Source organism: Streptomyces sp. NBC_00568 (genome assembly GCF_026341855.1).
In the GTDB taxonomy this organism is placed as follows: Bacteria; Actinomycetota; Actinomycetes; order Streptomycetales; family Streptomycetaceae; genus Streptomyces.
On record NZ_JAPENW010000001.1, the window covers coordinates 1207630 to 1438315 of the forward strand.

At 70.9% G+C, this 230686-nt stretch carries 198 protein-coding genes, 5 tRNA genes, 4 pseudogenes and 2 riboswitches (1 of these 209 cut by a window edge); of the genes and pseudogenes, 69 read left to right on the plus strand and 138 right to left on the minus strand.

The genetic code is table 11. The features are described from left to right. The first annotated feature begins 152 nt into the window (after positions 1-152). From OOK38_RS04975 to OOK38_RS05005, 7 genes are all read left to right on the plus strand, one after another. Positions 153-668 carry an Lrp/AsnC family transcriptional regulator gene (locus tag OOK38_RS04975; protein ID WP_266763216.1) on the plus strand — a complete coding sequence of 172 codons (516 nt, stop codon included), beginning with the start codon at positions 153-155 and terminating at the stop codon, positions 666-668. Next, positions 653-2035 (plus strand): aspartate aminotransferase family protein, encoded by a 1383-nt coding sequence (locus tag OOK38_RS04980; RefSeq protein ID WP_266763215.1) that lies wholly within the window; start codon positions 653-655, stop codon positions 2033-2035. The genes OOK38_RS04975 and OOK38_RS04980 overlap by 16 nt, the downstream gene beginning before the upstream one ends. Before the next feature lie 303 nt (positions 2036-2338). Next, positions 2339-3076, plus strand: coding sequence for an ABC transporter ATP-binding protein (locus tag OOK38_RS04985; protein ID WP_266763214.1), 738 nt, complete (start codon positions 2339-2341; stop codon positions 3074-3076). After that, positions 3058-4683 carry a hypothetical protein gene (locus OOK38_RS04990; protein WP_266848154.1) on the plus strand — a complete coding sequence of 542 codons (1626 nt, stop codon included), beginning with the start codon at positions 3058-3060 and terminating at the stop codon, positions 4681-4683. The genes OOK38_RS04985 and OOK38_RS04990 overlap by 19 nt, the downstream gene beginning before the upstream one ends. 118 nt (positions 4684-4801) lie before the next feature. After that, on the plus strand, positions 4802-5209 hold the full coding sequence (locus OOK38_RS04995; protein ID WP_266763212.1) for a VOC family protein: 408 nt from the start codon (positions 4802-4804) through the stop codon (positions 5207-5209). Positions 5210-5455: 246 nt separating this feature from the next. Next, positions 5456-6571 carry an LOG family protein gene (locus tag OOK38_RS05000; protein WP_266848156.1) on the plus strand — a complete coding sequence of 372 codons (1116 nt, stop codon included), beginning with the start codon at positions 5456-5458 and terminating at the stop codon, positions 6569-6571. Between the two features lie 159 nt (positions 6572-6730). Then, complete coding sequence (locus OOK38_RS05005; protein ID WP_266763210.1) at positions 6731-7417, plus strand: LAETG motif-containing sortase-dependent surface protein; 687 nt, start codon at positions 6731-6733, stop codon at positions 7415-7417. A 147-nt stretch (positions 7418-7564) separates the two neighbouring features. Here OOK38_RS05005 and OOK38_RS05010 read toward each other — a convergent pair whose 3' ends face one another. From OOK38_RS05010 to OOK38_RS05030, 5 genes are all read right to left on the minus strand, one after another. Further along, positions 7565-8587: an ABC transporter ATP-binding protein gene (locus OOK38_RS05010; RefSeq protein WP_266763209.1), complete on the minus strand. Its 1023-nt coding sequence runs from the start codon at positions 8585-8587 to the stop codon at positions 7565-7567. Next, positions 8588-10186 carry an iron ABC transporter permease gene (locus tag OOK38_RS05015; protein WP_266848158.1) on the minus strand — a complete coding sequence of 533 codons (1599 nt, stop codon included), beginning with the start codon at positions 10184-10186 and terminating at the stop codon, positions 8588-8590. Positions 10187-10266: 80 nt separating this feature from the next. Then, positions 10267-11349 carry a thiamine ABC transporter substrate binding subunit gene (locus OOK38_RS05020; RefSeq protein ID WP_266765873.1) on the minus strand — a complete coding sequence of 361 codons (1083 nt, stop codon included), beginning with the start codon at positions 11347-11349 and terminating at the stop codon, positions 10267-10269. An 81-nt stretch (positions 11350-11430) separates the two neighbouring features. Next, a riboswitch (TPP riboswitch) is annotated at positions 11431-11536 on the minus strand. 40 nt (positions 11537-11576) lie between these two features. After that, the gene (rlmN, locus tag OOK38_RS05025; RefSeq protein ID WP_266763207.1) at positions 11577-12683 is read right to left on the minus strand and encodes a 23S rRNA (adenine(2503)-C(2))-methyltransferase RlmN; all 1107 of its coding nucleotides are present in this window, start codon (positions 12681-12683) and stop codon (positions 11577-11579) included. A gap of 208 nt (positions 12684-12891) precedes the next feature. Next, positions 12892-13350 (minus strand): Lrp/AsnC family transcriptional regulator, encoded by a 459-nt coding sequence (locus tag OOK38_RS05030; protein WP_266763206.1) that lies wholly within the window; start codon positions 13348-13350, stop codon positions 12892-12894. 110 nt (positions 13351-13460) lie between these two features. On the opposite strand from OOK38_RS05030, the gene OOK38_RS05035 reads away from it, so the two are divergent. The 3 genes from OOK38_RS05035 to OOK38_RS05045 all read left to right on the plus strand — a co-directional run bounded on the left by OOK38_RS05035 (position 13461) and on the right by OOK38_RS05045 (position 15374). Then, entirely contained in the window at positions 13461-14078 is a 618-nt protein-coding gene (locus OOK38_RS05035) for a LysE family translocator (RefSeq protein ID WP_266763205.1), read from the plus strand. A 51-nt stretch (positions 14079-14129) separates the two neighbouring features. Next, the gene (locus OOK38_RS05040) at positions 14130-14588 is read left to right on the plus strand and encodes a PaaI family thioesterase (protein WP_266763204.1); all 459 of its coding nucleotides are present in this window, start codon (positions 14130-14132) and stop codon (positions 14586-14588) included. A gap of 354 nt (positions 14589-14942) precedes the next feature. Then, the gene (locus OOK38_RS05045) at positions 14943-15374 is read left to right on the plus strand and encodes a hypothetical protein (protein ID WP_266763203.1); all 432 of its coding nucleotides are present in this window, start codon (positions 14943-14945) and stop codon (positions 15372-15374) included. Between the two features lie 357 nt (positions 15375-15731). Here the strand turns inward: OOK38_RS05045 and OOK38_RS05050 are convergent, their stop codons facing one another. After that, a complete protein-coding gene (locus OOK38_RS05050) occupies positions 15732-16205 on the minus strand; it encodes a carboxymuconolactone decarboxylase family protein (protein WP_266763202.1) in 474 nt (157 codons plus the stop codon). Between the two features lie 344 nt (positions 16206-16549). On the opposite strand from OOK38_RS05050, the gene OOK38_RS05055 reads away from it, so the two are divergent. After that, positions 16550-16894, plus strand: a complete 345-nt coding sequence (locus OOK38_RS05055) for a DUF6233 domain-containing protein (protein ID WP_266763201.1) — start codon at positions 16550-16552, stop codon at positions 16892-16894. After that, positions 16891-17169 carry a hypothetical protein gene (locus tag OOK38_RS05060; protein WP_266763200.1) on the plus strand — a complete coding sequence of 93 codons (279 nt, stop codon included), beginning with the start codon at positions 16891-16893 and terminating at the stop codon, positions 17167-17169. The genes OOK38_RS05055 and OOK38_RS05060 overlap by 4 nt, the downstream gene beginning before the upstream one ends. A 117-nt stretch (positions 17170-17286) precedes the next feature. On the opposite strand, the gene OOK38_RS05065 is transcribed toward OOK38_RS05060, so the two are convergent. From OOK38_RS05065 to rpsB, 5 genes are all read right to left on the minus strand, one after another. Beyond that, positions 17287-18426 carry a phosphatidate cytidylyltransferase gene (locus OOK38_RS05065; protein ID WP_266763199.1) on the minus strand — a complete coding sequence of 380 codons (1140 nt, stop codon included), beginning with the start codon at positions 18424-18426 and terminating at the stop codon, positions 17287-17289. Further along, entirely contained in the window at positions 18426-18983 is a 558-nt protein-coding gene (frr, locus tag OOK38_RS05070; RefSeq protein WP_266763198.1) for a ribosome recycling factor, read from the minus strand. The genes OOK38_RS05065 and frr overlap by 1 nt, the downstream gene beginning before the upstream one ends. 172 nt (positions 18984-19155) lie before the next feature. After that, a complete protein-coding gene (gene pyrH / locus OOK38_RS05075) occupies positions 19156-19926 on the minus strand; it encodes a UMP kinase (protein WP_266763197.1) in 771 nt (256 codons plus the stop codon). Between the two features lie 183 nt (positions 19927-20109). Beyond that, entirely contained in the window at positions 20110-20946 is an 837-nt protein-coding gene (gene tsf / locus OOK38_RS05080; protein WP_266763196.1) for a translation elongation factor Ts, read from the minus strand. A gap of 96 nt (positions 20947-21042) precedes the next feature. Continuing rightward, positions 21043-21987 carry a 30S ribosomal protein S2 gene (gene rpsB / locus OOK38_RS05085; RefSeq protein ID WP_266763195.1) on the minus strand — a complete coding sequence of 315 codons (945 nt, stop codon included), beginning with the start codon at positions 21985-21987 and terminating at the stop codon, positions 21043-21045. Between the two features lie 306 nt (positions 21988-22293). Between rpsB and OOK38_RS05090 the strand changes: the two genes are divergently transcribed. Beyond that, positions 22294-22995, plus strand: a complete 702-nt coding sequence (locus tag OOK38_RS05090) for a peptidoglycan DD-metalloendopeptidase family protein (RefSeq protein WP_323178839.1) — start codon at positions 22294-22296, stop codon at positions 22993-22995. Between the two features lie 245 nt (positions 22996-23240). Here the strand turns inward: OOK38_RS05090 and OOK38_RS05095 are convergent, their stop codons facing one another. The 18 genes and pseudogenes from OOK38_RS05095 to proS form a co-directional block, all read right to left on the minus strand. Next, positions 23241-23798, minus strand: a complete 558-nt coding sequence (locus OOK38_RS05095) for a TetR/AcrR family transcriptional regulator (RefSeq protein ID WP_266765872.1) — start codon at positions 23796-23798, stop codon at positions 23241-23243. 142 nt (positions 23799-23940) lie between these two features. Continuing rightward, positions 23941-24783: an RNA polymerase sigma factor WhiG gene (gene whiG / locus OOK38_RS05100; RefSeq protein WP_261708294.1), complete on the minus strand. Its 843-nt coding sequence runs from the start codon at positions 24781-24783 to the stop codon at positions 23941-23943. A gap of 272 nt (positions 24784-25055) precedes the next feature. Then, positions 25056-26201, minus strand: coding sequence for a DNA-processing protein DprA (gene dprA, locus OOK38_RS05105; RefSeq protein WP_266763193.1), 1146 nt, complete (start codon positions 26199-26201; stop codon positions 25056-25058). Next, complete coding sequence (locus OOK38_RS05110; protein ID WP_266763192.1) at positions 26198-27823, minus strand: YifB family Mg chelatase-like AAA ATPase; 1626 nt, start codon at positions 27821-27823, stop codon at positions 26198-26200. Before OOK38_RS05110 ends, dprA begins: the two co-directional genes overlap by 4 nt. Continuing rightward, entirely contained in the window at positions 27823-28194 is a 372-nt protein-coding gene (locus OOK38_RS05115; RefSeq protein WP_266763191.1) for a YraN family protein, read from the minus strand. Before OOK38_RS05115 ends, OOK38_RS05110 begins: the two co-directional genes overlap by 1 nt. A 205-nt stretch (positions 28195-28399) precedes the next feature. Beyond that, the gene (locus OOK38_RS05120) at positions 28400-28708 is read right to left on the minus strand and encodes a DUF2469 domain-containing protein (protein ID WP_003965949.1); all 309 of its coding nucleotides are present in this window, start codon (positions 28706-28708) and stop codon (positions 28400-28402) included. A gap of 55 nt (positions 28709-28763) precedes the next feature. Further along, complete coding sequence (locus OOK38_RS05125) at positions 28764-29288, minus strand: NUDIX hydrolase (RefSeq protein WP_266763190.1); 525 nt, start codon at positions 29286-29288, stop codon at positions 28764-28766. After that, complete coding sequence (lepB, locus tag OOK38_RS05130; RefSeq protein WP_266848159.1) at positions 29278-30051, minus strand: signal peptidase I; 774 nt, start codon at positions 30049-30051, stop codon at positions 29278-29280. Before lepB (OOK38_RS05130) ends, OOK38_RS05125 begins: the two co-directional genes overlap by 11 nt. 229 nt (positions 30052-30280) lie before the next feature. After that, entirely contained in the window at positions 30281-31222 is a 942-nt protein-coding gene (gene lepB, locus OOK38_RS05135; protein ID WP_266763188.1) for a signal peptidase I, read from the minus strand. Continuing rightward, positions 31176-32198: pseudogene (gene lepB, locus OOK38_RS05140) on the minus strand (signal peptidase I); the annotation flags it as partial. The pseudogene lepB (OOK38_RS05140) and the gene lepB (OOK38_RS05135), both read right to left, overlap by 47 nt. Continuing rightward, positions 32191-32907, minus strand: a complete 717-nt coding sequence (gene lepB, locus OOK38_RS05145; RefSeq protein WP_266763187.1) for a signal peptidase I — start codon at positions 32905-32907, stop codon at positions 32191-32193. The gene lepB (OOK38_RS05145) and the pseudogene lepB (OOK38_RS05140), both read right to left, overlap by 8 nt. Before the next feature lie 80 nt (positions 32908-32987). After that, positions 32988-33338: a 50S ribosomal protein L19 gene (rplS, locus tag OOK38_RS05150; protein ID WP_007493339.1), complete on the minus strand. Its 351-nt coding sequence runs from the start codon at positions 33336-33338 to the stop codon at positions 32988-32990. 130 nt (positions 33339-33468) lie between these two features. Further along, on the minus strand, positions 33469-34290 hold the full coding sequence (gene trmD, locus OOK38_RS05155; RefSeq protein WP_266763186.1) for a tRNA (guanosine(37)-N1)-methyltransferase TrmD: 822 nt from the start codon (positions 34288-34290) through the stop codon (positions 33469-33471). Beyond that, positions 34290-34877 (minus strand): ribosome maturation factor RimM, encoded by a 588-nt coding sequence (rimM, locus tag OOK38_RS05160; protein WP_266763185.1) that lies wholly within the window; start codon positions 34875-34877, stop codon positions 34290-34292. Before rimM ends, trmD begins: the two co-directional genes overlap by 1 nt. Before the next feature lie 181 nt (positions 34878-35058). Next, on the minus strand, positions 35059-35298 hold the full coding sequence (locus tag OOK38_RS05165; RefSeq protein ID WP_005479813.1) for an RNA-binding protein: 240 nt from the start codon (positions 35296-35298) through the stop codon (positions 35059-35061). A gap of 2 nt (positions 35299-35300) precedes the next feature. Further along, on the minus strand, positions 35301-35720 hold the full coding sequence (gene rpsP, locus OOK38_RS05170; protein WP_266763184.1) for a 30S ribosomal protein S16: 420 nt from the start codon (positions 35718-35720) through the stop codon (positions 35301-35303). Positions 35721-36108: 388 nt separating this feature from the next. Beyond that, positions 36109-36705 carry a hypothetical protein gene (locus tag OOK38_RS05175; protein ID WP_266763183.1) on the minus strand — a complete coding sequence of 199 codons (597 nt, stop codon included), beginning with the start codon at positions 36703-36705 and terminating at the stop codon, positions 36109-36111. A 250-nt stretch (positions 36706-36955) separates the two neighbouring features. After that, positions 36956-38371 carry a proline--tRNA ligase gene (gene proS, locus OOK38_RS05180; RefSeq protein ID WP_266763182.1) on the minus strand — a complete coding sequence of 472 codons (1416 nt, stop codon included), beginning with the start codon at positions 38369-38371 and terminating at the stop codon, positions 36956-36958. Positions 38372-38568: 197 nt separating this feature from the next. Between proS and OOK38_RS05185 the strand changes: the two genes are divergently transcribed. Continuing rightward, entirely contained in the window at positions 38569-39423 is an 855-nt protein-coding gene (locus OOK38_RS05185) for an SAM-dependent methyltransferase (RefSeq protein ID WP_266848160.1), read from the plus strand. 4 nt (positions 39424-39427) lie between these two features. Here the strand turns inward: OOK38_RS05185 and ftsH are convergent, their stop codons facing one another. From ftsH to OOK38_RS05215, 6 genes are all read right to left on the minus strand, one after another. Next, positions 39428-41362 (minus strand): ATP-dependent zinc metalloprotease FtsH, encoded by a 1935-nt coding sequence (gene ftsH, locus OOK38_RS05190; protein ID WP_266848162.1) that lies wholly within the window; start codon positions 41360-41362, stop codon positions 39428-39430. A gap of 119 nt (positions 41363-41481) precedes the next feature. Beyond that, entirely contained in the window at positions 41482-43035 is a 1554-nt protein-coding gene (ffh, locus tag OOK38_RS05195; RefSeq protein ID WP_266763179.1) for a signal recognition particle protein, read from the minus strand. Between the two features lie 142 nt (positions 43036-43177). Beyond that, positions 43178-45631 (minus strand): [protein-PII] uridylyltransferase, encoded by a 2454-nt coding sequence (locus tag OOK38_RS05200; protein WP_266848164.1) that lies wholly within the window; start codon positions 45629-45631, stop codon positions 43178-43180. 40 nt (positions 45632-45671) lie between these two features. Next, positions 45672-46010 (minus strand): P-II family nitrogen regulator, encoded by a 339-nt coding sequence (locus OOK38_RS05205; RefSeq protein WP_003993253.1) that lies wholly within the window; start codon positions 46008-46010, stop codon positions 45672-45674. Next, positions 46007-47344, minus strand: a complete 1338-nt coding sequence (locus OOK38_RS05210; protein ID WP_266763177.1) for an ammonium transporter — start codon at positions 47342-47344, stop codon at positions 46007-46009. The genes OOK38_RS05205 and OOK38_RS05210 overlap by 4 nt, the downstream gene beginning before the upstream one ends. A 437-nt stretch (positions 47345-47781) precedes the next feature. After that, positions 47782-49257 (minus strand): hypothetical protein, encoded by a 1476-nt coding sequence (locus tag OOK38_RS05215; RefSeq protein ID WP_266763176.1) that lies wholly within the window; start codon positions 49255-49257, stop codon positions 47782-47784. A 447-nt stretch (positions 49258-49704) separates the two neighbouring features. Here OOK38_RS05215 and OOK38_RS05220 point away from each other — a divergent pair, with 447 nt between their 5' ends. After that, positions 49705-50367 (plus strand): bifunctional DNA primase/polymerase, encoded by a 663-nt coding sequence (locus tag OOK38_RS05220; RefSeq protein ID WP_266763175.1) that lies wholly within the window; start codon positions 49705-49707, stop codon positions 50365-50367. Positions 50368-50527: 160 nt separating this feature from the next. Here OOK38_RS05220 and ftsY read toward each other — a convergent pair whose 3' ends face one another. Continuing rightward, positions 50528-51727: a signal recognition particle-docking protein FtsY gene (ftsY, locus tag OOK38_RS05225; RefSeq protein WP_266848166.1), complete on the minus strand. Its 1200-nt coding sequence runs from the start codon at positions 51725-51727 to the stop codon at positions 50528-50530. 348 nt (positions 51728-52075) lie between these two features. On the opposite strand from ftsY, the gene OOK38_RS05230 reads away from it, so the two are divergent. Further along, complete coding sequence (locus tag OOK38_RS05230; RefSeq protein ID WP_266848168.1) at positions 52076-53080, plus strand: LLM class flavin-dependent oxidoreductase; 1005 nt, start codon at positions 52076-52078, stop codon at positions 53078-53080. Positions 53081-53175: 95 nt separating this feature from the next. Here the strand turns inward: OOK38_RS05230 and OOK38_RS05235 are convergent, their stop codons facing one another. Then, positions 53176-54594: a sugar porter family MFS transporter gene (locus OOK38_RS05235; protein WP_266763172.1), complete on the minus strand. Its 1419-nt coding sequence runs from the start codon at positions 54592-54594 to the stop codon at positions 53176-53178. A gap of 505 nt (positions 54595-55099) precedes the next feature. On the opposite strand from OOK38_RS05235, the gene OOK38_RS05240 reads away from it, so the two are divergent. After that, positions 55100-55441: a DUF4326 domain-containing protein gene (locus tag OOK38_RS05240; RefSeq protein ID WP_266763171.1), complete on the plus strand. Its 342-nt coding sequence runs from the start codon at positions 55100-55102 to the stop codon at positions 55439-55441. A 113-nt stretch (positions 55442-55554) separates the two neighbouring features. Here OOK38_RS05240 and OOK38_RS05245 read toward each other — a convergent pair whose 3' ends face one another. The 3 genes from OOK38_RS05245 to OOK38_RS05255 all read right to left on the minus strand — a co-directional run bounded on the left by OOK38_RS05245 (position 55555) and on the right by OOK38_RS05255 (position 60327). Continuing rightward, entirely contained in the window at positions 55555-59241 is a 3687-nt protein-coding gene (locus OOK38_RS05245; RefSeq protein ID WP_266848169.1) for an AAA family ATPase, read from the minus strand. A gap of 220 nt (positions 59242-59461) precedes the next feature. Further along, positions 59462-59665: a hypothetical protein gene (locus tag OOK38_RS05250; RefSeq protein ID WP_028802434.1), complete on the minus strand. Its 204-nt coding sequence runs from the start codon at positions 59663-59665 to the stop codon at positions 59462-59464. 380 nt (positions 59666-60045) lie between these two features. Continuing rightward, positions 60046-60327, minus strand: a complete 282-nt coding sequence (locus OOK38_RS05255; RefSeq protein ID WP_266763169.1) for an acylphosphatase — start codon at positions 60325-60327, stop codon at positions 60046-60048. 153 nt (positions 60328-60480) lie between these two features. Here OOK38_RS05255 and OOK38_RS05260 point away from each other — a divergent pair, with 153 nt between their 5' ends. Beyond that, positions 60481-61479, plus strand: a complete 999-nt coding sequence (locus tag OOK38_RS05260; RefSeq protein WP_266763168.1) for a CAP domain-containing protein — start codon at positions 60481-60483, stop codon at positions 61477-61479. A 20-nt stretch (positions 61480-61499) separates the two neighbouring features. Here the strand turns inward: OOK38_RS05260 and OOK38_RS05265 are convergent. After that, positions 61500-62117, minus strand: a pseudogene (locus OOK38_RS05265) (tyrosine-type recombinase/integrase); the annotation flags it as partial. 103 nt (positions 62118-62220) lie between these two features. On the opposite strand from OOK38_RS05265, the gene OOK38_RS05270 reads away from it, so the two are divergent. Next, positions 62221-62748, plus strand: coding sequence for a GNAT family N-acetyltransferase (locus OOK38_RS05270; RefSeq protein WP_266765871.1), 528 nt, complete (start codon positions 62221-62223; stop codon positions 62746-62748). Between the two features lie 1126 nt (positions 62749-63874). Here OOK38_RS05270 and OOK38_RS05275 read toward each other — a convergent pair. After that, positions 63875-64474, minus strand: coding sequence for a flavodoxin family protein (locus tag OOK38_RS05275; protein ID WP_266763166.1), 600 nt, complete (start codon positions 64472-64474; stop codon positions 63875-63877). A gap of 132 nt (positions 64475-64606) precedes the next feature. Between OOK38_RS05275 and OOK38_RS05280 the strand changes: the two genes are divergently transcribed. Next, complete coding sequence (locus tag OOK38_RS05280; RefSeq protein WP_266763165.1) at positions 64607-65053, plus strand: helix-turn-helix domain-containing protein; 447 nt, start codon at positions 64607-64609, stop codon at positions 65051-65053. A gap of 29 nt (positions 65054-65082) precedes the next feature. On the opposite strand, the gene mutM is transcribed toward OOK38_RS05280, so the two are convergent. The 8 genes from mutM to recG form a co-directional block, all read right to left on the minus strand. After that, the gene (gene mutM, locus OOK38_RS05285; RefSeq protein WP_266763164.1) at positions 65083-65943 is read right to left on the minus strand and encodes a bifunctional DNA-formamidopyrimidine glycosylase/DNA-(apurinic or apyrimidinic site) lyase; all 861 of its coding nucleotides are present in this window, start codon (positions 65941-65943) and stop codon (positions 65083-65085) included. Between the two features lie 240 nt (positions 65944-66183). Further along, entirely contained in the window at positions 66184-67041 is an 858-nt protein-coding gene (gene rnc, locus OOK38_RS05290; protein WP_266763163.1) for a ribonuclease III, read from the minus strand. Positions 67042-67060: 19 nt separating this feature from the next. Continuing rightward, entirely contained in the window at positions 67061-67234 is a 174-nt protein-coding gene (gene rpmF / locus OOK38_RS05295; RefSeq protein ID WP_006139588.1) for a 50S ribosomal protein L32, read from the minus strand. A 2-nt stretch (positions 67235-67236) separates the two neighbouring features. After that, positions 67237-67890: a DUF177 domain-containing protein gene (locus OOK38_RS05300; protein WP_266763162.1), complete on the minus strand. Its 654-nt coding sequence runs from the start codon at positions 67888-67890 to the stop codon at positions 67237-67239. 174 nt (positions 67891-68064) lie between these two features. Continuing rightward, complete coding sequence (locus OOK38_RS05305; RefSeq protein WP_266763161.1) at positions 68065-69150, minus strand: ATP synthase F0 subunit B; 1086 nt, start codon at positions 69148-69150, stop codon at positions 68065-68067. A 99-nt stretch (positions 69151-69249) separates the two neighbouring features. Then, a complete protein-coding gene (gene coaD / locus OOK38_RS05310) occupies positions 69250-69729 on the minus strand; it encodes a pantetheine-phosphate adenylyltransferase (RefSeq protein WP_266765870.1) in 480 nt (159 codons plus the stop codon). Positions 69730-69755: 26 nt separating this feature from the next. After that, entirely contained in the window at positions 69756-70382 is a 627-nt protein-coding gene (gene rsmD, locus OOK38_RS05315) for a 16S rRNA (guanine(966)-N(2))-methyltransferase RsmD (RefSeq protein ID WP_266765869.1), read from the minus strand. A gap of 29 nt (positions 70383-70411) precedes the next feature. After that, positions 70412-72628, minus strand: coding sequence for an ATP-dependent DNA helicase RecG (gene recG / locus OOK38_RS05320; RefSeq protein WP_266763160.1), 2217 nt, complete (start codon positions 72626-72628; stop codon positions 70412-70414). Between the two features lie 167 nt (positions 72629-72795). Between recG and OOK38_RS05325 the strand changes: the two genes are divergently transcribed. Both OOK38_RS05325 and OOK38_RS05330 read left to right on the plus strand, forming a co-directional pair. Next, a complete protein-coding gene (locus OOK38_RS05325; protein ID WP_266763159.1) occupies positions 72796-74634 on the plus strand; it encodes an HSP90 family protein in 1839 nt (612 codons plus the stop codon). An 8-nt stretch (positions 74635-74642) separates the two neighbouring features. Continuing rightward, positions 74643-77753 carry a tetratricopeptide repeat protein gene (locus OOK38_RS05330; protein WP_266848171.1) on the plus strand — a complete coding sequence of 1037 codons (3111 nt, stop codon included), beginning with the start codon at positions 74643-74645 and terminating at the stop codon, positions 77751-77753. 463 nt (positions 77754-78216) lie between these two features. Here OOK38_RS05330 and OOK38_RS05335 read toward each other — a convergent pair whose 3' ends face one another. Further along, on the minus strand, positions 78217-79158 hold the full coding sequence (locus OOK38_RS05335) for a LysR family transcriptional regulator (RefSeq protein WP_266763157.1): 942 nt from the start codon (positions 79156-79158) through the stop codon (positions 78217-78219). A gap of 81 nt (positions 79159-79239) precedes the next feature. Here OOK38_RS05335 and OOK38_RS05340 point away from each other — a divergent pair, with 81 nt between their 5' ends. Beyond that, complete coding sequence (locus OOK38_RS05340; protein WP_266763156.1) at positions 79240-80166, plus strand: DMT family transporter; 927 nt, start codon at positions 79240-79242, stop codon at positions 80164-80166. Positions 80167-80256: 90 nt separating this feature from the next. Here the strand turns inward: OOK38_RS05340 and OOK38_RS05345 are convergent, their stop codons facing one another. Continuing rightward, complete coding sequence (locus tag OOK38_RS05345) at positions 80257-82125, minus strand: DAK2 domain-containing protein (protein ID WP_266848173.1); 1869 nt, start codon at positions 82123-82125, stop codon at positions 80257-80259. A 260-nt stretch (positions 82126-82385) separates the two neighbouring features. Between OOK38_RS05345 and rpmB the strand changes: the two genes are divergently transcribed. The 3 genes from rpmB to OOK38_RS05360 all read left to right on the plus strand — a co-directional run bounded on the left by rpmB (position 82386) and on the right by OOK38_RS05360 (position 87043). Then, positions 82386-82571, plus strand: coding sequence for a 50S ribosomal protein L28 (gene rpmB, locus OOK38_RS05350; protein WP_037625034.1), 186 nt, complete (start codon positions 82386-82388; stop codon positions 82569-82571). A 198-nt stretch (positions 82572-82769) separates the two neighbouring features. Continuing rightward, the gene (locus tag OOK38_RS05355) at positions 82770-85784 is read left to right on the plus strand and encodes a BTAD domain-containing putative transcriptional regulator (protein WP_266763154.1); all 3015 of its coding nucleotides are present in this window, start codon (positions 82770-82772) and stop codon (positions 85782-85784) included. Between the two features lie 35 nt (positions 85785-85819). Then, complete coding sequence (locus tag OOK38_RS05360; RefSeq protein ID WP_266763153.1) at positions 85820-87043, plus strand: FAD-dependent monooxygenase; 1224 nt, start codon at positions 85820-85822, stop codon at positions 87041-87043. 198 nt (positions 87044-87241) lie between these two features. Here OOK38_RS05360 and OOK38_RS05365 read toward each other — a convergent pair whose 3' ends face one another. Then, on the minus strand, positions 87242-88207 hold the full coding sequence (locus OOK38_RS05365; protein WP_266763152.1) for a thiamine-phosphate kinase: 966 nt from the start codon (positions 88205-88207) through the stop codon (positions 87242-87244). Positions 88208-88413: 206 nt separating this feature from the next. Here OOK38_RS05365 and OOK38_RS05370 point away from each other — a divergent pair, with 206 nt between their 5' ends. Both OOK38_RS05370 and OOK38_RS05375 read left to right on the plus strand, forming a co-directional pair. Continuing rightward, the gene (locus OOK38_RS05370) at positions 88414-88647 is read left to right on the plus strand and encodes an Lrp/AsnC family transcriptional regulator (protein ID WP_003997603.1); all 234 of its coding nucleotides are present in this window, start codon (positions 88414-88416) and stop codon (positions 88645-88647) included. Between the two features lie 20 nt (positions 88648-88667). Further along, positions 88668-89177, plus strand: coding sequence for a DUF3515 domain-containing protein (locus OOK38_RS05375; protein WP_266763151.1), 510 nt, complete (start codon positions 88668-88670; stop codon positions 89175-89177). A 21-nt stretch (positions 89178-89198) separates the two neighbouring features. Here the strand turns inward: OOK38_RS05375 and OOK38_RS05380 are convergent, their stop codons facing one another. The 3 genes from OOK38_RS05380 to OOK38_RS05390 form a co-directional block, all read right to left on the minus strand. After that, positions 89199-90356, minus strand: a complete 1158-nt coding sequence (locus OOK38_RS05380; protein WP_266763150.1) for a D-alanine--D-alanine ligase family protein — start codon at positions 90354-90356, stop codon at positions 89199-89201. A gap of 117 nt (positions 90357-90473) precedes the next feature. Next, the gene (locus OOK38_RS05385) at positions 90474-91484 is read right to left on the minus strand and encodes an NAD(P)H-dependent glycerol-3-phosphate dehydrogenase (RefSeq protein WP_266763149.1); all 1011 of its coding nucleotides are present in this window, start codon (positions 91482-91484) and stop codon (positions 90474-90476) included. Beyond that, positions 91481-92251, minus strand: coding sequence for a 1-acyl-sn-glycerol-3-phosphate acyltransferase (locus tag OOK38_RS05390; protein WP_266763148.1), 771 nt, complete (start codon positions 92249-92251; stop codon positions 91481-91483). The genes OOK38_RS05385 and OOK38_RS05390 overlap by 4 nt, the downstream gene beginning before the upstream one ends. 144 nt (positions 92252-92395) lie before the next feature. On the opposite strand from OOK38_RS05390, the gene cofC reads away from it, so the two are divergent. Together cofC and OOK38_RS05400 are read left to right on the plus strand one after the other, a co-directional pair. After that, the gene (gene cofC / locus OOK38_RS05395) at positions 92396-93034 is read left to right on the plus strand and encodes a 2-phospho-L-lactate guanylyltransferase (RefSeq protein ID WP_266763147.1); all 639 of its coding nucleotides are present in this window, start codon (positions 92396-92398) and stop codon (positions 93032-93034) included. Between the two features lie 310 nt (positions 93035-93344). Further along, positions 93345-93548, plus strand: a complete 204-nt coding sequence (locus tag OOK38_RS05400) for a hypothetical protein (RefSeq protein WP_266763146.1) — start codon at positions 93345-93347, stop codon at positions 93546-93548. A gap of 67 nt (positions 93549-93615) precedes the next feature. Here the strand turns inward: OOK38_RS05400 and OOK38_RS05405 are convergent, their stop codons facing one another. The 4 genes from OOK38_RS05405 to leuC form a co-directional block, all read right to left on the minus strand. Continuing rightward, positions 93616-94260, minus strand: a complete 645-nt coding sequence (locus OOK38_RS05405) for an HU family DNA-binding protein (RefSeq protein WP_266763145.1) — start codon at positions 94258-94260, stop codon at positions 93616-93618. Positions 94261-94398: 138 nt separating this feature from the next. Continuing rightward, complete coding sequence (locus OOK38_RS05410) at positions 94399-94629, minus strand: hypothetical protein (protein WP_266763144.1); 231 nt, start codon at positions 94627-94629, stop codon at positions 94399-94401. Between the two features lie 277 nt (positions 94630-94906). Beyond that, positions 94907-95500: a 3-isopropylmalate dehydratase small subunit gene (gene leuD / locus OOK38_RS05415; protein WP_266763143.1), complete on the minus strand. Its 594-nt coding sequence runs from the start codon at positions 95498-95500 to the stop codon at positions 94907-94909. 5 nt (positions 95501-95505) lie between these two features. Then, complete coding sequence (gene leuC / locus OOK38_RS05420) at positions 95506-96930, minus strand: 3-isopropylmalate dehydratase large subunit (RefSeq protein WP_266763142.1); 1425 nt, start codon at positions 96928-96930, stop codon at positions 95506-95508. A 191-nt stretch (positions 96931-97121) separates the two neighbouring features. On the opposite strand from leuC, the gene ndgR reads away from it, so the two are divergent. Further along, complete coding sequence (gene ndgR / locus OOK38_RS05425; RefSeq protein ID WP_028806673.1) at positions 97122-97838, plus strand: IclR family transcriptional regulator NdgR; 717 nt, start codon at positions 97122-97124, stop codon at positions 97836-97838. A 215-nt stretch (positions 97839-98053) separates the two neighbouring features. On the opposite strand, the gene OOK38_RS05430 is transcribed toward ndgR, so the two are convergent. The 9 genes from OOK38_RS05430 to OOK38_RS05470 all read right to left on the minus strand — a co-directional run bounded on the left by OOK38_RS05430 (position 98054) and on the right by OOK38_RS05470 (position 102293). After that, positions 98054-98126: transfer RNA gene (locus tag OOK38_RS05430), tRNA-Glu, on the minus strand. 29 nt (positions 98127-98155) lie between these two features. Beyond that, positions 98156-98227 (minus strand) — tRNA-Gln (locus tag OOK38_RS05435). Positions 98228-98243: 16 nt separating this feature from the next. Beyond that, positions 98244-98316 (minus strand) — tRNA-Glu (locus OOK38_RS05440). A gap of 62 nt (positions 98317-98378) precedes the next feature. Further along, a tRNA-Glu gene (locus OOK38_RS05445) sits at positions 98379-98451 on the minus strand. A 43-nt stretch (positions 98452-98494) separates the two neighbouring features. After that, positions 98495-98566 (minus strand) — tRNA-Gln (locus OOK38_RS05450). A 90-nt stretch (positions 98567-98656) separates the two neighbouring features. Continuing rightward, positions 98657-99391 (minus strand): HAD family hydrolase, encoded by a 735-nt coding sequence (locus tag OOK38_RS05455; RefSeq protein WP_266763141.1) that lies wholly within the window; start codon positions 99389-99391, stop codon positions 98657-98659. 264 nt (positions 99392-99655) lie between these two features. Then, positions 99656-101131, minus strand: a complete 1476-nt coding sequence (gene gltX / locus OOK38_RS05460; RefSeq protein WP_266763140.1) for a glutamate--tRNA ligase — start codon at positions 101129-101131, stop codon at positions 99656-99658. Continuing rightward, entirely contained in the window at positions 101124-101900 is a 777-nt protein-coding gene (locus tag OOK38_RS05465; RefSeq protein ID WP_266763138.1) for a fumarylacetoacetate hydrolase family protein, read from the minus strand. Before OOK38_RS05465 ends, gltX begins: the two co-directional genes overlap by 8 nt. 204 nt (positions 101901-102104) lie before the next feature. Continuing rightward, the gene (locus tag OOK38_RS05470) at positions 102105-102293 is read right to left on the minus strand and encodes a hypothetical protein (protein WP_266765868.1); all 189 of its coding nucleotides are present in this window, start codon (positions 102291-102293) and stop codon (positions 102105-102107) included. A gap of 601 nt (positions 102294-102894) precedes the next feature. Between OOK38_RS05470 and OOK38_RS05475 the strand changes: the two genes are divergently transcribed. The 8 genes from OOK38_RS05475 to OOK38_RS05510 all read left to right on the plus strand — a co-directional run bounded on the left by OOK38_RS05475 (position 102895) and on the right by OOK38_RS05510 (position 113362). Continuing rightward, positions 102895-106620: a nitrate- and nitrite sensing domain-containing protein gene (locus OOK38_RS05475; protein ID WP_266763136.1), complete on the plus strand. Its 3726-nt coding sequence runs from the start codon at positions 102895-102897 to the stop codon at positions 106618-106620. Positions 106621-106629: 9 nt separating this feature from the next. Beyond that, the gene (locus tag OOK38_RS05480; RefSeq protein WP_266765867.1) at positions 106630-107043 is read left to right on the plus strand and encodes a roadblock/LC7 domain-containing protein; all 414 of its coding nucleotides are present in this window, start codon (positions 106630-106632) and stop codon (positions 107041-107043) included. Positions 107044-107154: 111 nt separating this feature from the next. Next, complete coding sequence (locus OOK38_RS05485; RefSeq protein WP_266763134.1) at positions 107155-107553, plus strand: DUF742 domain-containing protein; 399 nt, start codon at positions 107155-107157, stop codon at positions 107551-107553. Then, entirely contained in the window at positions 107534-108109 is a 576-nt protein-coding gene (locus tag OOK38_RS05490) for an ATP/GTP-binding protein (RefSeq protein WP_028802395.1), read from the plus strand. Before OOK38_RS05485 ends, OOK38_RS05490 begins: the two co-directional genes overlap by 20 nt. Positions 108110-108460: 351 nt before the next feature. Next, on the plus strand, positions 108461-111682 hold the full coding sequence (locus OOK38_RS05495) for a nitrate- and nitrite sensing domain-containing protein (RefSeq protein WP_266763132.1): 3222 nt from the start codon (positions 108461-108463) through the stop codon (positions 111680-111682). 10 nt (positions 111683-111692) lie between these two features. Beyond that, positions 111693-112106, plus strand: a complete 414-nt coding sequence (locus OOK38_RS05500) for a roadblock/LC7 domain-containing protein (RefSeq protein WP_266763130.1) — start codon at positions 111693-111695, stop codon at positions 112104-112106. Between the two features lie 94 nt (positions 112107-112200). Beyond that, positions 112201-112800, plus strand: coding sequence for a DUF742 domain-containing protein (locus OOK38_RS05505; protein WP_266763128.1), 600 nt, complete (start codon positions 112201-112203; stop codon positions 112798-112800). Next, on the plus strand, positions 112781-113362 hold the full coding sequence (locus tag OOK38_RS05510; RefSeq protein ID WP_103554950.1) for an ATP/GTP-binding protein: 582 nt from the start codon (positions 112781-112783) through the stop codon (positions 113360-113362). Before OOK38_RS05505 ends, OOK38_RS05510 begins: the two co-directional genes overlap by 20 nt. Positions 113363-113670: 308 nt before the next feature. On the opposite strand, the gene OOK38_RS05515 is transcribed toward OOK38_RS05510, so the two are convergent. The 3 genes from OOK38_RS05515 to OOK38_RS05525 form a co-directional block, all read right to left on the minus strand. Next, the gene (locus tag OOK38_RS05515; protein WP_266763125.1) at positions 113671-113865 is read right to left on the minus strand and encodes an acyl-CoA carboxylase subunit epsilon; all 195 of its coding nucleotides are present in this window, start codon (positions 113863-113865) and stop codon (positions 113671-113673) included. A 57-nt stretch (positions 113866-113922) separates the two neighbouring features. Next, positions 113923-115530, minus strand: a complete 1608-nt coding sequence (locus OOK38_RS05520; RefSeq protein WP_266763123.1) for an acyl-CoA carboxylase subunit beta — start codon at positions 115528-115530, stop codon at positions 113923-113925. A 249-nt stretch (positions 115531-115779) separates the two neighbouring features. Then, positions 115780-116277, minus strand: coding sequence for a hypothetical protein (locus OOK38_RS05525; protein WP_266763121.1), 498 nt, complete (start codon positions 116275-116277; stop codon positions 115780-115782). A gap of 291 nt (positions 116278-116568) precedes the next feature. Here OOK38_RS05525 and OOK38_RS05530 point away from each other — a divergent pair, with 291 nt between their 5' ends. Next, positions 116569-117189 carry a YceI family protein gene (locus OOK38_RS05530; protein ID WP_266763120.1) on the plus strand — a complete coding sequence of 207 codons (621 nt, stop codon included), beginning with the start codon at positions 116569-116571 and terminating at the stop codon, positions 117187-117189. Between the two features lie 178 nt (positions 117190-117367). On the opposite strand, the gene OOK38_RS05535 is transcribed toward OOK38_RS05530, so the two are convergent. Beyond that, entirely contained in the window at positions 117368-117958 is a 591-nt protein-coding gene (locus OOK38_RS05535) for a YdeI family protein (protein WP_266763118.1), read from the minus strand. A 246-nt stretch (positions 117959-118204) separates the two neighbouring features. On the opposite strand from OOK38_RS05535, the gene OOK38_RS05540 reads away from it, so the two are divergent. Then, positions 118205-119839, plus strand: a complete 1635-nt coding sequence (locus OOK38_RS05540) for a subtype B tannase (RefSeq protein ID WP_266765866.1) — start codon at positions 118205-118207, stop codon at positions 119837-119839. Between the two features lie 126 nt (positions 119840-119965). After that, complete coding sequence (locus tag OOK38_RS05545) at positions 119966-120457, plus strand: N-acetyltransferase (protein ID WP_266763116.1); 492 nt, start codon at positions 119966-119968, stop codon at positions 120455-120457. A 136-nt stretch (positions 120458-120593) separates the two neighbouring features. Here OOK38_RS05545 and OOK38_RS05550 read toward each other — a convergent pair whose 3' ends face one another. Next, positions 120594-121946, minus strand: coding sequence for a hypothetical protein (locus OOK38_RS05550; RefSeq protein ID WP_266763114.1), 1353 nt, complete (start codon positions 121944-121946; stop codon positions 120594-120596). Between the two features lie 318 nt (positions 121947-122264). Continuing rightward, the gene (locus OOK38_RS05555; RefSeq protein ID WP_266763112.1) at positions 122265-125306 is read right to left on the minus strand and encodes a glycoside hydrolase family 3 N-terminal domain-containing protein; all 3042 of its coding nucleotides are present in this window, start codon (positions 125304-125306) and stop codon (positions 122265-122267) included. Positions 125307-125562: 256 nt separating this feature from the next. Here OOK38_RS05555 and OOK38_RS05560 point away from each other — a divergent pair, with 256 nt between their 5' ends. Both OOK38_RS05560 and OOK38_RS05565 read left to right on the plus strand, forming a co-directional pair. Continuing rightward, positions 125563-127437, plus strand: a complete 1875-nt coding sequence (locus OOK38_RS05560) for a lectin (protein ID WP_266763110.1) — start codon at positions 125563-125565, stop codon at positions 127435-127437. Between the two features lie 36 nt (positions 127438-127473). After that, positions 127474-127962 carry a hypothetical protein gene (locus OOK38_RS05565; RefSeq protein WP_266763108.1) on the plus strand — a complete coding sequence of 163 codons (489 nt, stop codon included), beginning with the start codon at positions 127474-127476 and terminating at the stop codon, positions 127960-127962. Positions 127963-127969: 7 nt separating this feature from the next. Here the strand turns inward: OOK38_RS05565 and cimA are convergent, their stop codons facing one another. The 5 genes from cimA to ureA form a co-directional block, all read right to left on the minus strand. After that, positions 127970-129574 (minus strand): citramalate synthase, encoded by a 1605-nt coding sequence (gene cimA / locus OOK38_RS05570; protein WP_266763106.1) that lies wholly within the window; start codon positions 129572-129574, stop codon positions 127970-127972. Between the two features lie 482 nt (positions 129575-130056). Beyond that, positions 130057-130647, minus strand: a complete 591-nt coding sequence (locus OOK38_RS05575) for a TetR/AcrR family transcriptional regulator (protein ID WP_266763104.1) — start codon at positions 130645-130647, stop codon at positions 130057-130059. A gap of 15 nt (positions 130648-130662) precedes the next feature. Beyond that, complete coding sequence (locus OOK38_RS05580; RefSeq protein WP_266763102.1) at positions 130663-131700, minus strand: agmatine/peptidylarginine deiminase; 1038 nt, start codon at positions 131698-131700, stop codon at positions 130663-130665. A 25-nt stretch (positions 131701-131725) separates the two neighbouring features. Further along, positions 131726-133402 (minus strand): urease subunit alpha, encoded by a 1677-nt coding sequence (locus tag OOK38_RS05585; RefSeq protein WP_266763100.1) that lies wholly within the window; start codon positions 133400-133402, stop codon positions 131726-131728. After that, complete coding sequence (ureA, locus tag OOK38_RS05590; RefSeq protein ID WP_266763098.1) at positions 133399-134115, minus strand: urease subunit gamma; 717 nt, start codon at positions 134113-134115, stop codon at positions 133399-133401. Before ureA ends, OOK38_RS05585 begins: the two co-directional genes overlap by 4 nt. A 165-nt stretch (positions 134116-134280) precedes the next feature. Here ureA and OOK38_RS05595 point away from each other — a divergent pair. Then, a pseudogene (locus tag OOK38_RS05595) lies at positions 134281-135427 on the plus strand (cytosine permease). Between the two features lie 97 nt (positions 135428-135524). Here the strand turns inward: OOK38_RS05595 and OOK38_RS05600 are convergent. Next, positions 135525-136613 carry a branched-chain amino acid aminotransferase gene (locus tag OOK38_RS05600; RefSeq protein WP_266763097.1) on the minus strand — a complete coding sequence of 363 codons (1089 nt, stop codon included), beginning with the start codon at positions 136611-136613 and terminating at the stop codon, positions 135525-135527. 265 nt (positions 136614-136878) lie between these two features. Beyond that, a complete protein-coding gene (locus OOK38_RS05605) occupies positions 136879-137922 on the minus strand; it encodes a 3-isopropylmalate dehydrogenase (RefSeq protein ID WP_266763095.1) in 1044 nt (347 codons plus the stop codon). Positions 137923-138064: 142 nt separating this feature from the next. Between OOK38_RS05605 and OOK38_RS05610 the strand changes: the two genes are divergently transcribed. Then, positions 138065-139666, plus strand: a complete 1602-nt coding sequence (locus tag OOK38_RS05610; protein WP_266763093.1) for a metallophosphoesterase family protein — start codon at positions 138065-138067, stop codon at positions 139664-139666. Between the two features lie 96 nt (positions 139667-139762). Here OOK38_RS05610 and OOK38_RS05615 read toward each other — a convergent pair whose 3' ends face one another. Continuing rightward, positions 139763-139894, minus strand: coding sequence for a hypothetical protein (locus tag OOK38_RS05615; RefSeq protein WP_266763092.1), 132 nt, complete (start codon positions 139892-139894; stop codon positions 139763-139765). A 204-nt stretch (positions 139895-140098) separates the two neighbouring features. Continuing rightward, entirely contained in the window at positions 140099-141532 is a 1434-nt protein-coding gene (locus OOK38_RS05620; RefSeq protein WP_266848175.1) for an MFS transporter, read from the minus strand. A gap of 67 nt (positions 141533-141599) precedes the next feature. Between OOK38_RS05620 and OOK38_RS05625 the strand changes: the two genes are divergently transcribed. Next, positions 141600-142565, plus strand: coding sequence for a LysR family transcriptional regulator (locus OOK38_RS05625; protein ID WP_266763090.1), 966 nt, complete (start codon positions 141600-141602; stop codon positions 142563-142565). Between the two features lie 198 nt (positions 142566-142763). On the opposite strand, the gene OOK38_RS05630 is transcribed toward OOK38_RS05625, so the two are convergent. Then, the gene (locus OOK38_RS05630; RefSeq protein WP_266763089.1) at positions 142764-143309 is read right to left on the minus strand and encodes a GNAT family N-acetyltransferase; all 546 of its coding nucleotides are present in this window, start codon (positions 143307-143309) and stop codon (positions 142764-142766) included. 177 nt (positions 143310-143486) lie between these two features. Between OOK38_RS05630 and OOK38_RS05635 the strand changes: the two genes are divergently transcribed. Together OOK38_RS05635 and OOK38_RS05640 are read left to right on the plus strand one after the other, a co-directional pair. After that, a complete protein-coding gene (locus OOK38_RS05635; protein WP_266763087.1) occupies positions 143487-144392 on the plus strand; it encodes an alpha/beta fold hydrolase in 906 nt (301 codons plus the stop codon). A 50-nt stretch (positions 144393-144442) separates the two neighbouring features. Then, positions 144443-144649: a DUF5988 family protein gene (locus tag OOK38_RS05640; RefSeq protein ID WP_266763085.1), complete on the plus strand. Its 207-nt coding sequence runs from the start codon at positions 144443-144445 to the stop codon at positions 144647-144649. Between the two features lie 115 nt (positions 144650-144764). Here the strand turns inward: OOK38_RS05640 and pruA are convergent, their stop codons facing one another. Beyond that, positions 144765-146396 carry an L-glutamate gamma-semialdehyde dehydrogenase gene (gene pruA, locus OOK38_RS05645; protein ID WP_266763083.1) on the minus strand — a complete coding sequence of 544 codons (1632 nt, stop codon included), beginning with the start codon at positions 146394-146396 and terminating at the stop codon, positions 144765-144767. 130 nt (positions 146397-146526) lie between these two features. Beyond that, complete coding sequence (locus OOK38_RS05650; RefSeq protein ID WP_266763081.1) at positions 146527-147453, minus strand: proline dehydrogenase family protein; 927 nt, start codon at positions 147451-147453, stop codon at positions 146527-146529. 164 nt (positions 147454-147617) lie between these two features. On the opposite strand from OOK38_RS05650, the gene OOK38_RS05655 reads away from it, so the two are divergent. Further along, positions 147618-148994 carry a CdaR family transcriptional regulator gene (locus OOK38_RS05655; protein WP_266848176.1) on the plus strand — a complete coding sequence of 459 codons (1377 nt, stop codon included), beginning with the start codon at positions 147618-147620 and terminating at the stop codon, positions 148992-148994. Positions 148995-149103: 109 nt separating this feature from the next. On the opposite strand, the gene OOK38_RS05660 is transcribed toward OOK38_RS05655, so the two are convergent. After that, positions 149104-150531, minus strand: a complete 1428-nt coding sequence (locus OOK38_RS05660; protein ID WP_266763077.1) for a PLP-dependent aminotransferase family protein — start codon at positions 150529-150531, stop codon at positions 149104-149106. A gap of 500 nt (positions 150532-151031) precedes the next feature. Here OOK38_RS05660 and OOK38_RS05665 point away from each other — a divergent pair, with 500 nt between their 5' ends. Then, complete coding sequence (locus tag OOK38_RS05665; protein ID WP_266765865.1) at positions 151032-152117, plus strand: MFS transporter; 1086 nt, start codon at positions 151032-151034, stop codon at positions 152115-152117. 314 nt (positions 152118-152431) lie between these two features. On the opposite strand, the gene OOK38_RS05670 is transcribed toward OOK38_RS05665, so the two are convergent. Further along, positions 152432-153016: a TetR/AcrR family transcriptional regulator gene (locus OOK38_RS05670; protein WP_266763075.1), complete on the minus strand. Its 585-nt coding sequence runs from the start codon at positions 153014-153016 to the stop codon at positions 152432-152434. A gap of 110 nt (positions 153017-153126) precedes the next feature. Here OOK38_RS05670 and OOK38_RS05675 point away from each other — a divergent pair, with 110 nt between their 5' ends. Together OOK38_RS05675 and OOK38_RS05680 are read left to right on the plus strand one after the other, a co-directional pair. Then, positions 153127-154695, plus strand: a complete 1569-nt coding sequence (locus OOK38_RS05675; protein ID WP_266763073.1) for an MFS transporter — start codon at positions 153127-153129, stop codon at positions 154693-154695. A gap of 373 nt (positions 154696-155068) precedes the next feature. Continuing rightward, on the plus strand, positions 155069-158053 hold the full coding sequence (locus OOK38_RS05680; RefSeq protein WP_266763071.1) for an AAA family ATPase: 2985 nt from the start codon (positions 155069-155071) through the stop codon (positions 158051-158053). A gap of 83 nt (positions 158054-158136) precedes the next feature. Here OOK38_RS05680 and serA read toward each other — a convergent pair whose 3' ends face one another. The 6 genes from serA to OOK38_RS05710 form a co-directional block, all read right to left on the minus strand. Further along, positions 158137-159726: a phosphoglycerate dehydrogenase gene (serA, locus tag OOK38_RS05685; protein ID WP_266763069.1), complete on the minus strand. Its 1590-nt coding sequence runs from the start codon at positions 159724-159726 to the stop codon at positions 158137-158139. Positions 159727-160036: 310 nt separating this feature from the next. After that, positions 160037-161038 (minus strand): ketol-acid reductoisomerase, encoded by a 1002-nt coding sequence (gene ilvC, locus OOK38_RS05690; RefSeq protein ID WP_266763067.1) that lies wholly within the window; start codon positions 161036-161038, stop codon positions 160037-160039. Positions 161039-161173: 135 nt separating this feature from the next. Next, on the minus strand, positions 161174-161701 hold the full coding sequence (ilvN, locus tag OOK38_RS05695; protein ID WP_266763065.1) for an acetolactate synthase small subunit: 528 nt from the start codon (positions 161699-161701) through the stop codon (positions 161174-161176). 20 nt (positions 161702-161721) lie between these two features. Beyond that, positions 161722-163578 carry an acetolactate synthase large subunit gene (locus tag OOK38_RS05700; protein ID WP_266763063.1) on the minus strand — a complete coding sequence of 619 codons (1857 nt, stop codon included), beginning with the start codon at positions 163576-163578 and terminating at the stop codon, positions 161722-161724. Between the two features lie 227 nt (positions 163579-163805). After that, entirely contained in the window at positions 163806-166826 is a 3021-nt protein-coding gene (locus OOK38_RS05705; RefSeq protein ID WP_266765864.1) for a bifunctional diguanylate cyclase/phosphodiesterase, read from the minus strand. A 474-nt stretch (positions 166827-167300) separates the two neighbouring features. After that, on the minus strand, positions 167301-168242 hold the full coding sequence (locus OOK38_RS05710) for a 2-hydroxyacid dehydrogenase (protein ID WP_266763061.1): 942 nt from the start codon (positions 168240-168242) through the stop codon (positions 167301-167303). Positions 168243-168318: 76 nt separating this feature from the next. On the opposite strand from OOK38_RS05710, the gene OOK38_RS05715 reads away from it, so the two are divergent. Then, positions 168319-169326 carry an aldo/keto reductase gene (locus OOK38_RS05715; protein WP_266763059.1) on the plus strand — a complete coding sequence of 336 codons (1008 nt, stop codon included), beginning with the start codon at positions 168319-168321 and terminating at the stop codon, positions 169324-169326. 117 nt (positions 169327-169443) lie between these two features. Beyond that, positions 169444-170616 (plus strand): sorbosone dehydrogenase family protein, encoded by a 1173-nt coding sequence (locus OOK38_RS05720; RefSeq protein ID WP_266763057.1) that lies wholly within the window; start codon positions 169444-169446, stop codon positions 170614-170616. A gap of 19 nt (positions 170617-170635) precedes the next feature. Here OOK38_RS05720 and OOK38_RS05725 read toward each other — a convergent pair whose 3' ends face one another. From OOK38_RS05725 to OOK38_RS05800, 16 genes are all read right to left on the minus strand, one after another. Then, positions 170636-170962 carry a DUF6191 domain-containing protein gene (locus tag OOK38_RS05725; RefSeq protein ID WP_266763055.1) on the minus strand — a complete coding sequence of 109 codons (327 nt, stop codon included), beginning with the start codon at positions 170960-170962 and terminating at the stop codon, positions 170636-170638. A 40-nt stretch (positions 170963-171002) separates the two neighbouring features. Continuing rightward, the gene (locus tag OOK38_RS05730) at positions 171003-174056 is read right to left on the minus strand and encodes a helix-turn-helix transcriptional regulator (protein WP_266763053.1); all 3054 of its coding nucleotides are present in this window, start codon (positions 174054-174056) and stop codon (positions 171003-171005) included. 164 nt (positions 174057-174220) lie between these two features. Beyond that, positions 174221-174418 (minus strand): hypothetical protein, encoded by a 198-nt coding sequence (locus tag OOK38_RS05735; RefSeq protein ID WP_266763051.1) that lies wholly within the window; start codon positions 174416-174418, stop codon positions 174221-174223. 175 nt (positions 174419-174593) lie between these two features. After that, positions 174594-175193: a hypothetical protein gene (locus tag OOK38_RS05740; protein ID WP_266763049.1), complete on the minus strand. Its 600-nt coding sequence runs from the start codon at positions 175191-175193 to the stop codon at positions 174594-174596. 35 nt (positions 175194-175228) lie between these two features. Next, on the minus strand, positions 175229-175804 hold the full coding sequence (locus tag OOK38_RS05745) for a GNAT family N-acetyltransferase (RefSeq protein ID WP_266763047.1): 576 nt from the start codon (positions 175802-175804) through the stop codon (positions 175229-175231). Between the two features lie 4 nt (positions 175805-175808). After that, positions 175809-178067, minus strand: coding sequence for an MMPL family transporter (locus OOK38_RS05750; RefSeq protein WP_266763045.1), 2259 nt, complete (start codon positions 178065-178067; stop codon positions 175809-175811). Positions 178068-178250: 183 nt separating this feature from the next. Then, complete coding sequence (locus OOK38_RS05755) at positions 178251-178736, minus strand: hypothetical protein (RefSeq protein ID WP_266763043.1); 486 nt, start codon at positions 178734-178736, stop codon at positions 178251-178253. 99 nt (positions 178737-178835) lie between these two features. Then, complete coding sequence (gene gatB, locus OOK38_RS05760; protein ID WP_266763042.1) at positions 178836-180350, minus strand: Asp-tRNA(Asn)/Glu-tRNA(Gln) amidotransferase subunit GatB; 1515 nt, start codon at positions 180348-180350, stop codon at positions 178836-178838. Between the two features lie 16 nt (positions 180351-180366). Beyond that, positions 180367-180609, minus strand: coding sequence for a hypothetical protein (locus OOK38_RS05765; protein WP_266763040.1), 243 nt, complete (start codon positions 180607-180609; stop codon positions 180367-180369). After that, complete coding sequence (gene gatA, locus OOK38_RS05770; protein WP_266763038.1) at positions 180606-182111, minus strand: Asp-tRNA(Asn)/Glu-tRNA(Gln) amidotransferase subunit GatA; 1506 nt, start codon at positions 182109-182111, stop codon at positions 180606-180608. Before gatA ends, OOK38_RS05765 begins: the two co-directional genes overlap by 4 nt. A gap of 5 nt (positions 182112-182116) precedes the next feature. Further along, the gene (gene gatC, locus OOK38_RS05775; RefSeq protein ID WP_261705575.1) at positions 182117-182413 is read right to left on the minus strand and encodes an Asp-tRNA(Asn)/Glu-tRNA(Gln) amidotransferase subunit GatC; all 297 of its coding nucleotides are present in this window, start codon (positions 182411-182413) and stop codon (positions 182117-182119) included. Positions 182414-183090: 677 nt separating this feature from the next. Further along, the gene (locus OOK38_RS05780) at positions 183091-185331 is read right to left on the minus strand and encodes a bifunctional diguanylate cyclase/phosphodiesterase (RefSeq protein WP_266763035.1); all 2241 of its coding nucleotides are present in this window, start codon (positions 185329-185331) and stop codon (positions 183091-183093) included. 260 nt (positions 185332-185591) lie between these two features. Beyond that, complete coding sequence (ligA, locus tag OOK38_RS05785) at positions 185592-187787, minus strand: NAD-dependent DNA ligase LigA (protein ID WP_266763034.1); 2196 nt, start codon at positions 187785-187787, stop codon at positions 185592-185594. 15 nt (positions 187788-187802) lie between these two features. Continuing rightward, the gene (locus tag OOK38_RS05790; RefSeq protein WP_266848177.1) at positions 187803-188810 is read right to left on the minus strand and encodes a methionine synthase; all 1008 of its coding nucleotides are present in this window, start codon (positions 188808-188810) and stop codon (positions 187803-187805) included. A gap of 30 nt (positions 188811-188840) precedes the next feature. Then, positions 188841-189530, minus strand: coding sequence for an SDR family oxidoreductase (locus tag OOK38_RS05795; RefSeq protein WP_266763030.1), 690 nt, complete (start codon positions 189528-189530; stop codon positions 188841-188843). An 87-nt stretch (positions 189531-189617) separates the two neighbouring features. After that, positions 189618-190157: a TIGR00730 family Rossman fold protein gene (locus OOK38_RS05800; protein ID WP_266763028.1), complete on the minus strand. Its 540-nt coding sequence runs from the start codon at positions 190155-190157 to the stop codon at positions 189618-189620. 50 nt (positions 190158-190207) lie between these two features. Here OOK38_RS05800 and OOK38_RS05805 point away from each other — a divergent pair, with 50 nt between their 5' ends. Beyond that, positions 190208-190531: a DUF427 domain-containing protein gene (locus OOK38_RS05805; RefSeq protein WP_266763027.1), complete on the plus strand. Its 324-nt coding sequence runs from the start codon at positions 190208-190210 to the stop codon at positions 190529-190531. 64 nt (positions 190532-190595) lie between these two features. Continuing rightward, complete coding sequence (locus tag OOK38_RS05810) at positions 190596-191381, plus strand: alpha/beta fold hydrolase (RefSeq protein ID WP_266763026.1); 786 nt, start codon at positions 190596-190598, stop codon at positions 191379-191381. 112 nt (positions 191382-191493) lie between these two features. On the opposite strand, the gene mnmA is transcribed toward OOK38_RS05810, so the two are convergent. Continuing rightward, positions 191494-192615 (minus strand): tRNA 2-thiouridine(34) synthase MnmA, encoded by a 1122-nt coding sequence (gene mnmA / locus OOK38_RS05815; RefSeq protein ID WP_266763024.1) that lies wholly within the window; start codon positions 192613-192615, stop codon positions 191494-191496. 60 nt (positions 192616-192675) lie between these two features. Between mnmA and OOK38_RS05820 the strand changes: the two genes are divergently transcribed. Next, positions 192676-193371 carry an N-acetylmuramoyl-L-alanine amidase gene (locus OOK38_RS05820; RefSeq protein ID WP_266763023.1) on the plus strand — a complete coding sequence of 232 codons (696 nt, stop codon included), beginning with the start codon at positions 192676-192678 and terminating at the stop codon, positions 193369-193371. Positions 193372-193617: 246 nt separating this feature from the next. Here the strand turns inward: OOK38_RS05820 and OOK38_RS05825 are convergent, their stop codons facing one another. The 3 genes from OOK38_RS05825 to OOK38_RS05835 form a co-directional block, all read right to left on the minus strand. Continuing rightward, positions 193618-194787: a cysteine desulfurase family protein gene (locus OOK38_RS05825; protein WP_266763022.1), complete on the minus strand. Its 1170-nt coding sequence runs from the start codon at positions 194785-194787 to the stop codon at positions 193618-193620. A 204-nt stretch (positions 194788-194991) separates the two neighbouring features. Next, positions 194992-195204 carry a DUF4190 domain-containing protein gene (locus OOK38_RS05830; RefSeq protein ID WP_266765863.1) on the minus strand — a complete coding sequence of 71 codons (213 nt, stop codon included), beginning with the start codon at positions 195202-195204 and terminating at the stop codon, positions 194992-194994. A 204-nt stretch (positions 195205-195408) separates the two neighbouring features. Next, positions 195409-195576 carry a hypothetical protein gene (locus OOK38_RS05835; RefSeq protein WP_266848179.1) on the minus strand — a complete coding sequence of 56 codons (168 nt, stop codon included), beginning with the start codon at positions 195574-195576 and terminating at the stop codon, positions 195409-195411. 185 nt (positions 195577-195761) lie between these two features. Between OOK38_RS05835 and OOK38_RS05840 the strand changes: the two genes are divergently transcribed. Then, the gene (locus tag OOK38_RS05840; RefSeq protein ID WP_266763020.1) at positions 195762-196388 is read left to right on the plus strand and encodes a TetR family transcriptional regulator; all 627 of its coding nucleotides are present in this window, start codon (positions 195762-195764) and stop codon (positions 196386-196388) included. Between the two features lie 229 nt (positions 196389-196617). On the opposite strand, the gene OOK38_RS05845 is transcribed toward OOK38_RS05840, so the two are convergent. Both OOK38_RS05845 and OOK38_RS05850 read right to left on the minus strand, forming a co-directional pair. Next, the gene (locus OOK38_RS05845) at positions 196618-196980 is read right to left on the minus strand and encodes a hypothetical protein (RefSeq protein WP_266763018.1); all 363 of its coding nucleotides are present in this window, start codon (positions 196978-196980) and stop codon (positions 196618-196620) included. 135 nt (positions 196981-197115) lie between these two features. Beyond that, positions 197116-198078, minus strand: coding sequence for a YafY family protein (locus OOK38_RS05850; RefSeq protein ID WP_266763017.1), 963 nt, complete (start codon positions 198076-198078; stop codon positions 197116-197118). Positions 198079-198181: 103 nt separating this feature from the next. Between OOK38_RS05850 and OOK38_RS05855 the strand changes: the two genes are divergently transcribed. Then, positions 198182-198772, plus strand: a complete 591-nt coding sequence (locus OOK38_RS05855) for a TIGR03086 family metal-binding protein (protein ID WP_266763015.1) — start codon at positions 198182-198184, stop codon at positions 198770-198772. A 235-nt stretch (positions 198773-199007) separates the two neighbouring features. On the opposite strand, the gene OOK38_RS05860 is transcribed toward OOK38_RS05855, so the two are convergent. After that, a complete protein-coding gene (locus tag OOK38_RS05860) occupies positions 199008-199868 on the minus strand; it encodes a thioesterase family protein (protein ID WP_266763014.1) in 861 nt (286 codons plus the stop codon). A 161-nt stretch (positions 199869-200029) separates the two neighbouring features. Here OOK38_RS05860 and OOK38_RS05865 point away from each other — a divergent pair, with 161 nt between their 5' ends. Further along, complete coding sequence (locus OOK38_RS05865; protein WP_266763013.1) at positions 200030-201391, plus strand: esterase family protein; 1362 nt, start codon at positions 200030-200032, stop codon at positions 201389-201391. Here the strand turns inward: OOK38_RS05865 and OOK38_RS05870 are convergent. The 10 genes from OOK38_RS05870 to OOK38_RS05915 all read right to left on the minus strand — a co-directional run bounded on the left by OOK38_RS05870 (position 201291) and on the right by OOK38_RS05915 (position 212762). Beyond that, positions 201291-201956 (minus strand): trimeric intracellular cation channel family protein, encoded by a 666-nt coding sequence (locus OOK38_RS05870; RefSeq protein ID WP_266763011.1) that lies wholly within the window; start codon positions 201954-201956, stop codon positions 201291-201293. The two genes, OOK38_RS05865 and OOK38_RS05870, sit on opposite strands and share 101 nt — an antisense overlap. Positions 201957-202003: 47 nt before the next feature. After that, positions 202004-203395: a M1 family metallopeptidase gene (locus tag OOK38_RS05875; RefSeq protein ID WP_266763009.1), complete on the minus strand. Its 1392-nt coding sequence runs from the start codon at positions 203393-203395 to the stop codon at positions 202004-202006. A 106-nt stretch (positions 203396-203501) separates the two neighbouring features. After that, complete coding sequence (locus OOK38_RS05880; RefSeq protein WP_266765862.1) at positions 203502-204731, minus strand: ABC transporter ATP-binding protein; 1230 nt, start codon at positions 204729-204731, stop codon at positions 203502-203504. 35 nt (positions 204732-204766) lie between these two features. Beyond that, positions 204767-205864, minus strand: coding sequence for an ABC transporter ATP-binding protein (locus tag OOK38_RS05885; protein WP_266763007.1), 1098 nt, complete (start codon positions 205862-205864; stop codon positions 204767-204769). Further along, the gene (locus OOK38_RS05890; protein ID WP_266763005.1) at positions 205861-206868 is read right to left on the minus strand and encodes an ABC transporter permease; all 1008 of its coding nucleotides are present in this window, start codon (positions 206866-206868) and stop codon (positions 205861-205863) included. The genes OOK38_RS05885 and OOK38_RS05890 overlap by 4 nt, the downstream gene beginning before the upstream one ends. Positions 206869-206940: 72 nt before the next feature. Then, entirely contained in the window at positions 206941-208692 is a 1752-nt protein-coding gene (locus OOK38_RS05895) for an ABC transporter substrate-binding protein (protein WP_266763003.1), read from the minus strand. Between the two features lie 59 nt (positions 208693-208751). Further along, positions 208752-209750 carry an ABC transporter permease gene (locus OOK38_RS05900; RefSeq protein ID WP_266763001.1) on the minus strand — a complete coding sequence of 333 codons (999 nt, stop codon included), beginning with the start codon at positions 209748-209750 and terminating at the stop codon, positions 208752-208754. Between the two features lie 475 nt (positions 209751-210225). Next, positions 210226-211026, minus strand: a complete 801-nt coding sequence (locus OOK38_RS05905) for an enhanced serine sensitivity protein SseB C-terminal domain-containing protein (RefSeq protein ID WP_266762999.1) — start codon at positions 211024-211026, stop codon at positions 210226-210228. 227 nt (positions 211027-211253) lie between these two features. After that, positions 211254-212030: an enhanced serine sensitivity protein SseB gene (locus OOK38_RS05910; RefSeq protein ID WP_266762998.1), complete on the minus strand. Its 777-nt coding sequence runs from the start codon at positions 212028-212030 to the stop codon at positions 211254-211256. 63 nt (positions 212031-212093) lie between these two features. After that, positions 212094-212762, minus strand: coding sequence for an AAA family ATPase (locus OOK38_RS05915; RefSeq protein WP_266762996.1), 669 nt, complete (start codon positions 212760-212762; stop codon positions 212094-212096). A gap of 175 nt (positions 212763-212937) precedes the next feature. Continuing rightward, positions 212938-213034: riboswitch (glycine riboswitch) on the plus strand. 147 nt (positions 213035-213181) lie between these two features. Between OOK38_RS05915 and gcvT the strand changes: the two genes are divergently transcribed. From gcvT to OOK38_RS05950, 7 genes are all read left to right on the plus strand, one after another. Continuing rightward, positions 213182-214300 carry a glycine cleavage system aminomethyltransferase GcvT gene (gcvT, locus tag OOK38_RS05920; protein WP_266762994.1) on the plus strand — a complete coding sequence of 373 codons (1119 nt, stop codon included), beginning with the start codon at positions 213182-213184 and terminating at the stop codon, positions 214298-214300. Positions 214301-214458: 158 nt separating this feature from the next. Beyond that, entirely contained in the window at positions 214459-214836 is a 378-nt protein-coding gene (gene gcvH, locus OOK38_RS05925) for a glycine cleavage system protein GcvH (RefSeq protein WP_266762993.1), read from the plus strand. Between the two features lie 11 nt (positions 214837-214847). Then, on the plus strand, positions 214848-216110 hold the full coding sequence (gene glyA / locus OOK38_RS05930) for a serine hydroxymethyltransferase (RefSeq protein WP_266762992.1): 1263 nt from the start codon (positions 214848-214850) through the stop codon (positions 216108-216110). Between the two features lie 162 nt (positions 216111-216272). Beyond that, a complete protein-coding gene (locus tag OOK38_RS05935) occupies positions 216273-217640 on the plus strand; it encodes an L-serine ammonia-lyase (RefSeq protein ID WP_266762991.1) in 1368 nt (455 codons plus the stop codon). Between the two features lie 197 nt (positions 217641-217837). Continuing rightward, positions 217838-218395 (plus strand): glycoside hydrolase family 25 protein, encoded by a 558-nt coding sequence (locus OOK38_RS05940; RefSeq protein WP_266762989.1) that lies wholly within the window; start codon positions 217838-217840, stop codon positions 218393-218395. A gap of 214 nt (positions 218396-218609) precedes the next feature. Beyond that, positions 218610-219782, plus strand: a complete 1173-nt coding sequence (locus OOK38_RS05945) for a N(5)-(carboxyethyl)ornithine synthase (RefSeq protein WP_266762987.1) — start codon at positions 218610-218612, stop codon at positions 219780-219782. A gap of 112 nt (positions 219783-219894) precedes the next feature. Beyond that, positions 219895-220437, plus strand: a complete 543-nt coding sequence (locus OOK38_RS05950) for an MOSC domain-containing protein (protein ID WP_266762985.1) — start codon at positions 219895-219897, stop codon at positions 220435-220437. A 55-nt stretch (positions 220438-220492) separates the two neighbouring features. Here the strand turns inward: OOK38_RS05950 and OOK38_RS05955 are convergent. The 3 genes and pseudogenes from OOK38_RS05955 to OOK38_RS05965 form a co-directional block, all read right to left on the minus strand. Then, a pseudogene (locus OOK38_RS05955) lies at positions 220493-221176 on the minus strand (NADPH-dependent F420 reductase); the annotation flags it as partial. A gap of 198 nt (positions 221177-221374) precedes the next feature. Next, on the minus strand, positions 221375-221587 hold the full coding sequence (locus OOK38_RS05960; RefSeq protein ID WP_266762983.1) for an EF-hand domain-containing protein: 213 nt from the start codon (positions 221585-221587) through the stop codon (positions 221375-221377). Between the two features lie 60 nt (positions 221588-221647). Continuing rightward, the gene (locus OOK38_RS05965; protein WP_266762981.1) at positions 221648-222562 is read right to left on the minus strand and encodes a MerR family transcriptional regulator; all 915 of its coding nucleotides are present in this window, start codon (positions 222560-222562) and stop codon (positions 221648-221650) included. Between the two features lie 54 nt (positions 222563-222616). Here OOK38_RS05965 and OOK38_RS05970 point away from each other — a divergent pair, with 54 nt between their 5' ends. Continuing rightward, the gene (locus tag OOK38_RS05970; RefSeq protein WP_266762979.1) at positions 222617-223252 is read left to right on the plus strand and encodes a GNAT family N-acetyltransferase; all 636 of its coding nucleotides are present in this window, start codon (positions 222617-222619) and stop codon (positions 223250-223252) included. 40 nt (positions 223253-223292) lie between these two features. Here the strand turns inward: OOK38_RS05970 and OOK38_RS05975 are convergent, their stop codons facing one another. From OOK38_RS05975 to OOK38_RS06005, 7 genes are all read right to left on the minus strand, one after another. After that, complete coding sequence (locus tag OOK38_RS05975; protein WP_266762977.1) at positions 223293-223898, minus strand: ADP-ribosyltransferase; 606 nt, start codon at positions 223896-223898, stop codon at positions 223293-223295. A gap of 89 nt (positions 223899-223987) precedes the next feature. After that, positions 223988-225184, minus strand: a complete 1197-nt coding sequence (locus OOK38_RS05980) for a YncE family protein (protein ID WP_266848181.1) — start codon at positions 225182-225184, stop codon at positions 223988-223990. Beyond that, positions 225184-226023 (minus strand): polysaccharide deacetylase family protein, encoded by an 840-nt coding sequence (locus tag OOK38_RS05985; protein WP_266762973.1) that lies wholly within the window; start codon positions 226021-226023, stop codon positions 225184-225186. The genes OOK38_RS05980 and OOK38_RS05985 overlap by 1 nt, the downstream gene beginning before the upstream one ends. A 341-nt stretch (positions 226024-226364) precedes the next feature. After that, positions 226365-226868, minus strand: a complete 504-nt coding sequence (locus OOK38_RS05990; RefSeq protein WP_266762971.1) for an ATP-binding protein — start codon at positions 226866-226868, stop codon at positions 226365-226367. A gap of 361 nt (positions 226869-227229) precedes the next feature. Next, positions 227230-227997 carry an enoyl-CoA hydratase/isomerase family protein gene (locus OOK38_RS05995; RefSeq protein WP_266762969.1) on the minus strand — a complete coding sequence of 256 codons (768 nt, stop codon included), beginning with the start codon at positions 227995-227997 and terminating at the stop codon, positions 227230-227232. 89 nt (positions 227998-228086) lie between these two features. Beyond that, entirely contained in the window at positions 228087-229337 is a 1251-nt protein-coding gene (locus tag OOK38_RS06000) for an Ig-like domain-containing protein (protein ID WP_266762968.1), read from the minus strand. A gap of 179 nt (positions 229338-229516) precedes the next feature. Beyond that, positions 229517-230686, minus strand: partial view of an Ig-like domain-containing protein gene (locus OOK38_RS06005; protein ID WP_266762966.1) — the 3' portion only. It continues 60 nt past the right edge of the window; only the last 1170 of its 1230 coding nucleotides appear in the window; the start codon falls outside the window, past its right edge; it ends in the stop codon at positions 229517-229519.

Below are 230686 nucleotides of genomic sequence, written 5' to 3' on the forward strand. Positions count from 1 at the left end.
TGTCCAGTACCTGAGATGCCTGAGACCCCACCCTAATCCGTGGCTCGACGTTTTCAACACCCCCGCGCGGCCCAGAACTGCGAAATCCGCAAGACACGTACTCGTAAACAACGAATTTCATCGCCGCATGCTTGCGGAACTATCGAGACGTCGTGCAGAGTGAGCTCGTGGCCAGTCGAAGCGCGGAACCAAGGGACTCCCGCGAGTCCAGGAACGGCAGTCCCCAGTTGGACGCCGTCTCCCTCGCCATCATCGAGCAGCTCCAACAGGACGGACGCCGCCCGTACGCCGCGATCGGCAAGGCCGTGGGCCTCTCCGAGGCGGCGGTGCGCCAGCGCGTCCAGAAGCTGCTCGACCAGGGCGTCATGCAGATCGTCGCCGTCACGGACCCGCTGACTGTGGGATTCCGCAGGCAGGCGATGGTCGGCGTCAACGTGGAGGGTGACCTCGACCCGGTGGCCGAAGCACTGACTGCCATGTCGGAAGTCGAGTACGTGGTGATGACCGCGGGCTCGTTCGACATCCTCGCCGAGATCGTCTGCGAGGACGACGACCACCTGCTGGACGTCATCAACAAACGCATCCGGGCGCTGCCCGGGGTGCGCTCCACCGAGAGCTTCGTCTACCTGAAGCTCAAGAAGCAGACCTACATGTGGGGAACCCGATAGCCGTGAGCACCAAGGACCTCAGCAAGACCGCGTACGACCACCTGTGGATGCACTTCACCCGCATGTCCTCGTACGAGAACGCGCCCGTTCCCACCATCGTCCGTGGTGAGGGCACCTACATCTACGACGACAAGGGCAAGCGCTACCTCGACGGTCTCGCGGGCCTGTTCGTGGTCCAGGCCGGCCACGGCCGCACCGAGCTGGCCGAGACGGCCTTCAAGCAGGCCCAGGAGCTGGCCTTCTTCCCGGTGTGGTCCTACGCCCACCCCAAGGCCATCGAGCTGGCCGAGCGCCTCGCGCACCACGCGCCGGGCGACCTGAACAAGGTGTTCTTCACCACCGGTGGCGGCGAGGCCGTCGAGACCGCGTGGAAGCTCGCCAAGCAGTACTTCAAGCTGCAGGGCAAGCCGACCAAGTACAAGGTCATCTCGCGTGCGGTCGCCTACCACGGCACCCCTCAGGGCGCCCTGTCCATCACCGGCCTGCCGGCCCTGAAGGCCCCCTTCGAGCCGCTGGTCCCGGGTGCCCACAAGGTCCCCAACACCAACATCTACCGCGCCCCGCTCTTCGGCGACGACCCCGAGGCCTACGGCCGCTGGGCCGCCGACCAGATCGAGCAGGAGATCCTCTTCGAGGGCCCGGAGACCGTCGCCGCGGTCTTCCTGGAGCCGGTGCAGAACGCCGGTGGCTGCTTCCCGCCGCCGCCCGGCTACTTCCAGCGCGTGCGCGAGATCTGCGACCAGTACGACGTGCTGCTGGTCTCGGACGAGGTCATCTGCGCCTTCGGCCGCCTCGGCACGATGTTCGGCTGCGACAAGTTCGGCTACGTACCGGACATGATCACCTGCGCCAAGGGCATGACCTCGGGCTACTCCCCGATCGGCGCGTGCATCGTCTCCGACCGCATCGCCGAGCCGTTCTACAAGGGCGACAACACCTTCCTGCACGGCTACACCTTCGGCGGCCACCCGGTCTCCGCGGCCGTGGCGCTCACCAACCTCGACATCTTCGAGCGTGAGGGCCTGAACCAGCACGTGCTGGACAACGAGGCCAACTTCCTGCAGACCCTGCAGAAGCTGCACGACCTGCCGATCGTCGGTGACGTCCGCGGCAACGGCTTCTTCTACGGCATCGAGCTGGTGAAGGACAAGGCCACCAAGGAGACCTTCACGGACGAGGAGTCGGAGCGCGTGCTCTACGGCTTCGTCTCCAAGAAGCTCTTCGAGTACGGCCTCTACTGCCGCGCCGACGACCGCGGTGACCCGGTCATCCAGCTGTCGCCGCCGCTGATCTCCGACCAGTCGACCTTCGACGAGATCGAGGGGATCGTCCGTCAGGTCCTGACGGAGGCGTGGACCAAGCTCTGATCCCGCACCCCTGATCCCGCGCCGCTGATCCCGCACCTCGGATCCTCAGCCGCGGGCCCTGCTCCGCCGATCTCCCGTCGGCGGGCTCCGGCCTTCCGCGGGACTGATCAACACCGGCCCCGGTGGCGCCCGTTCGAGTGAGAATGGGCGGCCCGGGGCCGCGTGCTGTCCGGCCTCCCGGCCCCGACTCCCTAGCGTGCCCAGTGACCGATCGGCCCTGCCTTCGTTCCCCCGTCCGGGGGACCGAGCGACCTCGAAGAGGTCGCCGGGCACGGCACATCAGATCTGAACGAGGTGTACGCGATGGTGGCCCCGCCTGACAACGACGTGCTCTGGGCACGCGCCCTGCACGTCAAGCACAACGGCTCGCCCGCGCTCAGCGGTGTCTCGCTCGGCGTCCGTGAGGGCGAGATCCTCGCCGTCGGCGGCCCGCGCGGCAGCGGCAAGACGACCCTCCTGCAGTGCCTGTCCGGCCAGTTGCTGCCGCAGCAGGGCGAGGTCTGGTTCAACAGCTCGCCCGTCCACACCATGGGCCCGCTCACCCGCGAGCGGCTGCGCCGCGACCGGTTCGCCTGGATCGATCCGGTCCCGTCCCTGGTCCCCGAGCTGAACGCCTGGGAGAACGCCGCCCTCCCGCTGATGCTGCGCGGCTGCGCCCGCCGGGCCGCCAAGACCGCCGCCCTGGAGTGGCTGGAGCGCCTCGACATCGGCGGCTGCGCCCGCAAACGCCCGCACGCCCTGCTCCAGGCCGAGCGGCAGCGCGTCGCCATCGCCCGCGCCCTCGCCCCCTCCCCCACCGTCCTGTTCGCCGACGAGCCGACGGCCCCGCTGCACCGCGCCGACCGCGCCCATGTGCTGCGTACGCTCACCACGGCGGCCCGCTCGCACGGCATCACCGTCGTCCTCGCCACCCACGACGCGGACACGGCGGCGCTCGCCGACCGCACGGTGTCGCTGCTCGACGGACGGCGTGTGAACACCGTCCACCTGCCCCCGGTCGCCGAGGCGGAAGGCCGGGCCGCGTGCTCGCTCTCCGTCTAGCCCGCGGGGGCAACCCCCTCGTCCAGCTCCGCCGGCTCCTGGTCGCCGCCGCCTCCGCGGGCACCGGGTTCCTGCTGCTGTGCACGCTGGGATACGCGATGAGCCACCCGGACGCCTCGGCCGCCGGCGCGTTGCGCCTGGCCTGGTGCGTCGCCCCCCTCGCCGCCACGGTCTATTTCGCCGTCGCGGTGGCCCGCACCGACCCCGGCACGCGCCCCCGGGCCGGCCTCTCCGCCATCGGCCTCGGCCCGGGCCGGCTGATGGCGATCTCCGCCGCCACCACGGCCCTGTCCACGCTCAGCGGTTCGCTGCTCGCCCTGCTCCTCTTCCTCCACCTGCGCGGCGACCTGACCGGCATCCCGTTCGACGGCGCGGCGGCGGAGTTCCTGGCCGCCGGCCACTCCCTGCCCCTGCCGGCGGCCCTGACGCTGCTCGTCCTGGTGCCGATCGCGGCCTCCGGCGCGGCCGCCCTGGTCCTGCGCCCCCGGCGCGGCGGACCGCAGCGCACGCCCTGGTCGTACGGCCGCACCTGGATGTCGGCACGGCAGAACGCGGTCGCGACCGCTCCGGCGCGCGGGACCGCGCGGGGTGGACAGCCCGCGGGCGGCCGGCGCGGCGCGCCCGCCGCCTACGCCGGAACCGGCACGGTCCAGGGATTCGAGGACGCGGTGGCGGACGCCGGGGTGGACGCCGGGGACGCGGCCCCGCCGCAGCCCGACCCCCGTACCCCGGACGCCGCCGCGGACGCCGACGGCCCCGACTTCCACTGGACGGCCGAGGCGTACGCCGGCGAGGACACGCTCCGGGAGGCCGGCGGGAACACCGCTCAGGGAAACACCGCTCGGAGCGCTCAGCGGGTGGGTGCGCAGGACCGTTCGGCCGCCGTCACCCACGGGCACGCCGGGACACCCGCCTCGTACGAGGGTGCCGACCGGGCGCAGGCACACCGGGACCGGCGGCCGGTCGCCGAGGCCGACCCCCATCGGCTGCCGCCGCCGGAGACCTCCCCGAACGGGCTCCCCTGGGGCGCGGCCACGCTGGCGGCCGGGCTGGCCGTGGAGACGTACGCGAGCCGGTCGGGACCCGCGCCCGCGCTCGCGCTGCCCGGCGGTTTCGTCGGCGGTCCGGCCGGGGTGCTGCTCGGCTGGGTGCTGACGGCGCTCGGCCTGGCCCTCGCGGGGCCCGCGATCACCTATCTGTGCGGGCGGCTGCTCCAGGCCGTACGCCCCGGCGCGCTGCGCCTGCTGGCCGGACGGGTGCTCCAGGCGGAGGCGCGGCGCATCGGGCAGCCGCTGGGTGTGGTGTGCGCGGTGGCGTCGGGCGGGTTCGCCATGACGACGCTGTACACCGGTTCCCGGCCCGCCTTCGGTCCGCTGACCACCCTCGGGACCCTGCTGGTCGCCGGGTGCACGCTGCTGACGCTGGCGACCGCCGCCGTCGAGGCGAAGCAGGAGCGGGCGGACACCACGGCGGCCCTGCTGCGGCTGGGTGCGCCCACCGCGACGCTGCGCGGTGCCGCGGCCCTGCGCGTCGGCGCGCTGTTCGCCGTGTTCGCCCCGCTGACCTGGGCGGTCGCCGAGCTTGCCGCGCTTCCTCTGACCCGCTGATCCTTCCACGGACCGGTCCACGCGATCGCGGAGGAAAAAGTCCGTGCCGGGCGATGAGTTCCGGGCGGACCCCCGGTCTATCCCTGCGAACGGCACAACACTGACGGGAGACCCTCACATGTACCAGCAGATGATCTTCGTGAACCTGCCGGTGTCCGACGTGGACACCTCGAAGAAGTTCTTCACGGAGCTCGGCTACACGATCAACCCGCAGTTCTCCACCGACGACTGCGCCTGTGTGGTGATCAGCGACACGATCATCGCGATGATGCTCAGCAAGCAGCGCTACGCGGACTTCACCAAGAAGCAGATCGCGGACGCGACCAAGACCAGCGAGGTGCTGCTGTGTCTGAGCGCCGAGAGCCGCGAGAAGGTCGACGAGCTGGTCGACGGCGCGATCGCCGCGGGCGGCTCGGCGACCGGCGACACGCAGGACCAGGGCTTCATGTACGGCCGCGCCTTCGACGACCCGGACGGCCACACCTGGGAGGTCATGTGGATGGACCCGGCGGCGGTCCAGGGCTGAGTCCGGCCGTCCCGGTTCACGTCCCGGGGCCGGTGCGCGGTACGGGGGTCCGCGCACCGGCCTCGTGACGTCGGCCCCCGGGAGCCCGGCCCGGGCCCTCGCCCGGTCCCGGCTTCCCGTGCGTCGCCCGGCACGATGTCACCCGCGTGGCGGGTGCGCCCGGCTGATGCGACATCACCGCGCGGTGCCGTGCCGGGTACCGCGAACCCCGGGTGTCCTGCGAAGGGCAGCCCCTAGCATGGCCGCGTGCAGCCGACACCTCTCCACGCATCCCATGACCGTGAGATCGAATCCCTCACCGAGTTCGACGAGGTCGTCTCGACGGGCGGCACGCTCGCCCGGTTCCGTGTCCAGGCGGTCGACCTGACGGGCCGTACGAAGGAACTGCTCTCCGTGGACACCACGGGTGCCGTGTTCCTGGGCTGCCCGATGGAGGCCGAGGCCGCCGCCGGCATCCGGTCCTCGGGCGCCCTCGTCTTCCCGCCCGTCCCGGGGCTGCCCCTCGATCCCTACCGGGGCCATCTCTACTCCCCCGACGAGCTCTTCGCCTCGCTCGACGCGGGGTACGAGGCGACGCCCGACGCCCGTGCGTACGCCTGGTTCCAGCGGACCAAGGCCGACGGCGACATCTTCGCGTCGATGGTGCGCGCCGTGCACGACGACTCCGTGTCGGACGCGCTCGACGAACTCCTCGTCGGCGCACGGGTGGTCGGCGTGATGGGCGGCCACGCGATGGCACGCGGCACGGAGGCGTACGCGGGGGCCGCGCGGCTCGGCCGGGAGCTCGCGCGCTCCGGTCTCACGGTCGCCACCGGCGGCGGTCCGGGTGCCATGGAGGCGGCGAACCTCGGCGCGTACGCGGCTCCCTTCGACGACGGCATGCTCGACGAGGCGCTGCGCATCCTGGCGGCCGTCCCCTCGTTCACCCCCTCCGTCACCGACTGGGCGCGCGCGGCGTTCGAGGTGCGGGAACGCTGGCCGTCGGGTGGCCCCTCGGTCGGCATCCCCACCTGGTTCTACGGGCACGAGCCGCCGAACGCCTTCGCCGCGCACCTAGCGAAGTACTTCGCCAACGCGACCCGTGAGGACGGGCTGCTGGCCCGCTCGAACGCGGGTGTCGTCTTCCTGCCGGGCGCCGCCGGGACCGTACAGGAGATCTTCGACAACGCGACCCCGAACTACTACGGGTCGAGGGGCGAGCCGACCCCCATGGTCCTGGTGGACCGTGCGCACTGGACCGAGAGGTATCCGGCCTGGCCGCTGCTCAGGGCGTTGGCGCGGGAGCGTGCGATGGAGTCGCGGATCGCGCTCGTCGACCGCGTTGATGACGCTCCGGAGGCACTCAAACACCTCGGTGGTTAATGACTCGGCAAAGCCAACGGCGAGGCTGGGCATATGCATTGACAGCACTTAGGTGGCGCTTATAAACCTGTGAAACTCCTGGGGGTGCTGTTGCCACGGAATGATTCGCAGCAAATCCCCCGACACCCCCCGCAGTTGCGCAACCTGTGAAGGGCAATCGTGTCCATATCTCGACGCACCGCACGTACCGTGCGAATCCTCGGCGTTGCTTCCGCCTCTGCCGCGCTCGCGCTCGGCGTCGCCGGCAACGCGCTCGCTTGCAACATCCGTGACTTCTCGGCCGCCGCTTCCTGCGACGGCGACGGGAAGGGCATCATCACCGTGACCGACACGGACGCCTCCGCCAAGGAAGCCACCATCACGGTCTTCCTCGAGCGCAACGGCGCCGACGACCACCAGGTCGGGACCGCCCAGAAGGTCACCGGCAGCAAGGCCGGTGCCACGATCTCCTTCGCGGAGGACTGGGCGCCCAAGGCCGAGTACCGGATCCACGTCAGCGTCCCGAACCTCGTGGACAAGGACATCTCTCCGAACCTGGTGACGAAGGACGAGGCCTGCGCGCCGAAGTCGGAGTCGCCGTCCCCGTCGGCGAGCCCGGAGCCGTCGGAGTCCGCCTCGGACACCCCCTCGGACTCGGCGACCCCGTCCGACTCGGAGAGCAGCGCCGCCCCGGCGACGCCGGGCGACAACCAGCCGTCCGCGGCGGCCGGTGAGTCCAACCTCGCCGAGACCGGTGCGAGCTCCAACACCCCGATGATCGCCGGTATCGCCGGTGCGCTCGTCGTCGTCGGTGGCGGAGCGGTCTTCTTCGGCATGCGCCGCCGTGGCGCCTCGAAGGCCAGCTGACCCGCATCCTGTACGACCGTGTGGCCCGCCTCCTCAACGGGGGCGGGCCACACGGCTGTCCGGGCACAGCGGCCGGACAGCGCCTCCGGCCGGACGGCCGATCGCCCTGCCCGGCGCCCTTCCCCCCGGCACGACGGTCTCGGCGTACTACTCCCCGAGCACGACGATCTCGGCGGCGTCGAACTCCACCCCGACCACGTCCCCGGGCTCCGGCGCGTCCCGCAGCGCGCACGCCGCCTCCAGCCGTGGCGCGTCCCGCGGCTGGAGCTGTACGGCGACGTGGGTGCCCCGGAAGGTGCGTGCGGCGACCGTGCAGCGCAGCCCGTCCGCCGGGGCCACGAGCCGTACACCGGCGGGCCGTACGAGGAGCGTGCCCGGCCCCTGGGGGGCACCCTCGGGCACCGGGACCTTGCCCCACGGAGTGTCGGCGGCCGCCGCGCTCACCGTCGCCTCGACCACGTTGTCGAAGCCGAGGAAGCGGGCCACGAACTCGTCCGCGGGACGCTGCCAGACCTCAAGTGGCGTACCGGACTGGGCGATCCGCCCGTCGCACATCACCACGACCCGGTCGGCGAGTGCGAAGGCCTCGCCCTGGTCGTGGGTGACGGCGAGCACCGTGGTCCCCAACTCGCCGAAGAGATCACGGAGTTCGACGACCAGCCGTTCGCGCAGCGAGCGGTCCAGCTGGCCGAGCGGTTCGTCGAGCATCAGCAGGCGGGGGCGGGGCGCCAGGGCGCGGGCCAGCGCGACGCGCTGCTGCTCGCCCCCGGAGAGGGAGGCGACGGCGCGGTCGCGGGCTCCGGGCAGTCCGACCAGGTCCAGCAACTCCCCCACCCGGGCGGCCTGTCCGCTCCTCGACGTGCCGTGCATCCGCAGTCCGAAGGCCACGTTGCCGCCCACGTCCCGCTGCGGGAAGAGCTGATGGTCCTGGAACATCAGGCCGACGCCCCGCTTGTGCGCGGGGACGCCCGCCTGGTCCTGTCCGTCCAGCAGCACACGGCCCGCGTCCAGGGCCTGCAGTCCGGCCACCGTCCGCAGCAGCGTGGACTTGCCGCTGCCGCTCGGCCCGAGCACGCACACGATCTCGTGCTCGGCGACATCGAGGTCGACGGCGTCGAGCACGGCCCGGCCGCCGAAGCGTACGGTCGCGCCCTGCAGGCTCAGCAGCATCTAGAACTCCCCGGTCCGGTCGGTCCGCATCCGCTCCAACAGCAGCAGCGCCACCGCGCACACGACCATCAGAATCGTCGAAAGGGCCATCGCCTGGCCGTAGTTGAGATCGCCCGCCCGCCCGAGCAGCCGGGCCACGGCGACCGGCAGCGTCGGGTTGTCGGGCCGCGCGATGAAGACCGTCGCCCCGAACTCCCCGAGGGAGACGGCGAAGGCGAATCCGGCCGCGATCAGCAGCGCCCGCCGCACCATCGGCAGATCGACCTCGCGCCACACCCGCCACGGCGACGCCCCGAGCACGGCCGCGGCCTCCCGCAGCCGCCCGTCCACCGCGCGCAGCACCGGCAGCATCGTCCGCACGACGAAGGGGACACCCACGAGCGCCTGCGCCAGCGGAACCAGGATCCAGCTGCCGCGCAGATCCAGGGGCGGCTCGTCCAGCGCGATCAGGAACCCGAAACCCACGGTCACCGCGGAGACGCCGAGCGGCAGCATGAGCAGCGCGTCGAAGCCCCGCATGAGGCGGCCGGCGCGCCGGGTGAGGGCCGCCGCCGCCAGACCGCCGATCACCACGGCGATGGCGGTGGCGGCGAGCGCGTACTCCAGCGAGTTGCCGATCGCCTCGATCGGGGCGACGAGGAAGACGCCTCCGTCGTCGTCGCCCAGCGCCCGGTAGTAGCCGAGTCCCGGGGCGTCGAGGGAGCGCTGGACGAGAACCGCGAGCGGCAGCACGAGGAGGACGCCGATGCTTGCCAGCACCCCCGCGAGCAGCGCCCACTGCCCGGCCCCGCGCGGCCGGCGCGCGGTCGTCTCCGGGGCCACCAGGCGCAGGGCGGTCTCCCGTCGGCGTACGGTCGCGGCGTGTACGGCGAGGATCGCGCCCACCGCCACGAACTGGACGATCGTCAGCACCGCCGCCGTCGCGAGGTCGAAGATCTCGGACGTCTGCCGGTAGATCTCGACCTCGAGGGTCGAGAAGGTGGGGCCGCCGAGGATCTGCACCACGCCGAACGAGGTGAAGGTGAAGAGGAAGACCATGAGGGCCGCCGCGGCCACGGCCGGCCCGAGCGCCGGCAGCGTCACCTTGCGCCACGCCGCGAAGCGCGAGGCGCCGAGCACGCGCGCGGCCTCCTCCTGGCGCGGGTCGAGCTGCGACCAGAGTCCGCCGACGGTCCGTACGACGACCGCGTAGTTGAAGAAGACGTGCGCCAGCAGGATCGCCCACACCGTGGTGTCGAGGCGCACACCCCACAGCTCGTCGAGCAGCCCGCCGCGGCCGACCAGCGCGAGGAACGCCGTGCCGACGACCACGGTGGGCAACACGAAGGGCACGGTCACCACGGCCCGGAGGACCTGCTTGCCCCGGAAATCGAAGCGTGCGAAGACATACGCGCCGGGGAGCGCGACCAGCAGCGTGAGCACCGTCGAGGCGAGCGCCTGCCAGGTGGTGAACCACAGCACGTGCCGGATGTCGGACTGGGCCGGCACCTCCCAGATCCGGTCCAGCTGCCAGCCGCCGTCCGTGTGGAGTCCGCGCGAGACGATCGCGACGACGGGGTAGGCGAAGAAGACGGCGAGGAACGCGACGGGCAGGGCCATCAGGCCGAGCCGCGCCGCGTTCCGCCCACGGGCCTTTCGCGGAGCTCCGCCGGTCCCGTCGGCTCGGCCCGCTCCCTCGGCTACTTCAGTACGAGCGAGGTCCACGACTTGACCCACTGGTCGCGTTCGGCGGCGATCTTCTCGGGGGCCAGGGTCTCGGGGTCCTTGGCCGGCGGACCGTACCGCGTGAACTCCGGCGGCACCTGCGCCGCCTCGCGCACCGGGTAGACGAACATGTTGAGCGGCATGTCGTCCTGGAACTCCTTGGTGAGCATGAAGTCGAGGAGCGCCTTGCCGCCCTTGGCGTTCTTGGCGTTGCTGAGCAGACCCGCGTACTCGACCTGCCGGAAGCAGGTACCGGTCGCGACACCGGTCGGGGCGGTGGTGGGCTTCGGGTCGGCGTAGATGACCTCGGCGGGCGGCGAGGAGGCGTACGAGACGACGAGCGGCCGGTCGCCCTTGGCCTTCTTGCCGCCGGCGGACCCCGAGAACTCCTCGTTGTAGGCCTGCTCCCAGCCGTCCACGACCTTCACGCCGTTGGCCTTGAGCTTCTTCCAGTAGCCCTCCCAGCCCTTGTCGCCGTAGTGCGCGGCGGACCCGAGCAGGAAGCCGAGGCCGGGCGAGGACGTGGAGGCGTTCTCGGTGACGAGGAGGTCCTTGTACGCGGGCTTGACCAGGTCGTCGAAGGACTGCGGAGGCTTCAGCTTGTGCTCGCTGAAGTAGGCCTTGTCGTAGTTGACGCAGATGTCGCCCGAGTCGATGGGCGTGACCCGGTGCTTGTCCTGGTCGGTCCGGTACTCGGGCAGGACCAGATCCGCGCCCTTGGCCACGTACGGCTGGAACAGCCCGTTGTCGAGCGCGCGGGAGAGCAGGGTGTTGTCGACGCCGAAGAAGACGTCGCCCTGCGGGTTGTCCTTGGTCAGGATGGCCTTGTTGACGGCCTGCCCGGCGTCGCCGTCCTTGAGGACCCTGACCTTGTACCCGGACTGCTTCTCGAAGTCCTTGAGCACGCTCTTCGACACGACGAACGAGTCGTGGCTGACGAGCGTGATCGTCTTCGGATCGCCCGAGCCGGCGGCGTCGGACGAGTCGCACGCGGACAGTGCCGGCAGCGTGACGAGGCCGAGCCCGACGGCCAGGGCCGCGAACCGCCTGTTGGTGATGCTCACTGATTCCTCCTGGGTGACCAGGAAGAGACGCGGCCCTGCCCGGGACCTCTGACGGTCCCGGGCAGGGCGCAACAGCTTGAGTAACGACCGAACTTCCTACCCAGAATGACCTGGGCAAGGTTCAGAGGGTCTGCGGGCTGTCCCGCACTCTCAGCGCTGTGGCGCTCCCCTGTCGGAATATGAAGATGTCGGAATACGAAGAGATACTGACTCGGCTCAGACTACCGCTCGGTCGCGGCGAGCTGACCACACGCTCCGTCGATCTCCTGGCCACGGGTGTCCCGGACGGTCACCGTCACACCATGGGCGGCGATCGCCTCGACGAACGCCTTCTCGTCCTCGGGCCGCGAGGCGGTCCACTTCGAACCCGGGGTCGGGTTCAGCGGGATGAGGTTGACATGCACGGGCCTGCCCTTGAGCATCCGCCCGAGCCGGTCACCACGCCATGCCTGATCGTTGATGTCCCGGATCAGCGCGTACTCGATGGACAGGCGCCGCCCGGACCTGTCCGCGTACTCCCATCCGGCGTCCAGCACCTCACGCACCTTCCACCGTGTGTTCACGGGGACGAGGGTGTCGCGCAGCTCGTCGTCCGGGGCGTGCAGCGAGATCGCGAGCCGGCACTTGAAGCCCTCGTCGGAGAACCGGTTGATGGCGGGGACCAGCCCGACCGTCGACACGGTGATACCGCGCTGCGAGAGCCCGACCCCGTCCGGCTCGGGGTCGGTGAGGGCCCGGATCGCTCCGACCACGCGCTTGTAGTTGGCGAGCGGCTCACCCATGCCCATGAAGACGATGTTGCTCAGCCGCGCGGGACCCCCGGGGATCTCGCCGTCGCGCAGCGCCCGCATACCGTCGACGATCTGGTGCACGATCTCGCCGGTCGACAGGTTCCGGTCGAGGCCGGCCTGCCCGGTGGCGCAGAACGGGCAGTTCATTCCGCAGCCCGCCTGCGAGCTGATGCACATGGTCACCCGGTCCGGGTAGCGCATCAGCACGGACTCGACGAGCGTGCCGTCGAAGAGCCGCCACAGGGTCTTGCGCGTGGTGTCCTGGTCGGTCGACAGATGCCGTACGACCGTCATCAGCTCGGGAAGCAGCGCCTCCTGGAGCTTGCCGCGCGAGGCGGCCGGGATGTCCGTCCACTCGGCGGGGTCGTGCGCGTACCGGGCGAAGTAGTGCTGCGAGAGCTGCTTGGCGCGAAACGGCTTCTCCCCGATCGCGGCAACCGCCTCTTTGCGCTCGGCAGGCGTGAGATCGGCAAGGTGCCGCGGCGGCTTCTTGGCTCCGCGCGGCGCTACAAAGGTGAGTTCTCCGGGTGCAGGCATAACCCTTCCAGTGTCGCAGATCGACTCGGGTGGCCCAGGCCGGAGCGGGGTACGGGCCGGTCACCCGCGGGCGCCCGCTGTCATCGGCGGTCCCCTCGGACGGCCCCGGGGCGGCCCAGAGGACGAGGGCCTCGCTCTCCTTGCCCGCCGCGCCATCGTGCCGCCGTGACGGGCGCAGCGGAGCGCCCCTTCTCCGGGCGGCGGCTCATCACCGCAGCTCAGGCAGAGGGCGGTCGTCGATGACGTTCTTCATGACAAGGGTGGAGGTCAGTCGCTGGACGCCGGGCAGCCTGGCCAGCTGCTGGTCGTAGAGCTGCTGGTAGGCGGCCAGGTCGGTGGTCGCGATGCGCAGGAGATAGTCGGGTTCGCCGAAGAGTCGCTGGGCCTGGATGACGTGCGGGATGGCGGTCACGGCTTCCTCGAAGGCGGTGACGGTGTCGGGGTCCTCCCAGCGCAGGGTGGCGAAGACGAGGGTCTCGAAGTCCAGGCCGACGGCGGCCGGATCGACGACGGCGCGGTAGCCGCGGATGGCTCCCCCGCGTTCGAGGTCGCGCAGCCGGCGGTGGCAGGGCGAGACGCTCAGCCGCACGCGGGCGGCGAGCTCGGTGACGGTCAGGCGTCCGTCCTGCTGGAGCTCGGTAAGAATCTTCCGGTCAAGGGCGTCCATGGAGAAGATTCTCCCCCTCAAGTCGAGATCATGAGGTAAAGACAGAAACACCTTCTGCGCAATTGCACCTAATCTTCCCTCTCGGAGCAAGGATGGAGAGGGATCGATCAATGGACACGACGACGGTGGCGGCGTTTCTGGCAGTGGATCTGCTGCTGGTGTTCACCCCGGGTGCGGACTGGGCCTACGCGATCTCGGCAGGGCTGCGGGAGCGATCGGTCGTCCCGGCGGTCGCGGGGCTGATAGCCGGATACGCGGGATACACCCTGCTCGCCGTGGCGGGCCTAGTGGTGATCGTGGCGAGCTCGCCGACCGTACTCACGGCGCTGACCGTCACCGGAGCCGCCTACCTGATGTGGCTGGGCTCGGGCGTACTGCGACGGCCCAGCGCGTTGACTGCGTCCACACGGACCATGGACCCCTCGCGCCGGCAGATCGCACTCAGGGGCGCCGGGATCAGCGGCCTGAACCCGAAGGCGCTCCTGCTGTACTTCTCGCTGTTCCCGCAGTTCATCGACTCCGCCGCGAGCTGGCCCGTTGCCGCGCAGACCGGACTGCTCGGCACGCTCCACATGACCGCCTGCGCCCTGGTCTACCTCGCCGTCGGCGTCCTCGCCCGCACCGTACTGAAGACGCGGCCGTCGGCCGCCCGGGCGGTGACCCGCGTCTCCGGTGCCATGATGATCGCCATCGGCGGGTTCCTGCTGGTGGAGCGTCTGGTCGGCTGACGGACCCGCCCCACCCCTGACGACGCCGCGATGTCCGTCGAAGGAGAGCACATGGAACGCCGGACGGAGCAGGACCAGGCGAGCCCCGAGGTGCGGAAGCGCGTCCAGGACAGCTTCGACCGCCAGGGGCTGATGACCCACCTCGGCGCACGGCTGAGCCACATCGCTCCGGGTCGCGTCCAGATCACGCTTCCCGCGCGCCCCGAACTGACCCAGCAGCACGGCTACTTCCACGCCGGGGCGACCAGCGCCATCGCGGACAGCGCCGGCGGCTACGCGGCCTACACGTTGTTCCCCGAGAACGCCGAGGTCCTCACCGTCGAGTACAAGATCAACCTTCTCGCACCCGCCACCGGTGACCACATCGAGGCAGTCGGGACCGTACTGAAATCCGGCCGGACCCTGACCGTGTGCCAGTTGGAGGTCTTCGGCATCCAGAGCGACGGCACACTCAAGCTCGTCGCCAACGGACAGCAGACGCTCATCCGCGTGAACCGGCCGGAGGTATGAGGTCTCAGCCGGCGGCGCCGGGGCTGCCGTCCTGGGCGGCCCAGCGGCATCGACCACTTTTCCCGCCCCTGCGGGCGACGGCATTCCGGCCTCACATGGACGGCCGTGGACGGCCGTGGACGGCCGGCCCCAGCCCGGAAGATCACGTACGCGGGTGGGACCCGAGCCGCAGGAAGCGGACCTGTACGTACCGGAAGCCTCCCCCGGTGTTCGCCGAGGTCTCCGACGCCGATGCGGCGCGTGGCGTGTTGATAGCCTCAGCGCGCCCTGACCAGCGCAGTCGCCCTGGGGCGGGTCGTACGGCTGGTTCTTCGAAGGGGTGACGTGGTCAAGCGGATACACAAGGCCGCCGGGGTGGTCCTGGCGGCAGGCGTCGCCTTGTCCGGATGCGGCGGTACGGAGTCCGAGGGAGCGAAGTCCTCCTCGAGGCCTACGCCGACGGCGACGGCGGGCTCCGACAGCGCGGCCGACCGGCCCGGCAGGGAGGACACCGGCGACAACGCCGATGTCCCACTCCCCGGCATCTGGATCTCTCTCACCTACGGGTTCGCCGAAGACAGAGTCAGGCTCAGCATCGACGATGGCTGGCGGGCCGAAGTGACCGGCAAGCACCACTGCCGGGGCAAGGTGTCCAAAGAGGACGGACTGTATGTCGTCAGACTCAAGTGCGCTGACGGCAACACCGACCGGACGGTGGGGCGGGTGTACGGGCTGACGGCGGACGCCATGACCGTCGACTGGGAAGGGTTCGGGGCGGACAGCTTCCACGAAGCCGGCAGAGCCTGAACGGGGAGGCGGAGCCGACGGGCGCCGCCCGCGACCTGGCGCGGACCGTCGCGGTGCGTCCCGCGCGCGGCCGTACGTCCTGGTTCTCCGGGACCGCGAGCGCGACGACCGCGACTGCGCACGGCGCCCCGCGCTGGACCGTCGCCACGCGAGGGGCAGTCCGCCGGACGACCTCCGGACGGCGGGCAGCCCGGCGCGCCGTACAGCCGCCGACGCGGGATCAAGCAGCGTCGGCCGCCGCCCCGAGCCCCCGCGAGAGGGACGCCCGGAGCGCGTGCGGCCGCGGCCACCGTCGACGGCCCGGACGGGTCCCCCCGGCGGTCCCGAGCAGCCCCGGACGGCCCGAGCGGTCGCGGGTTACGCGAACTGGCCGGGCTGGTAGCCGCCGGCGGGCTGCTGGACGATGACGTTCCCGCGGTTGAACGCGTTGATGATGGCGATGCAGCACACCAGCGCGGCGAGCTGCTCCTCGTCGTAGTACTTGGCGGCGTTCGCCCAGCACTCGTCCGTGACCCCGCCGGCCGCGTCGGCGATACGGGTGCCCTGCTCCGTCAGCTCCAGGGCGGCGCGCTCGGCGTCGGTGAACACCGTGGCCTCCCGCCAGGCCGCGACCAGGTTGAGACGCACCGAGGTCTCACCCGCGGCGGTGGCGTCCTTGGTGTGCATGTCGGTGCAGAACCCGCAGCCATTGATCTGGCTGGCGCGCAGCTTCACCAGTTCCTGCGTCGCGGCCGGCAGACCCGAGTCGTCGAGCGCCTTGCCCGCAGCGACGATGTGCCTGGTGAACTTGGCCGCGACCGGGCTGGCGAAGAGGTTCAACCGAGCTTCCATGATGCTCTCCTGTGTCGTCGTTCGTGGTTACACCTCTTCGACGGAACGACTCCCCACGATGTGACACGACTGAATGTGACCTGCGTCTCCCTCCCTCGCCGCGGCGAGGGAGCTCCACTCCACGCGTTCCAGGTCCGCCGCCGTCGACGTCAGGCTCACGCTGGGGCCACTGCCACGGCTACGACCTCGCCCCGGTTCCGGCCCTCACTCCGACCTGCACCGAACTGGACCCCGGCTCCGACCCCGGCTCCGACCTCGACAACGCCCCCACTGGCACCCCGGCAGGGACAGCGACACGGGCAGGGTGCTGCCGCGAGGTCACGCCAAGCCCTAGAATCGAATACGTGTACGAATCAGTGTCCCGCCTGGAGCACCTGCGCAGCGTCCGCGCATGGCTGCTCTGGCAACTGCGCCGCACCGACGACACCATCGCCGAACTGGAGCGGCAGGAAGTCATGGCCACCCGCGCCGCCCGCACCTTGCCCCCACCGCCGCGCGGATGGAAGCTCGCGATGCGGCGTGCGGGCGACGGCAAGGCCACCCCCGACGCCGTCCACACGGGCGACTGCGGCATGGCGGGAAAGAACACGAAACCACTGGCACGCGAGCAGGCCCTCAGGGCGCTCACCGAAGACGGCGTCACGGCATGCCCGTACTGCCGCCCCGACACGGATCTGGGTGTCCTGTGAACCACGAAAACGCACAGCCCGAGGACGGGTGCGGCGCACCCATCGTCGTCCAGCGCGCGACGGGAACCGGCGGCCGCCGGGTGACGATCCGCGCCCGGAACGCCGGCATCGCCCACAGCGACGCCGATCTGGTCGAGTTCCTGCGCCGCGCGGGACTCCCGGACGCGGGGGACCTCCTGGACGATCCGCGCTGGGTGGAATGGCAGGACGGCCGGCCGCACGAATACGACACCACCCCTCCCGGTCACATGGATCACGGTGCGGTGATCAGATGACCCGAAGGGGTGGTGTCGTAGCTGCGCACGGAGCAGCTGTGCGCGGAATAGCTGCGTGCGGAATAGCGGCGTGCGAGGTGGCTGTGCGCGAAGTGGCTGGGTGCGGGAAGGCGCCGATCAGCCGGAACCGACGAAGAGCACGAGCAGCAGCCAGACCACCGGAGCCGTCGGGAGCAAGGAGTCCAGACGGTCCATGATGCCGCCGTGGCCCGGCAGCAGGGTGCCCATGTCCTTGATGCCGAGGTCCCGCTTGATCATGGACTCGCCGAGGTCACCCAGCGTGGCGCTGGCCGCGACCGCGAGGCCGAGGATCAGACCCTGCCACCAGGTGCCGTCGTCGATCAGGTACTGCATGCACAGCGCACCCGCCGCCATCGCGAAGGTGACCGCTCCGAACAGACCCTCACGGGTCTTTCCGGGGCTGATCCGCGGTGCCAGCTTGTGCTTGCCGAAGCGCCAGCCGACGGCGTACGCGCCGGTGTCGCTGACGACCGTCAGGAGCAGGAAGGTCAGCACGCGGCGCGGGCCGTCGTCGGCCGTGAGCATCATGGCCACGAAGGTCGCCAGGAACGGCACGTAGAAGGCCGCGAAGACCCCCGCCGTGACGTCCTTGAGGTAGCCCTCGGGCGGTTCCGTCATCCGCCAGACCAGAACGGCCAGTGCGGTGAGCGCCATGGCGACCCACGCGCCCTCGGCACCGCGCACATATCCGGCGACGACCATGGCGGCCCCGCCGACTGCCAGCGGCACGAGAGGCGCCTTGATGCCCTTGCGCTCCTCCAGCCGTGAGGTGAGCTCCCAGAGTCCCACCACCACGGCGACCGCTATCACCCCGACGAAGACGGCCTTGACGACGAACAACGACGCGACGATCACCGCACCGAGACCGACGCCCACTCCTATGGCCGCGCCCAAGTCGCGTCCCGCACTCTTCTTCTGAGGTGCGGGGGCGGGCTGGGGGGCGGCGCTGGGCATGGGCTCCTGCGAAATCTGCGGGTTGTGTGACGGATCCCCGTAGGGCGCCGTCGTGGGTGTCTCGTCGCGGACCGAAGGGCCGCTCAGCCGAGCGGCCCCCCTGTCGTCATCCTGGTCTCCGCCATGTGCGGGTACGTCGGGCACGGTGGGCATGGGCCGAGTGTGCTGCGCGTCATGCGCATCGTACGTGGGACCCGCCGGGGTTGCCCCCTGGACAGGTCCCTGCTCGGACGGCCCCCAGTACCCGGCTTGTGGCGGCGCCCCCCAGGAAGAGTCGTTCATCAGACCTCGAGCAGCTCCGCTTCCTTGTGCTTCAGGAGCTCGTCCACCTGGGCGACGTACTTCGCCGTGGTGTCGTCGAGCTCCTTCTCCGCGCGGCGGACCTCGTCCTCGCCGGACTCCTTGTCCTTGACGAGCTTGTCGAGAGCGTCCTTCGCCTTGCGGCGCACGGCGCGGATCGAGACCTTGGCGTCCTCGCCCTTGGTCCGCGCGACCTTGATGTACTCCTTGCGACGCTCTTCCGTCAGCTCGGGGAACGTCACCCGGATGATGTTGCCGTCGTTGCTGGGGTTGACGCCCAGGTCGGAGTCACGGATCGCCTGCTCGATGTTGCGCAGCGCGCTCTTGTCGAACGGCGTCACCACGGCCATGCGCGGCTCCGGCACCGAGAACGAGGCCAGCTGGTTGATCGGCGTCAGCGCGCCGTAGTAGTCGGCCACGATCTTGTTGAACATCGCCGGGTGCGCACGGCCGGTGCGGATCGCGGCGAAGTCCTCCTTGGCGACCACGACGGCCTTCTCCATCTTCTCCTCGGCCTCGAGGAGGGTCTCTTCGATCACCACTTGCTCCTGCGTGTCTTGAGTAGGCCCGGCAGCTGTTTCCTCGTCGGGGTCGGCAGCCGGCTGCGTCGCGTCTTATTACTGCACGGTTCCGGACCGGCAGGACATTGTCCATCCCCCGGCCAGGGTCCGTCCTGGACCGGGACTGGTGCCCGGTCCGGAGCGTTCCCCGTCAGGCGCGGCCGCTCTGGTCGCCCACGAGTGTGCCGATCTTCTCACCCTTGACCGCCCGCGCGATATTGCCCTCCGCCAGGAGCTCGAAGACCAGGATCGGCAGCTTGTTGTCCCGGCACAGCGTGATGGCGGTCATGTCGGCGACCTTGAGGTCCCGGGTGATGACCTCGCCGTAGCTGAGCGAATCGAACTTGACGGCCTCGGGGTTGGTCTTCGGGTCGGAGTCGTAGACACCGTCCACGCCGTTCTTGCCCATGAGGAGCGCCTCGGCGTCGATCTCCAGGGCGCGCTGGGCGGCCGTGGTGTCGGTGGAGAAGTACGGCATGCCCATGCCGGCGCCGAAGATGACCACACGGCCCTTCTCCAGGTGCCGCACGCCGCGCAGCGGGATGTACGGCTCCGCGACCTGGCCCATGGTGATGGCGGTCTGGACGCGGCTGTCGATGCCCTCCTTCTCCAGGAAGTCCTGGAGAGCGAGGCAGTTCATGACCGTGCCGAGCATGCCCATGTAGTCGGAGCGCGCCCGGTCCATGCCGCGCTGCTGGAGTTCGGCCCCGCGGAAGAAGTTGCCGCCGCCGATGACGACGGCGATCTGGGCACCGCCGCGCACGACGGCCGCGATCTCGCGGGCGATCTTGTGCACCACGTCGGGATCGACGCCCAGTCCGCCGCCACCGGCGAACGCCTCGCCGGAAAGCTTCAGCAGAAAGCGTCCCGCGCCTTTGCCGTCGTCGGTCTTATCGCCCTTGCCGGCCTGGGTGGTGGTCATGGAGATCTCCTCATGGTGCACATACGAAGAAGGCCATTGCCGGTGGGGTGTTGTTCGCATCCCATGCTCGGCAATGGCCTCCTCGTCAGATCTGCTGTCGTCCGGCACCCGCGCGTGGGTGCCGGCGTACGCGGACGACTGCTGTCGACCCTATCGGGGTCGCGCGTCGATCGCCGTACGGACTCAGATGCCGACCTTGATGCGCGAGAAGCGCTTCAGGGTGACACCGGCCTCGTCCAGAACCTTCTGGACGGACTTCTTGTTGTCGAGCGCGTACGGCTGACCGAGGAGGGTGGCCTCCTTGAAGAAGCCGTTGACGCGACCCTCGACGATCTTGGGGAGGGCGGCCTCGGGCTTGCCCTCGGCGCGGGTGGTCTCCTCGGCGACGCGACGCTCGGTCTCGACGACCTCGGCCGGGACGTCCTCACGGGAGAGGTACTTCGGCGCGAAGGCGGCGATGTGCTGCGCGATGCCCTTGGCGAGGTCGGCGTCGGCCTTGTCCAGCTCGACCAGAACACCGATCTGCGGGGGCAGGTCGGGCATGGTGCGGTGCATGTACGCGGACACGAAGGCGCCGGAGAACTGGGCGAAGCGGTCCAGGACGATCTTCTCGCCCAGGTTGGCGTTGGCCTCGTCGACGAACGCCTGAACCGTCTTGCCCGGCTCGATCTCGGAGCCGAGGAGCGCGGCGATGTCCGCCGGGGAGGTGGCGGCGACGTGCTGGGCGATCTGGTTGGCGACGGCCTGGAACTTCTCGCCCTTGGCGACGAAGTCCGTCTCGCACTTCAGCTCGACCAGGACACCGGAGGTGTTGTCGTCAGCGATGATGGAGACCACGGCGCCGTTCTCGGCGGAGCGGCCCTCGCGCTTAGCGACGCCCTTCTGGCCCTTGATGCGCAGAGCCTCGACGGCCTTGTCGACGCTGCCCTCGGCCTCGTCCAGCGCCTTCTTGCAGTCCATCATGCCGGCGCCGGTGAGCTCACGGAGCTTCTTGACGTCGGCGGCGGTGTAGTTCGCCATGATTCCTGGAATCTCTCTCGAAGTCTGAAGATCTACGGGACGAACGGCGGGGGCTTTGTGGGCCCCCGCCGTTCACAAACCCGAAAGGGTGAGGGGTCAGGCCTGCTCGGCGTCCGTGGCCGGCGCCTCGGCGGCGGGGGCCTCCGCGGCGGGGGCCTCGGCGGCGGGCGCCTCGACAGCCTCGGCCTCGGCGGCCGGAACCTCGGCCTGCTCGGCGTCGGCGACCTTCTCCGTCTCGGCGGAGGTCTGGACCTCGGGCTCGTCGGCCTTCTTCTCGCCCTCGAGCAGGTCGCGCTCCCACGCGGCGAGCGGCTCGCCCGCGGCCTTGTCACCCGCGGCCTTACCGGCACCGGAGCGGGAGATGAGGCCCTCGGCGACGGCGTCGGCGATCACGCGGGTGAGCAGGGTGACGGAGCGGATCGCGTCGTCGTTGCCCGGGATCTTGTAGTCGACCTCGTCGGGGTCACAGTTGGTGTCGAGGATGGCGACGACCGGGATGTTGAGCTTCCGGGCCTCGCCGACCGCGATGTGCTCCTTCTTGGTGTCCACGATCCAGACGGCGCTGGGCACCTTCTGCATCTCGCGGATACCACCGAGGGTCTTCTCCAGCTTGGCCTTCTCGCGCGAGAGCACGAGAAGCTCCTTCTTGGTGAGACCGGAGGCGGCGACGTCCTCGAAGTCGATCTGCTCGAGCTCCTTGAGGCGCTGCAGACGCTTGTAGACGGTCGAGAAGTTGGTGAGCATGCCGCCCAGCCAGCGCTGGTTGACGTAGGGCATGCCGACGCGGGTGGCCTGCTCGGCGATGGCCTCCTGCGCCTGCTTCTTCGTGCCGACGAACATGACCGTGCCGCCGTGGGCGACGGTCTCCTTGACGAACTCGTAGGCGCGGTCGATGTACGACAGCGACTGGAGCAGGTCGATGATGTAGATGCCGTTGCGCTCCGTGAAGATGAAGCGCTTCATCTTCGGGTTCCAACGACGGGTCTGGTGACCGAAGTGGACGCCGCTTTCCAGCAGCTCCCGCATCGTGACGACGGCCATGGCCGTTCTCCTCGGTGTTCTCGGTTGTACCGCGTGTGCCGGACGGCACTCGCGCCTGACGCCCGCGATGCGCCTTGCCACAAAGGACCGAGAGGCGCTGACACCGGTCGGTGACGACCAGGTGCCGGGGCGTGCGAAGTCGACTCGGTGACCCGAATCGCCATCAGAAGTGTACGGGACCCGAGAGGGGCCGGGTGACGCCGCTGTCCACAACCGGCCGGTACTCCACAGATCCCGGTCATGATCCGCTCGATGCGGGACGGTTCTCGCATGCGAGTGAACCGATGTGCGCGTACCTGGCCGGGCCTGCTCCTGGGCCTGACCCTGACCGTCCTGGGCGCCCTGCCTCCCTCGGCCCTGGCCCACCCGGCCCTGGCCCATGGGAGCGGCCCCGCACCCCCGCCCGCACCCCCGCCCCCAGCCGCCGTGCCGGGCGCCGGCTCCACCGACCCGCCCCCAGCGGACGCCGCCCTTCCGCCGGGAGCCGGATCGACCCTCCCGGCGGCGACCGACTCAGCCGTTCCGCCGGCGGCGGACCCCTCCGTCCCGGCGGTCGCCCGCGCCTGGCCCGTGGGGGTCCGCCCGTCCGTCGTACGGGGCTGGGAACCCCCGGCGACGGCCTACTCCCGGGGTCATCGCGGTGTCGACCTCGCGGCCGAACCCGGCACTCCGGTGCGTGCCGTCGCACCCGGCCGGGTCTCCTTCGCCGGCCGGGTCGCGGGCCGCGGGGTGGTCTCGGTGGAGCTGTCGGACACGGGAACGCCCCCGCTGCGGACCACGTACGGTCCGGTGCGGGCGTCGGTGCGCAAGGGCGACGAGGTCCTCGCGGGCGAGGCACTGGGCGCCTTGGAGAAGACGGACGCCCACTGCGGGCCGACCGCCTGTCTGCACTGGGGGCTGCTCAGAGGCGGGACCTACCTGAACCCGCTGTCCCTGCTCCCGCCGTGGCTCCTGAGCGCGGGCCCGTCCCGCCTGCTCCCGCTCGACGAGAGCGACGCGCGGCCCTGACCCACGGCCCGGGAGCCGAGGGCAACGGACACGAGGCCAGAGGGGCATGAGGACCACGAATCCGCGCCGGAACCCGTCGGGTCCACGAACACACGCCGGGGGCGGGAAGGCCGCGAACGCGGACCAGGACGCCGTGAGCGCCAGGAACAGGGCCACTACTCCGTGAGCGCCACGGACTCGGACCGGAGAGCCGGGAGGGGCGCTCCGGCCCGGCGGGGCCCAGCCGCGCACACCAGCGGCGGGACTCAGCCCCGGACGCCTCGCAGGGCCATCACGACGGCCGCCTCCGTGATCGCCGAGGGGTCCTCGGCGGCCCCCAGTTCGATGCGCCGCACCGCGGCGTCCACCACGCCCTGCAGGAGCATCGCGGCCAGCCGCGGCTCGGCGTGTCCCAGCGCGCCGAGCGCCTCGCCGATCATCGTGACCAGCCCGCCGTGCGCGGCCCGGATCTTGTCCCGGGCACCCGCGTCGAGTTCGCTCGCGGAGATGGCGACCACGGCCCGGTGCCGCCGGTCCCCGACCAGGGCGAGCTGCCGGCGTACGTACGCCTCGACCTTCCCCTCGGGGCCGTCGGCCGCCGCCATCGCAGCCGACACCTCGGCCGCCCAGACGGGAAAGTCGACCTCGCACAGCTCCTCGACGACGGCCGCCCTGGACCGGAAGTACTCGTACACGGAGGAACGCGCGAGCCCCGTGCGCTCCGCGAGCGCCGGGAAGGTCAGCGCTTCCGTCCCGCCCTCGGACAACAGGGACCGCGCAGCGTCCAGCAGGGCGGCTCGCTGCATCGACCGGTGCTCGGCCACGGAGGCCGCTCGAATCCTTGGCACGTCAACCACTGTACGGACGCGCCGCCTCGGACGGGAGCCACTCGACCCAGCCGACCGCGGTGGCGCCGTCTCCGGGGCCGCGACACCAGGGCGGCCCTGCGCCGCGGCACCACCCGGCTCAGCGCCCGAAACTGGCCAGCTTGGCGCGGAGCTGGAGCACCGACTTGGTGTGGATCTGACTCACCCGGCTCTCGGTCACCCCGAGCACATTGCCGATCTCCGCGAGGGTGAGTCCCTCGTAGTAGTAGAGCGTGACCACGGTCTTCTCCCGGTCGGGCAGCGTGTTGATCGCCCGCGCCAGAAGCCTGCGCAGCTCCCGGTCCTCCGCCACCTCGACCGGATTGTCGGCGGCGGTGTCCTCCAGCGTGTCCATCAGACTCAGCCGGTCGCCGCCCTCGCCGCCCACGTGCAGCAGCTCCTCCAGCGCCACCACGTTGGCCAGCGACAACTGACTGAACACCGCATGGAGTTCCTCCACACCGATGCCCATCTCCGCGGCCACCTCACCCTCCGAGGGCGTGCGCCGCAACCGGGCCTCCAGCGTCGCGTAGGCACGCTCCACATTGCGCGCCTTCTGCCGCACCGACCGGGGAATCCAGTCCAGCGCCCGCAGCTCGTCGATCATCGCGCCCCGGATCCGGGTGATCGCGTACGTCTCGAACTTGATCTCCCGCTCGATGTCGAACTTCTCGATCGCGTCGATCAGCCCGAAAACCCCCGACGAGACGAAGTCCGCCTGTTCCACGTTGGCCGGCAGACCCACACTGACCCGGCCCGCGACGTACTTCACCAACGGCGAGTAATGCAGGATCAGCTGCTCCCGCAGCCGCTCGTCACCGGTCGACTTGTACGACCGCCACAACTCGTCGAGCGTCGAGGGCGCGGGCGGGCGCACGCTGCCGCCGTCGCGGGCGGCTGGCGGGATCGCCGTCCGGTCGGACCCGGAGGTGTGCTGGGGCATGCGTCGCCTTGTGCCGTTCTGCCGTGAACTGTGGAGTGACTGGGTGTCCTGTCGGCGTCATGCCGAGATCGCGTGCCTGCTTCGGATCCTTGTGAGCGTAGCGTGACTGGGCAGTCGCAGTGCGCGAAGGGCGGGCTGTCACCCGCACGCGAAGACTTTCCCCGGCGCGTTCCGCGGAGTCGTGACGGTTGCCCTGCGTGACCGCCGGGGGCCGCCAACTGCAGGTATTCCCAAGGGTGTCGGCGTTCCCCCGGACGGCCGAACACGCTCGGTCAGCATCGCTCCCGATCACCGCGGACGGAGGTCATCGCCTGGCGTGTCAACTTCCAGCCGTCGCCGTGTCGTTCGACGAAACCAAGTGCTCGGAGTTCGTACAGTCTCCCGACCGCGTCGTCCGTGCTGGTCGCCGCTCTCCGGGCGATCTCCGGGGCCTCCGCGGAACCCCGCGCCGGCAGGGCGGCCAGGACACGTCCGGCACCCGGGTGCAGCAGGTCGCGCGGCAGCACGGGTCCGCGCCGGTCCGGCGCCAGCTCGCCCATGTCACCGACCAGTTCGGCGACTTCCGCGGCGTCGGAGACCAGGACGGCTTCCCCGCGCAGCAGTTCGTGCACCCCCGCGGAGAGTCCGCTGGTGGCGGGTCCCGGCACGCCCATCGTGAACCGCCCCAGACGCTGCGCCGAGCGGGCCGTGACCAGCGCTCCGCTGCGGTACGCCGCCTCGACGACCACGGTGCCCCGGGTGAGCGCCGCGATGACCCGGTTCCTGAGGATGAATCTGCTCGGCGTCGGATGCTCGCCGGGCGGCAACTCCCCCACCACGAGTCCCTGTTCCGCGATCCTGGTGATCAACTGGGTGTGTCCGCGCGGGTAGGGCCGGTCGACACCGCAGGCGAGCACGGCGACGGTGGCGCCGCCCGCCCCGAGGGCGCCCCGGTGCGCGGCACCGTCGATGCCGTACGCACCGCCGGACACCACCACCCAGCCCCGCTCCGCGAGCCCGGCGCCGAGGGTGGCCGCCATGTGCGCGCCGTACTCGGTGCAGGCCCGGGCGCCGACGACGGCGACGGACCGCAGCGCCCATATCCGCAGGGCGGCCCGCCCCCGCACCCACAGTCCGACGGGCCGGGCGTCCCCCAGGTCGTCGAGCTGCGCGGGCCATTCGGATTCACCGGGACAGACGAACCGCACCCCGGCGTCCCGGGCGAGGGCGAGGTCCCGCTCCGGGTCGGCACGCCCCGCCCGGGCCCTCAGCCCCGACCACCGCTTGTCGGTCATTCCCCGAGGCTGCCCCTCGTCTCCGTACAGCCACCGGACCGCCTCCCGGGCCCCGACCTCCCGGAGCCAGCGCCCGCAGACCTCGTCGCCCGGTTCGACGACCCGGGAGAGCGTGACGCGGGCCCTGCGCTCGTCGTCCGTCATGCCGGCGAGCCGATCGCCATCGGTACCCCGCGCGGGATTCCGGTGCGCAGCTGGAGGGCCAGGGCGACGTCCCCGGCGTCGGGCCGGTCGTGGCCCGACAGGTCCGCGACCGTCCACGCGACGCGGAGCACCCTGTCCAGCCCGCGGGCCGTCAGCAGCCCGCGCTCCAGGCCTCGCTCGGCCTCGTCCATGGCTCCCGACCGTGCCTGCCAGCGGCCGCGCAGCTCGCGTCCGGGCACCTCGCTGTTGGTGAGCCAGGGGGTTCCGGTCAGGCGCGCGGCGGCTCGCTCGCGGGCGGCTCGAACCCGGTCCGCGACCGTCTTGGTCGACTCGCCCCGCGCGCCGCGTGCGGTGAGTTCGGCTCGGGTGACCGGCTCGACCTCGACGCGCAGATCGACCCGGTCGAGCAGCGGTCCGGAGAGCCTCGCCTGGTAGCGACGGATGGCGGAGGGCGGGCACTCGCAGTAGTCGTTCGTCGTGCTGAAGCGGCCGCAGGGGCAGGGGTTGGCGGCCAGCACCATCAGGAACTTCGCGGGGAACCGTACGACACCGGCGCTGCGCGCGATCACCACGTGCCCGGCTTCCAGCGGCTGCCGCAGGGCGTCCAGCGCGAAGCCGCTGAATTCCGGTGCCTCGTCGAGGAAGAGCACCCCGCGATGCGCCAGGGACACCGCGCCGGGCCGTGCGAGTCCCTTGCCGCCGCCGACGAGCGACTGCATGGTCGCGGAATGGTGGGGTGCGCAGTAGGGCGCGATGTCCACCATCGGTTTCCCCGGTGGCAGCAGGCCGGCGACGGAGTGGATCGCCGTCACCTCCAGGGATTCCTGCCGGGACAGCCTGGGCATGAGCGACGGCATCCGCTCGGCCAGCATCGTCTTGCCCGCGCCGGGCGGTCCTTGGAGGAAGACGTGATGGCCTCCCGCCGCCGCGACCTCCATCGCGGTGCGTGCCGACAGCTGGCCGACCACGTCGCCGAGGTCGTGGTCCCGGTCGTGCTCCGGCACGGCGATGCCGCACAGGCCGGTGGCCTCGCCCGTACCGGGCACGCGCAGGCCGGCCAGCAGGGGGTCCGGGCGGCCCTGCTCGTCCGGATCCTCCTCGGGCACTGGTTCGTCCGCGAGCACCGCGATCAGCTGACGCAGGCTGCGGACCCCGAGCACCGAGACGCCCGGCACCAGTGAGGCCTCGGCCGCCGCGCACTCCGGCACCACCACCTGCTCGTATCCGGCGTCCGCCGCGGCGAGCACGGCCGGCAGGATGCCCCGGACCGGCCGCACCCTGCCGTCGAGCCCGAGCTCCCCGATCATCACGATGTCGGCGAGCACACGGGGATCGATCCGCTCGGAGGCGCCCAGCACCGCGCAGGCCACGGCGAGGTCGAAGCCCGAACCGCCCTTGGGCACGGAGGCCGGACTCAGCCCCACCGTCAGCTTCTTCTGCGGCCAGGACGCACCGGAATTGACCACCGCGGCACGGACCCGGTCGCGGCTCTCCGTCAGGCTCTTGTCGGGGAGCCCCACCAGCGTGAAGGCAGCGATGCCCGGCTCCAGGTCCGCCTGGACCTCGACGACGACGCCCTCCACGCCCACCAGGGCGACCGAACACGTACGCGCGAACCCCATCAGGCCACCCCCCGCGCGTGCTCGACCAGGGGCGCGCCGCGCTCGGGGAGGACGACGCCGATCAGGTCGATGCGGACACCGCCCGGTGGGGCTCCGCCGTGTTCCTGGAGCCAGCGTTCGGCCAGGCCGCGCAGCCGCTGGGCCTTCGCCGGTGTGACGGCCGCCATCGGATGCTGGAACGCGCCCGCCCTGCGGGTCTTGACCTCGCAGACGACCAGCGCGTCGCCGTCCCGGGCCACGATGTCGATCTCGCCGGTCCTGCCACAGCGCCAGTTGCGCGCCAGGACCGTCATGCCGGCCTCGGTCAGGCGTCGTGCGGCCAGGTCCTCGCCGTAGGCGCCCAGTGCTTTGCGTGCCTCGGATGTCTTCATGTCGGCACCACCTCCGGCACCGACACTGAGGCCATGTCACCCAGCTGTTGGATCTTGGTGGACGAGCGGGTGATTGTGGAAATCTCCGTCACCCGCTCGCGCCCTCACGCGATCACCGCTCGTCATCGGCCGCCGGGGGAAGCCGCCGGCCGGGGACCCCTGCCCCTCCCTGAACCCCTCAGCCCGCGGTCCGGCCGTCCGGACTTCAGCCGCCCGGCAGTTCCAGATCGCTCTTGTTCAGTTCCTCGATGTTCACGTCCTTGAATGTCAGGACGCGTACCTGTTTCACGAAGCGAGCGGGCCGGTACATGTCCCACACCCAGGCGTCCGCCATGGACACCTCGAAAAACACCTCACCCTGGACCGAGTGCACCTGCATCTCGTAGTCGTTGGTGAGGTAGAAGCGCCGTTCGGTCTCGATCACATATTTGAACAGACCGACGACATCGCGGTACTCCCGATAGAGCTTCAGCTCCATCTCGGTCTCGTACTTCTCGAGGTCCTCGGCGCTCATGGCATGTTCCCCTTCAGCCGTGCGTCCCCCTATTGTGCGCCAGCCCCGAGAGCCCCTAGACGATTTCCGTGTCGAGGACCTCGGGCGTGGCCGGGGGGCCCTCGTCGAGCACCCTGCGCAGCAGCTCGGCGAGCTTGGTCGGATACACCGTCTCATGTGCCTCGGTCAGTTCCCGGCACGTCCACCAGCGCGCTCCGGCGACGCTGCGCCGCTCCAGGTCCGTCAGCCCCGTGGCGGCCGTGGCCGTCTGGGTGGTACGGGCGAGGAAGTACCACTCGTCCTGGTCCCAGCGCCGCCCCGCGAACGGGAACGAGCAGATCCGCCGCCACAGCACCGGGCCCAGTTCGACCTCTGTGATACCGGTCTCCTCCACGAGTTCCCGCAGAGCGGCCTGCTCCCGGGTCTCGTCGCCCTCCAGACCGCCGCCCGGCGTGAACCACCAGTCGTCCGAGGGATCGTCCGGCTCGTGGCCGTGCAGCAGCAGGACGCGGTCCCGCGGGTCGAGGAGTACGACCCGGGCGACCTTGCGCAGCCCGCCTCGGTACGCGTCCTCGCCCCCGTCCGCCGCCTCAGCGGGCACCGGCGGACTCCGTGCCCGTACGAGAACGGCCGACCCTCTTGGCGACGGGCCCATAGGCCGCGCCGCCCAGCACGAGCACGGCGCCGGCGATCACCAGGGCGACGTTCGCGCGGAGCGGTCCCGGCTGGGACAGGGCGCCGAGCGTCTCGAAGCCGGTGGGGCGCTCGAGCATGCCGTTCATCGGCCAGGCGACGGCGTCGACCCGGGCCGTCACCGCGCCGACCGCCACGGTGCCGCCGGCCGCGTCCGTGAGATGAGCGGTGGAGTCCAGGGAGCCCTGCCGCTCGTCACCGAGCAGGAACAGCCGCCCCTTCGGGACCTTCACGGCCGGGAAGTCCGTGATCTCCGCGAGGCTTCCCTCGGGCAGATACGGTTCGTCGATCTGCTTGCCGTTGACGGTCAGCTTGCCCTTGGTGCAGCAGGAGACCGTGTCTCCGCCGACGGCGACCACGCGCTTGACCACCGACGCGCCGGTGACCCAGGTCTTGTCCTTGAAGACGACGACGTCACCCCGGCGGATGTCGCTCCCGTCGACGCGCTGGGCCAGCACGCGATCGCCCACGTTGATCGTCGGCGACATCGAACTCGTGGGGACGGTGTAAGGCAGATAGACCACCGCACCCCAGGCGAATCCGCCGAGGAACAGCACCAGGCCCAGCGCGACGGCCAGTCCGGACAACCGCTGTCCGGCCTTGCTGCCCACCGGGCCCTTGCCTGCGCCACCGCTGCGCGGGGCCGTACGTATTGCGCTCTCGCCACCCATGGGTCCGCACCTTACCCGGGGGTACGGTCCGGGGTCAGCCCATGGCCCGGATCGCGATCACCGCCCGGGAACGGAATGTGCGGGACTTGTGCCGCCCGTCCGTCCAGCCGTCTGCCCATCCCGTCCGTCCAGCCGTCCGCCCGTCCGAACGCCCGCGCTCCCGGAAACGAGCGGGGCCGGCCGGTCCGGAGGAATCCGGACCGGCCGGCCCCGAAGGCCGAGAGGCGTCTCAGTCGTCCTTGGACGCCTTGCGCTTGCGTCGCACCAGCACCAGCGGCACCGCGCCCACGAGGGCCACGGCACCCGGCGAGTTGACCGCCGCGGCCGCCTTGGCGTTCAGGCCGGGCTGGTCGAAGGTGTCCGGGACCGGCAGGGTGCCCCAGCGGTTGATGGGCCAGGCCTTGACGATGGCACGGCCGACGACCTCGTTCACCGGAACCATGCCGTGGTGCTTGTCCGCCTGGTTGTAGCGCGAGTCCCGCGAGTTCTGGCGGTGGTCGCCCATCACCCAGATCATGCCCTCGGGAACCTTGACCTTGAACTGGCCGCCGTCCTCGTCCTGGCTGCACGGGGTGTTGCCGGCGTAGACGTACGCGTCCTCGTTCAGGGCCTTGCCGTTGACGGTCAGCGGGCCGGTGCCCTTGCACTGGACCGTGTCGCCGCCGACGCCGATGACCCGCTTGATGAGGTCCTTCTCCTCGGCGGACGGCATCAGGCCGATCCAGCTGAGGAACGTCTGCAGGGCGTTCGGGTTGGCCGTGGGCTCGCCCGCCAGCCAGTTGTCCGGGTCGTGGAAGACGACGACCTCGCCGCGCTCCGGCTCCGAGCCGAACCACGGGGTCAGCTTGTCGACCAGGACGCGGTCACCCTGCTGGAGGGTGTTCTGCATCGAGTCCGAGGGGATCGAGAACGCCTGCACCAGGAACGTCTTGATGATCAGCGCGAGCACCAGGGCGATGCCGATCAGGATCGGCAGTTCCTTCCAGAACGAGCGCTGCTTCGAGGATTTCGGGTTCCGCTCGGCGCGCCCGGTCGAGGCGGCTCCGTCCTCGGAGCCACTCCCGGAACCCGAACCGTCCTCTACGGCAGGGGCAGCCGCATCGTCGGGTCGCTCCGGCTGACCTTCTGGACCTTCGTGTCCGGACCGTGCGCCGACCGCCACATCCCCCACATCCACTCCTCACTCCGTGCCGCCGCCCACGCCGTATTCGGCGCAGGCCCACCACTCCCATAACGAGCGGGAGTTCCGCAGGGCTCGGGAGCGGGATCAATCCGTCTGGATCCGCAGGGGCCACCCTATGCGACAGAGACAGAGCGGAGGTCGACCCTCCAGGCGCGTCGGCCACCGTCGAGAAGGTGCTCGGCTCCTGCAGACGGGTCCAGTGACCGATGGGCCATCCGATGATCATGGCCCGGCCCACGATCGACTCCTGGGAGACGGTGCCGCTGAACTTGTCGGTCCGGTGGTAACGGGAGTCGGCGGAGTTGCCCCGGTGGTCGCCCAGCACGAACAGGCGGCCCTCGGGCACCTTCACCTCGAAGGAGAAGTCCGACGGTTTGTCGCCGGCGTAGATGTACGGCTCGGTCAGGGGTGTGCCGTTCACGGTCACCCGGCCCTGTGCGTCGCAGCACTTGACCGTGTCGCCGCCGACTCCGACGACCCGCTTGATCAGGTCCTTCTCGTCGTCGGACGGCAGCAGGCCGATGAAGGTCAGCCCCTGCTTGAACTGCTTGACGACCACGGGGTCGTCCTTCTTCTTGGTCTCCTCGGCGGTGAGCCAGCCTCCGGGGTCCTTGAAGACGACGACGTCACCGCGCTTGGGCTCGGAGCCGAACCAGGGCGTGAACTTGTCCACCAGGACGCGGTCGCCGATCTGGATCGTGTTCTCCATGGAGCCCGACGGGATCACGAAGGCCTGCACGAGGAAGGTCTTGAGGACCAGGGCTATCAGCACGGCCACGCCGACGAGGAGGGGTATCTCCTTGACGGTCGAGCGCCGCCTGCGCCGCTTGATCTTGCGGGCGAGCTTGCGCCGCTCGACCCGGCTGGGCCGGGCGGCGCCTCCGGAGGCGCGCCGGGAGCCGGTGGGCAGCAGGTTGTCGGCGGCGCTGCTGGAGACTCCGCGCGGTCGTCCGCGGTTACCCATGGGCACCCCCCGCGGCGGGCACCCGCGCGTAGGAGTCGGGACGCGTCAGCCGGGTCCAGTGGCCCGCGGGCCAGGCGATCCAGTCGGCCCTGCCGATGACATCACCGACGGGGACCATGCCGCCGCCGGGCGAGCCCAGATGGTCACGGGAGTCGCGGGAACGGCTGCGGTGGTCGCCCAGCAGGAAGAGGGACCCCTCGGGCACCACGATGTCGAAGGGCGCGTCGGACGGGCTGTCACCCCGATGGAGAAATGTCGACTCGTCGACCGATCGGCCGTTCACTTCGAGTCTCCCCTCCTTGTCGCAGCAGACCACGTGGTCTCCCCCTACCCCGACGACGCGTTTGACGTAGTCCGCGTTCCCGAAATAACCAGTGCCGTCGAACACGACGACATCGCCCCGCTGCGGCTCGGAACCGAAACGGTACGCCAACTTATTTACGAGAACGCGGTCCCCGATCCTCAATCCTGACTCCATGGAGCCGCTGGGAATTTCGAACGGCTGCATCACAAAGCGGCTGACCAGCAGCAGAAATACCAGACAGCCCAGCACGGTCAGGGTGATCCGGCCCCCGGGGAGCCACTCGGCGACGTGGTCGGCGAACGCAGAACGCGACCGCCCCTCCGGCCCCGCTGTGTCCGAGATCTCCTCGGAAGCGGAAGGGCTGGAGGCGCGGTCGCGCTCCACATGCTGTGCTTCGGTGTCCATCGGGGCCAGATGCTATCCGGCCTCCATGTGACGCCTTCTTACTGGCTCGGTCGCCGGCGGATCACCGCGGCGGCGCGAGGTCAGTTGTCGCGCTTCTCCTTGATCTTCGCGGCCTTGCCGCGCAGCTCACGGAGGTAGTACAGCTTGGCGCGACGCACGTCACCGCGGGTGACGAGCTCGATCTTCTCGACGATCGGGGTGTGCACCGGGAAGGTGCGCTCGACGCCGACGGAGAACGAGACCTTGCGGACCGTGAAGGTCTCGCGGACACCGGCACCCTGGCGACGGATGACTACGCCCTTGAACTGCTGCACACGGGAGCGGTTGCCCTCGATGACGCGGACGTGGACGTTGACGGTGTCACCCGGACGGAAGGCCGGGACGTCGGTGCGCAGCGACGCGCTGTCGACAGTGTCGAGCAGGTGAGACATTTTGTCTGCTTTCTTCGCTGATGCCACAGGTCATCAACGGGAGAGGGTTCGAAGATGATGCTGCCTCGTCGGGACGGGCGTCGTGTCCCCCTGTGGCAGGGGCGCACGCCGGACGACGTAGAGCAGCGGCCTATTCTTCCACGGCCTCGGGCCTGCGCCAAAATCGGCCGTCGGGGCCCGGCTGCCAGCCCAGGATCGAGAGCATCTCGCGGTCCTTCTTGTCGAAGGCGGAGGGGTCGCAGCGCTCGATGAGGTCGGGTCGGTTCGCCGTCGTGCGGCGCAGGGCCTCGTCGCGCCGCCATCGGGCGATCTTCCCATGGTGGCCGCTGACCAGCACCTCGGGGATCTCACGGCCGCGCCACTGCGGGGGCTTGGTGTACACCGGGCCCTCCAGGAGGTTGGCCATGGCCCCGGGGGCGAAGGAGTCGTCCCGGTGCGACTCGGCGTTGCCGAGGACACCCGGCAGCAGCCGGGCCACGGCCTCGGTGACGACGAGGACGGCCGCCTCACCGCCGGCGAGGACGTAGTCGCCGATGGACACCTCGTAGACGGGCATCCTCGTCGCGTACTCGTCGATGACCCGGCGGTCGATGCCCTCGTAGCGCGCGGGCGCGAAGACCAGCCAGGGGCGCTCGGAGAGCTCGACGGCGAGTTCCTGGGTGAAGGGGCGTCCGCTGGGAGTGGGGACCACCAGGGCGGGCCCGTGGGAGCCCGTCTCGTAGCCGTCCGCCAGGGCGGAGTCCAGGGCGTCGCCCCAGGGCTCGGTCTTCATGACCATGCCGGGGCCGCCGCCGTAGGGGGTGTCGTCGACCGTGTTGTGACGGTCGTACGTCCATTCCCGGAGATCGTGCACGTGCACGTTCAGCTGTCCACGCGCGCGTGCCTTGCCGACGAGCGAGACGTTCAGGGGTTCCAGGTACTCGGGGAAGATCGTGACCACGTCGAGCCGCATCAGGCGTCGGCCCCCGCGGCGTCCTCGTCGCTCCCGGAGGAACCGTTCTCCTCGTCCCTGGAGGAGACGATCTCCGCCTGGTCGTCGATCAGCCCGGGCGGCGGGTCGATGACGGCCCGCTGCTTTTCGAGGTCGATCTCGACGACGATCTCCTCCACGAACGGGATCAGCACCTCGGTCCCGTCCGCGCGCTCCACCACGAACAGGTCCTGGGACGGCAGGTGCGAGATCTCGGTGATGCGTCCGACCTCGGCGCCGTCCTTGGTGACCACGTCCAGGTCCATCAGCTGGTGGTCGTAGTACTCGTCCGGGTCCTCCGGGGTCACGTCCGGGTCGACCTCGGCGATCAGCAGGGTGTTGCGCAGCGCCTCGGCGGCGTTGCGGTCCCGTACGCCTGCGAAGCGCAGCAGAAGACGGCCGCTGTGGACGCGGCCCGTCTCGATGGTCAACGGTCCGGTGGAGGCCGGATCGGTGAGCAGGACGGCACCGGGCCCGAGCCTGAGCTCCGGCTCGTCGGTGCGGACCTCCACGGTGACCTCGCCCTTGATGCCGTGGGCGCGGCCGACGCGAGCGACTACCAGCTGCACTGTGCTTGATCTCCTGTCGTGTGCCGACGGCCATGCTTCATGGACGACTGCGGGTGCGCGAACGCCCACGGGTGCGCAGGGATCCACGCGGTCCGTGGCCGCCTGCGAGGGTTCGCAGACGACTGCGGGCCGGGGACGGCTCGTAAGCCCTCCCCGGCCCGAGCCGGTGCTGCCTGTTACGTCAGCGGACGTGATCCACGTCGACGAGGTCGACGCGGACACCGCGGCCGCCGATGGCGCCCACGACGGTGCGCAGAGCGCGTGCGGTGCGGCCGTTGCGGCCGATCACCTTACCGAGGTCGTCGGGATGGACCCGGACCTCGAGAACGCGCCCGCGGCGCAGGTCACGCGAAGCGACCTGCACGTCGTCGGGGTTGTCGACGATGCCCTTCACGAGGTGCTCGAGAGCCTCCTCGAGCATGCTCAGGCCTCGGTCGACTCGGACTCGGCCGGAGCCTCGTCCTTCTTCTCAGCCTTCTTCTTCTGGGTGATGGCCTCACCCTTGCTCGCGTCGTCGCCACCGAGGGCGTCGAACAGCGGGCGCGCGGCCTTCGGCTCGGCAACGAGCAGCGGAGCCGGGGCCGGCAGGCCCTTGAACTTCTGCCAGTCGCCGGTCAGCTTCAGGATGGCGAGCACGGGCTCGGTCGGCTGCGCGCCGACACCCAGCCAGTACTGCGCACGGTCCGAGTCGACCTCGATGCGCGAAGGGTTCTGCACCGGGTGGTACAGACCGATCTCCTCGATGGCCCTGCCGTCACGGCGGGTACGGGAGTCGGCGACGACGATGCGGTAGTGAGGCGAACGGATCTTGCCCAGACGCTTCAGCTTGATCTTGACTGCCACGGAAGTGGTGTCTCCTGGTCTTGACGGGGTTGGACACGACGAGATGGCCGCGTGGGGTTGCGGTACCCGAGTGTCCGATGGACGCGTCAGCCGGAGGAGAGAGGGGTCCTGTGCGGCTGCGAGTACAGCTAGCCATTCTGCCACATCCTGCGGACCGGCCGGACCGAGGGTGCGCGGGCCCATGGCTGACGGGCACCCGGCGTTCCGGGTGCCCGTCAGCCATGGGCCCGTGTGGACCGGCGGCGCAGGGGCGCCGGCGAGGTGTGGCCCGCGCGCACTCGTGCTTCCTGAAATCCCCCACCGCCCCGGAGGAGGTGGGGGAGGCACGACTGCTCACGGGCCGCGCGTGCTCGTCCGGCACCCACGAGACGCCGGTGTCGCACGCACCTCAGCCCGCGGCCGCCCCGACCACCTCCGGAATACGGAAGGGCTTGCCGCACCCTCCGCACACGATCGGCGCCTGCGCGAGGACCGAGGGGACCACGCGCACATTGCGCCCGCAGTCGCAGACGGCCTTGACGCGGACGCCTCCCCCGGAGGAGCCGTGGCGGGCGGCCGGGCCGCGGAACGAGCGGGCGGTGTCGGCGGCGGTGGCGGCCGAGTGGGCCTTCAGCGCGCGCTGGAGCCGCTCGATCGTCGGGCGGTAGCGGCGCTTCGCCTCGGGGTTGAGCGTGACCAGCGAGAAGCCACTGCTGGGATGCGGCTCCTCGGGGTGGTCGAGGCCCATCTCCTCGGCGATCGCGAGGAACCTGCGGTTGTGATACCGGCCGGCGCGCGAGGTGTCGCGGACTCCGCGGGCGGCGGCGATGCCGTGGACTGCTTCGTGAAGCAGTCGTTCGAAGGAGAGTTCGTGTCCGCAGGCGGACGACGATTCTCCGATCAGGGACTCTGGCGCGGCAAGATCGGGCAGCTCGGGGTGGTGCCGCTGAATGTCGGCCCACGCCCCTGCCAGCTCTGCGGCGAGAACAGGTGGTGTCGTGCTCACGTAATGACAACGAGCGGGGGTGCCTCTGTGTTCCTATTCCGGGGCATCCCAAATAATTTGCACGTACCCGTCAGTTGCCGCTGATGCGTCCTGACGAGGGCGGGTGCGCTGATCTGCGGAGAAGCGTCACAGCTCCTACCAAGGCGGTACGTAGGCACACGTACGCCCCGGCGCGTAGACGGTCTCCGCACTCCGGGGCGCCTGTGGTCGGCAGATGCGCAAGGGGTGTTTCGGCCGCCCTCGGGCCCGCTCAGTAGGCGCGGGCGACGACGGCGACGTTACCGGGTGCGTCGTCGGTGCCGGGCACCGACCCGTCCTCCGCGACCAGACAGCGTACGGTCACCGCGTGCTCGGCGAGCCTGGCCTCGCCCTCTTCGCCGAGGTCGGCCCACGGAATGCGCGCCCAGCCGCCCGCCACGGCGGCCTCCACGGCCGCGTCGATCGTCGAGACCTCGGACGTGCGGGACTCGCGGCGCTCGCGCGACTGCCGCAGGAGCAGCGCCTGGTCCTCCTCCAGGATCGCGGGGAGCAGTCCCGCCAGCGCGTCGACGGCGACGGGCTCCTTGCCCCCGGGGATGCGGCGGACCAGCATCGCGGTGCCGCTCTCCAGGTCACGGGGGCCGACCTCGACGCGCACGGGGACGCCCTTGAGTTCCCAGTCGACGGCGCGGCGCCCGAAGGGGGTGTCCGTACGGTCGTCGACCTGGACCCGTACACCCGCCGCCTTCAGCCGGTCGCCGATCTCACGGACCTTGGCCAGAACCGCTTCGTCCCCCTTGATCGCGAGGACGACGACCTGTACCGGGGCGAGCCGGGGCGGCACCCGCAACCCATTGTCATCACCGTGCGACATGATCAGGCCACCCACCATGCGGGTCGAGGACCCCCAGGAGGTCTGCCAGACGAGCTCCTGTCTGCCGTCCTTGGACAGGTACTGGGTGTTGAACGCCTTCGCGAAGTTCTGCCCCAGCTCGTGGCTGGTGCCCATCTGGAGCGCCTTGCCGTCGCCCATCATGGCTTCGAGGGTGAGGGTGTTGATGGCACCCGCGAACCGCTCGCTCGCCGTCTTCCGGCCAAGGACGACGTCGATGCCGAGGACGTTGGCCATGAAGTCGGCGTACACCTCCTTGTGGATGTGCGCGGCGTAGTCCCGGGCGTCCTCGTAGGTGGCGTGGGCGGTGTGGCCCTCCTGCCAGAGAAATTCAGTCGTTCGGAGGAACACCCGCGGGCGCATCTCCCAACGGACCACGTTCGCCCACTGGTTGATCAGCAGCGGCAGATCGCGGTAGCTCTGCACCCACTTGGAGAAGTACTCGTTGACGATCGTCTCGGAGGTGGGGCGGACGACGACCGGCTCCTCCAGTTCCTTGCCGCCGCCGTGCGTGACCACCGCGAGCTCGGGGGCGAACCCCTCGACGTGCTCCGCCTCCCGGGTCAGGTACGACTGCGGGATGAACAGCGGGAAGTAGGCGTTCTGGGCGCCGGCTTCCTTGATACGGGCGTCCATCTCCTGCTGCATCCGCTCCCACAGCCCGTACCCGTACGGCCGGATGACCATGGTTCCGCGCACCGGCCCGTTGTCGGCGAGCTCGGCCTTGTTGATCAAGTCCTGGTACCAGCGCGGGAAGTCGTCCGCCTGGGGCGTGAGAACGGGTGCCTTTGCCATGCGGCGATCGTACGGGCCCACGTTGCCGGAATGTGAATTCTCGCGCCCTTTGCGGCCCCCGCACAAACGGGCCCCCGCAACCCCTGGACGGCACGTCGAGTGCGGAGTTACCTGACATACGGGGGGAGTGCGGGCCTCGTGCGCGGGGGCGAAGGAACGGGCCCGGCGGCAACTCTCGGCGGATTGGGGCACTTTCGATGACACCTACGCTCGTGCGGCAGCACCTTCCTCATGCGGGTCCAGCGCCCCGCGCGGACCGGGGTGCACGCGCGCGTGACTGGGCCGAGATCCAGGAGCGGATGCTGGTGCCGCTCTACGAGGCCGTCTACGAGCGGCTCGAAGTGGGCGGCGGGACGCGGCTGCTCGGGCTCGGCTGCGGGGCGGGGCTCGCCCTGCTCATGGCGGCCTCCCGCGGCGCCGCGGTCACGGGTGTCGACTCCTCGTCGCCCGAACGGCTGGCCCTCGCTCGGGAGCGTCTGCTGCCGGAGGGCCGGGGCACACGCCCGGGCGACCACCGGCTCGTGGCCGGCTCCCCCGGGGACGCGGCCGTGGCGGGCGCGCCGACCCACAACCTGGTGACCGCGTTCGAGCCGATCGGGTGCGTGGCCGGAGACTCCGAGGGACTCGGTTCGCTGCTCGCGGAGGCGGCGCCGCTCACCGGCCGCGGAACGCCCGTGGTGCTGGTCGGGTGGGGGCCACCGGAACGGTGCAGCACCTCGGCCGTGCTGCGGGTGGCCACCAAACTGGCCGATCCCCTGCGCGGGGCGGCGGCCTTGCGCGCCGCCCGCCGGGACGACCTGGAGGAGGTGGCCCAGCGGGCCGGGCTGCGGCCGGACGGCTCGGGGCGGGTGGCCTGCCCGTTCGGGTACGCCGATGTGGACAGTGCCGTGCGCGGGCTGCTGTCCACGGGGCTCTTCGACGCCGCGGTCGACGCCACCGATCAGGCCCAGGTCGACAAGGAAGTGGCCGAGGCGCTGCATCCGCATCTGCGGCGGGACGGGACGGTCTGGATGCCGAACGTGTTCCGGTATCTGATCGCCCGGACGGTCTGAGGGGTCACGCTTCCTTCGCCGTACGGGGCACCCCGGCGATCCGGTACGCCTCCGCCTCCTCCAGCGTCTCGTCGGCGAGGAGTGCCTCGGCCAGGGCGTCCAGCTGTCCTCTGTGCTCGCGGAGTTTCTGGCAGGCCTCCTCGTAGCACTCGTCGACGATGCGGCGCATCTCGTGGTCGATCGAGTCGAGGGTGCCCGGTGCGGCCGAGAGACCGTAGGCCTGCTGGGCGTCGCTGGGCAGCGCGGACAGCCGGCCGACGCGTTCGCTCATGCCCCAGCGGGCGACCATGCCACGGACGATGTTCGTGACCTGTTCCAGGTCGTTCTCCGAGCCCGTCGTGATGACGTCGTAGACGACGTGTTCGGCGGCCATTCCGCCGAGGGCGCCGATGATGCGGCCGCGCAGGTACTCCTCGGTGTAGGCGTACCGGTCCGCGTCCGGCGTCGAGAGGGTGACGCCGAGGGCGCGGCCGCGCGGGACGATGGTGATCTTGCGGACCGGGTCGGCGCCGGGCCGCAGCATGCCGAGGAGGGCGTGGCCGCTCTCGTGGTACGCGGTGCGGCGGCGTTCCTCGTAGGGCATGACCAGGGAGCGTTCGGCGCCGAGCTGGACCTTTTCGAGCGCTTCGGACAGGTCGCCCTGGGTCACCTCCTCCTGCTTGCGCTTGACGGCGAGGAGGGCCGCCTCGTTGGCGAGGTTGGCGAGGTCCGCGCCGGTCATGCCCGGAGTCGTACGGGCCACCTGGGTCAGGTCGACGCCGGGGGCGAGCGGGATGTCGCGGGTGTGGATCTCCAGGATCGCCTCACGGCCGCTGCGGTCGGGGGGCGAGACGTTGACGACGCGGTCGAAGCGGCCGGGGCGGGTGAGCGCCGGGTCCAGGATGTCCGCGCGGTTGGTGGCGGCGATGACGATGACGCCCTCGGAGCCGGAGAAGCCGTCCATCTCGGTGAGGATCTGGTTCAGCGTCTGCTCGCGCTCGTCGTGGCCGCCCATGCCGGAGCCGCCCGACCGTGACCGTCCGATGGTGTCGATCTCGTCGATGAAGATGATGGACGGGGCCACTTTGCGGGCCTCGGCGAACAGCTCGCGCACGCGCGAGGCTCCGACGCCCACGATCATCTCGATGAACTCGGAGGCGGAGGCGGAGAAGAACGGGACCCCCGCCTCCCCCGCGACCGCCCGCGCGAGCAGGGTCTTTCCCGTGCCGGGCGGGCCCGCCAGCAGCACGCCGCGCGGCATCTTCGCGCCCATCCTGCGGTACGCGTCGGGGTTCTTGAGGAAGTCCACGACGTCGTCGACTTCGCCGGCCACCTCGTCGATGCCGGCCACGTCCGCGAACGTGGTGCGCTTGCCGCCGGGCACGAGTTCGACCGGTTTCGGGGGCGTCTTGCGGCCGAGCATGCCGCCCGCGCCGCCCATGCCGGAGCCCATCCGCCGGGCGATGAAGATCCACAGGACGATGAGCAGGGCCATCGGGGCGAGCGAGATCAGCAGATTGAAGAGGAAGCTGCGCTCCTGGACGACCGGCGAGGCGGTCACCGTGACGTCGTGCGCCTGCAGGTTCTCCCAGAGCTTGTCGTCCGCGAAGACCGGGCGCTGGGTCTTGAACTTGGTGTACTTCCCGTCGCCGTCGGGGTTCTCCTGGGAGTTCTTGAGCTGTCCCTGGATCGCGTCGCCCTTGGAGTAGATCTTGGTGACGTTGCCGTCGGTCACCTGTCTGCTGAACTCCGTGTACGAGATCGTCGGCTCGTCGCCCTTGTTGTAGAAGGACAGCACCAGGTTCGCGACCAGGAACACGACAAGAGCGGCCAGGGCCAGGCTCCACCAGCCGCCGGGCAGCTTCCGCCGGCCGCCCGAAGGCGGTGTCGCCTCGGGTGGCGTGCCCTCGGTACGCCACGGCTGATCAGGTGCCTTGCGCGGCGGTACGGGGTTGCCCATATGGCGACGTTACGACATATGGCGGACAGCGGCACCCGCGCTCACGCCACTGGGGCGCCCCTCCGGTGAGGGGCGCCCCCAGTGGGCGTCGCTGAAGCACTCCCGTACGGGAGGGGCTGTCAGCCCATGAACTTCTTGAACTCGTCCGGCAGCTCGAAGTCTTCCTGGGCGCCCTGCTGAGGGAGGCCGAAGGCGTTGCCGCCCTGGGCACCCGCCTCGCGACGGGCAGCCTCCTCTTCCTCCTGCAGCTTGCGCTTCATCGGGTTTCCGGAGCGCTGCTTGCCCTTGGCCTGCTTCTGCTTCTTCTTGGTGCGGCCGGGGCCGCCACCCATGCCCGGCATCCCGGGCATGCCCGGCATCCCGCCGCCCTGGGCCATGCGGGACATCATCTTGCGGGCCTCGAAGAACCGCTCGACCAGGCCCTTGACCGCGCTGACCTCGACACCGGAACCCTTGGCGATACGGGCGCGGCGCGAGCCGTTGATGATCGTCGGCTCCTGGCGCTCGGCCGGCGTCATCGACTTGATGATGGCGGCCGTGCGGTCGACGTCGCGCTCGTCGAGATTATTGATCTGGTCCTTGATCTGGCCCATGCCCGGGAGCATGCCGAGCAGCTTGCTGATGCTGCCCATCTTCCGGACCTGCTCCATCTGGGCCAGGAAGTCGTCCAGGGTGAAGTCCTGGCCCTTCTTGGACGCCAGCTTGGAGGCCATCTTCTCGGCCTCTTCTTGGCTGAACGTCTTCTCCGCCTGCTCGATCAGGGTGAGCAGGTCACCCATGTCGAGGATGCGGGAGGCCATCCGGTCCGGGTGGAAGGCGTCGAAGTCGTCGAGCTTCTCGCCGTTCGACGCGAACATGATCGGCTTGCCGGTGACCGAGGCGATCGACAGGGCCGCACCACCGCGGGCGTCACCGTCGAGCTTGGAGAGCACCACGCCGTCGAAGCCGACGCCGTCACGGAAGGACTCGGCCGTGTTGACCGCGTCCTGGCCGATCATCGCGTCGACGACGAAGAGGATCTCGTCGGGGCTGACGGCGTCGCGGATGTCCGCGGCCTGCTGCATCAGCTCCTGGTCGATACCCAGGCGGCCGGCGGTGTCCACGATCACGATGTCGTGGACCTTGGTCTTCGCGAACTCCATGGAGTCCTTGGCGACCTTGACCGGGTCGCCGACGCCGTTGCCCGGCTCGGGGGCGTAGACGGCGACGCCCGCGCGCTCGGCGACCACGCTGAGCTGGTTCACCGCGTTCGGGCGCTGGAGGTCGGCGGCGACGAGGAGCGGGGAGTGCCCCTGGTCCTTGAGCCACTTGCCGAGCTTTCCGGCGAGCGTGGTCTTGCCCGCACCCTGGAGGCCCGCGAGCATGATCACGGTGGGCGGGTTCTTGGCGAAGCGGAGGCGGCGGGTCTCGCCGCCGAGGATCGTGACGAGCTCGTCGTTCACGATCTTCAGAACCTGCTGGGCGGGGTTCAGCGCCTTGGAGACCTCGACACCGAGTGCGCGCTCCTTGACGTTCTTGATGAAGGTCCGCACGACCGGAAGGGCCACGTCGGCTTCGAGGAGCGCGATACGGATCTCGCGTGCGGTGGCGTCGATGTCGGCTTCGGACAGTCGGCCCTTGCCCCGCAGGTTCTTGAACGTCGCTGAGAGGCGATCGGAGAGAGTATCGAACACGGCGCTCGTCGGTCCTCAGGGGTCGGGGGCGATGGGAATCGCCCTCCAGGGTATCTGGCCGCGTGCGGTGGGGTCTCCACCCCGTTCATACGAGAGACCTATGGCACCCTCTGGCCAGGTGTACGGGACGGTCGGCACCGCCTCATTCCCGCAGCGTCTCCTCCAGCGCACGGGCCAGCGAGGCCGCCTCGGCGCCCGGCAGGGGCGCCCCCTTCGTGCCCGTCACGTAGAAGGCGTCCACGGCGTTCGCGCCGAGCGTGGAGACATGCATGCTCCGTACCCGGACGTGCGCCTTCTCCAGGGCCCGCCCGATGCGGTGCAGCAGGCCCGGGGCGTCATGGGCGCGGACCTCGATGACCGTGGCGTGCCGCGAGGCGGCCGGGGCCACCGTCACCCGCGGCGGCGGCGCGATCGTTCCGCGGCGGCGCGGGTACGCGGCGTCGCGTTCGGCGAGGCGCGCCGCGATGTCGAGGGAACCGTCGAGGGCGCGTACGAGGTCGGCACGCAGGCGGGCGGCCTGCGGCAGGGAGCCGTACTCGGCGGCGACCCGCCAGTTGAGCAGCAGGACCGAGCCCTCGACGCCGTCGGGCAGGTCCAGGGCGCGCAGCTCGGCGGTGCGGACGGTCAGCCGGTGCATGGCGAGGACGCCGGCCACCGCGGGGAGCACGCCGGGCTGGTCCGGTACGGCGATGAGAAGTTCCACACCGAGCGGCTCCGGGTCCTCCGGGACGGCGTCGGCCTCGGCGTCGACCGGCTCGGTCTGCGCGCGCAGCGCCAGGACGGGACCGCCCGTGCGGAACGCCTCGATCGCGAGCCGTTCCTGCTCGGCGGTCGGGGCGGCGGCCTCGGGCTCCTCGGGGGTATCCCCGGCGAGCACGGCGGAGACCCGTTTGACCAGGTCGGCGACGAGCGAACCGCGCCAGGAGGACCAGGCCGCGGGCCCGGTGGCCAGCGCGTCCGCCTCGGTGAGCGCGTGCAGCAGTTCCAGGCTGCCCTGCGATCCGACGGCCTCGGCGACCGAGCGGACGGTGGCCGGGTCCTCCAGGTCACGCCGGGTCGCGGTGTCGATGAGCAGCAGATGGTGGCGTACGAGCGTGGCGAGCACCGCCACGTCCGCGCGGTCGAAGCCGATCCGGGCGGCCACGTCACGGGCGATGATCTCGCCGGCCACGGAGTGGTCGCCGGGCCAGCCCTTGCCGATGTCGTGCAGCAGGGCCGCGACGAGGAGGAGGTCGGGACGGCCCACGCGGCGGGTCAGTTCCGAGGCACGGACGGCCGTCTCGATGAGGTGGCGGTCGACGGTCCAGATGTGGACGGCGTTGCGCTGCGGCCGGCAGCGCACCCGCTCCCAGTCGGGCAGCAGCCGGGTGATCAGCCCTTCCGCCTCCAGCGCCTCCCAGACCTCGATGGTCGGGCGGCCCGAGCCGAGGAGGGTGACGAGCTGCTGGCGCGCCTCGGCCGGCCAGGGCGTGGGGAGGGGGCGCGCGACAGCGGCCATGCGCCGTACAGCGTGCAGGGACAGGGGGAGATCCGCCTGCGCGGCCGCCGCCGCCGCGCGCAACGGCAGCACGGGGTCGCGCTCGGGACGGGCGGCGCGGGCGAGCACCACCTCGCCGTCCTGCTCGACCACGCCCTCGGCGAGGGGGGATCGCTCGCCGACCGGCTTGCCGCCGCCCAGCATGGCGCGCAGCCGCGGACGTACGGCACGCGATCGCAGGACACGCCCCACTTCGCGCCAGGTGACGTCACTGGCGTACGACACGACGCGCGCGGCCTCGTAGACCTGGCGCAGCAGCGTGTCGGCGTCCAGCAGACCGAGTTCGGCGGCGACCTGGTCCTGCTCCTGGAGCGCGAGGCGGTCGGTGGCGCGTCCGGTGGCGAGGTGCAGGGCGTCTCGGACGTCGAGGAGCCTGCGGCGGGCGTCGGTCAGGCCTTCGCGGGGCGCGTCCGCGAGCCAGGACGCGGCGACGGCGCGCAGTGCGGTGGCGTCGCGCAGGCCGCCGCGCGCCTCCTTCAGGTCCGGTTCGAGGAGGTACTGGAGTTCGCCCTGGCGCTCGGCGCGCTCCGCGCACAGCTCCTGAAGTTCGGGCAGACGCTTCGGTGCCTGGTTGCGCCAGTCGGCGAGGACGGCCGTACGCAATCCGGCGGTGAGACCGAGATCGCCCGCGAGGTGGCGGGCGTCGAGGAGGCCGAGCTGGGCCTTGAGGTCGTCGGCGGCGGTCTTGCGGGCCTCCGCGGGTGTGCGCACCGAGTGGTCGAGGTCGAGGCCCAGGTCCCAGACGGGATACCAGATGCGATCGGCGAGGGAGGCGACGGCGCCGGAGTCGCCGCCGTCGTGCAGGAGGAGCAGGTCGAGGTCGCTGCGGGGGGAGAGCTCACCGCGGCCGTAGCCGCCGACGGCGACGAGGGAGACCCCGCGCATGCCCTCGGATCCGGCGGTGAACAGGCCGGTCAGCCAGTCGTCCGTCAGTTCGGCGAGGGCCGCACGGCGCGGCGGCCCGGACCGCGCCCCCTCCTGGAGGAGGCGCAGCCGGGCCGCCGCGTAGCCGCTGGGTCCCGAGTCCTCTGCATCCACTCGCGTGTCCGTACTCGTCACCCAGCGACTCCTGTCTTTCTTCTTCTGCGGGCCGATCCGGTCAGAGTGCGTCCGGGCCGCGCTCGCCGGTCCGGACCCGGACGGCCGTATCGACCGGGATGGACCACACCTTGCCGTCACCGATCTTGCCGGTACGGGCCGCCTTCACGACGACGTCGATGAGCTGTTCGGCGTCGTCGTCCTCGACCAGCACCTCGATGCGGATCTTGGGGACGAGGTCGACCGTGTACTCGGCACCGCGGTAGACCTCGGTGTGTCCCCGCTGCCGACCGTAGCCGCTGGCTTCGGTGACCGTCAGTCCGTGAACCCCGAAGGCCTGCAGGGCCTCCTTGATCTCGTCGAGCCGGTGAGGCTTCACGACGGCGGTGATGAGCTTCATGCGTCCACCTTCTTGGCATCCGTGTCGGCCGGGGCGGGCACGGCGGTCCGGGCGGAGCCGCCGCCGGCACCGCTGAAGTCGTATGCGGTCTCGGCGTGCTCGGCCTGGTCGATGCCGGCGATCTCCTCGTCCTCGGTGACCCGCATGCCCATGGTCTTGTCGATGAGGAAGGCGAGGATGGCGGAGACGACGAGGGAGTAGCCGAGGACGGCGAAGACGCCCGCGCACTGCTTCCAGAACTGGGTCAGGCCGCCGCCGTAGAAGAGGCCCTCGACCGTGGACTGGCCCTTGCCGCTGGCGAAGAAGCCGATCAGCAGGGAGCCGACGACACCGCCGACCAGGTGGACTCCGACGACGTCCAGGGAGTCGTCGTAGCCGAGCTTGTACTTCAGGCCCACGGCCATGGCGCACAGGACACCGGCGATGACACCGACCGCGATCGCGCCGAGCGGGGAGACCGCACCGCCGGACGGGGTGATGGCGACCAGACCGGCGACCGCGCCGGAGGCGGCGCCCAGCGTGGTGAACGCGCCGTGCCGGATCTTCTCGTAGGCGAGCCAGGCCAGCATGGCGGCCGCGGTGGCGATCTGCGTGTTGACGAACATCAGCGCGCCGACGCCGTCGTCGTTGCCGAGCCACGAGCCGGCGTTGAATCCGAACCAGCCGAACCACAGCAGACCGGAGCCGAGCATCACCAGCGGGAGGCTGTGCGGGCGCATCGGGTCCTTCTTGAAGCCGACGCGCTTGCCGATGACCAGGATCACGCCGAGCGCCGCGGCGCCCGCGTTGATGTGGACCGCCGTACCACCGGCGAAGTCGATCACACCGAGCTCGAAGGCCCAGCCGCCCGCGCCCCACACCCAGTGGGCGACCGGGAAGTAGACGACCGTGGCCCACAGCGCGATGAAGAGCGACCACGCGGTGAACTTCACCCGGTCCGCGAGAGCACCGCTTATCAGCGCGGGCGTGATGATCGCGAACATGAGCTGGAAGACCATGAAGACGAAGACCGGGATCGTGTACCCGTCCCACAGCTCCGTCAGGCCGATGTTACTGAGGCCGACCCAGTCAGAGGTCCAGCCGATGAACGATCCCTTGTCCGTGCCGAAGGCGAGGGAGAAGCCGTACAGCACCCACAGGATGGTGACGATCCCCATGCTGATGAAACTCATCATCAGCATGTTGAGGGTGCTCTTGACGCGGACCATGCCTCCGTAGAAGAAGGCGAGGCCGGGCGTCATGATGAGCACCAGGGCGGAACAGATGAGCATGAACCCTGTGTTGGCGGCAGAAAGCTTGGGTGCCTCTGCGGCAAGGGTGATGGCTGGTGCCATCGGCGTCTCCTCGTCGTTGGTACGGCCCCGTGCGGGCGAAGCCTGAGTGGTCGTGAGGGGTGGGCCGGTTATGCGCCATGAGATTGGCGCAGCGCCGTTTCCGTGGAAGCCCCTCGATGTTTCGCACCAGTGACGAAGGCGCTCTGTGTGTTACGCGTTCATGAACTGCCGGATAGTGGTCGAACCGATCGTTATCGTGACGCAATCATCGGCTGGGGCCGTCGCGGCGCCCCGGGCGCGCACGACCGCGGCCACCGGGTGAGCCGTCCCCGCATTGACCAGCCACGTCCTCGCGAGCGGCACCGGCCGAGAGGGCACACAACGGAGCCGGCCGCGGCTGGTCGTCCGATGACCTGGCATGGGGGAGCCGAGTCGGGCAGTTCGGGACGACCGGCCGCGGCCGGGGCATGGGGCAGGGACGCCTTCGCGGCCCCGGGTCAGACCGCTTCCGCGGTCTCGGGCAGGTCGACGGCCAGCTGGTCGGTGAGGTCGATGACCTCGGCGAGGTCCCCGAAATCGCGGACGGCGGTGTCGACGGTCTTTCGGATACGAGTGTTGACGCGCTCCGAGCGCACCTTCTTGCCGATCCTCAGCGCTTCCTTGGCCAGGGCCGCACTCCGCTCGGGCTCACGCTGAAGCAGGTGCACGGTGGCCATGCCGATGAGGTTGAGTGCGTACGAACGCTGGTGCTCGGGATCCTTGCCGAAACGGTCGACGGCCTCCTGCATCAGGGGCTCGGCCATGGAGGCGTACGTGGGGCTGCGCCCGGCGACATAGGCGAGGTCACGGTAGGAGTGCGAGTTCTCGCCGTACAGCTCGGCCTTGGAGAAGAAGCGGATCCAGTCGGGGTCCGGGTCGTCCCACTCGTGCACGTCGGCGAAGGTGTCCTCGGCCATCCGGACGGCCCGCTTGCACTTTCCGGGCTGGCCCATGTTGGCGTAGGCGCGGGCCTCCATCGCATACAGCATCGACTGGGTGCGCGGGCTCGCGCAGTCACGGCTGCCGTACTGCGCGAGATGGATCAGTTCCAACGCGTCGTCGGGCCGCCCGAGATGAATCATCTGGCGGCTCATGCTGGACAGGATGTACGAGCCGAGCGGCTTGTCGCCGGCCTCCTTCGAGGCGTGGAGGGCGAGCACGAAGTACTTCTGCGCGGTGGGCTGGAGGCCCACGTCGTAGCTCATCCAGCCTGCCAGCTCGGCCAGTTCGGCGGCGACCTTGAACAGGAGCTTGCCGGTGGCGGCGGGCTGCGGCTCCTGGAGCAGGTCCGTCACCTCGTGCAACTGGCCGACGACCGCCTTGCGGCGCAGTCCGCCGCCGCACTGGGCGTCCCACTGACGGAACATCGCGGTGGTGGACTCCAGGAGGTCCAGCTCCGGCTTGGAGAGCCGGCCAGCGCGGCGCGCCGAGGCCGGGGGTTCGGGCTCCTCCTGTGGCGCCAGCGGCGCGGGGACGAGCCAGCGCTGCATGGGCTCGACGAGGGCGGGACCCGCGGCGAGGGCCAGCGAGCTGCCGAGGAAGCCGCGCCGCGCCAGCATCAGGTCGCTGCGCGAGTATTCACTGATCAGCGCGACGGTCTGGGGGCCCGTCCACGGCAGGTCGATACCCGACACGGAGGGTGCCTGGTGGGCGGCGCGCAGACCGAGGTCCTCCACGGCGACGACGCAGCCGAACCGCTCGGAGAACAGCTCGGACAGGATCCGCGGGATCGGCTCGCGCGGGTTCTCGCCGTCCAGCCAGCGGCGCACCCGCGAGGTGTCCGTGGAAATGTGGTTGGCCCCCAACTGGCGGGCCCGGCGGTTAACTTGGCGCGCGAGTTCGCCCTTCGACCAGCCGCTGCGCACGAACCACGAGCCGAGCAGCTCGTTGGGGCGCTTGTCAGCGTTCGTCCCGCCTCCGCCGTTGCCGCCCACTGGAACGCCCCCACTCTCTGAGACCACTTGCCGCCGCTCTGCGCCAAGCCCTATCAGAATGCCGGTAAATACGGCCGCGCGTCCGGCAGTTCCCACCCTTCGAACGGTAAGCCGACTTGCCCTTGGCATACCCACGAGTACATACAGCCCCAGGACTCGTGTACTCAAAGTAATCCTACGATCACGCCTCCAGCCATGGCGATCCGTGAAACGCCACCATTCGCCACCCCTTCGAATGAACTCCGGTCGCCCTGCTCGCGATTGACTTGACACAGGAGGGCCGGTGATGGGCGGAACGGTGTACGCCGGGGCGCACGGAGCCGAGCGCACCACCCGGTGCACCACAAGGCGCCGCCTGGATCGCGCGAAACCGGGCAGTCAGGAACAGAGGGTGACGATCCGGTTTCGTCACGTAACCACCGGCGCATCGGACCCGTTGGAGGGGGCATGGGCTTCACGATCGGCAGCAGTCGGGCGATGCGCGACATCCGGACCGGCACTCGTCGCCGCGGCCGCTCGTCGGAGAGCACGGCCGTCGCAGAATTCACCGGACTCTGGGGATGGGACGTGGTCCCGGGCGCCAGGGCCGCCGCGGGGGTGTGCTCGTGCGGCAGGAGCGACTGCGCGGCACCGGGTGCGCACCCCCTGAGCTTCGCCCCGACGATCCCGGCCGGCGCGACCTTGAACGAGGCGACCGGCATCTGGTCCGAGTTCCCGGGCGCCGCGGTGATGCTGCCGGTCGGCCGGGCGTTCGACGTGATCGAGGTCGCCGAGCCCGCCGGGCGCCGCGCGCTGGTCCGCCTGGAGCGCATGGGCCTCCCCCTCGGTCCGGTCACGGCCACCGCCGACGGCCGCGCCCACTTCTTCGTCTCCCCCGGGTCCGCCGCCGAACTCTCCGAGCTGCTCTACCGGATGGGCTGGGACGACCCGTCTCTGGACCTGCACGGCCTGGGTCCCGGTTCGTTCATCACCGCCCCGCCCTCCGACCGCGCGGGACTCGGCCCGGTCCGCTGGCTGCGCTCCCCCGCCCTCGACTCCGCGACGAAGCCGCCGCCGGCCCGGCTGCTGCTGGGCACGCTCGCCTACGTGGCCCACCGCTCACGGGCCTGAGCCGCGCCGCACCGGTCCGTCCGGCACCCCGCCCGCCGCCTCACGGGGCCGACGGCGTCGACGCCACGAGCGCCAAGAGCGCCACATGAAGAAGCGCCCGTCCCCGACAGTGTCGTGGGGACGGGCGCTTCTTCGGGCACCTACGCGTTCACGCGGGTGGTCACTCTCCGATAAGGGCGTCAACGAACGCCTCCGGCTCGAACGGCGCCAGGTCGTCCGCGCCCTCGCCGAGCCCCACCAGCTTGACCGGGACGCCCAGCTCACGCTGCACCGCGATGACGATGCCGCCCTTCGCCGTACCGTCGAGCTTGGTCAGCACGATGCCGGTGATCTCCACGACCTCGGCGAACACACGCGCCTGGACCAGACCGTTCTGGCCGGTGGTCGCGTCGAGGACGAGCAGCACCTCGTCGAGCGGCGCGTGCTTCTCGACGACGCGCTTGACCTTGCCGAGCTCGTCCATGAGGCCGGTCTTGGTGTGGAGCCGGCCGGCGGTGTCGATGAGGACGACGTCCGCGCCCTCCTCGATGCCCTCCTTGACCGCGTCGAACGCGATCGAGGCGGGGTCGCCGCCCTCGGGGCCACGGACGGTACGGGCACCCACGCGCTCGCCCCAGGTCTGGAGCTGGTCGGCGGCGGCGGCGCGGAAGGTGTCGGCGGCGCCCAGCACGACGTTCTTGCCGTCGGCGACGAGCACGCGCGCGAGCTTGCCGGTGGTGGTGGTCTTGCCGGTGCCGTTGACACCGACCACCATCACGATGCCCGGGGTGTCGAGGTTCGAGTCGGTCTTGACCTCGCGGTCGAACTCCGGGACGAGCAGTACGAGCAGCTCTTCGCGCAGCAGACCGCGCAGCTCGTCCGGCGTCCGCGTGCCGAGCACCTTCACGCGCTCGCGCAGCCGCTCGACCAGCTCCTGGGTGGGCTGCACGCCGACGTCGGCGACGAGCAGCGTGTCCTCGATCTCCTCCCAGGTCTCCTCGTCGAGGTGCTCACGCGAGAGCAGCGTGAGCAGCCCCTTGCCGAGCGCGTTCTGCGAGCGGGAGAGCCGGGTACGCAGGCGCACCAGGCGGCCGGCGGTCGGTTCCGGGATCTCGATCGCGGGGGCGGGCGGTTCCTCGACGACGACCGGCGTGGCGGCCGAGCGATCGGGAAGATCCACCTCCTCGATCGTGCGGCGTGGTTCGTCGCGCGGCGTCTCGGCCTCGTCGCCGACGTGCGGTTCGGCCGGAGGGGCGGTGATGTCGGGGGCGGCCGGGGGCGGCGGGGGCAGCTGCTTCCGCTTGCGACTGCCGACGACGAGCCCACCGAGCGCGCCGATCACCACCAAGGCGATGACTACAGCAAGGATGATGGTTTCCATAACCCGTCCAGTATGCGTGACCTCGCGTCCGGCCAGCCGTTGGCCGGGCGGGGCCGTGTGCCCCGCGGGCCGGGCCGGTCAGCCGCCCGGCCACGCGTCCGCGGGAAGCCTCGAGGGCGGAGTCACCGCACTCCCCGGCGTCGCTCGAGCACAAAGGGTGCGTGTGGGTGCGCGCGTACCCAGGGTGCACACGGCCCATGCACGTCGGCCGTGGCGCACCCTCGCCGCCACATGGTGCCGCCCCGGCCCGCCGGGCCCCCTGGCACGGCCCGCGAAAGGTTCCGCGGCTCTGGATGTCTGACGCACCGTCAGCTACCGTCCCCCTCCACACACGAAGGGGGGCTCCCCATGCCCGTAACGGTCGTGCGCTTCAACCTCGTCGAACCCGACGCCACCCCCGCCTCGCTGAGCGCCCGCTACAAGGCGGCCGTCGAGATGGCCACGTACGCCGACGACCGCGGGATCACCACCGTGCAGACCGAGGAGCACCACGGCGTCGCCAACAACTGGCTGCCCTCGCCGTTCACGTTCGCGGGCGCGGTCTTCGGGGCGACCCGGCACATCGCGGTCACCGTCTCGGCGGTCATCGGCCCGCTGCACGACCCGCTGCGGCTCGCCGAGGACATCGCCGTACTCGACCTGCTCAGCGGCGGGCGACTGGTGACCGTGGCCGGCATCGGCTACCGGCCCGAGGAGTACGCGCTGTTCGACGTGGACTGGAAGCGCCGCGGCAAACTCCAGGACGAGCTCCTGGAGACGGTGCTGAAGGCGTGGACCGGCGAGGACTTCACGTATCGGGGCCGCACGGTACGGGTCACCCCGCGTCCGTTCTCGGATCCGCACCCCCTGCTGCTGGTGGGCGGCTCCTCCCGGGCCGCGGCCAGGCGCGCCGCCCGGCTCGGGCTGCCGTTCTTCCCCAGCGCGCACCTGCCCGAGCTGGAGGCTTACTACAAGGAGCGGCTCATCGAGTACGGCACCGAGGGCTGGACGATGATGCCCGGCGCCGAGACGCCGCTGCTGCACATCGCCGAGGACCCGGACCGGGCCTGGGCCGAGTACGGTTCCCACTTCCTGCACGAGGCGCGGACGTACGCGTCCTGGCAGTCGGGGGAGATCCGCTCGGCGGTGAAGTCGGCGGCCACGACCGTCGAGGAGCTGCGCGCCGAGGGCGTCTACCGCATCCTCACGCCCGACCAGTGCGTGGCGCAGGGCCTCGGCAACCTCGTCCTGCATCCGCTGTCCGGCGGGATGCCCGTCGACGAGGGCTGGCGCAGTCTGCAGCTGTTCTGCGAAAGCGTGCTGCCCCGGCTCGACCGACCTCACGGTCCGAGCCGGGGCAGCACGCCCTCTTGACGAGTACGGGGAGAGGGGCAGCGGGGACTTGGCCCCTCTCCCCGAGTTCCGGGGAGCCACCGGGGCCCGTGGGGAGCCGCCGGTGGCACGGGCGGTCAGCCCATCTCCTCCAGGGTCTTGCCCTTCGTCTCCTTGACGAACTTGAGCACGAACGGGATGGAGAGCACGGCGAAGCACGTGTAGATCACATAGGTGCCGGACAGGTTCCAGTCGGCCAGCGACGGGAAGCTCGCGGTGATGGCCCAGTTGGCGATCCACTGCGCGGAGGCGGCGACACCGAGCGCGGCGGCGCGGATGTGGTTCGGGAACATCTCGCCCAGGAAGACCCAGACCACGACGCCCCAGGAGAGGGCGAAGAAGAGGACGAAGACGTGGGCGGCGATCAGGGCGACCCAGCCCTGGGTGGCCGGCAGCTTGCCGTCGACCAGGTCGAACGAGAAGGCCCAGGCCTCCAGCCCGAGACCGATGGCCATACCCACCGAGCCGATGAGGGCGAGCGGCTTACGGCCGATGCGGTCCACGAAGATCATGGCGATCACGGTGCCGATGATGTTGATGATCGACGTGGTGAACGAGTAGAAGAACGAGTCCGTCGGGTCGACGCCGACCGACTGCCACAGCGTCGCGGAGTAGTAGAACGCGATGTTGATGCCGACGAACTGCTGGAAGACCGAGAGGCCGATACCGACCCAGACGATCGGCAGGAAGAGGAAACCGCCGCCGAGCAGGTCCTTGAAGGTCGACTTGTGCTCGCGCTTCATGGCGTGCTCGATCTCGGCGACACGGGCGTCCAGGTCGATCTTGTCGCCCTCGACCTCCTTGAGCACCTCACGGGCACGGTCCCTGCGGCCGACCTCGAGCAGGAAGCGCGGCGACTCGGGGATGGCGAAGGAGAGCAGACCGTAGAGGACGGCCGGGACGACCATGACGCCGAGCATGACCTGCCAGGCTTCCACGCCCAGGAGCTCGCCCCGCTGATCGCCGTCGGCGGCGTTCAGGATGGCGTAGTTGACGAGCTGCGAGATGGCGATGCCGACGACGATCGCGGCCTGCTGGAACGAGCCGAGCCGCCCGCGGTACGCGGCCGGGGAGACCTCGGCGATGTAGGCGGGGCCGATGACGGACGCCATGCCGATGGCGAATCCGCCGACGATGCGCCAGAAGGCGAGGTCCCACAGCGCGAAGGGCAGCGCCGAGCCGACGGCACTGATGGTGAAGAGCGTCGCGGAGATCTGCATGCAGCGGATGCGGCCGATGCGGTCGGCCATGCGGCCGGCGGTCGCGGCGCCGACGGCGCAGCCGATCAGCGCGATGGCGATGACCTGGGCCAGGGCCGCGGAGCCGATGTCGTAGCGGCTCCGGATGGCCTCGACGGCGCCGTTGATCACGGCACTGTCGTAGCCGAACAGGAAGCCGCCCATCGCGGCCGCCGCCGCGATGAAGATGACATGCCCGAGATGTTCGGGGTGAGCCAACTTGGCTTCTGACTTAGGTGCCTGCGATGCGCTGGTCACGTAAAACTCCTCGGGCCACCGGCCTCGCTGCCGGGGGTGGGGGGCGAAACCCTTCGCTGGTGGTACCAGTGGCGCACATGTTCACGCCGCCCACCACCTGAAGGTAAAAGCAACGCTGGAGAGACTATGCCTTCAAGTTTCGAAGTCAATAATTTGTTTGCTGTGAGTTTCTGCCTCCGATGTGACGTAGTTGTGTTCAAGTCTTGAACGTCGTATGACCGAACGGCCTAGTCAAGGTCACTCTGCGCTCCACGTCCCGTCGTCCCTCCGATGCGCCGACTCCGCGGAATCCGCAGCGTGTTGGTGTTTTCGTGAACCGGCCGCGCGGGCCACCGGGGCCACCGAGAGGTCCGGCACGGGCGCCGACCGTGACGGCTGTCCCGGCCCGCGGATCCCGGACGGGGCACCCTGGTGTGACACGCGGAACACGGAGGACGGCTCGCGGGAGCGCGCCGTACGCCGTGTTCGCCTTGCCGGTACCCGCGCGAGCGGCGAGTATCCGAGCATGCCGCCCACGACGGTCGTCAATCTCAAGGGCCACCGCGACGATCCCGCGTACGCCGCCGTCGTGTACGTCGGCCGCGCCATGCACCGGGGCGGCTGGCACCTGGCCGGCTCCCCGCTGGCGAGCCCCTTCCGCCCGGGCCACGACGGCACCCGGGACGAGGTCGTCGAGATGTACCGCGCGTATCTCCTGGCCCGTCCGGAGCTGCTGGCCCGCCTCCCCGCCCTGCGCGGCCACCGGCTCGGCTGCTGGTGCGTCCCCGAGCGCTGCCACGCCGAGGTGATCGCCGAACTCGCCGACGAGGGCGTGGGCGAGGGCCTCCCGGAGCCGGAGGAGCCTTGAGAACCCGTCGGACCCTAGGACCCGTAGGACTTGCAGGACCGTCGGACCCGTAGGACTTGCAGGACCCGTAGGACTTGCGGGACCCGTAGGACTTGCGGGCAGGGCCCGGGGTGTCAGCGCAGGCGCTGGCTGATGACCTTCGAGACGCCGTCGCCCTGCATGGAGACGCCGTACAGCGCGTCGGCGACCTCCATCGTGCGCTTCTGGTGAGTGATCACGATCAGCTGGGAGGCCTCCTGCAGCTCCTGCATGATCCTGATCAGCCGCTGGAGGTTGGTGTCGTCGAGCGCCGCCTCGACCTCGTCCATCACATAGAACGGGCTGGGTCGCGCCTTGAAGATCGACACGAGCAGCGCGACGGCGGTCAGCGACCGCTCGCCGCCGGAGAGCAGACTGAGCCGCTTGACCTTCTTGCCCGGCGGCCTGGCCTCCACGTCGACACCGGTGGTGAGCATGTTGTCGGGATCGGTCAGGATGAGCCGCCCGTCCCCTCCCGGGAACAGCCGGCTGAAGACCCCTTCGAACTCGCGGGCGGTGTCCCGGTACGCCTCGGTGAAGACCTGCTCGACGCGCTCGTCGACCTCCTTGATCACCTGGAGGAGGTCGGTGCGCGTCTTCTTGAGGTCCTCCAGCTGCTCGCTGAGGAACTTGTGGCGCTCCTCCAGCGCGGCGAACTCCTCCAGGGCGAGCGGATTGACCTTGCCGAGCTGCTGGTACGCCCGTTCGGCCGACTTGAGCCGCTTCTCCTGCTCGGCGCGGTGGAACTGCCGGGGCTGGTTGCGCGGATGCTCCGGGTCCTCGGGCAGCTCCTCGCCCTCGGCGGGCAGCGAGGGCGGTACGAGCTGATCGGGGCCGTAGTCCGCGACGAGTCCCGCCGGTTCGACGCCGTGTTCGTCCAGCGCCTTCGCCTCGAGCTGCTCTATGCGCAGCCGCTTCTCCGCGCCGAGCACCTCGCCCCGGTGCACCGAGTCCGTGAGCTTGTCGAGTTCGGCCTTGAGATCACGACCCTGGCCCCGCGCGGCCACGAGCTCCTGCTCACGGCGGGCCTTGGCGCTGTCGGCGGCGGTGCGCTCCTCGTCGGCCCGGGCTAGCGAGACCTCGACATGCGCGAGCAGCTGCCGCGCGCCGGAGGCGACGGCCTCGGCGACGGCCGCCTCGTGGCGGAGCCGTGCCCGGCGCTGTTCGGCACGCGCGCGCGCCTCGCGTTCGGCACGGGCGCCCCGGTCGAGCGAGTCGGCCCGTCCGGCGAGTCCCTTGACCCGCTCCTCGTGCGTCCGCACCTGGAGCCGGGCCTCCATCTCCGTCTGGCGCGCGTTGGCGCCGTCGGCGGCGAGCCGGTCCCGTACCGAGGTGTCGGGTTCCTCCTCGACGGGCATCTCCTCGGCCACGGCGAGCCGTTCGGCCAGTTCCTCGGCCTCCAGCACGGCCCGGTCGAGCGCGTCCTGCGCGCGGGCGGCGGCCGCGGTGCTCCGCTCCGCCTCGCCCGCGGCGCCCCGCGCCTGCCCGGCCAGCCGCCCGAGCTGCTGGGCGACCGACGACTTCTCCCGCTCGGCGGCCCGGCGGCGCTCCCCCAGCTCCTCGACGAGCGCGGCCCGCTCCGTGCGCAGCTCCGTCGCCAGCCCCTGCGCCTCGGTCAACTCATCGCAGCGTACGGCCAGTTCCTCGAGTTCGGCCGCCGCCTCGTCCACGGAGGCCTGCACCTCGAGCAGGCTGGGCGCCCCGGCGGACCCACCGTGCGCGAAATGCGCCCCGAGCAGGTCGCCCTCGGCGGTCACCGCGGTGAGCCCGGGCCGCGCGTAGACGAGATCCTCGGCGTCCTCGAGGGTCCCGACGACGACGATCCCGCGCAGCAGCCGCCGCACGGCGGGCATCAGCTCGGCGGGCCCCCGGACAAGATCGGCGGCATACGGAGGCCCGTGGCCCCGGTTCCGGTCACGGTCCTGGTCCTGGTCACGGTCCTGGTACCGGCCGTGGTCCTGGTCCTCGTGACGGTCCTGGCCCCGGTCCCGATCCCGGTCCTGCCGGGGTACGCCGACGGAGGCATCGCCCGCCGGTCCGGCGCCGGCGGGAGACTCTTCGGGTGCTCCGGCGAGCAACAGCGACGCCCGGCCCGCGTCCTGCTTGCGCAGCAGGCGGATGGCCTCGGCCGCCGAGGCGGGCGTGGTGACCGCGATGGCGTCCGCGGCCGCGCCGAACGCGGCGGCGAGCGCGACCTCGAAGCCCGGGGTGACCGACAGCAGTTCGGCGGCGGGACCCAGCACCCCGGTGAGCCGGTCCTTGGCACCGAGCAGCACTCCCGTGCCGTCCTTGCGCCGCAGACCGAGGGCCAGGGCCTCGTGGCGGGCCTGGGTGGCCGCCCGCCTGCGTTCGGCCGAGGTGGCCGCCTCGCGGGCCGCGCTCAGCGCGGCCTCCGCGTCGGACAGGGCCCGCTTGGCCGTCTCATGCTGTTCGGCGAGCTCGGCGTCGCCCGCGTCGAGGCCGTCGACCTCCGCCTTCAGCTGCTCGTACTCCTCCTGGGCCGTGACCGCGCGTTCCTGGGCCTCGTCGCGGGAGGCGGCGAGCCGGTCGATCTCGGCCTGCGCCGAGGCGGCGCGCGAACGGGCGGCGCTGACCTGGCCGTTGAGACGGGCGAGGCCCTCGCGGCGGTCGGCGATGGCGCGGGCGACGTCCTTGAGGCGGCGCTCCTCGACGGTGAGCTCGCGCTCCAGCTCGGCGCGGTGCGCGACGGTGTCCTCAAGGGCCCGCTCGGCCGCCTCCAGAGCCGCTTCGAGTTCGGCCTCCTGCTCACGGATGCGGGCGGCCTCGCGCTCCATGTCCTCGGGGTCGCGTCCGCGGCGTTCCTCGGCGGGCACCGAGGTGGCGCTCTTCACGCGCGCGTCCGCCAGCGAGATCGTGCCGCGCACCCGCTCGGCGAGCTGGGAGAGTTCGTACCAGGTCTGCTGGGCGCGCTGGAGGCGCGGCGTCAGCTGCCGTACCTCGTCCTCCAGCAGGGCCTCCCGCTGGAGCGCCTTCTTCAGCTCGGCCTCGGCGGATTCCTTGCGCTGCTTGAGCGCGGCCTCGTCGGCGATCTCGGACTGGAGTGCCCCGCGCAGTCGTACGAGGTCGTCGGCGAGGAGCCGCAGCCGGGCGTCGCGCAGGTCGGCCTGGATGACGGCGGCGCGGCGTGCCACCGCGGCCTGCCGGCCGAGCGGCTTCAGCTGGCGCCGCAGTTCGTCGGTGAGGTCCTGGACGCGGGCGAGGTTCGCCTTCATGGCGTCCAGCTTCCGGAGCGCCTTCTCCTTGCGCTTGCGGTGCTTGAGGACGCCCGCCGCCTCCTCGATGAAGGCGCGGCGGCCCATCGGGTCGGCGTGCAGGACGGAGTCGAGCTGGCCCTGTCCGACGATGACGTGCATCTCGCGGCCGATGCCGGAGTCGGACAACAGCTCCTGGATGTCGAGCAGCCGGCAGGTGTCGCCGTTGATCTGGTACTCGCTGCCGCCGTTGCGGAACATGATCCGCGTGATGGTGACCTCGGCGTACTCGATGGGCAGGGCGCCGTCGGAGTTGTCGATGGTGAGGGAGACCTCGGCACGGCCGAGCGGCGGGCGCCCGGTGGTGCCGGCGAAGATGACGTCCTCCATCTTGCCGCCGCGCAGGGACTTGGCCCCCTGCTCGCCCATGACCCAGCTGAGCGCGTCCACGACGTTGGACTTGCCCGAACCGTTGGGGCCCACGACACAGGTGATGCCCGGCTCGAACCGCAGCGTGGTCGCCGAGGCGAACGACTTGAACCCGCGCAGGGTCAGGGCCTTGAGGTGCACGCCGCTGGACTCTACCTTTCGGGCCGGTCTCACTCCATGAACGCGCGGTTTCGCCCATGAACGCGCAGGGCAGACCAGACGTTAAAGAGAGCGGAAGGGTGCGCGGGGGAATGCGCGGGGGAAAGAAAGAAGGGACGCCTGAGGGCGTCCCTTGCAAATCTGACAACTTAGCGGTTGATTAGGGCCGCCCAACCACTGCTGTCGTAGTGCGGTGCAGTGATCAGGTGAGCGCAGGCTCCGCCTGGGGTACGTCGATGCTCTCGAGAAGCGAGTCGTGAGAAGCGGCAGCCGCGAGCGCGTCGTTCTCGGCCTGAATCCGTACGAGCTCGGATTCGAGGTCCTGTACGCGCTGCTGGAGCCGTCGCATCTCGGCGATGAGTCGCGGGTCGGAACCGCCGACGTAACCGAGAAGCGCCTTTGCCATGATGGATGGTCCTCCACACTGAGTGACCGACCGAAGCGGTGTGGGTCGTGAGGGAATCGCACCCGCGATGCTTGACACTGCTGATGTCCTGCTGCCGTTCCACATGCCAAACAGCTAGGGTGCGCGGGGCTTTCAGCGTCTCACCAAAAAGTTTGACGGTCAACACGATCACGCCCCGTATCGGTGGGCAACCCACTGTCGCGCGGCTCCGGGGACGGGGCGCTGCGACTCCTGCGGGACCCTCAGGGCGTCGAGATCATCGTTACCTCGGGAGCCTGCCACTTCGAGCCGTTCTTGGCAACCACCAGGCCATATCCGCTACTGAGGGGTGCCGGTGGCATACGCCATGGCGTCGGCCCGGGGCATCGCGGCGGTCACCGTCACCGGATGGCGAAGCCGTCGTAGCTTCCCCGGGGCGTGTCCCAGATCTCAGTGACTCCGTCCACCCGGCCGGGCGTGTCGTCACCCTGGAGCCAGTCGAGCAGTCCCTGACAGTCGGCGCGGGGGCCCTCCGCGACCACCTGGACGCGTCCGTCGTCCAAATTGAGAGCAAAACCACTCAGCCCGCCGATCTCCAGCACCTTGGCCCGCGTAAACCAGCGGAAACCCACACCTTGGACGCGTCCGCGCACCCAGACGACCAGCCGTGCAACCTCGTTCATGGGTGCACGCTAACCGGACAATGTCTCGCGGAGCACTTCCTCCCCTTGCGCCATGGGGTACCGTCCCGACCCAATGAGTCTCATAGGAAACTCACTCTTTCGGGTGAGGTTCGCTTGAGGATCGCTGACGCAAGATCGAGGAAGGCCCAAGAGATGGGACGCCACCGACGCTCCGACGCCGGCCGCGCCGCCACAGGGCGCGCCACCGGGGTCACAGATACGAACGGGGCCCACACGGAGAGCTACGGCCCGGAGAACCTGTACGGCTACGCGGCCGTCGCCGATCTCCCGTCCGCGGCATCCGCCCGCTCGCACCGCAAGAGGAAGGGTGCGACCCCCGTCCGCTCGGGCCTGCTCGGCGTCTCGGCGGCCGTGGCCCTCGGCACCGTCGCCGTCGCGGCCGGTGTACTGCCCGGCAGCGACAACTACGCGCTCGGCGGTGGCGGCAACAAGTCCGACAACGTGCAGGCCGCGAGCTCGCCGTCCAGTGTGGACACCCAGCAGGGCGGCACCTCGGGCAGCGCCGACTCCCGCAAGGACACGTCGACGAGCCGCGACGCCGATCGCGCCGGCACGCCCTCGGCCGCCCCCTCGACGACGTCGCCGTCGGCCGCGCCGACCACGACGGAGCCGTCGGAGGAGCCGAGCGCCGAGCCCACCAAGAACAACGGCAACGGCAACGCCAACGGCAAGACGAAGGCGCCGAAGGCTCCGAAGCCGTCCAAGAACGCCACCAAGGCGCCCTCGGACAAGGCACCGGTGACCGTCTCCGCGGAGGCCGCCGCCGAGGCCGAGGTGCTCAAGCTCGTCAACGACGAGCGCGCCAAGGTCGGCTGCAGCCCCGTGGCCGCGAACAGCTCCCTGTCGGACCTGGCCCAGACGTTCAGCGAGGACATGGCGTCGCGGGACTTCTTCGACCACACCGACCCGAGCGGGCTCAGCCCCTGGGACCGTGCGGCGAAGGCCGGGATCACCAGCCTCGGCGGCGAGAACATAGCCCGCGGCCAGGCCGACGCAGCCGCCGTCATGGAAGCCTGGATGAACAGCCCCGGCCACAAGGCCAACATCCTGAACTGCGACTTCAAGACCCTCGGCGTCGGAGCCCACTTCGGCTCGGGCGGCCCCTGGTGGACGCAGGACTTCGGCTACTGAACCAACCGCAGGTCAGAGGGCTAGGCGCCCTCCTGGGCCGTGTCCGGGCCGTCCTGCGTGGAATCTTCATCCGTGAAGATTCCATCCACGGCGGCCCGGGTCCGAGTCCCGCTCGACGGCATCAGGTGCGTGTACGTCCGCACCGTGAAGCCGGGATCGTGGTGACCCCGATACTCCCTGACGTGACGGCCTTGATGCTCTCCCCCGCGTCCAACAGGACCGAGGCGTAGAAGTGCCGCAGCGCGTGCATGCCGCTGTCCCGCCCGGTCTCGACGCCGGCGGCTCGAAGCGCCGGCCGCCATGCGCGGTCGTTGAAGCGGTTCCGGTCCAGCGACAGCCCCATGGGCCCGGCGAAGATCAGCGATGCAGTGACGGGCGGACCGTCCAAGGTCTTCCACGGCAGCGTGATCCTGACTGCCGCGTCCCGCTTGAGGCGCTTGGCCAGTGCGAAGGCGACGGACTCCGGCAGAGGCACGTCACGTTCCTTGCCGCCCTTCGGCGGGGCGAACACCGGACGATGCAGCCTCAGTAACTTCACCTGCCTTACGAGGTGCACCACTCCCCCCGAGGAAGTCCACTTCCTCCACAGCCAGCCCGAAGACCTCCCCTTGCCGCAGGCCGCATCCGGCCGCGATGAGCACCGCCGTCGAACTTGGCGATGCAGGACTGGCATTGGAGGTCGCGGCGCAAGTCGACGCCGGCGGGCCCCGAGCGCCTCTGCGCGCGTGCGAGTATCGCGACGTGAATGATCTACGCTTCCGCCTCGCCGACGAGGCCGACCTTGACACTCTGGTTCGTCTGCGCGACGACGCTGCCCGCTGGATGCTCGCCCACGGCATCACCGGCCAGTGGCAGCCCGGCCAGTTGGACGAGGACCACTTCCGGCGGACCATGGCCAGTGGTGAGGTCTGGCTTGCCGAGGCCGACGGCCGCGTGGCCGGGGCTTGGGAGCTGTGGTGGCAGGACGAGGAAGCCTGGGGACCGCAGCCGCCGGTGGCCGGCTATGTGCATCGGCTGATGGTGGACCGCAACCGCGCCCAGCCGGGGACGGGGCGGCTTCTGCTGGGTGCTGCGGAGCGCCGCGTCGCTGCGGCGGGTAGAGGGGTTGTGCGCCTGGACTGTCTGGCCGGCAACGCGCGCCTGAACGCCTACTACTTGGACGCCGGCTACCGGGTCGTCGGGAGCAAGGCAGGCAAGCCGCAGCCGGGCGGTGAGCCCAAGTCGTTCACGCTCCTCGAGAAGCCGACACCGACAACCGTCAGCGGGTGAGGCGCAGGTTGCAGCGCTGATCGACTGTACGGCCACACGTCGGAGACCGAGATCCGGCGTGGGCGTATTCGCGCGCATCGTGAGACAGCGTGCGGTCGAGCCGGATTCCGTACGGGACGTCGACCAGGGCCTTCGCGGGCCTACGGCTGCGGACCTGCTGGGGCGGCTAAGTCATCGCGTTTCCGCAGGGCTCACGCCGTCAGCCTTTCGCCCCTGTGTCACACTGCCTCCGGCCGTCAGGGCGCGGCCTTGTGAGGGGGAAAGAACGTGGCACTGGCTATGTTGATCATAGTGCTGGGTTTGTGGTGCGCGGGGATTGTGCTCCTGGTCTTGGGCACCACCATCGGCATGTACGCGCTAGCACTCGGACGAGTACCCGGCCGATGGCTACAGCGCAATGTCGAGAACCCGAGGGTCTGGGGGGCCGGCGCTCTATTGCTGGTAGCCGCCGTGTTCTCCTCCAGGACAGTCGCACTCATCGGAGCGGGACTCATCACCCTCGGATACCTCAAGAAGCCGACGTTCGACCACTGATCATCGACGGGCCCCAGAACGGACCGCCCAACCTCGCTCCGAAAGCGGGGCTCTGGCGCCGAGGGGCCGTCACCTTTCCGCTCGTCGAGCATCCTCCGGGCCGTCTTGAGGCCGTCGGAAGGTACGCAACGACGGCCAACGCCGACAACCATCGACGGCTGATTCGCAGGTCGCAGCGCAGCGTTGATCGCTTACGCAGCCGCTTGTCAGAGACCGGCCCAGCCGTACAGCAGCCAGGCGATGACCAACAGGTCGACGCCGGGCAGCAGCACGCTGATCATCACCTGCTCGCCTGTCGACGGTTCATTCCCGCGCTCCATACCCACCCCGTTAGGTCCGCGGTCGCCGGTCCGCCGATCGCACGCGGCCCAGCATGCCGACTCCGCGGGTGCCGCACATGGGTACGCGTACTCAGAATCAGAGCCGGGCCATCGAGCGGAACGCCGGTCCGGGGGCCGGGCGGCCCGCGCGTCGAGGCGACGGCAGAGCCGCGGTCACCGGGAATCGGTGGCCGCGGCTCTGTCGTCGTTCGCGAGGGTGCGCGACGGCGCCCGGTCGGCGCGTGCGGGGCCGGTGACCGCGCAGCGGACCTCTACGCGGCCACCTGGGCCACGGCCGCGCGCCCCAGGGCGAAGACCCGGGCCGCCTCCGCGATCCGGCGGCCGAGGTGCTCGGCGGTGGCGATGTCGGCCTTGTGGACGGCCTCGGGACCCTCGTCGACGTTGGTCTGGGCGGCGGCACCGGCGAAGACGCCGAGGCGGTTGAGGTCGTGCTCGGAGCCGGCGCTGTTGTTCCAGCCCGGGTGCAGACCGAGGTTGACCCAGTTCATGCCGTGCTGCGCGGCGAGGATCTGGAAGAACTGGAGGGTGTGCAGCTTGTCGCCGCTCTTGGAACCGGAGTTGGTGAAGCCGGCGGCGAGCTTGTCCTTCCAGTCCTGCCCGAACCAGCGCTTCGAGGACGCCTCGGCGAAGACATGGAAGGCACCGGACGCGGTGCCCATGTACGTCGGCGAACCGAAGACGACGGCGTCCGAGGCGTCGAGCTGCTCCCACTGCGCGTCGGTGATCTCGTCGACCTTGATCAGGTGCACCTGGGCACCTGCATCGAGCGCACCGGAGCGCACGGCCTCCGCGAGAACCGCGGTGTGGCCGTAGCCGGAGTGGTAGGCGATGGAGACAACAGGGGTCGTCACGGTACGTACTCCTCAGGAGACGGAAACGGGGCAGCGACGTATGCACTGCTCACCGGCGATACCGAAAGGAAAGCACTAACCAGAAGTTAGCGCAACCTCCCGGGTAGCGCTGCGCCTGAGTATGCTGTTCGTATGGAATCCCCCGTACGGACCACGGAGCGCGCCGACCGCGACGAGAACACCGCGTGCGTCGGCGGCAAGGACCTCGCGTACAACGTGTTCGCCCGCAGCTGCCCCTCCCGGGGCACGCTGGAGCACGTCACCGGTCGCTGGGGCTCGCTCACGCTGGGAGCGCTGTACGACGGCACGTTCCGGTTCAACGAACTGCGCCGCCGGGTCGACGGCGTCAGCGAGAAGATGCTGTCCCAGACCCTGCACGCGCTGGAGCGCGACGGTCTGGTCCACCGCGACGCACAGCCCACGAACCCGCCGCGCGTCGACTACACCCTCACGCCGCTCGGCCGCGAGGTCGCCGAGCGGCTGCGGACCCTCATCTCGTTCGTCGAGGGCCACATGGACGACGTCCTGGAGGCCCGCGGGCGCTACGACGAGACGCGCGAGGCGCAACGCGAGGTCTAGGGAGTGGGACTCCCGCGGGGCCTGGGCGGTCAGACTCCCGGGCGGGGGGCCCGCTGGCAGCGCGGGCAGAAGTAGCTGGAGCGGTTCATCCAGGCCCGTCGGCGCATCGGCGTCCCGCAGCGACGGCAGGGCTCGCCCTCGCGCCCGTAGGCGTCGAGCGAGCGGTCGAAGTAGCCCGACTCACCGTTGACGTTGACGTACAGGCTGTCGAAACTCGTGCCGCCCGCGGAGAGCGCGTCGTTCATGACGTCGCGGATGTGGCCGAGGAGTTCGGCGGTGCGCGGCCGGGTCATGGTCCCGGTCGGGCGTTCGTAGTGCAGCTTGGAGCGCCAGAGCGCCTCGTCCGCGTAGATGTTTCCGACGCCGCTGATCAGCGACTGGTCGAGCAGCGCGCGTTTGACCGTCGTACGGCGGGCGCGCAGGGCCGTGTGGAACGCGGCGTCGTCGAAGAGGGGGTCGAGCGGGTCGCGGGCGATGTGCGCGATGACGTCGGGAAGGCCGTCCGGGGTGTTCTCGTGCAGTGACAGCCCGCCGAAGGTGCGCTGGTCGACGAAGCGCAGCTCGGTGCCCAGGGCGTCCTCGAAGCGGATACGGATGCGCAGGTGCTTCTCGTCCGTGGCGTCCTCCGGCTGCACGAGGAGCTGGCCGCTCATGCCGAGGTGCGCGAGCACGGAGTACGGGGAGTCGTCGAGCGGCAGCCACAGGTACTTGCCGCGGCGCATCGCCTCACCGATCCGCTGCCCGGCCAGCGACTTCGCGAAGCCGTCCGGTCCCGCCAAGTGCCGCCGCACGGCCCGCGGATGGCGCACCTCGACGGTCTTCACGACCCGCCCGGTGACCCAGCGCTCCAGGCCCCGCCGCACGACTTCGACCTCGGGCAACTCGGGCACGGGACTCCTCCGGAGGGGCGGGCTGAGGGGGCGATGCGGGAAGGGTACATCGCTCGAAGAGGGCTCCGCGGCCGATGAGTTCCCCCTCCCCGAGTACGGTCCGGTCCCCAGTCCGGCCCGGTCCCGAGTCCGGTCCCGAGTCCGGTCCCGTCCCGCCGGGTCCGCGGCAACGCGCGGACCCCGCCGCGGCGCGGGTGCGCTGCGACGGGGTCCGGTACCGCGGTACTTCGGGTGAAGGATTCAGGCCGTGGCCGTGTCGGTGGTCGGCGTCGAGGGGGTGTCGGCGGTCCCCTCGACGTCCTGAGCCGCCTGCTGGGCGGCACGAGCCGCCTGTTCGGCGGCCTGGGCCGACTTCGCGCGTTCGTCCGCGGCTGAGCGGATGGCACGCCACGCGGACTCCGCGGCCTGCTGCTCAGCCTCCTTCTTGCTGCGGCCGGTGCCGGTGCCGTACGAGACGCCTCCGACGCGGGCGGCAGCAGTAAAGGTCTTCTCGTGGTCCGGTCCGGTCTCCGAGACCAGGTACTCGGGTACTCCGAGCCCCTCGGTCGCCGTGAGTTCCTGGAGACTGGTCTTCCAGTCCAGGCCGGCACCCAGATTCGAGGACTTCTCGATCAGCGGATCGAAGAGCCGGTGGACGAGTTCGCCCGCCGCTTCCAGACCCTGGTCGAGATAGACGGCGCCGATCACCGCTTCAAGGGTGTCGGCGAGGATGGACGCCTTGTCCCGGCCTCCCGTGCCTTCCTCGCCCCGGCCGAGCCGGATGAAGGAGCCGAGTTCGAGGCCGCGGCCCACTTCCGCCAGCGCACGAGAATTGACCACCGCGGCCCGCAACTTGGCCAGCTGGCCTTCGGGCAGGTCGGGGTGGGTGCGGTACAGCGTGTCCGTGACCACGAGGCCCAATACGGAGTCCCCGAGGAACTCCAGACGCTCGTTGGTCGGCAGACCGCCGTTCTCGTACGCGTAGGAACGATGGGTCAGCGCACGCACCAGAAGGGCGGACTCGAGCTTGTAGCCGAGCCGCCCTTCCAGAAGCGTGTGGGACGAGGCTGTGTTGTCCGCCTTTTTCTTGGCGTTTGTATCCGCCTTGGCGTCAGACATCAGACCTCTCACCAGCCGCTCAGACCTCGAGGACCTGGCGCTTGTTATAGGTGCCGCAAGCCGGGCACGCGATGTGCTGCAGCTTGGGCTCGTGGCAGCGCTCGCACGCAACCAGGGTGGGGACCGCAGCCTTCCACTGCGACCGGCGGTGGCGCGTGTTGCTGCGCGACATCTTCCGCTTCGGAACAGCCACGGCTACTTCTCCTGCTTCTCGTCGGCGTGCGCTGATGGAAGCGCGCCGCCGCCCATATCGTCCTTCTCGCCATCTTCGAGTGAACCGGCGAGTCCCTGCAGTGCCGCCCAACGGATGTCGACGGCGTCATGGTGGTGGTCCGGGTCGTCCGCGAGCCGGGCTCCGCACTGGGAGCACAGGCCGGGGCAGTCGTCCTGGCACACCGGCTGCATCGGCAGTGAAAGCACCACCGCGTCACGCAGCACGGGTTCGAGGTCGAACAAGCCGTCCTCGAGAAAGAGAGTGTCCTCGTCTTCCTCGGCGTCGTCGACCGGCTCCGCCTTGGGGCGGCCCCGGTCGTCGGCGTCAGGGTACGAGAACATCTCCTGGAAGTCCGCGTCGAGCACCTGCTCAAGCGGCTCCAGACACCTTACGCACTCCCCCTTGGCCGATGCACGGGCGGTGCCTGTGACAAGCACCCCGTCCATGACCGACTCCAGGCGGAGTTCGAGCTCCACCGGGGCGCCTTCCGGCACTCCGATGACACCCTGGATACCGAGATCCCTCGGAGCGTCGATCGTGCGGGTCAGGCGCTGGAGCGCGCCAGGACGCCGCCCCAGCTCGTGTGTGTCGAACACGAGAGGATTGCGGTGGTCGAGGCGGGCGTTCAGAGCCATTCCTGCTTTCGATCTTCGAACTCAAGGGACGCCGCCCTCGGTCTCCCTCGGGCAGCGCTGATCGCGGACGTACACGCGACCGAAGAGCCAGGATACTGGACCTTTCGCTCACGGCCCAATCCGGTGCGCGCCCCCGGTCCCGCCCGCGGATGCGCGCCCCTCCTGACCCCGTGGTCAGTGGCCGCCGCGCCCCTGCTCGTACGCCCTCAGCTGCTCCGCGCTGATCATGCTGGTGTCGAAGAGGCTGGTCTCGTCGAGGGACTGCCCCTGCTGGTCCATGGCGTGGGCCTGCTGCTGGGCGTAGGCCTGCTGCTGGTTCTGGTCGTACGCCGGCTGCTGGTCGTAGCCCTGCTGCTGATAGGCCGCGTACGGGTCGGCCTGCTGGTAGCCGTACGGATCGGCCTGCTGCTGGGCGTACTGCTGCTGGTAGCCGTACGGATCGGCCTGCTGCTGGTAGGCGTACGCCTCCTGCTGCTGTCCGTAGGACGGCTGAGGCGCCGCCTCCGGGGCCTGGGTGGGCTGCTCCGGGGCTTCGGCGAGCTCCGCGAGGCCGGCCAGATAGTCGGAGTCGCTGGTGTGCATGCCGGGCGTTCCGTCGTCCCCGAACGCGCTCAGGTCGCCGAGGTCGTCGCTGGCGATCCGGCCGTGCAGCTTCTGCCGGCCGCGGCCGACGGCCTCCAGGGTCTTGGCGAGCACCGCCTCGAAGGCGCCGAGCTTCACGTCGACGTATTCGTCGGCGTTGCGGCGCAGGGTCTCCGGGTCGTGGCTGCGCTCGGGGGCGTCCTCGTCCTCGTACCCCTGCTCGTCGACGCCCGGGCCGGTGCCGAGGAGCTTCTCGCGGCCGCGGCCTACGGAGCCGAGGGTCTTGGTGAGGACGACCTCGAAGTTGGCGAGCTTGGAGTCGACGTAGTCGTCGGCCTCCGCGCGGATCTCCTCGGCCTCCTGGCGGGACTCGGCGAGGATGCGGTCCGCCTCGTTCTGCGAGCGGCGGGCGACCTCGGTGTCGGAGATCAGGGAGCCGCGCTCGGCGTGCGCGGTCTCGATGATCCGCTCGGCCTCCTGACGGGCCTGCTCGACCATCTGCTCGCGGCCGCCGATCAGCTCCTGCGCCTGGGCGAGGGATCCGGGCAGCGCCTGGCGTACCTCTTCCAGCATCGAGAGCAGCTCGGCGCGGTTGACCACGCACGAGGCCGACATGGGCATGGAACGGGCACCGCCGACCGTAGCGACGATCTCGTCGAGCTTCTTCTGCACGTCCACCGTGTGCTCGCCACTCTCTACAGCTGTGATGGAGACGGACGGGTCGACTGTACGACCACTCCTGCCCCGCCCGACACCGGGTGACGGGCTGTCAGGGGTTCAGTCCTGGCCCAGCCGCTCCTTGAGCGACTCCAGCACCACCGGCGGCACCAGGTGGGAGATGTCGCCGCCCCATGTCGCGACTTCCTTCACCAGGGAGGAGGAGAGGAAGCTGTAGGTGGGGCTGGTCGGGATGAACAGGGTCTCGACACCCGAGAGGCCGTTGTTCATCTGGGCCATCTGGAGTTCGTAGTCGAAGTCGCTGACCGCGCGCAGGCCCTTGACGATGGCCGGGATGTCCCGCTGCTTGCAGTAGTCGACGAGGAGGCCGTGGTAGGCCTCGACCTGGACGTTGCCGAACTCGGCCGTGACCTCGCGGATCAGCTCGATCCGCTCGTCGACCGTGAACAGGCCCTTCTTCGACTGGTTGATCATCACCACGACGTGCACGACGTCGTACAGCCGGGAGGCGCGGGCGATGATGTCGAGATGTCCATTGGTGATGGGGTCGAATGACCCCGGACAGACGGCGCGGCGCAACAGTTGTCCCTCGCTCTCCGGTCCGGTCATCGTGCGTCTTCGCACGTTGAGGCGGCGCGACCGTACCAAAACGTGCCCTCGCCGTAACGACGGGCCCTGACGGCCTCGAAACCGTCCGGCCAGCCGAATTCACCGCCTCTGGTGCTGCGCTCCACGGTGACGAGCGCATCGTCCGCGAGCCAGCCCCCGGTCCGGAGTGTGAGCAGAATCTCGCGAAGATCGTCGTCCGAGACGGCGTACGGAGGGTCCAGGAAGACCAGGTCGTACGGTGCCTGGGGCGCCGCCGTCCGGACGATCTGCTCCGCTTTGCCCGATCTGACCTCGGCGCCCGGCAGGCCGAGCGACTTCACGTTGTCGCGGATGACCTTGGCCGCGCGGGCGTCCGCCTCGACGAGCAGGGTGTGTCCGGCGCCGCGGCTGAGCGCCTCCAGACCGACGGCGCCCGAGCCGGCGTAGAGGTCGAGCACGCGCTCGCCCTCCAGCGGGCCGCCGAGCAGGGACTGCCAGGTGGAGAAGAGGCCCTCGCGCGCCCGGTCGGAGGTGGGGCGGGTGCCGGTGCCCGGCGGGACGGCCAGACGGCGTCCGCCGGCGCGGCCGGCGATCACGCGGGTCATGAGGGTCCTTTGCGCTGGGGGTGTGTCGGTTCCTCCCAGTCTCTCAGCCGCCGGCCGGGCTCCGCCGCTCAGCCCTTGTCCAGGTACTGCTCGCGTTCCTCGTCCAGGAGGGCGTCCAGGGCGGTGCGCAGACCGGGGAGACCCTGGAGGTCCGGGTCCGCGGCGACGACCGCGGTGGCCTCCTCGCGGGCCTCCGCAATGATCTCCTCGTCGTCGATGACGGCGAGCATGCGCAGGGAGGAGCGGACGCCGGACTGGGCCTGGCCGAGGACGTCGCCCTCGCGGCGCTGTTCGAGGTCGATGCGGGAGAGCTCGAAGCCGTCCAGGGTCGAGGCCACCGCGTTCAGCCGCTGGCGGGCCGGACTCGCCTCGGGCATCTCGGAGACCAGGAGGCAGAGTCCGGCGGCGGAGCCGCGTCCGACGCGGCCGCGCAGCTGGTGGAGCTGGGAGACGCCGAACCGGTCGGCGTCCATGATCACCATGGCGGTGGCGTTCGGGACGTTCACCCCGACCTCGATCACGGTCGTCGCGACCAGGACGTGCGTCTCGCCCGCGGCGAAGCGGCGCATGACGGCGTCCTTGTCGTCGGGATGCATACGGCCGTGCAGGACTTCGATCTTGAGCCCCTGCAGGGGGCCCTTGGCGAGCTGGGCGGCGACGTCGAGGACGGCCAGCGGCGGACGCTTCTCGGCCTCGTCCTCGGGGGACTTCTTCTTGGCGCCCTTCTTCGGGTCGTCGTCCTCGTCACCGATGCGGGGGCAGACCACGTACGCCTGATGGCCGTTCTCCACTTCCTCGCGCACGCGCTCCCAGGCGCGCGTGAGGAAGTGCGGTTTGTCCGCGGCCGGGACGACATGGCTGGCGATCGGGGAGCGCCCCGCGGGGAGCTGGTCGAGCACGGAGGTCTCCAGGTCGCCGAAGACCGTCATGGCGACCGTGCGCGGGATGGGCGTCGCGGTCATGACCAGCAGGTGCGGGGGCTGCTTGCCCTTGCCGCGCAGGGCGTCGCGCTGCTCGACACCGAAGCGGTGCTGCTCGTCGACCACGACCAGGCCCAGGTCGTGGAACTGCACCTTGTCCTCGATCAGCGCGTGCGTGCCGATCACGATCCCGGCCTCGCCGGTGACCAGGTCGAGCAGCGCCTGCCGTCGGCCCGCCGCCCCCATGGAGCCGGTGAGCAGCACGACCTTCGTCGAGTGCTCGGCCCCGCCGAGCATGCCGCCCTCGGCCAGCTCGCCCATCATCTCGGTGACCGACCGGTGGTGCTGCTGGGCGAGCACTTCGGTGGGCGCGAGCATCGCGGCCTGCCCACCGGCGTCGACCACGGCGAGCATGGCGCGCAGGGCCACCATTGTCTTCCCGCTTCCGACCTCTCCCTGGAGCAGCCGGTGCATCGGGTGCTCGGTGGCGAGGCCGTCGAAGATCTCCTTGGAGACCTTCCGCTGGCCCTCGGTGAGGGTGAAGGGGAGCTTGGCGTCGAAGGCCGTCAGCAGGCCGTCGGGGCGGGGGACGCGGGCGACGGCGGGGAGCTGGGCGTCGGCGTGGCGGCGGCGGGCCAGGGCGACCTGGAGGACGAAGGCCTCGTCCCACTTGAGGCGTGCGCGGGCGTCGTGGATGTCCGCCTTGGTGTGCGGACGGTGGATCTTGAGGAGGGCCTCGGGGAGCGTGACCAGGCCGCGGCCGTCCCGCAGCGAGTCCGGGAGGGGGTCGACCGCCTCCTGGGCGTTCGGCAGCACCGTCTGCACGGACTTGGCGATCTTCCAGGACTCCAGCTTGGCGGTGGCCGGGTAGATCGGGATGAGGGCGCCCGCCCAGCTGTCGACGCTCTCCGCGGCCTCGTCGCCCTCGCCGCGCAGCAGTTCGTAGGCCGGGTGGGCGAGCTGGAGGCGGCGGTTGAAGACGGAGACCTTGCCGGAGAACATCGCGCGGGTGCCGGGCAGCAGGTCCTTGTGGGGCTTGTGCACGCCATGCCCGAAGAAGACCAGCTGGAGGCGGCCGCTGCCGTCCGTGATGGTGACTTCGAGGCGCTGGCCCTTGCCGCGGGGCGCCTTGGAGGAGGCGAAGGTGTGCAGGCGCGCGTCGGCGACCTGGGCGACCACCGTCACGTGCTCGTCCATCGGCAGGTCGGCTAGGTGCGTGAGCTGCCCGCGCTCCTCGTATCTGCGGGGATAGTGGTGCAGCAGGTCGCCGACGGTGTGCAGGCCGAGATGCTCGGCCATCACCTTCGCGGTGGCGGGACCGAGCGCCTTCTTCAGTGGTTCTTCGAGCACGGGCACGAGATCCATTGCACACCACAGCACTGACATTGCCGTATACGTCCTGCAAATCCGCTGGTCAGACGGCTCGTTCCGGGCCTAGGATGACGCGCTCCGGCCCTCTTCGCGGTCACCGTCCCCCGGGACCGCCCGACCCCGCGCCGTCGCCCGTCCCCCCACCCACCGGCGCAGCGACGATGGACTCCCAGACCTCACAGCCGTCCCAGGCCTCCCCGCCACCCCATACGTTCCAGGTCGACCTGCGCGGTCTGGTCGACCTGCTCTCCCATCACCTCTACTCCAGCCCCAAGGTCTATCTGCGCGAACTGCTGCAGAACGCCGTCGACGCGATCACCGCGCGGCGCGCCGAGCAGCCGGACGCCCCTGCCACGGTGCGCCTGTGCGCCGAGGGCGGCGCCCTGCGCGTGGAGGACTCCGGCGTCGGGCTCACCGAGTCCGACGTGCACAGCCTGCTGGCCACGATCGGCCGCAGTTCCAAGCGGAACGACGGCCTGGAGTCGGCGCGTTCGGACTTCCTCGGCCAGTTCGGCATCGGGTTGCTGGCGTGTTTCGTCGTCGCCGAGCGCATCCGGGTGGTCAGCCGCAGCGCGCGGACGCCCGACGCGGCGCCCGTCGAGTGGACGGCGGCCGACGACGGCTCGTACACCGTGCGCACCCTGCCGCACGAGGCGCGCGCCGAACCCGGCACCACCGTGCACCTGGTGGCGCGCGCCGGGGCCGCCGAGTGGCTGAGCGAGGAGCGGGTCCGGTCGCTGGCGCGCGACTTCGGCGCGCTGCTGCCGTACGACGTGCGGGTCGGCGACGAACCGATCGCGGACCTTCCCGCGCCCTGGGACCGGCCCTATCCGAGTCCCGCCGGCCGAAGGGTCGCCCTGGCCCGGCACTGCCACGACCTGTTCGGCTTCACTCCGCTGGACTCGATCGACCTGGACGTGCCGCTCGCCGGCGTCCGGGGCGTGGCCTACGTCCTGCCGTCGGCGGTCAGTCCCGCCCAGCGCGCGAGCCATCGCGTGCACCTGAAGGGCATGCTGCTCACCGAGCGGGCCGAACAGCTGCTGCCCGACTGGGCGTTCTTCGTGCGCTGCGTCCTCGACACGGACAGTCTGCGGCCCACCGCCTCGCGCGAGTCGCTGTACGAGGACGAGACCCTCGCCGCCGTACGGGAGGCACTGGGCGAGCGCATCCGATCATGGCTGACGGGCCTCGCGGCGGGCGATCCGGAGCGGCTGGCCGCGTTCCTGTCGGTGCACCACCTGGGCGTGAAGTCGCTGGCGCGGCACGACGCGGAGATGCTGCGCACGATGCTGCCGTGGCTGCCCTTCGAGACGACCGACGGACGCCTGTCCCTGGAGGAGTTCGCGCAGCGGCACCCGGTGGTGCACTTCACGCGGACCGTGGAGGAGTACCGGCAGGTCGCGCCGATCGCCTCCGCGCAGGGCGTCGGGGTCGTCAACGGCGGCTACACGTACGACAGCGAGCTGATCGAGGCGTTGCCGGCCGTGCGCCCGGGGACGGTCGTCTCGGAGCTGGACGCGGACACCGTGACGGCTCACCTGGACACCGTGGACCCGGCCGAGGAGCTGGCCCTGTCGGCCTTCCTGGGGGCCGCGCGGGCCCGGCTCGACCCGCTGAACTGCGATGTGGTCCTGCGCGCCTTCCACCCCTTGTCGGTGCCCGCCCTGCATCTGGACGACCGGGCGGCCCGCCACGAGCAGGCGCGCGCGGAAGCCGAGGAGCAGGCGGACGACCTGTGGGCGGGCATTCTCGGCTCGCTGCGCGGCAGCACCCCGCGCGCGCGGCTGGTCCTCAACCATCTCAACCCGCTGATCCGCAGGATCAGTTCGCTCAGTGATCCGGACCTGATCGGCACCGCCACCGAGTCGCTGTACGGACAGGCCCTGCTGATGGCCCAGCGCCCGCTGCGGCCCGCGGACTCGGCGCTCCTCAACCGCGCCTTCATCGGCCTCCTGGAGTGGGCCACCCACCCCGACCCCGGAAGGGACGACCGCCGATGAACCCGGCCATGGACTTCGACACGCTGCGCCGGGCGATGGCGGACAACTACGAGCAGCCGGAGGGGCCGGGCCGCAACGCGCGCGCGGAGCAGCTGCTCGTGGAGGCCGAGAAGCTGAACATCCCGCTCGCCGTCATCGAGGCGCTCGGGCACCAGCTGAAGGTCTACAACTACAGCTCCGAGAAGGGGAAGATGTTCGTCCCCTTCGCGCGGCTGCTGCGCATGTGGGACGAACGGCCCGAGGACTTCGACGAGTTCGAGATCCACTCCCTGCACTGGGTCTTCAAGTGGATGTCGGCGGGCATGCTCGACCAGCCGCACGTTCCGCTCGCCTCCATAGAGAAGTGGCTCGGCGAGATGGAGCACCGCTACCGTCTCGCCGGCCACTCCGAACGGGCCGTGCGCAGCGCCGAGTTCAGTGTCGCCGCCCACCTGGGCGACGTGGAGCGCGCCGAGCGGGCGTACACCGCCTGGCTGGCCGCGGACCGCGACTCCATGGCCGACTGCCACGCGTGCGAGCTGCACGGGCAGGGGTGGTGGCGGGCTGTGCGCGGCGCGGACCCGGAGGCACTGGAGCTGTGGGCGCCGGTCCTGGAGGGCGAGTACACCTGCGCCCATGAGCCGCACACCGTCCTCGCGTCCTCCCTGCTGCCGCTGCTGCGCCTGGGGCGTGCCGACGAGGCGCGCGCCCACCATCTGCGGGGTTTCCGGCTGGTGCGCGCCATGGAGAGCATGCGCGGCGCGTACGCGGACCATGTGGAGTTCTGCGCCCTCACCGGCAACGAGGCACGCGCCCTGGAACTGCTCGCGGAGCGCCCGGCCTACTTCACGGACTCCGGGGACCCGCGCAGCAAGCTGGACTTCATGGCCGTCGTGGCGCTCACGACGGCCCGCCTGACCGCCCTCGGGCTCGGCGGGCAGACGGTTCCCGGGCCCACCGGTCGCGTGTGGACCGCGGGGGAACTCGCCGTGCACGCGCGCGGGGAGGCGCTCGCGCTGGCCGGGCGGTTCGACGCCCGCAACGGCACGTCGTACGTCAGCGAGCGCGCCCGTGCGCGCATGGATCAGACGCCGCTCGTCGACCGGCTGCCCCTGGGTGTGCGCTCAGCGCGCCCGCGGGGCACCGCGCGTCACGCACCGTCGACGGCCGCCGCTCCCCTGCCGCAGGCAGGCGCCGAGTCGGCCGGGGCCGCCGGGCCCGGCCTGTCCGAGCTGCTCGTCGAGGCCCGGCGGCTCTCGGCGCGCCGGAGCCCGGACGCGGTGGAGGCGTGGGCGGCGGTCTCGCGCGCCTCCGAGGGCCACGAGCTGGACGTCCGCGACCGCGCGGAGATCGCCGATCACGCGGCGATGGGCCGGGGGCCGCAGGGCGTCGACCTGTTCCACCGGGCCGCCGAGCTGTACGCCGAGGCGGGCGACCCCGGCGAGGCGCTGGCGGCCCGCGCCCGCGCCGCGTACGTCCACGCGCTGTCCGGCGGGGCCGCGGGAGCCCTGGACACCGTCGCCGAGCTGCGCGAACGGGTGCTGGTCCTCTTCGCGGAGGGCGGGACGGAGGTGTCGCAGACGGCGTCCGTCCTGGTGGGACGGGCGCGGACGCTGATGCACCGGGTGGACGAGGTGGAGGCCGGGGCGGAGAGCGAGCCCCTCTCGGGCCCCGGCACCGCCACCGACTCGGAGGGCGACGTCATGGTCGTCGCGGAGGAGGCCGCGCGGGAGCTGCTGGCCCTCGCGGAGCCGCATGCCGGGGACGACGTGGCACTGGCCTCGCGGGCGGCCGAGGCGTACGCGATGCTCGGGGAGCTCGCGGCGCGCGCCGACGACGCCGAGGCGGCCGCCGAACTGCTCTCGCGCGCCGTCGAGGGGTTCGTGGCGGCGGGGCTGCCGTGGTTCGCCGTCGAGTACGACTCCCGGCTCGCCGGGATCGCGATGCACCTCGGCGACATGGAGGCGGCGGAGCGGTCGGCGCGGGCCGCGCTGGAGCACGGAGGTTCTTACCTGGAGCCGACCGGCCATGCCCAGTTGCATCTCCGGCTCGCCGAGATCCTCGCCTCCACCGGACGGTTCGGCCCCGCCTCGGAGCACGCCCTTGAGTCCGCGCACTGGGCCGACGAAGCGGGCGAGGCCGCCACGCTCGGGGCCTGGGCCCGTCACCAGCTCGGTGGCTTCCTGCTCCGCCAGGGGCGGTGGGCGGAGGCCGCCGAGATCCTGGAGTCGGCTCTGCCCGATCTGACCGGTGAGATGCACGGCGACGGCGCGATCGTGCAGACGCGCTGGTGGCTCGGCGACTGCCTCACCGAGCTCGGCGAACACCGCGAGGCGGCCGAGCACTGGCTGCGCGCCGCGGACATCGCCCGGCACTGGCCCGAGCAGCGCGACCACGCGATGCTGGCGCACCTCGCGGCCGAGGCCCTCGGGCATGCAGGACTGACCGCCCAGGCGGATCAGGCGTACGCCCGTGCGGGCGATCTCTGGCGCGAGCTGGGCAACGTCCACGGCCTGGTCCGGGCGCTCCGGGCACGCGCTTGGGCCGCGGCCCGGCTGGACGAGGGGCTCGACGGGGCGCGGGAGCTGATGGGAGCGGCGGTCCTGGAGTGCGAGTCGGCGGTGGAGGCCCGGGTGTCCGCCGCGGGCTCACCGGACGACTCGCCCGAGGCCAGGGACGAGGACGGGACCGGGACCGGGGCCGGGCCGGAGATCAGGGACGAGCACGGACACGGGCGCGAGGCCGGGGACGAGACCGGGGACGAGGGCGAGGACACGCGTCGCCGTATCGTCGCCGAACTCGGGCACACCCACCGCCAGTTCGGGGATCTGGTGGCCCGCTCCGTGCCGGACGACGCGGAGGAGGCCGCCGCGCGGGACGCGTTCGAGGAGGCCCTCGGGCACGTCACCCGGGCGATCCCCGTGTTCGGCTCCCTCGGGGACGCCCTGCTCGACGCCCGGACGGGTGCCGAGCTGGCGGCCGGCTGGCTGGAGGCCGACCTGGGACGGCACGAGGCCGCGGCGGCGCGCGCACGAGCTGTGCTCGCCGCGTGCGCACGGCTCGACGGGGAGGCCGCGGAGGCGCGGCGGACCGAGGCCGAGCGGATGCTGGAGCTCATGGAGAGGGCCGGCAAGGCCTGAGGTGCGGGGGCGCGGAGTCTCCGCGCCCCCGCCATCGGAGTGCACGGCGCGGAGGTCCCGACGGCGCCGGAATCCACATCGCCACCCCGGCCGGCCAGGTCCGCACGTCTCCGAGGTCACGGCCCTCGGTCCCAGCCTCACGGCCCACCGCTGGCAAGACCCCTGCCGCACCGAACTCCAAGAATCGCAGCCCCACCCCTACCGACCCTCCGCGCCTTCCCACAACCACGAACCTCGGTCCCAAGCCTCAAGGCCCATCGCCGGCAGAGGCCCCGGCCACGCCGAAAACCACGAATCCGCAGCCCACCCCTACCGACCACCTCCGCGCCTTCCCGCAACCACGGCCCTCGGTCCCGAGTCTCACGGCCCACCGGCGGCGGAGACCCCGGTCGCGCCGAATGGCACGCCGCCGGCGCTGACGCCGGTGTCCGCTGTTTCGGGATCACGGGCCTCGGGGGCAGGCCTATGGCGGGCCGGTGGCGGAAGTCCCGGTGGTGTCGGCGTCCTCGTCGCCGCCGCGGATCGTCTCGGCGGCGCGGCGCAGTTCGTCGAGCACCGTCCGTACGGCCTTCCGTGCCACGCGTTCGGGGCGGTGGAGCACGTCGATGCGCCGTACGGCGTGGACCCCGCTGAGCGGTCTGAGGACCAGGGCGGGATGCGGGCGCGTGGTCCAGCGGGGCATCAGGGCGAGCCCGCCTCCCGCGGCGACCGTCTCCGCGACGACCGCGAATTCGTTGATGCGGTGGACGATGTCGAGCCGCCGGTTCGCGGCGGTCGCGATGGCGTCGATGGTGGCCATCAGCGGGAAGCCGTCGTGCACGGTGATCCAGGGCCGGTCCGCGACATCACGCGGGGTCAGGCGCTCGTGCCGGGCCAGCGGGTGGTCGGCGGGCATGGCGACGTCGAGCGGTTCGCGCAGCAGCGTGGTGGCGGTGACGGTGCGCGGCCAGGGCGGCGCCTGCGCGAGGTGATGGGCGAGTACGAGGTCGTAGTCCCGCGTCAGCCGGGGGAAGTGGTCCTGCGCGACGTCCTCGTCGGCGAGCAGGAGCCGCGGGTCCCCGGCGGCCCGGCCGCGCAGCAGGACCGGGAAGAACGTGGAGGCCGCGCTGTGGAAGGCCGCCACCGACACGTCTCCGGCCGGCTCGTCGACGAACTCGTCGACGGTGTGCCGTGCCCGGGCGAGGGCGGTCTCCACCTCGATCGCCGCACCGGCCAGCGCCCGCCCGGCGTCGGTCAGCGCCAGCCGCCGTCCGTCGCGTTCGGTGAGCGGGACGGGGATCGAGCGCTGCAGCAGCCGGAGTTGCTGCGAGATCGCCGAGGGTGTCATCAGCAGCGCCTCCGCCACGGCGGTGACACTTCCCAGCTCACCGAGTTCCCGCAAGATCCGTAGCTGCCGCTCGTTCACCTGGTCATTGTAGTGATGCTTAAAAGCTGTTGAAGAACTTCGCTCTGGGCTTCACGGTCGATGTGGGGAAGCGTGTGGGGCGTGTCCCGAGTCCGCAGCACTGACGCAGTGCTCCTCCTTGTCGCCGCCGTCTGGGGTTCCAGCTATCTGGCCGCGAAGACCGCCACTTCGGCGCTCCCCGTCCTGCTCGTCCTGTTCGCGCGGTACGGCATCTCGGCCGTCGCCTGCCTCGCCCTCGTCGCCGCCCGGCGCCGAACCCGGCGCTTCACGCGCGACGAGCTCGGTGTGGGGGCGGTACTGGGCGTCACGCAGGCAGCCGTCCTGGTGCTGGAGACGTACGGTGTCGCGCACACCAGCGCGGCGAACGCGGGCCTGATCATCAGCCTCACCGTCGTCATCACCCCGCTGCTGGACCGCACGGCCGGTGGGAGGGGGCTGCCCCCGCGCTACTTCGCCGCCACCGGCCTGTGTCTCGTGGCCGTCGGACTCCTGATGTCCGGCAGCGGCTTCCACTCGCCCCGGATCGGTGACCTGCTGATGCTCGCCGCCGCACTGGTCCGCGCGGCCCACGTCGCCCTCGTGGGACGGCTCACCGCCCGTCGCTCCGTACGGCCGTTGCACGTCACGACGGTGCAGACGGTCGTCGGCACCGTCCTGTTCGCGGTGCCCGTCGCCGGCATCCTGCCGGCACTGGGCGGGATCGACGCGGCGGGCTGGTCGCAGCTCCTCTATCTCGCCCTGTTCTGCAGCGTGTTCGCCTTCCTCGCCCAGACCTGGGCGGTGCAGCGCGGTTCCGCCAGCCGGGCCAGTCTGCTGCTGGGCACCGAACCGGTCTGGGCCGTCGCGGTCGGCATCGGTCTGGGCGGCGAACACCTCACGGTCCTCACCGCTCTCGGTGCCGCGCTCATGGTCGCCGGAACCTACTGGGGGCAGGCCGTCGAACGCGCCCACCGGACCGCCGGGACCAAGGAGGTCCCCCACCGGACCCCGGCCCCCGCGAGCGTCTGATCAGCCCGCCCGGCGTCTCGTGGCCGGCACGACGGAGACCGGCTCCGGTCACCGGCCGCCGGGCGGCGTCCCGCAGCCGCTACTCGACCGCTACTCGACCCCGATCAGCAGCAGCGCGCCCTGGCGCCCGCCCCGGTACACCACGGTGTCCACCGCGAGATACGACTCCCGTACGCGGGATTCGAGGTGCGCGGCGATGGTGTCGGGGGCCTCGTCGCCGAGGACGAGCGTGACCATCTCGCCACCGGCGGCGAGCATGCGGTCGAGGACGGTCTCGGCCGTGGCGGTCAGGTCGGCGCCGATGACGGCGACATCCCCGTCGATGAGGCCGAGGACGTCCCCGGCCTGGCAGATGCCGGCCATGGTCCAGGACTGCCGCTCGGCGACGGCGACCTCGGCATAGCGCGTGGCGCCCGCCGCCGAGGTCATCGCGACGACGTCCTCGTCGAAGCGGCGCTCCGGTTCGTGCACGGCCAGCGCCGCGATGCCCTGCACGGCGGAGCGGGTCGGGATCAGCGCGACCCGGACGCCCTCGGCGCGGGCCTGTTCGGCGGCCGCCGCCGCGGTGTGCCGCAGGTCGGCGTCGTTGGGCAGCAGCACCACCTCACGCGCGTGGGCACGCCGTACCGCCTCCACGAGCTCCCCGCTGGCGGGCGGCTCCCCCGGCCGCGCCAGCACGGTGGTCGCTCCGGCCTCCGTGTACAGCCCGGCCAGGCCCTCGCCGGGTACGACGGCCACGACGGCGCGCTGGGCCCGCTCCCGGGGCGGACGCCCCGCGCCGGCTCCGGTGTGGACGTCACCGAGCCCGAAGTGGGTGATCCGGATGCGGTACGGCCGTCCCGCCTCGACTCCCGCCTCGACGGCGGCGCCCGCGTCGTCCACGTGCACATGGACGTTCCACAGTCCGTCGCCGCCGACCACGACGAGGGAGTCGCCGAGTCCGTCGAGCCGCTCCCGCAGCCGGTCCACGGCGGCGTCCTCGGCCTCCAGGAGGTAGATCACCTCGAAGGCGGGATGGCCTTCCTCCGCCGCCCCGTTCACGCAGGCGTCCGCCCCGTCGCCGGTCGCCACGTCCCGCTCTTCGGCCCCGCGCCCATGCGGACCGGGACTCCCACCCGGTGCCGCCTCGGTGACTCCGGTGACTCCGGTGACTCCGGTGACTCCGGTGACTCCGGTGAGAGCGTCCGGGATGTCGACGGTCGCGGCCCCAGGGGCGCCCGCCGTGCCGACCGCTCCCGTGCCCCCGGGAACGGTCTCCTGCCAGCGGCCGTCGGCCCTCGGCGCCTCTCCCGTGAACGTCTCCACCAGCGCCGCGAGCACCGCCACCAGTCCCCGCCCGCCCGCGTCGACCACACCGGCGCTCTCCAGGACGGCGAGCTGCCCGGTGGTCGCGGTGAGCGCCACGCACGCTCCCTCGTAGGCCACGCGCGCGACCGTGCCGCAGTCCCCCTCGGCGCCGGAGGCCGCGTCGGCGGCGGCCGAGGCGACGGTGAGGACCGTGCCCTCGACCGGGTGCGCGACGGCCTTGCGCGCGGAGTCGGCGGCGTTCCGCAGGGCCAGGCGCATGCCCCGGCCGTCGGTGTGAGCGGTCTCGCCGTCGGCGGCGAGGACCTGTGCCATGCCGCGCAGCAGCTGCGCGAGGATGGTTCCGGAGTTCCCCCGGGCCCCGATCAGCGCTCCGTGCGCCATCGCCCGCGCGGCATCGGCCAGCGAGGGCCGTCCGGTCACCGCCACGGACGTCCCGTCCCGGTCCACCGCCTCGTACCCCGCGAACACCGCCTCGACCGCCGCCGCCGCGGACTCCACCGTCAGATAGAGATTCGTCCCGGTGTCCCCGTCGGCGACCGGATAGACATTGATCGCGTCGATCTCCTCGCGCGCGCGGCCCAGGGCCTCCAGCGCGAGCCCGCACCAGGTGCGCACCGCGAGAGCATCGAATGTCTGCGGTACCTGCGGCACCTGCGCCTCCCTTGAGCTGCCGGACGTGGGACGCAGCGTAGACCCAGAAGGGGTTACTGCCGGTAGGGGGCCCCGAGGAGGGCAGCGTGGCAGCCCGGCCGGTCATGGTAGTTTCGTTCTCCGGACGCAGTCGTTGTATGCTGCTCCAGTTGCCCGATCCGATCGGGCCATCCTCCTGGCACCGCCACTCAGATCCTAGATCTTGATTCTCGGCATGCCGGGATCAACCGTAAGTGCATCTGAAGTCTTTGGAGTGACCCGTGGCTGCCAACTGCGACGTCTGCGGCAAGGGGCCGGGCTTCGGCAACAACATCTCGCACTCGCACCGCCGTACACCGCGTCGCTGGAACCCCAACATCCAGCGCGTCCGTACCGTGGTGGGCGGGACGCCGAAGCGCGTGAACGCTTGCACCTCGTGCATCAAGGCCGGCAAGGTCACGCGCTGACAACCGCTAGCGCGCGGCCACTGCTGGTTCGTTTGCACTGAGCCCGTCCACCTCACGGTGGGCGGGTTTTTTGCTGCCCTCTTACGCCGCCCTCATGCGCCGCGCTCGTACGCCGCCCTCGCACGCCGCCTTCATCCGCCGCGGCTCTCCCGCTCTCCCTGTGGCAGGGGCGTTCCGCCGGCTGCCAGAATCTGCCCAATGCGCTTCGGCATCCTGGGCCCCCTCGACATCCGTACCGAGGACGGCGGCCCGCTGGACCCCGGCGGGCCGCGGCCCCGTGCCCTGCTGACCCTGCTGCTCCTCCACGCGGGGCGGACGGTCTCCACGGAGCGCCTGACCGACGGCCTGTACGGTGCCGAGCCGCCGGCCGGAGCCGCCAACGCCCTCCAGTCCCAGATCTCCCGGCTGCGCAAGCGGCTCGGCACCCCTCCGGAGATCCGGGCCACCCCGACCGGTTACCGCATCGACGTCTCCCCCGACTCCGTGGACGCCCACCGCTTCGAGCGCCTGGCCCGCGAAGGGCGCACCGCCCTCACGGCCGGCGATCACATGACCGCGGCGGACCTGCTCCGGGAAGCGCTCGCCCTGTGGCGGGGCCCCGCCCTCGCCGATCTCCCCGACGCGCACGCCCAGGTCGCCCGGCTCGACGAACTGCGGCTCACCGCGTTCCTGGACCGCGTCGACGCCGACCTCGCGCTCGGCGGCGGCCCGGAGCTCGTACCCGAGCTGCGCGAGAGGATCACGTCACATCCGCTGAGCGAGCGTCTCTACGGACAGCTGATGCGGGCCCTGCACGCCGGCGGGCGGCCCGCCGAGGCACTCACGGTGTACGAGGAGGCCCGACGCATCCTCGCCGACGAGCTCGGCACCGACCCCTCGCCCGAATTGTCCGCACTCCACCTGGAGCTGCTCCAGGGCGCGGAGCCGGCTCGGCGGCGCGTGCCGGCCCAGCTCACCCGGTTCATCGGCCGCGACGCGGAACTCCGGCGGGTCCGGACTCTCCTCGCGCAGGACCGCCTGGTGACGCTCACCGGACCGGGCGGAGCCGGAAAGACCCGCCTCGCGATCGAGGCGGCGAGCACCGGCACGTACGCGGACGTGTGCGTCGTCGAGCTGACCGACCTCACCGACGGCTCCCGGATCCCGTACGCCGTGCTCACCGCACTCGGCGTCCGCGAGGGATTCCGTACGCCCGCGAGCGACACCACGCCGCGGCTCCTCGCGGCGCTGGAGGACCGGGAACTGCTGCTGGTGCTGGACAACTGCGAGCACCTGGTCGAGGAGGTGGCCCGGGTGGCCGCCCTGCTGCTCGGCGCGTGCCCCGGCGTGCGGATCCTCGCGACCAGCCGGGAGTCGCTGGGGATCACGGGAGAGCTGCTGTGCCCGGTGCCGGCGCTGCCGCCGGAGGCCGCGGAGCGGCTGTTCCTCGACCGGGCGGCGGCCGTGCGGCCCGGCTTCGGGGGGCACGCGCGCGTCGCCGGTATCTGTGCCGCGCTCGACGGACTGCCGCTGGCCGTCGAACTGGCCGCGGCCCGGCTGCGCACCCTCACCCCCGACGAACTGGCCGACCGTCTCGGCGACCGCTTCCGCGTGCTCTCGCGGGGCGACCGGACCAAGGCGCCCCGGCATCGCACGCTGCGGGCGGTCGTGGAGTGGAGCTGGGACCTGCTGGACGACGAGGAACGGCAGCTGGCCCGGCGGCTGACGGTGTTCTCCGGTGGCGCCACCCTCGCGGCGGTGGAGGCCGTGTGCGCCGTGCCGTATCCCGAGGACCTGCTCGCCTCCTTGGTGGAGAAGTCGCTGCTGGAGTCCGTCGACGGGCGCTACCGGATGCTGGAGACCATCCGCGCGTTCGCCGCCGAACACCTGGTGAGCGCCGGGGAGGAGGACCGGCTGCGGGACGCGCACGCCGGGTACTTCCTCGGCCTGGCCGAAGAGGCGGAACCGCGTCTGCGGGGCGGCGGACAGCTCCCCTGGCTGGGCCGGCTGAGCGCGGAGCTCGGAAACCTGGACGCGGCCCTGCGCCATCTCGTCAGCGCCGACCCGCGACGGGCGCTGCTCCTCATGGCCGCCCTGTCCTGGTTCTGGCGCCTGCGCGGGCTGCACGGCGAGCAGGTGCCGCTCGCCCACGCGCTGCTGACGGCCCTCGGCGACTCTCCTCCGCGGGGGCTGACGGAGGAGTACGTCCTGTGCCTGATCAACACGGTCTCCGGCGACGGCGAGGATCCCCGCGCGCAGGAGCGCCTGGACCGGGCCGCCGTCCTGCTCGGCACCCTGACCGGGCCGCTGCGCCTGCCCTTCGCCCTCGTGCTGTGGTCCGTCGCGGACGGGCCGCGCCGGGTCACCGGCGACCAGGTACGCCGGCAGGTCGGCGACGCCCCCTGGGGGCTGGCCCTGCTGGAGCTCGGCGACGGCCTCCAGCAGATGTTCGCCGGGCGGCCCGAGGCGGCCGAGGCGGCCTTCGCCCGGGGGCTGACCGGATTCCGGGCCACCGGGTGCCGCTGGGGCCTGGCCAGCTGTCTCGACTGGCTGGCCCTGCTGGCCGACGTGCGCGGCGAGCACCGGCGTGCCCTGGGGCTGATCGACGAGGCCCTGACCTACGTACGGGCGCTGGCGGCGTCGGAGGAGACCGGTGACCTGTTGCAGCGCCGGGCCACCGTCCTGCTGCATCTCGGGGACCTCGAAGGGGCGGCCGCGCACTACACCCGCGCCGCCTCCCTGGCCCGTACGGCAGGTGCGGCGGACAAGGTCGCGGCCGCCCGTCGCGGCCTCGGCGACACGGCCAGGCTCCGCGGGGAGACGGCACACGCGCGCGTGCACTACGAAAGCGCCCTGGAGGCGTGCGCGGGGAACTGGTTCAGCGTCGGCGAGTCCGTGCGGATCCTCATCGGGCTGGGCCGCACCGCCCTCGCCGAGGGGCGCGCGGGCGAGGCCCGTGACTGGTTCGCCCAGGCCGGCACCCTCGCCCACGAGGTGCACGGGGGGCTCGAACTCGCGGACGTCGCCGAGGCGTCGGCCGCCGTCGCCGGGTCTCCCGCCCGGGCGGCCGTCCTGCTTGGCGCGGCCGTCGTCCTGCGGGGCTGCGCGGCCGACGGAGACCCGGAGATCGTCCGTACGACGGACGGCGTACGAAAGCGGCTCTCCCCGGAGGCGTACGGCAAGGCCTTCCGGGAGGGACGAAAGCTCGGGGCGGCGGCGGTCAGCGAACGGTAGGGGCACGGTCAGCGCCGCAGGCGAAGGTCCTGGCCATGACGAAGAACCCGAAGGACAGCCCCACGGGCAGGCTCGCCCACCTGCACGTCCTGATCTCCGGCGCCAGCATCGCCGGACCCGCCCTCGCCCTCGGTCTCGCCCGGTACGGCGCCCGTGTCACCGTCGTCGAGAAGGCGCCCGATCTGCGTGAGGGCGGGTTCGCGGTCGACTTCCGGGGCCATGTGCACCGGACCGTGCTGACCTCGATGGGGATCTGGGACGAGATCCACGCCCGGCAGACCCGCATGGGCGGGCAGACCGTCGTCGACGCGGACGGCACCCCGCGGGTCGCTCTGCCGGCCGAGATGATGAGCGGTGACGTGGAGATCCTCCGCGGCGATCTGGCCCGGATCATGTACGAGCGCACCGCGGACCGCGTCGAGTACGTCTTCGGCGACTCGATCGCCACGCTCGACGAGTCCCCCGAGGGCGTCGACGTGACCTTCGAACGCGGCGCGCCCCGCCGCTTCGACCTCGTCGTGGGCGCCGACGGACTGCACTCCCTCACCCGACGTCTGGTGTTCGGCGACGAGTCCCGCCACCTGCGCTTCCTGGACCACTACGTGGCGGGGTTCGGCGTCCCGAACGACCTGGGCCTGGACCGTGCCGGCCGGCTGTACAGCGAGCCGGGCCGGGCGGTCGCCATCGGCAACTACGACGGCGATCCGGACCGGGCGGGCGCGCTGCTCGTCTTCCGGTCCGAGAAGCTGGAGTTCGACCGGCGTGACGTGGCCGCCCAGAAGCGGATCCTGGCCGAGCGGTTCGCCGGGATGGGCTGGGAGGCCCCGCGTGTTCTCAAGGCGCTGGAGGAGACCGACACCCTGTACTTCGACGCCATCGCCCAGATCCACGTCGACCGGCTGACCCGGGGGCGGGTGGCGCTGCTCGGGGACGCCGGGTACGGCGCCACCATGGGCGGCATGGGGACCGGCGTCGCGATCGTGGCGGCGTACGTCCTGGCCGGTGAACTGGCGCTGGCGGACGGCGACCACCGCACCGCGTTCGCCGAGTACGAGGCACGGATCCGGGACTTCGCCAAGGGCTGCCAGAAGATCTCCGGGAACGCGGGCCCCTTCTTCGCGCCGGCGACCGAGCGCAGGATCCGCAGCCGCGACCTGATGTACCGGCTGCTGAGCTCACGGCTGCTCGCGGGCTTCTTCAAGAAGCTCACCGAGAAGGCCGCGACCGGCATCGAGCTGCGGGACTATCCGCGTCCGTGAGCCACGGGCGCGGGTCCTTCGCGGGCCGGGCCCCACCCGTGCGGGCCCGGCGGCCGCGGACAACTCGGCCACTCCCCGTCGGCATTCCGCCGCGAACGGCCCACCGGGCCGACGGGCGCCGTCATTTCGCCCTCCGGACCCCGAAGTACGTCCGCCGGACGGCACGTTGGCCACCGGCGGCCCACCCGCGCGACGGCCTCAGGACTCGATGTCCCCGAAGTGGTCCCAGCCGCCCTTGCTCGTCCAGGGGGCGCCGTCCACGGTGACCTGGGGCAGCGCCGACGGGTTGAGGACCTCGCCGATCACCTTCCAGCGCGCGGGGAGCTTCACGTCCGGCGGGAACGTCGCGACGATCGCGTGGTCCTCGCCGCCGGTGAGCACCCACTGGATGGGGTCGACGCCGACGGCCTGACCGATGTCGTTCATCTGGGAGGGGATGTCGATGTCCCCGGAGCGGACGTCGATGCGCACCTTGCTCGCCTCGGCGATGTGGCCGAGGTCGGCGATCAGCCCGTCGCTGACGTCCGTCATCGAGGTCGCGCCGAGCCCGGCGGCGGCCGGACCGGCGTGGTACGGCGGTTCGGGACGGCGGTGGGCCTCCACGAAGGCGCGCGGCGAGCGGAAGCCCCGGGAGAGCACCGCGAACCCGGCCGCGGACCAGCCCAGCCAGCCGGTCACGGCGACGACGTCACCGGGCTGCGCTCCGGCCCGGGTGACCGGCTCGTGGTTGCGCAGATCGCCGAGCGCGGTGATCGCGATCGTGATGGTCTCGCCCCGTACGACATCCCCGCCGACCACGGCCGCGCCCGCGACCTGGCACTCGTCGCGCAGCCCGTCCATCAGCTCGGAGGGCCAGGTGGCCGGGAGCTCGGCGGGTACGACCAGGCCGAGCAGCAGCGCGGTCGGTACGGCGCCCATCGCGGCGATGTCCGCGAGGTTCTGCGCGGCCGCCTTGCGTCCGACGTCGTACGCCGTGGACCAGTCTCGGCGGAAGTGCCGTCCCTCGAGGAGGATGTCGGTGCTCGCCACGACCCTGCGGTCCGGCGCGGCCACCACCGCGGCGTCGTCGCCGGGACCGACCCGGACCGCCGGGGTGGTGGTGAGACGCGAGGTGAGCTCTCGGATGAGCCCGAACTCCCCCAACTCGCCCACGGTGCCCTTCATGATCGTCGTGCTCCCTCTGTCGCTGCTCGTGCCCGGTCGCGAGCCGTCTCCGTAGTCGGTACGGTCGAGTTGACCGTCAACTTGTGCAGTCCGTCCACCCCGGCGCGCAAGCCCCAGTCACCGCGGGTCTCCCCGCGGCGAGCGGCAACGCGATACCGTGGCGTTCCTTTTCCCCACATGATCCTCGTGGCCGCCCTGGAGGTTCCGTGGTACAGGCGTACATCCTGATCCAGACGGAGGTCGGCAAAGCGTCGACCGTCGCCGAGACGATCAGCAAGATCCCGGGGGTGATCCAGGCCGAGGACGTGACAGGACCGTACGACGTCATCGTGCGCGCCCAGGCCGACACGGTCGACGACCTCGGTCGCATGGTGGTCGCCAAGGTCCAGCAAGTGGACGGCATCACCCGCACCCTGACCTGCCCGGTCGTGCACCTGTAGCCCCCGTCTACCCTTGGCCGGTGAACATCTTCCGTCACCGGCGCACCGCTCTCCTCGGGCTGCCCGCTCTCGCGACGCTGATCGCGATCGCGGGCTGCTCCTCAGCAGACGACAGCGCGTCCGTCGCGGTTCCGAGTCCGGACACGAAGGTCACCGAGCTGTGCCAGAACCTGGACAAGGCGCTGCCGCGGACGTTGGACGGCCACAGCCGCGAGGACCCGGAGCCCCGTTCCGCGCTGACCGCGGGCTGGGGAAGCCCGGCGATCATACTGCGCTGCGGTGTCGAGCGGCCTCCGAAGATGGTCGACCCGAAGGTGGCGAAGGGCGACGACCCGAAAGCGGTCGGCGGCGGTGTGAACGGCGTCGACTGGCTGATGGAGAAGCAGGACGACGGAATGACCCGCCTCACCACCGCTTCGCGTCTGGCCTACGTCCAGGTGACGGTGCCCAGGAGCGACGATGTCTCCGGGGTGCTCGTCGATCTCGCCGCCTCCGTCAAGAAGGCGATCCCCGAGGGGATCGCCTCCTGACAGCAGTGTCCCGCGGGATGCTCAGCGCAGCCCCGTGGAGCGTCGCAGCGCCGCCTGCACCAGGCGGTCGACGAGCTCCGAGTAGCCGACGCCCGTCTCCTGCCACATCCGCGGGTACATGGAGATCGGCGTGAAGCCCGGCATCGTGTTGATCTCGTTGATCACGAACTCGCCGTCCTCGGTGAGGAAGAAGTCCGCGCGGACCAGGCCCTCGCAGGACGCGGCCTCGAAGGCCTCGACGGCCAGGCGGCGGACCTCGGCGGTCTGCTCCTCGGTGAGCGGCGCGGGCACGATCCCGTCGGCCGAGTCGATGTACTTGGCCTCGAAGTCGTAGAAGGCGTGCGCCTGCACGGGCGGGATCTCCGCGGGCACCGAGGCGCGCGGCCCGTCCTCGAACTCCAGGACACCGCACTCGATCTCGCGGCCGCGCAGCAGCGCCTCCACGATGATCTTCGGGTCGTGCCGCTGGGCCTCCGCGATCGCCTCGTCGAGACCCGAGAGGTCGTCGACCTTGGTGATGCCGAAGGAGGAACCCGCGCGCGCGGGCTTCACGAACAGCGGCCAGCCGTGCTCGCCCGCGAAGTCGACGATCTTCTTGCGGGCGGCGGACTCGTCCTGCTGCCACTCGCGCGGCCGGATCACCACGTACGGGCCCACCTTCAGGCCGAACGAGGTGAACACCCGCTTCATGTAGTCCTTGTCCTGGCCGACGGCCGAGGCGAGCACGCCCGAGCCGACGTAGGGGACCCCGGACAGTTCCAGCAGGCCCTGGAGGGTGCCGTCCTCGCCGTACGGGCCGTGCAGCATCGGGAAGACGACGTCGACCTCGCCGAGCGCCTTGGGAACCGAACCGGGCTCGCTGTAGACGACTTCGCGGTTGGCGGGGTCGACGGGGAGCACCACGCCGCCCTCGCTGGACTCGGCGAGCTGGTCGACGCTGGGCTGCTTGCGGTCGATGATCGCCATGCGTTCCGGCTCGTCCGCGGTGAGCGCCCAACGGCCGTCCTGGGTGATGCCGATCGGCAGTACGTCGTACTTCGTACGGTCGATCGCGCTGAGGACGGCGCCGGCCGTGACCACGGAGATCCCGTGTTCGGAGCTGCGGCCGCCGAAGACGACGGCCACGCGCGGCTTGCGAGGCGGCTGCTCAGGGCTCTGGGGGAGGTTCTCGGTGCTCATATCGCGTTGAGAGTACCCGGTGGTACGGCGGTGAGTCAGCGCCCCACGGCGGCCGTTGCTCAGCGTCGTACGCACCGTTGCGGAGCGTCGCCCACCCTGCCCTCCGGCGGGGCCGGATCAGCGGCGTTCGGGCTTCGCGCTGCGCGACATCAGCTCCTTGAGGGCGACCACCGGGGGCTTGCCCTCGTGGACGATGCTGACGACGGTCTCCGTGATCGGCATGTCGACACCGTGCCTGCGGGCCAGATCCAGCACGGACTCGCAGGACTTGACGCCCTCAGCGGTCTGCCGGGTGACCGCGATGGTCTCCTGGAGGGTCATGCCCCTGCCGAGGTTGATGCCGAAGGTGTGGTTGCGGGAGAGCGGCGAGGAGCAGGTCGCGGCGAGGTCGCCGAGGCCCGCGAGGCCGGAGAACGTCATCGGGTCCGCGCCCATGACGAGTCCGAGCCGGGTGGTCTCGGCGAGGCCGCGGGTGATGAGCGAGCCCTTGGCGTTGTCGCCCAGGCCCATGCCGTCGGCGATGCCGACGGCGAGACCGATCACGTTCTTGACGGCGCCGCCGAGTTCGCAGCCCACCACGTCGGTGTTCGTGTACGGGCGGAAGTACGGCGTGTGGCAGGCGGCCTGGATGCGCCGGGCCACCGCCTCGTCGCGGCAGGCGACGACGCCGGCCGCCGGCATCCGCTGGGCGACCTCCTTGGCGAGGTTGGGCCCCGTGACGACGGCGACGCGGTCCGCGGAGACCTTGGCGACCTCCTCGATCACCTCGCTCATCCGCTTCACGGTGCCGAGTTCGACGCCCTTCATGAGCGAGACGAGCACCGTGTCCGGGGCGAGCAGCGGCACCCACTCCGCGAGGTTCCCGCGCAGCGTCTGGGAGGGCACGGCGAGCACGGTGAAGTCGGCGCCGCGCGCGGCCTCGGCCGGGTCGGCGGTGGCCCGCAGGTTCTCGGGCAGTTCGATGCCCGGGAGGTAGTCCGGGTTCATCCGCGTGGAGTTGACCGCGTCGGCGAGTTCGGGACGGCGCGCCCACAGAGTGACGTCGCACCCCGCGTCGGCCAGCACCATGCCGAAGGCCGTACCCCACGATCCGGTCCCGAAGACGGCCGCCTTGACCGGCTTGCTCACGTGCCCTGCCCTTCTTCCTGCTGTGCTTTCGACTTGGCCGCGGCCCTGCGGCGCTGCGCGATCCGCACCTCGCGCGGGTCGTACACGTTCTCGGGCGCCTTCTCGCCGCGGATCAGCTCCAGCTGCGCGGTGACGGCGGCCATGATGACCTCGGTGGCCTCCTTCAGGAGGTCCGGACTCATCTCCCGGTCGTAGAAGCGCGAGAGGTCCACCGGCGGGCCCGCGAGCACGCGGTGGGTCTTGCGCGGAAGGATGTCGGGCTTCTTGGCGTACGGGGCCAGCAGTTCGTTGGCGCCCCACTGGGCGACCGGAATCACCGGGCACTTGGTCTCCAGGGCGACCCTCGCCGCACCGGTCTTGCCGGTCATCGGCCAGCCGTCGGGGTCCCGGGTGAGCGTGCCCTCGGGGTAGAACGCGACGCACTCACCGCGTTCCACGGCGTCGATCGCGGCCCGGAAGGCGCTCAGCGCGTCGGTGCTCTCGCGGTAGACGGGAATCTGTCCGGTGCCGCGCATCGCGGCACCGACGAATCCCTTCTTGAAAAGACCGGCCTTCGCCAGGAAGCGCGGAACACGCCCGGTGTTGTACTGGTAGTGCGCATACGCGAACGGGTCCACGTGGGAATTGTGGTTCACCGCGGTGATAAATCCGCCCTCGGCCGGAATGTTCTCCATTCCGCGCCAGTCCCGCTTGATCAGAAGCACCAGCGGCGGTTTGCAGAGAACCGCTGCGAAGCGGTACCAGAAGCCGATTCTGCGGCGGGGCACGCGGCCACCTTCCTCTAGAGCCTGGGGGGCCGCACAAGTGTCGCTCCAGGCCGCCTGTCTGTCGAGAACACCGTACGCCCCGGCGTCCGGACCGCCAGGGTGACCGGGTCACAATAAGGCGTGACTGGAGAGGGCGGAGCGCTCGTGCGGTGGACTGTGGTCGTACCCCTCAAACCTTTGGCCCGGGCCAAGAGCAGGCTGGCGGACACGGCCTCGGACGTCCTGCGCCCCGGCCTCGCCCTCGCGTTCGCGCAGGACACCGTGGCAGCGGCACTGGCCTGCGCCGCGGTCCGGGATGTGGCGGTCGTCACGGGTGACGCCCTGGCCGGGCGGGAGCTGTCCGCGCTGGGCGCGCGCATCGTCGCGGACGAACCGGGAGGCGGCCTCAACGCGGCGCTGGCGCACGGCGCGGCGGTCGTACGGTCCCGGGATCCCGAAAGTTCCGTTGCGGCCCTGAACGCCGATCTGCCCGCTCTGCGGCCTTTGGAATTGGCCCGGGTGCTGGCCGCCGCCGCCGAATTCCCGCGCGCTTTTCTGGCCGATGCGGCTGCAATCGGCACCACTCTCCTGGCCGCTTCCCCGGGCCTGGAATTGCTCCCCGCTTTCGGCGGCGATTCCCGCGCCCGCCATCGCGCGTCGGGAGCCGCGGAACTGCGTCTCGACGCGGTGGATTCGGTACGCCAGGACGTGGACACCCGGGACGATCTGCGGGCGGCGCTGACACTCGGCGTGGGGCCGCGCACGGCCGCGGCGGCTGCGCGGCTGCTGATTCCCGGGCAGTAGGTTCCCGGGCGGGACGCCGGTTCACCGAGAGCGGGCCGGTTCACCGGAGCGGTCGGGTTCGCCGGAGCGATCGGGTTCCCCGAAGGGGTCCGGTTAGCCGGGGGGGCGGGTTCCCCGGCCGCGGACCGATGTCCTGACCGTGTGCCGATGTCCCGCCGTTGGGCCGTCCGTGGCCGGCCGGGACTTCCCGGCACTTCCGGCACTTCACTTCCGGCACTTCGCTTCCGGCACTTCCTGACCCGCCGCGAGGCCCGGCGTCACCGCGTCCCTCGCCCGGCGCTCGGCGCGGCGGGGTCAGTAGGCTGCCCCCATGCAGGCGACCTCGTACACGTACGACCCCGAGACCCGCAGCGGACAGGTGCTGCTCGACGACGGCACCCCGGTGCCCTTCGACGGGGCGGCGTTCGAAGCCGGCGGGCTGCGGCTGCTGCGGCCCGGGCAGCGCGTGCGGATCGAGACCGAGGGGGAGGGTGAGGGGCGCCGGATCACCCTGATCACCCTGCAGACGTTCTGAACACGCCGCGGGCCGGGCTCCCGGTGGGAGCCCGGCCCGGCGCGTGAGGTACCGCTGCGCCCGGCTTCTAGCGGGCGGTGGCCTTCTTGGCGGTGGTCTTGCGAGCCGTCGACTTCTTGGCGGGGGCCTTCTTGGCGGTGGCCTTCTTCGCCGGGGCCTTCTTGGCCGTGGTCTTCTTGGCCGCGGTCGTCTTCGCCGCGGTCTTCTTGGCGGCCGCGGTGGTCTTCTTCGCGGTCGTCTTCTTCGCCGTGGTCTTCTTCGCGGCGGCGGTGGTCTTCTTCGCGACCGTCTTCTTCGCCACCGCGGTCTTCCTGGCGGTCGCCTTCTTGGCGGTGGTGGCCTTCTTGGCCGCGGCCTTCTTCACCGTGGCCGAAGCTCCGCCGGAGAGGCTGCCCTTCGGGGCCTTCTTGACCGCGACATCGTTCTTCGGGAGCTTCTTCGAGCCGCTCACCAGGTCCTTGAAGCCCTGGCCCGCGCGGAAGCGGGGGACGGAGGTCTTCTTGACCCGGACACGCTCACCCGTCTGCGGGTTGCGGGCGTAACGAGCGGGACGGTCAACCTTCTCGAAGGAACCGAAGCCGGTGACCGAGACCCGGTCTCCGCCGACAACCGCACGGACGATGGCGTCCAGTACCGCGTCGACCGCGTCGGCGGCCTGCTGACGCCCGCCGACCTTGTCGGCAATCGCTTCTACGAGCTGCGCCTTGTTCACGTCTTCCCCTTCGGAGACATTGCCCGAACGAATGCGTTCAAGCTTTTTCGCACGTTAGGCAGATATATACCGCAAATCAAACACGAAACGGGCTAATCACCCTTGTGCCGCAACGAACTCGGGCCGCAGCGGAGTTCCTCAGCGTTCCCCTTCGAGGAATCGACCCTCGTCGAGGTCGGTGGTGAACCGCTCCAGCCGCCTTGTCGCGTCGGCGAGATCGTGCTTGGCCACGGCCGTAATGACCAGCAGCTTCCGGGTCAGCGCCATCCGTACGCCCTCCGGGACTTGCAGTGCGCGCACTCTTGTGTGCGCTTCCTTGAGTTGGGCCGCGACTGCCACGTAGAGCTCGAGTTGGCCGTCGTGTTCCATGCACAGATTGTGCCATCTGGGGCGAGTTGTCGCCTGCGCAGGGGGTAACTGCCGTACCCCGAAGGCCTGCTGAGCACCCCGGCCGGAAGCGGCGCCCACATGCGTGTACCCAGGCAACATCCCCTGTAACTAGGGGAGTTGACAGTCATCTCCGGGGTGCCCTGGAGCCGTCCGGGGGCAGACACAGCTGTACCCCCAACCGTCCACGATTGGGGGTACAGAGGGGTGTTGCGGTGGCTGAAATCAGTCTTGCCACGGCCGCGTCGCGGCCCGCGCGTCAGACCTGCAGCGTCTTCGGCTTGTGCGACGGCCGCTTGCTCTCGTACGCCGCGATGTCGCCCTCGTTCTGGAGGGTGATGGAGATGTCGTCCAGCCCGTTCAGCAGCCGCCAGCGGGCGTTCTCGTCGAGCTCGAAGGCGGCGGTGACGCCCTCGGCGCGCACCTCACGGGCCTCCAGGTCGACCGTGATCTCGGCCTGCGGGTCCTTCTCCGACAGCTCCTGGAGCGCGTCCACGATCTTCTGCTCCAGAACCACCGTGAGCAGGCCGTTCTTGAGCGAGTTGCCGCGGAAGATATCCGCGAACCGGGACGAGATCACGGTCTTGAAGCCGTAGTTCTGGAGCGCCCAGACGGCGTGCTCGCGGGAGGAGCCCGTACCGAAGTCGGGACCCGCCACCAGCACCGTGGCGCCCTTGCGCTCGGGCTGGTTGAGGATGAAGGACGGGTCCTTGCGCCAGGCCTCGAAGAGACCGTCCTCGAAGCCGTCCCTGGTCACCTTCTTGAGCCAGTGGGCGGGGATGATCTGGTCGGTGTCGACGTTGCTGCGGCGCAGCGGGACGGCCCGGCCGGTGTGCGTGGTGAATGCTTCCATGGCTCTCAGACTCCAGCGGGCACAGGGGCGTCGGACAGGTCGGCCGGGGAGGCCAGGTGGCCGAGGACCGCCGACGCGGCGGCGACCTGCGGCGAGACCAGGTGCGTACGGCCGCCCTTGCCCTGCCTGCCCTCGAAGTTGCGGTTGGAGGTGGACGCGGAGCGCTCACCGGGGGCCAGCTGGTCGGGGTTCATGCCCAGGCACATCGAGCAGCCCGCGTGCCGCCATTCGGCGCCGGCCTCCTTGAAGACCACGTCCAGGCCCTCGGAGACGGCCTGGAGACCGACCCGCGCGGAGCCGGGGACGACCAGCATCCGTACGCCGTCGGCGACTTTGCGGCCCTCGACGATCTCGGCGGCCGCCCGCAGGTCCTCGATACGGCCGTTGGTGCACGAACCTACGAAGACGGTGTCGACCTTGATGTCGCGCAGCGGCTGCCCGGCGGTCAACCCCATGTATTCCAGGGCCTTTTCGGCGGCGTGGCGCTCCGAAGCGTCTTCGTACGAAGCCGGGTCGGGGACGTTCGCCGAAAGCGGCGCGCCCTGGCCGGGGTTGGTGCCCCAGGTGACGAACGGCGACAGGGAGGCGGCGTCGATGACGACCTCCGCGTCGAATTCGGCGTCGTCATCGGACTTCAGGGTCTTCCAGTACGCGACAGCGGCGTCCCACTCCTCGCCCTCGGGGGCGTGGGCGCGGCCCTTGAGGTACGCGAAGGCGGTCTCGTCGGGGGCGATCATGCCCGCGCGGGCGCCGGCCTCGATCGACATGTTGCAGATGGTCATCCGGGCCTCCATCGAGAGCTTCTCGATGGCGGAGCCGCGGTATTCCAGGATGTAGCCCTGGCCGCCACCCGTACCGATCTTGGCGATGATCGCCAGGATCAGGTCCTTGGCGCTGACGCCGTCGGGCAGCTCGCCGTCGACGGTGATGGCCATGGTCTTCGGGCGGGCCAGCGGCAGCGTCTGGGTGGCCAGCACATGCTCGACCTGCGAGGTGCCGATGCCGAACGCCAGGGCGCCGAAGGCTCCGTGCGTGGAGGTGTGCGAGTCACCGCAGACCACGGTGGTGCCCGGCTGGGTCAGACCCAGCTGCGGTCCCACCACGTGCACCACGCCCTGCTCGACGTCGCCCAGCGAGTGCAGTCGTACGCCGAACTCGGCGGCGTTCTTGCGCAGCGTCTCCAGCTGGACCCGGGAGACCGGGTCCGCGATGGGCTTGTCGATGTCGAGGGTCGGGGTGTTGTGATCCTCGGTGGCGATGGTGAGGTCGAGGCGGCGCACCGGGCGCCCCGCCTGACGCAGACCGTCGAAGGCCTGCGGGCTGGTCACCTCGTGCAGCAGGTGCAGATCGATGAAGAGGAGGTCGGGCTCGCCCTCGGCGCGCCGGACGACATGGTCGTCCCAGACCTTCTCCGCGAGTGTCCTACCCATCGCTTTCCCTCCGGCCGGCTTGTGTGGCGCCGGCCCAACTAGAGATTTCCGGGGCGGTGGACGTTCGTACCCCTCGTACCGGACGTCGTCCGCCGGACCCGTTGGTTCGCGGGCCGCTGTGTCTACAAGGGTGGCGCGTTCCACCGGAAATTGAACTTGCGTTTCACAGAGTGAGACGCGAGTATCGTTTCATGGACAACAGTAGCGGCGTCGGCGTTCTGGACAAGGCAGCCCTTGTCCTGAGCGCTCTGGAGTCCGGTCCGGCCACCCTCGCGGGCCTGGTCGCGGCGACCGGACTGGCACGACCCACGGCACATCGCCTCGCCGTGGCACTTGAACACCACCGCATGGTGGCGCGCGACATGCAGGGCCGTTTCATTCTCGGGCCCCGCCTCGCCGAGCTGGCCGCGGCCGCGGGTGAGGATCGTCTCCTCGCGACGGCGGGGCCGGTGCTCACGCATCTGCGGGACATCACGGGCGAGAGCGCGCAGCTCTACCGCCGCCAGGGCGACATGCGTATCTGCGTCGCCGCGGCCGAGCGGCTGTCCGGCCTGCGGGACACCGTCCCGGTCGGCTCGACCCTCACCATGAAGGCCGGTTCCTCCGCCCAGATCCTGATGGCCTGGGAAGAGCCGGAGCGGCTGCACCGCGGTCTGCAGGGCGCCCGCTTCACCGCCACCGCCCTGTCGGGAGTACGGCGTCGGGGCTGGGCCCAGTCGATCGGTGAGCGCGAGCCGGGCGTGGCGTCCGTCTCCGCGCCGGTCCGCGGGCCCTCGAACCGTGTCGTGGCCGCCGTGTCGGTCTCCGGACCGATCGAGCGCCTGACCCGTCACCCGGGCCGGATGCACGCCCAGGCGGTCATCGACGCCGCCGGCCGTCTCTCCGAGGCCCTGCGCCGCACGGGCTGACCTTCTCTCCACTCCCGCGCGACGGGACGGGCCGGCCTCAACGCCGCGGCAGGCCCTCCCCGATGCGCACCGTCCCGTACGCGGGGTGTGCCGGCCCCGAGGCCCGCGCACCCCGCGCCTTTTTCCGGCGTGACCGAACTCATGGCGCAGGACGCCGAGTTGATCCCGGAACGCCGAAAGGGCCCCCACCGGAGTGGAGACCCTTTCGAACTGCGTACCCCCGACCGGATTCGAACCGGCGCTACCGCCTTGAGAGGGCGGCGTGCTAGGCCGCTACACAACGGGGGCCTTGGATCTTGCGTTTCCGCAGACCCGAGCTGGGCTACCAGGACTCGAACCTAGAATGACGGTACCAGAAACCGTAGTGTTGCCAATTACACCATAGCCCATGGTGGTTTAGACCAGTACCCCCGACCGGATTCGAACCGGCGCTACCGCCTTGAGAGGGCGGCGTGCTAGGCCGCTACACAACGGGGGCCCTAGCGATCCTGCATGAGAGTCAGCGGGTGCGACCCGAGCTGTCTCCCTGGGAAGGATCTGTACCCCCGACCGGATTCGAACCGGCGCTACTGCCGTGAGAGGGCAGCGTGCTGGGCCGCTACACAACGGGGGCGTTGCGGATCTGGATCTCCGCGTGTGCAGATGAGCTCTGCGAGCTGGCCTACCAGGACTCGAACCTAGAATGACGGTACCAGAAACCGTAGTGTTGCCAATTACACCATAGGCCACTGAAACGCAACCCCACTCGGGGATTTTGTTTTAGCTAGCACCTCCGGGCTCCGGCCTTTCGGCCCGCTCCCGGCGGCGCAGAAAGAACATTACCCGAAGGTGGACCACGCTCCAAAACGGGTATCGGTGCCGAGCAACGCGGGGAGTTCGGTCAGCGACGAGATGCGGTGCGGACCCGTCGGCGGACCGTCTGACGCGAGGTGCGCGCCGTCCCGGTCGATCCAGACGGAGAGCAGGCCCGCCTCGGCGGCGCCCCGTCCGTCGATCTCCGGGTGGTCGCCGACGTAGGCGACCCGGTGCGGTGGCAGGTCCAGGGCCTCGCAGGCCGCGTGGAAGGCGGCCGCGGCGGGCTTGGAGACGCCGAGTTCGACGGCGCACAGGATCGCCTCGAAGCGGTCGCGCACACCGAGGACGCGCAGCTTGCGGTCCTGCACGAGGAGGCTGGAGTTGGACAGGACCGCGTGCCGGTGGCTGACCACGAGGCTGTCCAGGACGGGCAGGACGTCAGGGAAGAGGGTCCAGGCGCATTCGTAGTGGGTGACGTACCTGTCGAACCACGCGTCGGCCTCGCTGTCGCTCAGCGGCTCCCCCAGGAACACCCTGACGCGCTCCCGGCGCTGGCCCTGCCAGTCCGTCTCACCGGCCGAGAACCTCGCCCACTGCGCGTCGGTGATCTCCCGCCAGCGCGCGAGGGCCTGCTCGACGGAGGGGTGTCCGTCGAGCAGGCCCTCGGCCACGAGGTGGTCCCGCATGCCCGCACGGTCGGCGGCTGTGTAGTCGAAGATCGTGTCGTCGATGTCCCAGACCACGGCGTCGATGCTCATGGACCGACCGTATCCCCGGGCCCGGTGAGCTGTCCCTAGGACGCTCGTGGTCGTACCGGTCGGCGTGAGGACGGGCCCTTCGCCGCCGCCCGGGTCCGCGGTGACCTGCCAGGTGCGGGTGACGTGCCGGCCGGCGCTCGGCGGTCCGGCCTTGGCGAGGGCGCCGCCGGCCGGGGTGGGCGGGTACTCCGGGTGACCGGTCGGCGCACGCCGAGGGGCGGTGCCCGAACCGGACACCGCCCCCTGTGCGCGTACGCCTTGTGGCTACGCGGCGAGCCGCTCCAGCGCGGCGTCGACGCGGGCCAGCGTCTCCTCCTTGCCCAGGATCTCCAGGGACTCGAAGAGCGGGAGGCCGACCGTGCGGCCGGTGACGGCGACGCGGACCGGCGCCTGGGCCTTGCCGAGCTTGAGTCCGTGCTCCTCACCGGCGGCCAGGACGGCCTCCTTGAGGGACTCCGGGGAGGACCAGTCGGCCGCGTCCAGCTTCTCGCGGGCCGTGCGGAGCAGCGCGTCGCTGCCCTCCTTCATGGCCTTCGTCCAGGAGGCCTCGTCGACGGCCGGCTCCGGCAGGAACAGGAAGTCGACGTTGTCCGTGATCTCGGAGAGGACCTTCATCCGCGACTGGGCGTGCGGGGCGATCGCCTGCCACTTCGCCTCGTCGAAGTCCTCCGGCGCCCAGGGCGCGAAGGGGGCGCGCAGCCACGGGGCGCAGCGCTCGGTGAAGTCCTTCACATCGAGCATGCGGATGTGGTCGGCGTTGATCGCCTCGCACTTCTTCAGGTCGAACCGGGCCGGGTTCGGGTTGACGTCCGTGACGTCGAAGGCGGCGACCATCTCGTCGATGGAGAAGATGTCGCGGTCCGCCGCGAGCGACCAGCCGAGCAGGGAGAGGTAGTTCAGCAGGCCCTCCGGGAGGAACCCGCGCTCCCTGTAGAGGTTGAGCGAGGACTCCGGGTCGCGCTTGGAGAGCTTCTTGTTGCCCTCCCCCATGACGTACGGGAGGTGGCCGAAGGCCGGGGTCGCCTTGGCGATGCCCAGCTCGGTCAGCGCCTTGTAGAGGGCGATCTGCCGCGGGGTGGAGGAGAGCAGGTCCTCGCCGCGCAGGACGTGGGTGATCTCCATCAGGGCGTCGTCCACGGGGTTGACCAGCGTGTACAGCGGAGCGCCGTTCGCGCGGACGATGCCGTAGTCCGGGACGTTCTCGGGGAGGTACGTGATCTCGCCGCGGACCAGGTCGTCGAACGTGATCGCCTCGTCGGGCATCCGGAAGCGGACGATGGGCGTACGGCCCTCGGCCTCGTAGGCGGCCTTCTGCTCGGCGGAGAGGTCGCGGCAGTGGCCGTCGTAGCCGGAGGGCTTGCCGGCGGCGCGGGCGGCGTCGCGGCGGGTGTCCAGCTCCTCGGTCGAGCAGTAGCAGTGGTACGCGCGGCCCGCGTCCAGCAGCTTGCCGGCGACATCCCGGTAGATGTCCATGCGCTGCGACTGGCGGTACGGCGCGTGCGGGCCGCCGATCTCGGGGCCCTCGTCCCAGTCGAAGCCCAGCCAGCGCATCGAGTCGAGCAGCTGGTTGTACGACTCCTCGGAGTCGCGGGCCGCGTCGGTGTCCTCGATGCGGAAGACCAGGGTGCCTTCGTGGTGCCGGGCGAACGCCCAGTTGAACAGGGCGGTGCGGACCAGTCCCACATGGGGGTTGCCGGTCGGGGACGGACAGAAACGTACGCGGACGGTCGCGTTAGCCACGCTTGATCACCTTGTTGGTGAGAGTGCCGATGCCTTCGATGGTGACGGCGACCTCGTCGCCGACGTTCAGGGGGCCGACCCCAGCCGGGGTGCCGGTGAGGATGACGTCGCCCGGGAGCAGCGTCATGGCCTCGGTGATGTTGACGATCAGGTCCTCGATGGAGTGGATCATCTCGCTGGTGCGGCCGAGCTGCCGCTGCTGCCCGTTGACCGTGCACTGGATGGTGAGGTCGGCGGGGTCCAGGTCCGTCTCCACCCAGGGGCCGAGCGGGCAGGAGCTGTCGAAGCCCTTGGCCCGGGCCCACTGCTTCTCGCGCTTCTGGACGTCGCGGGCGGTGACGTCGTTGGCGCAGGTGTAGCCGAGGATGACGTCCTTGACGCGCTCGCGCGGAACCTCGCGGCACATGCGGCCGATGACGACCGCGAGCTCGGCCTCGTGGTGCAGCTCGCTGGAGAAGGAGGGGTACTGGATCGGGTCGCCGGGGCCGACCACGGAGGTCGACGGCTTGAAGAAGGCGAACGGGGCGTCGGGCACCTCGTTGCCGAGTTCCTTGGCGTGCTCCGCGTAGTTGCGGCCGAAGGCCACGACCTTGTTGGGGAGCACCGGCGGCAGCAGCCTGACCTTGCTCAGCGGGACCTTCGTGCCGGAGAGCTCGAAGTCCGCGAACGGGATGCCCTTGATGATGTCGAGGACGAGCTCGTCCGGCTTGTCGCCTTCGACCGCGCCGAAAGCGACGTTGCCGTCGATGGAGAATCTGGCGATGCGCACGGGATCCTGGCGCCCCTCACTGAGCCGGCTGGAGTCTGACGCTCCAGGCTAACGCGGCAAGGGGCGCGAGCTTCGCGCATATAGGCCGGGACGGTGAGCGGCGGCGCGCCGGTCGGGCGCGGTGGGCGTCGGGGCCCCTGTCCGGGGCCGTGAATGACGGGGCGGGGCCGCGCGCCGGGCGCGGCCCCGCCCCGGCCACCGTGTCTACTCCGCGGCCGCGACCGCGACCGGGATGTCGATCAGGACGGTGCGGCGGGGGTTGGCGGTCTGGAGGGGAAGGTCGACCGAGTGCTCCGGCCGCTCCGGCGTCTGCAGGGCGTCGGCGTCCTCGAGGTGCGCCAGCGTCGTGCGTCGCGGGTTGGCTATGTTGCGGAACATCATCGTCGTCTTCACCGTTGTACTCGACCTTGTCGTCCTGGGCGCCCGGTGGAGCATGAAGAGCCCCGGATAGGCGCGGGTTGTCGGATTCGCCATCCCTGTAAAGCGTCAGGCTAAACATGCAATTCCCGGGCGATGCCGTGAAGACGCCATGATCGACGTGTGAGTTTCCTCACTCACCGAGGGACAAAACGGTCAACTGTGACCCCCAACCCCGGCCGACCAAACGGACATTGCTCCACTGAAGCAATCATTCCGCTCCTGATCATGGCGACTGGGACAGGGTATATACACCATCGGCTCGTTGGCATACGCCCGATATGTACGAGATCCCCTTACACACCTCGTGACGCCCCCCTCACATGGTGTCACGGAGGTCACAGCCTGGTACTCGGCCCTTGTTGGAGATCCTGCACTGTGCTGGAATTCCACGGACCGCCGCGGAATCACGATCCGGCGCGCAGGGGCGCAACGCAGCGCCGAGTGGCGGCGGGAAGGGGGAACCTGCGCCGGTCACTCAGACCACATCAAAAAGGCGCGACTGCGCCTTTGTACAACGCCGACACCGTCCCGCCGTTCCAGCGGAGGGGCGCCTGGTCCAGAGGTTGCGACGCTAGTGCAGGGACGTTTCAAGAGGGATGGCAGCGCTTCGGCGGAGCCGGAGCCGCGCGGCGGGACCGACCGCGGTTCCTCGCCCCAGCACGCCCAGAACCCGGGACCGGCAGAGGTCGGCGGCAGCGGTGAACACTCCGCTCGCCCCGGCGCGAAGCCCAAGGCTCCCGCCACCACACCGGCCGCCAAGCCGACGAGCACCCCGAGCCACGGCTCGCGCGTAGCTCTGCGGAACTGGCGCATCTCGACGCGACTGGTCTCGCTGCTGGCTCTCCCCGTGGTCGCCGCGACCTCGCTGGGTGCGCTCCGCATCAACCAGTCGATGGACGACATCCAGCAGCTCGACAACATGAAGCTGCTGACCGAGATGACCAAGCAGGCGACCGAGCTCGCGGTCGCGCTCCAGGAGGAGCGTGACCAGTCGGCCGGCCCGCTGGCGCACGGCGCCCCGGCCAACGACTACACGGTCAAGGGTGTGCGCGATGACACCGACCTCGCCAAGAAGCACTTCCTTCAGGGCACGCAGGACATCGACGACGCCACGGCCAACGGCCAGCTGTCCGGTGTCCGCGACAGCCTCGTCGGTATCGCGGAGCAGCTGAACAAGCTCTCCAGCATCCGCAACGAGGCCTACAACGACCCCGAGAACTCGACGCAGACGGTCGAGGCGTACCACCGCCTGATCACCGGACTCCTCGCGCTCTCCCAGGACATGGCCGAGGCGACCAGCAACCCGGAGATGATCCAGCGCACCCGCGCGCTGGCGGCCTTCTCCTCCGCCAAGGAGTACGCGTCCGTCCAGCGCGCCGTCATCGCCGCCGCGCTGCCCGAGCGCCCGACCGTCTTCGGAACGCTCTCCAAGAACGACCAGCTGTACGCGCAGTCGGCGCTGGCTAGCCAGCAGTCCGAGGTCAGCGGTTTCAAGAACATCTACGGCGACGGCAGCGCGGACCTGCTCAAGCCCATCGAGGTCGACAACCCGACCATCCAGGCCACCGACAAGTACGCCGTTCGCGTGCTGGGCAGCCGGGACGGTCTGAAGACGCAGGACAAGCAGTCCTACAAGGACTGGATCGACGACGACTCGGCCAAGATCGACAAGATGTCGACGATCGAGACCACGCTGCTCGGCGAGATGGAGCAGAAGGCCCGTCAGCTGCGCAACGAGTCCCAGAGTGAAGCCATCGTCTCCGGTGTGCTGATCCTGCTCGTCCTCGGTGTCTCGCTCGTCGGCGCCTTCGTCGTGGCCCGGTCCATGATCCGCTCGCTGCGCCGCCTGCAGGACACCGCGACCAAGGTCGCCCAGGAACGCCTGCCCGAGCTGGTCAAGCAGCTCTCGGAGTCGGACCCGCAGGACGTCGACACCTCCGTCGAGTCGGTCGGTGTGCACTCCCGGGACGAGATCGGCCAGGTGGCCGCGGCCTTCGACGACGTGCACCGCGAGGCCGTCCGCCTCGCCGCCGAGCAGGCCCTTCTGCGAGGCAACGTCAACGCGATGTTCACCAACCTCTCGCGCCGTTCCCAGGGTCTTATCCAGCGTCAGCTCTCGCTCATATCCGAGCTGGAGTCCCGCGAGGCCGACCCCGACCAGCTCTCCTCGCTGTTCAAGCTCGACCACCTCGCGACCCGCATGCGCCGTAACGGTGAGAACCTCCTGGTCCTCGCCGGTGAAGAGCCCGGCCGCCGCTGGACCCGTCCGGTCCCGCTGGTCGACGTCCTCCGCGCCGCCGCCTCCGAGGTGGAGCAGTACGAGCGCATCGAGCTCTCCTCGGTCCCGACGACCGAGGTCGCCGGCCGCGTGGTCAACGACCTCGTGCACCTGCTCGCGGAGCTGCTCGAGAACGCCACCTCGTTCTCCTCCCCGCAGACCAAGGTCAAGGTCACCGGTCACGCCCTGCCCGACGGCCGGGTGCTGATCGAGATCCACGACACCGGTATCGGTCTGTCCCCCGAGGACCTCGCCGCGATCAACGAGCGGCTCGCCGCACCGCCCACCGTGGACGTCTCGGTCTCCCGCCGCATGGGTCTGTTCGTGGTCGGTCGTCTGTCGCAGCGTCACGGCATCCGCATCCAGCTGCGCCCGTCCGACTCCGGTGGTACGACCGCGCTGGTCATGCTGCCCGTGGACGTCGCCCAGGGCGGCAAGAAGCCCATGCCGAACAAGCCGGGCCAGGGTGCTCCGAGCGTCGGCGGCCCCGCCGCCGCGCAGGCTTCGGCCGGTGTGGCCGCGGCCCGCCGGGGGAACGGCCCGCAGGGCGGTCCCTCGCTCGGCGCCGGTGCCCCCGCCGCCCCCGGTGGACCGCTCGGTGCCCCGCCGCAGCGCGGGCAGGTCGGCGCGGGCCAGGGTCCGCGGGCCGCACTGCCCACGAGCAACCAGGGCGGTCGCCCGGGTGCTCCCGGCGGTGCGCGTGGTCCGCAGGGTGGTCCGGGTGCCGGTCAGCAGGGCAGGCCCGCTCCGGCCGGTGCCGGTGCGGGTGCCTTCGGGCAGAGCCCGCAGGGCTACCAGGGCCAGAACGGCTCGCCGCAGCAGGGCTTCGGCAACGGATCCGGCTCCCAGAACACCTTCGGTGACACGTCCGGCGCCCGTCAGAACGCCTTCGGCGACAGCGGCCCCGCGGCCGCCACGCCGCCGCAGGCACCGACGAGCGGCAAGGGCAGCCGTCGCCGGCCGCAGCTTCCGGGACGCGGTGGTGCGCGTGCCGAGCTGCCCGGTGGCAACAACGGTTCCCGCACGCCGAGCTGGAGCGACGAGAACGCTCAGCCGCCGGTGCCGCGTTCGGCCCTCGACACCCCGCGCGGTCACGAGGACCCCGACGCCACCTCGCGGATGCCGCGGATCGACGACCGCCAGGGCCCCGCCTCCACTTCGGAGTTCGCCCGTCCCGACTTCGACGCCCCGCGCCCCGGCGCGAGTGCGCCGCAGAACAACGGCCAGCACACCGGCCAGTACCAGCGCCCGGACAGTTACGGTCCCGGCAACCCGTCCTCCGTCGGCCACAACCCGGCCGGCACGGGGCAGTTCACGACCCAGGGCTACGGCGCCTCCCAGGACCCGTCGTCCACCGGCCAGTTCGCCAGGCCGGGCTACGGAACTTCCCAGGACCCCACGTCCACCGGGCAGTTCGCGACGCCCGGCTACGGCAACGGCCAGGACTCTTCGTCCACCGGGCAGTACGAGCGGCCGAGCACCCCGCAGCCGCCCGTCCGCCCGCAGGAGCCCGAGACGCTTCCGCCGGCCTCGGGTCCCGGTGACGGCCGCACCCCGCTGTTCGACACGCTGGAGACCAACTGGTTCCACGGTCAGGCGGACGGTGGTGCTCCCGCCAACGGTGTTCCCCAGAACAACGGTTCGCAGGTTTCCTCGCAGGTTGTCCCCCAGCAGCCGCAGACTCCTCCTGCTCCGCAGCAGCGGCCGGCCGCCGCACCGGCCACTGCCTCGTGGCGCAGCTCTCCTAACGACGATCTCGTCAAGCAGGCAGAGCGCGCCCGTAAACCGTCGGCGGGCGGGGTCACCACCTCCGGCCTGCCGCGCCGCGTCCCGCGAGCCAACCTCGTCGCGGGTACGGCACAGCAGCAACAGCACCAAAGCGGTCCGCAGGTCTCTCGTGCACCCGATGACGTACGAGGCCGGCTGACCAACCTCCGTAGGGGCATTCAGCAAGGTCGACAGGCCGCTCCCAACGGCCAGACCGGCAGCTTCCCCAGCCCCACTCACCAGCAGGAGCGTTAGTTGAGCCCGATGAGCCAGGCGGCACAGAACCTAAACTGGTTGATCACCAACTTTGTGGACAACACCCCCGGGGTGTCCCACACCGTCGTCGTGTCCGCCGACGGACTCCTTCTGGCAATGTCCGAAGGCTTCCCCCGCGACCGCGCCGACCAACTGGCGGCCGTGGCCTCCGGACTCACCTCGCTGACCGCCGGGGCTTCCCGGATCTTCGAGGGCGGAGCGGTGGCCCAGACGGTCGTGGAGATGGAGCGCGGCTTCCTCTTCCTGATGTCCGTCTCGGACGGATCGTCCCTCGCGGTCCTCTCCCACCCGGAGTGCGACATCGGTCTCGTCGGCTACGAGATGGCACTGCTCGTCGACCGTGCGGGCGCCGTCCTCACGCCGGACCTGCGCGCCGAACTACAAGGCAGTCTGCTTCACTGACCGCCGCCGGATCCAGACACCGCACGAAATCACCGTCCGGCCGCCACAATCCCCCCACCGGCCCCAACAGACGGCACGACTGACCGACTTGCTGTCCCGCCCGGAGGATTCATGACCCCGCCTACCGCCTCTCATGATCCGTACGCCGATGCGTACGGGGACGAGGGCGACCAGCCGCTGGTACGTCCGTACGCGATGACCGGCGGCCGGACCCGGCCGCGGTACCAACTCGCCATAGAGGCACTGATCAGCACCACGGCCGATCCGGCCCAGCTGATGGGGCTGCTCCCCGAACACCAGCGCATCTGCCACCTGTGCCGGGAAGTGAAGTCGGTGGCCGAGGTTTCGGCCCTCCTGTCCATGCCTCTCGGTGTGGCCAGGATCCTCGTCGCGGACCTCGCGGAGGCCGGACTCGTCGCCATTCACCAGCCTGGCGGCGATGAGAACAACGGCGGCGCGCCGGACGTGACTTTGCTCGAAAGGGTGCTCAGTGGACTTCGCAAGCTCTGACGGAGGCCGGGCGACCACCTCCGCGAAGATCGTCGTAGCGGGTGGCTTCGGTGTCGGCAAGACCACGTTCGTGGGTGCCGTCTCGGAGATCAACCCGCTGCGTACCGAGGCCGTCATGACCTCCGCCTCGGCGGGGATCGACGACCTCACCCACACCGGGGACAAGACCACCACCACGGTGGCCATGGACTTCGGCCGTATCACCCTCGACCAGGACCTGATCCTGTACCTCTTCGGTACGCCGGGTCAGGACCGCTTCTGGTTCATGTGGGACGACCTGGTCCGCGGCGCCATCGGCGCGGTGGTCCTGGTCGACACCCGGCGTCTCGCCGACTGCTTCCCCGCGGTCGACTACTTCGAGAACAGCGGCCTGCCGTTCGTCATCGCCCTCAACGGCTTCGACGGTCACCAGCCGTACAACCCCGAGGAAGTACGCGAGGCTCTTCAGATCGGTCCGGACGCCCCGATCATCACGACGGACGCCCGACACCGTGCAGATGCGAAGAGCGCTCTGATCACGCTGGTCGAGCACGCCCTGATGGCCCGGCTGCGTTAGCGGCCAAGTCGACGGCTCCCTATGGAAGTTGTCGTAGACGCATTGGAGCCGGCTGTGTCATTTGACACGGTCGGCCACAGTGTTCATAACGTTTCGACAGAGAATTTCACCGACCCCGCCACGCATCGCGGTCACCCGATGCCGCTGCGCTCATGAAAGCCCCGCCTTTTGGCGGGGCTCGCTCTTTATGACCGTTTTATCTGTGGTCGGTGCCACTCGGAATCCTCGATTCCGAGTGTTTGGAAGGGCGCCGCCTGACGTGCTGGAATGCGCTGAACTGCCCAGTAGTCAAGGGCGCTGGTAGATACCGCGGCACAACGTAGGTGCCGACGCCGAGAGGTTGTTGGTCGAGTGAGGCGAAGCATGAACGGTCCCGAGCCGTCGGCACGGGGCAACTTCACCCCGCCGCCGCGCGGAGCGGCGCCCGCACAAGTGCCCGGCCCGGAGCCCATGCCGGCGCCCGCGCCGAGCGGCGGCCGTCTCTCCCCGCGCAACTGGCGCGTGCCGACGAGGCTGAACGCGATCCTGCTCATACCCGTGATCGTCGGCCTGGTCATGGGCGGCTTCCAGGTGAAGAGCTCGATCGACACCTGGCAGGAGGCCCAGGACGCCGAGAAGACGGCGCGCCTGGTCCAGGCGGCCCTGACGTACGGCGACAAGCTGTTCGTCGAGCGGGACGTCAGCGCGGCCCCGATGCTGGCCGGCAAGGGCGAGAAGGACCCCGACGTCATCAAGGCGCGCAGGCAGACGGACGAGGCGGCCGACGCCTTCGACGAGGCCGCCCAGAACATGCCGAAGACGGCCGGCCTGGAGCGACGCCTCGACGTCTTCCGCAAGGTCGAGCCCGGCCTGGTGACCCTGCGCAAGCTCGCGTACTCCACCAAGCTCACCGGTGTGAAGACCGAAGAGGGCTACCTCCAGATCCAGCACCCGCTGATGGAGTTCGCCAACGAGCTCGGTCTGGGCACCGGAAACATCACCAGCTACGGCCGTACGGTCTACGCGATCTCGCTGTCCAAGGCCGCGCTGTCGCTGGAGCGGTCCATCGGCATGCACATGCTGGTCAAGCCGGGCCCCGGTCTGAGCAGCCTCGCCAGCCAGCGGGTCGCCCTCTCCTCGTACGCCTACCTCGAAGGCATCGCGATCGAGGAGTACCTCGGTGGTGGCACCGAGGACGACGCCACGAAGCTCGGCGCGGCCCAGGCGAAGGTCAAGGCCGACCTGACGGACCAGGCCAAGCAGGCCGCGTCCGCGGACCCGAACTACGTGCCGCCGCCGGCGGGCAACACCGCCATGGTCACCGAGCTCGCGAAGCTCAGGTCCCCGGCGGAGACCGACCGCGCCGCGCTCACCGCGAAGGGCGTCACAGCGCAGAACTGGTGGGCGGTCAACACCGCCAAGTACGACGCCTACCGTCAGATCGAGTCGGACCTCTCCGACAAGGCGGTGGCCGAGGCCTCGGACATCGCCGACGCCGCCCAGACCGACGCCTTCATCACCGGCGCCATCGTCGTGGTCGCCCTGCTCGCCGCGTTCATCCTGGCCGGCATGGTGGCCCGCCAGATGAGCCGCGCGATGCGCCAGCTGCGCAACGCGGCCTTCAACGTCGCCGAGCAGCGCCTGCCGATGCTGGTCGACCAGCTCTCGCGCACCGACCCCGGCCGGGTCGACACCCGCGTGCAGCCCATCCCGATCACCACCACGGACGAGATCGGCGAAGTCGCCCGCGCCTTCGACCAGGTCCACCGCGAGGCCGTACGACTGGCCGCCGAGCAGGCCCTCCTGCGAGGCAACATCAACGCGATCTTCACCAACCTGTCGCGCCGCAACCAGTCGCTGATCGAGGGCCAGCTGACCCTGATCACCGACCTGGAGAACAACGAGGCCGACCCGGACCAGCTGGAGAACCTCTTCCGCCTGGACCACCTCGCGACCCGTATGCGCCGCAACGGCGAGAACCTCCTGGTCCTCGCGGGCGAGGAGCCCGGCCGCCGCTGGGACCAGCCGGTCCCGCTGGTCGACGTACTGCGCGCCGCCTCCTCCGAGGTGGAGCAGTACGAGCGCATCGAGCTCTCGGGCGTCCCGGAGGCCGAGATCCACGGCCGCGCCGTGACCGACCTCGTGCACCTGCTCGCCGAGCTCCTGGAGAACGCGACCACGTTCTCCTCCCCGCAGACCAAGGTCCGCGTCACCGCGACCCGTCTCCCCGACGGCCGCATCATGGTCGAGATCCACGACAAGGGCATCGGCCTCACCGCCGAGGACTTCGCGGACATCAACCACAAGCTGGCCAACCCGCCGACCGTGGACGCCGCGATCTCGCAGCGCATGGGCCTCTTCGTGGTCGGCCGGCTGTCCGACCGGCACGGCGTCCGTGTCCAGCTGCGCCCCTCCGGCGAGCAGGCCGGCACCACTTCACTGGTCATGCTTCCCGACGCGATCACCCACGGTGGCGGCGGCGAGCACCAGCCGATGCGCGACGAGTTCACTGTGTCCCAGATCATTCCCGAGCAGCACTCGTTCCAGGGCGAGGACTTCGGGGTTCCGCAGCAGCAGCCTGTGCTGACCGCCGCGGACCTCGGCTTCGACGACAGCCGCTACGAGGTTCCGGACGACATCCGCGACCTCGACCCCGTGGGCCGCTCGCTGATGCGCGAGGAGCGCCGTGCGGCCCTGGAGGCCCAGGCGCAGGGCATGGAGGCCATCGAGGGCCCCCAGGGCTACGCGGACGGCTTCGACGCCCAGCAGCCCGCCTACGACAACGGACAGCCGTCCTTCAACGGCGGCCCGGCGGCGTACGACGGCGGACAGGGCGTGCACGAGGAGCAGCAGACCACGTACGACCAGCAGACGTCGTACGAGGAGCCGCAGCAGGCTGCGTATGACGAGGCGTACTTCCCGTCCAACGGCGGCTACCCTGAACCCTCCTATGCGGAGCCGGTCCAGCAGGACCGCGCGGGCATGGGCGGTGGGGCCCCGGAGACGCGGTCGAACTTCGAAGAGCCGTCCTACCAGGACGACTGGCCGCAGCAGGACGCGTACCAGGGTGCGTATCGATCCGAGTACGCTCCGGAACCGGAATCATCGCAGGCCGCTGACGTGAGTGAGCAGGACCGCGTAGGCTTCAACCGTCCGGGACCGGCCGCCTCGGCCCCCCACACGCTGACCGACGCCGGACTGCCCCGCCGCGGATCCACCGCGGGCGGCAACGGCAACGGCGGACGCTCCGTGGAGCAGGCGAGGGAGCAGGCTGCGCCGGCTTCCCCCGGGAACACGGGCGGCGACTGGCGCTCGTCCAACGACGACCGGTGGCAGCGCGCCGAGTCGCTCAAGAAGCCCAAGGCGGGCGGGGTCACCTCGTCCGGTCTGCCGCGGCGGGTGCCCAAGGCCAACCTGGTCGAGGGAACCGCGGAATCGACCCCCCAGGGCGGCCCCCAGGTCTCCCGCGCTCCTGAGGACGTCCGGGGCAGGCTGAGCAACCTGCGCCGCGGCGTGGAGCGGGGACGCAATGCAGGTACTGAGACGAACGGTCAGGGCTTCGGTTCTGACAGCACCTACAACCAGGAGCGTTAGTGTGAGCCCGATGAGCCAGGCGGCACAGAACCTGAACTGGTTGATCACCAATTTCGTGGACAACACCCCCGGGGTGTCGCACACGGTGGTGGTCTCCGCCGACGGACTCCTTCTGGCTATGTCCGAAGGCTTTCCCCGCGACCGCGCCGACCAGCTGGCGGCCGTCGCGTCCGGTCTGACCTCGTTGACCGCGGGCGCTTCCCGTATCTTCGAGGGCGGCCATGTGAACCAGACGGTTGTGGAGATGGAGCGAGGATTCCTCTTCCTCATGTCCGTTTCCGATGGTTCGTCACTCGCGGTACTTGCACACCCCGAGGCGGACATCGGTCTCATTGGGTACGAGATGGCCCTTCTGGTGGACCGCGCGGGCACGGTCCTTACTCCGGATCTCCGTGCGGAGCTCCAGGGCGGCCTTCTCAACTAATAGACAGACGGTGCGAATTCGCGTCCCGTGGCCGTAAGGTTTCGGGACGCGGTCCCACAGTGATGGGTGCCCGGCACAGTCGGAGGAGGAGAAAGTGGTAACACCCCCAGGCGGTTCGTCATCGGGCAACTGGTCGTACGGCCCCGGCCAGGGACAGGGCGGCCAGGGCGACGGTCCGCAGGACCCGAACCGGTACAACTTTCCCTCCGCGCCCAGCCAGCGACGGCCGCAGTACCCGCCCCAGGGTCCGCAGGGCCCCGGGCCGTCGCCGTACGACCAGCCGTCGGCACCGCGTATCCAGCCCGTTCAACCGCAGCGGCGCTCACCCGAGCCGTCGCCCGCGGGCTCGTCGAACAACCCCCTGGTGCGTCCGTACGCCATGACGGGCGGCCGCACCAGGCCCCGCTACCAGCTCGCCATCGAGGCACTGGTGCACACCACCGCGCAGCCGCACCAGATGCAGGGCCAGTTGCCCGAGCATCAGCGCATCTGCAACCTCTGCCGGGAGATCAAGTCGGTGGCCGAGATCTCGGCCCTGCTGACCATCCCTCTCGGTGTTGCCAGGATCCTCGTCGCCGACTTGGCGGAAGCGGGCCTGGTCGCCATTCATCAGCCCGGCGGCGACGAGAGCGCCGGCGGCCAGCCAGCCGTGACATTGCTCGAAAGGGTGCTCAGTGGACTTCGCAAGCTCTAGCGGAGGGCCTTCCCGCTCCACCACGTCCGCGAAGATCGTGGTGGCGGGCGGCTTCGGCGTGGGCAAGACCACGTTCGTCGGCGCCGTCTCGGAGATCAACCCGCTGCGTACCGAGGCCGTCATGACGTCCGCCTCGGCGGGCATCGACGACCTCACGCACACCGGAGACAAGACGACGACGACCGTCGCCATGGACTTCGGCCGCATCACCCTCGACCAGGACCTGATCCTGTACCTCTTCGGTACGCCGGGCCAGGACCGCTTCTGGTTCATGTGGGACGACCTGGTCCGCGGCGCCATCGGCGCGATCGTCCTGGTCGACACCCGGCGTCTCGCCGACTGCTTCCCCGCGGTCGACTACTTCGAGAACAGCGGCCTGCCGTTCGTCATCGCCCTCAACGGCTTCGACGGCAACCAGCCGTACAACCCCGAGGAAGTACGCGAGGCCCTCCAGATCGGTCCGGACGCCCCGATCATCACGACGGACGCCCGACACCGCGCGGACGCGAAGTCGGCGCTGATCACGCTGGTCGAGCACGCGCTGATGGCGCGCCTGCGCTAGCGCATACCGCCTCCGAGGCAACGGCCCCCGCTTCTCCTGCCGGAGATGCGGGGGCCGTTGTCCGTCTCCCCCGCGTCGAGAAGGGCCGCGCCGGCACCGTTCCCGCCCGGTACGCCGCGACGGGTGGGCTCCGATCGAGCCCCGAGCGAACTCCTGCCCCGTACGGCCGCGTTGAGCGGCCGGGTGGCCCCCTGTCCCCGGACGCCCGCCGGAACGCCCCCTGTTCGCGCCGTAGGGCCGCGGTGCCCTCCGGACACACCTCAGCCCCGCCCTCCATCAGGAGGACGGGGCTGTGGGCGTCAGAACACTCAGTGCCAGCTGTGCGGGGCCCGGAAGCCGGGCTCGCGCTCCAGGCGGCGCCAGCCTGCCTTGCGGTGGGCACGGTGGGCGGGAGCGGCATCAGTGGGAGCAGCGGCGGCACGGGCCAGGAGGATGGCCGTGATCGCGGCGACCTCCTCGGGCTCGGCGTGGCCCTTCTCGACGCGGATGTCAGGGGTGCTCATAGGTTTCAGTCTCCATGAGAGAGGTTTCCGCGGGGGTACCGCGGAGGGTCCGCAGGGTTACTGCGGGGGGTTGCCGTGCTTGCGGGAGGGCAGGTCCGCGTGCTTGGTGTGCAGCATCGCGAGCGACTTGATCAGGACCTCGCGGGTCTCCGCGGGGTCGATGACGTCGTCGACCAGACCGCGCTCCGCGGCGTAGTACGGGTGCATCAGCTCGGCCTTGTACTCCTTGACCATGCGGACGCGCATCGCCTCGGGATCGGCGGCATCGGCGATCTGACGGCGGAAGATGACGTTGGCGGCACCTTCGGCGCCCATCACGGCGATCTCGTTCGTCGGCCAGGCGTAGGTGAGGTCGGCCCCGATGGACTGGCTGTCCATGACGATGTAGGCACCTCCGTACGCCTTGCGCAGGATGAGAGAGATCCGCGGCACCGTCGCGTTGCAGTACGCGTACAGCAGCTTCGCGCCGTGCCGGATGATCCCGCCGTGCTCCTGGTCGACGCCCGGGAGGAACCCAGGCACGTCCAGCAACGTGATGATCGGGATATTGAAAGCGTCACACATCTGGACAAAGCGTGCAGCTTTTTCGGATGCCTCGATGTCGAGCACGCCCGCGAGGCTCTGCGGCTGGTTGGCCACGATGCCGACGACCATGCCGTCGAGACGGGCCAGCGCGCAGATGATGTTGCGGGCCCAGCGCTCGTGGACCTCCAGGTAGTCGCCGTCGTCGACGAGCTCCTCGATGACCTTGGTCATGTCGTACGGGCGGTTGCCGTCGGCCGGGACCAGGTCCAGCAGCACCTCGCTGCGGCGGTCGGCCGCGTCGGCGGACTCGGCGCGCGGCGGGTTCTCGCGGTTGTTCTGCGGGAGCATCGACAGGAGGTAGCGCACCTCGGCGATGCAGGTCTCCTCGTCGTCGTACGCGAAGTGGCAGACGCCGGAGGTCTCCGCGTGGACGTCGGCGCCGCCCAGGCCGTTCTGGGTGATCTCCTCGCCCGTCACCGCCTTGACCACGTCCGGGCCGGTGATGAACATCTGCGAGGTCTCGCGGACCATGAAGACGAAGTCGGTCAGCGCCGGGCTGTAGGCCGCGCCGCCCGCGCACGGGCCGAGCATCACCGAGATCTGCGGGATGACACCGGAGGCCTTGGTGTTGCGCTGGAAGATGCCGCCGTACCCGGCGAGGGCGGAGACGCCCTCCTGGATACGGGCACCCGCGCCGTCGTTCAGCGACACCAGCGGCGCACCGGCCGCGATGGCCATGTCCATGATCTTGTGGATCTTCGTGGCGTGGGCCTCGCCCAGCGCGCCGCCGAAGATACGGAAGTCGTGCGCGTACACGAAGACCGTGCGGCCCTCGACCGTGCCCCAGCCGGTGATGACACCGTCGGTGTACGGCTTCTTGGCCTCCAGGCCGAACCCGGTCGCCCGGTGCCGGCGCAGCTGCTCGACCTCCTGGAACGAGCCCGCGTCCAGCAGCAGCTCGATGCGCTCCCGGGCGGTCAGCTTGCCCTTGGCGTGCTGCGCCGCGGTCGCCTTCTCGCTGGGACCCCGCAGCGCCTCCGCACGGATGGCGTGCAGTTCCGCCACACGTCCGCGCGCGTCCGTCGGTTCGACTGTGGGGCTCGTGGAGCTTGCGGTGTCGGCCTCGTCCAAAACGGTCATGTAGTGACCTTACGAAGTCCACCAAGGAAAGAGGCCCGTCGACTCTGCACAGTCTCCGGACCGTTTTCCTGGTACCCCTGAACAGAACCGCCATCACATGCAGGCGATCTGACTGCTCAGAGGGGCCTCAGCTTGTAGAGATCACACAAACTCTTCGGCCGAGAGCCACCTCACATTCACGCGGGGCACATGCCGTCGCCAGGGTGACGCGGACCGCCGTTCGAGGGTCCGCGCACCCGTGGCGAGGGATCAGCAGCCGCCGCAGTTGTAGTAGAGGACGTCCCAGTGGTTGCCCTCGTCGGCGTAGATGTTGCCGGCGCCGGACTTGTACTGCGGGGCGCCGTCGCCGCGCAGGCCTATGTAGGTGAAGTTGTTCTTGATGTAGGCGGTGACGCAGGTGTTCTTGCCGTAGTCGAGCTTGTAGCCGTTCCAGTGCGAGTACGTACCGCTGGCGTGGCCGGTCTCGGTACCGCCGGTGATGTTGAGCGCGCAGCCGCTGGACCCCTTGAGCGTCTGGGCGCCCTGCGCGGTGGCGAGGTTGAGCTGCTCGAACGACGTACAGGTGGAGTTGTTGCGGTCGGAGCAGCCACCGGAGGAGGACCAGGTGACGCCGACCTGGCGGAACATCGAGGTCGCGGTGGCGTGACTGATCTTGGTGACGGCGAAGGCGTCGGTGGCGGTGCCGACGACGGCGATACCGGGGGCCACGACGAGGGCGAGGGCGGTCAGCGCGGACCTGAACTTCATATGGGGGGACCTTTCCTGCGGAGGACCGTCGGGCGGCCGTACGGACGTACGGCCGTGCTTCCTGTGGGGCGGCTGTGCAGGGGGTGCACGCAGATGGTGCCCGAGTTCTACGCGCGTCCGCCAGAGGGCGGACGGAGATGACCCACCGTGACGCCGGAAGCACGCTCCGGATGATGTTGAAACTTGAACGGAATAGGTCTACGGTTGCCCTTGTTGAGCTCGTTGAACATTCAACAGATTGACGCCGTGGCTCGGACCCGAACCGCGGCTCGTCCCCCCAAGGAGCACGTCATGGGCATCTTCGGCCGCAAGACCACCGACACCGCCGAGTCCTCGGCCACCGCGACGGCCACCGCCGTCAACCCGGACCTGGCCGCGCTGACCGGCGACTACACCATCGACCCGTCGCACTCGACGATCGGCTTCGTGGCGCGGCACGCGATGGTCACCAACGTCAAGGGCAAGTTCAACGACTTCGAGGGCACGCTGCGCCTGGACGGCGGCGACCCGGCCAGGTCGACGGCCACCCTCGACGTCAAGATGGACAGCATCGACACCGGGTCCGCGGACCGCGACGGTCACCTGAAGAGCGCCGACTTCTTCAAGACCGAGGAGTTCCCGGCGATGACCTTCCGCTCCGTCAAGGCGGAGGCCCTGGGCGGCGACGACTACCGGATCACCGGCGACCTGGAGATCCTCGGCACCACCAAGCAGATCTCCATCGACCTGGAGTTCAACGGCGCCGCGAAGGACCCGTTCGGCAACGAGCGCGTGGGTTTCGAGGGCAAGGCCGAGATCCTGCGCTCCGAGTGGGGCCTCACCTGGAACGCCGCCCTGGAGACCGGTGGCGTCCTCGTCTCCGACAAGATCAAGCTGAACTTCGACATCTCGGCGATCAAGAACGCCGGCTGAGCCGTCGGCTCCCGCCGGCCCGCACCGGCCGAACCGTTCGCCCCGGCGACACCCCGAGCGCGCCCGCCCTCCTGCTCCCCTTACGGAGAGGGCGGGCGCTCCGGCGTCTCGGCACACGAGGGCGGGTACGCCGGGTGTCCGCGGCCCCGACAGCCGGCGCTCCACCGTCCGCGCGTCCTCACTTCACCCGACGCCCCGCCTCCAGTTCAACGATCACGGCCCGCAGGCGCGCGGCTCTGGTCTCCGGCGTGCGCGCCCTCAGCAGGCCCACCACGGCCAGGTACCGATCGGTCTTGCCGAGGCCGTCGAAGAACCGCCGGGCCCTCGGGTTCTCCCGCAGCGCCGCGGCGAGATCGTCGGGCACCGTGGCCTCCTTCTGCGACGCGTACGCGGCCGCCCATCTGCCGTCCGCCCGCGCGGCCTCGACCTCCGCCAGGCCGCCGGGCCGCATGCGCCCGGCCGCGGTGAGTTCCTCGACCCGCCGCACGTTCACCGTCGACCACAGGCTGCCCGGCCGGCGTGGGGTGATCCGCTGGAGGAAGTACGCGTCGTCGTAGCCCTTGCGGTGACCGGTGATCCAGCCGTGGCAGAGCGCCACGTCGTTGACGTCCGCAGCGCTCACGGAGACCAGGCCGGTCCCCTTCTTCGCGACCTTCACCCACACGGCGGAGCGGTGCCCCGCGTGGGCGGTCAGCCACGCGTCCAGCCGGTCCGCGTCCGCGAAGGTCTCGATCCCTGACGCGCTCTCTGCCCCATCGAGGTTGGCCATGGAGGAACGCTAGGACTTCCTCGGGTCGATTCCAGTCCTGAAGGGGCTCGAATTCCGCCGCGTTCTCTGTGAGCCCGCTGAGAATTCATGAGTGTTCACAATGAAATCAACAGAATTGTTGACACTTTTGTGGACAGCGAATTACGTTCGCGGAACAAGAACGAACAGGGCGTCGGCAGATCGAATGTGCCGCGAAGGGGAGAAATCTCAGTGAAGCACAGGGCAGTGAAGCGCAGGACCGTGGTCATGGGCATCGGAGCGACCGCGGGAGCCGCGGCGGCCGGCGGCTTCGCCCTGAACGCGAACGCGACCGGCACGTCCACCGCGAAATCGGCGGGCACCCTGGTCTTCGACAAGGACGCCTACACCGAGCTGACGACGACCATCACGGATGCCGGCGGCAAGGACCGCGAGGTGGTCTACCACTTCTGGAAGGCCGTCACCTATGTCGCCCGCCCGGTGGACGCGAAGTACCAGAGCCTGAACGTCAGCGTCCCCGTCTCGATCGACGGCACCGCCGTGGACGCGACCGGCGCGCCCATCGTCTTCGCCAACTCGGTGGGCGGCTACATGCCCTCGTCCGTGGCGGACGCCACCGGTGTGGGCGGCGCGGGCATGACCGGCGGACCCGGCGGCGGCGCCGGCGGCCCCTCCGCCGGCGGCCCCTCCGCCGGCGCCTCGGCCCCCGCGAGCGCCCCGGCCTCGGCGAGCGGCGGGACCGGCGAGGTCCAGTCCGGCGGCAACGCGATGGTGAACGCCCAGGGCGGCATGGTCAACCTCGGCAAGCTGGGTCTCGCGGCGGGCTACGTCGTCGTGGAGCCGGGCGCCCGCGGCCGTACGCTCACCGACGAGGACGGCGCCTACTACGGCACCGCGCCCGCCGCGATCGTCGACCTCAAGGCCGCGGTGCGCTACGTCCGCGCCAACAAGGGCGTCATCCCCGGCGACACCGACCGGATCGTCTCCACCGGCACCAGCGCGGGCGGCGCTCTGTCGTCGCTGCTGGGCGCGTCCGGCGACAGCCGCGTCTACGACTCCTACCTGAAGGAGCTCGGCGCCGCCGACGCGAGCGACGCGATCTTCGCGACCGGTGCCTGGTGCCCGATCACCGACCTGGAGCACGCCGACGGCGCCTACGAGTGGAACTGGGGCACCAACGTCACCGCGAGCACCGGCAAGGTCGTCGACCAGGCCGTCTCCAAGGCGCTCCGGTCGCAGTTCGCCGAGTACCAGGCCGGCCTGAAGCTGCGCGGCCTGAACGGCTTCGGTCCGCTGAACGCCCGCAACCTCGACGCGTACCTGGTCACGACGTATCTGGAGCCCTCGGCCGGCAAGTACCTCACGGACCTTTCGGACGCGGACCGCGCGAGCTACCTGGCCGCGAACCCGTTCATCACCTGGTCCGGCGGCAAAGCGACGTTCACGTGGGAGGACTTCCTGACCCACGTGGGCGCCCGCAAGAAGACGACACCGGCCTTCGACGCCTTCGACCTCTCCGCGGGCGAGAACAACGAGTTCGGCAAGGCCAAGGTCGAGGCCCGTCATTTCACGGCGTACAGCCTGAAGAACGACACCACCGGCGTGACCGGCAAGCGGCTCGAGAGCGATATCCCCGAGAAGCTGGACCTGATGAATCCGATGTACCACCTCCAGCGGGACAACCCGGGCCGCTCCAGGCACTGGTGGATCCGTCTCGGCACCAAGGACTCCGACACCTCGCTGACGGTCTCGGCGAACCTCGCGGCCGCCGCGCGGAACCTGGGCGACGACGTCGACCACCTCTACTACTGGGACGAGGGCCACGGCTCGAACATCGACCCGGGCGAGTTCCTCGCCTGGATCGCCAAGGTGACGGGCCACCGGCAGCGCGCCGCCAAGTAGCGCCGCCGCACGGCCAAGTACCCTTCCCCGGCGTCGAGTTCCCCGCACACGGGAATCCGGCGCCGGGGCGTCCACGGGCCGCGATAATCCGGTGCGCGGCGACCGTCCGGTCGTTAGCCTCCGGGTATGACCTGGCTGCCCACCGATTTCGTCCATCCCTCACGCGTCGAGGTGCCCGGCGGATGCCATCTGCGTCCGATCACCGGGGCCGACGCCGCCGTCGACTATCCGACCGTCATGGGTTCGCGGGAGCGGCTGTGGTCGATCTTCGGCGAGGCGTGGGGGTGGCCCGCGGCGACGATGACGTACGAGGCGAATCTGAAGGACCTGGAACGGCACGAGGCCGAGATCGCCGCCCACCAGTCCTTCAACTACGTGCTGTTCGACGCCGCCGGCACCACCGAGTACGGCTGTGTCTACATCGACCCGCCGGAGAAGGCGGGCGCCGACGCCGAGATCTCGTGGTGGGTGGTGGACGAGCGGGTCGGTACGGCGCTGGAACGGGACCTGGATCTGCTCGTGCCCCGGTGGATCGCCGAGGAGTGGCCCTTCCAGCGGCCTCGGTTCATCGGCCGCGATCTGTCCTGGCACGACTGGCTGGCGCTGCCGGACGCGTAGAGCCGAGGTCTGGAACCAGGGGTCTGGAACTAGAGGTCTGGATCCTGACGCCTCCCCCGGGCGGCTGGAGCGGACACCTTCCCGGGACCGGGGCGGGCGGGCTCCCCACCTGCTCGGAAGGCCCCTCGGAAGGCCCTCAGAAGCCCCCGCCGAAGTCTCCGCCGCCACCGAAGTCGCCGCCCCCGCCGTCCCCGAAGCCGCCGCCGAAGTCGCCCGCGTCGAAGTCGGCACCGGAGACGTCACCGCCGTCGTAACCGCCGCCGAAGTCCCCGTATCCGGTGCCGTAAGCGGCCCCGTACGAGGGGCTCGCCATCATGCTGCCGAGCAGGGTGCCGACGAGGAGGCCGGGCAGCAGGCCGCCGCCGAAGTAGCCGCCCGCCCAGGGGCCGTACGCCGGGCCCGCGTCCCAGTACGGGCGGCGGCCGTGGTCCGTCTCGACCTCGCGGACCGCCGGGTCCTCGCCGTCGGCGAGACGGATCCAGTCCGCCTTGCAGACCGGGACCTCGCGGGACGCGCCCCCGGCGGGCGTCCAGGCCGCGTCGGCGACGGACGGGCCGTGCCGGGGGTCGAAGAAGCAGGGTGCGCGGCGTTCGGGGACCGGACGGCCCTCGCGGCGCGCGGCCAGCACGGCGAGGGAGAAGCGGCCCTCCTCCAGGGACTGGGTGACAGCGCGTACGTCCTCGGGGCGCTGGGCCGCGCCCATGAAGGACTTCGCCTGCTCGTAGGCGTCCAGCGCGCGTTCGTAGTCGGCGCGCATCGCGTCGTCGGCGCCCGCCTCCGCGGGGTGGAAGTCGAGACGGTCCAGTTCCTCGCCGAAGGCGGTGATGTCCTCGTCCACGACCACGCGGAGCCTGTCGAGCGCGGCCCGCTGCTCCTCCTCCTTGCGGCGCCGGTTGCGGCGTACGACCGTGTACGCGCCCGCGCCGCCGACGAGGGCCACCGCGCCGACCGCGACCAGCGCCCCCGTGGAGACGCCTCCGTCGCCCGTGCCGCCGCCCCAGCTCGCGGGGGCCGAACCATGGATGTTGGTGAGCGCGCGGTCCGTGAAGTCGTTCAGCTGGGTGTTCGCGTCCTTCACGCCCTGGACGCTGGTGACGAGGTTCTGCACGGCGGAGCGGGACATCACCGCGGAGTCGGCGCGGGCGTCGAAGCGGTCGCCGAGCCTGACCTCGTAGAGGCCGGTGATCCCGGTGGCGGTGCGCAGGTTCTGGAAGAGGTTCTGGGTGGGGAAGTCCGCGGGGAGCACGGCGACGAAGACGGGCTTGTCCGCCTTCTTGATCTTGTCGGCGAGAGCGTCGGCCTCCGGCGCCGAGAGCTGGGCGGAGGCGGCCGGGTCCACATAGACGGGGCTCTCGCGAAGGGCCGCCGCGACGGTGGAGACGTCGGTGGCCGCGTGGGCCCGGGGCGCCGGGAACCACAGCGCCGCCAGGGCCGCGAGCGCCAGTGCGACCAACAGGCCCGGAAGTCCTCGGGTGCGTGCGACCCTCATGCCTTCGAAGCTACCCGAAACAGAACAAAACTGGGCATCGGGAAGGTGACGGCCTGCTGCGGGCGGGGCCCGGTCGAGCCTTCGGCGCGGGGCCGGTTCACTGTCGCGACGGGGTGCCCGGTGGCCGCGCCCGGTTCGCTTCCCGCAACGACCCGATTCCGCATACCGGAATCACGGCCTCCATCGCAGCATGTGCTGACATCAACCTTCTCCTGGGCCAGGGCGCCGCACCGGCCGCCCCGTGGGGACCGAGGACCGGAACGCGCGCAGGCCGGGGCTGCTGCTCAGCCCGGCCTGCGCTTCACTGTCCCGGGTGCCTCACCCGGCCCGGTACGCCTCCGTCAGCTTGGCCACCGCCTGCGCGTAGTGGCCGGTCAGCAGGAGATGGTCCGCGTCCGCGAAGGGCTTCGCGGCCGCCGCGGTGACCGATGAGCCGATCTTCTGCTGGACGAGCAGACGGGCCTTCGTCACGGCCGTGCGCGCGACCCCGTCGGCGCCGGACCGCTCCGCCGCCGAGGCGACCAGGGCGAGCGTCCGGAGGGTGGCGGTGCCACCGCCCGGTGCCTTCGTGAGCGTCGTCAGACCCCACCCGTACGGGAACTGCGGGTCGTAGGACGCGTCACCGACGTTGATCGGCAGCTGGGACTCCGTCCTGGGCCAGGTGACCGGAAGCTGCCCGGTGAAGGCGCGCCGTCCGTAGAGGACGTCCGCGACGCCGTCGCCCTCCGTGCCCGGCAGCCAGGAGGCGACGAGCGCGTCGACGGCGCCGAGGCGGTCGCCGATGAGCTGCGGACGGCCCGAGACGATCAGCACCGCGCACTTCATGGCCGCGCACACCTTGTCGACGGCCGCCTTGTCGGCCGCGGTCAGCTCCAGGTCGTTGCCGTTGCCGACGTCTCCGACGCCCTCCGCGTACGGGGTCTCGCCGACGACGACCACACCGACGTCGTAGCCGCCGGTCGGGGCGGAGGCGTCCTTCGAGTACGTGACGTCACCGCCGGCCTTGCGCATGCCCTGGAGGATCGTCGTGCCCTGGGTGATGTTCCCGGACGAGCCCTGCCAGGTGATGGTCCAGCCGCCGGTCTGGTTGCCGATGTCGTCGGCGTTGGAACCCGCGACGTACACCTTCTGCGACTTCCTCAGCGGCAGTACGCCGTCCGCGTTCTTCAGCAGGACCTGGGACTCGGCCGCCGCCTGCCGCGCCACGGCCCGGTGCGCGGCCGAGCCGATCTCCGAAGCGCCGCTCGTGTCCGCGTACGGCTTCTCGAAGAGGCCCAGCTTGAACTTCTGCGTGAGGATGCGCGCCACGGCGTCGTCGATCCGCCGCTCGCTGACGCGACCGGCCTTCGCCTCGTCCATGAGCGTGGTGCGGAAGTCCTTGTACGAGTACGGCACCATCATCATGTCCACACCCGCGTTGACCGAGCTGCGGACGTGGGACGCGTAGTCGCCGGGGAGCTGGTCGATGGCGTTCCAGTCACTGATCACGAAGCCGTCGAAGCCCATCCGGCCCTTGAGCACGCCGTTGATCATGTCGGCGCGGGCGTGCATCTTCACCGGGCCCTGGCCGTCGCCGACGATGTCCAGCGAGGAGTAGGACGGCATGACCGAGCCGACGCCGCGGTCGACCGCCGACTGGTACGGGGCCAGGTGCACGGCCTCCAGCTGCTGCCGGGTGACCTTGGTGACGCCCTGGTCGATGGTGTACGAGCCCGTCGTGGACGTGCCGTACCCGGTGCCGCCGTCGCCGACGAAGTGCTTGGCGGTGGCGAGGACCTTGTCGTCGTCCTTCAGGTCCTTGCCGTCGGCGGCGCCCTGGAGACCCCGGACGACCGTCTCCATGGACTCGACGAGCGCCGGGTCCTCGCCGAAGGACTCGTAGGAACGGCCCCAGCGCTCGTCGCGGGTCACGCACAGGCAGGGGGCGAAGTCCCAGGGGATGCCGGTGGCGCGGACCTCGGCGGCGGTCACCGCGCCGGTCCGCTCCGCGATCCGGGGGTCGCGGGTGGCGCCGATGCCGATGTTGTGGGGCATGACCGTGGCGCCGGTGAGGTTGTTGTGGCCGTGCACCGCGTCCACGCCGTAGATCAGCGGGATCTGGAACCGCGTGGCCTGCGACCGGAGTTGGTAGCCGTCGATCATCTTCGCCCAGGCCGCGGCGGTGTTGGGGGTCGGCGTGGAGCCGCCGCCGGAGAGCAGCGAGCCGAGGTCGTAGGTGGCGATGTCGCCGCCCGTGCCGATCGCTCCGCGCTCCGCCTGGGTCATCTGCCCGGCCTTCTCCTCCAGGGACATCCGGGAGACGAGGTCGGCGACCCGCTTCTTCACGGGCAGTTTCGGATCCAGGTACGGGAGTCCGTGGGCGTCGATGACGACCTGCGGGGTCTCGGTGGGGGCCTTGGCGCCGGTCACCGTGAGCTTGAGGGGGATCGTCTCGGCCGCTTCGGCGGACCGGTCGCGCAGGGTCGGGATCGTGATGGTGCGGCTCGTGCCGGACGCCGTGCCCGCGGGGAAGGTGACCTCGCCCTTGACCGGGGTGTAGTCCTTGCCCGGCTCGGCGGAGCCGCCCGCGCTCTCGTAGCCGACGGTCACGGGCTCGTCGATCGGGGCGGCGCCGGTGGTGGCCACGGAGACCTTCACGGCGGCCGCGGAGCCCTCCTTCACCGTGTGGACGGCGGCGTCGGTGGTGACGGAGGCGCGCAGGGACTGGTCGGCCCTGCCGTACAGCTCGACGTCGTCCATGGCGAACCGCCCCTGGACGCCGACCGGGAGGGTGACGGCGTATCCCCACATCTGGTTCAGGCCGAGGACCTGGTCGATGCCGCCGACGGGCTGGTAGTCCGTGCGATAGGCGAAGTCGGTGAAGGGGATCTCGATCTGTTTCCAGCCGGTGAAGTCGTCGGTGAAGGAGGTCGTCCACAGCTCGGAGGCCTCGCCGTTGGCTCCGCCGTCCTTGATCTCGAAGGCGATCTTCTTGGCGTTGTCGCGGCCGTCCCACCAGAAGCGGATGCCCTTGTGAGCGGACCAGTCGTGGGCCGGCTGGTCGGCCGCGTAGTCGTGGGTGAAGCCGCCGTACCCGCTGATGTCGTAGTCACCGGTGAGGACCTTGGCCCCCTCGGGTGCGTCGGTCCGTTCGGTCAGGGCCAGCCGGGGCGGGTCGTCACTGTCGCCGCCCCAGGTGAAGAGGCCCTCGGCGGGCTGGTTCGCGAAGGGCACCTCGCCCTCGAAGCGGTCGACCGGGACGGGTGCGGGATCGTCGGCCGCCGCCGTTCCCGCCGACGCGAGCGGAAGCAGTCCGGCGATCAGCGCGGCACCGGCCAGCAGAGCGGTTCTTCGTACGGAATTCCGATCGAGCCTGGTCATGGGGTCCCCCCTCGACTCTCACGTGACTTCTGACGACTCATGACGTCTTACGACTTAGATCACGGCGTGAGTTAACTGGCGCCCCGGCAACCCGTCAAGACTTCACGTCAGAACCGGTACACACCCAAGTCACGGCCGGATCAGGGCAGTTGTTCCTTCAGCCTGTGAACGCGCAACCCCTTGACGCGGGTCCGTGGCCGTCATTTACTCACGCCTCGCACGCCTCCCACCCCCACCTCCAGAAGGGCGGCGCTCCATGAGGAGATCCACCAGGAGATCCACTCGGGCGGTCCGGCTGATCGTCGCCGGGCTGCTCACCACCGCGGGATTCACGGCGGCGGCGCCTGCGCACGCCGCGGGCGAACAGGTCACCGCCTATCTGACGACGACGGACGACGCCGGCGGACGCCATGTCGTGCGCGGCCTCCAGGCCCAGGCTCCGTTCGCCTTCCAGTCGGGCAGCGGCGGCAGCGGCGAGAACATCACCGTCGACGAGAACACCCGGTACCAGACCTTCACCGGCGGGGGCGCCTCCTTCACCGACACCGCGGCCTGGCTGATGAACAGCAGCGGCGCGCTCTCGCAGAGCACGCGCGACGCGACGATGCGCAAGCTGTTCTCTCCGACCGACGGGATCGGGCTGTCCTTCCTGCGCAATCCGATGGGTGCCTCGGACCTCGCGCGCTTCGGCTACACCTACGACGACGTACCGGCCGGGCAGAGCGACCCGAACCTCACGCGGTTCTCCATCGCGCACGACCTGGCCGACGTGGTGCCGCTGACCAAGCAGGCGCTCCAGCTCAACCCCTCCCTGACGGTGATGGCCTCGCCGTGGACGGCCCCGGCCTGGATGAAGGACAGCGGGCAGCTCAACGGCGGCTGGCTGAAGGCGGAGAACTACGGCGCGTACGCCTCGTACTTCGTGAAGTACCTTCAGGCGTACCGGGATCAGGGCGTCCCCGTCTCGTACGTCACCGCGCAGAACGAGCCGACCTGCTGTTCGGGCTACCCGTCGATGAGCTGGAACGGCTCGGGGCTCGCCTACTTCACCAAGAGCGAGCTGCTGCCCAAGCTCCAGGCGGCCGGCCTGTCCACCAAGGTGCTCGCCCACGACTGGAACTGGGACGTGTACGACTCCTACGCCGCGCAGACCGTCGACGACGCGGCGGTCCGCTCGCACCCGAACTTCGGCGGGATCGCCTGGCACGGGTACGGCGGCGACATCGCCAAGCAGACGAGCGTGCACAACCAGTACCCGGGCCTCGACGCCTTCGGAACCGAGCACTCCGGCGGCACCTGGATCGCCGACCAGCAGCGCGAGGACATGCTCAACATCGTCGACTACACCCGGAACTGGGCGAAGTCGGTGACCAAGTGGTCGCTCGCCGTGGACCAGAACCGGGGACCGCACAACGGCGGCTGCGGAACCTGCTCGGGGCTCATCACCGTGCACAACGGAGACGGGGCGAGCGGGACCGTGGACTACACGGTCGAGTACTACACGATGGGCCATCTGACGAAATTCGTCCGGCCCGGGGCGCAGCGGATCGCCTCCACGGCGTCGTCGGCCGTCCCGAACGTCGCCTGGCGCAACCCGGACGGGTCGAAGGCGCTGATCGCCTACAACGGCGGGTCGGCCGCGAAGTCGGTCACGATCAACTGGGGCTCCCAGCACGCCACTTACTCGCTGCCGGGCAAGACGTCGGCGACGTTCACCTGGTCCGGGACCCAGTCGGGCGGCGGCGGCCAGTCGGGCGCGTTCGTCGGTCTGGCGGGCAAGTGCCTTGACGTGGCGGGCGGTTCGAGCGCCAACGGCGCGGCGGTGCAGCTCTACGACTGCAACGGGTCGGCCGCGCAGGCCTGGTCGGTGCAGGCGGACGGATCAGTGCGCTCGCTCGGGAAGTGCCTCGATGTCACGTCGGGGTCGACGGCCGACGGCGCGAAGGTGCAGTTGTACGACTGCAATGGAACCGCCGCACAACGGTGGTCGTACAACTCCGCCACCGGTGATGTGGTGAATACGGTGGCCGGCAAGTGCCTGGACGTCACGGACAACTCGTCGGCGAACGGTGCGCGGGCACAGATCTGGTCGTGCACGGGGGCTGCCAACCAGAAGTGGCACTTGCAGTAGGGCGGGTCGTGTCCCGCCCTCGACCGGGGGCGGGACATGAAACGTGCCGTAGTGGCGGTTGTGGGTGTGGTGGCCGGGTGTCTGCTGCTCGGCGGGTGCGGGCCGGAGATACGGCCGCTGGCCGCCGTACGCCTGGATACGGAAGGGGCACCGCGGGCGGTCCTGCGGCCCTGCGGTGACGACCTGATCCGGGGGCTCTCGCTCGTCGGGGCGCCGGCCGGCACGGACTCCGGCCGGAACCGTTCCGGCTGGAAGGTGCCGGGCAAGCGGCACGGCACCGGCGCCGAGTTCCCGCTCTTCTCACCGCCGTCCGCGTGGCGGGCCCGCGCCTCGGGACAGCAGCGGCTGGTGCCGGACTACACGTACCGACTCGGCTTCGGGAAAGCCGAGTTCAACTACGAGTACACCGGCACCGTCACCTTCCGCGCGGCGGACCTCGCCGCGCTGAAGCCCGGCCAGGTGTGGGCCGACGGCCGGGCGATGAGCCTCGGCGAGTTCGAGAGGCTCGCCGAGGACTCCTGCTGAGGCGGACCTACGCGGCCGGTTCGACGCCCGCGCGCAGCAGCCCGAAGGTGTAGGCGTCCTCCAGTGCCTGCCAGGACGCGGCGATGACGTTCTCCGCCACGCCGACCGTGGACCACTCCCCCGTGCCGTCCGAGGTGGAGATGAGGACGCGGGTGGTGGAGGACGTGCCGTGCTTGCCCTCCAGGATGCGGACCTTGTAGTCGACCAGCTCCAGCTTGGCGAGCTGGGGGTAGATCGTCTCCAGGGCCACCCGCAGAGCGCGGTCGAGGGCGTTGACCGGGCCGTTGCCCTCGGCGGTGGCGACGATGCGCTCGCCCTTGGCGAAGAGCTTGACCGTGGCCTCGTTGGCGTGGCTGCCGTCGGGGCGGTCCTCGACGATGGCCCGCCAGGACTCGACCTCGAAGTACGTACGGGCCTTGCCCTCGGCCTCGGCGCGCAGCAGGAGTTCGAAGCTCGCGTCGGCGGCCTCGTACGTGTAGCCCTTCAGCTCACGCTCCTTGACCCGCTCGACGACGCGGCCGACGAGTTCGCGGTCGTCGCTGATGTCGACGCCCAGTTCCTTGCCCTTGAGCTCGATCGAGGCCCGGCCCGCCATGTCGGAGACCAGCATCCGCATGGTGTTGCCGACCTGCTCGGGGTCGATGTGCTGGTACAGGTCCGGGTCGACCTTGATCGCCGAGGCGTGCAGACCCGCCTTGTGGGCGAAGGCCGACACTCCCACGTACGGCTGATGGGTGGAGGGCGTGAGGTTGACGACCTCCGCGATCGCGTGCGAGATCCTGGTCATCTCCCGCAGCGCGCCCTCGGGGAGCACCTTCTTGCCGTACTTCAGCTCCAGGGCGGCGACGACGGGGAACAGGTTGGAGTTGCCGACCCGCTCGCCGTAGCCGTTGGCCGTGCACTGGACGTGGGTGGCGCCCGCGTCGACCGCCGCCAGGGTGTTGGCGACGGCGCAGCCCGTGTCGTCCTGGGCGTGGATGCCGAGCCGGGCGCCGGTGTCCGCTAGGACGGTGGCGACCACGGCCTGGACCTGTGCCGGGAGCATGCCCCCGTTGGTGTCGCACAGGACCACGACGTCGGCGCCGGCCTCCGCGGCGGCGCTGACGACCGCCTTGGCGTACCCGGGGTTCGCGCGGTAGCCGTCGAAGAAGTGCTCGCAGTCGACGAAGACGCGGCGGCCCTGGGAGCGCAGGTAGGAGACGGTGTCGCGGACCATCTCCAGGTTCTCGTCGAGCGTGGTGCGCAGGGCGAGCTCGACGTGCCGGTCGTGGGACTTGGCGACCAGGGTGATCACCGCGGCCCCCGAGTCCAGGAGTGCCTTGACCTGCGGGTCCTCCGAGGCCTTGCCACCGGCGCGGCGGGTCGCTCCGAAGGCCACGAGCTGGGCGTGCTTGAAGTCGATCTCCTGCCGGGCGCGGGCGAAGAACTCGGTGTCGCGGGGGTTGGCGCCGGGCCACCCTCCCTCGATGAAGCCCACCCCGAAGTCGTCCAGGTGCCGCGTGATGGCCAGCTTGTCCGCCACGGTGAGGTTGATGCCCTCGCGCTGCGCGCCGTCGCGCAGCGTCGTGTCGAAGACGTGGAAAGCATCGTCGAGCTCGCTGGTATCCGTCATGGTCTCAAGGCTCCTGTATTGAATCTCGGTCTACCGGAATGACCGGCTCCACCGTCCTCCAATGATCCCTCGCGCTGCGCTCCCGGCTGAAGGTGGGCCAGAAATGCGAAAAACCCCTCGCGGGTGCGAGAGGTCTGCGCGCGGGTCGAGAACGACGGTGTCCGCCCGTACCTGGTCGTACGTGGCGGTCACTGCGGACCGGCGCGCCTGCTGCCAATAATCGTGGCGAACGAGAGCACGGGGGCAGTCTGGCACATACCGCCCCCGTGCTCACGGGGTGTCTCAGGATGCGAGCACTGGGCTACGTGGTCAGCGCGGATGTACGACGAACACGTCCGCGACCCCGTCGGTGCCGCCGGGCAGCGGATGCCGGGCGGTGGAGGAGAGGACGACGGCACGGCCGTACCGGGCCGTCGCGCCCGGCACGGCACTCGCCCCCGCCGAGCTGCCCAGGCGTCCGGCCGGCTGTCCCCGAACGCCGTTCAGCCCAGCGACGCGTCGAGGAACTCTCTTACGTGGGAGAGGACTTGGTCGCGGCCGGTGCCCCGGAGGCCGATCGCCACATGGATGGAGAAGCCGTCGAGCAGGGCGCGCAGCCGGGCGCCGAAGCGGTCCGGGTCGACGGCGCGGAACTCGCCGCGCGAGACGCCCTCGGCCAGCAGTGCGACGAGATCCCGGTGCCAGGCGCCCTCGATGGCGACCTGCCGTTCCCGGGCGTCGTCGTCCGCGTTCTGCGAGCGGTTCCAGACCTCCAGCCAGAGCGTCCAGTGCGGGTCGCGGTGGCCGTCGGGGACGTACAGGTCGACGTAGGCGTCGAGCCGCTCGCGGGCCGTTCCGCGCGCGGCGAGCAGCCGGCCGCGCTCGGCGCCGAGGCGGCCCTCGCTCCACTCCAGGGTGCGCAGCAGCAGCTCGTCCTTGGAGCGGAAGTAGTAGAGGAGATGGCCGCTGCTCATGCCGACCTCACGGCCGAGTGCCGCCATGGTGAGCTTCTCCAGACCGCGCTCGGCGATCATCTCCATGGCGACGGCGAGGACCTCCTCGCGCGGTGGCGCGTTCTTCCGCGCACCGGCCATCCGTGACTCCCGTTTTCAGACCTTCGGCTGCTGCTGGGTGATGCAGTGGATGCCACCGCCGCCCGCGAAGATCGTACGTGCGTCCACCAGCGTCACGGTCCGCTCGGGAAAGAGCCGGCGGAAGATGCCCGCCGCGATCTCGTCGCGCGGATCGTCGAAGCCGCACAGGACGACGCCGCCGTTGCAGAGGTAGTGGTTGATGTAGGAGTAGTCGGCCCAGTGGCCGTCGGCCTCCAGGGCCGTCGGGGCCGGGACCTCGACGACCTCGATGCGGCGGCCGCGGGCGTCGGTCTGCGCCTTGAGCAGCCCGATGACCTCTCGGCCGACCTCGTGGTCGGGGTGCGCCGGGTCCTGCTGGGAGTGCGCGACGATCACGCCGGGCCGGGCGAACGCGGCGACGATGTCGACATGGCCGAGCGTGCCGAATCCGTACGGGGGGTAGTCGCCGGTGAGGCCGCGCGGCAGCCAGATCGCCTTGCTGGTGCCGAGCTGGGCGTGGATCTCCGTCTCGACCTGCTCGCGGGTCCAGCCGGGGTTGCGCTCCGGGCCGAGCTGCACGGTCTCGGTGAGCAGCACGGTGCCCTCGCCGTCGACGTGGATCGCGCCGCCCTCGTTGACCAGCCGTGAGGCGTACGTCTTCGCCCCTGCGAGGTCCGCGACCTCGCGGCCGATCTTCGCGTCGTGCTCCCAGCGGGCCCAGGCCTGGGCACCCCAGCCGTTGAACGTCCAGTCAACGGCGGCGAGTTGGCCCCGTCCGTCGGTCAGGAAGGTGGGACCGATGTCGCGCATCCAGGCGTCGTCGAGTGCCCGCTCGACGGTGTCGATGCCGGGGCCGAGGAGTTCGGCGGCTGGCGCGGACTGGCCCGGGCCGCACACCACGGTGACCGGTTCGAAGCGGCGGACCGCGCGGGCCACCGCCGCCCAGGCCGCGCGCGACTCGGCGAGGTCCTCCGGGTTGTCGAAGGTGGGGTTGGGGCCCGGCCACGCCATCCAGGTGCGCTCGTGCGGGGTCCATTCGGCCGGCATGCGGAAGCCGTCGGAGGCAGCAGACATGGGTGATCCTTACGGGCTGTGTCGATTACAAGAAGTACAGGCGGTTGAGGGAGACCGAGTCGGCCGGCCCGGAGCGCAGCGGGTCGCCGTCGAGCGTGACCAGGCCGGTGCGCTGGTCCACGTCGACCGCTCCGGTACGGGAGTTGAGGCGCAGGTCGGCGGGGCCGATGCCGCGGGTGCCGCGAACCGCCACACGGCGGCGGCGCGTCGGCATGGTGTCGTTGCCCTGGTCGAGCGCCGCCTGTGCCACGAAGGCCACCGAGATCTCGGCGGGGGTCGCGCCGTGCGCCCCGAACTGCGGCCCGAGGACCAGAGGTTCGCAGGTGTCGGTGGCGGCGTTCGGGTCGCCGACGACGCCGTACGCCGGGAAGCCGGACTTCAGCACGAGCTGCGGTTTGGCGCCGAAGTACTCGGGGCGCCACAGCACGATGTCGGCGAGCTTGCCGGTCTCGATGGAGCCGACCTCGTGGGCGAGGCCGTGGGCGATGGCCGGGTTGATGGTCAGCTTGGCCATGTAGCGCAGCACGCGTTCGTTGTCGTGGTCCTCGGGCGCGCCGAACTGGGCCTTCATCTTCCCGGCCATGGCGAAGGTGCGGCGCACCGTCTCGCCGGCGCGGCCCATGCCCTGCGCGTCCGAGGAGGTGATGCCGATCGCGCCCAGGTCGTGCAGCACGTCCTCGGCGCCCATGGTCCCGGCGCGGATACGGTCGCGGGCCATGGCGGCGTCGCCGGGCAGATCGGTCTTCAGGTCGTGGACGGAGACGATCATGCCGTAGTGCTCGGCGACCGCGTCCCGGCCGAAGGGCAGGGTCGGGTTGGTGGACGAGCCGATGACGTTCGGGACGCCCGCCATCTTCAGGACGTTGGGCACGTGTCCGCCGCCGCAGCCCTCGATGTGGAAGGCGTGGATGGTGCGGCCTTCGAGCACCCTGAGCGTGTCCTCGACGGACAGGCATTCGTTCAACCCGTCGCTGTGCAGGGCGACTTGGACGTCGTGCTCCTCGGCGACGCGCAGCGCGGTGTCGAGTGCGCGGGTGTGGGCGCCCATGTCCTCGTGGACCTTGAAGCCGCTCGCGCCGCCCTCGGCGAGCGCCTCGATCAGCGGTGCGCCGTCGGAGGACGAACCCCGGCCCAGGAAGCCGATGTTGACCGGCCAGGCGTCGAAGGCGCCGAAGGCGTGCCGCAGCGCCCAGGGCGAGTTGACGCCGACGCCCCACACCGGCCCGAACTCCTGGCCGATGACCGTCGTCACGCCGGAGGCCAGTGAGGCCTCCATGATGCGCGGCGAGAGCAGGTGGACGTGGGTGTCGACGGCTCCGGCGGTGGCGATGAGGCCCTCGCCGGAGACGATGGACGTGCCGGTGCCGACCACGACGTCGACGCCGTCGAGGGTGTCGGGGTTGCCGGCCCGCCCGATCGAGCAGATCCGGCCCTCGCGGATGCCGATGGACACCTTGCGGATGCCCTGGACGGCGTCGATCACCACCACGTTGCTGATGACGACGTCGCAGGTGTCCCGGACGGCGGCGGCCTTGAGGTGCAGTCCGTCGCGGGCGGTCTTGCCGAATCCGGCGAGGAACTCGTCGCCGGGGAGCTGGGCGTCGGACTCGACACGGATGGTCAGCCCGGAGTCGCCGAGCCGGAGCCGGTCGCCGGCCCGGGGGCCGTGGGTGGCGGCGTAGGCGTGCGGGTCGACGCTCATCGGCCGGCTCCTTCGGCTCCGGGGTGTCCGTCGGCGCCTTCGGCTCCGAGGTATCCGCAGGCGGCGGCCCTGCGCAGGGCCTCTTCCTTGGCTCCTGGCGCGTCCAGGGGTCCGTCGACCAGACCGGCGAAGCCGATCGCGATCCGTTCGCCCCCGATCGGCACGAATCCGACCTCGGCGCTCTCGCCGGGACCGAAGCGGACGGAGGACCCCGCGGGCACGGCGAGCCGCATCCCGTAGGCGGCGGCACGGTCGAAGTCGAGCCGCGGGTTGGCCTCGAAGAAGTGGAAGTGGGAGGTGACGGAGACGGGCACGGCCGCGGTGTTGGTGACCGTCAGCCGCAGAACCGCGGCGGGCTCGGTGTGCGCGGGCGCCGGCAGCAGCGCGCCCGGGGCGCGGTCGCCGAGTCCGCCGCCGATGGGGCCGGAGACGACGGCGAGCCGGGAGCCGTCGTCGAAGACGGCCTCGACGTGCACCTCGGTGACGACGTCCGCGACGCCGGGCAGGACGTCGTCGGGGCCCAGGACGGACCGGGCGGCCTCGATGGCCTCCGCCAGCCGCCTGCCGTCGCGGGCGGCCTCGCAGACCGTGTCCGCGATCAGGGCCGTGGCCTCCGGCACGTTGAGCCGCAATCCGCGCGCCTTGCGGGCCCGGGCCAGCTCGGCGGCCGAGAACAGCAGCAGCCGGTCACGCTCCGTGGGGGTCAGTCTCACGCCACGACACCTCCTCGCCTTCCTCCATTTAGAGCATCACTCTAAACGCCGGATTCATGGATGGGAAACATTGACGGGCAACCGTTGGAGACGCCACATTGAACGTCGCTCTAACTCCTGGTGCTTCCCGCACCATTCCCAGGCGGCCGTCAAAGAAGACCAGCCATGCCGATCGAACAGCGCGGAGTCGACACCATCCCCGACGGGGAACGCACCAGCGGACCGCGCAACCTGGTGTCGATCCTGCTCGGCTCCAACCTGTGCCTCGGAGTGATCATCTTCGGCTGGCTGCCGCCCTCCTTCGGACTCGACTGGTGGTCCTCGGTCAGCGCGATCGTGGCAGGCACGGTCGTCGGCACCGCGCTCACCGCGCCGCTGGCCCTGGTGTCACTGCGGACGGGCACGAACCTCTCCACCTCCTCCGGCGCGCAGTTCGGCGTACGGGGACGGCTGGCCGGCTCGGTCGTCGGCCTGCTTCTCGCGCTCGGCTACACCGCGCTGACCGTGTGGATCGGCGGCGACGTGATGGTGAGCGTCCTCGGCCGCCTCTTCGGTCTGGAGGCGAGCGGACTGTCGTACGCCGTCGTGTACGCACTGCTGGCCGCCGCCACCGTCGCGGGCGCCGTCTACGGCTACCGCGTGCTGCTCGCCATGTCCCGCGCCCTCGCGGTCGGCATGACGGCCCTGCTGGTGGTCGGCGTGATCGCGTACGCCCCGCACTTCACCACCGCGGCGCTCCCGGAGGCAGGCGGCCATCTGCCTCGACCTCGACGCGATCCTGCCCCGCGCCTCGCGCGCCCGCGCCACCTGCGCGGTCGCCGTCGTCGCCATGCTCTGCGTCTTCGTCGGCCTCCCCCGAGCTCTCGGCTTCGCTCGAACAGGGAGGTACTGAGGTACCCCCACCGCCTGGAACGCCCAGTCCGCGATGACGTCCTTCGTCCTGCTGCTGACCGCGATCGGCACCCCGTGGGCGGTCATCACCCTGATCGGCTTCGTCCGCTGCCGCGGCGTCTACGACCCCGACGCCCTCCAGGTCTTCAACCGCCGCTCCCGCGGCGGCGTCTACTGGTACCGGGCGGGCTGGAACCTCCGGGCCACGGCGGCCTGGGCCCTGGGCGCCCTCGTCGGCCTCCTGGCCGTCTCGCTGCCGTCGTACGAGGGGCCGCTGCTGTCCCTGACGGGCGGGGTGGACTGCAGTTTCATCCTGTCCGGGCGGGTCGGAGGCATCGTGTATCTGGCGCTCTCACCCGAGCGGGTGTCCCACCGGGTCGAGACCGGGCAGGAACCCGCTCACGCCGAAAGCGGGGTCTGAGGTCGCCGAACCAGATGGCCCGCTCGTCGTACGCGGCGAAGAACGGCCGGTCCCCGCACGCCGGTTGGCGAGCGGGGACCGGTCACGCGTCGGTGTACTAGCCCAGCGGGTGCATCCAGCCGTGCTTGTCCTCGGTGATGCCGCGCTGGATGTCGAGCAGGGCCTCACGGAGGCGGAGGGTGACCTTGCCGGGCTCGCCGCCGGACTGGTGCCACTCGGTGCCGGCGCGCTTGACGTTGCCCACGGGGGTGATGACGGCGGCGGTGCCGCAGGCGAAGACCTCGGTGAGGGTGCCGTTCTCCGCGTCGGTCTGCCACTGGTCGATGGAGACGCGGCCCTCCTCGGCGGTGTAGCCGAGGTCGCGGGCGACGGTCAGCAGGGAGTCACGGGTGACGCCCTCCAGGATGGAGCCGGTGAGGGACGGGGTGACGATCCTGTCGCCGTACACGAAGTACAGGTTCATGCCGCCGAGTTCCTCGATCCACTTGTGCTCGACCGCGTCGAGGTAGCAGACCTGGTCGCAGCCCTTGGCGGCGGCCTCCTTCTGGGCGAGGAGCGAGGCGGCGTAGTTGCCGCCCGTCTTCGCGTCGCCCATGCCACCGGGAACGGCGCGCACGCGGTCCTCGGAGAGCCAGATCGAGACCGGCTTCACGCCACCCGCGAAGTAGGCACCGGCGGGCGAGGCGATGACGAGGAAGAGGTACTCGTTGGCGGGCTTCACGCCGAGGCCGACCTCGGTCGCGATCATGAACGGGCGCAGGTAGAGGGACTCCTCGCCGCCGTGCGCCGGGACCCAGTCGCGGTCCTGGCGGACCAGCGCGTCACAGGCCTCGATGAAGGTCTCCACCGGCAGCTCCGGCATGCCGAGCCGGCGGGCGGAGGCCTGGAAGCGCTTGGCGTTCTTGTCGGGCCGGAAGGTGGCGACGGTGCCGTCGGGCCGGCGGTAGGCCTTGAGCCCCTCGAAGATCTCCTGCGCGTAGTGCAGGGTCATGTTCGCCGGGTCGAGGGAGAGCGGGCCGTACGGAACGAGCTGGCCGTCGTGCCAGCCGCGGCCCTCCGTCCACTTGATGGTCACCATGTGATCGGTGAAGTGCCGGCCGAACCCGGGGTTGACCAGGATCGCCTCGCGCTCGGCGGCGGAGAGCGGGCTGGCGGACGGCTTGAGCTCGATCGTGGGCTGCGTCATGAGTGGTTTTGTCCTTCACCGGTTGTGTGTGACGGGCCGCGCTCACGCCCGCACTGCCAGTGGCCAGTGATAGGACGTCCGAGCATTCCCTCATTCCGCGGCTCCGCGTTCGATTATCGCGCGCGGAGGACCGTGGACGAAACGGTGTGAATACGGCCCAGGGGATTGCCCAGGAGTTGATGGTGGCACCCGGCGAGGGCATAGCAAAGCCGCCGGGTGCGGAAGCGACCCGGCGGCTGCTACGGAACGTAGACGGAGCGGCGGGTCAGCCGGCTACTCGCAGGGCCAGCGCGTCGCCGATTTCATCGGTGCTGCGGGCGGGCTTGCCGACCCGCTCGGCGAGATCGGCGGACACGGCGTCCTCGATGCGGGCGGCCTCGGCCTCGTAGCCGAGGTGACGCAGCAGAAGGGCGACGGACAGGACGGTGGCGCTGGGGTCGGCCTTGCCCTGGCCCGCGATGTCGGGCGCCGAGCCGTGCACGGGCTCGAACATCGAGGGGAACTCGCCGCTCGGGTTGATGTTGCCGGAGGCGGCGACGCCGATGCCGCCGGAGACGGCCGCGGCGAGGTCGGTGATGATGTCGCCGAAGAGGTTGTCGGTGACGATCACGTCGAAGCGCTCGGGCTGCGTGACGAGGTAGATCGTCGCCGCGTCCACGTGGACGTAGTCGGTGGTGACCTCGGGGAACTCCTCGGCCACCTTGTTGAAGACGTTCGTCCACAGGTGGCCCGCGAAGGTCAGCACGTTGTTCTTGTGGACCAGCGTCAGCTTCTTGCGCGGACGGGCCTGCGCACGGGCGAAGGCGTCACGGACGACACGCTCGACACCGAACGCCGTGTTGACGGAGACCTCGGTGGCGACCTCGTGCGGGGTGCCCTTGCGGATGGTGCCGCCGTTGCCGGTGTACGGACCCTCGGTGCCCTCACGGACCACCACGAAGTCGATCTCGGGCTGGCCCGCGAGCGGGGTCTCGACACCCGGAAGGAGCTTCGAGGGACGCAGGTTGACGTGGTGGTCGAAGGCGAAGCGGAGCTTGAGCAGGAAGCCGCGCTCCAGAACGCCCGACGGGACCGAGGGGTCACCGATCGCACCGAGCAGGATGGCGTCGTGCGGCTTCAGGGCGTCGAGGTCGGCGTCGGTGAGGGTCTCACCGGTGGCGTGGTAGCGCCGGGCGCCGAAGTCGAACTCCTTGGTCTCCAGCTTCACGTCCTGTGGAAGGACGGCGGAGAGGACTTTGAGCCCCTGGGCCACGACTTCCTGGCCGATGCCGTCACCGGGGATCACTGCGAGATCGATGCTGCGAGACATGACGGCACCGTACTCCTCGTCCCATGGGATGACACGCTATGTCCGCCATCCGGACAGGTCGGTGCCGGAGAACCCCTACCCTTCGGCCCATGTTCACTCGTACGTACGACGGCTGTCGGCGCACGCTGGGAACTTTCCAGACATGACCGCTGCCTCCAGGGGGACTCCCCCCGGACTCCCCGTCCCCGACGTCGGCATTCCGCACGAGCTCGCACGCGACATGAGCATGGCCGAGCAGTACGACTACCTGCGGACGAAGCTCACACGGCGCCGCGCGCTCGTGGCGGCGAGCGCGTTCGCGGGCGGCGGGCTGCTGACCGGCTGCGCCTCGGGCGCCGAGGCCCCCGCACGGACGGCGGCCGGCTCGTCGCCGCACCCGGCCACCGGCCGGGTGTCCGGCTCCGCCGTCACGCCGTTCGGCCGCCACCTCGCCTTCGGCGCGGATCCGAAGACCCAGATGCGGATCTCCTGGCAGGTGCCGTTCGCGGTCAGGAAGCCGTTCATCCGGGTGGGCCCGACGCCCTGGTCGCTGAGCCGCAGGATCGAGGCCGAGGTCCGCCACCTGCGCACACCGGGAATCGCCGGACAGCGGATGGCGCTGGACCAGTACTACGTGCACGCGGCCCTCGACCGGCTGCGCCCCGGGACGACGTACTACTACGGCGTCGGCCACGAGGGCTTCGACCCGGCGAGCAAGGCGCGGCACTCCACGATCGGCCACTTCCGCACGGCGCCGGCGCACCCCGAGAAGTTCGTGTTCACCGCCTTCGGCGACCAGGGCGTCACGCCCGACGCGCTCGCCAACGACAAGGTGCTCCTCGGCCGCGGCCCGGCCTTCCACCTGCACGCGGGCGACATCTGCTACGCGGACGGGACCGGGCACGGCGAGGACTCGGACATCTACGACCCGGGGGCCTGGGACCTGTTCCTCAGGCAGACCGAGACGGTCGCGAAGTCGGTGCCGTGGATGGTGACGACCGGCAACCACGACATGGAGGCCTGGTACTCGCCGAACGGCTACGGCGGCCAGTCCGCGCGCTGGACGCTACCCGGCAACGGCTTCGACTCCGAGCACGCGCCGGGCGTCTACTCCTTCGTCTACGGCAACGTCGGCGTCGTCGCCCTGGACGCCAACGACGTGTCGTACGAGATCCCCGCCAACAAGGGCTACTCGGGCGGCAGGCAGACGGCCTGGCTCGACAAGCGGCTCGGGGAGCTGCGCGGGCAGGTCGACTTCATCGTCGTCTTCTTCCACCACTGCGCCTACTCGACGTCGACGCACGCCTCCGACGGCGGTGTGCGCGACGCCTGGGTGCCGCTGTTCGCCAAGCACCAGGTGGACCTGGTGATCAACGGACACAACCATGTGTACGAGCGTACCGACGCCATCAAGGGCGGCAGGGTGGGCAAGCAGGTGCCGGTGGGCGCCTCTACCGATCCGACCCGGGACGGGATCGTGTACGTCACGGCGGGCGGGGCGGGCAAGAGCCTCTACCGGTTCCCCACCGGGGTCAGGGACAGCTTCGAGGGGAAGGTCACGCGCCGCGAGTCCATCGAGACCTTCCACTGGACGAAGTCGCAGCGGCAGAAGGCGGACACCGTGGAGTGGTCGCGGGTGCGGTACACCGGCTTCTCCTTCCTCTCGGTGGAGGCGGAGGCCGGCTCCTCACCCCGGCTCAAGGTGTCGGCGCTGGCCCAGAGCGGCGAGCGCATCGACCACTTCGAGGTGCGGCGCGGGAGCTGAGCACGGCGCGGCTCAGCACTTCGAGGTGCGGCGCGGGGCGTGGCCCCGCGCCGCACCCCTGCGGGTGCGGCTCCCGGTCAGAAGAGGCGCCGGGCCTCAGTGGCCCGTCGCGCCGCCGTTGTCCCTGCGGTCCAGGGCACGCTGGAGCGCCGCGGCGGCGTTCTTGCGGTCGGACTCGCTGTTCGTACGGGAGAGGTGACGGACTCGGCGGACGGTCGTCTCGGCCATGATGAATCGACTCCTTGCCTCCGGCGGAGCCCACACGGGCGGCCGGAAGTGCGGTGAGGGATTTACGAGACGCCGGAAGGGGCGGGGAGCGGTGCCGCAGGGGTTGCCTGCCAGGGGCTCCGGCTCACGACCGCCATTCGCTTGGTCGAGCGAGACGTTCGGCTCCTACAAAACTAGGCGAGGACCGGGCATCTGTCTCCACAATTACTCGGACTTCCTACTATCTGAGACGGCGGATCGCGTCACACCGCTCCGACCAGGGACGACGGTCCGGACGGCATCACCCGCCCCGGGGTGCAGCCGCAGGGCTCCCACCGTCGGCAGCAGGCACAGCGCGCCCAGCACCACGAACGCGACGGCGTACGCCGACCGCGCTCCGCCGGTCAGGGCCTCGCCCCCGCGCAGCGCGACCGTGGCGATCGCGATCCCGAGCCCCGCGGCCAGTTGGTGCGAGGTCGCGAAGAGGGCGTTCGCGTCGCGCAGCCGCTCCTCCCCCGTCTCGCTGAACGCGATCGTCGCGTAGCCGCTGAGTCCGACCGAACGGGCGACACCGCCGGCGGCCACGACGATCGCGATCACCGCGACCGGCGTCGACGCCGTGAACAGCGCGCAGCCCGCGGTGGTGACCGCGAGCCCCAGGGTGGAGACGACCAGCAGCGGCCGGAATCCGAACCGGTTGATCAGATACGTCGTCGCCGGCTTGATGCCGATGTTGCCCGCGAAGACGAACAGGACCACGGCACCCGACTTCACCGCGCTCCACCCGAAGGTCTCCTGGAAGAGCAGGGGCAGCAGGAAGGGGAGAGCCGAGACGACCGCCATGTAGAGGGAGCCGTCGAGCGCCGCGGCCCGGAAGGACGGGACGTCCAGGGTGCGCAGGTTGACCAGCGGATGCGCGGTGCGCAGCAGATGGCGTACGGCCGCCGCCAGGGCCACGACCGCGACGGCACCGGTCACGGCCGTCTCCGCCGGGCCGCTCCGGTCCCCGGACACCAGATGCGCGGTCCAGGTCAGGGCGGCGAGACCGACGCAGGTGAGCAGCATGCCGGGCACATCGAGCGGCGGCGCCCCGCCCGGCGTGCCCGGCGCGATGAGCCGGCGGGCGACGAGCAGGGCGACCACCCCGAGCGGCACGTTCAGGAGGAAGATCCAGTGCCAGGAGGCGTACGTGGTGATCACGCCGCCGAGCAGCGGCGCGACGACCGGGGCGGCGAGGCCCGGCCACACGATGTAGGCGACCGCGCGCGGGAGGTCCCGCTTGGCGATCCCGGCGACCACGACGAGCCGGCCGACCGGCACCATCATCGCGCCGCCCGCGCCCTGGAGGACCCGGGTCACGACGAGGACGCCGAGGCCGGGCGCGAGGGCGCAGGCCAGCGAGGCGAGGGTGAAGACCGTGATCGCGGCGAGGAGGACGCGGCGTGGACCGAACCGGGCGGTGAGCCAGCCGGAGAGGGGGACGAGGACGGCGAGGGTGACGAGGTAGGCCGTCACGACCAGGCCGACCGAGGCGGGTGTGGTGTGCAGGTCGGCGGCTATCTGCGGGGCGGCGGTCGACACGATCGTGCCGTCCAGCATCTCCATGAAGAAGCAGCCCGCGACCAGGAGCGCGGTGCCGCGCTGACGCGAATCCATCATGGGTCCAGGTTCGGGGCGGACCATTACTGCACACAAGGTCCGATTGCTTCACGTAGCATTGCGTCCCATGCAGCATTCACGGTCCCCCGCACGGGACGGGGCGTCCCCCCTCCCGGACATGAACCTGCTCCCCGCTCTCGACGCCCTTCTGCGCGCGGGCGGCGTCGCGGGCGCCGCGGCCGAACTGAGCGTGTCCCCCTCGGCGATGAGCCGCACCCTGGGCCGGCTGCGCCGGGTCGTCGGCGACCCGCTCCTCGTCCCGTCGGGCCGGGGCCTGACCCTCACGCCCCGCGCGCGGGAGATGCAGCCCGGGGTGCAGGCGGCGCTCGCGGCCGCCGTGGCCGCCCTCCACCCGCCCCGCGACATCGAACTTGCCTCCCTGCGAAGGGAGTTCAGGATCCGCACGAACGACGGGGTCGCGATGTCCCTGGGCTCTCCGCTGCTGGAGCTGGCGGCGCGGGAGGCACCCGGCGTGCGACTGCGGCTGTTGCCGGAGGGCGACGAGGACCCGGCGGACCTGCGCACCCATGTCGACCTGGACGTCGGCGAGTTGCCGGAGGAACTGCCGCACGACGTGCGCAGCGCCGCCCTCCGGGTGCACCGGTACATGGCCGTCGCGCGCGCCGACGCCCCCTTCGCGCACGGCCCGTTGACCGCCGCCCGCTTCGCCGCGCTGCCCCACATCACGGTCACCCGGCGCGGCCGCACGCACAGCGTGGTGGACGAACGTCTCGCCGAACTCGGCCTGAGCCGTGACGTCCTGGCCACCGCCCCCACCTACGGCGCGGCCTGCTTCTTCGCCCTGCGCACCGACGCACTGGCCCTGGTCCCCTCGGAGGTCGCGACCGAGGCGTGCCGGGCGATGCCGCTCGTGACCCTGGAGATTCCGCTGGACCTGCCGGAGGTGGTGTCGGCGCAGGCGTGGCACGTGCGACTGGACACCGATCCGGCGCACCGGTGGCTCCGCGGGGCACTCACCCGCGTGGCCGGGGAGTTCGGCCCCGCCGTGGACGCGGCCCCCGCGACCGGCTGACCGCTGCGCGGCCGACCCAGCGCGGCCGACCCAGCGCGGCCGACCCAGCGCGGCCGACCCAGCGCGGCCGACCCAGCGCGGCCGAGCTAGCGCGGCCGACTTGGCTCGGCCGCCTACCGCGCCGCCGGCTTACCGCGCCGCCGGCCTACCCCGGTCGACCGACCGGTACGGCGGGCGCTCCGCCGGCACCCGTTCCGGTCAGAGCACGTCGCCGTCCCGCCAGTCGAAGACCAGCCCGTACGCCGGGTCGAGGGGACCCACGGCCGCGCCGGGACGGACGAAGGTGGTTCCCTCCTCCTCGGGCAGGCGGCGGACGGCACCGTCCGGCGCCAGGACACAGACCTGGCCCGGCCAGAGCCGCCAGCCCCGGACCGTGTACAGGGCGGCCCCCTCCTCGCTCGCGGAGAGCGCGCCGAGCCCGTAGGCACTCTCGATGATCCGTTCCAGTTCCGCCATCACGCGCCCGCCGAGCCCCGTGCGCCGCACGTCCGCGCGAACGCCGACCGCCTCCACGTATCCGACGCGCAGTGAGCGGCCGCGGTGCAGGACGCGCCGCTGGATCACCGAGCCGTGCGCCGCGAGGCCCCGGCCGTCATGGACCAGGACGTGCATGCCGCCGAGTCCGTGGTCCCAGTCCTCGTCCCTGAAGTCCCCGTCGAAGGCGTCCTCCAACAGGGCACGGGCGGCGCGGAGTTCGGCGGGGGCGAGGTCCGCGGTGTGGGCGATCCGCAGTCGGGTGGCCATCCGGCCAGTATTCACACGGGAGACAGGAATCCCAGCCCTCTCACCGCGCCGACCCGGGGCGGCGGCGACCACACACGGGCGGCATCTAACCTTTAAAAACCCATTGACTGGTTAGATCCGTGCATGGTGAACTGCTCTCACCACCAAAGATGCTTTCAGGGGTTAGGGGATCCGATCATGAGCAGCCACCCGGTCCACCACCGCACCACCACCGTCCGCGGCCACCGGATCGCCTACCGCGAGGCCGGCCCCGCGGACGCGCCCGTCCTGCTCCTGCTGCACGGCTTCCCGAGCAGCTCGCACATGTTCCGGGACCTGCTGCCGCTGCTCGCCGACCGCTACCACCTGGTCGCCCCCGACCATCTCGGCTTCGGCCGCTCGGCCGCCCCGGCGGCCACCGACTTCCCCTACTCCTTCGACCGGCTGGCCGAGATCACCGAAGAGTTCACCGAGCAGCTCGGCCTCAAGGAGTACGCGCTCTACATCCAGGACTACGGCGCCCCGATCGGCCTGCGCCTCGCGCTCGCGCACCCCGAGCGGGTGACCGCGATCATCACGCAGAACGGCAACGCGTACGAGGAGGGGCTGGGCGCCGAGGCCTGGGCTCCGGTGCTGGCGCTGATCGCGGAGCGCACACCCGAGACGGAGGCGCCGGTCCGGGCCATCAGCAGCCCCGACGGCATCCAGTGGCAGTACCTGACCGGCGTGCCGGACCCGACGCTGGTCAGCCCCGACGCCTACGAGCACGACGCGGCTCTGATGGCCCGCCCCGGCCAGCCGGAGATCCAGCTCGACCTGATCTCCGACTACGGCTCCAACTTCGCGCTCTACCCGGCCTTCCAGGAGTACTTCCGCACCAGCCGGGTCCCGCTCCTGGCGGTCTGGGGCAGTCACGACGAGATCTTCGTCCCGGAGGGCGCCCTCGCCTTCCGCCGCGACCTCCCGGACGCGGAGATCCATCTGCTCCCCACGGGCCACTTCGCCCTGGAGACGCACGCGGCACAGATCGCGGCCCTCGTCAGGGGCTTCCTCGGCCGGAGGGCAACGGCCGACGACCGGCAGTCGGGTCACCCGCACGACTGATCCTCGGCCGGGCATGCCACATCGGGCCCGGCAGAGGGAACGGTGACGGCATGAGCGACACGACGAAAGCACTGCTCGAGGGCGGCCCGGACGACCTGTCCGAACGGATCGTCCCCGCCCCGGACCCCGGATCGGACGTGAAGATCGAGCTGCGCGGTGGATACGAACACTTCAGGCCGACCCCACGTCACGCGGACTCGCCGGAGGGCCGGCTGCCCGTGTACGAGTGGTGGGAGCGGACGGAGTTGCCCGGATAGCTCCGCGGGGCCCGGAATGGGAACCGCCCCCGCTCCACGGACGGGGGAGACCGTGGGGCGGGGGCGGAGTGGGTGACGGGCGGCCGGCCCGGGGGCCGACGGCCGCGTTGGGCTGTCAGCCCATGTGCGGGTAGCCGTAGTCGGTCGGCGGAACCAGCGTCTCCTTGATGGCGCGGGTCAGCGTCCAGCGCATCAGGTTCTGCGGGGCGCCCGCCTTGTCGTTGGTGCCGGAGGCACGGCCGCCGCCGAAGGGCTGCTGGCCGACGACGGCGCCGGTCGACTTGTCGTTGATGTAGAAGTTGCCCGCCGCGTAGCGGAGCTTCTCCATCGTGTACGCGGCCGCCGCGCGGTCGCCGGAGATGACCGCGCCGGTGAGCGCGTAGTCGGACGCCGACTCCATCTGGGTCAGCATCTCGTCGTACTTGTCGTCCTCGTAGACGTGCACGGCGAGGAAGGGACCGAAGTACTCGGTCGTGAAGACCTCGTTCTCCGGGTCCGAGCACTCGACGACGGTCGGGCGCACGAAGTAGCCGACGGAGTCGTCGTACGAGCCGCCCGCGACGATCGTGCAGGTCGGGTCGGTCTTCGCGCGGTCGATGGCCGCCTTGTTCTTGGCGAAGGACCGCTCGTCGATGACCGCGCCCATGAAGTTCGACAGGTCGGTGACGTCACCCATGGTCAGGTAGTCGACCTCGGCCGCGAAGTCCTCCTTGAAACCGGAGTTCCAGATGGAGGCCGGGATGTAGGCGCGGGAGCTCGCCGAGCACTTCTGGCCCTGGTACTCGAAGGAACCGCGGGTCAGGGCGGTCTTGAGGACCGCGCGGTCGGCCGACGGGTGGGCGACCACGAAGTCCTTGCCGCCGGTCTCGCCGACCAGACGCGGGTAGGAGCGGTACTTCTCGATGTTGTTGCCGACCGTCTTCCACAGGTACTGGAAGGTCTTGGTCGAGCCGGTGAAGTGGATGCCGGCGAGGTCGCGGTGCTCCAGGGCGACCTTGGAGACCTCGATGCCGTCGCCGGTGACGAGGTTGATGACGCCCTTGGGCAGGCCCGCCTCCTCCAGGAGCTGCATCAGCAGCACGGCGGCGTGGGTCTGCGTCGGGGACGGCTTCCAGACGACGACGTTGCCCATGAGCGCCGGAGCGGTGGGCAGGTTGCCCGCGATCGCGGTGAAGTTGAAGGGCGTGATCGCGTAGACGAAGCCCTCCAGCGGACGGTGGTCCATGCGGTTCCACACGCCCGGGGAGTTCGCCGGCGGCTGCTCGGCGAGGATCTGGCGGGCGTAGTGGACGTTGAAGCGCCAGAAGTCGACGAGCTCGCAGGGGGTGTCGATCTCGGCCTGCTGGGCGGTCTTCGACTGGCCGAGCATGGTGGAGGCGGCCAGCGTCTCGCGCCAGGGACCGGCCAGCAGCTCGGCGGCACGCAGGATGATCGCCGCTCGGTCGTCGAAGGCCATCGCGCGCCAGGCGGGAGCGGCGGCGAGGGCCGCGTCGACGGCGTCCTGGGCGTCCTGCTGCGTGGCGTTGGCGTAGGTGCCGATGCGCGCCTTGTGGTTGTGCGGCTGCACGACGTCGATTCGGTCACCGCCGCCCATGCGCCGCTCGCCGCCGATGGTCATCGGCAGGTCGATCGGGTTCTCGGCCAGCTCCTTGAGCTTGGCCTCGAGGCGGACGCGCTCGGCCGAGCCGGGGGCGTAGCCGTGCACCGGCTCGTTGACGGGGGTGGGGACCTGGGTCACAGCGTCCATTTTTTCCGTAACTCCTTGAGTCGAGCGGGTGGTTCGGTCTCAGCCCTTGGTGAGGATCGAGCGGGCGCTGTGCCTGCCCGGGGGACAACCCCCGGACCCTCGGCCGAAGCCGCGGCACAGCCAAGTGGAATCAGCCACGTGTGATCATGCTTCGCAGGAAGAACACGAGGTTGGCCGGCTTCTCCGCCAGGCGGCGCATGAAGTAGCCGTACCAGTCGGTGCCGTACGCGGTGTAGACGCGCATGCGGTGGCCCTCGGCGGCGAGCCGCAGGTGCTCGTCGCTGCGGATGCCGTAGAGCATCTGGAACTCGTACTCGTCCAGTTTGCGCCCGGCCGTGCGGGCGAGCTCCTGCGCGATGGAGATGAGGCGCGGGTCGTGGGACCCGATCATCGGGTACCCCTCGCCCTCCATCAGGATCTTCAGGATGCGGACGTACGCCTTGTCGGTCTCGGCCTTCTGCTGGTACGCGACCTCGGCGGGCTCCTTGTAGGCGCCCTTCACCAGACGGACGCGGCTGCCGCTCCCGGCGAGGCGGCGGGCGTCGGCCTCGGTGCGGAACAGGTAGGCCTGGATCACACAGCCGGTCTGCGGGAAGTCCTTCCGCAGCTCCTCGTGGATGGCGAACATCGAGTCGAGGGTGGTGTGGTCCTCGGCGTCCAGCGTGACCGTGGTGCCGATGGCGGCGGCGGCCTCGACGACCGGGCGGACGTTGGCGAGGGCCAGCTCGTGACCGCCCTCCAGCGCCTGTCCGAACATCGACAGCTTGATCGACATCTCGGCCTTGGTGCCGAGGCCGAGCTCCTGGAGACGGCCGATCAGCTCCAGGTACGCGTCACGGGCGGCGTACGACTGCTCGGGGGTCGTGATGTCCTCGCCGACGACGTCCATCGTGACTTCCAGGCCCTTGCCCGTGAGGTCCTTGATGATCGGGACGACCTGGTCGACGGTCTCACCGGGGATGAACCGGTCGACGACCGGCTTGGTCACCGGGGCTGCCGAGATCAGACGGCGCATCTTGTCGCTGCGCGAGGCGGCGAGAATCACGGGACCCAGCACGGGGCACCTCCACAACGAAGCCAGTAGGAGGCCGAATCCCGACGATTCGGGTACGGCACGGAGAACCACCGTGAAACCTAAGGATCTCTCCGATCCTCGGCCATCGACAGCTGTCACGCATCCGTGCCCCGGATCTCAGACATATGTATGAAGGGCTCGCGGAAATGCGCGAGAATGCCCGGGTGAGCGGTGAATACAGAGGCGACTACCAAGAGCTGGTCGACGAGATCTCGGCGCTCCTCGGCGTCCCCGCGACGCTGGAGAACCGTGATTTCGAGCTGATCGCCTTCGGCGCGTACGACAGCGAGGGCGACCTCGATCCCTCCGCCCTCGACCCCGTGCGCACCCGCTCGATCCTCACCCGCCGCTCCACCACGGCGGTCCGCACCTGGTTCGAGGGCTTCGGCATCACCCGCGCCACCGGGCCCGTCCGTATCCCGCCGACCCCGGAAGCCGGCGTCTACCGAGGGCGGATCTGTCTCCCGGTGCGCCATCGGGGCATCGTCCTCGGCTATGTCTGGCTGCTGGACGACGACCCGGGTCCCACGGACGCCCAGCTGACCGCCGCCATGCAGGTGGCCTCCCGCATCGGCGCCCTGCTCGCGGACGAGGCCCAGGCCGGTGCGGATCTCACCCGCGAGCTGCGCGCCGTCCTGACCGCCGAGCGCGGCTGGCAGCGCGACATGGCGGTGGCCGAGCTGCGCACGGCACTCGGCCCGCGCGGCGACGGCCTGCACACGGTGGTGTGCGTGGCGCCGTGGCCCTCGGCCGACCCGGACGACTCCCCTTCCGCCCGTACGGTGCCGGGGGCGACCGCGCTGTGCACCATCCCGTGGGGCGCCACCGGCCAGAGCCTCGCCCTGCTGGTCCGGCTGCGTTCGCCGGACGTACTGACGCCCGCGCTGACGGCGGCCACCCGGTTTGTACGGGAGGCGGCGGGAGTCCGCGGCGAGGCCGGGGCCACCGGGTCCGGCCGTCCGGGCGGTCCAGCGGGACCGGCCCGGAGAGGCGGCGCTTCGGCGTCCGCGTCCCCCGGCGGCGCAGGTGCCTCAGGCATCTCCGGAGCCTCTGGCGGGACGGTGGCTGCCGCTTCCTCCCACGGCGCCCCGGGAGCCGCCTCCCCCGGCGGGACGGCGGCAGCCGGGATCGCCGGGGCCCGGGTGGGGCTCGGGGAACTGGGGGCCGCCTGGCACGAGGCGGCCGCCGCCGCGCGTGCGGTGCTGGCCGAACCCCGGCTCGGCCCGGTCGCCGAGTGGGGGGCCATCGGCCCCTTCCGGCTGCTCACAGCGCTCCCTCGGGAGGTCGCCCACGACCCTGTCGTACGCGACCTGTTGGCACCGGCACACCGCGAACTCGCGCGCACCGCCGAGGTGTTCCTCGACCGGGCGGGCCAGGCCGGCCGCACGGCGGCCGAGTTGGGCATCCACCGACAGACGCTCTATTACCGCCTGTCCCGCGTGGAACAGCTCACCGGCCTCGACCTGGACGACGGCGAGGACCGGCTCCTGCTTCACATGGCGCTGAAGGGGGCGCGGCTCTAGCTCTGGCGCGGCTCTAGCTCTCGGGGTCCCTCGATCTCCGGACCGGCTCGGGCCCGTCCCCTGCCCCATCCTCAGGACCGGCCGGGCAGGCTCGCGTCCGGCGTCGGCCTCACGGCCGGCTCGACGGCCTCGCGTCCGGTGTCAGCAGATCGCCGACCGCCGCCACCCCCTCGGCGATCGCCCGCTCCCCCACGTCGCCGAAGCCGAGGACCAGTTGGGCCGGCGTCGACGCGTGACCGGAGCGGCAGGAGCTCATGCCGTACAGGCCGACGGAGCGTTCCCGGGCCGCGGCGACGACGAACCGCTCGTCGGCCGCCGCCGCCAGGTGCAGGACCGCGTGGAACCCGGCGGCCAGTCCGGTGAGCCGGACCTCCGGAGCGTGCGTGGCGAGCGCGGTGACCAGGGCCGTGCGCCGGGCGGCGTATACGGTGCGCATCCGGCGCAGGTGGCGGTCGTAGCGGCCGGACTCGATCAGCTTCGCGAGGGCGAGCTGGTCGAGGGTCGGGGAGCCGCGGTCGGTGAACCGCTTGGCCTCCGTGACCGGGACGGCGAGCGCGGGCGGGCAGAGCAGCCAGCCGATGCGCAGCGCCGGGGCGAGCGACTTGCTGACGGTGCCGATCGAGACCACCCGGTCCGCGGCCAGCCCCTGGAGCGCGCCCACCGGCTCCCGGTCGTAGCGGAACTCGGCGTCGTAGTCGTCCTCGATGACGTACGCGTCCCGCCGCATCGCCCACTCGATGAGGGCGAGCCGGCGCGCGGGGGCGAGGACGACCCCGGTGGGCCACTGGTGCGCCGGGGTGACGATGACGGCGCGGGCTGCGGTCGCGTCGAGGGCCCGTACGTCGACGCCGTCCTCGTCGACCGGCACGGGCACGGCCGTCAGTCCCGCGGCACCGGCGGCGGCCGACGCGGTGGCGGGGCCGCCGGGATCCTCGTACGCCACCACACGCACACCGGCGAGCGCCAGGCTGCGCAGCGTCAGCCCGAGCCCCTGCGCGTAGCCGGAGCAGACGACGATCCGCTCGGGGTCGGCCGCGGCCGCCCGCACCCGGCGCAGATATCCGGCCAGCACCTCGCGCAGCACCGAACTCCCGCGCGGGTCGCCGTAGTCCAGATCCGCCGTCGGCATGGCACGGCCCGCCTCGCGCGTCGCCCAGAGCCAGTCGGCGAGCGGGAAGCTTCCCAAGTCCGGTACGCCGTGCCGGAAGTCCGCGATCAGGCGTGCGGCGGCCGGGTCCGGGGAGACGGGCGCGGGCGGCACATGGGCTCCCGCCGCGACCCGCGTGGCGGAACCGACACGGGTCACCAGGTAGCCCTCCGCCTGGAGTTGGGCGTAGCAGTCCTGGACGAGGCCGCGCGACAGACCGAGCCCGCGGGCGAGTTCACGGGAGGACGGAAGACGTTCACCGGCGCCGAGGCGGCCGGTGCGGATCGCTTCGCGCACCTGCCGCTCCAGCTGGGCGCGCAGCTGCTCGCCGCTGTCCCGGTCGACGGACAGCAGCAGCTCGGGCGACAGACCGGCCCACTGCGGAGGCATGAAATTGGAGCTTACCGACGGTCCGGTCGAAATCTAACGTCGTTCCCATGACGACTCCCCCGACGCCGCAGACGCCGCAGACGCCCCGGACAACTCCGACGACTCCGACGACTCCGAGCCCGACTGCGGGTCCGGCTGCGGGTGGGGCTCCGGGTCGGGGTCCGACTGAAGGTCCGGCTGCGGGAGGGGCTGCGCGTGGGACTGCGGGTCCGGCTCCCAGCCCGGCTGCGCGTGGGACTGCGGGTCCGGCTGCGGGTCCGGCTCCCAGCCCGGCTGCGGGTGGGACTGTGGGTGGGGCCGAGACGCCCTCACCGGCCCCGGCGCCCGCGCCCGCGCCGACCACTTCTGCCGCTCCTGCCACGCCCGCCATGCCCGCCATGCCCGGTCCGCCGGATCAGGTTTGCGTTCCGACGGCTCCGACGGCGGCGACTGCTCCGGCCTCCGGGTCCGCCGCCCGGCCGCCGCTGCTCACCCGGCCCCTGATGCTCCGCTTCGTGAGCATGATCGGCGCCTCGGTGAGCTTCTTCCTGCTGCTCTCGGTCGTCCCCGCCTACGCCACGGCGTCGGGCGCGGGCCCGGCCACCGGCGCCCTGATGCTGTCCACGGTCCTCGGCGAACTCGCCGCTCCCCGCTTCGTAGCGCGCTACGGATACCGCGTGGCACTGATCGCCGGCCTCTCCCTGCTCGGCGCACCCGCCCTCGTCCTCACCGTCTCGCACTCGCTGGCGTGGATCGTGCTGATCTGCCTGGTCCGCGGCCTCGGTTTCGCGCTCACGCTGGTGGCGGGCGGCGCGCTCACCGCATCGCTGATCCCGGCCGAACGGCGGGGTGAGGGTCTGGCGCTGGTGGGCGTGGTCTCCGGCGTACCGTCGCTGATCGCCCTGCCCCTGGGCGTGTGGCTGGCCGCGCACGTGGGCTGCACCCCGGTCGCCGTCGCCGCGGGCGTGGCCGCGCTGGCCGCCGTCGCGTCGGTGCCGGGTCTGCCCGACCGGGAGGCGACGTCGGAGAAGCCGGTGGGGATGGTGGCCGCCCTGCGGACCGGCGCCCTGGCCCGGCCCGCGATCGTCTTCGCGACCACCGCCCTGGCGACCGGGATCATCGTCACCTTCCTGCCGCTGGCGGTCCCCGCCGCCGCGTCCGGAGTCGTCGCGGTGGCCCTCTTCACGCAGCCCGCCGCGTCGACCGCGGCCCGTTGGGCGGCGGGCCGGTACGGCGACCGGCACGGACCGGCGCGGCTCGTGCTGCCGAGCCTGCTCCTGTCGGCCGGCGGCATGCTGATCACCGCGTTCACCGGGAGCCCGGTCGCCGTCGTGGCCGGGGTGGCCGTCTTCGGCGTCGGCTTCGGCATCGCCCAGAACGCGACCCTGACCCTGATGTACGCACGGGTCCCGGCCTCCGGCTACGGCACGGTCAGCGCGCTGTGGAATCTGGCGTACGACGGTGGCATGGGCGTCGGCGCGGTCGGCTTCGGCACCCTGGCCGGACCGGCGGGCTACGCGGCCGCCTTCGCCATCACGGGCGCGTTGATGCTGGTGGCGCTGGTCCCGGCCGTCCGCGACCTGCGCACCCCCGCGCCCAAGGGGTGACCGGCCGGTCCGCCGGGCGAACAACGATCGGGCCCACGACCACGGAGTGGCGGGCGACCACCGAGTGGCGCGCGGCCGGCGGACGGGCGTCCCGCGGTCGAGCGGACGGCTCACGGCTCACGGCTCACGGCTCACGGCTCACGGTCCCGCTCACGGCTCACGGCTCACGGCTCACGGCTCGGGCTGACGGCTCACGGACGAACGGCGGCCGGACGAGCAGCGGCGGCCGGACGGAAGACCACCGAGCGGAGGCCCCCCACGCCGGACGGAGGCCCGCCACGTCGGGCGGAGGCGCGCCGCGCGGCCGGCCGGGCTCACTTCGCCTCGCGCGCCCCGTCGATCACGCGGCGCAGCCCGTCGGTGAGTTCGTCCGCCGTGGACGCGCTCGCCGGGTCGAAGAGCCACTGCACCATCAGGCCGTTGAGCAGCGCCTGATAGAAGCCGCCGAGCGACTTCACCGTCGCGTCGTCGAGCGTCTCCTCGTCCTGCCCGGTGAACATCGCGACCAGCCCGGACCGTCCCTCGATCTGGGCCTTCGCCATCAGATCCCGCAGCTCCGGCACCCGGTCCCCCTGCGTCGCGATCTCCATGCTGGCCGCCCACAGGGGCCGGAAGTCCTCGAAGGACTCCAGCATCCGCGCCCACACGCTGTGGAAGCGCTCCACGGAGCCCCCGGGCTCGACCTCGCGCGCCGACGCCGGGGCGAACTTCTCGCCCCACTCCTGGATCAGCTCCACGAAGGCCTGCGTGAGCAGCGCGTCCTTCGACCCGTAGTGGTAGCCGATGGACGCCAGATTCGTCCCCGACTCCTTGACGATGTCGCGCGCCGTGGTGCGCACGAAGCCCTTCTCCAGCAGGCAGCGCTTGGCGCCTTCGAGCAGATCCTCACGGTGTCCCATGCCGGCCAGCGTACCCGGAATTCAGACAACCGTCCCATACGAACGTCAAGGACGGACGTATTAAACGCCCGTACTAGACAAGCGTTTAATACGTGCGTACAGTCCCTGCCATGACGAACCCGACGAGCACGACACCCTCCTCCGGCGCCTCCGGCGCCCTGGCCGGCCGCCGTGAATGGACCGCCCTCGGCGTGCTGATGCTTCCGCTGCTGCTGGTCTCGATGGACGTCTCGGTCCTCTACTTCGCGATCCCCTCGATCAGCGCGGACCTGGAGCCGAGCGGGACCCAGCAGCTGTGGATCTTCGACATCTACGCGTTCGTGCTCGCAGGTCTGCTGATGACGATGGGGTCGCTCGGTGACCGCATCGGGCGCCGCAAGCTGCTCCTGTTCGGCGCCGCCGCCTTCGGCACCGCCTCGGTGCTGGCCGCCTACGCGAACAGTGCCGAGATGCTGATCGCGGCCCGCGCGGTCCTCGGCATCGGCGGCGCGACCCTGATGCCGTCGACGATGGCGATCATCCGCACGATGTTCACCGACCCCGGCCAGCGTGCGAAGGCCATCGGCATGTGGTCCGGCGTCATGACCGGTGGTATCGCGCTCGGTTCGGTGATGAGCGGTGTCCTGGTCCAGTACTTCTGGTGGGGCTCGGTCTTCCTCGTCAACCTGCCCGCGATGGTGCTGCTGCTGGTCCTCGGCCCGATCCTGCTCCCCGAGTCCAGGAACCCGGAGCCCGGCCGCTTCGACCTGCTCAGCGTGCCGCTGTCCATGGCCGCCGTGCTGCCCGTGATCTACGGCATCAAGGAGATCCCGTCCGAGGGCTGGAAGACCGAGTACGTCGTCTCGGTCCTCGTCGGCCTGGTCTTCGCCGCCCTGTTCGTGCACCGTCAGCGCACCGCGAAGTCCCCGCTGATCTCCCCCGCCCTGTTCCGCGGCCGCGGCTTCGCGCCCGCCGTGGTGCTCAACCTGATCGCCTCGTTCGGCATGCTGGGGTCGGCGTACTTCACCACCCAGTACCTCCAGTCGGTGCTCGGCAAGAGCTCCATGGAGGCCGCCCTGTGGGCCCTGCTCCCCACGGTCCTGGTCGGAGTGGCCGCGCCGGTCTCCGCGCAGCTCGTGCAGAAGGGCGTGGACCGCGCCCATGTCGTCTCCGGCGGCTTCGTGACCGCCGCCTGCGGTTACGGCCTGCTGGCCCTCGCCGGCACCGACTCCCTGTGGCTCGTACTGGCCGGCGCGGGCGTCCTCGCCGCCGGAATCGTCACCGTGATGTCGCAGATGATGGACCTGGCACTCGGCACCGTCCCCGTCGGCAACGCGGGCTCGGCCTCCTCCCTGCTGGAGACCGGTGCAGAGTTCGGCGGCGCCCTCGGCATGGCCGTCCTGGGCTCCATCGGTACGGCGGTCTACCGCCAGGACATCCCGGCCGGTGTCCCCACCGCGGCCCACGAGACGCTGGGCGGCGCGCTCGCCGTGGCCGGACAGCTGCCGGGCGACGCGGGTCAGGCCCTGGCGCGGGCCGCACGGGAGGCATTCACCAACGGCATGCAGGCGGCGGCGGTCGCGGGCCTGGTCCTCCTGCTGGGCGCCGCGGCGCTCGCCACCGCCACCCTGCGCAAGGTGCCGGTGCGCGAGACCGAGGGGGCACCGGAAGCGGTGGCCCCCGAGCAGGCGACGGCCTGACACCCACCCGCCGGGCGGCCGACGCCCGAGCCCCCACCCGCCGGGCGGGCCGGACGACACCGGCCCGCCCGGCATCGGCACGCGCCGGAACTCCGGCCGCCAATCTCGGCACGCACGCACGCGGGGAGTACGGGTCCGCATTCCGGCCCGTCGGCCCGGCGGGCCTGGGTTCGCGCGCGGAGCGGGAGCGTTCCGGTCCGGCCCGCATCGGCGCGTGTGCGGCGCGCGGCACCGCTCGGCGTCCGAGCGTCCGCGCGTCGCTGTGCGTCAGGGTGCGTCGGGGCGTCGCGGGCGCGGACTTGACCGAGGGGCGAGTGCGGAGCCGGGTCCCCGGGAGGCCGGCGCCGGGGAGTTGTCGGCGGAGCGTGCCAGGATGGGTGTCGTGGCACAGACATTCGGTACGCCGTTCATCGGCCGGGGGGACGAACTCGCCCGGCTCACCGGCGTGCTGGAGCGGGCCAGGGACGGCGACCCCCGTGCCGTCCTGGTGGCCGGAGACGCCGGCGTCGGCAAGACCCGCACACTCACGGAAGCCGCGGCACACGCAGCCGCCGCCGGGATGACGGTCCTGACCGGCCACTGCGTGGACCTCGGCGACGTGGGCCTGCCGTACCTCCCGTTCACGGAGATCCTCGGCGCCCTGGCCGCCGACGACCGCTTCGCCCCGGCCCTCGCGGCCCACCCGGCGGTGCACCGGCTGACCGGCGGCGGATCGGGCACCGGCTCCGCACCGGACCCCGGCAGCCGCCTCCAGCTCTTCGAGGGCATCGCGGGTCTCCTCGCCGACCTGTCCGATGTCACGCCGCTCCTGCTGATCCTCGAAGACCTCCACTGGGCGGACCAGTCCTCCCGCGACCTGCTCCGCTTCCTGCTCAGCCGGGGTGTCCTCCAGCGGCCCGCGCCCGGCGGCCCGGCCCGCCGCCTGGCGGTCTTCGCCTCGTACCGCGCGGACGACCTGCACCGCCGCCACCCCCTGCGCCCCCTGCTCGCCGAGCTGATCCGGCTGCCCGCCGTCGACCGGCTGGAGCTGCGGCCGATGGCCGACGCCGACGTGGCCCGGCTCGTGCGCGCGCTGCGCACCGGCCCCGTCTCCGACACCACGGTCCGCCGCATCGTCGACCGCGCCGAGGGCAACGCCTTCTACGCCGAGGAGTTGCTCGCCGCGCTGCCCGGTGACGACGACCCCGTCTCCCCAGCCATGCCCAGCGGGCTGGCCGACGTCCTCCTCATCCGCATCGAGCAACTCTCCGAGACCGCCCAGCAGGTGCTGCGCACGGCGGCCGTCGCGGGGCGCCGCGTCGAGCACGAGCTGCTGCGTGACGCCGTACAACTGCCGCAGGACGAGCTGGAGTCGGCGCTGCGCGAGGCCGTCGGCCACCAGCTGCTGCTGCCCGGTGGCGACGCGACGTACTCGTTCCGGCACGCGCTCACCCGGGAGGCCGTGTACGCGGACCTGCTGCCCGGCGAGCGGGTCCGGCTGCACGGACTGTTCGCCAAACTCCTCGCCGGGCAAGCCCGTTCGGCGAAGAACGCGGCGGAGCGCGCCCATCACTCACGCGAGAGCCACGACCTGGCCGACGCGCTCGCCGCCTCCCTCGAAGCCGCCGACCACGCCCAGGGCGTCGGCGCGCCCGCCGAGGAGCTGCGCCATCTGGAGACCGCACTCGAACTGTGGCCCGCGGTGGACGCCGCCGCCCGCCCCGAGGGCGGCGGCACGGTCGCCCTCACCCTGCGCGCCTCGGCGGCCGCCGCACGCGCCGGCGAGTCCCATCGCGCGGTCCACCTCACCCGCGACGCGCTCGCCCGGGCCGGCTCGGACGCCGACTCCGAGCTCGCCGCCCGGGTGCGGTACACCCTCGCGGGCCATCTGATGCGGATCGACAGCCTGAAGGCCGCGTTCACGTACAGCAGCGAGGCGCTCGCGATGATCCCCGCCGAGCCGCCCTCGTACACCTGGGTGTGGGCGGCCGCGACCCATGTCATGGCCGCCCGCTATGTGGGGCGGGACGAGGACGCGGAGCGGGTCGCCCGGCAGGCGCTGGCCACCGCCGAGCGGCTCGGACTGGCCGACGCGCAGGCCGACCTGTCGATCTCCCTGGTCGGTATGGAAGCGCACAACCGGCGCACCCCGAAGGGCCGCGACCGGCTGAGCCGGGCCCGCGAACTGGCCCGCGGCGCGGGGAACCTCCCGGTGGAGATGCGGGCGCTGTTCAACCTGGCCATCGGGTGCTACGAATCCGGCGACCTGGACGAGTGCCTGACCTGGCTGGGCGACGGCCTCGGCCGTGCCCGCAGCGCCGGCCTCCTCTCCTCGCCGTACGCCCTGGAACTGCGTTACCTCCAGTCCCTGGTGCTCTACACGCTGGGCCGCTGGGACGAGTGCGCGCGAGCCGCCGCCGACGACGCCGAACTGCTCCCGTCGGCGGGCGGGTTCGCGACCGGCCCCGCCCTGTACGTCGCCCTGGCCCGCGGCGAGCACGACGCGGCCGTCACCGGGGCCCGCGCACTGCTCGACCGGCCGTTCGACTGGATGGCGACGCTCGTCGCGAGCATCGTGCTGACCGACGCGGCGGCGCTGCGCGGCGACGCCGAGGAGTCCGTACGGCGGCTGCACACCGCGACCGAGGCCCTCACGGACGTCTCGGGCACCGACCGGCCCCCCGTCGTGGTGCGGCTCGCCGCGCTCGCCCTGTCCGCGGTCGCGGACACGGCCGAGGAGTCCCGCCGGTCCGGCGACCCGGCGGGCGCCGACCGCTGGGCGGACACCGCGGCCGAACTGGTGGAGCTGGTCCGGGGCACGGCGGCCCAGAGCGGTGACACCACCGAGCAGGGGCCCGAGGGACTGGCCTGGCTCGCCCGCGCCGAGGCGGAAGGGCTGCGCGCCCGCACCGGTCCGGACGTCGCGGCCTGGGAGCGGGCCGTGACGGCGTTCGGCTACGGCGATCCGTACGAGCTGGCTCGCAGCAGAAGGCGGCTCGCGGAAGCGCTCCTCGCGGCCGGCCGCCGGGAGGAGGCCGCCGAACAGGCCCGCGCGGCCCGTGAGACCGCCCTGCGCCTCGGTGCGGTGCCGCTGCGCGAGGCCCTGGACGCGCTCGTCCGGCGCGGTCGCCTCGCCGAGTCACCCGCCGCCGGGGAGCGCATCGCCGCGCTCACCGCCCGGGAGAGCGATGTGCTGCGGCTGCTCGGCCGGGGGCGCACCAACCGCCAGATCGGCGAGGAGCTGTTCATCAGCGGCAAGACGGCGAGCGTCCACGTCTCGAACATCCTGGCCAAGCTGGGCGCGGCGAGCCGCACCGAGGCCGTGGCCATCGCCTACCGCGAGGGCCTGATCGAGCCGGAGACGACACCGTCCGCGTGAGGCGCCGCGGAACGCGCGAGGGCCGGGACACCCTCGGGTGTCCCGGCCCTGTGCTCACGTGACGGAAGCGTCGCGGGAGAACCTCAGACGAGGTTCACCGACCGCGCCGACGTCGCGCCGATCTCCTCGGAGAGCTCGGTGAGGACGCTCTGCGGCACCGTGTCGTCGACGGTGAGGACCGCGAGGGCCTCGCCGCCGACGGCCGCGCGGGCGACCTGCATGCCGGCGATGTTGATGCCGGACTCGCCGAGGATGCGGCCGACGGTGCCGACGACACCGGGACGGTCCTCGTAGCTCAGCACGACCATGTGGTCGGCGAGCGCGAGGTCCACGTCGTACTCACCGACGGCGACGATCTTCTGCAGGTGCTTCGGGCCGGCGAGCGTGCCGGAGACCGCGATCTCCTGGCCGTCGCTGAGCGTGCCGCGCACGGTGACCACGTTGCGGTGGTCGGGGGACTCCGAGCTCGTGGTCAGCCGGACCTCGACGCCGCGCTCCTGCGCGAACAGCGGGGCGTTGACGTACGACACGGTCTCGTCGACGACGTCCTCGAACACGCCCTTGAGCGCGGAGAGTTCGAGCACCTTGACGTCGTGCTGGGTGATCTCGCCGTACACCTCGACGTCGAGGCGGGCCGCGACCTCGCCCGCGAGGGCGGTGAAGATGCGGCCGAGCTTCTCGGCGAGCGGCAGACCGGGCTTGACGTCCTCGGCGATGACGCCGCCCTGGACGTTGACCGCGTCGGGGACGAGCTCACCGGCGAGGGCGAGACGCACCGAGCGGGCAACGGAGATGCCCGCCTTCTCCTGCGCCTCGTCCGTGGAGGCGCCGAGGTGCGGGGTGCAGACGACCTCGTCGAGCTCGAAGAGCGGGGAGTCCGTGCAGGGCTCCTTCGCGTACACGTCGAGGCCGGCGCCGGCGACGCGGCCCTCCTTGAGCGCCGCGTACAGCGCCTCCTCGTCGACGATCCCGCCGCGCGCGGCGTTGACGATGCGCACCGTCGGCTTGACCTTGTGCAGCGCCTCGTGACCGATGAGACCGAGAGTCTCGGGGGTCTTGGGCAGGTGCACGGTGATGAAGTCCGAGACCTCGAGCAGCTCGTCGAGGGTGAGGATCTTGACACCCATCTGCGCGGCCCGCGCGGGCTGGATGTACGGGTCGTAGGCGACGACCTTCATGCCGAACGCGGACATGCGCTGCGCGACGAGCGCGCCGATGCGGCCGAGGCCGACGACGCCGAGGGTCTTCTCGGCGAGCTCGACACCGGTGTACTTGCTGCGCTTCCACTCGCCGTTCTTCAGCGCCGTGTTGGCCTGCGGGATGTGGCGCGCGGTGGCGAGGAGGAGGCCGCAGGCCAGCTCGGCCGCGGTCACGATGTTGGAGGTGGGGGCGTTGACGACCATCACGCCGGCCTTGGTGGCGGCGGAGACGTCGACGTTGTCCAGGCCGACGCCGGCTCGTGCGACGACCTTCAGCTTCTTGGCGGCGGCGACGGCCTCGGCGTCGACCTTGGTGGCCGAGCGGATCAGAATGGCGTCGACGTCGGCGATGGCGGGCAGCAGCTCGGCGCGGTCGGCGCCGTTCGCGTGCCGGATCTCGAAGTCCGGGCCCAGGGCGTCTACGGTCGCGGGCGACAGCTCTTCAGCGATGAGTACGACAGGTTTCGAGCTCACGTGAGTCCTCACAAGTCCAATGCGGACGGCCGTCCCGACGGCCGCAGGCGGTGGAGGGTTTGTAGCGGCCCCGGGGCGTGCCTGCACTTCTTGGGGGGTCGCTTGAGCCGCGTGGAAGACGCACGACGCTGTGGGCCTGACGCGTTGTTGATGTGCAGCAGTGTAGTGGCGCCGCCGAGGTCGTCCTGCGCCTCCGCGGAAGGATCACCCGTCCGTGGCTGGACGGGATGTCCAACACCGTGTCCACGGGCGTTACCCGCGGTTCGACGAAGGGGCCGGAGCGTGCCGCCCCGGCCCCCCGTCGTACGGCTTACGCCTCGTCGTCGTTCACCCACGACATGAGCTTGCGCAGCTCCTTGCCGGTGGTCTCCAGGAGGTGGTTCTCGTCCTGGGTCTTGTACTCGTTGTACTTCTTCAGACCCGAGTGGTACTCGTCCATCCAGTTACGGGCGAAGGTGCCGTCCTGGATCTCGGCGAGGACCTGCTTCATCTCGGCCTTGGTGGCGTCCGTGATGATGCGCGGGCCGGTGATGTAGTCGCCCCACTCGGCGGTCTCGGAGACGGACCAGCGCATCTTCTCCAGGCCGCCCTCGTACATGAGGTCGACGATGAGCTTCAGCTCGTGCAGGCACTCGAAGTACGCGATCTCCGGCTGGTAGCCGGCCTCGGTCAGCGTCTCGAAACCGGCCTTGACCAGGGCGGCGGTGCCACCGCAGAGGACGGCCTGCTCACCGAACAGGTCGGTCTCGGTCTCCTCGGTGAAGGTCGTCTTGATGACGCCGGCGCGGGTGCCGCCGATGGCCTTGGCGTACGACAGGGTGAGGGCGAAGGCGTTGCCGGTCGCGTCCTGCTCGACGGCCGCGATGCAGGGGACGCCGCGACCCTCCTCGTACTGGCGGCGCACGAGGTGACCCGGGCCCTTGGGGGCGACCATGCAGACGTCGATGCCGGCCGGGGGCTTGATGAAGCCGTAGCGGATGTTCAGGCCGTGGCCGAAGAACAGCGCGTCGCCGTCGTTGAGGTTGTCCTTGATGGACTCCTCGTAGACCTGGGACTGGATGGGGTCCGGCACCAGGATCATGATGACGTCGGCCTCGGCCGCGGCCTCCGACGGCGTCACCACGCGCAGGCCCTGCTCCTCGGCCTTCGCCTTGGACTTGGAGCCCTCGTGCAGACCGACGCGGACGTCGACACCCGAGTCGCGCAGCGACAGCGCGTGGGCGTGGCCCTGGCTGCCGTAGCCGATGACCGCGACCTTGCGGCCCTGGATGATGGACAGGTCGGCGTCGTCGTCGTAGAACAGCTCGGCCACTGGGGTTCTCCTTGTTTTCCGGTATTTCCGGTGTTGCGTCCCACCGTACGGCGGGCGGGGGAAGGGAAGTTTTCGGGTCTCGGTATACGGGCGGACGGTGCTCGCCGCCCGCCCGTGTACCGGCGCTTTCCTGACTTAGGCCGACCGGTCCAGTGCGCGCAGCGACCGGTCCGTGATCGAACGTGCCCCGCGTCCGATCGCGATCGTGCCGGACTGGACGAGCTCCTTGATGCCGAACGGCTCCAGCATCTTGAGCATGGCCTCCAGCTTGTCGGCGCCGCCGGTGGCCTCGATGGTGACGGCCTCCGGGGAGACGTCGACCGTCTTGGCGCGGAACAGCTGGACGATCTCGACGATCTGGGAGCGCGTCTCGTTGTCGGCGCGCACCTTCACCAGAACGAGTTCCCGCTGAACGGCCGAACCGGGCTCCAGCTCGACGATCTTGAGGACGTTGACCAGCTTGTTGAGCTGCTTGGTGACCTGTTCGAGCGGGAGTGCCTCGATCACGTTCACCACGATGGTGATGCGGGAGATCTCGGGGTGCTCGGTGACACCGACGGCGAGGGAGTCGATGTTGAAGCCGCGCCGGGAGAACAGGGCGGTGATCCGGGCGAGGACACCGGGCTTGTTCTCGACGAGGACGGAGAGGGTGTGCTTGCTCATGGGTCTGACTCGGCTCTCTCTCAGTCGTCTTCGTTGTCGCCGAAGTCGGGGCGGACGTCCCGGGCGAACATGACCTCGTCGTTGGAGGTGCCGGCGGCGACCATCGGCCACACCATCGCGTCCTCGTGGACGATGAAGTCGACCACGACCGGACGGTCGTTGATCGAGTTCGCCTCCTCGATCACCTTGTCGAGGTCGTCCGGGGACTCGCAGCGGATGGCGTAGCAGCCCATGGCCTCCGACAGCTTGACGAAGTCGGGGACGCGGGTGCCGGCGCTCGGCTGCTTGCCGTCGGCGTCCGGACCGCTGTGCAGCACGGTGTTGGAGTAGCGCTGGTTGTAGAAGAGGGTCTGCCACTGGCGGACCATCCCGAGGGCGCCGTTGTTGATGATGGCGACCTTGATCGGGATGTTGTTCAGGGCGCAGGTGGTGAGTTCCTGATTGGTCATCTGGAAGCAGCCGTCGCCGTCGACCGCCCAGACCGTGCGGTCCGGCTGCCCCGCCTTGGCGCCCATCGCGGCCGGGACCGCGTAGCCCATCGTTCCGGCGCCGCCGGAGTTCAGCCAGGTCGAGGGCTGCTCGTACTGGATGTAGTGCGCGGCCCACATCTGGTGCTGGCCGACGCCCGCAGCGAAGATCGTGCCCTCCGGGGCGAGCTGCCCGATGCGCTCGATGACCTGCTGCGGCGACAGCGAGCCGTTGTCGGGCTGCTCGTAGCCGAGCGGGTACGTCTCGCGCCAGCGGTTGAGGTCGTTCCACCAGGCGGTGTAGTCGCCGGTGTTGCCCTCGCTGTGCTCCTTCTGCACCGCCTGGACCAGGTCGGCGATGACCTCGCGGGCGTCTCCGACGATCGGCACGTCGGCGGCTCGGTTCTTGCCGATCTCGGCCGGGTCGATGTCGGCGTGGACGATCTTGGCGAAGGGGGCGAAGCTGTCCAGCTTGCCGGTGACGCGGTCATCGAAGCGGGCTCCGAGGGCGACGATCAGGTCGGCCTTCTGCAGCGCGGTGACGGCGGTGACCGAACCGTGCATGCCCGGCATTCCCACGTGCAGCGGGTGGCTGTCGGGGAATGCGCCGAGCGCCATCAGGGTGGTGGTGACGGGCGCTCCGGTGAGTTCCGCGAGGACCTTCAGCTCGGCGGTGGCGCTCGCCTTGAGGACGCCGCCGCCGACGTACAGCACGGGCCGCTTGGCCTGGGTGAGCAGCTTGGCGGCCTCGCGGATCTGCTTGGCGTGCGGCTTGGTCACCGGGCGGTAGCCGGGCAGGTCCTGGGTGGGCGGCCACTGGAAGGTGGTCCGCGCCTGGAGGGCGTCCTTGGCGATGTCGACGAGGACCGGGCCGGGACGGCCGGTGGAGGCGATGTGGAAGGCTTCCGCGATCGTCCGCGGGATGTCCTCGGCCTTGGTGACCAGGAAGTTGTGCTTGGTGATCGGCATCGTGATGCCGACGATGTCCGCCTCCTGGAAGGCGTCCGTGCCGATCGCCTTGGACGCGACCTGCCCGGTGATCGCCACGAGCGGCACCGAGTCCATGTGCGCGTCGGCGATCGGCGTGACCAGGTTGGTCGCGCCGGGGCCGCTGGTCGCCATGCAGACGCCGACCTTGCCGGTGGCCTGGGCGTATCCGGTGGCCGCGTGGCCGGCGCCCTGCTCGTGCCGCACGAGCACGTGCCGCACACGGCGGGAGTCCATCAGCGGGTCGTACGCCGGAAGGATCGCACCGCCGGGGATACCGAATACCGTCTCGGCCCCGACCTCCTCGAGCGAGCGGATGAGGGACTGCGCACCCGTGACGTGCTCGGGGGCGGACTGGTGTCCTCCGGAACGGGGCCGCGGCTGCGGATGGTGGGCCCCGGTGGCCTGCTCGGTCATCGGCATTCTCTTCTCGATGCTGAGGGTTTTTGCGACTTTTGTGCGATGTACGACTGGTGCCTGTGCAACAAAAAACCCCTCGTGCCGTGAGGCAAGCGAGGGGAGCGCGCCGGGTGCGGTCGCTGGGTGTTCCGGACCTTTCCGGTGACCACCTAGCTTCAGCCGACGCGCTTTCCAAGTACGAGAATTCGGGTGCGCATGGCATTGACCCTCCCCCCGGCACGCACCGACTGTCAAGTGGGTGGGACGGGAGTCTCATTATGTGAGCGGAGGGCTGTTCCACCCCCCAGAACAACGGGCACACCACTCGTATACACCCCCGCGCCGCCACCACCGGCGAACACGGGCTCGGCGGGTCCGTTCGGCACCGGATAGTGGCCGGAAGAGAGCGCTCTGCGCAGCCGGTACTCGTCCAGCGGCCCGGAGAACGCCATGCCCTGCCCATGGGTGCATCCCATGGCGCGCAGAGCGACGACCTGCTCCGGAAGATCCACCCCGTCGGCCACGGACTGCAGCCCCAGGTCGGTGGCGATCCGCAGCAGCCCACTGGTGATCTTGTGCAGCCGGGCGGACTCGACGACTCCCTCGACAAGACTCCTGTCGAGCCGCAGTACGTCGACGGGGAGCCGCCGGAGCGCCGTGATCGCCGCGTAGCCGCTGCCGAAGCCGTCCAGGGCGATCCGCACACCCAGGCGCCTGAGCGCGTTCAGACGGCGCTCCAGCTCGTCCAGGGAGACGCGGGGGTCGGTGTCGGACAGTTCGATGATCAGGCCGCCCGAGGCGAGCCCGTGCCGGGTGAGCAGGGACTCCACGGAGCCCAGCGGCATCGAGCGGTCCAGCAGGCGCCGGGCGGTCATCCGGACCGCGACCGGCACCGCGATGCCCGCGGCGGTGCGCTCGGCGGCCTGCTCGACGGCCTCGTCGAGCATCCAGCGGCCCAGTTCGGCGGTCCTGTCGCTGTCCTCGGCGACGCGCAGGAACTCGGCGGGCGTGAAAAGCACTCCCTGGGAGGAACGCCAGCGCGCCTGGGCGGTGACCGAGGCGATCCGGCCGTTCTCCAGCGACACCACGGGCTGGTGCAGCAGGGCGAACTCGCCGTCATGGAGCGCGGAGCGCAGCCGGGTCGCCAGTTCCGCCTTGCGGACCACGTCCTGCTGCATCTGGGGTGCGTACAGCTCGACGCGGCCCTTTCCGGCCGCCTTGGCGCGGTACATGGCGAGGTCGGCGTTGCGCAGCAGCTCCCCCGCGCCCAGTCCGGGTTCGGCGAAGCCGACGCCGATGGACGCGGCGACCCGGACATCGTTGCCGTCGATGCAGTACGGCTGGGAGAGCCTGATCCGCAGACGGTCGGCGAGCTCCAGTATCTGCTGCTCACGGGCGGTACGGTCACGGCCGCCGTCGCCGACGATGAGGGCCGCGAACTCGTCCCCGCCCAGCCGGGCGGCGGTGTCGCCGTGCCGCACCGAGTCCTGAAGTCTGCGGGCGGCCTGGACGAGCAGTTCGTCGCCGGCCTGGTGCCCGATCGTGTCGTTGACGGCCTTGAAGCCGTCGAGGTCGATGAAGAGGACGGCGGTGCCCCGGTCTGAGGAGCGGCGCCCGGACAGGGCCTGCTGGACGCGCCGGGTGAACAGCGCGCGGTTGGGCAGGTCGGTGAGCGGGTCGTGTTCGGCGTTGTGCTGCAACTGCGCCTGGAGCCGCACGCGTTCGGTCACGTCACGGCTGTTGAAGATGAGACCGCCGTGGTGCCGGTTGACGGTGGACTCCACGTTGAGCCAGCCGCCGTCGCCGGACCGGAAACGGCACTCGATGCGGGTGGTGGGCTCCTCGACGTGACTGGCCGCGAGGAACCGCCGTACTTCGTGGACCACGCAGCCGAGGTCCTCGGGGTGGATGAGGGAGGCGAGCTCGGAGCCGACGAGTTCCTCGGCGTCGCGGCCGTAGACCCCGGCGGCGGCCGGGCTGACGTACCTCAGGATGCCGTTCGGGGCGGCGATCATGATGACGTCGCTGGAGCCCTGCACCAGGGAGCGGAAGTGGTTCTCCTTCTGGGCCAGCTCCTGGGTGAGGGTGATGTTGTCGAGCAGCATGATGCCCTGGCGCACCACGAGGGCGAGCACGACGAGGCCGGCGGTGACCAGCACCACGCGGTCCACATTGCGCCCGTTCAGGATGTTGTAGAGGATCCCCAACGTGCAGACGGCGGCGGCCAGATAGGGCGTCAGCGCGGCCAGTGAACCGCTGATGGGACGCGTCGCCGGGTATCGGCGCTGCCCCGGCCCCTGGGGGTTCGCGTGCACGTGCCCGCCCGGCTGTCGCTCGTACGGATGTTCCTCCGGCCCGTGCTCCCCCTGGCGTTCGCGGGACCCGGGGCCCTGCGGACCCCCCGGTGATCCGTGCGGCGCCCGAGGCTCCTGGGGTTCGTGCGGCGCGTGACTCCCCGGGGGGCCGTGCCGGTCCTCCTGGCGCTGTCCGGGGATGTGCTCGTACACGACGCGCGCGTGCCCGTCCGGGCCGTGCTCGTCGGTGTCCGGGTCCGGGTGCCCGTGCCGGGTGACGACCCAGGGGGCGTACGCGAGAAGCAGCGAGCCGGCGAACCAGCCCGCGTCGAGGAGCTGACCCGAGCGGTAGTTGTTGTGCAGGAGGGGCGAGGTGAACAGGGCGTCGCACATGACGGTCAGGGCCAGCGCCCCGATCGCGGTGTTCACCGCCGACCTGTTCACCGACGAACGGCGGAAGTGCAGCGCGAGCACCATGCTGACCAGCGCGATGTCCAGCAGCGGGTACGCCAGCGACAGCGCGGTGTGCGCGACGCTCGGCCCGTCGAACTTCGCGGCCTGGGCGAGCGCCAGGCTCCAGGACAGGGTGAGCAGCGAGCCGCCGATCAGCCAGGCGTCCAGCGCGAGGCACACCCAACCCGCCTTGGTTACAGGCCTCTTGGCGAGCACCAGCAGTCCCACGATGGCGGGCGGCGCGAAGCAGAGGAAGAACAGGTCGGCGTAACTCGGGCTGGGAACAGGGCGGTCGAGGACGACCTCGTACCACCCCCAGACCAGATTCCCGAGCGAGGCCATCGCCGAGGAGAGCGCGAAGAGCAGCCACGCGGGTCGAAAGCGGCTGCGGCGATGACGGGCGTAGAGGAAGCAGGAGACCGCCGCGGTGGCCGCCGCGACGCTCAGCCCGAAGTCGCCCATGACCAGCGCGAGACTCGCGGAGCCCCAGCCGAGCGCGGAACCGACGGCGTATCCCGCGCACATCAGGGCCAGCACGAGTTGCGAGAACAGGCCCGTCCCGCCGTCGAAGACCGGCCGACGGGCCAGCAGCGCCCCTGGGGAGCTCACCGGGCCCACCCGGTCCGTACCCCGGGGTCCCGCTGATCCCGGTGCGCCGGGTGCGCATGCCTCCGGCGGCCTCCGTGCCTGCGGTGGTGATGGCCGCCGTGGCCGTGTCCGTGCGTGGTCGCGCGCCAGGGTCGTCGGCGGCGGCCCCGCCGCGTCGGATCGTTGGTCCATAGGCCGTGCATCGCCCGTCGCCCCCCTCGCAGTCTCAATGTCCGTCCCCGGCGCCGAACGGTGCGCGGCGCAGCCCCTGTCGGGACGATACACCAGTCTCGTCACTCAGGGACATAGTTCCTCTACGCTCCGTGACGACCAGGGACTATGCCGGTACTGCCCGCATTCGGGGAACTGCGGAGGGTGCCCGAAGCGGACGGAGAGCGAACGGGGCGTTGCTCAAGTGCCGGTGGTAAGGACCACGTTCCGCAGCGGCTCCCGGTTCACGAAGAGAGTCAGCTGGTCCGCCAGCAGCCGCTTGGCGCGCGGCCAGAACGCCGAGGTGGGGCCGCCGACATGGGGGCTGATGAGCACGCCGGGCGCGTGCCACAACGGGTGCCCCTGGGGCAGCGGTTCGGGGTCGGTGACGTCGAGGGCCGCGGTGATGCGCCCGCTCTCCAGCTCGGCGAGGAGCGCCTTGGTGTCGACGACGGGGCCGCGGGCCACGTTCACGAGGAGCGCGCCGTCCTTCATCCGGGACAGGAAGCCGGCGTTCACCAGGCCACGGGTGCTCTCCGTGAGCGGTGTGGACAGCACGACGATGTCGAATTCGGGGAGCAGGGAAGGCAGTTCCGTGAGGGGGCGCACGGGACCGCGCTCCGTGGCGCGAGCGGAGCGCGCGACGCGCTCCACCCGCGCGAGCTCGAACGGCGCGAGCCGGTCCTCGATGGCGGACCCGATCGACCCGTAGCCCACGATGAGGACGGACTTGTCGGCCAGCGAGGGACGGAACCCCGAGCGCCACTCCTCCTTGTCCTGGCCCCGCACGAAGTCGGGGATCCCGCGCAGCGAGGCGAGGATCAGGGCGAGGGTGAGTTCTCCCGTGCTCGCCTCGTGCACCCCGCGCGCGTTGCACAACACCACGCCGGGACGAAGGGACTTGAGGCTCGGCAGGACGTGGTCGACCCCGGCGGAGAGCGTCTGCACGACCCGGACCGACGTCATTTCGGACATCGGACGCTGCGAGACGGCGGGCGGCTTCATGTACGGCACGGCGTAGAACGCGCAGTCGGCCGGATCCGCGGGAAACTCCTGGTCGCCGTCCCAGAAGCGGTAGTTGAGGCCTTCGGGGAGTCCGTCGATCTCGTCGGCGTGAAAGGGAAGCCACACATCGGAAGTCATGGTCAGGAGGCTATGCCAGGTGCCCATGCGCGCAGAGGTTAGGTTGGGGTGCCAGCAGAAGGAGGATTACGGCCAGGTGGAGCGCAGAACGATCGGGGCCGCGGCACTCGATGTCGGGGCGGTCGGGCTCGGATGCATGCCGATGAGCTGGGCTTACACCGGGTCGCGGCAGCGCGGCGAGGAGTCGCTGCGTGCGGTGCACGCGGCGCTCGACCGGGGCTCGACGCTGCTCGACACGGCCGACATGTACGGCCCCTTCACCAATGAACTGCTCCTCGGGCGGGTGCTCAAGGAGCGGCGCTCCGAGGCCTTCGTGTCGACCAAGGTCGGCCTGCTGGTGGGCGACCAGCACATTGTGGCCAACGGCCGCCCCGGCTATGTGAAGCGCGCGTGCGACGCGTCGCTGCGCCGGCTCCAGACTGACGTGATCGATCTCTATCAGCTGCACCGCGCGGACCCGGAGGTACCGGTCGAGGAGACCTGGGGCGCGATGGCCGAACTCGTCTCGGCCGGAAAGGTGCGCTCGCTCGGGCTGTGCGCGGTGGGCGCCCGGTCCGCCCGCCGCTCGGGGGCGCGGCTGCACGACGGAACGATCCGGCAGCTGGAGCGGGTGCAGCAGGTCTTCCCGGTGAGCGCCGTACAGGCCGAGCTGTCGGTGTGGTCGACGGAGGCGCTGGACGCGCTGCTGCCGTGGTGTGCGGCGCGCGGCGTCGGGTTCCTCGCCGCGATGCCGCTCGGCAACGGATTCCTGACCGGCACGCTGACCCCCGGTGAGGGCTTCGAGCCCGACGACGTTCGGGCCCGCCATCCCCGCTTCACCGCCGAGATGATGGCCGCGAACCAGCCCGTCGTCGTGGGTCTGCGGCGCATCGCCCGGCGTCACGGGGGCGGCGGCCGTCCCGTCACGCCCGCGCAGGTGGCGCTCGCGTGGGTCCTGGCGCAGGGGCCGCACGTGGTCCCGGTGCCGGGGGCCAAGCGGGAGCGCTGGGTCACCGAGAACGCGGGGGCGGCCGGGCTGCGGCTGACGGCGGAGGACCTCGCGGAGGTGGCGGGGCTGCCTGGGGCGCTGGGATCCTGGGACTGAGCGGCGGTTCCGTGTCTCCGCCTCCGGATCCCGGCGCGGATTGCCCGTCCGTGATCGGGAACCCGTGGAACGCGAGCGGTGTATGAACTGTAGGACCGCCGCGTCGAAGGGACACTGATGGTGCAGGTTCGAGCAGTGACAGCCGTGTTGGCCACGGCAGCGCTTCTGATGACGGCAGGCTGTTCCTCCGGCGACGAAGGTGGCTCGGACGGCTCGGGCGCGTTCCCGGGCCTCGGGAGTACGCCGCCGCAGTCGTCGTCCTCCCGGAGCGCCTCCCCCGAGGCGACACCGCCCGCGAAGGGCTCGGTGAAGGTCCTGCGCACCGTCACCGAGGATCTGGACTCCCCCTGGGGCCTCGCGCCGCTGGCCGAGGGCGGTCTGCTGGTCTCCTCGCGCGACAAGGGGACGATCACCCGGATCGACGAGAAGACCGGCAAGAAGACGGTACTGGGCGAGGTCCCCGGGGTGGCCGCCGCCGGCGAGGGCGGCCTCCTGGGCATCGCGCTCTCCCCCGACTACGCCTCCGACCACATGATCTACGCCTACCTGACCACAGCGTCCGACAACCGCATCGTCCGCATGCTGTACGACGAGCGGAAGCCGTCCGGCGAGCAGCTGGGCGCACCGGACACGATATTCAAGGGCATCCCCAAGGGAATCATCCACAACGGCGGCCGGATCGCGTTCGGCCCGGACAAGATGCTGTACGCGGGAGCCGGCGAGACGGGTGACCGGGGTCAGGCCCAGGACAAGAAGGCCCTCGGCGGCAAGATCCTGCGGATGACGCCGGAGGGCGAGCCCGCGCCGGGCAATCCGTTCGGCGACTCGGTCGTGTACTCGTACGGGCATCGCAATGTCCAGGGCCTCGCCTGGGACGGCAAACAGCGGCTGTGGGCCTCCGAGTTCGGCCAGGACACCTGGGACGAGCTGAACCAGATCAAGCCTGGCGACGACTACGGCTGGCCGGTGGTCGAAGGCATCGGCGACAACGCCAAGTACCACAACCCGGTCGCCCAGTGGCACACCGACGACGCCTCTCCGAGCGGGATCGCCTACGCCGAGGGGTCCCTGTGGATGGCGGGTCTCAAGGGCGAGCGCCTGTGGCGCATCCCGTTGAACGGCACCAAGAAGTCCGCGGACCCCGAGGCCTTCCTGAACGGCAAGTACGGCCGCCTCCGCACGGTCGTCTCCGCGGGCGGCGACAGACTCTGGCTGACCACGAGCGAGACCGACGGCCGCGGCAGCCCCACGAAGGGCGACGACCTGCTTCTGGAGGTGCAGGTGAAGTAAGGGAGAGGCAGCGGAAGCGCTACGGGGCCGGCGTGGGCGCCGGGCCCTGCTCCGGCTCCGGCTCCGGCTCCGGCTCCGGCTCCGGCTGGGTATCCGATTCAGGCTCGGTTTCGAGCTCGGGATCGACGCGGGAATCCGGGTCGAGCTCCGGCTCCGGCTCCGGCTGATCAGCAGGCCGGTTCTCCTGGCTCGGTACCCGTACGACGACCTTGCCCGAGGCGAGGTCTATCGGGCCGCGGCCCGGGTCGCCGTCGTTCACGTCCACGCGGGACAGTTCCAGCCGCTTGCGTTCGTCGTTCGTGTGCTTGCGGCCTGGCGCGAAGAGCTCCTCGAACATGTTGAACACGACGCCTCCCCTCTTCCCGGGATCCCTCGCAGCGTAGACCTCAGCCCGCCGCCCGGGCAGCGGGGGTCTCCGGTGGGAAGAGCCGCAGCCTGTGGGCCAGGGCCGCCGCCTCCCCCCGTCCTGAGACGTCCAGCTTGGCCAGAATGTTCGAGACGTGGACGCTGGCCGTCTTCGGGGAGATGAAGAGCTCCTCGGCGATCTGGCGGTTGCTGCGGCCGGCGGCGACGAGGCGCAGGACGTCGCGCTCGCGGCTGGTGAGGCCGAGCGCGACCGCGGGGTCGGCGGATGCGGCGCCGGACCGTTCGGGGGCGTGTTCCAGCGTGAGGCGGGCGCGCTGGGCGAGCAGGGCGACGGCGTCGGCGAGCGGGCGGGCGCCGAGGTGGTCGGCGGCGGCGCGGGCCAGCCGGAGGAGTTCCGTGGCGCGGACGCGCTCGTCGTCGTCCGCGCCGGTGAGGAGCAGGGCCTCGGCGAGGCGGAGGCGGACCCGGGCGAGGTCGTAGGGGCGCTCCAGGGGTTCGAGGTCGCTGACCACCTCGAACCACTGCTCCGGGGTGCTCACGCCCTCCGCCCGCTGGAGTTCGGCGCGCACCCAGTCGGCGTGGGCGACCCAGATGGGCGCTCCCGTGGCCAGGGTCTTCGCGGCCGTGCGGATGCGTTCCAGGGTCGGGGCGCGGCCGGGTCCGGCGGCGGGCAGACCGCGGGCATCGGCCTCCGCGGTGGCGGCGGCCAGGAGCAGCGGCCAGGCGTAGCGCTGGGTGCCGGGCGGGAAGCCCGCGTCCAGGGCCTGCTCCAGGGCGTTGCGGGCGTCGAGGAGGCGGCCCTCGTCGGCGGCGAGGCCGATGGTGGTGCCCAGCAGCGGCAGGGAATGCTGGGGCATCGGATCGTGGGTGCCGAAGTGGCCGCGTGCGGCGGCCAGTTGGCGTCCCGCCTCGATGAGGTCGCCGCGGGCGAGGGCGACGGGCGCGAGGCGGGCCGCGCCCACGCCGGAGGACTTGCCGCTGAGTCCGATGCCCAGCGCGTTGCGCGCTGCTTCGACGGCGTCGTCCCACTGGCCGAGCGCGAACAGCGATTCGGAGAGGTTGCCCCAGACCCAGGCCTGGGTGTCCAGAAGGCCGTTCCTGCAGGCGAGTTCGACACCGTCGCGCAGGATCGCGACGGCCTCGCGGGAGCGGCCGACCGACTCCAGATGGGAGGGCAGGTTGATGTGCAGACGGCCCACGACGTAGGCGGCGCCCTTCCGGTTCGCCCGTTCCCTGACCTGGTACATCTCCGCGAGCCCCGCCTCGACGTCCCCCGCGTCGACCATCAGGCCGCCGAGGGTGAGCCGGGCGTTCAGCTCCGTGTCCCGGGCGCCCACCATGCGTGCGTACTCCACGGCGCGTTCGGCCGCGGAGAGGGCGCCGTGGCCCGGTTCGTGCAGCATGCACCAGGCGGCGACCATGGACAGCACCTCGGCGTGCACCTCGGAGGGCGGCAGACCGCGCACCAGGTCCTGTGCGGTGGCGAGTTCTTTCCAGCCGTCGCCGCGGACCTGGGCCTGGACGAGCCGGGAACGCTGGATCCAGAACCACGCGGCGCGCAGCGGGTCGCCCTCGTCCTCCAGGAGATGCAGCGCCCGCTTGGTCGTCTTCAGGGCGCGTTCGCGCTCCCCGCAGAGCCGGCCGGCGACGGCGGCCTCGGCCATCAGGTCGAGGTAGTGCAGGGGCGCGGTCTCTGGGTCGCAGCCGACCGGAGGATAGGCCTCCACGTAGTCGATGGGGCGCAGTTCGGCCCGTACGGCGTCGGGGGCCACCTCCCAGAGCTCCATCGCCCGCTCCAGGAGCCGCAGTTGCTCGGAGTGGGCGTGCCGGCGGCGGGCTTCGACGGAGGCGTCGAGGACGGCGGGCAGGGCCTTGGCGGCGTCGTGGGCGTGGTACCAGTAGCTGGCCAGGCGGGTGACGCGTTCGTCGGCCGGTACGAGTGCCGGGTCGGCCTCCAGGGCCTCGGCGTAGCGGCGGTTGAAGCGGGAGCGCTCACCGGGCAGCAGGTCGTCGCTGACCGCCTCGCGGACCAGGGAGTGGCGGAAGCGGTAGCCGTCGCCGCCGGGCGAGGCGAGCAGGATGTTGGCACCGACGCAGGCCCGCAGTGCCTCGATGAGGTCGTCCTCGGCGAGCTGTGCCACGGCGGCGAGCAGCGGGTACTCGACGGTGCAGCCGCCCTCGGCGACGATCCGGGCGACCCGCTGGGCGCTCTCCGGCAGCCCTTCGACGCGGACGAGGAGCAGGTCGCGCAGGGAGTCCGTGAGCCCCGTACGACTGCCTTCGTGGGTGGCGACGGCGAGTTCCTCGACGAAGAACGCGTTGCCGTCGGAGCGGGCGAAGATCTCGTCGACCTGGGCGGGGTCGGGCTCGCGGGCGAGGATTCCGGCGATCTGGCGGCCGACCTCGGCCCGGCTGAAGCGGCCCAGGTCGATGCGGCGGACCGTGCGGAGGCGGTCGAGTTCGGCGAGCAGCGGGCGCAGCGGGTGGCGGCGGTGGATGTCGTCGGCGCGGTAGGTGGCGATCACCACGAGGCGGCCGGTGCGGAGCGTGCGGAAGAGGTAGGCGAGCAGATGGCGGGTGGAGGCGTCGGCCCAGTGCAGGTCTTCGAGGACGACGACGACCGTGCGGTCCGCGGCGATCCGTTCCAGGAGGCGGGCGGTGAGCTCGAAGAGACGGGCCATGCCCTCTTCCTCGTACTGCCGTCCCCGGGCCGTCTCCGCGAGCTCGGGCAGCAGGCGGGCGAGTTCCTCCTCCTGTCCGGCGGACGCGGTGGCGAGTTCGTCGGGGAGGGTGCGGCGCAGGGCGCGCAGGGCCGTGGAGAACGGTGCGAAGGGGAGACCGTCGGCGCCGATCTCGACGCAGCCGCCGCAGGCGACGACGGCGCCCTCGCGGGCGGCGGCGGTGGCGAACTCCTCCAGGAGACGGGTCTTCCCGACTCCGGCCTCGCCGCCGAGCAGCAACGCCTGTGGCTCTCCCTCGGCGGCCCGGGCGAGCGCGCCGCTCAGCACTCCGAGTTCGTCGGCGCGTCCGACGAACACCGGGCTGACGGACCTGGTCTCCACGGGCCCGAGCATGGCACAGGGGTCCGACGGTGCGGCACCGGTTATCGGGAGGGCGATCAGTGCCCCGCCGGCCGGCCGACCGGCGGGAAGGAGGCGGCCGACCCCCGTGCGGCCGCCTTCCCGCACAGCCTGTGGACGGCCGGGTGCCGTGCGGCCGTCCACAGATGCCCCGGCGCTCACGCGGCGCGGGCGAACCGGTGCCGGCGGGGACGGTGGGTATGGCCCTGCCCCTCCGTGTCGTTGTGCGCGGACCGGCGGGCGTCCGCGCGCCGGGCCGCTCGGCGGCCGCGCAGGGCCTCCTTGGCGAGCCGGTAGTTCTGGGCCTCGCGGATGAGTTCCGCGGACCGGATCTGCTGAAGCTCGTACTCGAACATCTCGTACCCCTCGTGAAGAGTCGGTTTCGGCCTCGCTTGTTCGCGATGCCTCAACCTTCGTCTCCAAGGGGGGTGCGCCACATCGGGAGAGTTCCGCATCTTGCGCACGCGAAGGGCCTTAGGGCGGCGGTAAGGAACTTACGCCGGCCCTAAGGCCCCTCAGAGTTCTCGGGATTCAGCTGGTGGAGGGCAGTCCGAGGATGATGTCGGAGTACTTGGCGACGGCGAGGACCAGGCCGACGACGCCGAGCGAGACGCCCGCCCAGGCGACCGACTTGATCCAGGCGGCCTGCGGCTTGCCGGGGGCACCGAACGCGGGCCGGACGAGGACGACGACGCCGACGATCAGCGCGGCCAGTGCGAAGAGGCCGCCGATCAGCGCGGTGGTCGCCCAGGCATCGCCGTAGACCTCCTTGACCTGCGTGGCGACGCTCGCGTTCGACGAGGTCTGGAGCTGGCCGACCAGGGTCTCGCGCGCGGCGGCGACGGTGGCGACCCAGCTGCCGGTCAGCGACACCACACCGAGTCCGGCGGACACCACGGCGGCGGCACCCTGGCCGACACCGGCGGCCTGACCGGCCTCGGCGGTGTCGTCGCCGTCCGCGGGGGTCTCGTCGTCCTCGTCCTGCTCCTCGGCCGGCTCCGTGGCGTAGGCCTCGGTCTCGGTCCCGTTGTCGGCGGACGTCCCGGTCTTGGTGACGTCCACCGTCTGCTCGTCGCGCTTCGCCTCGGTGCCGGTCTCGGCCCCGGCCTCGTCAACTGTCTTGGTTCCCATGACCCGCACCGTACGGACGCTCTCTGAGAAGTTCCTTAATGGTCCTTGTGAGCGGCACGCTCGCGTGCCGCACGCCATTCGGGCGCGAGTACGGACCACACTTCGAGGTCGTGCCGGACCCCGCGATAGGGGTGCTTCTCCCGGAGCACGCCGTCCTGGCTCATGCCGAGCCGCCGGGCCACGTTCAGGCTCGGGACGTTCCCGGCCGCGGCGACCCACTCCACGCGGTGGATTCCGCGCTGCTCGACTGCCCAGTCGATGAGCACCCGCATCGCGCGCGTGACCAGACCGCGCCCGGAGGCGGCGGGTTCCAGCCAGCAGCCGACCTCGCAGTTGGCTTGCTCCGCGTCGAAGTTCAGGAAGAGCACCCCGCCGACGAGCTTCCCGTCCAGCCACAGTCCGTGCAGGGACCCGGTGTCGGCGGCGCGCATGTCGGCGTACCTCTGGAGGTGTCCCCGCGCGGACGGCACGTCCGTGGACTGGGACCCGAAGGGGATGAACTGCCCGATGAACTCGCGCCCCCGGTCCAGGTGTGCGAGGAACTCCTCGGCGTGCCACGGCTCCAGCGGCCGCAGTTCCGCTCCGTCGTCGCCCAGAGATATCGCGTACATCCCTCTACCGCTCCTTCGCCAGTACGTCCGCCACCTCGGCGTTCGCCGCGTCCGCGCCGTCCAGGACGTCCGCCGCCTCGGCGTCCGTCGCCTCGGCCAGCCTCTCATGCGCGGCACGGCACTCGGGCGGTTCGATGCTGATGCGGGGCAGCCGGCGGTCGAGCCAGCCGGGCAGCCACCAGTTGGCGCCGCCGAGCAGGTGCATGAGGGCGGGGACCAGGAGCGTCCGCAGGATGAAGGCGTCGAGGGCGACGGCGGCGGCGAGGGCGATGCCGAACATCGCGATGACACGGTCGCCGCTGAGCACGAAGGCGAGGAAGACCGAGATCATGATGACGGCGGCGGAGTTGATCACCCGGCTGGTCTCGGCGAGGCCGACCCGGACGGCACGCCGGTTGTCACCGGTCTCCAGCCACTCCTCGTACATCCGGCTGACCAGGAACACCTGGTAGTCCATCGAGAGCCCGAAGAGCACCGACACCATGATCACGGGCAGGAAGGGCTCGATCGGGCCCGCGCGGCCGAGGCCGAGCAGTTCGCTCCCCCAGCCCCACTGGAAGATCGCGACGACGACTCCGAAGGCGGCGGCCACGGCGGCGATGTTCATGACCGCGGCCTTGAGGGGGATGCCGATCGAACGGAACGCGAGCAGCAGCAGGACACAGCCGAGGCTGATCACGACGCCGACGAAGAGCGGGAGCTTGCCGACGATGACGTCCGCGAAGTCGTCGTAGCTCGCCGTCACCCCGCCGACCTGTACATCGAGGGAGGTGCCCGACTCGGCGCGCGGCAGGACGTCGGTGCGCAGCCGGTCGACGAGGTCGCTGGTCTTCTGGGACTGCGGCGCGGAGGTCGGGACGACGGTGAGGAAGGCGGTGTCACCGGCGGAGTTGTACGTCACCGGGTCCGCCGAGGCGACGCCCTCGGTGGCCCGGAGCGTGGCGTCCAGGTTGTCCAGGGCGAGCCGGTCCTCGGCGCCGCCGACCTTGGTGACGAGGGTCAGGGGCCCGTTCACGCCGGGTCCGAAGCCCTCCCCGATGAGGTCGTAGGCCTGCCGTGTGGTCGCCGCCTTCGGGTCGTTGCCCTGGTCGGAGGTGCCCAGGTGGAGCGAGAACGTGGGCAGGGCGAGCAGGGCCATCACGACGACGGCCACGGCACCGAGCAGCTTGGGGTGGCGTTCCACGAAGGCGGACCAGCGGGCGGCGAACCCGGTGGCCACCTCCGGCGCGGGTCCGTGCTCCTCCAGTCGCCGCCGCTCCCGTCGGCTCAGCGCGCGTGGACCGATGAAGGAGAGCAGCGCGGGCAGCAGGGTCACGGAGGCCGCGACGGTGAGGACGACGGTCAGGGAGGCCGCGATCGCGACGCCGTTGAGGAAGCCGAGCCGCAGGATGAGCATGCCGAGCAGGGCGATACAGACCGTGGCGCCGGCGAAGACGACCGCCCGTCCGGTGGTGGCGACGGCGTTCTGCGCCGCCTCGGCCACCGGCAGTCCGCGTTTGAGGCCGCGCCGGTGCCGGGTCACGATGAACAGCGCGTAGTCGATGCCGACGCCGAGCCCGACCAGCATGCCGAGCATGGGGGCGAAGTCGGCGACGGTCATGGCGTGGCCGAGGAGCACGATTCCGGCGTACGCCGTGCCCACGCCGATCAGGGCGGTGGCGATGGGCAGCATGGAGGCGGCGAGGGAGCCGAACGCCAGGAAGAGGACCACGGCGGCGACGGCCACACCGACGATCTCGGCGACATGTCCGCCGGACGATTTGGTGAGGGCGATGGCGGTGCCGCCCAGCTCCACGTCGAGTCCCTTGGCCTCTGCGGCCTTCGCCGTGTCGACGACGGCCTGGACCTCGCCCTTGTCGAGGTTCTCGGCCCGGTCGGCGAAGGTGACGGTCGCGTACGCCGTCCGGCCGTCCGCGCTGATCCCCTCCGACCCCTGGCGCTGGTACGGGCTGTCGACGGAGGCCACTCCGGGGAGCTTCTCGATCTTGTCCAGGGCGCGGGTCATCGACTGCTCGACGTCCGCGGAGCGCACCGTGCCGGGGCTGGTGTGCCAGACAACGGTGTCGCTGTCGCCGCCGAGGCCGGGGAAACCCTCCGCCAGGAGCTGGGTGGCGCGGCCCGATTCGGTGCCGGGGGCCTCGTAGTCGTTGGAGTACGCGGAGCCCGTCACGACGGCGGCGGCGCTCACACCGCCGAAGGCCGCGAGCCAGAGCAGAACGGCGACGAGGCGGTGCTGAACACACCAGCGTGCGAGGGCTGCCACGGACGAGCTCCCTGGGGGATTTGTGGATCTTTATCGGGAACTGCCCGCAAAGAACGCATGACTAATGCGTCATCACTCTTACAGCCGGAAATGATCCTTTGTCGCATTCGTGGGCTTACTCACAGGACTGCGACTCACCTCACAGGACATTCCCGTGGACTCTGTCGCCCCGCCCGTCGTCGCTCAGTCGAACTGGTCACCCACAGCCATGACCATCACACCCGCGATCATCAGCCACAGGGCGCGCCGGGTGCGGCCCCGGGCCCCCAGGAGCGACGCGACGGCGCACACGGCGGCCCCTGAGGCGTAGGAGACGGCTATGAGGGCGGTCCCCGAACCGGTCGAGCGCAGCACCGACGCCGCGAGCCCCGCGACGGTCAGCAGCGCTCCCGTCCCGACCGCCGTCCAGCGGGCCCGCCGGACCTCCTGGTCCTGGCCCTCGTCCTCGTCGTGGCCCTGGCCCTCGTCCTCGTCGTGGCCCTGGCCCTGGACCTCGTCGTGGTCCGCGCGCTCGCCCTCGTCCTCGTCGCGGTCCGCGCCCTGGACCTGATCTTCGTCGCGGTCCTCACCCTGGACCTGATCCTCGCCCTGGTCCCGGTCCATGCCCTGGTCATGGTCCTGGTGCTGGTCCTGGTGGTCGCGCGTCTCGGAGTCAGTGGTTCCACTCATGGCGCGGGAGCGTAGCGCGTGCGCCTGAGAGTGCCGACACAGACCCCAGGGGGTGCATCGGTTGCGATGCACCCCCTGGGGTGTGGGAAAACCCGGACCTCAGCCTTCGCTGACGCCCAGCTTCTCCAGGATGAGCTCCTTGACGCGAGCCGCGTCGGCCTGGCCGCGGGTGGCCTTCATGACCGCGCCGACGAGCGCGCCGACGGCCTGGACCTTGCCGCCGCGGATCTTGTCGGCGATGCCCGGGTTCCCGGCGATGGCCTCGTCGACGGCGGCGGTCAGCGCACCCTCGTCCGAGACGACCTTCAGGCCGCGCTTGTCGACGACCTCGTCCGGGGTGCCCTCGCCGGCGAGGACGCCTTCGATGACCTGACGGGCGAGCTTGTCGTTCAGATCGCCCGCGGTGACCAGCTCGGCCACCCGGGCGACCTGCGCCGGGGTGATCGGCAGGTCCTCCAGGGACTTGCCCGACTCGTTGGCGCTGCGTGCCAGCTCCCCCATCCACCACTTGCGGGCGGAGGTGGAGTCGGCACCGGCCTCGATCGTCGCGACGATCGAGTCGATGGCACCGGCGTTGAGGATCGACTGCATGTCGTGGGCGTTCACGCCCCACTCCTCGCGCAGCCGGTTGCGGCGGGCCAGCGGCTGCTCGGGCAGCCCCGCGCGCAGTTCCTCGACCCACTCACGGGACGGGGCGACGGGGACGAGGTCGGGCTCCGGGAAGTACCGGTAGTCCTCGGCCTCCTCCTTCACGCGGCCCGAGGTCGTGGACCCGGTGTCCTCGTGGAAGTGGCGGGTCTCCTGGATGATCGTGCCGCCGGAGTTCAGCACCGCGGCGTGGCGCTGGATCTCGAAGCGGGCGGCACGCTCGACGGAACGCAGGGAGTTGACGTTCTTCGTCTCGGAGCGCGTGCCGAACTTCTCACGGCCGTGCGGGCGCAGCGACAGGTTCACGTCGCAGCGCATCTGACCCTGCTCCATGCGGGCCTCGGAGACACCGAGCGCCTTGATGAGCTCGCGCAGCTCGGCGACGTACGCCTTGGCGACCTCGGGGGCCCGCTCGCCCGCGCCCTCGATCGGCTTGGTGACGATCTCGATGAGGGGGATGCCCGCGCGGTTGTAGTCGAGCAGCGAGTGGGACGCGCCGTGGATACGGCCGGTGGCGCCGCCGACGTGCAGCGACTTGCCGGTGTCCTCCTCCATGTGGGCGCGCTCGATCTGCACGCGGAAGACCTCGCCGTCCTCCAGCTGGACGTCCAGATAGCCGTTGAAGGCGATCGGCTCGTCGTACTGGGAGGTCTGGAAGTTCTTCGGCATGTCCGGATAGAAGTAGTTCTTCCGGGCGAATCGGCACCACTCGGCGATCTCGCAGTGCAGCGCGAGGCCGATCTTGATGGCGGACTCGACACCGGTCGCGTTGACGACCGGGAGGGCGCCGGGCATGCCGAGGCAGGTCGGGCAGGTCTGCGAGTTGGGCTCGGCGCCCAGCTCGGTCGAACAGCCGCAGAACATCTTCGTCTTGGTGCCGAGTTCGACATGGACTTCGAGGCCCATGACGGGGTCGTAGGAAGCGAGTGCGTCCTCGTACGACACCAGGTCGATCGTGGTGGTCACGGTGAAAACTTCCCTCTCAGCCCAGCAGGACGTCGTCGTCGCCCAGGCGCTTGAGCTCCCGGTAGAGGATGGCGAGGCCGGTGACGATGGCGGCGGCGGACACGGCCGCGTCGATGAGGCGCAGCGTGTCGTTTTCCAGGCGGGCCTTCTTGACCTGCTTCGCGACACCGAACGCACCGAATGCCGTGCCGGCGATGGACAGATACGTGCCGGACTTGGACTTCTTGAAACCCTTGGCCTTGGACATTGCCTTGCTCACAACGACGGAGCCTCCTCAAGCAGCGGGTGCCCCCACTTTTCCACGAAGGCGGCCTCGACGGCGGCGCCGACCTTGTAAAGACGGTCGTCCTTCAGTGCCGGGGCGATGATCTGCAGACCGACCGGGAGGTTGTCCTCCGGCGCGAGACCGCAGGGCAGCGACATGGCGGAGTTGCCGGCCAGGTTGGTCGGGATGGTGCACAGGTCCGCGAGGTACATCGCCATCGGGTCGTCGGCGCGCTCGCCGATCGGGAAGGCGGTGGTGGGCGTGGTCGGGGAGACGATCACGTCGACCTGCTCGAACGCCTTCTCGAAGTCGCGCGTGATGAGCGTACGGACCTTCTGGGCGCTGCCGTAGTACGCGTCGTAGTAGCCGGAGCTGAGCGCGTACGTGCCGAGCATGATGCGGCGCTTGACCTCGGGGCCGAAGCCGGCCTCACGGGTGAGGGCGGTGACCTCCTCGGCGGAGTGCGTGCCGTCGTCACCCGTACGGAGGCCGTAGCGCAGGCCGTCGAAGCGGGCGAGGTTGCTCGAGCACTCGGACGGGGCGATCAGGTAGTACGCGGAGAGCGCCAGGTCGAAGGACGGGCAGTCCAGTTCGACGATCTCGGCGCCGAGCTCCTTGAGCACGGCGACGGCCTCGTCGAAGCGCTGCACGACACCGGCCTGGTAGCCCTCGCCGCGGAACTGCTTGACGACGCCGACGCGCATGCCCGTCACGCTGCCGTTGCGGGCGGCCTCGACGACCGGCGGGACCGGCGCGTCGATGGAGGTCGAGTCGAGCGGGTCGTGCCCGGCGATGACCTCGTGGAGCAGGGCCGCGTCCAGGACCGTACGGGCGCAGGGGCCGCCCTGGTCGAGGGAGGACGAGAAGGCGACCATGCCGTAGCGGGAGACCGCGCCGTAGGTCGGCTTGACGCCGACCGTGCCGGTGACGGCGGCCGGCTGGCGGATGGAGCCGCCGGTGTCGGTGCCGATGGCGAGGGGCGCCTGGTAGGAGGCGAGGGCCGCGGAGGAGCCGCCGCCGGAGCCGCCGGGGATGCGGGTGAGGTCCCACGGGTTGCCGGTCGGACCGTACGCGCTGTTCTCGGTGGAGGACCCCATGGCGAACTCGTCCATGTTGGTCTTGCCGAGGATGACGACGTCGGCGGCCTTCAGGCGCTTGGTGAGGGTCGCGTCGTACGGCGGGATCCAGCCTTCGAGGATCTTGGAACCGACCGTGGTCGGGATGCCCTCGGTGGTGAAGATGTCCTTGAGCGCGAGCGGTACGCCGGCGAGCGGGCCGAGCTTCTCGCCGGCCTCCCGCTTGGCGTCCACGGCACGCGCCTGGGCGAGGGCGCCCTCACGGTCGACGTGCAGGAAGGCGTGCACCTTCTCGTCGACGGCCTCGATCCGGGCCAGGTGGGCCTCGGTGACCTCGACGGCGGTCAGTTCGCCCGCCGCGATCTTCCCGGCGATCTCGGCCGCGGTGAGCTTGATGATGTTGACGTTGGTGTCCGTCATGGTGATTAGTCCTCCCCCAGGATCTGCGGCACCTTGAAACGCCGCTGCTCCTGGGCCGGGGCGCCGGAGAGCGCCTGCTCGGGGGTGAGCGACGGACGGACCTCGTCCACGCGCATGACGTTCGTCAGCGGCAGCGGATGAGAGGTCGGCGGTACGTCTTGGTCGGCGACCTCGCTGACGCGGGCGACCGCGCCGATGATGTCGTCGAGCTGGCCGGCGAAGTGGTCGAGCTCTTCGCCCTTCAGCTCCAGACGCGCCAGCCGTGCGAGGTGGGCGACCTCCTCGCGCGTGATGCCAGGCATGCAGCGATCCTCTGGGGTGAGTGTGTGTGGTTTGGCCCAATCCTATGGGGCGGGGCGAGGTGCCCGCGCCCGGGTTTCCCCCCGGCGCGCTCCGAACCACCACCCGGGCGAGGGTTCGGGCCCCGAAGCGGCGCGGGCAACCCCGCGACCGGCCACGGACGGCCCACGGACACAGGCGACCACGAACGACCGGAGACCGAGGCCGGGCCGGTTCGGCAGGAGAGGTCGGACCGTCCGGGTGACGGCCACGCGCGAGGGGCGAGACGGGCGCGACGGGGCCGACGGCCGGAGGCCGGCGAGGAGCGCGGACGGCGGGCGGACGCCGACGGCGGGCGAGCACCACGGGAGAGCCCGGCTTGTCGGGTGACAGCCACGGGTGGTGCGGGGGTAGGAGACACCCGGCCGGAGGCCGGCGAGAAGTACGGACGGCGGGCGGACGCCGACGGCGGGCGAGCACCACGGGAGAGCCCGGCTTGTCGGGTGACAGCCACGGGTGGTGCGGGGGTGGGAGACACCCGGCCGGAGGCCGGCGAGAAGTACGGACGACGGGCGGACGCCGACGGCGGGCGAGCACCACGGGAGGGCCCGGCTTGTCGGGTGACAGCCACGGGTGGTGCGGGGGTGGGAGACACCCGGCCGGAGGCCGGCGAGGCGGCACCCCGCGGGAACCGTAGGGGCTACTCCGCGGCCGGAAGGGCGGCCCGCGGCCGCTGCCAGCCACGGGACCCCCGGGCGAGCAGCCACGCCGTGGCCTCGTCGGGCGGCATCGCGGCGGCGACCAGCCAGCCCTGCACGGCGTCGCAGCCCAGGTCACGCAGCCGCTCCCACGTCTCGTCGTCCTCGACGCCCTCCGCCACGACGAGAAGACCCAGCGAATGCGCGAGGTCGACGGTGCAGCGCACGATCTCGGCGTCCTCGGTGTCCACGGCGAGCCGTGCGACGAACGAGCGGTCGATCTTCAGCTCGCTGACCGGGAGCCTGCGCAGATGGACCAGGGAGGAGTAGCCGGTGCCGAAGTCGTCCAGCGACATCTTCACGCCGTGCCCGGTGAGAGCCGCAAGGGTGTCGGCGGCGCGCTGGGGGTCCTCCAGGAGCACGTGCTCCGTTATCTCCAGTTGGAGCGCTCCCGCGGGAACTCCGTGCCGGGCCAGACGCGCGGCGACGGATCCGGCGAACCCCGGCGTGTGGACGTCACGCGGCGACACGTTCACCGCGACCGGAACGAAGAGGCCCTGGGCCCGCCAGCGCGCGACCTGCGCGAGGGCCGTCTCCAGGACGTACTCGGTGAGGTGCGGCATCAGCCCGGACGACTCGGCGATGGCGATGAACTCGTCCGGCGGTACCTTGCCGCGCTCGGGGTGCACCCAGCGGACCAGTGCCTCGAGTCCGGCCACCTGTCCGTCGAAGCGGACCTTGGGCTGATAGTGCAGTTCGACGTCGCCGGCGTCCAGGGCCCGGCGCAGGTCGCCCAGCAGGCCGAGCCGGTCGGGGGTGTTGGAGTCCCGCTTGGACTCGTACACCTCCACGCCCGTGCGGTCCCGCTTCGCCTGGTACATCGCGACGTCCGCCCGGCGCAGCAGCCCCTCCGCGTCGAGCGCGTGGTCGGGGAAGACGGCGAGCCCGGCGCTGGCCTCCAGGACGAGGGTGAGTCCGTCGAGGTCGAGCGGCGAGCCGAGGGCGGCGACCAGATTGCGGGCGACCCGCGTGGCCGATGTGGTGGAGTCCGCGACCGGCAGTAAGACGGCGAACTCGTCCCCGCCGAGCCGCGCGGCCTCCGCCCCGCGCGGCAGTGCGAGCCGCAGCCTGTCGGCTATCTGGAGGAGCAGCCGGTCGCCGGCGAGATGCCCCAGGGTGTCGTTCACCGAACGGAAGCGGTCCAGGTCGATCAGCATGAGGGCGGAGCGGGCGCCGATGCGCTCGGCGTCGTCCAGGGCCGTCCAGGTGCGCTCCAGCAGCCACTGACGGTTGGGCAGCCCGGTCAGCGGGTCGCGCAGTTGTTCCTCGGCCCTTGCGCGGGCGATCCACAGGGTGGAGTCGAGGGCGATCAGCGGGATCGAGAACAGGGGCAGCAGCATCGGCTGGGCCATCGCGACGACACAGACGAGCGGCGCGATGCCGAGCAGCGCCACGGCGACGAGCCCTTGTCTGACCAGGGCCGTACGGGCGACGGTGGGCAGGCCGCCGCCACGCGGCGCGTGCAGGTACCAGAGCAGGGCGCGGGTGACGGCGAGATAGGCGCCCGCGACCAGGACCACCTGAGGGGCGGCGTAGAAGGTCCAGGTCTCGGGGTCCCAGGGCGCCTCGACGCTCGGGAACCGCCCGAACGACGCGAGGACCAGGGCTCCGGCGCCGATGCCGAGGATGTCGACCGCGCCGTGCAGTACGCCCTGCCGCCAGCGGTTGCGGCGGGCCATGCCGACCAGGACGACGACGGTCAGGCTGACCATGCCGGCGGGGACCCAGCCGTAGAGCAGCAGGACCGCGAGGGTGAGGGCCGCGCCGGAGCCGGTGCCGCCCCACCAGCGGGCGCGGCCGAGGGCGACCAGGTGGCCGACGATGATCCCGGTCAGCAGCGCCAGCGACCAGCCGACGGCGCCGCACGGGAAGAGCGCGTGGTGGCCGCTGAACGCCCGGTAGAAACCGGCGCCCAGGACGAACGCGGCGGTGACCACGACCGCCGACGGCAGTGCGGGCCAGGACATGTGGCGTTCGGGGTCCTGGCCGGGCAGTCCGGTGCCGCGCTCGGCGGTGAGCCGGCCGACGCCGGCGAGGGTGGGGGCGGCGAGCGGCGCGGCACCGAGCCCGCTCGGGGCGGGGCGCTCCGAAGGCCGTCCCGTCCGCAGGCCCGCCAGCCACGCGCCGGTCATCCGGCGCAGGCGCAGCCGTGGTTCGGGGGCGGCGCTCTCGGTCGGTTCCATTCCCGTCCCTCTCACTGCCGGCGGTGCCCACGCCACGCGGTCCGTTGCCGGCGACAACTGCCAACGGTGCCGCGTCGAAAAACCCTTCCCCTGGCTCGTGCGGAGCAGGGGATGCGCCAACCGCAGCCGGGCACGGTAGGCGCACACCTCAACAGTAGGCCGCGGAAGGCTTCCACGGGCAGCGGTCGGCGACGGTTGCCCGAATGCGACCTGGCCACCCGTATGCAACTGATATGCGCCGAACGGGTGGCCTTCAACCGCTATTCCTCGATCGGAAGCGCGACTTCCGCCGCGGCGTCCGGTCCTTGTCCGAGCAGGACGGCGAAGCCCTCCTCGTTGAGGACCGGAACCTTCAACTGCATCGCCTTGTCGAACTTCGAGCCAGGATTGTCGCCCACTACGACGAAGGATGTCTTCTTCGAAACAGAACCGGTCACTTTTGCTCCACGGCTCTGGAGTTCCTCCTTCGCCACGTCCCGCGTGTGGTGTTCGAGCGTTCCCGTGACGACGACGGTCAGCCCTTCGAGCGGACGGGGCCCCTCGTCCTCGCCCGCGCCCTCGTCCTCCATCCGGACTCCGGCGGCCTTCCACTTGCGGATGATCTCGCGGTGCCAGTCCTCGGCGAACCACTCCTTGAGCGAGGCGGCGATGATCGGCCCGACGCCGGCGGTGGTGGCGAGCTCCTCCTCGGTGGCCTGCTCGATCCGGTCCACGGAGCGGAACTCGCGAGCCAGCGCCTCGGCCGCGACCGGGCCGACATGCCGGATGGACATTCCGTTGAGGAAGCGCGCCAGCGGGCGCTGCTTGGCGGCCTCGATGTTCTCCAGCAGGGAGAGGGTGTTCTTCTTGGGCTCGCCCTTCTGGTTGGCGAAGACCGTGACGACCTTCTCCTCGCCGGTCTTCGGGTCGCGCTTGGGCAGACCGCTGTCCTGGTCGAGGACGTACGCCTTGATCGGCAGCAGCTTCTCCACCGTCAGGCCGAACAGGTCGCCCTCGTCGGCCAGGGGCGGGTCGGCCGGCCCCAGCGGGCGGGTGAGCGCGGCCGCCGCCACGTCGCCGAAGTGCTCGATGTCCAGGCACTCCCGGCCCGCGAGGTAGGAGACGCGCTCTCTCAACTGGGCCGGGCACGTACGCGCGTTCGGGCAGCGCAGGTCGACGTCGCCCTCCTTCATGGGCCGCAGCGCCGTCCCGCACTCGGGGCACTCGGCCGGCATCACGAACTCCCGCTCGCTGCCGTCGCGCAGGTCGGCGACCGGGCCGAGGATCTCCGGGATGACGTCACCGGCCTTGCGCAGCACCACCGTGTCCCCGATGAGGACGCCCTTGGCCTTCACCACGTCCTGGTTGTGCAGGGTGGCGAACTCGACCTCGGAGCCCGCGACCGTGACCGGCTCGACCTGCGCGTACGGCGTGACCCGGCCCGTACGGCCCACGCCGACGCGGATGTTGACGAGCTTGGTGTTGACCTCTTCGGGCGCGTACTTCCAGGCGATCGCCCAGCGCGGTGCGCGCGCGGTGGAGCCGAGCCGGCCCTGGAGGGGGATCTCGTCGAGCTTGACGACCACCCCGTCGATCTCGTGCTCCACGGCGTGGCGGTTCTCCCCGTAGTACGCGATGAACTCCCGTACGCCGTCGAGGTCGTCGACCACCTTGGCGTACCGCGTGGTCGGCAGCCCCCAGCTGTGCAGCAGGCCGTAGGCCTCGGAGAGGCGGCCTAGGCCCTCGAAGCCCTCCAGGGCACCGATGCCGTGGACGACCATGTGGAGCGGCAGCGTCGCCGTGACCCTGGGATCCTTCTGGCGCAGCGAACCGGCGGCGGAGTTCCGGGGGTTGGCGTACGGCTTCTCCCCCGCCGCCACGCGCCGTGCGTTGAGGCCCTCGAACGCGTCCATCGGGAAGTAGACCTCGCCGCGGATCTCGACGAGCGCCGGGACGTGATCGCCCTTCAGGCGGTGCGGAATCTCCGCGATCGTCCTGACATTGGGGGTGATGTCCTCGCCGGTCCGGCCGGTGCCCCGGGTGGCCGCGCGGGTGAGCCTGCCGTCCTCGTACGTCAGGTTCACGGCGAGACCGTCGACCTTGAGCTCGCACAGGAAGTGGTAGCCGGTCGAGCCCACGTCCTTGGCCACACGGCCGGCCCAGGCGGCGAGCCCCATGTCGTCGAAGACGTTGTCGAGGGAGAGCATGCGCTCGCGGTGCTCCACCTCGTCGAGGTCGGTCTCGTACTCGACGGCGACCTTCTGGGTCGGCGAGTCCGGTGTGCGCAGCTCGGGGTACTCGTCCTCCAGCGCCTCCAGGGAGCGCATGAGCGTGTCGAACTCCGCGTCGCTGATGACGGGAGCGTCCTTCGCGTAGTACCGGACGCGGTGCTCCTCGATCTGCTCGGCGAGCTGCGCGTGCCTCTGCCGTGCCTCGGCGGGTACCGATGTGGGCTCTGCGTGCTGTTCGCCGGCCACCGTTGTGTCCTCCCGTTACTCAGGGTTGTCCGCGAGGGATCTCGCCGCCCGGACGCAGTGGGCCAGCGCCCTGCGCGCGAAGTCGGGAGAAGCCCCCGCGAGCCCGCACGACGGAGTGAGCGTGACCGCCTCCGCGAGAAGACCCGGCCGCAGCCCCAGCCTGCGCCACAGCGTCCTGACACCCATGACGCTACCGGCAGGGTCCGACAATGGGACGTCCACGCCGGGGATGACACCGGCGAACAGACGCGTACCCGCTTCGACCGCCTCGCCGATGACATCGTCGTCACGCTCGGTGAGGAGCGAGAAGTCGAAGGAGATCGCCGCCACGCCCGCCCGGCGCAGCAGCGCGAAGGGGACGTCCGGCGCGCAGGAGTGGACCACGACAGGTCCGCCCCCGTGCACGCCGACGACGTCCCGGAGCGTCGCCTCGGCGACCTGGCGGTCCACGGCGCGGTGGGTGCGGTAGCCGCTGGCGGTCGGCACCTGGCCGCGGAGCACCGCGACCAGGGAGGGTTCGTCGAGCTGCAGGACGATCTCGGCCCCGGGAACCCGGCGGCCTACGTCTTCGAGGTGGAGGCGCAGTCCCTCGGCGAGTGATCCCGCGAGGTCGCGGCAGGCACCCGGGTCGGAGAGGGCGGACTCGCCGTTCCTCAGCTCCAGTGCGGCGGCCAGGGTCCAGGGACCGACCGCCTGCACCTTCAGCGTGCCCTCGTACCCCTGGGTGAACTCCTCGAGGGCGTCGAGGTCCTCGCCCAGCCATGACCTGGCCCGCTTGGTGTCCCGGCCCGGCCGGTCCCCGAACCGCCAGCCGCTGGGCTCCACGCGCGCGTACAGCTCGACGAGCATCCCCGCGGTCCGGCCGATCATGTCCGCCCCGGGCCCCCGCGCGGGCAGTTCGGCGAGGAACGGGAAGTCGTCGAGGGAGCCGGTGACGGTCTTCGCGGCCTCCCGCGCGTCACCGCCCGGCATGGACCCGACCCCGGTGGCGGAACCGAACCTGAACTCGCTGTTTTCGCTCACCCCGGAAGCCTACGGAATCCCTCGGGCAGGTCAGCCGCCCGGGCGCACCGTCAGATCGTTGACCTCGGCGTCCCGGGGCAGATCGAGCGCCATCAGGATGGTCGTCGCCACCGACTCGGGGTCGATCCACTTCGCCGCGTCGTACTCCTTGCCCTCCTGCTGGTGGACCTTGGCCTGCATGGGGCTGGCGGTGCGGCCGGGGTAGACGGAGGTCACCCGGACACCGTTCCCGTGCTCCTCGTGCCGCAGGGAGTCGGCGAGGGCCTTCAGCCCGTGCTTGGAGGCGGCGTAGGCGGACCAGTCGGCGTGGGCGTTCAGGCCGGCGCCGGAGTTCACGAAGACCGCGTGTCCCTGGGCCATGCGGAGCTGGGGCAGAAAGTGGCGGGTCAGCTCGGCGGGGGCGATCAGGTTGACGTTGAGCTGGTGGCGCCAGGACTTCGGGGTCAGCTCGCCGACCGGCCCGAGGTCGACCACGCCCGCGATGTGCAGCAGGGAGTCGACGCGGCCGGGGAGCGACTGGTGCGAGAACGCCCAGGAGAGCTTGTCGGGGTCCGCCAGGTCGCCGACCAGGGTCTTCGCCCCGGGGAACGCGGCGGCCAGTTCCTTGGCGCGGCCGGCGTCGCGCGCGTGGAGCACGAGTTCGTCCCCGCGCGCGTGCAGACGGCGGGCGACGGCCGCGCCGATGCCGGAACCGGCCCCGGTGATCACATGTGTAGGCATGGACGCCATGCTCGCATCACCGGATGCCGACCCCGAACCGGATGCCGACCCCGAACCGGTGCCGAGGCCTCACCGGGTGCCGACGCCTCACCGGGTGCCGAAGCTCTCCTCCAGGTACGCCAGTGCCCCCACCGGCTCCTCGGCGAAGAACACCAGGTCGGTGAGCGGTCGCGGCAGGAAGCCTTCGGCGTCCATACGGCGGAACTGCTCCTTGAGGCCGTCGTAGAAGCCCGCCGTGTTGAGCAGGACCACGGGCTTCTCGGTCTTCCCGTGCTTCTTCAGCTCCAGGATCTCGGTCGCCTCGTCGAGGGTCCCGGTGCCGCCGACCATGACGACCACCGCGTCGGCCTTCGCCAGAAGCAGTGCCTTGCGCTCGGACAGGTCGCGGGCGACGACCATCTCGTCCGCGCCCGTACGGGCCTTGGCGGCCAGGAAGTCCACGGAGACACCCACCAGGCGCCCGCCCGCCTCCTGCACGCCGTCGGCGACCACCTTCATCAGCCCGACGTCGGAACCTCCCCACACCAGGGTGTGGCCGCCCTTGCCGAGGAGTTCGGCGAACTCCCGTGCGGGGCGCGTGTAGCGGTCGTCGAGGTCGGCGGCGGAGAGGAAGACACAGATGTTCATGCTTTCACCGTACGCGGGAACGATTCGGGGCCCGCGAGCGCTTTTCCGGTATGGCTGAAGGACACACGATCACCATCGAGCAGGGCACCCAGCATGTCCGCGTCGTGCACGGCGGCCAGGTCCTGGCGGAGAGCGACCGCCCCCTGGTGCTGCGCGAGACCGGCTGTCCGGTGCGTTACTACCTCCCGCCCGAGGACGTCCGGCTGGATCTGCTGACGCCCTCCGACACCCACACGTTCTGCCCCTTCAAGGGCACCGCGTCCTACTGGTCGCGACCCGACGCGGCCGATCTCGTCTGGGCCTACCCCGACCCCAAGCCCGATGTCGCCGGGATCAAGGACCACCTCTGCTTCTACGAAGTGGACGTGTCCTGAGTTCGGGGCGCACGCGGGCGTGGTGACGCGATGAGTTCCCGGTCGCCCGGCAGTCTCTACAGGCATGGACAAGAAGACCATCTCGCGCGACGGGACCCCCATCGCGTACGAACGCTACGGTGACGGCCCGACGGTCGTCCTGGTCGGCGGCGCCATGTGCACGGGTGCCACGCTGGCACCCCTCGCCCAGGCCCTCTCGGACCGCTTCGGCGCCGTCACCTACGACCGGCGGGGCCGCGGCGACAGCGGCGACACCGCGCCCTTCGCGGTGGACCGCGAGGTCGAGGACATCGCGGCACTGATCGACGCCTTCGGGGGCAGCGCGGCGCTCTACGGCATCTCGTCGGGCGGCGCGCTGGCCCTGGAGGCGACGGCGAGCGGGCTGCCCGTCCGCGAAGTCGCGGTCTACGAGACGCCGTTCGCCGTCGACGAAGGGGGCGCCAAAGGCCGTGCCGAGTACACCGAGCGGCTGACCGAGCTGCTCGGCCAGGACCGGCGGGGCGACGCCGTCGAGCTGTTCATGACCCTCGTCGGCACACCCCCGGAGATGATCTCCGGAGTGCGCATGTCCCACGCCTGGCCCGGCATGGAGGCCATCGCACCGACCCTGGCGTACGACAACGCCGCGATGGGCGACAGCCGGGTGCCCCATGAGCGGCTGGCCGCCGTCACCGTCCCGGTGCTGTCGATCGCGGGCGACGCGAGCCCCGAGTGGATGCGCGCGGCGGCGCGGACCGTCGCGGAGGCGGCGCCGGACGGCTCGTACCGCACGCTGGCGGGGCAGACCCACATGGTGGACCCGCTGGTGCTCGCGCCGGTGCTGGCCGAGTTCTTCGGGACGAAGGGCTAGGGGACGCCGTTCGGATCACCCCGGTCCGCGGTGATCCGGACGACAGCCCTTGGCCGCCGGACCTGGTCCTGGTAGGTCCTGGTCCTGGACGTACTGGCCGCCGGACCTGGTCCTAGACGTCCGCCGTCGCGCGCGTGGTCGCCGCGATCGTCGCCGAACCGACCACGCGGGTGCCCTCGTACAGCACGATCGCCTGGCCCGGGGCCACGCCGCGGACCGGCTCGGTGAAGCGGACCTCCAGGGAGCCGTCGACCAGCTCGGCGCGCACCTCGGTCTCGCCGCCGTGGGCGCGGAGCTGGGCGGTGTAGACGCCGGGACCGGTCGGGGCCGCGCCGCACCAGCGGGGCTTGACCGCGGTCAGGGCGGACACGTCCAGGGAGGCGGCCGGGCCGACCGTCACCGTGTTGTTCACCGGCGAGATGTCGAGGACGTAGCGCGGCTTGCCGTCGGCGGCCGGGGTGCCGATGCGCAGCCCCTTGCGCTGGCCGATCGTGAAGCCGAACGCACCCTCGTGGGAGCCGATGACCGCTCCGGCCTCGTCGACGATGTCGCCCTCCGCCTTGCCCAGGCGGTTCGCCAGGAAGCCCTGGGTGTCGCCGTCGGCGATGAAGCAGATGTCGTGCGAGTCCGGCTTCTTGGCGACGGCCAGGCCGCGGCGCTCGGCCTCGGCGCGGATCTCGTCCTTGGTGGTGACCGTGTCGCCGAGCGGGAACACCGCGTGGGCGAGCTGGCGGTCGTCCAGGACCCCGAGGACGTACGACTGGTCCTTGGCCATGTCGGAGGCGCGGTGCAGCTCGCGCGTGCCGTCCTCGCGGACGATCACCTGCGCGTAGTGGCCGGTGCAGACCGCGTCGAAGCCGAGCGCGAGCGCCTTGTCGAGCAGGGCGGCGAACTTGATCTTCTCGTTGCAGCGCAGACACGGGTTCGGGGTGCGGCCCGCCTCGTACTCGGCGATGAAGTCCTCGACCACGTCCTCGCGGAAGCGCTCGGCGAGGTCCCAGACGTAGAAGGGGATGCCGATGACGTCGGCCGCGCGGCGGGCGTCGCGCGAGTCCTCGATGGTGCAACAGCCACGCGCGCCGGTCCGGAACGATTGCGGGTTCGCCGAGAGGGCGAGGTGCACGCCCGTCACGTCGTGCCCGGCCTCGACGGCGCGGGCGGCGGCTACGGCGGAGTCCACTCCGCCCGACATGGCGGCGAGGACGCGGAGGGGGCGCTGCGAGGTGTCAGTCATAACCCCTCCAGAGTACGGGGCCGCGGGAACCGGAGCCCCCGAGTATCCGTTGAAGATCGCATGGGGGAGAAAAAGGGGAAGCCACAGGGCCGTGGGTCCGGGGCGGGAGCCAAGGACGCGGACCGGCCGGTCGGGCGCCGGGTGCTGCTCATCGGCGGTGCGGCGGCCGCCGTGAGCGCCGCCGGGCTCGCCCGGGAGAAGCTGTCGCACGTGTGGTGGCGGCTGCCGGGTGTGGAGAAGTCGCGGGTCGCGGGGGCGGTGGACTTCCGCGGCGCGCAGTGGGTGGCGGCGTCGGCGGCGAACTGGCGGCGGGCCGACCGTCCCGACGACTACTCGATAGACCGGGTGGTCATCCATGTCACCCAGGGCAGCTTCGCGAGCGCGGTGAAGGTCTTCCAGGACCCGGGGCACGGAGCGGCCGCGCACTACATCGTCCGCAAGGACGGTCATGTCACGCAGATGATCCGCGAGCTCGACGTGGCGTTCCACGCGGGGAACCGCGAGTACAACGAGCGCAGTGTCGGCATCGAGCACGAGGGCTTCGTCGATCGGGCCTCGTCGTTCACGGACGCGATGTACACGGCCTCGGCACGGCTGACGGCCGGGATATGCGGGCGCTACGACATCCCCGTCGACCGCGATCACATCATCGGACACGTGGAAGTACCGGGCACGGATCACACGGATCCCGGACGGCTCTGGGACTGGGACCGGTATCTGCGGCTCGTACGACAGGCCCGGACGGCGTCCGCCTGACGAAGGTCCGAGGGTCCCGGGACTGAGGGCACCGGCCCGTCGGCTGCCGGGGGTCTGACGGCTGCCGGAGGTCCGAGGGACTCGGGCTTCAGGCCCCCGGCACCACGGGTGTCAGGCAAGGCCCGTCGGCGGTGTCATCGGCGGGTGGTGTCAGGTGAGGCCCGCCGACGGTGTCATCGGCGGGTGTCAGGCAAGGACCGTCAGCGGCGTCGGCGGCGGGTGTCAGGTGAGGCCCCTCGGCAGGTGTCAGGTGAGGCCCGCCGTGCGCGCCCGCTCCACCGCCGGGCCGATCACGCGCGTCACCGCCGCGACGTCCGCCTCCGTGGAGGTGTGGCCGAGCGAGAAGCGCAGGGTGCCCCGGGCGAGGTCCGGGTCGGTGCCGGTGGCGAGCAGGACATGGCTCGGCTGGGCCACGCCCGCCGTGCACGCCGAGCCGGTGGAGCACTCGATGCCCTGCGCGTCGAGCAGCAGGAGCAGCGAGTCGCCCTCACAGCCCGGGAACGTGAAGTGCGCGTTGGCGGGCAGCCGGCCTCCCGGTGCCGGGTCGCCGCCGAGGATCACGTCGGGCACGGCCTTGCGGACGGCGTCGACCAGGACGTCGCGCAGGGCGCCGATCTCGCGGGCGAACCACTCACGCTGCTCGGCGGCCAGCCGCCCGGCGACCGCGAAGGAGGCGATCGCGGGCACGTCGAGCGTGCCGGAGCGGACATGGCGCTCCTGGCCGCCGCCGTGCAGCACGGGTACGGGGCTGTACTCGCGGCCGAGAAGCAGCGCGCCGATCCCGTAGGGACCGCCGATCTTGTGGCCGGACACCGTCATCGCGGCGAGGCCCGAGTCTGCGAAGTCGACGGGGATCTGACCGAAGGCCTGGACGGCGTCGGCGTGCAGCGGGACGCCGAACTCGGCCGCGACATCGGCCAGTTCACGGACCGGCATGATGGTGCCGATCTCGTTGTTGGCCCACATGACGGTGGCGAGGGCGACGTCGTCGGGGTTGCGGGCGATGGCCTCGCGCAGGGCGTCGGGGTGGACGCGGCCGTACGCGTCGACGGGCAGGTACTCGACCGTGGCGCCCTCGTGCTCGCCGAGCCAGTGGACCGCGTCGAGGACGGCGTGGTGCTCGACGGGGCTCGCGAGGACACGGGTACGGGCCGGGTCGGCGTCTCTGCGGGACCAGTACAGGCCCTTCACCGCGAGGTTGTCGGCCTCGGTACCGCCGGAGGTGAAGACCACCTCGCTGGGGCGGGCGCCGAGGGCGTCCGCCAGGGTCTCACGGGCTTCCTCGACCGTCCGCCGGGCAGAGCGGCCGGCGGCGTGGAGGGAGGAGGCGTTGCCCGTGACGCTCAGTCGGGCGGTCAGAGCCTCTACCGCCTCGGGGAGCATCGGGGTGGTCGCGGCGTGATCGAGGTAAGCCATGGTGGGCCCGATTCTACGGGCCCGCTCTCCCCCTGCCTCGGCCCCCACCGGCGTGACGTCCCGCCCCGGCTCGCGGACGGGTTCGCGGCGCGCCTCCCGGCTCCGCGCGGGCCCTCGATCAGCGCACGGGGTGAACCCGGCCTACGCGGCACATCCGGCTCCGCCGCGCAGGCGACCGCGTCCGTGCGGTCGTCGGCTCCGGCCTCAGAAGCTCCAGGACACCGTGCTGTCGAACTGCATGAAGGCGACCAGGACGACCAGGTCGGCGACGCCCAGACCGAGGCCGAGGAAGGCGCGGCCGCGGCGGGCCGTGCCGCGCCACAGGGCGACGGAGGCGAGGGCGATGGCGATGGGGCCGAGGAAGACGTTCAGCACCAGGAGGCCGAGGAGGCCGAGGATGAAGGCGGCCACGGCCATGCCGTCCGCGTCCCGGACGGCGGTCCGGCGCGTGGCGCGGGCGGCCTCGGCGGGGCGGGCGGTTCCCGTGGTGCGAGCGGGTCGAGCGGTGCGATTCGTGCCGGTGGTGCGCGTGGTGAGTTCCATGACGTGAGTCAGCTCCCAACGGTCAGTCGGTGAAGGGGTGGGACCAACGGCCGGTCGGCAATGCTGCGGGACCAACGGTCAGTTGGTGGAGGGGTGGCGTCGGCGGGTGTTGCGCTCACGCAGCGCGAAGACGACCAGCCAGACGCCGATGACGGCCGCCGCGACGAGGGTCACGGGCAGCGGCGCGTGCGCCACGGAGCCCATGACGACGCCGAGCAGCAGGAGTGCGGCGACGAGGAACAGCATGAGGTGCCTCTCGAAGAAGTCTCGTAGTCCGGTCCCGGACTGTCCGGTGCCTCGACGGTGAGGCACGGATGTTTCCGGGACTTGACGACTCAGTGAACGGTTGTAGTAACAGTTGTTCACTGACTTCTGAGTCTAGCGCGTCCGACGGCTTTAAAATTCCAGAGAACAGTTGTTAACTGCATGGCATGAGTCACACTCTCGGCATCCGCCAGGCGCAGAAGCAGAAGACCCGACAGGCGCTGCTGGACGCCGCGTTGACGCTTCTGGAGGACCAGAGCCTGAGCAGCCTGGGTCTGCGCGAGGTCACCCGTGCCGTCGGAGTCGCCCCCACCGCCTTCTACCGGCACTTCCGCTCGACGGCGGATCTCGGGGTGGCCCTGGTCGAGGAGGCGCTCGGCAGCCTGCACCCGATGATCGAGGACACGGTGTCCGCGGCCGGCGACAGCGACGAACGCATCGCCCGCGCGGTGGAACTGATCGCCCATCACGTCGGGACGCACCCGGCGCACGTCCGCTTCATCGCACGCGAGCGGCACGGCGGGGTCCAGCCGGTGCGGGACGCGATCCGCGAGCAACTGGCCCGGTTCGCCGAGGAAGTGAAGGACGCGCTGGCCGAGCACCCCGAGTCGCTGGGGTGGAACGACGACGATCTGCTGATGCTCGCGGGGCTGTACGTCGACCACATGCTGATGGCGGCCTCGGCGTTCCTGGAGGCGCTGGACGGCTCCGAGGCGGAGCGCGAGCGGGTGGCCCGGGTGGCGAGCCGTCAGATGCGGCTGATCAGCATCGGCCGCCGTCACTGGCTCGGCTGACCGCGACGGCCGGCCGGGGCGGCGCGACGCCGAACCGAGCCGCACCGCCTCGCCTCTCCCGGCCCCACCACCCCGGCGACCGCCACCCGAAGGCCGGACTCCCGAGGCCCGGACCCCCGAGGCCCGGACCCCCAAAAGCCGGACGCCCAAAGGCCAGCCTCCCGAAGGCCGGACTCCCGAACGCCAGCCTCCCAAAAGCCGGACTCTCAAAGGCCGGACTCCCGATGCGTCAGCCCTGCGCGGGCGACTGCCCCTGCTCCTGTCCCATCTGGCCGCCGCCGGGACCGCCGCAGCCGCCCTGGCCGCCGTCCATGCCGCCGCCGGGAGCGCCGCTCGGCATGCCCGAGCGGTTGCCGGAGGGCGCCTTCCCGGTGGGCATGCCCGACGGGGCGCCGGAACGCGAGGGCATGCCCGAGGGCGCGCCGCTCGGGCGCCCGGAGGCACCGCCCGGCATCCCGGAGGGACGCGTGCAGTTCTGGCCGTCGGAGGTCTTGCTGTCCGAGGACGACGAGTCGCCGGAGCCGCAGGCCGCCAGCAGGGGCGAGAGCGCGAGGAGGGCGACAACGGGGACGAGTCGTGCACGACGGTTCATGGGGCAACTCCCGGTCAGGTCACGTGAACCGGCTGAGGAAAGCCGGACGAGCGGGGGCCAGAGCACCAGATCCACGTAGGGCCGCGCTGTGCCGCAGCTGTGCTTCGCTGTGCGGCGCCCTTCCGCGCGCCGGGCTCAACCCCCCTCGTACACCGAGCTGATGGCCGCCGCCGTCGCCGCCAGTTCCTGCCGCACCTCGGCGGGCGCGAGGACCTCCACCGCGTCCCCGAAGGCCAGCAGCGTGCGGGCCTCACGGACCGAGCCGTGGGAGAGGCGCGCGGTCACCCACTCGCTCGCGCCGTCGTCCTCGGGCAGCTCCGCGAGGGTGGCCGCGTTGAGGCGCACGAACATGTCGAGGCGGGAACGCCGTACCCGGACCGTGACGTCGAGAGCCCCCGGCCGCTCCTCGACCTGACGGCGCAACACCTCCCAGGCGTCGGCGAGTTCGACGCCCGGCCGGCGCCGCACCGGCTCCGGCAGGAGGGTGGCCGCGCGGACCCGGTCGGCGCGGAACAGGTGCGGACTGCCGCGCCGGTCGGCGACCAGGTACCAGATTCCGGCCTTGGAGACGAGCCCGTACGGGTCGACGGTGTACGTGCGCGGTTCGGTCTCCCCGCCGTGCCGGTAGCGCAGCCGCAGCCGGCGGTCGGTGAAGACCGCGTCCTGCAACACGTCGAGGTCGACGGCTCGCCGGGGCCCGCCCTTCCACCGGGTGGCGTCGACGAGGACGCGCCTGCTGGTGACCTCGGCGGCCGGCCGGAAGGGCGCGGGCAGCGCGGCCATCACCTTGCGCAGCGCGGAGCCGAGCGCCTTGTCGAGGCCGAGAGCCGCGTGCGCGCCCTGCGCGGCCAGGATGAACAGCGCACGGGACTCGTCCGCGGTCAGTCCCGTGACGTCCGTGCGGAATCCGGCGAGCAGCTCGATGCCGCCGTGCCGCCCGCGCTCGGCGTAGACCGGGACGCCGGAGGCGGACAGCGCCTCGATGTCCCGGTAGATGGTGCGCACCGACACCTCCAGCCGGCCGGCGAGCTCGTGCGCCGGGACGCGGCCGCGGGTCTGGAGCAGCAGGAGGATCGAGAGCAGTCGGTCGGACTTCACGCGCCCAGGATCGCGCCCGCCGAGGGCCGCCGCAAATGTTGACGGAGACTGTCAGGTTATGCGGCGAGGGTGAGGGCACACCGAGACACGGAAGAGGTCAGTCATGAACGCCATGGACCCCCGCCCCCTGTACACCCGCGCCGCCGAGCAGATCGCGTCACTGATCGGGACCGTCCGGACGGAGCAGCTGGCCGGGGCCACCCCGTGCGCCGAGTTCGACGTACGCGTGTTGCTGTCGCACATGGTGGGCGGCACCCGGCGGATCGCCGTGATCGGGGCGGGCGGCGACGGGCTGGCGGTGCGGCCGTTCGCCGACGGAGTGCCGGACGACGGCTGGCGCGCCGCGTACGACGAGGCCGCGGCGGAGGTCGCCGGGGCATGGGCGGACGACGCCCGGCTGGACGCGCTGGTGCTGGTGCCCTGGGGCGAGGCCCCCGGGCGTATCGCCCTCGCGGGATACGTGATGGAGGCCGTCACCCACACCTGGGACCTCTCCGAGGCCCTCGGCCGGCCGCTCGAACTCGATCCGGAACTGGCCGAGTTCGCGCTCGCGATCGCCGGCCGTGTACTGCCCGACGAGGGGCGCGAGGACCCCGAGCTGCCCTTCGGCGCGGTGGTGCGGGCCCCCGGAGGGGCCGACGTCTACGAGCGGCTGGCGGCCTGGACGGGCCGTCGGCCGCTGGTGACCGTCTGACGGGCCGGGGCTTCGCCGGTGGGGGCGTGACGGGCCACGGGCGGCGGAGCCGCTGCCGGACACGTGGTCACGGCCGGACCGGGCACGCGGTGATCGCGGGACACGGACACACGGTGGACGCCGGCCCCTGACACACGGTGGACGCCGGCCCCCTGACAGGCGGTGGCCGTCCGCGTCGTACGGCCGCGCCTCACCCCGACCGGTGAGGCGCGGCCGGGCCACGGGCGCGCGGCAGTCAGCGGAGACGTGCTCGCGCGAGCTGGCGGGACTGCGCGACCAGTCGGTCGGAGCTGTCCCACACCTCCGCGTCCTCCTCCAGGAAGCCCCCGGCGAGGTTGCGGGTGGTGATCGAGACCCGCAGCGGGCCGGGCGCGGGGCGGGAACGTACGTGCACGGTCAGCTCGACGGTCGGCACCCAGCCGGACAGCCCGATCTCGAAGGCCGTCGGCGGCAGCGCGTCGACCGCGAGGAGCAGCGACAGCGGGTCCGCGTCGCGGCCGTCGGCGAGTCCGAACCACGAGCGCATCTCGCCCTTCCCGGACGGCGCGCCGAGCGCCCAGCCCAGGGTCGCGGGGTCGAGCTTGAGGAACAGCCGGTCGGTGATCGCCGAGCTGCCGGGGATCGGGGCGGGCGCGTCCTGCGGACCGAAGCACTGGTCCATCGGCGGGATCGCGGGCGGCAGCGCGGTCGTCCGGACGTCGTCGGGCAGGGTGTCGAGATCGCCGTACGAGGCGAGCACGCGGATCCGCTCGATCTCGCGGCCCTCGTCGTCGTACTGGAGGAGGGACGCCTGTCCGGTCGACAGCGTCCGGCCGGTGCGTACGACGTCCGTGCGGATGACCGCGGGGCCCGGCTGGGACGCGGTCAGATAGTGCGCGGAGATCGTGAACGGATCGGAGTGCGGGAGGGCGTCGGCGAGCGCGCGGCCGAGGACGGCCAGCAGGTAGCCGCCGTTGACGGCGCTGATGATCGTCCACCCGGCGGAGAGGTCGACGTCGTAGACGCCCGCCTCGCGCAGGGTGACGGCGGTGTCCCGGTCGAACTCGCTGTCGCCGATCGTGGCCCGTACGGCCTGTACCGAAGCTGCTTCTGGCATACATGAACGGTACAACAGGAAATTACTAAGCGGTAGCTTTCACTTGTTTCCGGCGCATGAACGCCCGCCGCCCCGCCCAACCGGGTGAGTATTCGGCCATTTCTCGTCAAGTGTCCGCAATCACCCGTGACCAATCGGTCCGACTTCTCCTCTGAAAGGACATGAGCCTCACCGGGACTCCGTTCCTCCTGACCGCGGTCGCGCTGTGTGCCGTCGCCCTCGCGCTGCCCCTGGCCCTGTGGTCCCGGATCCCCGGGCCGGCGCCCGTGCGCGGCGCGGCCCGGCTCCTGATGCTGCTGTTCGTCCAGGGCACGGCGATCAGCCTGGTCTTCGTCCTCGTGAACAACGCCAACAGCCTGTACGACGACTGGGCCGACCTCCTCGGGACCGGCGACCACGTCGAGCGGGCCGCCGACCTCGGGCCGGACGGCACCGGAGGGATCGCGCCGGAGAGCCTGCCCAAGGTGCGGCAGACCTTCCGGCAGGCCGACGGACGGCGGATGGGGCAGGCCGGCGGAGTACGCGTCACCGACCTGAGGGGGCGGGTGTCGGGGGTGCACGCCGAGGTCTACGTCTGGCTGCCGCCGCAGTACGACGAACCCGCCTACCGCCACCGGAAGTTCCCCGTGGTGGAACTGCTGCCGGGCTATCCGGGCTCCGCGAAGGCGTGGTTCGGATCGCTCAAGGTGCACGAGCAGCTGCTGCCGATGATGCGCGCAGGCCGGGTCGCGCCGTTCATCCTGGTCGCGCCGCGCACCAACCTGCTGGCCCGGGCGGACACGGGCTGCGCGAACATCCCGGGCACGGTGAACGCGGAGAGCTGGCTCAGCATCGACGTGCCGAGGATGGTCACGGACAACTTCCGCGCCGAGGCCGCCCCGGACGGCTGGGCGACGGCCGGATACTCGGCAGGGGCGCACTGCGCCACCAAGCTGGCCGTCGCCCACCCCGACCGCTACCGGGCCGCGGTGAGCATGTCCGGCTACAACGACCCGAAGGGCGAACGCAGTTCACTCGCCGGGCGGAGCGCCGAGCTGCGCGTGCGGAACGATCCCCTGCTGCTGCTGCGCGCCGACCGCGTCCCGCCCCGGATCGCGCTCTACTTCTCCGGCGAGTCCGGCGACGGCTACGAGGCGGGCGCCCAGGTCCAGGCGATCGCGAAGCCGCCGACGAGCGTGGACGTGGTGCTGCTGCCGCGCAGCGCGGGCGGTCACGACATGGGGCTGTGGCGGCCGCAGCTGCCGGAGGTGTTCCGCTGGCTGACCCAGCGGTTCATCACGGACACCGGCACGGACACCCGCACCGGCACGGACACCGACGCCGACGCCACCGTCGACCCGGACGAGACGGCAGGCCCGGCCGGCACCCCGGGAAAGTCCGGCCTGGTGGACACGGCAGACCCGTTCGGCACGGCCGACCGGGTCAGGGGGTCCCTTCCTCGCTCACCGTCGAGCGGCGGTTCCATGCGCGCGGAGCCCGCCAGTGGTACCGCATCGCGAGCAGGCGCAGCACGAAGGCCGTGACGATGGCGAGGCCGCTGGTGAACGGGGTGAGCGCGTCGTAGCGGATGCAGAGCACGACCATCGTGGCGCCGACGATCGCGGGCACCGCGTAGAGGTCGCGGTCCCAGCGCAGCAGCGAGGGCACTTCGTTGGCGAGGACGTCCCGCAGCACACCGCCGCCCACGGCCGTCGCGAGGCCGAGGGCGGCGGAGGCGGTCAGACCGAGCCCGTAGTCGTACGCCTTCACCGTGCCGGTGACGCAGAACAGTCCGAGCCCGGCCGCGTCGAAGACGTTCACGCCGGCCTGGATGCGCTCCACCTGAGGGTGCAGGAAGAACACGAGCAGGGCGGCGACGATCGGCGTGGTGAAGTACCCCAGGTCCGTGAAGGCCGCAGGGGGTACCGCGCCGATGATGATGTCGCGCAGCAGCCCTCCGCCCAGCGCGGTGATCTCCGCGAGAACGGCTATGCCGAAGACGTCGAAGTTCTTGCGGACGGCCAGCAGAGCGCCGGAGATCGCGAAGACGAAGATGCCGATCAGATCGAGCGTGTGCTGGACGGAGGGACTGAACAGATGCTGGAACACCCCCACATTCTCACCTGTCGCGGGGTGTGCGCCTTACGAAGGAAGGTCTAGACGGCGGGCTTGCCTGTGGTGAACAGCCAGGTCTGGAAGAGGTCGTCGAGCTGGCGGCCGGAGATCCGCTCGGCGAGGGCGATGAAGTCGGCGGTACTGGCGTTGCCGTACCGGTGCAGCTTCGTCCAGGCGGGGAGCAGCTTGAAGAAGGCGGTGTCGCCGATGCGTTCACGCAGCATCTGGAGGGTCATCGCGCCGCGCTGGTAGACCGCCGAGGCGAACATCGTGTCCCGCTGCGGATCGGCGACCGTGATCTGCCAGAAGGCGGAGTCCGCGGGCCGCGCGCTGTACCCGGCGATGAACGAGTCGTGCGCCGAGCGGATGCCCTTGTGCTCGGACCACAGCCACTGGGCGTAGGTCGCGAAGCCCTCGTTCAGCCAGATGTCCTTCCAGTGGTCCACCGAGACGGAGTCGCCGAACCACTGGTGGGCCAGCTCGTGCACGATGGTCGACTCCGAGCGCACCGCCGAGTACGCGGGCTTCGACTGCACCTCCAGCGAGAAGCCGGCCTGCGGCATGTCGTCGACGATCGCACCGGTCTCCTCGAACGGGTACGGGCCGAAGACCTGCGACCAGTAGTCGGTGGCCTCGGCGGTGACGCCGTACACGTCGACGCTGTTGCTGTTGGCGAGCACCGGGTCGACGGCGACGTAGATCGGTGTCCCGGCGGGGGTCCTGCCGGTCTTCACGTCGAACTTCCCGATGGTCGCCGTGGCGAGGTAGGTGGCCATGGGCCTGCTCTCACGCCAGTGCGCGACCGTGCTGCCACCCCTGTTCCGGGTCGATATCAGGCGCCCGTTGGAGACCGCCGTCAGGCCCTTGGGCGCCGTGATGCGGATGTCGTAAGTCGCCTTGTCGGACGGGTGGTCGCTGGAGGGGAACCAGGTGGATGCGGCGTTGGGTTCGCAGGCGACGAAGACGCCGTCGGCGGTCTTCATCCACCCGTAGTCGGAGCCGAACACGATCGGGCCGCTCAGCGCTTCGGGGACTCCGCCGTAGGTGACGGTGACCGTGAAGGTCCTGCCCTTGGCCAGCACACCGCGCGGGGTGATGTGGATCTCGTCGCCCTCCCGCGTGAAGTGGGCTCGTCTGCCGTTCACTTCGACCTTCGTGACGTCCAGCTTCTGGAGGTCCAGGTCGAACGCGGAGAGGTTCTGGGTGGCGCGGGCGGTGAGGGTCGTACGGCCGTCGAGGCGGTCGGTGTCGGGGTTGTACGCCACGTCGAGGGCGTAGTGGCGGGCGTCGAAGCCGCCGTTGCCGAGCTGCGGGAAGTAGGCGTCACCGATGCCGTCGGCGCCCGGGGTGGGGGCGGGGGAGGCGGCGATGAGGAGGAAGGAGGCAACCGCGGTCGCGAGAGCCCCTAAACGTGCCGAACGGGAGAGTGCCATCAGCGTCCCTTTCGTACGTGTGCCGATCGTTTCCGATCAGACGGACACGCAGGACTCTGCACTCTCCCGTTCGAGCATGCTCATGACTTTGCCAAGTCGTCACGGCCTACTTGCCGGTTGACTCCTGACGATCGGCTTCCGCACCCGCGGCGTCCGAAGCGGAGCCGGCCTCGCCGGTCTCCTCACCGGTGGCTGCGACCTCGGCCGGGGCCTTGCCCGACACCTCGGCGGAGTCCACGGCGGACACCAGCTCCACCGCCTCCCGCGCGGCCGACAGCAGGACGACGTCCTGCGGCGCCTGGTCCGCGGCGTTCTCCGGGTGGTGGCAGGCGACCTGCTGACCGGGCTTCAGCTCGATGAGCGGCGGCTCGGTCGTCTTGCAGATCTGCGTGGCCTTCCAGCACCGGGTGTGGAAGCGGCAGCCGCTCGGCGGAGCGATCGGCGAGGGAACGTCACCCTTGAGCAGGATCCGCTCGCTCTTGTTGCCCCGGCGCTTGGGGTCCGGCACCGGCACGGCCGACATCAGGGCCTTGGTGTACGGGTGCATCGGCGCCTCGTACAGCGAGGTGCGGTCGGCGAGCTCGACGATCTTGCCGAGGTACATCACCGCGATGCGGTCCGAGACATGGCGCACGACCGAGAGGTCGTGGGCGATGATCACGTACGTCAGACCGAGCTCGGACTGCAGGTCGTCCATCAGGTTCACGACCTGCGCCTGGATCGACACGTCGAGCGCCGAGACCGGCTCGTCCGCCACGACGAGCTTCGGCTTCAGGGCGAGCGCGCGGGCGATGCCGATGCGCTGGCGCTGACCGCCGGAGAACTCGTGCGGGTAGCGGTTGTAGTGCTCGGGGCTCAGACCCACCAGCTCCAGGAGCCGCTGGACCTCCTTCTTCACACCGCCCTCGGGCTCCACGCCCTGGAGCCGGAACGGCGCCGAGACGATCGAGCCGATGGTGTGACGGGGGTTCAGCGACCCGTACGGGTCCTGGAAGATCATCTGGATGTCGCGGCGCAGCGGACGCATCTTCGAGGCGCTGAGCCGGGTGATGTCCTGGCCCTCGAACTCGATGCTGCCGCCGGTCGGGTCCTGGAGACGGGTGATGACCCGGCCCATGGTCGACTTGCCGCAGCCGGACTCGCCGACGACGCCGAGCGTCTCGCCCTTGCGGACCTCGAAGTCGATGCCGTCGACGGCTTTGACCGCGCCGACCTGGCGCTGCAGGACGCCCTTCCGGATGGGGAAGTGCTTCTGCAGCCCCTGGACCCGGAGCAGGACCTCGCGGTTCTCCGAGGACTTCGCGCGGTGCTCGGGAGCCCCCGCCTGCTGCGGGATCACCGCGCCCCCGCCGTCCGTCTTGTTCGTCTCACTCACAGCTTCGGCGCAATCTCTTCGGTCCAGATCCGCGTGCGGTCCTCCTGCGAGAGGTGGCAGGCGGTGTAGTGGCCGCTGCCGATCAGCTGCAGTTCGGGGCGCACGGTACGGGTGACATCGCCCTTGGGCAGGTCCGCGTACGGGCAGCGCGGGTGGAAGGCGCAGCCCGAGGGGACGTTGATGAGGCTCGGCGGCTGGCCCTTGACCGGGATGAGCCGGTCGGAGGTCTCACGGTCGATACGCGGCATCGAGCCGAGCAGACCCCAGGTGTAGGGGTGCTGCGGCTGCTCGAAGACCCGGTCGACGGAGCCGCGCTCCACGCACCGGCCGCCGTACATCACCAGCACCTCGTCGGCGATCTCGGCCACCACACCCAGGTCGTGGGTGATGAGGACGACCGCGGAGCCGAACTCCTTCTGCAGATCGCGGATGAGGTCGAGGATCTGCGCCTGGACGGTGACGTCGAGGGCGGTCGTCGGCTCGTCCGCGATGAGCAGCTCGGGGTTGTTGACGAGCGCCATGGCGATCATCGCGCGCTGCCGCATACCGCCGGAGAACTCGTGCGGGTAGCTGTCGGCGCGCTTGGCCGGCTCGGGGATGCCCACACGGTCGAGCATCTCGATCGCCCGGGTGCGGGCGACCTTCTTGCTGACCTTGTGGTGGACGCGGTACGCCTCCACGATCTGGTTGCCGATCGTGTAGTACGGGTGCATCGCGGACAGCGGGTCCTGGAAGATCATCGCCATCTCACGGCCGCGGAGCTTGCGCACCTCGTCCGGGTCGGCGTTCACCAGTTCCTTGCCGTCCAGCCAGATCTCGCCCGACATCTGGACGTTCTTGCCGCGCGCGCCGAGCCGGTGCAGGCCCATGACGGCCAGCGAGGTGACGGACTTGCCGGAGCCCGACTCGCCCACGATGCAGAGGGTCTTGCCCTTCTCCACCGAGAAGGTGAGCCCGTCGACGGACTTGACCAGACCGTCATCGGTCGGGAAGTGCACCTTGAGGTCGCGCACGTCGAGGAACGACTTGGGGGCGTTCGAGGGCGAGGAGACGGGTTCGCCGACCGCGGCGCCGGTCTTGGACAGTTCGGTCACGAGAGCCTCACCCGCGGGTCAGCGGCGGCATACAACAGGTCCACCAGGAGATTTGCTACGACGACGAAGAACGCGGCGAGGAGGGTCACGCCGAGGATCAACGGCAGGTCGTTGTCGGTAATGCCCTGCACCGCGTACGCGCCGACGCCATGCAGAGAGAACACGTGCTCGGTGATCACCGCACCGCCGAGCAGCAGACCGAGGTCCATGCCGAAGACGGTGATGATCGGGGTGAGAGCGGCGCGCAGTCCGTGCCGGACCACGACCTTGCCCTCGCGCAGGCCCTTGGCACGGGCCGTGCGGATGAAGTCCTCGTTCATCGTCTCCATCATGCCCGAGCGGGTGAGCCGCGCGTAGATGGCGGAGTACAGGAGCGCGAGAGAACACCACGCGGGGAAGAGGGTGTTGGCCCACTGCGCGGGATTCTCGGTGAACGGGACGTAGGTGTCCCCGAAGATCGGGATCTTGTACCTGAAGAGCAGGATCGCCAGGCTGCCCGTGAAGAACATGGGCAGCGAGACACCGGCGAGCGCGACGCCCATGAAGGCGCGGTCGAAGAGCGAGCGCGGCTTGAGCGCGGAGATCACACCGACCGCCACACCGGACACCAGCCACAGCACGGCGGCCCCCGCGGCGAGCGAGAGGGTCACCGGGATCCGGGAGGTGAGCTCCGGCCAGACCGCCTGGTGGGTCTTGAAGGAGTACCCGAAGCACGGCGCGTCACAGTGCGCCGTGGTGGGACCCAGATCATAGGAGGCGCCGACCACGATCCCCTTGATGAAGTGCCAGTACTGGACGTAGACGGGCTGGTCCAGACCGAGGTTGTGCTTGACCGCGAGGATGTCGGCCTTCGTCGGGCTCTTCCCGATGTACTGCTGCGCGAGCTGGTCGGCGGACTGGCCGACCATTCTTGGCAGCAGGAAGAAGATGGCGAAGGTGACCGCGGAGACGACCAGGAGCAGGATCACTGCCGCTGCCGTCCGACGGAGGATGTACGAGATCACGGGGATCGGCGCTGGTGCCCGCGGGCCGTTAGGCCCGCGGGCACCAATGCCTTCACCTGCCTTCCGGGGCTGCTACTTCTTCGTGGTGCCGATGTTGAGGTAGTCGTACTGACCGCTGAAGGCCGCCGTGGAGACCAGGTTGGTCGCGTACTGCGGGCGGGCCAGCAGAACCTTGAAGTAGGTCAGCGGCACGAGGACGGCGTCGTCCATGGTCTTCTTGTCGATCTCGGTGTACAGGCCGTTGCGCGCGGCGTTGTCCTGCGTACCGATCGCCTTCTCGAGGAGGGCGTTGACGTCCTTGTTGTCGTACTGCGACAGGTTGGTGTTACCCGAGTCGCCGATCGCGGAGCCGTTCAGGATCTGCTGCAGGAAGCCGTAGCCGGAGGGCCAGTCGGCACCCCACTGCATCATGATCAGGCCGATGTTCTGCTTCTCGGTGAACTTCGGGACACCCGCGTAGTCGGTGAAGTACTTGCCCGACGGGTACTGCTTCAGGGTGGCGTTGATGCCGGCCTTCTTCAGCGACGCGATGATCGCCGTGGCAGCGTCGATCTCCTGCGGACGGTCGCTGCGCGCCGAGATGTTGGTGCTGATCGTCGACTTGCCGCAGGCCTTCAGCTGGTCCTTGGCCTTGGCCGCGTCACCCTTGCTGTCGGTCGAGGCGTAGACGTCCGACTTGGCGTAGCCCGGGATGTCCGGCGGGAGAACCGTGGAGGCGATGTCGCCACGGATCGGGCCGCCCTCGGCGGTCTGCACCGAGACCTTGTCGATCGCGAACTGCACGGCCTTGCGGCACGCGACGTTGTTGAACGGCTTCACCTTGGTGTTGATCGCCATGTAGACGAGACGGCCACCGTAGGTGTTGTCCGTGTTGGCCTTCTTGTCGGCCGAGGTGAGCAGCTGCGCCTGGGTCGCAGCCTGGACACCGCCACCACCGAGGTCGATCGCCTTGCCCGCGAGAACGTCCTTGTCGATCGTCTCGGCGGCAACCTTCAGGTTGACGACGATCTTGTCCGGGTACTGCTTGCGCAGCGGGTCGGACTTCGCGTCCCAGTTCTCGTTGCGCACGAGGACGGCCTGCTTGCCGTCGGCGTAGCTCTCGAACTTGTACGAGCCCGAGGACACGATGTTCTTGACGTAGTCGACGCCGTTGTCCTTGGCCTGCGGGACCGGCGCCGTCTGCGGCGAGGCGACCAGGTAGTCGAACTCCTGGAAGGCGGTCTTCAGGTGGAAGACGACCGTGGTGTCGTCCGGGGTCTCGATGGAGGAGAGGCCCTTGCCGCTCTTGTCCTTGTAGGGACCCTTGTACTTGTCGCCGCCCACGAGGAACTGCTGGAAGTAGTTCGGGCCGAGGGAGAGCACGTCACGCGCGAAGTTGGAGCGCTCGACCGCGTACTTGACGTCCTTGGACGTGATCGCGGTGCCGTCCTGGTACTTCAGGCCCGTACGCAGCTTGTACGTCCAGGTCTTGCCGCCGTCGCTCGGGACACCCGCGCTGGCCGCGAGGTCCGGGACAAGGGTGTTGCCCTTCTCGCCGGCGCCGGGCTGGAACGTCATCAGCGGGCGGGCGTACAGCCGGCTGAGGTTGTACATGTACGCGTAGTACGTGTTGCCCGGGTCGAAGGAGTCCGGGACATCGGAGTACTCGTACGTAACCGTGCCCCCCTTCTTCGTGGAGGCGTTGACGACGTCCTTGGTCGCTGCGTTGGCCCCAGCTGACTTCGTGGTTTCGTCATTCTTGTTGTCATCGGCCTTGCTGCAGCCTGCAACGAGCAGACTCGCGGAGCCGATGGCCGCAATTGCGGCCAGCGCTGACCTTCGCATGATGGGCGGGTTCCCCTCCATTGTCGGAAACTTGGTGGTCTCTCGGTGTCCGTCAGGCATCAGCGGCTGCGCGGGTCGAGAGCATCGCGGAGACCGTCGCCCAGCAGGTTGAAGGCGAGGACGGTCACGAAGATGGCGAGGCCGGGCACGATCATGAACTGCGGGTCGACCTCGTAGTAGGTGACCGCTTCACGGAGCATGCCGCCCCAGGATGCCTGCGGGGGCTGGATGCCGACCCCGAGGAAGCTGAGGGAAGCCTCGAAGAGGATGTTGGTCGGGATGAGCAGCGTCGAGTAGACGATGATCGGGCCGACCAGGTTGGGCAGCAGCTCCCGGAACAGGATGTACGGGCCCTTGGCGCCCATGCCCCGGGAGGCGTCCACGAATTCCCGCTCGCGCAGGGCGAGGGTCTGGCCTCGGACGATCCGGCCCAGGTAGGGCCAGTTGAAGAAGCCGATCACGAAGATCAGGACGCTCAGGTGGAGCGGGAGCCCTTCGAGGCCGAACGCGCCGCCCTGCAGGGTGGCGGAGATGGCGATCGCGAAGAGCAGGAGGGGGAAGGCGAGGAAGGTGTCCATCAGGCGGCTGATGATCGCGTCGACCCGCCCGCCGTAGAAGCCCGCGACGACGCCGAGGATCGCGCCGATCACGTTCGACAGGATGGTCGCGCCGAAGGCGACGACCAGCGACACCCAGGAGCCCTCCAGGAGGCGGGTGGCCAGGTCGCGCCCGAACTTCGGGTCGACACCGAGCGGGTGATCCGCGCTCATGCCGCCCAACCCGCCATTGGGCAGCGAGGTGTTGGGGTCGATCAGGTCCTGGTTGAAGGCGTTCGGGTCCAGCCCCAGCATCGCCTGGAGTGGCCGGGCGAGGATGGCCAGCAGGACGAGCAGGACGACGAGTACACCGCCGACGACCGCCACCCTGTCGCGCTTGAAGCGCGTCCAGGCGATCTGCCCCAGGGAACGGCCCTCGATCCGCCCCTTGCCGGCTCCGGCAAGCACAGCCTCTGGCTGTGCTTCCGTCGCCGCCGCGGTGGTCTCGATCGGTGCGGTCACAGTGACCCGACCCCTCTCGCCGGTGGTGACCGGCCTACGCCTGCCGCTGTCTGCGGCTTGGTTCACTTGCTCGCCGGGAAGTTGACCGCAGATGGTGCGGTCCGATGACCCGGCTGATGATTCGACTTGCACTCGCTCACAGGATCGATGACCCCGTGTCTGATGGGCGAGTCTTCAGTGCCGCCACGATCACGTGCCAGGCCTCGTGGAGAAAGTATGCGCAACCGTGATGCTTGTTGGGGGATTCCGTTATCCGAACAGTGGGTAACGCGAGCCGGACGACAGGCAATTGGGCCGGAAAGACTCATTGAGGCCCATTAAGTGCGAAGCAGCATCAAATGGGACAATCAACCCATGCGCCTGCTCCCCCGCAGGTCAGCAGCATGGTGCGTACGACACAGAAGGGTAATGCGCAAGGTCATGATGCCAGCCGCGCTCGCACGGCCGTTCCACAGGTCCGGGATACGGGACGCTCTCAGTAGCCGCCGCGGGCCGGGGGATAGCCGTAGCCGCCCGCCACAGGGGCCTGCGCGGGCGCCGCGTGCGCCTCACGGTCGTAGAACGGCCGGGCGTTGGCGCGCAGCCACATCGCCACCGGGTCGAACTCGTCCGACATCGCCACGGTGGAGACCGGCAGCCCGTCCGGAACAGCGCCGATGGACTGCTGCATCATCGCCCGCACCGAGTCGACGGCGGGCGGCGAAGTGTCGTACACGTCAAGGCCGATGGCGAGGTACGGCGCCCCGAGCGTGGGCTGGACCCAGGCACGGCGCAACGAGCGTACGGCCGGGGTGAGATGGGCGTTCTGGGTGAGCAGGGCGTAGAACTGCGGGATCTCGATGCCGGGTTCGGAGAGCCGGAGCGGGCCGGCGGGCTGCCGCTCCAGGCCCGTGGCGATCCGGCGCAGATCCAGCCAGGGGATGCCGAGGCCGCCGCCGGGGGCGTGCGGGTTGAGCCAGAGGCCGAAGTGGTCGGGGTACAGGGTGCGGGCGACGTCCAGCCCGTCCACCACCTCGTACGAGCGGTTCCAGCCGCTGGCCGAGAGCTCCTGGGCGGAGGTGACGCACGGCGCGTACCCGAAGCCGTCCACCTGCATGTTCCCGTACTGGGCGTCCGGGGAACCGGCCTGGCCGTGCCACAGGAGCATCCATACCTGGCCGGACGACGGCGCCGCGAGCACGCGAAGGAGCGCCTCGTAGGCGTCGTAACGCCCGGGCGTCACCTGGCGCAGCATGTGCTCGACCTGCCCGGCCGCGGCCGTGCCCGACGCGCTCACCCTCAACCGCCCCTTCGCGAACAATTCACGACGAACTCATCCATTAGGCCCGAGGCACCGGTTACGAACGTGCGTCAACACCTCGACCGGGCCATGAAACCAGCTTATGCGGCGAACGCGCTCCGCCGGGGGAGCAGCCGAGAGCCGAGACGCACCACGCGGGGGAAGCCGCGGGCCGCCGACGGCCGGGCGCACGGTCCCCCCGCGCGCCCTCGGGACGGTGTCGTTCAGTGACCGTGCTGGTAGAAGGGGCGCACCTGGGCCCGCATCCAGTCGCCCACCGGGTCCTGCGTCACGTCGAGGAGAACCAGGTTCACCGGAATGTTCATCGGGACGCGACCGAGGGCACGGCCGAGGGCGTCGAGGGGAAGCGTGCGGGCCTCGCCCTCCCACAACGAGAGTTCGACGCCGATGAACATGACCGGATCGTCACCCTCGATGCTGGCCAGGCAGCGACGGGCACTCAGGACGACGCCGGTCCCGGCGAACTCGGCCGAGGCCGCGGCCAGGAAGTCCACCGGGTCCTCCTGCCAGTCGGGCTCGAAGAGCCGCACCCGGCCACCGCTGGCCGGCCCGTCGAGCGGCGTCCGCCCGGCCCGGCACAGCTCGGCGACGGCCATCGGCGGCAGCGGTACACCGACCACGCCGTCCGGGTTGACCGCGATGCCGACCTGCGGCGGAAGTCCGCGGGCGAACTCCACGGCGGGCGCGATCGTGTACGACATGTGTCCGCCGGTGACCTGGCGGAACTGCTCCTCGGAGCTGAAGACGGGGACGTACACCTGGCCCTCGAGTTCCATCGTGGGCAGATCGAGCGGGCCGCTCTGCGGGCCGCCGCCGCTGGGCAGCGGCACCCAGACGAAGCTGCGGCCGAGCACCTCGACGATGCGGGCGCCCGACGAGGGCCCCGCGGGTACGCCGATGGAGGCGGACAGCACCTCCTCCAGCTCGTTGCCGGGCCAACCGCCGTGCGGGTGGGGGTGCGCCTGTGCCGGGAAGTCCATCTGTCTACCGCCTGCTTCGAACCACTGTTCCGGCTGGAAAGGTTAATGGGCCACCGTGACCGGTCAGTGGCCGAAGTCGATCCTTCGCAGCACGTCCGCCGCGTCCCGGTCGATGAGCACCGCCGAACCGCAGCCCTCGGGCAGGCCGCCCTTCTCGACGGAACGCAGCAGCCGGGTGATCGCGCCGCGATGGCGCGCGAAGGCGTAGCGCGAGACGCCGCGGCCGCGCTCGCGCTGGCCGTCCAGCGCGGTGTCCGGCGTGACGTCGAGCAGCAGCAGGTGCAGTGCGCCGCCCCGGCGCCGGGCCTCGCGGGCGAGCCAGCGGCGCACCCAGGCCTGCGTGCCGCAGTCGTGCACGACGACTCCGCCGCCGCCGCGCAGCGCGCGGCGCAGGCCGGCGTAGTGCGAGAGGCGGACGAGGGGGCGGTAGACCGCGTAGGGCAGCAGGCGGGCCATCCGGCCGTCCCAGCGGTCGCGGGTGTCCTGCGAGTCGACGCGCGCGCCCTTCACGGCCCGCCGCATCAGCGTCGACTTGCCGCTGCCGGGCAGTCCCGTGACCACGACGAGGTCTTCCGCCCCGAAGCGGAGACCGTGCGGGCTGTGGCCCGCCCGGTCTCGGAGGTCGCGGACGACGACCGCCGGAAGCGGGCCGCACGCCTCCCTGGCCGTCGCGCCGTGCTGCTCCGGCAGCGCGAGACCCGAGGTCGTCGCATACGCCCTGGTCCTGTTCACCGTGACCGTCCTCCCCATGGATGTGGAGTCCCATCCCCGTCGAGTGTAAAGAGAAGGTAATGCCCGGCGCTTCCTGTTTCAGTGCGCGGACTGCCACAGGCCGGTTACAGATGGCGGACTGCCGTGATCGGACAGCGCGTGCAATGATGGCCGCGCCAACTGCATACCGGCCGCTTGAATCCGCGCGGGAGAGTCCTGGGTACGTGTACCCGGGCGCCGAAGGAGCAAGTCCCTCCCTTGAATCTCTCAGGCCCCGTTACCGCGCGGGCGAGGCACATCTGAAAAGCGGGCCGCTGACCAGTGGCTCCACCCAAGGTGCAAGTCAGGACCACCATTTCGTGGGGTACTGATGAACCTCTCAGGTTCCGATGACAGATGGGGAGGAACGACCTCGCCGTCATGCCTTGGGAGCCAGACCGATGAGCAGCAACGCACCCCGTCACACCGCGCTCGATGCCCTGCATCGCTCGCTCGGCGCGACCATGACCGACTTCGCGGGCTGGGACATGCCCCTGCGCTACGGCTCGGAGCGTGACGAGCACGTCGCCGTCCGCACGAAGGCCGGTCTCTTCGACCTCTCCCACATGGGCGAGATCACCGTCACCGGCCCCGAGGCCGCGGCCCTCCTGAACCACGCGCTGGTCGGCAACATCGCCACCGTCGGCGTCGGCCGCGCCCGCTACACCATGATCTGCCAGGAGGACGGCGGCATCCTGGACGACCTGATCGTCTACCGCCTCGCCGAGCACGAATACATGGTCGTCGCGAACGCCTCCAACGCCCAGGTGGTGCTGGACGCGCTGACCGGGCGTGCCGCCGGTTTCGACGCCGTCGTGCGCGACGACCGTGACGCGTACGCGCTGATCGCCGTGCAGGGCCCCGAGTCCCCCGGCATCCTCAAGGCGGTCACCGACGCGGACCTCGACGGCCTGAAGTACTACGCGGGCCTGCCGGGCACGGTGGCCGGCGTTCCGGCCCTGATCGCCCGCACCGGCTACACCGGCGAGGACGGCTTCGAACTGTTCGTGGCCCCCGCCGACGCCGAGAAGGTGTGGCAGGCGCTGACCGACGCGGGCACCCCGGCCGGTCTGGTCCCCTGCGGACTGTCGTGCCGCGACACGCTGCGCCTGGAGGCGGGCATGCCGCTGTACGGGCACGAGCTGACCACCTCGCTGACCCCCTTCGACGCGGGCCTCGGCCGGGTCGTGAAGTTCGAGAAGGACGGCGACTTCGTGGGGCGCGAGGCCCTGACCGCGGCCGCCGAGCGTGCCGCCTCCGAGCCGCCGCGCGTGCTGGTCGGGCTGATCGCCGAGGGCCGTCGCGTGCCGCGCGCCGGGTATCCCGTCGTCGCCGACGGCAAGGTGATCGGCGAGATCACCTCCGGCGCCCCCTCCCCCACGCTGGGCAAGCCGATCGCGATGGCGTACGTCGACGCCGCGCACGCGGCGCCGGGCACCGCCGGTGTCGGCGTGGACATCCGGGGCAGTCACGAACCGTACGAGGTCGTGGCGCTGCCGTTCTACAAGCGCCAGAAGTGACACTGGTCCGCAAAGACCGGACATGACACGGACGCCCGTCGGGCGCCGGCCGTAACCGTCGGCCCCGTCGCGCGTCCGAAGTGACCCTGCGCACATCTGCCCGGGTCACCCACGCTTCCCTTCATCAGCACTCCCCCGCGTACAGGAGAATTCAGGCCATGAGCAACCCCCAGCAGCTGCGCTACAGCAAGGAGCACGAGTGGCTGTCCGTCGCCGAGGACGGCGTCGCGACGGTCGGCATCACCGAGTTCGCGGCCAACGCGCTCGGCGATGTCGTCTACGCCCAGCTCCCGGAGGTCGGTGACACGGTCACCGCGGGCGAGTCCTGCGGCGAGCTGGAGTCGACCAAGTCGGTCAGCGACCTGTACTCCCCGGTCAATGGCGAGGTCGTCGAGGCCAACCAGGACGTGGTGGACGACCCGTCGCTGGTGAACTCCGCGCCCTTCGAGGGCGGCTGGCTGTTCAAGGTCCGCGTCGCGGACCAGCCCGAGGACCTGATGTCCGCCGACGAGTACACCGCCTTCACCGCCGGCTGAGGAGTCACCGCATGTCGCTTCTGAACACCCCGCTTCACGAGCTGGACCCGGACGTCGCCGCCGCAGTCGACGCCGAGCTGCACCGTCAGCAGTCCACCCTGGAGATGATCGCCTCGGAGAACTTCGCTCCGGTCGCGGTCATGGAGGCCCAGGGCTCGGTCCTGACCAACAAGTACGCCGAGGGCTACCCGGGCCGCCGCTACTACGGCGGCTGCGAGCACGTCGACGTGGTCGAGCAGATCGCCATCGACCGCGTCAAGGCGCTGTTCGGCGCCGAGCACGCCAACGTGCAGCCGCACTCGGGCGCCCAGGCCAACGCGGCCGCGATGTTCGCGCTGCTCAAGCCGGGCGACACGATCATGGGTCTGAACCTCGCGCACGGCGGGCACCTCACCCACGGCATGAAGATCAACTTCTCCGGCAAGCTCTACAACGTGGTCGCGTACCACGTGAGCGACGAGACCGGTCAGGTCGACATGGCCGAGGTCGAGCGCCTCGCCAAGGAGTCCCGGCCGAAGCTGATCGTGGCCGGCTGGTCCGCCTACCCGCGGCAGCTGGACTTCGCCGAGTTCCGCCGCATCGCCGACGAGGTCGGCGCGTACCTCATGGTCGACATGGCGCACTTCGCGGGCCTGGTGGCCGCGGGGCTGCACCCGAACCCGGTGCCGCACGCCCACGTCGTCACGACGACCACCCACAAGACCCTCGGCGGTCCCCGCGGTGGCGTGATCCTCTCGACGGCCGAGCTGGCCAAGAAGATCAACTCCGCGGTCTTCCCGGGTCAGCAGGGCGGTCCGCTGGAGCACGTGATCGCCGCCAAGGCCGTCTCCTTCAAGGTCGCCGCCTCCGACGACTTCAAGGAGCGCCAGCAGCGCACGCTGGACGGCGCGCGCATCCTGGCCGAGCGCCTGGTCCAGGAGGACGTGAAGGCCGTGGGCGTGGACGTCCTGTCCGGCGGCACGGACGTGCACCTGGTCCTGGTCGACCTGCGCAACTCCGCGCTGGACGGGCAGCAGGCCGAGGACCGCCTCCACGAGGTCGGCATCACGGTCAACCGCAACGCCATCCCGAACGACCCCCGCCCGCCGATGGTCACCTCCGGCCTGCGCATCGGCACGCCCGCCCTCGCCACCCGCGGCTTCACGGCCGAGGACTTCACCGAGGTCGCGGACATCATCGCCGAGGCGCTGAAGCCGTCGTACGACGAGGAGTCCCTGAAGAGCCGGGTGTCCGCTCTGGCCGACAAGCACCCGTTGTACCCCGGCCTGAAGTAGTTTCGTACGCTATTAGTCGTACGTTTTCGTTCGTACGGTACTTTTCGTACGGACGTCCGGGGCACCGCGCACACTGGAAGCAGCGCGCGGTGCCCCGTTCCATGCAGTCCCGCACCACCTCCGTCGGACAACGGCGTCCGGCGAAACCAGCAAGGAGTTCCCGTGGCCATCTCGGTCTTCGACCTGTTCTCGATCGGCATCGGCCCGTCCAGCTCCCACACGGTGGGCCCGATGCGCGCCGCGCGCATGTTCGCCCGGCGGCTGCGCAACGAAGAACTGCTGGCCCCGGTCACGGCGATACGCGCCGAGCTGTACGGCTCCCTGGGCGCGACCGGCCACGGCCACGGCACCCCCAAGGCGGTGCTGCTCGGTCTGGAGGGCGCCTCGCCCCGGACGGTGGACGTGGAGGGCGCCGACGAGCGCGTCGAGCGGATCAAGTCCTCGGGGCGGATCAACCTGCTCGGCGAGCACGAGATCGACTTCTCCTTCGACGACGACCTGATCCTGCACCGCCGCAAGACCCTGCCGTACCACGCGAACGGCATGACGATCTTCGCGTACGACGCCTCGGGCGAGCTCGTCCTGGAGAAGACGTACTACTCGGTCGGCGGCGGCTTCGTGGTCGACGAGGACGCGGTCGGCGAGGACCGCATCAAGCTCGACGACACGGTCCTGAAGTACCCGTTCCGCACGGGCGACGAGCTGCTGCGGCTCACGAAGGAGACCGGCCTGTCGATCTCCGCCCTGATGCTGGAGAACGAGCGGGCCTGGCGCACCGAGGACGAGATCCGCGAGGGCCTCCTCGGCATCTGGCGCGTGATGCAGGCGTGCGTCTCGCGTGGCATGGCCCGCGAGGGCATCCTGCCGGGCGGCCTCAGGGTCCGCCGCCGCGCCGCCCACTCGGCCCGCCAGCTGCGCGCCGAGGGCGACCCGCTGGCCCACGCGATGGAGTGGATCACCCTCTACGCGATGGCGGTCAACGAGGAGAACGCGGCCGGCGGACGCGTGGTCACCGCCCCCACCAACGGCGCGGCGGGCATCATCCCGGCGGTCCTGCACTACTACATCAACTTCGTGCCGGGCGCCGACGAGGAGGGTGTCGTACGGTTCCTGCTCGCGGCCGGGGCCATCGGCATGCTGTTCAAGGAGAACGCCTCCATCTCGGGCGCCGAGGTCGGCTGTCAGGGCGAGGTCGGCTCGGCCTGCTCGATGGCGGCCGGCGCGCTCGCCGAGGTCCTCGGCGGAAGCCCCGAGCAGGTCGAGAACGCCGCCGAGATCGGCATGGAGCACAACCTCGGCCTGACCTGCGACCCGGTCGGCGGCCTGGTCCAGATCCCCTGCATCGAGCGCAACGGCATGGCCGCGGTGAAGGCCGTCACGGCGGCCAGGATGTCCATGCGCGGCGACGGCTCCCACATGGTCTCCCTCGACAAGGTCATCAAGACCATGAAGGAGACCGGCGCCGACATGAGCGTGAAGTACAAGGAGACGGCCCGGGGCGGGCTCGCGGTCAACATCATCGAGTGCTGACGAACAGGCCCTGACCCGGCCCACAGGGTGCCGGCCGCCTCCTCGGCGGCCCGGCCCCGGGAGGAGCGGGGCGTGCGCGCCGGACACCCGTGCGAGGGTGGAGCGGGCGAAGTGCGGGAAGTTGAAAGGTGGTTGTTCCCCCACGGACACCGGCCATCACCCCGCACGGCCGTCCCCCACGCACGGAGGCTCCATCCATGCTGCGAGGCATCGACGTCAGCGCCTACCAGTCGTCCGCGTACAGCACCGCCGGCCTCTCCTTCGTCTTCGTCAAGGCGACGGAAGGCCGCTCGTACGTCAATCCGAAGCTCACCGCGCAGGTGAAGACGGCCCGCGACGCGGGCTGTGTGGTGGGCTTCTACCACTTCCTGTGGCCGGGCAACATCACCGCCCAGGCCGCGTACTTCCTGAGCAAGGCCCCCGAGAAGGCGGGCGACCTGCTCGCCGTCGACTGGGAGACCACGGGCGACGGAACCCACGCGAGCAACGCGGAGAAGGACCGCTTCATCCGCAAGGTGAAGGAGCTCCGCCCGGACCACCGCGTGCTGCTCTACGCCAACCGCAACTTCTGGCTGAACATCGACACCACCGCGTACGCCGGCGACGGCCTCTGGATCGCCGACTACGTCACCGCGGGCGAACCCCGGGTCAGGGCGAAGTGGCGATTCCACCAGTACACCGACGAGCCGGTGGACAAGGACGTCGCGGACTTCACGAGCAAGGCGGCGCTGCGCGCGTGGGCCGGCAGCGCCTAGAGGTCGTCGACGCCGGAGGCCGCGGGAGCGCCCCGGTCCCGGCGTCCGTCCGGACCCGTCGGGCCCGGACGGACGCCGGGCGATCCGCGGCCGGGACCGGAGTACGGTGGGCCGTACCGAGCGCACCTCGCACGCCGTCATCCATTTCGGCGTCGCCCTCGGGGAACGGCAAGGCCGGAGCACATCGCGTCCGGCCAGAGATGAGCCGCCCCACATGAGTCTGATGAGTCTCGGAGTACTCGCCTCCTCCCGCAAGGAGAACGAGTTCCGCCTGCCCCTGCACCCTCGCCACCTCGACCGGATAGCCCCGGACGTCCGCGAGAAGATCTTCCTCGAACACGGCTACGGCCAACGGTTCGGCGTGGCCGACGACGCGCTGAGACCACTCGTGGCCGGCCTGCGCACCCGCGAGCAGCTCGTCGCCGAGTGCGACATCATGCTGCTGCCCAAGCCCATGCACGACGACATCGCCGAGCTGCGCGAGGGTCAGGTGCTGTGGGGATGGCCGCACTGCGTGCAGGACGAGAAGATGACGCAGATCGGCATCGACCGGCGGCTGACCCTGATCGCCTGGGAAGCCATGAACCACTGGACCTCCACGGGCGCCTTCAGCGTCCATGTGTTCCACAAGAACAATGAGCTCGCGGGCTACTGCTCGGTGCTGCACGCCCTGCAGCTCGGCGGGCTGACCGGCAGCTACGGACGCCGCCTGCGCGCGGCGGTCATCAGCTTCGGCGCCACGGCGCGTGGAGCGGTCACGGGTCTGGGCGCCATGGGCGTCTCCGACGTCACGGTGCTCACCCAGCGCGCCGCCGCGGCGGTGGCCTCGCCGATGCCCTCGGTCGTGATGGCGCACTTCCAGGAGCAGGAGGACGATCCGTCGCGCCTGCAGGCGGTCACCTCGGCCGGTTCCGTGCCGCTGGCGGAGTACCTGGCCGGGTTCGACATCATCGTCAACTGCGTCCTGCAGGACACCGACGCGCCGCTCATGTTCGTCACCGACGAGGAACTCGCCCTGTTCCGGCCGGGGACCTTCTTCATCGACGTCGCCTGCGACGAGGGCATGGGCTTCGCGTGGGCCCGCCCGACCACCTTCGGCGACCCCATGCCCATGGTGGGCTCGGGCTGCCACTACTACGCGGTGGATCACAGCCCGTCCCACCTGTGGAACTCCGCCACCTGGGAGATCAGCGAGGCGCTCCTTCCCTACCTGCGCAAGGTCATGAGCGGCCCCGCGGCATGGGACGCCGACGTCACGGTCGCCAAGGCCATCGAGATCCGCGACGGGGTCGTCCAGAACCCGAAGATCCTCTCCTTCCAGCACCGGTCGGCCGCCTACCCCCACGCTCCCGAGATCCCGGCGGCCCAGCCGGTCTCAGCGGCCTAGGGACCATCGGGAGCGCCCGCGTCCCCGCCCCTGAGACAGGCCCCGGGGACAGGCTCTACGATTCCGCTGGTCACCGGCGCGACCAGCCGCCGGGCGAACGGGGAGCGATCACATGGGTGGGACGGTCACGGCGGTCAGCAGCAGCGGGACGTACTCGTTCACCAAGCCGAACCGGGAGAGCGTCACCCTGCTCGCCGGACTCGGCGTGGAGGGTGACGTGCACGCCGGGACGACGGTCAAGCACCGCTTCCGGATGGAGAAGGACCCGACCCAGGTGAACCTGCGGCAGGTGCACCTCATCCACGAGGAGCTGTTCGCCGAGGTGCGGGAGGCCGGTTTCGAGGTCGCGGCGGGTCAGCTCGGGGAGAACGTCACCACCCGGGGGATAGACCTGCTGGGGCTGCCCACGGGGACGCGGCTGCACCTCGGGGCGGCGGCCGTCGTCGAGGTGACCGGGCTGCGGAACCCCTGCGCCCAGATCGACACCTTCGAGAAGGGGCTCCTGAAGCAGGTCGTCGGACGGGGCGAGGACGGGAAGGCCCGGTTCAGGTCCGGGATCATGAGTGTCGTCCTCGTCGGCGGAGTGGTGCGGCCCGGCGATGGCGTGGCGGTGGAACTTCCGGACGGGCCGCACCGGCCCCTGGAGATCGTCTGACCTCCCCACGGCTGCCGGCCTGTGTACGGGGTCGGCAGCCGTACGGCCGCAGCGGCTATCCGCGGAAGTCCGGCGTGCGCTCCGGGGACGCCTCCGCCAGCGCCTTCGTCACCGCGTCGACGCCTTCCTGGAGACCGTAGACGGGGGTGCCGGGCTGCTGGCGCCAGGAGTCGTCCAGGCCGCCGGCGTCGACGGTGTCGAAGCCGATCTCGTCGATCAGGTCGCGCACGCGCCGCTTCGCCGCCTCGTCGTCGCCGGCCACCGGGAGGGCCATGCGGTCGGGGGCACCGGCCGGACGGGCGCGGTCCAGGATGTCCTGGGCGTAGGTGCCGTTGAAGGCCTTGACCACCGTGTGGCCGATCTGCCGGGCGGTCCAGCGGCTCTCGGTGAGGCCGTCGTCCTCGATCCCGCCGATCCTGCCGTCCCGCTGCTGGGGGTAGTAGTTGCCGGTGTCGATGACGGCGGCGCCCTCGGCGGCTCCGTCCAGGATGCCGTCCGGCAGGTTCGGCACGGCCTTGAGCGGGATCGTGACGATCACGACGTCGGCGCCCCGTGCCGCCTCCTCGACCGTGACGGGGGTCGCCCCGGTCTCTTCGGCGAGCTCGGTGAGCGTCTGGGGGCCGCGGGAGTTGGCGACGGAGACGTCGTGACCGACGGCGGTGAGCCGCCGGGTGAGGTTGCCGCCGATGTTGCCCGCGCCGATGATGCCGATCTTCATGAGAGACAGACCCTTCCGGGGTTGATGCTCCTGATGGGCATCACCAACCCCGGGGGCGGACGCGCTATTCCGGGACGTGCCGCATCCGGGTGACCGTCACCGGAATCGCCGGACCACGGACACCGGGCCCGGACCGCCGGGCCTCCGGGCCCGCCGACGGGTTCCGGCACGCCGAAGGGGCGCCCGCCGGAAGACCGGTGGACGCCCCTTCGGCAGACGTCACTTGTTCAGGTGGGCCCAGAACTCGTCGAACGAGAGGAGCTTGTCGCCGTTGAGGTCGCGGCTGGCGATGACGGCCTCCGCCACCGAATCGGTGACGTTCCAGTCGCCGCCCTGGGCGAGAGCGGACTTGAACTCGGCTGCGGTGATGAACCCGTCACCGTCCGTATCGATCCGCTCGAACTGCTTGCGTGCTTCCTCGATGTCGGCCACCGATCCGCCCCTTCGTCGTGCATCACTGCGTGCGTTGCTGCCTTGTGTACGGAGGTCACATTAACGGTCCGTGCGAGCGCGCAGTGCGGCGACCACCCAGGCGAACTCCTCGCGGTGCGCCGAGAGCGGGTCCATGCCGCGGACCAGCGCGCTCAGCTCCCGGAAGCGAGCCATCTCGGCGTGCGCCGCGGACTCCATGCGCGCCAGCACGGCGGCCCGGTCGGCGTCGCCGAGAAGCCCGCTCAGCACCGTGTCCGCCTCCGGCGACGCGGGGTCGACGCCCCGCTCCAGCGCCTCGCCCGCCAGCTGCACCAGCCGGCTCATGAACCACAGGGACGTGCCCGGTGCCACGTCCGGCCCCCGGTCCGCCGCGTTGAACTCGATCATCTCGCGCATCCGGGCGCGGAAGCCCCGGTCCTGGATCAGCTCGGCCAGCTCCACCCAGGCGTCCACCTGCTCGGGGGCCGGGTCGTCCGGCAGATCGCCGATGCTGAAGCGCATCCGGGTACGGATGTCGGGGTCCGCGGTGTCCAGGCCTCCGAAGGTCTCCTCCATGAAGTCGTCGATGATGCGCCCGCGTTCGGCGGCCGAGAGCCGCGCCAGCTTGTTCATGAGTGTCATCTCCTCCGCGGTCGAGCCGCGTCGCGCCACGGTCGACAGCACCGCCCGGGTCACCTTCAGCGACCTGATCTGCGCGTCCAGCGCGGCCACGTGCGCGGCCGCCACCTCCGCCACCGTCGTCTCGCCCGCCAGCACCCTGCGCACGTCGTCGAGCCCCAGTCCGAGCTCGCGCAGGGTGCGGATCAGCTCCAGGCGGGCCACGGACCCGGCGTCGTACAGGCGGTAGCCGCCCGCGGACCGGGCCACCGGGGGCAGCGCGCCCTCGTCCGACCAGTAGCGGATGGTGCGGACGGACAGGCCGGTGCTGCGGGCCAGGCGCCCGATGGTGAAAAGGCCGGTGCCGTCTTCGATCATGTCTGCGAGTCTGGGCCTTCCAGTCGGTGGAGACTCAAGCGGTGGGGGACGGTCATGCCCGGCACTCTGCGCGACTTTCTGGACGCGGCGGCCCGTGGCGTCTTCCCTCCGCCCGACGGCGCCACCACCGTCGTACCCCAGCACTCGCCCCGCGACGCCGGGGTCCTCGCCTTCACCGCGCACTCCGTCGTCTTCACCGACGAGGACGAGGGGTGGGTGCGCGCGGCGCTGGAGGCCGTCCCGTGCGACCCGCTCGCCGCGACCATGAATCCCCGGTTCCTCGCCGCGTTCATGGAACGGACGGGGCGGTCGAACGACACGATCGACCTGCTGTCCGTCGGCACTCCGCTCCCCGGTCCGCCGGCCCTCGCGCTCACGGAGCTCGCGGACCCCGGTCATCCCCGGGTCGCCGGGTCCCGCAAGCGGCGCGACGGCGTGCGGGCGTGGGCCGCGGACGGCGGGGTCCTCGTCCTCGGGCGCGGGATCGGGGACCGCCTGGAGATCGCGGTCGAGGTGGACGAGGACGTACGGCACCGGGGGCTGGGCCGGGCGCTCGCGTCGGCGGCGCTCCACCTCGCCGACGAGCCGGTCTGGGCGCAGGTGGCGCCGGGGAACGCCCGCAGTCTGCGGGCGTTCCAGTCGGCCGGTTACCGTCCCGTCGGAGCGGAGGCGCTGCTCAGCGCGTACTGACCTCGGCACGTGCCGACGGCTCCGTGCCCGTGCCGGACCGTCAGTGCCAGGGCTCGTAGTTCGGGTTGCTCACGCACTCGCTCATGACCTCGGTCCTGGTCCTGGTGTCGACCGGACAGACGCCGATGACGTACTGGCGCGCGATTCCGCCGGGGAACGCGACCTCGGCCTGGCCGGCCCGGCGGTGCGTGTCGCCGATGGTCTTGTCGACGTCCACACCGCCGGGAGCGTCGATGTAGTAGTGGAAGCCGGACGTGCCCGAGGTCTTGTAGAGGTCGTGGTCGTACGTCGTCGACACGTACGGCGAGGGCTGGTCGGCCAGGACGTGGTTCTCGATGTCGTACTGCCCGGCGACGACGTCCTTCGGGTAGAAGCCCTGCTCGAAGACGGTCGCCGGGCCGCGGGTGTCGGCGCGGTACAGGGTGCCGCAGGTCTTGCGCCAGACCGGTTGCGGCGTGATGCGGTCGACGTCCACGCGACGGTCTGCGGCGGCCTTGAGCGGGTCGGCGAACTGGGGGCAGACGGGCGCGGCCGCCCCGGCGGCGGGAGCGGCCGGAGCGGCGGGCGTCGCGGCGGTCGTCGCGAGAGCGGCCGCGAGGGACAGGGCGACGGCAGCGGCCCGCCGCCGCGGGCGAGTTGTGATCATGGGGAGCACGATCGCGGTTCCGCGGCGACGGGCCATGGACCATCACCCGTACGACGGCGTGTCAGCCGTGGCATTCAACAGGCTCCGTCCTAGCGGAAGATGCCGGTGTGGCCCAGCGAGTAGCGGCCGGGCTGGGGGTACACGGCGAGGCCGTGGGGGCCGCTGCCGACGGGGATACGGGCGAGCTGGACGCCGGTGCGGGTGTCGATGGCGTACACCTCCGCGTTGTAGCGGCCGGAGAGCCACAGGACCTTGCCGTCCGCCGAGACGCCGCCCATGTCGGGGCTGCCGCCGGCGGGCAGGCGCCACTTCTTGGTGAGACGGTCCTCGGTGAAGTCGAAGATGGAGATGGTGCCTTCGCCGCGGTTGGAGATGTACATCTCGCGCGAGTCCCGGCTGACGTACAGGCCGTGGCAGCCCTTGCCCGTGTGCAGCAGGGTCGGCCTGGTGAACTTGTCGCCGTCCAGCACCCACACGCCGTCGGCCATCATGTCGGCGATGTAGAACTTCTTGCCGTCCGGGGAGATCTTCACGTCCTGCGGCATCGCTCCGTGGTACGGCAGCTTCTGCTGGCCGATCACCTTCATCCGCTCGGTGTCCACCTTGAGGAGTTCGCCGCTGAACTCGCAGGACACGATGAAGTAGCGGCCGTCCGGGGAGAAGTCGGCGTGGTTGACGCCGTAGCAGCTCACCGGTTCCGTCTTGACGCGCTTCATGGTGTGCGCGTCGCGGAAGACCAGTTCGCGGTCGAGGGAGGCCATCACGACGGCGTACTTGCCGTTGGGCGTGAAGTAGAGGTTGTACGGGTCGTGCACGTCGACCGGCTTGCCCGCCTTGCCGGTCTTCGGGTCGATGGGCGTGAGGGTGTTGCCCTTGTCGTTGTTGACCCACAGGGTCTTCATGTCCCAGGAGGGGACGACGTGTTGGGGCTGGGCGCCGACCGGGATCGTCTCGATGACCCGGTACGTCTTCGGGTCGATCACCGAGACCGTGTTGGAGTTGGTGTTGGGCACGTAGACGCGGGACGGGAAGTCCTTGACCACCGGGGAGAGCCGGTTCGGCCGGTCGGCGGCGTAGACGTCCGTCGGGTCCAGCAACGGGGGCATGCCGGGCAGGCCCTGGACCGTCTTCTTCTTCGCCGGTGCGGGCTGCACGGCGGCCTTGCTGCCGAGGGCTTCGTCGGCATGGTCCCGGGAGGGGCCGCCGCAGCCCGCGAGGACGACGAGCGTGGTGAGGGCGGCGCCGGCGGTCAGGACGCGGTGCAGGGGGGAGGGTGGCGTCAGCATCAGCTCAGCAGCTCCGTGGTGGTGACCGCGCGCAGGCCGCGGCGGTCGAGTTCGTGCAGGAGGGCGGGGAGGGCGGCGACCGTGTCGGCGTAGCCGAAGTGCAGGCTCACGATGGAGCCCGGGCCGACTCCGGCCAGGACGTTGCGGGTGACGGCGGTGGCTCCCGGCGAGGTGTAGTCGAGGGAGTCGACGTCGTAGGAGAGCGTGTGCGGGTAGCCCGCTTCGCGGGCGAGGCGCGCGACCAGCGGGGAGGCCCGGGGGCTGCGGGACGGCCGGAACCAGGTGCCGATCGAGCCGGTGAGCCGCTTGAGGCGGTCCGCGCAGCCCTGGATCTCCGCCGCCGCGTCCGTCCGTGACATGGCGTTGATGTCGAGATGGCGGAGGGTGTGATTGCCGAGGTCGTGGCCGCCGTCGAGGATGCGGCGGGCGAGGCCCGGGTGCTCGTCCAGCCAGGTGCCGACGGCGAGGACGGTGACCCGGGCGCCGGCCTTCTCGGCCTCGCCGAGCAGCGAGTTGGCGACGGCGGGGTCGCCCTGACCGTGGAAGGTGAGGGCCACTCTGGACGGCCGGGTGCGGGAGCCGTGGGTGATGTCGGCGGGCCGGTCGGGGTAGTGGCGCGGGGCGGGGGCGAGTGCGGGGGCTCCGCCGGTCGCGGCGGCCGAGGGTGCGCTGGGTGCGGCCGGGGGTGGGGTGAGGGGGCGGGGGTGGGTGGCTCGAGGAGCGGAGCAGCCTGCGGTGACTCCGGCGGTGAGCGTTCCTGCGGTGAGCGCGAGTCCCGTGAGCAGGGCCGCGCGCCGGGGCGGGGCGGGGGCTGCGTGGTCTTCGGCGGGCGTGGTCACCGGACCATTTAAGGGTGAATCGGCCGGAAAACCGGCGATTGGTCCGGCTGGGTGGTGGTGCGGGTCGCTCTGTGACCTCAGGCGCGGGGCGCGCGAGTCCGGGCGGGGCCCGCGAGGGGAGCAAGATCCCCCGCTTTTGGATCAGTCGGCCGGGTCTGCGATAGTCGACGATGCGACCTCCACCCATTGACCCGGGCCCTGGTTGTCGCCGGTGGCGCGGTTCACACCCCAATTCGTTCCGCGACACCCCAGAAGCCCCGGCTGCCACGCGGCCGGGGTTTCCGTGTACGGCGAGAGAGTTCAGCGGTCGGTGAGAGGGTTCAGCGGGTCGGCGAGAGGGTTCAGCGGTCGGCGACGCGCATCTCGAACCAGGTGGTCTTGCCGCGGGGCAGCAGGTCGACTCCCCAGCGGTCGGAGAGCTTGTCGACGAGGAAGAGACCCCGGCCGCTCAGGTCCATCTCCTGGACCGGCATGAGACAGGGAAGGCCGCGGGAGGGGTCACGGACCTCGATACGGATCCAGCCGCGGCGGCGGCGCATACGGAGTCCGAAGACGCGGGCGCCGGTATGACGTACGGCGTTGCCGACGAGTTCGGAGACGAGTAAGACCACGTCCTCCGTCATCTTCGGGGACAGGCCCCAGTTCCGCAGCACCACGACCTGGGTGAGCCGCCGCGCGGTGGCCGCCGACTCCGGGCGGGACGGCAACGGCACCTCTCCCTCGGCGGGATTGCCGAACAACTCCAGTGCCTTGAGCGCCCGTTCATCCTCGACCGCAGGCGTCCAGCGCGCCGCGGTCGCACTTCCGTGCCGCCGCGGCTGTTCGATACCCTCCAGCCCCGCCATGCCCCCCATCATGGCCGCCAAGAGCCCGCTTCGGGGCCGTTCCGGAGGAATACGCCCCCCGGAACACGACATTCCGCACCATCCGATCGGCATATGCCGGAGGCAGTTCGGAGTCGGCGAGAGCCCTTCCGACCTGCCGGAACAGGTCGGTCCAGGGCAATCGCCACCGCCCCCCGACAAGGTGCGCTTAAGGCTGCCTTAAGGCTGGCATAAACCGTCCCATCGGGGGACGCCGGGTAAGACATCGCGTCAACTGCAAGTGGATCAGCGGAAATGACGGGGGGACGTCCGCCGGATCGGCAGCCGTCCGCCGGCCCGGGGGCGCCGGGAGGCCGTGTCCCTCACCGGCGCGGCGGAGGGGTCAGAGGAACTTCGCCTTGCCGGGCCCCTCCTCCACGAAGCTCCGCATGCCCCGCTCCCGGTCCTCCGTCGCGAACAGGCCCGCGAACCAGTTCCGCTCGATGGTCAGTCCGGTCTCGATGTCCGTCTCCAGGCCCGCGTCGATCGATTCCTTCGCGGCGCGCAGCGCGATCGCCGGGCCCTGCGCGAGCCGGGCGGCCCAGGCGTGCGCGGCGGTGTACACCTCGGCGGCGGGGACGACCCGGTCGACCAGGCCGAGCGTGAGGGCCTCGTCGGCCTTGACCATACGGCCGGTGAAGATGAGGTCCTTGGCCTTGGAGGGGCCGACCAGCCGGGACAGCCGCTGGGTGCCGCCCGCTCCGGGGATCAGGCCGAGCAGGATCTCCGGCTGGCCCAGCTTGGCGTTGTCCGCGGCGATGCGGAAGTCGGCGCAGAGGGCCAGTTCGCAGCCTCCGCCGAGCGCGTATCCGGTGACGGCGGCGACGACCGGCTTGGGGATGCGGGCGACGGCGGTGAAGGACTCCTGCAGGGCCCGGGACCGCACGACCATCGCCGCGTGGTCCATGGCCTGCATCTCCTTGATGTCCGCGCCTGCCGCGAACACCTTCTCCCCGCCGTACAGCACCACGGCGCGGACGTCCGGCCGGGCCGTGGCCTCCTCGGCGAGCTCCTTGAGCCGGTCCTGCGTCGCGACGTCCAGGGCGTTCATGGGAGGGCGGTCCAGGCGGATGGTTCCCACGCCTTCGGCCACTTCGAGATGCACAGTCATGGGAGCAGGTTAGTGGCCGTTAACGCCAACGGGCCGGGTGTGCTGAGTCACAGCACACCCGGCCCGCCGAGGACCCTCGCGAAGACCGGTTACTTGGTCCAGTCCGACCAGGACATGTTCCAGCCGTTGAAGCCGTTGTCCGGGGCGACCGTCTTGTCGTTGGAGTTCTTGACGACCACCACGTCGCCGATCATCGAGTTGTCGAAGAACCAGGCCGACGGCACCTTGCCGTCGTAGCCGCCGCGCACATCGCGCAGGCCGATGCAGCCGTGGCTGGCGTTGTAGTTGCCGAAGGCGCCGCCACCCCAGTAGTTGCCGTGGATGAACGTGCCCGAGTTGGTCAGGCGCTGGGCGTGCGGCACGTCCTTGATGTCGTACTCGCCGCCGTAGCCGACCGTCTCGCCGTTCATGCGGGTCACCTTGAGGCGCTCGCTGATGACCATCTGGCCGTTCCAGGTGTCGTAGCCCGGCTTGCCCGTGGTGATCGGGATGGTCTTGAGGACCTTGCCGTCACGCTTGACGACCATCTTGTGCTTCTTGGCGTCGACGGTGCTGACCTGGCTGCGGCCGATCGTGAACTTCACCGTCCTGGCCTGCTTGCCGTAGACGCCCGGACGGCCCTCGACGCCGTCGAGGTTGAAGGAGACGGTGACCTTCGTGCCGGCCGCCCAGTACTCCTCGGGGCGGAAGTCGAGGCGGTCGTTGCCGAACCAGTGCCCCTGGACGTCGACGGCCGGCTCGGTCTTGAAGGTGATGGCCTTCTCGACGTCCTCGGGGTGCGTGATGCCCCGGGTGAAGTGGATCGAGAACGGCATCCCGACACCGACCTTGGAACCGTCCTCGGGCGTGTAGATGCCGACGAAGGTGTTCTTCGGGGTCAGCGTGGTGAACGCGGACTCCTCGGCGGCCTCACGACCGCCGGAGTCCTTGGCCACCGCGTGCACCTTGTACTTGGTGGCCGCCGCGAGGTGGGTGGAGGGCGTCCAGGTGGCGCCCCCGTCCGTGATGCTGCCCTCGACCGCGTTGCCCTTGGTGTCCTTGACCTCGACCTCGGTCAATTTGCCCTTGGCGGCGGTGACCTTGAGGGCACCGCTGGTCTTCACGTCGGCGGCGCCGTCCTTCGGAGCGATGGTCACCACGGCCTGCGAGGACTTGGTGTCCGCCGTGGCGCTGGAACCCTTGCCCTTGCCGTCACCCGAGCCGGACTCCTGGTCCGAACTCCCTCCCCCGCCGCAGGCGGTCACGGCGAGCAGCAGAACTCCCAGCAGCAGTGCCAGAATTCCCTTGCTCTTGTGTGTCCGCGCGCCAACCGACGCCCCCGATATCGGTCGCCCGTTCAAAGTCGTTCTCCCCTCGCACGGCCTGATCAGGCCCGCACTCCAGCGCGTCCCACGCGCGTATCGCGCTAATTAATCACACGACCTGGAGCGATGGATCCCCGGGAAGGTCACCGTTCAGTCCCAACTTCGGCCGTACGGGGCGCGACTGGAGTCCATAGTGCGCATACCCGTATATCGGGTTACTTCACCGCCCCACCCGCTTTCCATGCTTTCCAGCCCATGTTCCAGCCGCCGAGTCCGTTGTCGGCGGCGACCTTCTTGTCCTTGCTGTGGACGACCTCGATGACGTCCCCGATGAGGCTGCGGTCGAAGAACCAGCCGGCCGGGGTGGCCGAGCTGCCGCCCTTCACGTCCCGCAGACCCACGCAGCCGTGGCTCACATTGGTGTTGCCGAAGGCGTCCGGCGCCCAGTAGTTGCCGTGCAGGAAGGTCCCGGAGTCGGTCAGGCGCATCGCGTGCGGCACGTCCGGGATGTTGTACTCGCCGCCGAAACCGACCGTGCGGCTGTTCATCCGGGTCACCTCGAGCATCTCCGTGACGACCATCTTCCCGTTGTACGTCGTCGTCTTGGGCGCCCCGGCCGTGATCGGCACCGTGGCGAGGAGGTTGCCGTCACGGCGTACCTCCATGGTGTGCGCGCGGGCGTCGACGAGGGAATGCTGGCTGCGGCCGACCGTGAAGGAGAAGGTCTTGGACTGGAGTCCGTACACGCCCGGTGCCGCTTCGACGTCGCGCAGCCGCAGCGCCACGGTGACCTTCGTGCCCGGCTTCCAGTACGCCTCGGGACGGAAGTCGACGCGGCCGTTGCCGAACCAGTGCGCGCGGATCGCGACCGCCGGCCGGGCCCGGACGTGGATGGCGCGCTCGACGGCGGCCCGGTTCTCGATCTCGCGGTTGAACTCGAGGGAGACGATCATGCCGGTGCCGACGGTGGACCGGTTCTCCGGCGTGACGTATCCGATGAACCGCTCGTCGGGGACGGCCGTGGTGAACGTGGTGTGCCGTGCCGAGCGCCGCCCCTGCCCGTCCAGGGCCACCGCGTCGACCGTGTACTTGGCGGCCAGCGCGAGCCGCGCGTCGTCCGGCTTCCACGTCAGCCCGTCGGCGGTGATGTGCCCCGGCACCGGGGACTCCTGCGCGTCCTGGGACTTGACGACCTTCACGGACTCCAGGCGCCCGCTGGGCACCCGTACGCGCATCGTCTCCTGCGGGCGTACGCCCTTGGTCTTGTCGTCGGGCGAGACGTGGATGACGTCCTCGGGCGACCGTGGTTTGCCGAACGCCTCACCGATCCCTTTCGAGATCCCGTCGGAGGTACAGCCGGAGGCTCCGGCCAGCAGGCCGGCCCA

Excerpts from the sequence above, each read along its gene's own strand:
- OOK38_RS05660 (WP_266763077.1), bottom strand. The coding sequence starts at position 150,531 with ATGCCTCCGCAGTGGGCCGGTCTGTCGCCCGAGCTGCTGCTGTCCGTC.
- OOK38_RS05065 (WP_266763199.1), bottom strand. The coding sequence starts at position 18,426 with ATGAACGACTCTTCCTGGGGGGCGCCGCCACAAGCCGGGTACTGGGGG.
- OOK38_RS05600 (WP_266763097.1), bottom strand. The coding sequence starts at position 136,613 with ATGACGCAGCCCACGATCGAGCTCAAGCCGTCCGCCAGCCCGCTCTCC.
- leuD (WP_266763143.1), bottom strand. The coding sequence starts at position 95,500 with ATGGAAGCATTCACCACGCACACCGGCCGGGCCGTCCCGCTGCGCCGC.
- OOK38_RS05560 (WP_266763110.1), top strand. The coding sequence starts at position 125,563 with ATGAGGAGATCCACCAGGAGATCCACTCGGGCGGTCCGGCTGATCGTC.
- OOK38_RS05185 (WP_266848160.1), top strand. The coding sequence starts at position 38,569 with ATGACACCTACGCTCGTGCGGCAGCACCTTCCTCATGCGGGTCCAGCG.
- OOK38_RS05580 (WP_266763102.1), bottom strand. The coding sequence starts at position 131,700 with ATGTCTGCTGCCTCCGACGGCTTCCGCATGCCGGCCGAATGGACCCCG.
- OOK38_RS05110 (WP_266763192.1), bottom strand. The coding sequence starts at position 27,823 with ATGGGGTTCGCGCGTACGTGTTCGGTCGCCCTGGTGGGCGTGGAGGGC.
- OOK38_RS05280 (WP_266763165.1), top strand. The coding sequence starts at position 64,607 with ATGGAATCCCCCGTACGGACCACGGAGCGCGCCGACCGCGACGAGAAC.
- OOK38_RS05480 (WP_266765867.1), top strand. The coding sequence starts at position 106,630 with ATGAGCCAGGCGGCACAGAACCTAAACTGGTTGATCACCAACTTTGTG.
- OOK38_RS05780 (WP_266763035.1), bottom strand. The coding sequence starts at position 185,331 with ATGGAACCGACCGAGAGCGCCGCCCCCGAACCACGGCTGCGCCTGCGC.
- OOK38_RS05895 (WP_266763003.1), bottom strand. The coding sequence starts at position 208,692 with ATGCGAAGGTCAGCGCTGGCCGCAATTGCGGCCATCGGCTCCGCGAGT.
- OOK38_RS05970 (WP_266762979.1), top strand. The coding sequence starts at position 222,617 with ATGCCCGGCACTCTGCGCGACTTTCTGGACGCGGCGGCCCGTGGCGTC.
- OOK38_RS05910 (WP_266762998.1), bottom strand. The coding sequence starts at position 212,030 with ATGGACTTCCCGGCACAGGCGCACCCCCACCCGCACGGCGGTTGGCCC.
- OOK38_RS05800 (WP_266763028.1), bottom strand. The coding sequence starts at position 190,157 with ATGAACATCTGTGTCTTCCTCTCCGCCGCCGACCTCGACGACCGCTAC.
- OOK38_RS05165 (WP_005479813.1), bottom strand. The coding sequence starts at position 35,298 with ATGCTCGAGGAGGCTCTCGAGCACCTCGTGAAGGGCATCGTCGACAAC.
- OOK38_RS05330 (WP_266848171.1), top strand. The coding sequence starts at position 74,643 with ATGGACTTCGACACGCTGCGCCGGGCGATGGCGGACAACTACGAGCAG.
- rpsB (WP_266763195.1), bottom strand. The coding sequence starts at position 21,987 with ATGGCCGTCGTCACGATGCGGGAGCTGCTGGAAAGCGGCGTCCACTTC.
- OOK38_RS05115 (WP_266763191.1), bottom strand. The coding sequence starts at position 28,194 with ATGAAGACATCCGAGGCACGCAAAGCACTGGGCGCCTACGGCGAGGAC.
- OOK38_RS05210 (WP_266763177.1), bottom strand. The coding sequence starts at position 47,344 with ATGGCACCAGCCATCACCCTTGCCGCAGAGGCACCCAAGCTTTCTGCC.
- OOK38_RS05050 (WP_266763202.1), bottom strand. The coding sequence starts at position 16,205 with ATGGAAGCTCGGTTGAACCTCTTCGCCAGCCCGGTCGCGGCCAAGTTC.
- pruA (WP_266763083.1), bottom strand. The coding sequence starts at position 146,396 with ATGGACGCTGTGACCCAGGTCCCCACCCCCGTCAACGAGCCGGTGCAC.
- OOK38_RS05030 (WP_266763206.1), bottom strand. The coding sequence starts at position 13,350 with ATGGACGCCCTTGACCGGAAGATTCTTACCGAGCTCCAGCAGGACGGA.
- OOK38_RS05665 (WP_266765865.1), top strand. The coding sequence starts at position 151,032 with ATGATCGGCGCCTCGGTGAGCTTCTTCCTGCTGCTCTCGGTCGTCCCC.
- OOK38_RS05615 (WP_266763092.1), bottom strand. The coding sequence starts at position 139,894 with ATGGCCGAGACGACCGTCCGCCGAGTCCGTCACCTCTCCCGTACGAAC.
- OOK38_RS05730 (WP_266763053.1), bottom strand. The coding sequence starts at position 174,056 with ATGCTCGGGCCCGTGGAGACCAGGTCCGTCAGCCCGGTGTTCGTCGGA.
- OOK38_RS05865 (WP_266763013.1), top strand. The coding sequence starts at position 200,030 with ATGAGCCTCACCGGGACTCCGTTCCTCCTGACCGCGGTCGCGCTGTGT.
- OOK38_RS05640 (WP_266763085.1), top strand. The coding sequence starts at position 144,443 with ATGAGCGACACGACGAAAGCACTGCTCGAGGGCGGCCCGGACGACCTG.
- whiG (WP_261708294.1), bottom strand. The coding sequence starts at position 24,783 with ATGCCCCAGCACACCTCCGGGTCCGACCGGACGGCGATCCCGCCAGCC.
- ndgR (WP_028806673.1), top strand. The coding sequence starts at position 97,122 with ATGGACAACAGTAGCGGCGTCGGCGTTCTGGACAAGGCAGCCCTTGTC.
- OOK38_RS05255 (WP_266763169.1), bottom strand. The coding sequence starts at position 60,327 with ATGAACGAGGTTGCACGGCTGGTCGTCTGGGTGCGCGGACGCGTCCAA.
- OOK38_RS05575 (WP_266763104.1), bottom strand. The coding sequence starts at position 130,647 with ATGGCCGGTGCGCGGAAGAACGCGCCACCGCGCGAGGAGGTCCTCGCC.
- OOK38_RS05965 (WP_266762981.1), bottom strand. The coding sequence starts at position 222,562 with ATGATCGAAGACGGCACCGGCCTTTTCACCATCGGGCGCCTGGCCCGC.
- lepB (WP_266848159.1), bottom strand. The coding sequence starts at position 30,051 with ATGGGTGGCGAGAGCGCAATACGTACGGCCCCGCGCAGCGGTGGCGCA.
- OOK38_RS05605 (WP_266763095.1), bottom strand. The coding sequence starts at position 137,922 with ATGTCTCGCAGCATCGATCTCGCAGTGATCCCCGGTGACGGCATCGGC.
- OOK38_RS05835 (WP_266848179.1), bottom strand. The coding sequence starts at position 195,576 with ATGCTGTTCCTCGTCGCCGCACTCCTGCTGCTCGGCGTCGTCATGGGC.
- OOK38_RS05950 (WP_266762985.1), top strand. The coding sequence starts at position 219,895 with ATGGGTGGGACGGTCACGGCGGTCAGCAGCAGCGGGACGTACTCGTTC.
- OOK38_RS05720 (WP_266763057.1), top strand. The coding sequence starts at position 169,444 with ATGGTGCAGGTTCGAGCAGTGACAGCCGTGTTGGCCACGGCAGCGCTT.
- OOK38_RS05220 (WP_266763175.1), top strand. The coding sequence starts at position 49,705 with ATGGGCTTCACGATCGGCAGCAGTCGGGCGATGCGCGACATCCGGACC.
- gatC (WP_261705575.1), bottom strand. The coding sequence starts at position 182,413 with ATGCCTGGCATCACGCGCGAGGAGGTCGCCCACCTCGCACGGCTGGCG.
- OOK38_RS05805 (WP_266763027.1), top strand. The coding sequence starts at position 190,208 with ATGGCTGAAGGACACACGATCACCATCGAGCAGGGCACCCAGCATGTC.
- rnc (WP_266763163.1), bottom strand. The coding sequence starts at position 67,041 with ATGTCTGACGCCAAGGCGGATACAAACGCCAAGAAAAAGGCGGACAAC.
- cimA (WP_266763106.1), bottom strand. The coding sequence starts at position 129,574 with ATGACGGATACCAGCGAGCTCGACGATGCTTTCCACGTCTTCGACACG.
- OOK38_RS05400 (WP_266763146.1), top strand. The coding sequence starts at position 93,345 with ATGCAGGCGACCTCGTACACGTACGACCCCGAGACCCGCAGCGGACAG.
- OOK38_RS05975 (WP_266762977.1), bottom strand. The coding sequence starts at position 223,898 with ATGATCACAACTCGCCCGCGGCGGCGGGCCGCTGCCGTCGCCCTGTCC.
- OOK38_RS05365 (WP_266763152.1), bottom strand. The coding sequence starts at position 88,207 with ATGAAGGGCACCGTGGGCGAGTTGGGGGAGTTCGGGCTCATCCGAGAG.
- OOK38_RS05230 (WP_266848168.1), top strand. The coding sequence starts at position 52,076 with ATGCCCGTAACGGTCGTGCGCTTCAACCTCGTCGAACCCGACGCCACC.
- rplS (WP_007493339.1), bottom strand. The coding sequence starts at position 33,338 with ATGTCTCACCTGCTCGACACTGTCGACAGCGCGTCGCTGCGCACCGAC.
- OOK38_RS05635 (WP_266763087.1), top strand. The coding sequence starts at position 143,487 with ATGAGCAGCCACCCGGTCCACCACCGCACCACCACCGTCCGCGGCCAC.
- OOK38_RS05455 (WP_266763141.1), bottom strand. The coding sequence starts at position 99,391 with ATGAGCATCGACGCCGTGGTCTGGGACATCGACGACACGATCTTCGAC.
- lepB (WP_266763187.1), bottom strand. The coding sequence starts at position 32,907 with ATGGACACCGAAGCACAGCATGTGGAGCGCGACCGCGCCTCCAGCCCT.
- OOK38_RS05810 (WP_266763026.1), top strand. The coding sequence starts at position 190,596 with ATGGACAAGAAGACCATCTCGCGCGACGGGACCCCCATCGCGTACGAA.
- OOK38_RS05745 (WP_266763047.1), bottom strand. The coding sequence starts at position 175,804 with ATGTACGCGATATCTCTGGGCGACGACGGAGCGGAACTGCGGCCGCTG.
- OOK38_RS05355 (WP_266763154.1), top strand. The coding sequence starts at position 82,770 with ATGCGCTTCGGCATCCTGGGCCCCCTCGACATCCGTACCGAGGACGGC.
- OOK38_RS05845 (WP_266763018.1), bottom strand. The coding sequence starts at position 196,980 with ATGAACCGTCGTGCACGACTCGTCCCCGTTGTCGCCCTCCTCGCGCTC.
- OOK38_RS05830 (WP_266765863.1), bottom strand. The coding sequence starts at position 195,204 with ATGGCCGTGGCCGCCTTCATCCTCGGCCTCCTCGGCCTCCTGGTGCTG.
- OOK38_RS05550 (WP_266763114.1), bottom strand. The coding sequence starts at position 121,946 with ATGAGGGTCGCACGCACCCGAGGACTTCCGGGCCTGTTGGTCGCACTG.
- OOK38_RS05655 (WP_266848176.1), top strand. The coding sequence starts at position 147,618 with ATGCGCGAGAATGCCCGGGTGAGCGGTGAATACAGAGGCGACTACCAA.
- OOK38_RS05740 (WP_266763049.1), bottom strand. The coding sequence starts at position 175,193 with ATGGGAACCAAGACAGTTGACGAGGCCGGGGCCGAGACCGGCACCGAG.
- OOK38_RS05515 (WP_266763125.1), bottom strand. The coding sequence starts at position 113,865 with ATGAGCACCCCTGACATCCGCGTCGAGAAGGGCCACGCCGAGCCCGAG.
- OOK38_RS05945 (WP_266762987.1), top strand. The coding sequence starts at position 218,610 with ATGAGTCTGATGAGTCTCGGAGTACTCGCCTCCTCCCGCAAGGAGAAC.
- OOK38_RS04985 (WP_266763214.1), top strand. The coding sequence starts at position 2,339 with ATGGTGGCCCCGCCTGACAACGACGTGCTCTGGGCACGCGCCCTGCAC.
- OOK38_RS05325 (WP_266763159.1), top strand. The coding sequence starts at position 72,796 with ATGGACTCCCAGACCTCACAGCCGTCCCAGGCCTCCCCGCCACCCCAT.
- OOK38_RS05710 (WP_266763061.1), bottom strand. The coding sequence starts at position 168,242 with ATGACTTCCGATGTGTGGCTTCCCTTTCACGCCGACGAGATCGACGGA.
- rlmN (WP_266763207.1), bottom strand. The coding sequence starts at position 12,683 with ATGCCTGCACCCGGAGAACTCACCTTTGTAGCGCCGCGCGGAGCCAAG.
- trmD (WP_266763186.1), bottom strand. The coding sequence starts at position 34,290 with ATGCGGCTCGACGTGGTCACGATCTTCCCCGAGTACCTGGAACCCCTG.
- OOK38_RS05520 (WP_266763123.1), bottom strand. The coding sequence starts at position 115,530 with ATGACCGTTTTGGACGAGGCCGACACCGCAAGCTCCACGAGCCCCACA.
- tsf (WP_266763196.1), bottom strand. The coding sequence starts at position 20,946 with ATGGCGAACTACACCGCCGCCGACGTCAAGAAGCTCCGTGAGCTCACC.
- OOK38_RS05995 (WP_266762969.1), bottom strand. The coding sequence starts at position 227,997 with ATGACTGTGCATCTCGAAGTGGCCGAAGGCGTGGGAACCATCCGCCTG.
- OOK38_RS05680 (WP_266763071.1), top strand. The coding sequence starts at position 155,069 with ATGGGTGTCGTGGCACAGACATTCGGTACGCCGTTCATCGGCCGGGGG.
- OOK38_RS05260 (WP_266763168.1), top strand. The coding sequence starts at position 60,481 with ATGGGACGCCACCGACGCTCCGACGCCGGCCGCGCCGCCACAGGGCGC.
- gatA (WP_266763038.1), bottom strand. The coding sequence starts at position 182,111 with ATGACGGACACCAACGTCAACATCATCAAGCTCACCGCGGCCGAGATC.
- OOK38_RS05675 (WP_266763073.1), top strand. The coding sequence starts at position 153,127 with ATGACGAACCCGACGAGCACGACACCCTCCTCCGGCGCCTCCGGCGCC.
- OOK38_RS05015 (WP_266848158.1), bottom strand. The coding sequence starts at position 10,186 with ATGGCCCTGCCCGTCGCGTTCCTCGCCGTCTTCTTCGCCTACCCCGTC.
- OOK38_RS05620 (WP_266848175.1), bottom strand. The coding sequence starts at position 141,532 with ATGATGGATTCGCGTCAGCGCGGCACCGCGCTCCTGGTCGCGGGCTGC.
- dprA (WP_266763193.1), bottom strand. The coding sequence starts at position 26,201 with ATGACGGACGACGAGCGCAGGGCCCGCGTCACGCTCTCCCGGGTCGTC.
- OOK38_RS05540 (WP_266765866.1), top strand. The coding sequence starts at position 118,205 with ATGGGCATCGGAGCGACCGCGGGAGCCGCGGCGGCCGGCGGCTTCGCC.
- OOK38_RS05360 (WP_266763153.1), top strand. The coding sequence starts at position 85,820 with ATGACGAAGAACCCGAAGGACAGCCCCACGGGCAGGCTCGCCCACCTG.
- ftsY (WP_266848166.1), bottom strand. The coding sequence starts at position 51,727 with ATGGAAACCATCATCCTTGCTGTAGTCATCGCCTTGGTGGTGATCGGC.
- OOK38_RS05410 (WP_266763144.1), bottom strand. The coding sequence starts at position 94,629 with ATGGAACACGACGGCCAACTCGAGCTCTACGTGGCAGTCGCGGCCCAA.
- leuC (WP_266763142.1), bottom strand. The coding sequence starts at position 96,930 with ATGGGTAGGACACTCGCGGAGAAGGTCTGGGACGACCATGTCGTCCGG.
- OOK38_RS05500 (WP_266763130.1), top strand. The coding sequence starts at position 111,693 with ATGAGCCAGGCGGCACAGAACCTGAACTGGTTGATCACCAATTTCGTG.
- OOK38_RS05705 (WP_266765864.1), bottom strand. The coding sequence starts at position 166,826 with ATGTGCGCGGGATACGCCGTCGGTTCCGCGCTCGGCTGGGGCTCCGCG.
- OOK38_RS05120 (WP_003965949.1), bottom strand. The coding sequence starts at position 28,708 with ATGAGCGCCGAGGACCTCGAGAAGTACGAGACCGAGATGGAGCTGAAG.
- gcvH (WP_266762993.1), top strand. The coding sequence starts at position 214,459 with ATGAGCAACCCCCAGCAGCTGCGCTACAGCAAGGAGCACGAGTGGCTG.
- OOK38_RS05735 (WP_266763051.1), bottom strand. The coding sequence starts at position 174,418 with ATGTTCGAGTACGAGCTTCAGCAGATCCGGTCCGCGGAACTCATCCGC.
- OOK38_RS05840 (WP_266763020.1), top strand. The coding sequence starts at position 195,762 with ATGAGTCACACTCTCGGCATCCGCCAGGCGCAGAAGCAGAAGACCCGA.
- OOK38_RS05040 (WP_266763204.1), top strand. The coding sequence starts at position 14,130 with ATGGAACGCCGGACGGAGCAGGACCAGGCGAGCCCCGAGGTGCGGAAG.
- proS (WP_266763182.1), bottom strand. The coding sequence starts at position 38,371 with ATGGCAAAGGCACCCGTTCTCACGCCCCAGGCGGACGACTTCCCGCGC.
- OOK38_RS05010 (WP_266763209.1), bottom strand. The coding sequence starts at position 8,587 with ATGCTGCTGAGCCTGCAGGGCGCGACCGTACGCTTCGGCGGCCGGGCC.
- pyrH (WP_266763197.1), bottom strand. The coding sequence starts at position 19,926 with ATGACCACCACCCAGGCCGGCAAGGGCGATAAGACCGACGACGGCAAA.
- OOK38_RS05525 (WP_266763121.1), bottom strand. The coding sequence starts at position 116,277 with ATGAAGTTCAGGTCCGCGCTGACCGCCCTCGCCCTCGTCGTGGCCCCC.
- OOK38_RS05795 (WP_266763030.1), bottom strand. The coding sequence starts at position 189,530 with ATGCCTACACATGTGATCACCGGGGCCGGTTCCGGCATCGGCGCGGCC.
- OOK38_RS05700 (WP_266763063.1), bottom strand. The coding sequence starts at position 163,578 with ATGCCGATGACCGAGCAGGCCACCGGGGCCCACCATCCGCAGCCGCGG.
- gcvT (WP_266762994.1), top strand. The coding sequence starts at position 213,182 with ATGAGCAGCAACGCACCCCGTCACACCGCGCTCGATGCCCTGCATCGC.
- OOK38_RS05380 (WP_266763150.1), bottom strand. The coding sequence starts at position 90,356 with ATGAGCACCGAGAACCTCCCCCAGAGCCCTGAGCAGCCGCCTCGCAAG.
- OOK38_RS05240 (WP_266763171.1), top strand. The coding sequence starts at position 55,100 with ATGCCGCCCACGACGGTCGTCAATCTCAAGGGCCACCGCGACGATCCC.
- ftsH (WP_266848162.1), bottom strand. The coding sequence starts at position 41,362 with ATGGGCAACCCCGTACCGCCGCGCAAGGCACCTGATCAGCCGTGGCGT.
- OOK38_RS05875 (WP_266763009.1), bottom strand. The coding sequence starts at position 203,395 with ATGGCACTCTCCCGTTCGGCACGTTTAGGGGCTCTCGCGACCGCGGTT.
- mnmA (WP_266763024.1), bottom strand. The coding sequence starts at position 192,615 with ATGACTGACACCTCGCAGCGCCCCCTCCGCGTCCTCGCCGCCATGTCG.
- OOK38_RS05860 (WP_266763014.1), bottom strand. The coding sequence starts at position 199,868 with ATGCCAGAAGCAGCTTCGGTACAGGCCGTACGGGCCACGATCGGCGAC.
- OOK38_RS05545 (WP_266763116.1), top strand. The coding sequence starts at position 119,966 with ATGACCTGGCTGCCCACCGATTTCGTCCATCCCTCACGCGTCGAGGTG.
- OOK38_RS05825 (WP_266763022.1), bottom strand. The coding sequence starts at position 194,787 with ATGGCTTACCTCGATCACGCCGCGACCACCCCGATGCTCCCCGAGGCG.
- OOK38_RS05990 (WP_266762971.1), bottom strand. The coding sequence starts at position 226,868 with ATGGCGGGGCTGGAGGGTATCGAACAGCCGCGGCGGCACGGAAGTGCG.
- glyA (WP_266762992.1), top strand. The coding sequence starts at position 214,848 with ATGTCGCTTCTGAACACCCCGCTTCACGAGCTGGACCCGGACGTCGCC.
- OOK38_RS05535 (WP_266763118.1), bottom strand. The coding sequence starts at position 117,958 with ATGGCCAACCTCGATGGGGCAGAGAGCGCGTCAGGGATCGAGACCTTC.
- OOK38_RS05530 (WP_266763120.1), top strand. The coding sequence starts at position 116,569 with ATGGGCATCTTCGGCCGCAAGACCACCGACACCGCCGAGTCCTCGGCC.
- OOK38_RS05585 (WP_266763100.1), bottom strand. The coding sequence starts at position 133,402 with ATGAGCGTCGACCCGCACGCCTACGCCGCCACCCACGGCCCCCGGGCC.
- OOK38_RS05555 (WP_266763112.1), bottom strand. The coding sequence starts at position 125,306 with ATGACCAGGCTCGATCGGAATTCCGTACGAAGAACCGCTCTGCTGGCC.
- OOK38_RS05250 (WP_028802434.1), bottom strand. The coding sequence starts at position 59,665 with ATGGCAAAGGCGCTTCTCGGTTACGTCGGCGGTTCCGACCCGCGACTC.
- OOK38_RS05855 (WP_266763015.1), top strand. The coding sequence starts at position 198,182 with ATGAACGCCATGGACCCCCGCCCCCTGTACACCCGCGCCGCCGAGCAG.
- OOK38_RS05485 (WP_266763134.1), top strand. The coding sequence starts at position 107,155 with ATGACCCCGCCTACCGCCTCTCATGATCCGTACGCCGATGCGTACGGG.
- OOK38_RS05820 (WP_266763023.1), top strand. The coding sequence starts at position 192,676 with ATGGGGGAGAAAAAGGGGAAGCCACAGGGCCGTGGGTCCGGGGCGGGA.
- OOK38_RS05035 (WP_266763205.1), top strand. The coding sequence starts at position 13,461 with ATGGACACGACGACGGTGGCGGCGTTTCTGGCAGTGGATCTGCTGCTG.
- OOK38_RS05670 (WP_266763075.1), bottom strand. The coding sequence starts at position 153,016 with ATGGGACACCGTGAGGATCTGCTCGAAGGCGCCAAGCGCTGCCTGCTG.
- OOK38_RS05940 (WP_266762989.1), top strand. The coding sequence starts at position 217,838 with ATGCTGCGAGGCATCGACGTCAGCGCCTACCAGTCGTCCGCGTACAGC.
- recG (WP_266763160.1), bottom strand. The coding sequence starts at position 72,628 with ATGGATCTCGTGCCCGTGCTCGAAGAACCACTGAAGAAGGCGCTCGGT.
- OOK38_RS05630 (WP_266763089.1), bottom strand. The coding sequence starts at position 143,309 with ATGGCCACCCGACTGCGGATCGCCCACACCGCGGACCTCGCCCCCGCC.
- OOK38_RS05205 (WP_003993253.1), bottom strand. The coding sequence starts at position 46,010 with ATGAAGCTCATCACCGCCGTCGTGAAGCCTCACCGGCTCGACGAGATC.
- OOK38_RS05610 (WP_266763093.1), top strand. The coding sequence starts at position 138,065 with ATGACCGCTGCCTCCAGGGGGACTCCCCCCGGACTCCCCGTCCCCGAC.
- OOK38_RS04995 (WP_266763212.1), top strand. The coding sequence starts at position 4,802 with ATGTACCAGCAGATGATCTTCGTGAACCTGCCGGTGTCCGACGTGGAC.
- OOK38_RS05565 (WP_266763108.1), top strand. The coding sequence starts at position 127,474 with ATGAAACGTGCCGTAGTGGCGGTTGTGGGTGTGGTGGCCGGGTGTCTG.
- OOK38_RS05755 (WP_266763043.1), bottom strand. The coding sequence starts at position 178,736 with ATGAGTGGAACCACTGACTCCGAGACGCGCGACCACCAGGACCAGCAC.
- OOK38_RS05625 (WP_266763090.1), top strand. The coding sequence starts at position 141,600 with ATGCAGCATTCACGGTCCCCCGCACGGGACGGGGCGTCCCCCCTCCCG.
- OOK38_RS05300 (WP_266763162.1), bottom strand. The coding sequence starts at position 67,890 with ATGGCTCTGAACGCCCGCCTCGACCACCGCAATCCTCTCGTGTTCGAC.
- OOK38_RS05980 (WP_266848181.1), bottom strand. The coding sequence starts at position 225,184 with ATGCTGACGCCACCCTCCCCCCTGCACCGCGTCCTGACCGCCGGCGCC.
- ilvN (WP_266763065.1), bottom strand. The coding sequence starts at position 161,701 with ATGAGCAAGCACACCCTCTCCGTCCTCGTCGAGAACAAGCCCGGTGTC.